Source organism: Pseudomonas sp. GNP013 (genome assembly GCF_054343995.1).
The window spans coordinates 2,867,348-3,098,033 of record NZ_JBTGUT010000001.1 but is presented as its reverse complement, the minus strand read 5'-3'; the positions used below and the strand labels follow the sequence as shown (position 1 = coordinate 3,098,033).

At 59.8% G+C, this 230,686-nt stretch carries 193 protein-coding genes, 1 tRNA gene and 5 pseudogenes (1 of these 199 only partly in view); 121 read left to right on the top strand and 78 right to left on the bottom strand.

Annotation, left to right across the window (positions count from 1 at the left end; all coding sequences use genetic code 11):
- The 3 genes and pseudogenes from ACXX81_RS13320 to ACXX81_RS13310 form a co-directional block, all read left to right on the top strand.
- Positions 1–905, top strand: partial view of a DUF1615 domain-containing protein gene (locus ACXX81_RS13320; protein WP_209980936.1) — the 3' portion only. It extends 181 nt beyond the left edge of the window; only the last 905 of its 1,086 coding nucleotides appear in the window; its start codon lies beyond the left edge, outside the window; it ends in the stop codon at positions 903–905.
- Positions 906–1,114: 209 nt separating this feature from the next.
- Positions 1,115–1,216 (top strand): annotated as a pseudogene (locus ACXX81_RS13315) (DUF1615 family protein); the annotation flags it as partial.
- A 218-nt stretch (positions 1,217–1,434) separates the two neighbouring features.
- Positions 1,435–1,536: pseudogene (locus ACXX81_RS13310) on the top strand (DUF1615 family protein); the annotation flags it as partial.
- 151 nt (positions 1,537–1,687) lie between these two features.
- Here ACXX81_RS13310 and ACXX81_RS13305 read toward each other — a convergent pair.
- From ACXX81_RS13305 to ACXX81_RS13295, 3 genes are read right to left on the bottom strand one after another with little or no spacing between them, the layout of a single operon-like run.
- Positions 1,688–2,869, bottom strand: coding sequence for an acetyl-CoA C-acetyltransferase (locus ACXX81_RS13305; RefSeq protein WP_231421744.1), 1,182 nt, complete (start codon positions 2,867–2,869; stop codon positions 1,688–1,690).
- An 11-nt stretch (positions 2,870–2,880) separates the two neighbouring features.
- Complete coding sequence (locus ACXX81_RS13300) at positions 2,881–3,540, bottom strand: CoA transferase subunit B (protein ID WP_209980940.1); 660 nt, start codon at positions 3,538–3,540, stop codon at positions 2,881–2,883.
- A 34-nt stretch (positions 3,541–3,574) separates the two neighbouring features.
- A complete protein-coding gene (locus tag ACXX81_RS13295) occupies positions 3,575–4,273 on the bottom strand; it encodes a CoA transferase subunit A (RefSeq protein ID WP_231421746.1) in 699 nt (232 codons plus the stop codon).
- 131 nt (positions 4,274–4,404) lie between these two features.
- On the opposite strand from ACXX81_RS13295, the gene ACXX81_RS13290 reads away from it, so the two are divergent.
- The gene (locus ACXX81_RS13290) at positions 4,405–5,307 is read left to right on the top strand and encodes a LysR family transcriptional regulator (protein WP_458571861.1); all 903 of its coding nucleotides are present in this window, start codon (positions 4,405–4,407) and stop codon (positions 5,305–5,307) included.
- Positions 5,308–5,364: 57 nt separating this feature from the next.
- Here the strand turns inward: ACXX81_RS13290 and ACXX81_RS13285 are convergent, their stop codons facing one another.
- The 6 genes from ACXX81_RS13285 to ACXX81_RS13260 form a co-directional block, all read right to left on the bottom strand.
- Entirely contained in the window at positions 5,365–5,694 is a 330-nt protein-coding gene (locus ACXX81_RS13285) for a hypothetical protein (protein WP_057009060.1), read from the bottom strand.
- A gap of 695 nt (positions 5,695–6,389) precedes the next feature.
- A complete protein-coding gene (locus tag ACXX81_RS13280) occupies positions 6,390–7,235 on the bottom strand; it encodes an NAD-dependent protein deacetylase (protein ID WP_458571860.1) in 846 nt (281 codons plus the stop codon).
- Positions 7,236–7,243: 8 nt separating this feature from the next.
- Positions 7,244–7,684, bottom strand: a complete 441-nt coding sequence (locus ACXX81_RS13275) for a CBS domain-containing protein (protein WP_209980949.1) — start codon at positions 7,682–7,684, stop codon at positions 7,244–7,246.
- Positions 7,685–7,814: 130 nt separating this feature from the next.
- The gene (locus ACXX81_RS13270; protein WP_458572593.1) at positions 7,815–9,764 is read right to left on the bottom strand and encodes a DNA topoisomerase III; all 1,950 of its coding nucleotides are present in this window, start codon (positions 9,762–9,764) and stop codon (positions 7,815–7,817) included.
- 151 nt (positions 9,765–9,915) lie between these two features.
- Positions 9,916–11,538, bottom strand: coding sequence for an MFS transporter (locus ACXX81_RS13265; protein WP_209980953.1), 1,623 nt, complete (start codon positions 11,536–11,538; stop codon positions 9,916–9,918).
- A gap of 65 nt (positions 11,539–11,603) precedes the next feature.
- Positions 11,604–13,250 carry a GMC family oxidoreductase gene (locus tag ACXX81_RS13260; protein WP_209980956.1) on the bottom strand — a complete coding sequence of 549 codons (1,647 nt, stop codon included), beginning with the start codon at positions 13,248–13,250 and terminating at the stop codon, positions 11,604–11,606.
- 129 nt (positions 13,251–13,379) lie between these two features.
- Here ACXX81_RS13260 and ACXX81_RS13255 point away from each other — a divergent pair, with 129 nt between their 5' ends.
- Positions 13,380–14,273: a LysR family transcriptional regulator gene (locus tag ACXX81_RS13255; RefSeq protein ID WP_458571859.1), complete on the top strand. Its 894-nt coding sequence runs from the start codon at positions 13,380–13,382 to the stop codon at positions 14,271–14,273.
- A 315-nt stretch (positions 14,274–14,588) separates the two neighbouring features.
- On the opposite strand, the gene ACXX81_RS13250 is transcribed toward ACXX81_RS13255, so the two are convergent.
- Complete coding sequence (locus ACXX81_RS13250; RefSeq protein ID WP_209980959.1) at positions 14,589–15,935, bottom strand: glutamine synthetase family protein; 1,347 nt, start codon at positions 15,933–15,935, stop codon at positions 14,589–14,591.
- Between the two features lie 11 nt (positions 15,936–15,946).
- A complete protein-coding gene (locus ACXX81_RS13245; protein ID WP_458571858.1) occupies positions 15,947–16,504 on the bottom strand; it encodes a helix-turn-helix domain-containing protein in 558 nt (185 codons plus the stop codon).
- A gap of 555 nt (positions 16,505–17,059) precedes the next feature.
- Here ACXX81_RS13245 and ACXX81_RS13240 point away from each other — a divergent pair.
- Positions 17,060–17,368 carry an RcnB family protein gene (locus tag ACXX81_RS13240; RefSeq protein ID WP_057009067.1) on the top strand — a complete coding sequence of 103 codons (309 nt, stop codon included), beginning with the start codon at positions 17,060–17,062 and terminating at the stop codon, positions 17,366–17,368.
- Positions 17,369–17,463: 95 nt separating this feature from the next.
- On the opposite strand, the gene ACXX81_RS13235 is transcribed toward ACXX81_RS13240, so the two are convergent.
- Positions 17,464–17,736 (bottom strand): DUF1652 domain-containing protein, encoded by a 273-nt coding sequence (locus tag ACXX81_RS13235; RefSeq protein ID WP_057009068.1) that lies wholly within the window; start codon positions 17,734–17,736, stop codon positions 17,464–17,466.
- Positions 17,737–17,839: 103 nt separating this feature from the next.
- Positions 17,840–19,336: a PAS domain S-box protein gene (locus ACXX81_RS13230; RefSeq protein ID WP_209980967.1), complete on the bottom strand. Its 1,497-nt coding sequence runs from the start codon at positions 19,334–19,336 to the stop codon at positions 17,840–17,842.
- A gap of 196 nt (positions 19,337–19,532) precedes the next feature.
- Between ACXX81_RS13230 and ACXX81_RS13225 the strand changes: the two genes are divergently transcribed.
- The 8 genes from ACXX81_RS13225 to ACXX81_RS13190 all read left to right on the top strand — a co-directional run bounded on the left by ACXX81_RS13225 (position 19,533) and on the right by ACXX81_RS13190 (position 30,920).
- The gene (locus tag ACXX81_RS13225; RefSeq protein ID WP_322213270.1) at positions 19,533–20,501 is read left to right on the top strand and encodes a hypothetical protein; all 969 of its coding nucleotides are present in this window, start codon (positions 19,533–19,535) and stop codon (positions 20,499–20,501) included.
- Positions 20,502–20,621: 120 nt separating this feature from the next.
- Positions 20,622–21,242, top strand: a complete 621-nt coding sequence (locus ACXX81_RS13220) for a transglycosylase SLT domain-containing protein (RefSeq protein ID WP_122457676.1) — start codon at positions 20,622–20,624, stop codon at positions 21,240–21,242.
- 69 nt (positions 21,243–21,311) lie between these two features.
- On the top strand, positions 21,312–21,656 hold the full coding sequence (locus ACXX81_RS13215; RefSeq protein WP_209990257.1) for an FKBP-type peptidyl-prolyl cis-trans isomerase: 345 nt from the start codon (positions 21,312–21,314) through the stop codon (positions 21,654–21,656).
- A 644-nt stretch (positions 21,657–22,300) separates the two neighbouring features.
- The gene (gene mgtA / locus ACXX81_RS13210; protein WP_209980975.1) at positions 22,301–25,006 is read left to right on the top strand and encodes a magnesium-translocating P-type ATPase; all 2,706 of its coding nucleotides are present in this window, start codon (positions 22,301–22,303) and stop codon (positions 25,004–25,006) included.
- A gap of 93 nt (positions 25,007–25,099) precedes the next feature.
- On the top strand, positions 25,100–25,816 hold the full coding sequence (locus tag ACXX81_RS13205) for an MgtC/SapB family protein (RefSeq protein WP_209980977.1): 717 nt from the start codon (positions 25,100–25,102) through the stop codon (positions 25,814–25,816).
- Positions 25,817–26,112: 296 nt separating this feature from the next.
- Positions 26,113–26,739 carry a response regulator transcription factor gene (locus tag ACXX81_RS13200; protein WP_209980979.1) on the top strand — a complete coding sequence of 209 codons (627 nt, stop codon included), beginning with the start codon at positions 26,113–26,115 and terminating at the stop codon, positions 26,737–26,739.
- A 36-nt stretch (positions 26,740–26,775) separates the two neighbouring features.
- Positions 26,776–30,369 (top strand): transporter substrate-binding domain-containing protein, encoded by a 3,594-nt coding sequence (locus tag ACXX81_RS13195; RefSeq protein ID WP_458571857.1) that lies wholly within the window; start codon positions 26,776–26,778, stop codon positions 30,367–30,369.
- Between the two features lie 134 nt (positions 30,370–30,503).
- Positions 30,504–30,920, top strand: coding sequence for a chemotaxis protein CheY (locus ACXX81_RS13190; protein WP_209980983.1), 417 nt, complete (start codon positions 30,504–30,506; stop codon positions 30,918–30,920).
- A gap of 2 nt (positions 30,921–30,922) precedes the next feature.
- On the opposite strand, the gene dkgB is transcribed toward ACXX81_RS13190, so the two are convergent.
- Complete coding sequence (gene dkgB, locus ACXX81_RS13185; RefSeq protein WP_231421755.1) at positions 30,923–31,741, bottom strand: 2,5-didehydrogluconate reductase DkgB; 819 nt, start codon at positions 31,739–31,741, stop codon at positions 30,923–30,925.
- 169 nt (positions 31,742–31,910) lie between these two features.
- Positions 31,911–32,990: a 3-deoxy-7-phosphoheptulonate synthase gene (locus ACXX81_RS13180; protein WP_458571856.1), complete on the bottom strand. Its 1,080-nt coding sequence runs from the start codon at positions 32,988–32,990 to the stop codon at positions 31,911–31,913.
- Positions 32,991–33,601: 611 nt separating this feature from the next.
- Here ACXX81_RS13180 and ACXX81_RS13175 point away from each other — a divergent pair.
- Both ACXX81_RS13175 and ACXX81_RS13170 read left to right on the top strand, forming a co-directional pair.
- Positions 33,602–34,351 carry a carbon-nitrogen hydrolase family protein gene (locus ACXX81_RS13175; RefSeq protein ID WP_458571855.1) on the top strand — a complete coding sequence of 250 codons (750 nt, stop codon included), beginning with the start codon at positions 33,602–33,604 and terminating at the stop codon, positions 34,349–34,351.
- Entirely contained in the window at positions 34,352–34,783 is a 432-nt protein-coding gene (locus ACXX81_RS13170) for a GNAT family N-acetyltransferase (protein WP_458571854.1), read from the top strand.
- Positions 34,784–34,817: 34 nt separating this feature from the next.
- Here ACXX81_RS13170 and ACXX81_RS13165 read toward each other — a convergent pair whose 3' ends face one another.
- On the bottom strand, positions 34,818–34,997 hold the full coding sequence (locus ACXX81_RS13165; RefSeq protein WP_231421757.1) for a helix-turn-helix domain-containing protein: 180 nt from the start codon (positions 34,995–34,997) through the stop codon (positions 34,818–34,820).
- Positions 34,998–35,139: 142 nt separating this feature from the next.
- Here ACXX81_RS13165 and ACXX81_RS13160 point away from each other — a divergent pair, with 142 nt between their 5' ends.
- The 5 genes from ACXX81_RS13160 (at position 35,140) to ACXX81_RS13140 (ending at position 38,869) form a co-directional block, all read left to right on the top strand.
- On the top strand, positions 35,140–35,523 hold the full coding sequence (locus ACXX81_RS13160) for a helix-turn-helix domain-containing protein (protein ID WP_458571853.1): 384 nt from the start codon (positions 35,140–35,142) through the stop codon (positions 35,521–35,523).
- A gap of 150 nt (positions 35,524–35,673) precedes the next feature.
- Positions 35,674–36,315, top strand: coding sequence for a response regulator transcription factor GacA (gene gacA / locus ACXX81_RS13155; protein ID WP_003190387.1), 642 nt, complete (start codon positions 35,674–35,676; stop codon positions 36,313–36,315).
- Between the two features lies 1 nt (position 36,316).
- Positions 36,317–38,140 (top strand): excinuclease ABC subunit UvrC, encoded by a 1,824-nt coding sequence (gene uvrC, locus ACXX81_RS13150; RefSeq protein WP_209980996.1) that lies wholly within the window; start codon positions 36,317–36,319, stop codon positions 38,138–38,140.
- Positions 38,141–38,172: 32 nt separating this feature from the next.
- Complete coding sequence (pgsA, locus tag ACXX81_RS13145; protein ID WP_003232771.1) at positions 38,173–38,733, top strand: CDP-diacylglycerol--glycerol-3-phosphate 3-phosphatidyltransferase; 561 nt, start codon at positions 38,173–38,175, stop codon at positions 38,731–38,733.
- 60 nt (positions 38,734–38,793) lie between these two features.
- Positions 38,794–38,869, top strand: a tRNA-Gly gene (locus tag ACXX81_RS13140).
- 640 nt (positions 38,870–39,509) lie between these two features.
- Here the strand turns inward: ACXX81_RS13140 and ACXX81_RS13135 are convergent.
- Positions 39,510–40,388: a LysR family transcriptional regulator gene (locus tag ACXX81_RS13135; protein ID WP_458571852.1), complete on the bottom strand. Its 879-nt coding sequence runs from the start codon at positions 40,386–40,388 to the stop codon at positions 39,510–39,512.
- A 390-nt stretch (positions 40,389–40,778) separates the two neighbouring features.
- Here ACXX81_RS13135 and ACXX81_RS13130 point away from each other — a divergent pair, with 390 nt between their 5' ends.
- The 4 genes from ACXX81_RS13130 (at position 40,779) to ACXX81_RS13115 (ending at position 44,615) form a co-directional block, all read left to right on the top strand.
- Positions 40,779–42,398, top strand: a complete 1,620-nt coding sequence (locus tag ACXX81_RS13130) for a methyl-accepting chemotaxis protein (RefSeq protein ID WP_458571851.1) — start codon at positions 40,779–40,781, stop codon at positions 42,396–42,398.
- 517 nt (positions 42,399–42,915) lie between these two features.
- On the top strand, positions 42,916–43,377 hold the full coding sequence (locus ACXX81_RS13125; protein WP_458572616.1) for a hypothetical protein: 462 nt from the start codon (positions 42,916–42,918) through the stop codon (positions 43,375–43,377).
- A 476-nt stretch (positions 43,378–43,853) separates the two neighbouring features.
- A complete protein-coding gene (locus tag ACXX81_RS13120; RefSeq protein WP_458571850.1) occupies positions 43,854–44,210 on the top strand; it encodes a hypothetical protein in 357 nt (118 codons plus the stop codon).
- 72 nt (positions 44,211–44,282) lie between these two features.
- Positions 44,283–44,615: a hypothetical protein gene (locus ACXX81_RS13115; RefSeq protein ID WP_458571849.1), complete on the top strand. Its 333-nt coding sequence runs from the start codon at positions 44,283–44,285 to the stop codon at positions 44,613–44,615.
- 185 nt (positions 44,616–44,800) lie between these two features.
- Here ACXX81_RS13115 and ACXX81_RS13110 read toward each other — a convergent pair whose 3' ends face one another.
- Positions 44,801–48,007 carry a type III effector HrpK domain-containing protein gene (locus ACXX81_RS13110; protein ID WP_458571848.1) on the bottom strand — a complete coding sequence of 1,069 codons (3,207 nt, stop codon included), beginning with the start codon at positions 48,005–48,007 and terminating at the stop codon, positions 44,801–44,803.
- A gap of 460 nt (positions 48,008–48,467) precedes the next feature.
- On the opposite strand from ACXX81_RS13110, the gene ACXX81_RS13105 reads away from it, so the two are divergent.
- The 7 genes from ACXX81_RS13105 (at position 48,468) to ACXX81_RS13075 (ending at position 54,267) form a co-directional block, all read left to right on the top strand.
- On the top strand, positions 48,468–48,629 hold the full coding sequence (locus tag ACXX81_RS13105) for a hypothetical protein (RefSeq protein ID WP_458571847.1): 162 nt from the start codon (positions 48,468–48,470) through the stop codon (positions 48,627–48,629).
- Positions 48,630–48,804: 175 nt separating this feature from the next.
- Positions 48,805–49,692: a SctD/MshK family protein gene (locus ACXX81_RS13100; protein ID WP_458571846.1), complete on the top strand. Its 888-nt coding sequence runs from the start codon at positions 48,805–48,807 to the stop codon at positions 49,690–49,692.
- Positions 49,689–50,048 carry a hypothetical protein gene (locus ACXX81_RS13095; RefSeq protein WP_458571845.1) on the top strand — a complete coding sequence of 120 codons (360 nt, stop codon included), beginning with the start codon at positions 49,689–49,691 and terminating at the stop codon, positions 50,046–50,048. Before ACXX81_RS13100 ends, ACXX81_RS13095 begins: the two co-directional genes overlap by 4 nt.
- A complete protein-coding gene (locus ACXX81_RS13090) occupies positions 50,048–50,398 on the top strand; it encodes a tetratricopeptide repeat protein (protein ID WP_458571844.1) in 351 nt (116 codons plus the stop codon). Before ACXX81_RS13095 ends, ACXX81_RS13090 begins: the two co-directional genes overlap by 1 nt.
- On the top strand, positions 50,398–52,539 hold the full coding sequence (gene sctV, locus ACXX81_RS13085) for a type III secretion system export apparatus subunit SctV (protein ID WP_458572592.1): 2,142 nt from the start codon (positions 50,398–50,400) through the stop codon (positions 52,537–52,539). Before ACXX81_RS13090 ends, sctV begins: the two co-directional genes overlap by 1 nt.
- Complete coding sequence (locus ACXX81_RS13080; protein ID WP_458571843.1) at positions 52,536–53,846, top strand: type II and III secretion system protein family protein; 1,311 nt, start codon at positions 52,536–52,538, stop codon at positions 53,844–53,846. Before sctV ends, ACXX81_RS13080 begins: the two co-directional genes overlap by 4 nt.
- Before the next feature lie 13 nt (positions 53,847–53,859).
- Positions 53,860–54,267 (top strand): hypothetical protein, encoded by a 408-nt coding sequence (locus ACXX81_RS13075; protein ID WP_458571842.1) that lies wholly within the window; start codon positions 53,860–53,862, stop codon positions 54,265–54,267.
- Positions 54,268–54,278: 11 nt separating this feature from the next.
- Here ACXX81_RS13075 and ACXX81_RS13070 read toward each other — a convergent pair whose 3' ends face one another.
- Complete coding sequence (locus ACXX81_RS13070; RefSeq protein WP_458571841.1) at positions 54,279–55,061, bottom strand: tetratricopeptide repeat protein; 783 nt, start codon at positions 55,059–55,061, stop codon at positions 54,279–54,281.
- A gap of 223 nt (positions 55,062–55,284) precedes the next feature.
- Here ACXX81_RS13070 and ACXX81_RS13065 point away from each other — a divergent pair, with 223 nt between their 5' ends.
- From ACXX81_RS13065 to ACXX81_RS13005, 13 genes are all read left to right on the top strand, one after another.
- Entirely contained in the window at positions 55,285–55,842 is a 558-nt protein-coding gene (locus ACXX81_RS13065; RefSeq protein WP_458572591.1) for a type III secretion protein, read from the top strand.
- A 56-nt stretch (positions 55,843–55,898) separates the two neighbouring features.
- Positions 55,899–56,117: a hypothetical protein gene (locus tag ACXX81_RS13060; RefSeq protein WP_458571840.1), complete on the top strand. Its 219-nt coding sequence runs from the start codon at positions 55,899–55,901 to the stop codon at positions 56,115–56,117.
- A 9-nt stretch (positions 56,118–56,126) separates the two neighbouring features.
- Positions 56,127–56,597, top strand: coding sequence for a hypothetical protein (locus ACXX81_RS13055; protein ID WP_458571839.1), 471 nt, complete (start codon positions 56,127–56,129; stop codon positions 56,595–56,597).
- Positions 56,598–56,600: 3 nt separating this feature from the next.
- Positions 56,601–57,383, top strand: a complete 783-nt coding sequence (sctJ, locus tag ACXX81_RS13050; protein WP_458571838.1) for a type III secretion system inner membrane ring lipoprotein SctJ — start codon at positions 56,601–56,603, stop codon at positions 57,381–57,383.
- Between the two features lie 17 nt (positions 57,384–57,400).
- A complete protein-coding gene (locus ACXX81_RS13045; protein ID WP_458571837.1) occupies positions 57,401–58,009 on the top strand; it encodes a type III secretion protein in 609 nt (202 codons plus the stop codon).
- On the top strand, positions 58,009–58,602 hold the full coding sequence (sctL, locus tag ACXX81_RS13040) for a type III secretion system stator protein SctL (protein ID WP_458571836.1): 594 nt from the start codon (positions 58,009–58,011) through the stop codon (positions 58,600–58,602). The genes ACXX81_RS13045 and sctL overlap by 1 nt, the downstream gene beginning before the upstream one ends.
- Positions 58,599–59,927: a FliI/YscN family ATPase gene (locus ACXX81_RS13035; protein ID WP_458571835.1), complete on the top strand. Its 1,329-nt coding sequence runs from the start codon at positions 58,599–58,601 to the stop codon at positions 59,925–59,927. Before sctL ends, ACXX81_RS13035 begins: the two co-directional genes overlap by 4 nt.
- A gap of 16 nt (positions 59,928–59,943) precedes the next feature.
- Entirely contained in the window at positions 59,944–60,417 is a 474-nt protein-coding gene (locus ACXX81_RS13030; protein ID WP_458571834.1) for a hypothetical protein, read from the top strand.
- An 86-nt stretch (positions 60,418–60,503) separates the two neighbouring features.
- Positions 60,504–61,457: a FliM/FliN family flagellar motor switch protein gene (locus ACXX81_RS13025; RefSeq protein ID WP_458571833.1), complete on the top strand. Its 954-nt coding sequence runs from the start codon at positions 60,504–60,506 to the stop codon at positions 61,455–61,457.
- Positions 61,454–62,107, top strand: a complete 654-nt coding sequence (gene sctR / locus ACXX81_RS13020; RefSeq protein WP_458571832.1) for a type III secretion system export apparatus subunit SctR — start codon at positions 61,454–61,456, stop codon at positions 62,105–62,107. Before ACXX81_RS13025 ends, sctR begins: the two co-directional genes overlap by 4 nt.
- Positions 62,108–62,111: 4 nt before the next feature.
- Complete coding sequence (locus ACXX81_RS13015) at positions 62,112–62,381, top strand: EscS/YscS/HrcS family type III secretion system export apparatus protein (protein WP_458571831.1); 270 nt, start codon at positions 62,112–62,114, stop codon at positions 62,379–62,381.
- A 6-nt stretch (positions 62,382–62,387) separates the two neighbouring features.
- Positions 62,388–63,200, top strand: coding sequence for a type III secretion system export apparatus subunit SctT (gene sctT / locus ACXX81_RS13010; RefSeq protein ID WP_458571830.1), 813 nt, complete (start codon positions 62,388–62,390; stop codon positions 63,198–63,200).
- Between the two features lie 24 nt (positions 63,201–63,224).
- The gene (locus ACXX81_RS13005) at positions 63,225–64,271 is read left to right on the top strand and encodes an EscU/YscU/HrcU family type III secretion system export apparatus switch protein (RefSeq protein WP_458571829.1); all 1,047 of its coding nucleotides are present in this window, start codon (positions 63,225–63,227) and stop codon (positions 64,269–64,271) included.
- 4 nt (positions 64,272–64,275) lie between these two features.
- Here the strand turns inward: ACXX81_RS13005 and ACXX81_RS13000 are convergent, their stop codons facing one another.
- The 8 genes from ACXX81_RS13000 to ACXX81_RS12965 all read right to left on the bottom strand — a co-directional run bounded on the left by ACXX81_RS13000 (position 64,276) and on the right by ACXX81_RS12965 (position 75,732).
- Positions 64,276–67,047, bottom strand: a complete 2,772-nt coding sequence (locus ACXX81_RS13000; RefSeq protein WP_458571828.1) for an ATP-binding protein — start codon at positions 67,045–67,047, stop codon at positions 64,276–64,278.
- 181 nt (positions 67,048–67,228) lie between these two features.
- A complete protein-coding gene (locus tag ACXX81_RS12995) occupies positions 67,229–68,338 on the bottom strand; it encodes a hypothetical protein (RefSeq protein ID WP_458571827.1) in 1,110 nt (369 codons plus the stop codon).
- A 53-nt stretch (positions 68,339–68,391) separates the two neighbouring features.
- A complete protein-coding gene (locus ACXX81_RS12990) occupies positions 68,392–69,990 on the bottom strand; it encodes a leucyl aminopeptidase (RefSeq protein WP_458571826.1) in 1,599 nt (532 codons plus the stop codon).
- On the bottom strand, positions 69,956–70,945 hold the full coding sequence (locus ACXX81_RS12985) for an ABC transporter ATP-binding protein (RefSeq protein ID WP_458571825.1): 990 nt from the start codon (positions 70,943–70,945) through the stop codon (positions 69,956–69,958). The genes ACXX81_RS12990 and ACXX81_RS12985 overlap by 35 nt, the downstream gene beginning before the upstream one ends.
- Positions 70,942–71,958: an ABC transporter ATP-binding protein gene (locus ACXX81_RS12980; RefSeq protein ID WP_458571824.1), complete on the bottom strand. Its 1,017-nt coding sequence runs from the start codon at positions 71,956–71,958 to the stop codon at positions 70,942–70,944. Before ACXX81_RS12980 ends, ACXX81_RS12985 begins: the two co-directional genes overlap by 4 nt.
- Position 71,959: 1 nt before the next feature.
- A complete protein-coding gene (locus tag ACXX81_RS12975; protein ID WP_458571823.1) occupies positions 71,960–72,931 on the bottom strand; it encodes an ABC transporter permease in 972 nt (323 codons plus the stop codon).
- Between the two features lie 7 nt (positions 72,932–72,938).
- Positions 72,939–74,030: an ABC transporter permease gene (locus tag ACXX81_RS12970; protein WP_458571822.1), complete on the bottom strand. Its 1,092-nt coding sequence runs from the start codon at positions 74,028–74,030 to the stop codon at positions 72,939–72,941.
- Position 74,031: 1 nt separating this feature from the next.
- Positions 74,032–75,732 (bottom strand): ABC transporter substrate-binding protein, encoded by a 1,701-nt coding sequence (locus tag ACXX81_RS12965; protein ID WP_458571821.1) that lies wholly within the window; start codon positions 75,730–75,732, stop codon positions 74,032–74,034.
- A gap of 160 nt (positions 75,733–75,892) precedes the next feature.
- On the opposite strand from ACXX81_RS12965, the gene ACXX81_RS12960 reads away from it, so the two are divergent.
- On the top strand, positions 75,893–76,792 hold the full coding sequence (locus ACXX81_RS12960) for a LysR family transcriptional regulator (RefSeq protein ID WP_458571820.1): 900 nt from the start codon (positions 75,893–75,895) through the stop codon (positions 76,790–76,792).
- Positions 76,793–76,870: 78 nt separating this feature from the next.
- On the opposite strand, the gene ACXX81_RS12955 is transcribed toward ACXX81_RS12960, so the two are convergent.
- Entirely contained in the window at positions 76,871–78,694 is a 1,824-nt protein-coding gene (locus ACXX81_RS12955) for a serine hydrolase domain-containing protein (RefSeq protein ID WP_458571819.1), read from the bottom strand.
- A 323-nt stretch (positions 78,695–79,017) separates the two neighbouring features.
- Here ACXX81_RS12955 and ACXX81_RS12950 point away from each other — a divergent pair, with 323 nt between their 5' ends.
- On the top strand, positions 79,018–82,017 hold the full coding sequence (locus ACXX81_RS12950; RefSeq protein WP_458571818.1) for a type III effector HrpK domain-containing protein: 3,000 nt from the start codon (positions 79,018–79,020) through the stop codon (positions 82,015–82,017).
- Here the strand turns inward: ACXX81_RS12950 and ACXX81_RS12945 are convergent.
- Both ACXX81_RS12945 and ACXX81_RS12940 read right to left on the bottom strand, forming a co-directional pair.
- Positions 82,012–82,497: a PhzA/PhzB family protein gene (locus ACXX81_RS12945; RefSeq protein ID WP_458571817.1), complete on the bottom strand. Its 486-nt coding sequence runs from the start codon at positions 82,495–82,497 to the stop codon at positions 82,012–82,014. The genes ACXX81_RS12950 and ACXX81_RS12945 overlap by 6 nt on opposite strands.
- Before the next feature lie 70 nt (positions 82,498–82,567).
- A complete protein-coding gene (locus ACXX81_RS12940) occupies positions 82,568–83,257 on the bottom strand; it encodes a flagellar hook assembly protein FlgD (protein ID WP_458571816.1) in 690 nt (229 codons plus the stop codon).
- A gap of 519 nt (positions 83,258–83,776) precedes the next feature.
- Here ACXX81_RS12940 and ACXX81_RS12935 point away from each other — a divergent pair.
- Positions 83,777–84,235 carry a hypothetical protein gene (locus ACXX81_RS12935; protein WP_458571815.1) on the top strand — a complete coding sequence of 153 codons (459 nt, stop codon included), beginning with the start codon at positions 83,777–83,779 and terminating at the stop codon, positions 84,233–84,235.
- Positions 84,236–84,422: 187 nt separating this feature from the next.
- On the opposite strand, the gene fliD is transcribed toward ACXX81_RS12935, so the two are convergent.
- Positions 84,423–85,820 carry a flagellar filament capping protein FliD gene (gene fliD, locus ACXX81_RS12930; RefSeq protein ID WP_458571814.1) on the bottom strand — a complete coding sequence of 466 codons (1,398 nt, stop codon included), beginning with the start codon at positions 85,818–85,820 and terminating at the stop codon, positions 84,423–84,425.
- A 746-nt stretch (positions 85,821–86,566) separates the two neighbouring features.
- Between fliD and ACXX81_RS12925 the strand changes: the two genes are divergently transcribed.
- From ACXX81_RS12925 to ACXX81_RS12910, 4 genes are all read left to right on the top strand, one after another.
- Positions 86,567–87,025, top strand: coding sequence for a hypothetical protein (locus ACXX81_RS12925; protein WP_458571813.1), 459 nt, complete (start codon positions 86,567–86,569; stop codon positions 87,023–87,025).
- 230 nt (positions 87,026–87,255) lie between these two features.
- Complete coding sequence (locus tag ACXX81_RS12920; protein ID WP_458571812.1) at positions 87,256–87,666, top strand: DUF2946 family protein; 411 nt, start codon at positions 87,256–87,258, stop codon at positions 87,664–87,666.
- A 108-nt stretch (positions 87,667–87,774) separates the two neighbouring features.
- Entirely contained in the window at positions 87,775–90,027 is a 2,253-nt protein-coding gene (locus tag ACXX81_RS12915) for a TonB-dependent receptor (protein ID WP_458571811.1), read from the top strand.
- A gap of 31 nt (positions 90,028–90,058) precedes the next feature.
- The gene (locus ACXX81_RS12910) at positions 90,059–90,937 is read left to right on the top strand and encodes a DJ-1/PfpI family protein (protein WP_458571810.1); all 879 of its coding nucleotides are present in this window, start codon (positions 90,059–90,061) and stop codon (positions 90,935–90,937) included.
- A gap of 97 nt (positions 90,938–91,034) precedes the next feature.
- Here the strand turns inward: ACXX81_RS12910 and ACXX81_RS12905 are convergent, their stop codons facing one another.
- Complete coding sequence (locus ACXX81_RS12905; protein WP_458571809.1) at positions 91,035–91,994, bottom strand: LysR family transcriptional regulator; 960 nt, start codon at positions 91,992–91,994, stop codon at positions 91,035–91,037.
- 103 nt (positions 91,995–92,097) lie between these two features.
- Between ACXX81_RS12905 and ACXX81_RS12900 the strand changes: the two genes are divergently transcribed.
- The 4 genes and pseudogenes from ACXX81_RS12900 (at position 92,098) to ACXX81_RS12885 (ending at position 96,656) form a co-directional block, all read left to right on the top strand.
- Positions 92,098–92,847, top strand: a complete 750-nt coding sequence (locus ACXX81_RS12900) for an SDR family oxidoreductase (protein WP_458571808.1) — start codon at positions 92,098–92,100, stop codon at positions 92,845–92,847.
- A gap of 14 nt (positions 92,848–92,861) precedes the next feature.
- Positions 92,862–93,959, top strand: a pseudogene (locus tag ACXX81_RS12895) (oxidoreductase); the annotation flags it as partial.
- Positions 93,960–94,130: 171 nt separating this feature from the next.
- The gene (locus ACXX81_RS12890) at positions 94,131–94,844 is read left to right on the top strand and encodes an arginase family protein (RefSeq protein WP_458572590.1); all 714 of its coding nucleotides are present in this window, start codon (positions 94,131–94,133) and stop codon (positions 94,842–94,844) included.
- Positions 94,845–95,433: 589 nt separating this feature from the next.
- A protein-coding gene (locus tag ACXX81_RS12885; protein ID WP_458571807.1) for an IS3 family transposase occupies positions 95,434–96,656 on the top strand; the annotation gives its coding sequence in 2 pieces (ribosomal slippage) (positions 95,434–95,785 and positions 95,785–96,656; 1,224 coding nt in all).
- A 166-nt stretch (positions 96,657–96,822) separates the two neighbouring features.
- On the opposite strand, the pseudogene ACXX81_RS12880 reads toward ACXX81_RS12885, so the two are convergent.
- Positions 96,823–97,169, bottom strand: a pseudogene (locus tag ACXX81_RS12880) (dienelactone hydrolase); the annotation flags it as partial.
- Between the two features lie 174 nt (positions 97,170–97,343).
- On the opposite strand from ACXX81_RS12880, the gene ACXX81_RS12875 reads away from it, so the two are divergent.
- The 4 genes from ACXX81_RS12875 (at position 97,344) to ACXX81_RS12860 (ending at position 102,966) form a co-directional block, all read left to right on the top strand.
- Positions 97,344–97,958: a TetR/AcrR family transcriptional regulator gene (locus tag ACXX81_RS12875; RefSeq protein WP_322213281.1), complete on the top strand. Its 615-nt coding sequence runs from the start codon at positions 97,344–97,346 to the stop codon at positions 97,956–97,958.
- 73 nt (positions 97,959–98,031) lie between these two features.
- Positions 98,032–99,132 (top strand): efflux RND transporter periplasmic adaptor subunit, encoded by a 1,101-nt coding sequence (locus ACXX81_RS12870; RefSeq protein ID WP_458571806.1) that lies wholly within the window; start codon positions 98,032–98,034, stop codon positions 99,130–99,132.
- Positions 99,129–102,191 carry an efflux RND transporter permease subunit gene (locus ACXX81_RS12865; protein WP_458571805.1) on the top strand — a complete coding sequence of 1,021 codons (3,063 nt, stop codon included), beginning with the start codon at positions 99,129–99,131 and terminating at the stop codon, positions 102,189–102,191. Before ACXX81_RS12870 ends, ACXX81_RS12865 begins: the two co-directional genes overlap by 4 nt.
- Positions 102,192–102,471: 280 nt before the next feature.
- Positions 102,472–102,966: a DUF2165 family protein gene (locus tag ACXX81_RS12860; RefSeq protein WP_322213284.1), complete on the top strand. Its 495-nt coding sequence runs from the start codon at positions 102,472–102,474 to the stop codon at positions 102,964–102,966.
- Between the two features lie 226 nt (positions 102,967–103,192).
- Here ACXX81_RS12860 and ACXX81_RS12855 read toward each other — a convergent pair whose 3' ends face one another.
- From ACXX81_RS12855 to ACXX81_RS12820, 8 genes are all read right to left on the bottom strand, one after another.
- Positions 103,193–105,127: an avidin/streptavidin family protein gene (locus ACXX81_RS12855; RefSeq protein ID WP_458571804.1), complete on the bottom strand. Its 1,935-nt coding sequence runs from the start codon at positions 105,125–105,127 to the stop codon at positions 103,193–103,195.
- 132 nt (positions 105,128–105,259) lie between these two features.
- Positions 105,260–106,603, bottom strand: coding sequence for an MFS transporter (locus tag ACXX81_RS12850; protein WP_458571803.1), 1,344 nt, complete (start codon positions 106,601–106,603; stop codon positions 105,260–105,262).
- A gap of 25 nt (positions 106,604–106,628) precedes the next feature.
- The gene (locus tag ACXX81_RS12845; protein WP_458571802.1) at positions 106,629–107,450 is read right to left on the bottom strand and encodes an aspartate/glutamate racemase family protein; all 822 of its coding nucleotides are present in this window, start codon (positions 107,448–107,450) and stop codon (positions 106,629–106,631) included.
- Between the two features lie 24 nt (positions 107,451–107,474).
- Positions 107,475–108,365: a hypothetical protein gene (locus ACXX81_RS12840; protein WP_458571801.1), complete on the bottom strand. Its 891-nt coding sequence runs from the start codon at positions 108,363–108,365 to the stop codon at positions 107,475–107,477.
- Between the two features lie 127 nt (positions 108,366–108,492).
- Positions 108,493–110,151 carry a hydantoinase B/oxoprolinase family protein gene (locus ACXX81_RS12835; protein ID WP_458571800.1) on the bottom strand — a complete coding sequence of 553 codons (1,659 nt, stop codon included), beginning with the start codon at positions 110,149–110,151 and terminating at the stop codon, positions 108,493–108,495.
- Entirely contained in the window at positions 110,151–112,247 is a 2,097-nt protein-coding gene (locus ACXX81_RS12830) for a hydantoinase/oxoprolinase family protein (RefSeq protein WP_458571799.1), read from the bottom strand. Before ACXX81_RS12830 ends, ACXX81_RS12835 begins: the two co-directional genes overlap by 1 nt.
- Positions 112,248–112,409: 162 nt before the next feature.
- Complete coding sequence (locus ACXX81_RS12825; protein WP_458571798.1) at positions 112,410–115,064, bottom strand: winged helix-turn-helix domain-containing protein; 2,655 nt, start codon at positions 115,062–115,064, stop codon at positions 112,410–112,412.
- Positions 115,065–115,351: 287 nt separating this feature from the next.
- On the bottom strand, positions 115,352–116,029 hold the full coding sequence (locus ACXX81_RS12820; protein ID WP_231421760.1) for a GntR family transcriptional regulator: 678 nt from the start codon (positions 116,027–116,029) through the stop codon (positions 115,352–115,354).
- Positions 116,030–116,325: 296 nt separating this feature from the next.
- On the opposite strand from ACXX81_RS12820, the gene ACXX81_RS12815 reads away from it, so the two are divergent.
- The 6 genes from ACXX81_RS12815 (at position 116,326) to ACXX81_RS12790 (ending at position 123,646) form a co-directional block, all read left to right on the top strand.
- Positions 116,326–117,411 carry a phosphotransferase gene (locus ACXX81_RS12815; protein WP_458571797.1) on the top strand — a complete coding sequence of 362 codons (1,086 nt, stop codon included), beginning with the start codon at positions 116,326–116,328 and terminating at the stop codon, positions 117,409–117,411.
- 25 nt (positions 117,412–117,436) lie between these two features.
- The gene (locus ACXX81_RS12810) at positions 117,437–118,792 is read left to right on the top strand and encodes an aspartate aminotransferase family protein (protein ID WP_458571796.1); all 1,356 of its coding nucleotides are present in this window, start codon (positions 117,437–117,439) and stop codon (positions 118,790–118,792) included.
- Between the two features lie 192 nt (positions 118,793–118,984).
- Positions 118,985–119,653, top strand: a complete 669-nt coding sequence (locus tag ACXX81_RS12805; RefSeq protein WP_231421763.1) for a haloacid dehalogenase type II — start codon at positions 118,985–118,987, stop codon at positions 119,651–119,653.
- A gap of 3 nt (positions 119,654–119,656) precedes the next feature.
- The gene (locus ACXX81_RS12800; RefSeq protein ID WP_458571795.1) at positions 119,657–120,529 is read left to right on the top strand and encodes a GNAT family N-acetyltransferase; all 873 of its coding nucleotides are present in this window, start codon (positions 119,657–119,659) and stop codon (positions 120,527–120,529) included.
- A 69-nt stretch (positions 120,530–120,598) separates the two neighbouring features.
- Positions 120,599–121,876 (top strand): NAD(P)/FAD-dependent oxidoreductase, encoded by a 1,278-nt coding sequence (locus ACXX81_RS12795; protein WP_231421765.1) that lies wholly within the window; start codon positions 120,599–120,601, stop codon positions 121,874–121,876.
- A gap of 132 nt (positions 121,877–122,008) precedes the next feature.
- Positions 122,009–123,646 carry an ABC transporter substrate-binding protein gene (locus tag ACXX81_RS12790; RefSeq protein ID WP_231421766.1) on the top strand — a complete coding sequence of 546 codons (1,638 nt, stop codon included), beginning with the start codon at positions 122,009–122,011 and terminating at the stop codon, positions 123,644–123,646.
- Between the two features lie 14 nt (positions 123,647–123,660).
- On the opposite strand, the gene ACXX81_RS12785 is transcribed toward ACXX81_RS12790, so the two are convergent.
- Positions 123,661–124,539, bottom strand: coding sequence for a LysR family transcriptional regulator (locus tag ACXX81_RS12785; protein ID WP_322213295.1), 879 nt, complete (start codon positions 124,537–124,539; stop codon positions 123,661–123,663).
- A gap of 158 nt (positions 124,540–124,697) precedes the next feature.
- Between ACXX81_RS12785 and ACXX81_RS12780 the strand changes: the two genes are divergently transcribed.
- From ACXX81_RS12780 to ACXX81_RS12725, 12 genes and pseudogenes are all read left to right on the top strand, one after another.
- On the top strand, positions 124,698–125,735 hold the full coding sequence (locus tag ACXX81_RS12780; RefSeq protein ID WP_209981045.1) for an amino acid ABC transporter substrate-binding protein: 1,038 nt from the start codon (positions 124,698–124,700) through the stop codon (positions 125,733–125,735).
- Between the two features lie 35 nt (positions 125,736–125,770).
- A complete protein-coding gene (locus ACXX81_RS12775) occupies positions 125,771–126,925 on the top strand; it encodes an amino acid ABC transporter permease (protein WP_209981047.1) in 1,155 nt (384 codons plus the stop codon).
- A 2-nt stretch (positions 126,926–126,927) separates the two neighbouring features.
- The gene (locus ACXX81_RS12770) at positions 126,928–128,022 is read left to right on the top strand and encodes an amino acid ABC transporter permease (RefSeq protein WP_209981049.1); all 1,095 of its coding nucleotides are present in this window, start codon (positions 126,928–126,930) and stop codon (positions 128,020–128,022) included.
- A complete protein-coding gene (locus ACXX81_RS12765; RefSeq protein ID WP_209981052.1) occupies positions 128,019–128,789 on the top strand; it encodes an amino acid ABC transporter ATP-binding protein in 771 nt (256 codons plus the stop codon). The genes ACXX81_RS12770 and ACXX81_RS12765 overlap by 4 nt, the downstream gene beginning before the upstream one ends.
- Positions 128,786–129,754 carry an isoaspartyl peptidase/L-asparaginase family protein gene (locus ACXX81_RS12760; protein ID WP_209981054.1) on the top strand — a complete coding sequence of 323 codons (969 nt, stop codon included), beginning with the start codon at positions 128,786–128,788 and terminating at the stop codon, positions 129,752–129,754. Before ACXX81_RS12765 ends, ACXX81_RS12760 begins: the two co-directional genes overlap by 4 nt.
- 56 nt (positions 129,755–129,810) lie before the next feature.
- Positions 129,811–130,914 (top strand): protein kinase family protein, encoded by a 1,104-nt coding sequence (locus ACXX81_RS12755; protein ID WP_209981056.1) that lies wholly within the window; start codon positions 129,811–129,813, stop codon positions 130,912–130,914.
- A 244-nt stretch (positions 130,915–131,158) separates the two neighbouring features.
- Positions 131,159–132,505 (top strand): OprD family outer membrane porin, encoded by a 1,347-nt coding sequence (locus ACXX81_RS12750; RefSeq protein ID WP_322213301.1) that lies wholly within the window; start codon positions 131,159–131,161, stop codon positions 132,503–132,505.
- A gap of 126 nt (positions 132,506–132,631) precedes the next feature.
- Positions 132,632–133,408: pseudogene (locus ACXX81_RS12745) on the top strand (MCP four helix bundle domain-containing protein); the annotation flags it as partial.
- The gene (locus ACXX81_RS12740) at positions 133,400–134,263 is read left to right on the top strand and encodes a methyl-accepting chemotaxis protein (RefSeq protein ID WP_373460614.1); all 864 of its coding nucleotides are present in this window, start codon (positions 133,400–133,402) and stop codon (positions 134,261–134,263) included. The pseudogene ACXX81_RS12745 and the gene ACXX81_RS12740, both read left to right, overlap by 9 nt.
- Positions 134,264–134,389: 126 nt before the next feature.
- Positions 134,390–134,746, top strand: a complete 357-nt coding sequence (locus ACXX81_RS12735) for a hypothetical protein (RefSeq protein ID WP_209981062.1) — start codon at positions 134,390–134,392, stop codon at positions 134,744–134,746.
- 70 nt (positions 134,747–134,816) lie between these two features.
- Positions 134,817–135,149, top strand: a complete 333-nt coding sequence (locus ACXX81_RS12730) for a hypothetical protein (RefSeq protein WP_209981064.1) — start codon at positions 134,817–134,819, stop codon at positions 135,147–135,149.
- A 144-nt stretch (positions 135,150–135,293) separates the two neighbouring features.
- The gene (locus ACXX81_RS12725) at positions 135,294–135,935 is read left to right on the top strand and encodes a glycoside hydrolase family 25 protein (protein ID WP_209981066.1); all 642 of its coding nucleotides are present in this window, start codon (positions 135,294–135,296) and stop codon (positions 135,933–135,935) included.
- 89 nt (positions 135,936–136,024) lie between these two features.
- On the opposite strand, the gene ACXX81_RS12720 is transcribed toward ACXX81_RS12725, so the two are convergent.
- Entirely contained in the window at positions 136,025–136,801 is a 777-nt protein-coding gene (locus ACXX81_RS12720) for a hypothetical protein (protein WP_209981068.1), read from the bottom strand.
- A gap of 195 nt (positions 136,802–136,996) precedes the next feature.
- On the opposite strand from ACXX81_RS12720, the gene ACXX81_RS12715 reads away from it, so the two are divergent.
- Positions 136,997–138,310 (top strand): APC family permease, encoded by a 1,314-nt coding sequence (locus ACXX81_RS12715; RefSeq protein WP_209981070.1) that lies wholly within the window; start codon positions 136,997–136,999, stop codon positions 138,308–138,310.
- On the opposite strand, the gene ACXX81_RS12710 is transcribed toward ACXX81_RS12715, so the two are convergent.
- The 7 genes from ACXX81_RS12710 to ACXX81_RS12680 form a co-directional block, all read right to left on the bottom strand.
- The gene (locus tag ACXX81_RS12710) at positions 138,300–139,928 is read right to left on the bottom strand and encodes a methyl-accepting chemotaxis protein (protein WP_209981072.1); all 1,629 of its coding nucleotides are present in this window, start codon (positions 139,926–139,928) and stop codon (positions 138,300–138,302) included. The genes ACXX81_RS12715 and ACXX81_RS12710 overlap by 11 nt on opposite strands.
- 156 nt (positions 139,929–140,084) lie before the next feature.
- A complete protein-coding gene (locus ACXX81_RS12705) occupies positions 140,085–141,671 on the bottom strand; it encodes a rhamnogalacturonan lyase B N-terminal domain-containing protein (RefSeq protein WP_458571794.1) in 1,587 nt (528 codons plus the stop codon).
- Complete coding sequence (locus ACXX81_RS12700; protein ID WP_458571793.1) at positions 141,671–142,894, bottom strand: pectate lyase family protein; 1,224 nt, start codon at positions 142,892–142,894, stop codon at positions 141,671–141,673. Before ACXX81_RS12700 ends, ACXX81_RS12705 begins: the two co-directional genes overlap by 1 nt.
- 1,319 nt (positions 142,895–144,213) lie before the next feature.
- Positions 144,214–145,452, bottom strand: a complete 1,239-nt coding sequence (locus ACXX81_RS12695) for an alginate lyase family protein (protein WP_209981079.1) — start codon at positions 145,450–145,452, stop codon at positions 144,214–144,216.
- Positions 145,449–148,517 carry an efflux RND transporter permease subunit gene (locus ACXX81_RS12690; RefSeq protein WP_458571792.1) on the bottom strand — a complete coding sequence of 1,023 codons (3,069 nt, stop codon included), beginning with the start codon at positions 148,515–148,517 and terminating at the stop codon, positions 145,449–145,451. The genes ACXX81_RS12695 and ACXX81_RS12690 overlap by 4 nt, the downstream gene beginning before the upstream one ends.
- Entirely contained in the window at positions 148,514–149,632 is a 1,119-nt protein-coding gene (locus tag ACXX81_RS12685) for an efflux RND transporter periplasmic adaptor subunit (RefSeq protein ID WP_458571791.1), read from the bottom strand. The genes ACXX81_RS12690 and ACXX81_RS12685 overlap by 4 nt, the downstream gene beginning before the upstream one ends.
- Positions 149,629–151,110 (bottom strand): efflux transporter outer membrane subunit, encoded by a 1,482-nt coding sequence (locus ACXX81_RS12680; RefSeq protein ID WP_458571790.1) that lies wholly within the window; start codon positions 151,108–151,110, stop codon positions 149,629–149,631. The genes ACXX81_RS12685 and ACXX81_RS12680 overlap by 4 nt, the downstream gene beginning before the upstream one ends.
- A gap of 96 nt (positions 151,111–151,206) precedes the next feature.
- Here ACXX81_RS12680 and ACXX81_RS12675 point away from each other — a divergent pair, with 96 nt between their 5' ends.
- The 3 genes from ACXX81_RS12675 to ACXX81_RS12665 all read left to right on the top strand — a co-directional run bounded on the left by ACXX81_RS12675 (position 151,207) and on the right by ACXX81_RS12665 (position 154,581).
- A complete protein-coding gene (locus tag ACXX81_RS12675; protein WP_209981087.1) occupies positions 151,207–151,896 on the top strand; it encodes a response regulator in 690 nt (229 codons plus the stop codon).
- A 5-nt stretch (positions 151,897–151,901) separates the two neighbouring features.
- Positions 151,902–153,077 carry a sensor histidine kinase gene (locus ACXX81_RS12670; RefSeq protein ID WP_209981090.1) on the top strand — a complete coding sequence of 392 codons (1,176 nt, stop codon included), beginning with the start codon at positions 151,902–151,904 and terminating at the stop codon, positions 153,075–153,077.
- 256 nt (positions 153,078–153,333) lie between these two features.
- Positions 153,334–154,581 carry a glycoside hydrolase family 68 protein gene (locus tag ACXX81_RS12665; protein WP_209981092.1) on the top strand — a complete coding sequence of 416 codons (1,248 nt, stop codon included), beginning with the start codon at positions 153,334–153,336 and terminating at the stop codon, positions 154,579–154,581.
- Between the two features lie 53 nt (positions 154,582–154,634).
- On the opposite strand, the gene ACXX81_RS12660 is transcribed toward ACXX81_RS12665, so the two are convergent.
- From ACXX81_RS12660 to ACXX81_RS12645, 4 genes are all read right to left on the bottom strand, one after another.
- Positions 154,635–156,947 carry an FdhF/YdeP family oxidoreductase gene (locus ACXX81_RS12660; protein WP_231421779.1) on the bottom strand — a complete coding sequence of 771 codons (2,313 nt, stop codon included), beginning with the start codon at positions 156,945–156,947 and terminating at the stop codon, positions 154,635–154,637.
- Between the two features lie 60 nt (positions 156,948–157,007).
- The gene (locus tag ACXX81_RS12655; protein ID WP_458571789.1) at positions 157,008–157,253 is read right to left on the bottom strand and encodes a hypothetical protein; all 246 of its coding nucleotides are present in this window, start codon (positions 157,251–157,253) and stop codon (positions 157,008–157,010) included.
- Complete coding sequence (locus ACXX81_RS12650; protein ID WP_209981099.1) at positions 157,250–157,507, bottom strand: DUF6555 family protein; 258 nt, start codon at positions 157,505–157,507, stop codon at positions 157,250–157,252. The genes ACXX81_RS12655 and ACXX81_RS12650 overlap by 4 nt, the downstream gene beginning before the upstream one ends.
- A gap of 66 nt (positions 157,508–157,573) precedes the next feature.
- Positions 157,574–157,855 (bottom strand): hypothetical protein, encoded by a 282-nt coding sequence (locus ACXX81_RS12645; RefSeq protein WP_209981101.1) that lies wholly within the window; start codon positions 157,853–157,855, stop codon positions 157,574–157,576.
- Positions 157,856–158,061: 206 nt separating this feature from the next.
- On the opposite strand from ACXX81_RS12645, the gene ACXX81_RS12640 reads away from it, so the two are divergent.
- From ACXX81_RS12640 to ACXX81_RS12600, 9 genes are all read left to right on the top strand, one after another.
- Positions 158,062–158,763: a glycosyltransferase family 2 protein gene (locus ACXX81_RS12640; RefSeq protein ID WP_209981102.1), complete on the top strand. Its 702-nt coding sequence runs from the start codon at positions 158,062–158,064 to the stop codon at positions 158,761–158,763.
- Positions 158,764–158,765: 2 nt separating this feature from the next.
- A complete protein-coding gene (locus tag ACXX81_RS12635; protein WP_003235658.1) occupies positions 158,766–159,014 on the top strand; it encodes a hypothetical protein in 249 nt (82 codons plus the stop codon).
- Between the two features lie 235 nt (positions 159,015–159,249).
- Positions 159,250–160,140: an amidohydrolase family protein gene (locus ACXX81_RS12630; protein ID WP_458571788.1), complete on the top strand. Its 891-nt coding sequence runs from the start codon at positions 159,250–159,252 to the stop codon at positions 160,138–160,140.
- A gap of 33 nt (positions 160,141–160,173) precedes the next feature.
- Positions 160,174–161,142 (top strand): alpha/beta fold hydrolase, encoded by a 969-nt coding sequence (locus ACXX81_RS12625; RefSeq protein ID WP_458571787.1) that lies wholly within the window; start codon positions 160,174–160,176, stop codon positions 161,140–161,142.
- A gap of 343 nt (positions 161,143–161,485) precedes the next feature.
- Positions 161,486–162,415 carry a GlxA family transcriptional regulator gene (locus ACXX81_RS12620; RefSeq protein WP_231421783.1) on the top strand — a complete coding sequence of 310 codons (930 nt, stop codon included), beginning with the start codon at positions 161,486–161,488 and terminating at the stop codon, positions 162,413–162,415.
- A gap of 208 nt (positions 162,416–162,623) precedes the next feature.
- A complete protein-coding gene (locus ACXX81_RS12615) occupies positions 162,624–163,313 on the top strand; it encodes an ABC transporter permease (protein WP_322213310.1) in 690 nt (229 codons plus the stop codon).
- Positions 163,310–164,281, top strand: coding sequence for an ABC transporter ATP-binding protein (locus ACXX81_RS12610; protein WP_458571786.1), 972 nt, complete (start codon positions 163,310–163,312; stop codon positions 164,279–164,281). The genes ACXX81_RS12615 and ACXX81_RS12610 overlap by 4 nt, the downstream gene beginning before the upstream one ends.
- Before the next feature lie 2 nt (positions 164,282–164,283).
- Positions 164,284–164,952: an ABC transporter permease gene (locus tag ACXX81_RS12605; protein ID WP_458571785.1), complete on the top strand. Its 669-nt coding sequence runs from the start codon at positions 164,284–164,286 to the stop codon at positions 164,950–164,952.
- A 36-nt stretch (positions 164,953–164,988) separates the two neighbouring features.
- Complete coding sequence (locus ACXX81_RS12600; protein WP_209981117.1) at positions 164,989–165,879, top strand: glycine betaine ABC transporter substrate-binding protein; 891 nt, start codon at positions 164,989–164,991, stop codon at positions 165,877–165,879.
- Positions 165,880–165,993: 114 nt separating this feature from the next.
- On the opposite strand, the gene ACXX81_RS12595 is transcribed toward ACXX81_RS12600, so the two are convergent.
- Positions 165,994–166,221 carry a hypothetical protein gene (locus ACXX81_RS12595; RefSeq protein WP_458572589.1) on the bottom strand — a complete coding sequence of 76 codons (228 nt, stop codon included), beginning with the start codon at positions 166,219–166,221 and terminating at the stop codon, positions 165,994–165,996.
- Positions 166,222–166,419: 198 nt separating this feature from the next.
- Between ACXX81_RS12595 and ACXX81_RS12590 the strand changes: the two genes are divergently transcribed.
- The 3 genes from ACXX81_RS12590 (at position 166,420) to ACXX81_RS12580 (ending at position 174,124) form a co-directional block, all read left to right on the top strand.
- Positions 166,420–166,569, top strand: a complete 150-nt coding sequence (locus ACXX81_RS12590) for a hypothetical protein (protein WP_458571784.1) — start codon at positions 166,420–166,422, stop codon at positions 166,567–166,569.
- 295 nt (positions 166,570–166,864) lie between these two features.
- Positions 166,865–168,586, top strand: a complete 1,722-nt coding sequence (locus ACXX81_RS12585; RefSeq protein WP_458571783.1) for a ShlB/FhaC/HecB family hemolysin secretion/activation protein — start codon at positions 166,865–166,867, stop codon at positions 168,584–168,586.
- A 45-nt stretch (positions 168,587–168,631) separates the two neighbouring features.
- Positions 168,632–174,124 (top strand): YDG domain-containing protein, encoded by a 5,493-nt coding sequence (locus ACXX81_RS12580; RefSeq protein ID WP_458571782.1) that lies wholly within the window; start codon positions 168,632–168,634, stop codon positions 174,122–174,124.
- 79 nt (positions 174,125–174,203) lie between these two features.
- Here ACXX81_RS12580 and ACXX81_RS12575 read toward each other — a convergent pair whose 3' ends face one another.
- The gene (locus ACXX81_RS12575) at positions 174,204–175,118 is read right to left on the bottom strand and encodes a LysR substrate-binding domain-containing protein (RefSeq protein WP_458571781.1); all 915 of its coding nucleotides are present in this window, start codon (positions 175,116–175,118) and stop codon (positions 174,204–174,206) included.
- 148 nt (positions 175,119–175,266) lie between these two features.
- Here ACXX81_RS12575 and ydiJ point away from each other — a divergent pair, with 148 nt between their 5' ends.
- Positions 175,267–178,296: a D-2-hydroxyglutarate dehydrogenase YdiJ gene (ydiJ, locus tag ACXX81_RS12570; protein ID WP_458572588.1), complete on the top strand. Its 3,030-nt coding sequence runs from the start codon at positions 175,267–175,269 to the stop codon at positions 178,294–178,296.
- Here ydiJ and ACXX81_RS12565 read toward each other — a convergent pair.
- The 7 genes from ACXX81_RS12565 to ACXX81_RS12535 all read right to left on the bottom strand — a co-directional run bounded on the left by ACXX81_RS12565 (position 178,286) and on the right by ACXX81_RS12535 (position 186,111).
- Positions 178,286–179,155, bottom strand: a complete 870-nt coding sequence (locus tag ACXX81_RS12565; RefSeq protein ID WP_458571780.1) for an oxaloacetate decarboxylase — start codon at positions 179,153–179,155, stop codon at positions 178,286–178,288. The two genes, ydiJ and ACXX81_RS12565, sit on opposite strands and share 11 nt — an antisense overlap.
- 128 nt (positions 179,156–179,283) lie before the next feature.
- Entirely contained in the window at positions 179,284–179,595 is a 312-nt protein-coding gene (locus tag ACXX81_RS12560) for a hypothetical protein (protein ID WP_209981133.1), read from the bottom strand.
- 241 nt (positions 179,596–179,836) lie between these two features.
- A complete protein-coding gene (locus ACXX81_RS12555; protein ID WP_458571779.1) occupies positions 179,837–180,898 on the bottom strand; it encodes an ATP-binding protein in 1,062 nt (353 codons plus the stop codon).
- Positions 180,895–181,623, bottom strand: coding sequence for a response regulator (locus tag ACXX81_RS12550; RefSeq protein ID WP_458571778.1), 729 nt, complete (start codon positions 181,621–181,623; stop codon positions 180,895–180,897). Before ACXX81_RS12550 ends, ACXX81_RS12555 begins: the two co-directional genes overlap by 4 nt.
- Before the next feature lie 442 nt (positions 181,624–182,065).
- Positions 182,066–183,403: a c-type cytochrome gene (locus ACXX81_RS12545; protein WP_209981140.1), complete on the bottom strand. Its 1,338-nt coding sequence runs from the start codon at positions 183,401–183,403 to the stop codon at positions 182,066–182,068.
- 15 nt (positions 183,404–183,418) lie between these two features.
- On the bottom strand, positions 183,419–185,656 hold the full coding sequence (locus ACXX81_RS12540; protein WP_458571777.1) for a xanthine dehydrogenase family protein molybdopterin-binding subunit: 2,238 nt from the start codon (positions 185,654–185,656) through the stop codon (positions 183,419–183,421).
- Positions 185,656–186,111 (bottom strand): (2Fe-2S)-binding protein, encoded by a 456-nt coding sequence (locus ACXX81_RS12535; RefSeq protein ID WP_209981143.1) that lies wholly within the window; start codon positions 186,109–186,111, stop codon positions 185,656–185,658. Before ACXX81_RS12535 ends, ACXX81_RS12540 begins: the two co-directional genes overlap by 1 nt.
- A gap of 278 nt (positions 186,112–186,389) precedes the next feature.
- On the opposite strand from ACXX81_RS12535, the gene ACXX81_RS12530 reads away from it, so the two are divergent.
- The 3 genes from ACXX81_RS12530 (at position 186,390) to ACXX81_RS12520 (ending at position 189,721) form a co-directional block, all read left to right on the top strand.
- Positions 186,390–187,136, top strand: coding sequence for a hypothetical protein (locus tag ACXX81_RS12530; RefSeq protein ID WP_458571776.1), 747 nt, complete (start codon positions 186,390–186,392; stop codon positions 187,134–187,136).
- A 127-nt stretch (positions 187,137–187,263) separates the two neighbouring features.
- Positions 187,264–187,536: a hypothetical protein gene (locus tag ACXX81_RS12525; RefSeq protein ID WP_231421793.1), complete on the top strand. Its 273-nt coding sequence runs from the start codon at positions 187,264–187,266 to the stop codon at positions 187,534–187,536.
- 73 nt (positions 187,537–187,609) lie between these two features.
- On the top strand, positions 187,610–189,721 hold the full coding sequence (locus tag ACXX81_RS12520) for a TonB-dependent receptor family protein (protein WP_458571775.1): 2,112 nt from the start codon (positions 187,610–187,612) through the stop codon (positions 189,719–189,721).
- A gap of 19 nt (positions 189,722–189,740) precedes the next feature.
- On the opposite strand, the gene ACXX81_RS12515 is transcribed toward ACXX81_RS12520, so the two are convergent.
- Positions 189,741–190,886 (bottom strand): PAS domain-containing sensor histidine kinase, encoded by a 1,146-nt coding sequence (locus ACXX81_RS12515; protein WP_209981151.1) that lies wholly within the window; start codon positions 190,884–190,886, stop codon positions 189,741–189,743.
- Positions 190,876–191,691 (bottom strand): alpha/beta fold hydrolase, encoded by an 816-nt coding sequence (locus ACXX81_RS12510; RefSeq protein ID WP_458571774.1) that lies wholly within the window; start codon positions 191,689–191,691, stop codon positions 190,876–190,878. Before ACXX81_RS12510 ends, ACXX81_RS12515 begins: the two co-directional genes overlap by 11 nt.
- A 130-nt stretch (positions 191,692–191,821) precedes the next feature.
- Between ACXX81_RS12510 and ACXX81_RS12505 the strand changes: the two genes are divergently transcribed.
- Positions 191,822–193,021: a TPM domain-containing protein gene (locus ACXX81_RS12505; RefSeq protein ID WP_209981154.1), complete on the top strand. Its 1,200-nt coding sequence runs from the start codon at positions 191,822–191,824 to the stop codon at positions 193,019–193,021.
- 9 nt (positions 193,022–193,030) lie between these two features.
- On the opposite strand, the gene ACXX81_RS12500 is transcribed toward ACXX81_RS12505, so the two are convergent.
- Positions 193,031–193,525, bottom strand: a complete 495-nt coding sequence (locus ACXX81_RS12500) for a DUF1543 domain-containing protein (protein WP_209981156.1) — start codon at positions 193,523–193,525, stop codon at positions 193,031–193,033.
- A 106-nt stretch (positions 193,526–193,631) separates the two neighbouring features.
- On the opposite strand from ACXX81_RS12500, the gene ACXX81_RS12495 reads away from it, so the two are divergent.
- Positions 193,632–194,453 carry an aldo/keto reductase gene (locus ACXX81_RS12495; RefSeq protein ID WP_231421797.1) on the top strand — a complete coding sequence of 274 codons (822 nt, stop codon included), beginning with the start codon at positions 193,632–193,634 and terminating at the stop codon, positions 194,451–194,453.
- A 69-nt stretch (positions 194,454–194,522) separates the two neighbouring features.
- Here the strand turns inward: ACXX81_RS12495 and ACXX81_RS12490 are convergent, their stop codons facing one another.
- Positions 194,523–195,038: an Hcp family type VI secretion system effector gene (locus ACXX81_RS12490; RefSeq protein ID WP_003235468.1), complete on the bottom strand. Its 516-nt coding sequence runs from the start codon at positions 195,036–195,038 to the stop codon at positions 194,523–194,525.
- Between the two features lie 472 nt (positions 195,039–195,510).
- Between ACXX81_RS12490 and tssA the strand changes: the two genes are divergently transcribed.
- From tssA to ACXX81_RS12410, 16 genes are all read left to right on the top strand, one after another.
- A complete protein-coding gene (tssA, locus tag ACXX81_RS12485; RefSeq protein ID WP_458571773.1) occupies positions 195,511–197,064 on the top strand; it encodes a type VI secretion system protein TssA in 1,554 nt (517 codons plus the stop codon).
- 36 nt (positions 197,065–197,100) lie between these two features.
- On the top strand, positions 197,101–197,598 hold the full coding sequence (gene tssB, locus ACXX81_RS12480; RefSeq protein ID WP_458571772.1) for a type VI secretion system contractile sheath small subunit: 498 nt from the start codon (positions 197,101–197,103) through the stop codon (positions 197,596–197,598).
- A 25-nt stretch (positions 197,599–197,623) separates the two neighbouring features.
- The gene (tssC, locus tag ACXX81_RS12475) at positions 197,624–199,099 is read left to right on the top strand and encodes a type VI secretion system contractile sheath large subunit (protein ID WP_322213330.1); all 1,476 of its coding nucleotides are present in this window, start codon (positions 197,624–197,626) and stop codon (positions 199,097–199,099) included.
- Positions 199,096–199,515, top strand: coding sequence for a type VI secretion system baseplate subunit TssE (gene tssE, locus ACXX81_RS12470; protein WP_245228934.1), 420 nt, complete (start codon positions 199,096–199,098; stop codon positions 199,513–199,515). The genes tssC and tssE overlap by 4 nt, the downstream gene beginning before the upstream one ends.
- The gene (gene tssF / locus ACXX81_RS12465; RefSeq protein ID WP_458571771.1) at positions 199,505–201,292 is read left to right on the top strand and encodes a type VI secretion system baseplate subunit TssF; all 1,788 of its coding nucleotides are present in this window, start codon (positions 199,505–199,507) and stop codon (positions 201,290–201,292) included. The genes tssE and tssF overlap by 11 nt, the downstream gene beginning before the upstream one ends.
- The gene (tssG, locus tag ACXX81_RS12460; protein ID WP_458571770.1) at positions 201,256–202,263 is read left to right on the top strand and encodes a type VI secretion system baseplate subunit TssG; all 1,008 of its coding nucleotides are present in this window, start codon (positions 201,256–201,258) and stop codon (positions 202,261–202,263) included. Before tssF ends, tssG begins: the two co-directional genes overlap by 37 nt.
- A gap of 12 nt (positions 202,264–202,275) precedes the next feature.
- Positions 202,276–204,714 (top strand): AAA family ATPase, encoded by a 2,439-nt coding sequence (locus ACXX81_RS12455; RefSeq protein ID WP_458571769.1) that lies wholly within the window; start codon positions 202,276–202,278, stop codon positions 204,712–204,714.
- Positions 204,711–206,231 carry a sigma-54 interaction domain-containing protein gene (locus ACXX81_RS12450; protein ID WP_458571768.1) on the top strand — a complete coding sequence of 507 codons (1,521 nt, stop codon included), beginning with the start codon at positions 204,711–204,713 and terminating at the stop codon, positions 206,229–206,231. The genes ACXX81_RS12455 and ACXX81_RS12450 overlap by 4 nt, the downstream gene beginning before the upstream one ends.
- 68 nt (positions 206,232–206,299) lie before the next feature.
- The gene (locus ACXX81_RS12445) at positions 206,300–206,443 is read left to right on the top strand and encodes a type VI secretion protein (protein ID WP_209981176.1); all 144 of its coding nucleotides are present in this window, start codon (positions 206,300–206,302) and stop codon (positions 206,441–206,443) included.
- A gap of 2 nt (positions 206,444–206,445) precedes the next feature.
- Positions 206,446–207,618: a type VI secretion system-associated FHA domain protein TagH gene (gene tagH / locus ACXX81_RS12440; protein ID WP_458571767.1), complete on the top strand. Its 1,173-nt coding sequence runs from the start codon at positions 206,446–206,448 to the stop codon at positions 207,616–207,618.
- 5 nt (positions 207,619–207,623) lie between these two features.
- Positions 207,624–208,109 carry a type VI secretion system lipoprotein TssJ gene (tssJ, locus tag ACXX81_RS12435; RefSeq protein ID WP_458571766.1) on the top strand — a complete coding sequence of 162 codons (486 nt, stop codon included), beginning with the start codon at positions 207,624–207,626 and terminating at the stop codon, positions 208,107–208,109.
- A gap of 1 nt (position 208,110) precedes the next feature.
- The gene (gene tssK, locus ACXX81_RS12430) at positions 208,111–209,439 is read left to right on the top strand and encodes a type VI secretion system baseplate subunit TssK (RefSeq protein WP_458571765.1); all 1,329 of its coding nucleotides are present in this window, start codon (positions 208,111–208,113) and stop codon (positions 209,437–209,439) included.
- A gap of 5 nt (positions 209,440–209,444) precedes the next feature.
- Positions 209,445–210,311, top strand: coding sequence for a type IVB secretion system protein IcmH/DotU (gene icmH, locus ACXX81_RS12425; protein ID WP_458571764.1), 867 nt, complete (start codon positions 209,445–209,447; stop codon positions 210,309–210,311).
- Positions 210,312–210,325: 14 nt separating this feature from the next.
- On the top strand, positions 210,326–213,688 hold the full coding sequence (gene tssM / locus ACXX81_RS12420) for a type VI secretion system membrane subunit TssM (protein ID WP_458571763.1): 3,363 nt from the start codon (positions 210,326–210,328) through the stop codon (positions 213,686–213,688).
- Positions 213,685–214,404, top strand: coding sequence for a PP2C family protein-serine/threonine phosphatase (locus ACXX81_RS12415; protein ID WP_209981187.1), 720 nt, complete (start codon positions 213,685–213,687; stop codon positions 214,402–214,404). The genes tssM and ACXX81_RS12415 overlap by 4 nt, the downstream gene beginning before the upstream one ends.
- Complete coding sequence (locus ACXX81_RS12410; RefSeq protein ID WP_458571762.1) at positions 214,401–215,237, top strand: serine/threonine-protein kinase; 837 nt, start codon at positions 214,401–214,403, stop codon at positions 215,235–215,237. The genes ACXX81_RS12415 and ACXX81_RS12410 overlap by 4 nt, the downstream gene beginning before the upstream one ends.
- A gap of 7 nt (positions 215,238–215,244) precedes the next feature.
- Here ACXX81_RS12410 and ACXX81_RS12405 read toward each other — a convergent pair whose 3' ends face one another.
- From ACXX81_RS12405 to gloB, 9 genes are all read right to left on the bottom strand, one after another.
- Positions 215,245–215,574, bottom strand: coding sequence for a DUF6388 family protein (locus ACXX81_RS12405; protein ID WP_209981191.1), 330 nt, complete (start codon positions 215,572–215,574; stop codon positions 215,245–215,247).
- A gap of 22 nt (positions 215,575–215,596) precedes the next feature.
- The gene (locus ACXX81_RS12400; protein ID WP_209981193.1) at positions 215,597–215,851 is read right to left on the bottom strand and encodes a hypothetical protein; all 255 of its coding nucleotides are present in this window, start codon (positions 215,849–215,851) and stop codon (positions 215,597–215,599) included.
- Between the two features lie 151 nt (positions 215,852–216,002).
- The gene (locus tag ACXX81_RS12395; protein WP_209981195.1) at positions 216,003–217,613 is read right to left on the bottom strand and encodes an ABC transporter ATP-binding protein; all 1,611 of its coding nucleotides are present in this window, start codon (positions 217,611–217,613) and stop codon (positions 216,003–216,005) included.
- Between the two features lies 1 nt (position 217,614).
- Complete coding sequence (locus ACXX81_RS12390; protein ID WP_003235508.1) at positions 217,615–218,634, bottom strand: ABC transporter permease; 1,020 nt, start codon at positions 218,632–218,634, stop codon at positions 217,615–217,617.
- A 1-nt stretch (position 218,635) separates the two neighbouring features.
- Positions 218,636–219,709 carry a microcin C ABC transporter permease YejB gene (locus ACXX81_RS12385; RefSeq protein ID WP_209981197.1) on the bottom strand — a complete coding sequence of 358 codons (1,074 nt, stop codon included), beginning with the start codon at positions 219,707–219,709 and terminating at the stop codon, positions 218,636–218,638.
- The gene (locus ACXX81_RS12380; RefSeq protein ID WP_209981199.1) at positions 219,710–221,548 is read right to left on the bottom strand and encodes an extracellular solute-binding protein; all 1,839 of its coding nucleotides are present in this window, start codon (positions 221,546–221,548) and stop codon (positions 219,710–219,712) included.
- Positions 221,545–223,374 carry an extracellular solute-binding protein gene (locus tag ACXX81_RS12375; protein WP_209981203.1) on the bottom strand — a complete coding sequence of 610 codons (1,830 nt, stop codon included), beginning with the start codon at positions 223,372–223,374 and terminating at the stop codon, positions 221,545–221,547. Before ACXX81_RS12375 ends, ACXX81_RS12380 begins: the two co-directional genes overlap by 4 nt.
- A gap of 210 nt (positions 223,375–223,584) precedes the next feature.
- Entirely contained in the window at positions 223,585–224,991 is a 1,407-nt protein-coding gene (locus ACXX81_RS12370) for a transglycosylase SLT domain-containing protein (protein ID WP_231421801.1), read from the bottom strand.
- A 98-nt stretch (positions 224,992–225,089) separates the two neighbouring features.
- Positions 225,090–225,857 carry a hydroxyacylglutathione hydrolase gene (gene gloB, locus ACXX81_RS12365; protein WP_209981208.1) on the bottom strand — a complete coding sequence of 256 codons (768 nt, stop codon included), beginning with the start codon at positions 225,855–225,857 and terminating at the stop codon, positions 225,090–225,092.
- 65 nt (positions 225,858–225,922) lie between these two features.
- On the opposite strand from gloB, the gene ACXX81_RS12360 reads away from it, so the two are divergent.
- The 4 genes from ACXX81_RS12360 to ACXX81_RS12345 all read left to right on the top strand — a co-directional run bounded on the left by ACXX81_RS12360 (position 225,923) and on the right by ACXX81_RS12345 (position 228,842).
- On the top strand, positions 225,923–226,681 hold the full coding sequence (locus tag ACXX81_RS12360) for a class I SAM-dependent methyltransferase (RefSeq protein WP_209981210.1): 759 nt from the start codon (positions 225,923–225,925) through the stop codon (positions 226,679–226,681).
- 33 nt (positions 226,682–226,714) lie between these two features.
- Positions 226,715–227,167: a ribonuclease HI gene (gene rnhA / locus ACXX81_RS12355; protein WP_003207474.1), complete on the top strand. Its 453-nt coding sequence runs from the start codon at positions 226,715–226,717 to the stop codon at positions 227,165–227,167.
- A 72-nt stretch (positions 227,168–227,239) separates the two neighbouring features.
- Positions 227,240–227,980 (top strand): DNA polymerase III subunit epsilon, encoded by a 741-nt coding sequence (gene dnaQ / locus ACXX81_RS12350; protein WP_209990274.1) that lies wholly within the window; start codon positions 227,240–227,242, stop codon positions 227,978–227,980.
- A gap of 283 nt (positions 227,981–228,263) precedes the next feature.
- Positions 228,264–228,842 carry a GNAT family N-acetyltransferase gene (locus ACXX81_RS12345; RefSeq protein WP_209990277.1) on the top strand — a complete coding sequence of 193 codons (579 nt, stop codon included), beginning with the start codon at positions 228,264–228,266 and terminating at the stop codon, positions 228,840–228,842.
- A 31-nt stretch (positions 228,843–228,873) separates the two neighbouring features.
- On the opposite strand, the gene ACXX81_RS12340 is transcribed toward ACXX81_RS12345, so the two are convergent.
- Positions 228,874–229,791, bottom strand: a complete 918-nt coding sequence (locus tag ACXX81_RS12340) for a LysR substrate-binding domain-containing protein (RefSeq protein WP_209981212.1) — start codon at positions 229,789–229,791, stop codon at positions 228,874–228,876.
- A gap of 183 nt (positions 229,792–229,974) precedes the next feature.
- On the opposite strand from ACXX81_RS12340, the gene ACXX81_RS12335 reads away from it, so the two are divergent.
- On the top strand, positions 229,975–230,319 hold the full coding sequence (locus tag ACXX81_RS12335) for a hypothetical protein (protein WP_209990280.1): 345 nt from the start codon (positions 229,975–229,977) through the stop codon (positions 230,317–230,319).
- Positions 230,320–230,381: 62 nt separating this feature from the next.
- Here ACXX81_RS12335 and ACXX81_RS12330 read toward each other — a convergent pair whose 3' ends face one another.
- Complete coding sequence (locus tag ACXX81_RS12330; RefSeq protein WP_057009432.1) at positions 230,382–230,618, bottom strand: hypothetical protein; 237 nt, start codon at positions 230,616–230,618, stop codon at positions 230,382–230,384.
- Positions 230,619–230,686 lie beyond the last annotated feature (68 nt).

The window sequence follows — 230,686 nt, the reverse complement described above, 5'->3', positions numbered from 1 at the left end:
TCGATACCCAGCACATCTATCCCAGCACCGAAAATATCTGCGCCGTGCTGGCGGTGACCGAACAGGAATCCACCTACCAGGTCGACCCGCCCGTGCCGAATATGGGCAAGATCGCCCAGGATGAAATCCTGCGCCGTGCCGGCAAGGTGCATGTGCCAGCGTTTGTGGTCCGCAGCGCCTTGCAGGTGCGTTCTCCCGGCGGCAAGACCTACGCCGAGCGCCTGAATGCCGCGCGCACCGAGAAGGACCTCAGCGGTATCTTCGACGATTTCATCAGTATGGTGCCTCTGGGCAATACGCTGTTCGGCGGCTTCAACCCGGTTCACACCGCAGGCCCGATGCAGGTCAGCATCGAGTTTGCGCAGAAGCAGGCGCGCGATTATCCCTACACGGTGGACGGCACGATTCGCCGCGAAGTGTTCACCCGCCGTGGCGGCATGTACTTCGGCATCGCTCACTTGCTGGGCTACCCGGTCAATTATGAACAACCGCTTTATCGCTTTGCCGACTTCAATGCGGGGTGGTACGCAAGCCGCAATGCCGCGTTCCAGGCGGCAGTCAGCCGCGTTTCCGGCAGTGAGTTGGCGTTGGATGGGGACTTGATTCGCTACGGTTCGGTACTGCCCGGCACCACCGAGCTGGCGGTGCGCTCGCTGGGCGCGAAACTGGACATGCGCAACCCCAGCATCCGCAGCCAGCTGGAACAGGGCGAGCAATTGGATTTCGAAGACACGACCCTCTACAAGCGCGTGTTCGCCCTGGCCGATAAGGCGGCCGGCAAGCCGCTGCCGCGTGCCGTGTTGCCGGGCATTGTGCTCAAGAGCCCGAAGATCACCCGAAACCTCACCACGGCGTGGTTTGCCAAACGGGTGGATGAGCGTTATCAGCGCTGCATGAAACGCTGAGCCTCTCCGACTGTGATGAAGAGCACCATGTGGGAGGGGGCTTGCTCCCGATAGCGGTGATGCAGTCACGAGTGTGCTGACTGAACCACCGCCATCGGGAGCAAGCCCCCTCCCACAGTTGGACTGTATTGGTCTGTGAAATCAGCTGCGTTCGAGGGCCAGGGCCCCGGCCTGACCGCCGCCGATGCACAGGAGACCCAGGCCTCTTTCGCAGCCAGTTGGAACAGGGCGAGCAATTGGATTTCGAAGACACGACCCTCTACAAGCGCGTGTTCGCCCTGGCCGACAAGGCTGCCGGCAGGCCGCTGCCGTAAGCGCTGAGCCTTTCCAGTCATGATGAAGAGCACCATGTGGGAGGGGGCTTGCTCCCGATAGCGGTGATGCAGTCACGAGTGTGCTGACTGAACCACCGCCATCGGGAGCAAGCCCCTCCCACAGTTGGACTGTATTGGTCTGTGAAATCAGCTGCGTTCGAGGGCCAGGGCCCCGGCCTGACCGCCGCCGATGCACAGGAGACCCAGGCCTCTTTCGCAGCCAGTTGGAACAGGGCGAGCAATTGGATTTCGAAGACACGACCCTCTACAAGCGCGTGTTCGCCCTGGCCGACAAGGCTGCCGGCAGGCCGCTGCCGTAAGCGCTGAGCCTTTCCAGTCATGATGAAGAACACCATGTGGGAGGGGGCTTGCTCCCGATAGCGGTGATGCAGTCACGAGTGTGCTGACTGAACCACCGCCATCGGGAGCAAGCCCCCTCCCACAGTTGGACTGTGTTGGTCTGTGGAATCAGCTGCGTTCGAGGGCCAGGGCTACGCCCTGACCGCCGCCGATGCACAGGGTGGCCAGGCCTTTTTTGGCGTCGCGCTTGATCATTTCATGCAGCAGGGTCACCAGCACGCGGCAGCCTGAAGCGCCGATCGGGTGGCCGATGGCGATGGCGCCTCCGTTGACGTTGACCTTGTCGGCGTCCCACTCCAGTTCCTTGCCCACCGCCAGGGCTTGCGCGGCGAAGGCTTCGTTGGCTTCGATCAGGTCCAGGTCGGCGAGTGTCCAACCGGCCTTGTCCAGGCAGCGGCGGGTCGCCGACACCGGGCCAATGCCCATGATGGCCGGGTCGACGCCGGCATTGGCGTAGCCAGCGATACGCGCCAGCACCGGCAGCCCGAGTGTCTTGGCTTTGTCCGCGCTCATCAGCAACACCGCCGCAGCGCCGTCGTTGAGGCTGGAAGCGTTGCCGGCCGTGACGCTGCCGTCTTTCTTGAACGCGGGCTTGAGTTTACCCAGGGACTCGGCCGTGGTGCCGGCGCGTGGTTGCTCATCCACGGTAAAGGCTACGGGGTCGCCCTTGCGCTGGGGAATCAGGACCGGCGTAATCTCATCGACAAATCGCCCGGCTTCAATGGCCACAGCGGCTTTTTGCTGGGACGCGGCGGCGAAGGCATCCTGCGCTTCACGGCTGATGCCGTACTTGTCCACCAGGTTCTCGGCGGTGATGCCCATGTGGTAGTCGTTGAACGCATCCCACAGGCCATCGGTGATCATGCTGTCGACCATTTTGGCGTGGCCCATGCGCAAACCGGTGCGCGCGGCCGGCAACACATAGGGGGCCAGGCTCATGTTTTCCATGCCGCCGGCGATGATCACCTCGGCATCGCCGCAGCGAATCGCCTGCGTGCCGAGGTGCAGGGCCTTGAGGCCCGAACCGCAGACCTTGTTCAGGGTCAGGGCGGGTACGGCGTGGGGTAAACCGGCGAGGATCGAGGCCTGGCGTGCCGGGTTCTGACCCGAGCCTGCGGTGAGCACCTGACCGAGGATTACTTCATCTACCTGGGCCGGATCCAGGCCGGTCTGCTCCAGCAGGCGGCGGATCACGGCGGCGCCGAGTTCCGGTGCCGGAATAGTCGCCAGCGAACCCTGGAAGCTGCCCACGGCGGTGCGGGTGGCAGCAACAATCACGACGTCTTGCATGGCATCGGTCCTCACTGGAAATGCATTTCCGGAACAGTGTCCGGGACGATGAGTTTACCGGCGGTCTTGCTCACAATTTCTTCAACGCTGACGCCTGGTGCGCGTTCCTTGAGGATAAACGCGCCATTGCCGATTTCCAGGTAAGCCAGGTCGGTGAGCACACGCTTGATGCAGTGGGCGCCGGTCAGCGGCAGGCTGCATTGGCTGAGCAACTTCGACTCACCGTCCTTGGACGCGTGGGTCATGATCACGATGATGTTTTCCGCACCGGCCACCAGGTCCATGGCGCCTCCCATGCCCTTGACCATCTTGCCGGGGATCATCCACGAGGCGATGTTGCCCTGCACGTCGACTTCAAACGCGCCGAGCACCGTAAGGTCGACGTGGCCGCCGCGAATCATCGCGAAGGACTCGGCGGAGGAGAAGATCGAGGCGCCGATACGCGCGGTCACCGTCTGTTTGCCGGCGTTGATCATGTCGGCATCAAGCGTCTCTTCAGTAGGAAACGGGCCCATGCCCAGCAGGCCGTTTTCCGATTGCAGCATCACTTCCATGCCGTCGGGGATGTAGTTGGCCACCAGGGTTGGAATGCCGATGCCGAGGTTCACGTAGAAACCGTCCTGCATTTCGCGGGCGACGCGTTGAGCCATTTGTTCGCGGGTAAGCGCCATTTCTTGAGTCCTTATTGTCAGGGCCTGAGGCAGATTATGTGCGGACGGTGCGCTGTTCGATGCGCTTTTCGAAGGTGCCGCAGATGATCCGGTCGACGTAGATGCCAGGGGTGTGGATCTGCGCCGGATCCAGCTCGCCCGGTTCGACGATTTCCTCGACTTCCACCACGGTGATCTTGCCGGCGGTGGCGGCCAGCGGGTTGAAGTTCTGGGCGGTGTGGCGGTAGATGACATTGCCGAAGTGGTCGGCTTTCCAGCCTTTGACGATGGCGAAGTCGCCGGTGATGGATTCTTCCATCAGGTAGGGGCGGCCGTTGAATTCACGGGTTTCCTTGCCTTCGGCCACCGGGGTGCCAACGCCGGTGGCGGTGAAGAACGCCGGAATGCCGGCGCCGCCTGCGCGCATTTTTTCCGCGAGGGTGCCTTGCGGGGTCAGCACCACTTCGATTTCGCCACTGAGCAGTTGCTTCTCGAACAGGGCGTTCTCACCCACGTAGGACGCGATCACTTTGCTGATCTGTTTTTCTTCGAGCAGCACGCCGAGGCCGAAACCGTCGACACCGCAGTTGTTGGAGACCACGGTCAGGTCGCGCGTGCCCCTGCGCTTGATCTCGTTGATGAGGTTTTCCGGAATGCCGCACAGGCCAAAACCACCGGCGAGGACGGTCATGCCGTCTTCCAGGCCTGCCAGCGCTTCCTCGTAGGACGCCACGCGTTTATCGAAACCTGCCATATGCACCTCTTTTATTATGTGTGGGCCAGCCAATGAACCGAGTGTTGCGCCGCCGCATTGATTTGTTAAGTTGTTTTTTAAGGTTGATTGATTTAGAAAACAGCATAGTCCAGCCGTCGCCCGGAGCAGTCATGACCGTCAAACAGCTGCGTGCCTTCCTGGCCGTGGCGCAAAGCCTGAGTTTCGCCGCCGCGTGTGAGCGCCTGCACCTGTCCCAGTCGGCACTCAGCCTGACCATCAAAGGGCTGGAGGAAGGCCTGGGCGGTCGTCTGTTCAGCCGCACCACGCGCAATGTGGCGCTCACCCCGGAGGGCGAATCCCTCCTGCCGCTGGCGCGCCGGTTGATTGCTGACTGGGACAATGCCGAAGACGAACTGCGTCAGCGTTTTACCTTGCAACGCGGGCGCGTGACCGTGGCGGCGATGCCATCGTTTGCCGGCAACCTGCTGCCGCCGATCCTGACCCTATTCCGCGCGCGTTACCCTCAGGTGAACGTGACCGTGCATGACCTGATCAATGAGCAGGTGCTGGAAATGGTCCGCGACCGCCAGGTGGAGCTGGGCGTGGCGTTCGAGCCGGGTGAAGGTTCAACATTGGCGTTTACGCCTCTGTATCTGGACCGCTTCATTGCCGTAGTGCCGGGCGACTCACCCTTGGCGCGGCACACGGCAATCAACTGGCGAACCTTGCTCGAATACCCATTCATCACCTTGCAGCGACCGTCCACGGTGCGGGTGATGCTGGAGGAGCACCTCGGTGCGTTGCACATGAAGCTGCCGGTGGCGCTGGAAAGCCATCAACTGGCGACGGTGGGCAAGATGGTTGCCAGTGGCCTGGGCGTGAGCGCCGTGCCGGCGTTATGCAGAGGGCAGATGGAGGAAGCGGGCGCGCGGTGCATTACCTTGACCGGTCCGGTGATCGAACGGCCGATTGGCGTGTTGACCAAACCGGGGCATGAGCTGTCGGCGGCGGCGCAAGTGTTGTTTGATATCTTTCGGGATGAGGCGCAGAAGGGAAAGTTTCCAACGTTCTGAGTGACGGCACGGTCACTTCAGGGAGCAGGCAAACCTGCTCCCTGAAGTTGCACTTGGCTAGTAGTAGCGATCAATCACTTTAACTTGCGAGCTGTCTTTGAAAGAGGCCCACGCATTGTTGATTGTGTCGAATACCTGCTCGATAAAGTTGCGATCGGCGGCTGCTTTCTTGCCGACATAACCCTGGCCGCGACGGTACATCTTCAGGCGCGCCGCCAGCTCTCGGTGGCTGCGGTCGAAATCGGCTTCTTCGGAGTGGGGCGCCAGGCAGTCAATTTTCACTTCGCCCGATTTTTCCACCCACAGGATATGGTCGTCGAGTGTGTCTTTCTGCGCGGCGAACATCTCAGCCAATTCATCGATAGTGGGTTGGTTATTCAGATTCATGTGTAAGCCCCTTGACCAGTTGGTGATCTATCCGTTAATTCCGTTAAAACTGCTTAGTTGTCTCCGGCTCAAAAAACCGGGCGTCAGTGACGGTCTGCCAAATACGGGCAGGGTCTTGAAACTGATGCATGTAGTCTTGCTGATGAACTGCTACGCAATGCATTCATAACGAAGACAGGCAGCATTTGAGCGCCTGTACCCAACCCTTGCGGGGCAGGTCAGCTTCATCAATCTGCCTTGTGGGCAGTGCACATCCGGAAAAAACAGCTCGGCGGTCAGACGAGCGTCTTCAAAACACCTGTTACCAACGCTCCCGATGCGGGAGACGTCTAGATCATGCAAGGACAAAAACGCCGCGTCAACGATTATGTAGTGATTATTTTTGCTCACTACATAAAATGCTTTGATGACGGGAGAATGCGTAAAAACGTGACCTTGGCGTCATTTTTGGAGCGGTGGGTCGCCTCTGTGGCAAGCCGACTGTGTGGAGAGCGGGCTTGCCCCGCGTTGGGGTGCGAAGCGCCCCCAATCGAGCAAAATGCGGTGTACCTGATACGGCTCGGCGCCTGGCTTTGGGGCTGCTGCGCAGCCCAACGCAGGACAAGCCTGCTCGCCACAGGGAGTCTGCGCTTAACTGAACGGCATTAGAGCAAGCCTGCTCGCCACAAGGCATTTTTGATGGGCAGTGTTTTTTGCTAGCTCAATCGCTCGGCAAGCAAGGGCAGCAAATGCTCACAGGACGCTTCAATCTTCACCTGCAACAGCTCATCGCCACGGGTCTTGCCTAAATTGATGGCGATCACCGGCTTGTCCTGTTCAACCATTGCTTTGCACAGACGAAACGCCGAATAGGCCATCAAGGACGACCCCACTACCAACAGCCCATCGGCTTGCTCCACCGCCGTCATGGCCCTGGCAGCTGTAGCCGGTGCCACATTTTCGCCAAAAAACACCACGTCGGGCTTGAGCCGCTCGCCATGGCAGCGTGGGCATCGGGGCACCTGGAAGCGTTCTTCGAATGTGGGGTCGAGCAAGGTGTCGCCGTCCGGTAATTGCACGGCATGTACCCGGGCGAGGTAGGGATTGTCGATCTCCATCTGCCGCTGGATTCCATCGCGCGGGCTGCGCTGCTGGCAATCCAGGCACAGCACCCGATGCAGGCTGCCATGCAGCTCGATCACATCCTGGCTGCCGGCCTGATCATGCAGGGTGTCGACATTTTGCGTGATCAGCCCGCTGATGCGCTGGCGGTGTTGCAGGGTCGCCAGTGCCAGGTGGGCCGCGTTGGGCTGCGCGATGCGCACCTTCGGCCAGCCCAGCATCGCCCGCGCCCAGTAGCGACGGCGCGCTTGGGGGGTGGCGAGAAATTCCTGGTACATCATCGGCGCCTTGCCACGGCGCACGCCTTCGCTGTCGCGGTAGTCGGGGATGCCCGAGGAGGTGCTGATCCCCGCACCGGTCAGGACCAGAAAGCGCCGTTCGCTCATCGCCCGGTGCAGGGTGTCGAGTTGATCGGCAAGATGTTCCAGCGTGTCGAGCATGGGTTCCCCTATTCGCCGCGAATGTATTGCTCCAGTTGCCTGATCAGGTCCGTCTGTTCGGCAATGGCTTCCTTGACCAAATCGCCAATGGACAGCAAGCCCAGCAGCTTGCCATCTTCTACCACCGGCAAGTGGCGCAGGTGACTGTCGGTCATGATGTTCATGCACTCCTCGACACTTTTATGGGGCTCAACGGTAATGACCGGCGAACTCATGACCTGATCGACCCGTGTGGTCACCGACGACAGGCCCTTGAGGATGAGTTTGCGCGCGTAGTCACGTTCGCTGATGATCCCTACCACCGCACCGTCCTTGACGACCGGCAAGGCGCCGACGTTTTTTTCCGACATGCGCACCAGCGCTTCAAACACGGTGTGGTCCCATTGAATGGTATGCACGTCGTGATGCTTCTGGTCCTTGGCTTTGAGCAGTTGTGCAACGGTTTTCATGGCGGCCACTCCGGTATTGTTGTTGGTGAGTCAGGGGGTCCTACAGAATCCTAGACGGCTCACAACCGGGCAAGGTCCAAAGCGGCGTTAAACCCGTCGAAAAACGTCATTTAACGGATTTTTTAGTGTTTTAACCTGCTTTGGTCGGCTTTTTCGCGCGCTTGGCGCTGGTCGCCGCCTTGCGCGGGGCGCTCTTGCGTTTGTTTTTCCAGGGCGTGGCACCCCGGCCTGCCGGGCTGGCCGGGCCGGTGATGGTCATGCGCATGCCATTGCACCGGGCCACCTGCTTGCTCATCCAGGCCGCTTGTTTGGCGACGAATTCCTCAAGGCTCATTTCGCCGCTTTGCACCATGTCCAGCGCCTGCTCCCAGATGGCGGTAGTGCCGGGGTCGGCAATGGCCCGGGGCACCGCGTCGATCAGGCTGAACGCCGCCGGCGTGGCCGACAGCGCCTTGCCATTCTTCACCAGGTAACCGCGGTCCAGCAGGCCCTGAATTATCCCGGCGCGGGTGGCTTCGGTGCCGATGCCGGTGGTGTCCTTGAGTTTTTGCTTGAGCAGCGGGTCCTGCACCAGCTTGGCGACGTTCTTCATCGCCTTGATCAGGTCGCCTTCGGTGAACGGCTTGGGCGGTTGGGTCCACAGGTCCTTGAGGTTGACCCTGGCCACCGCGTAGTCCCGACCTTGCGCCAGCATCGGCAACGCCTGGGGCGCAGGGGTTTCGCGGCCTTTGGCGGGGGCCAGTGCTTCGGGCAGGGCGCGCTTCCAGCCCGGCTCGATCACTACCTTGCCCACCGCACGCAACGCCTGGCCGGCGCAGTCGAAATCGGCCTGGGTACGATCGTATTCATGGTTGGGCAGGAACTGCGCCAGGTAACGCGCACGAATCAGCGTGTACACCGCTCGCTGCTTGCCGGCGAGTTGCCCGACATCCTTGCCGGCCCCGGTGGGAATGATGCCATGGTGGGCGCTGACCTTGCTGTCGTTCCAGGCCCGCGAGCGGCGCTGGGGGTCGATATGGGGCATCAGCTCGTTCACCGCGGCATCCGCGCGGCCCAGCGCCGCGAGAATCTTCGGCGCGTCGCTGTGCTGGCTCAAGGGCAGGTAGCCGCAGTCGCTGCGCGGGTAGGTGATGACCTTGTGCGTCTCGTAGAGGGATTGAGCGATATCCAGGGTTTCCTGGGCGCCGAGGCCGAGCTTCTTCGAGCAGATTTCCTGCAGGGTGCCCAGGTCGAAGGGCAGGGGCGCCACCTCACGCATGCGCTCGGTGCGCAGCTTCACCAGCCGGGCGCTGGCGGCCTGGGTCATCGCTTGGGCGGCGTCACGGGCGATTTGCGGGTTGAGGCAGCGGCCCTGGTCGTCACAGGCATCCTCTGCGGCACGCCACTGAGCAGTGAAGGTGATGGCGTCGTGGCGCAGGTCGACATCGATGGCCCAGTACGCCACCGGGACGAAATCGGCGATGCTGCGGTCGCGGTCCACCACCAGGCGCAGGGTCGGGGTTTGTACGCGACCGACCGGCAACACGCCCTGATAACCGGATTGACGACCCAGCAAGGTAAACAGGCGGCTCATGTTCATGCCGATCAGCCAGTCGGCGCGCGAGCGACCCAGGGCCGAGTGGTACAGGCTGAAGGTTTCGGCGCCGGGCTTGAGCGCGGCAAGGGCCTTGCGGATGGAGGCGTCGTCCAGCGCCGACAGCCACAGCCGCTGGATCGGCCCGCGATAACGGCAATGCTCCACTAGCTCACGCGCGATCATCTCGCCCTCACGGTCCGCGTCAGTGGCAATGATCAGTTCCTGGGCTTCCCCCAGCAGGCGCTTGACTGCCTTGAACTGGCTGGCGGTCCTGGGCTTGACCTGCATTTTCCATTTTTCCGGGACGATCGGCAGGTCGGCCAGTACCCAGCGCTTGTATTTGGCGTCGTAGGCGTCGGGCGGAGCTGTTTCCAGCAGATGGCCGATGCACCAGGTGACGGTGACTCCAGTGCCCAGCCAGCAACCGTCGCCGCGGCGACTGGCGCCGAGCACGGCCGCGATATCCTTGGCCTGGGAAGGTTTTTCACAGAGGTACAGCCGCATGGTCATCACATCAGCTTGGGTTGATGCCTTGCAGGATGCTTAGTCGAAGGCAATTGAGCAACCATTATCTGTATGGATGTACAGCTATTTGTGTATTCATTGCAAAACCCTGTGGGAGAGGCTTGCTCCCACAGGGATTTCCACCGATCAATCAGTTGTTATCGATGTCGACGTGGCGCGTTTCCTTGAGGCAGAACAGCCCTACGATCAGGCTCACACCCGTCACTACCACCGGATACCACAACCCGTAGAAAATATCCCCGGTGTACACCACCAACGCAAACGACACCGTCGGCAGGAACCCGCCGAACCAGCCGTTACCAATGTGATAGGGCAGGGACATCGAGGTGTAGCGGATGCGCGTCGGGAACAGCTCCACCATCAGTGCCGCCAGCGGGCCGTAGCACATGGCCGCGATCAGGATGAGTGCGACGATCAGCACCACCACCATCACCTTGTTCACCTGGGCCGCATCCGCCGAACTCGGGTAGCCGGCCAGGGTCACCGCGCCGCGCAGGGCGGCTTCGTCGAAGCCATCGATGCGCACGTCACCCACGCTCACCTGCACTGGGCTTCCGGCCGGTGCGGCAGCGCTGGTGTAGGGCAGGCCCTGTTTGACCAGGAAGGTCTTGACCTTGTCGCAGGGGCTGTCAAACCGCGCCTTGCCCACCGGGTCGAACTGAAACGTGCAGGTGGCGGGGTCGGCCAGTACGGTGATCGGCGCCTGTCGGCTGGCCTGGTCCATGGCCGGGTTGGTGTAGTGCGCCAGGCTCTTGAAGATCGGGAAGTACAGCACGGTTGCCAGCAGCAGGCCGAGCATCAGCACCGGCTTGCGCCCGACCTTGTCCGACAGCCAGCCAAAGAAGATAAAGAACGGCGCACCGATCACCACGCTGATGATCAGCAGCATGTTGGCCAGGGCCGGGTCCATTTTCAGGAACTGGGTCAGGAAGAACAGCACATAGAACTGCGCCGCGTAGAAGGTCACCGCTTGCCCGCCGTTGATGCTGAACAGGGCGATCAGCACCACCTTGAGGTTTTCCCATTTGCCGAAGGAATCGCGGATCGGCGCCTTGCTGGCCTTGCCTTCCTCTTTCATCTTCAGAAAGGCCGGCGACTCATGCAGGCTCATGCGGATCCAGGTGGAAATGCCCAGCAGCACGATGGAGAACAGGAACGGTATGCGCCAGCCCCACACTTCGAATTGATCGCCCGTGAAGTAACGGCAGGCCAGCACCACCAGCAGCGACAGCAGCAGGCCGAGGGTGGCGGTGGACTGGATCCAACTGGTGTGCAGGCCGCGTTTGCCTGCGGGTGCGTGCTCGGCCACGTAGGTCGCAGCGCCGCCGTATTCGCCGCCCAGTGCCAGGCCTTGCAGCATGCGCAGCACGATCAGGATGATCGGCGCCGCGATGCCGATGCTGGCGTAGGTCGGCAACAGCCCGACGCAGAACGTGGCCACGCCCATCAAAATGATGGTGACCAGAAACGTGTATTTGCGCCCGATCATGTCGCCCAGGCGGCCGAACACCAGCGCGCCGAACGGGCGTACCACAAATCCTGCGGCGAAGGCCATCAAGGCAAAGATAAACGCCGTGGTGTCGTTGACCCCGGCAAAGAATTGCTTGCTGATCACGGCCGCCAGGGCGCCGTAGAGGAAAAAGTCATACCACTCGAACACTGTGCCGAGGGAGGAGGCGAAGATGACTTTTCTGGAGTCGTTACCGGCGCTGGCAGGCAGTGCGGCGCCGAGCGGTTGAGCATGTTCTGACATCGGGTAGTCCTCACAGTGATTATTTATTGTTGTTCCACTGTCGGCGTCAAAGGTGACGCCGCTGTTCAGATTGCATGAACCCGTTCTTTCTCCGGGGCGAGGCTCCTTGTGGGCGGTGAAAGGATCAGCTGCGCAGCCTTCTCGGCAATCATCAGCGTGGGTGAGCAGGTGTTGCCGGAGGTGATGCGCGGCATGATTGAGGCGTCGGCAATGCGCAGCCCCGGTACGCCGTGTACTCGCAGTTGCGCGTCGACCACGGCGTCTTTGTCGCTGCCCATGCGGCAGGTGCCCACCGGGTGGAAGATCGTCGTGCCGATACGGGCGGCGGCTTCGTGCAGTTGTTCTTCGGTCTGCAACGCCTCGCCCGGCAGGTATTCCACCGGTTTGAACTGGCTCAGCGCCGGTGCGGCGACGATGCGTCGGGTCAGGCGAATGGCGTCGGCGGCCACGCGCAGGTCTTCGGGATGGCTCAGGTAATTGGGCTGGATCAGCGGCGCATCTGCCGGGTTGGCCGAACGAATATCGATACGCCCGCGGCTCTGCGGGCGCAGGTCGCAGACCGACGCGGTAAACGCCGGAAACCCGTGCAAAGGCTCACCGAAGCGCTCCAGGGACAGCGGCTGCACGTGGTATTCAAGGTTGGCCGAGGTCTGTTCGGGCCCCGAGCGGGCAAATGCGCCGAGCTGGCTGGGCGCCATCGACAGCGGGCCGCTGCGGTCATACAGGTATTGAAGGCCCATGCCCATCTTGCCCCACACGGTGCCGGCGATCTGGTTGAGGGTGCGGGCGTTTTCCAGTTTGTAGATCAGCCGCAGTTGCAGGTGGTCCTGCAGATTGCCGCCGACGCCCGGCAATTCATGCAGCACCTCGATGCCCAACGGCTTGAGCACGCTGGAGGGGCCAATGCCCGAACGCTGCAGGATGCCCGGCGAGCCCACGGCACCTGCGCACAACACGATTTCCTTGTGCGCTTTCCAGGTTATCTGCTGGCCATGTTGACGGCCGACCACCGCTGACGCACGGCCGTTTTCGAGTACCACGCGGTCGACTTCCACGTCGGTCAACACGGTGAGGTTGGGTCGCTGGCGGACGGGTTTGAGAAACGCCTTGGCCGCGTTCCAGCGCACCCCGGCTTTCTGGTTGACCTGGAAATATCCGCAGCCTTCATTGTCACCCTGGTTGAAATCACTGACCGAGGCGATGCCACTTTGCGCCGCCGCATCGCGAAAGGCATCGAGGATCGGCCAGTGCAAGCGCTGCTGCTCAACGCGCCATTCGCCGCCGTCATTGTGGAACTCCGAGCCACCGGCAAAATGGTTTTCGCTGTGCTTGAACAGCGGCAGTACGTCCTTCCAGGCCCAGCCGGGATTGCCGGCGGCCGCCCAGCCGTCGTAGTCCAGGGCCTGGCCGCGCATGTAGATCATGCCGTTGATCGACGAGCAGCCGCCCAGCACCTTGCCCCGTGGATAACTCAGCGCACGGCCTTGCAGGCCTGCCTGTGCTTCGGTCTTGAAGCACCAGTCGGTGCGCGGGTTACCGATGCAGAACAGGTAGCCGACGGGAATGTGAATCCAGGGGTAGTTGTCGCGGCCACCGGCTTCCAGCAGCAGGACGCGGTGGGCGGGGTTGGCGGACAGTCGATTGGCCAGCAGGCAGCCTGCGGGGCCGGCACCGACCACCACGTAATCGTATTGCGCAGTTGCAAGAGGCATCTGGGGTCTCGCTTGTTTTTCTTATTGGTTCCATCCTAGTTGTTAGTTTTCGTCTTAAAAATGTTAGTTTTTGCCCAGCTGCTGTGCGTTTTTAAACAGCGCTGCCCGAGGCCACGCAATGGAGGCGACATGTTCGACTGGAATGACCTGCGGTTTTTTCTCGAGTTGCAGCGCAGCGGTCGCCTGCTCACCGCCGCGCAGCGCCTGAAAACCACACATGCCACGGTGGCCCGCCATATCGAAGCGATTGAAAAGAGCCTCGGCACCGCATTGTTTGTGCAGCATGCCCAGGGCTACGAACTGACGCCCTCCGGCGAAGTGCTGCTCAAGCACGCCGAAGCCATGGAAAACCTTGCATTGCTGGCCGAAGACGAACTCACCCACTCCGCCGCGCCCCTGGGCAAGATTCGCCTGGGCGTGGCGGAGGGGTTGGGCGTGATGTTCCTGGCCGGGCGCATGGGCGGCCTGTTCGAGCGTTATCCAGGCCTGGAAGTGGAGCTGGTGGCGGTGCCGCGCTTCGTCAGCATCCTCAACCGCGAGGCGGAAATCAGCATCCACCTGGAGCGTCCCAGCGTCGACCAACTGGTCACCCGCAAACTCACCGACTACCGCCTGGCGCTCTACGCCAGCCGTGCCTACCTGGACCGCCACCCGCCGATTGAAAAGCGCGAAGATCTTGCGGCCCATGCCTGGATCGATTACGTCGACGACCTGCTGTTCAGCCAGGAGCTCAAATTCCTCAGCAGCTTCTGCCGCACCCCCAAAGTGGTATTCCACAGCACCAGCGTCATCGCCCAGCATCAAGCGGCGCGCTCCGGCTTGGGAATCGCCGTACTGCCATGCTTCATGGCCGCCGGCGACCCGGACCTGATCGCGCTGCTACCGGAGGAAGGCATTCAGCGCAGCTACTGGATCAGCTCACGCCGGGAACTGCATAAATCGGTGCGGCTGCGGGTGTTGTGGGATTACGTGGTGGAGTTGTGCGCCCGCGAGCAAGGGTTGTTGCTCGGCACGCCTACCTGACGAAACCGGGTAAAAAGGTGGGAAGCTTGGCGCTGTCGTGCAGCCAGTTGCAGCCTCTGTGGTAAGCAGGCTTCTTGTTGTGGCGAGCGGGCTTGCCCCGCGTTGGGGTGCGAAGCGCCCCCAATCCAGCAAAACGCGGTGTACCTGATACGGCTCAGCGTCTGGTTTTGGGGCTGCTGCGCAGCCCAACGCAGGACAAGCCTGCTCGCCACAGGGAGTCTGCTCTTAACTGAACGGCATTAGGGCAAGCCCGCTCGCCACAAGCCTGTAATCGCCTGAAAAGGTGATTTTCGTCCCTGAAGAACAACGCCAGGTTCAGAGAAACCAGCGATATTCCCGCGCATTAATCTCCTGCTGAAACGCCAGGTGATCCTGGCGCTTGTTCTCGCAATACACGTCAACGAACTCTGCGCCCAGCGTGTCGCGCACGACCGTGTGAGGCTGCATGGCGCGGACGGCGTCGAGCATTTCCACGGGGAAGCCAGTGCCGCTGCTGCGATCGTCGTTCAGCGGGGCGATGGGTTCTTGTCGGGTTTCAAGCCCGTGTTCGAGTCCGGCCAGGATTGCCGCCAGCACCAGGTAGGGGTTGGCGTCGGCGCTGGCCAGGCGGTGTTCGATACGCAGGTTGCGCGGGTCGGACTCGGGGATGCGCACGCACGCGTCGCGGTCTTCGAAGCCCCAGCTGGCGCGGGTGGCGGCGTTGACTGTGCCGCCTAGGCGGCGCAAGGCGTTGTGGTTGGGGGCGAAGATCGGCATGCAATGGGGCAGCAGTTGCAGGCAGCCGGCCACCGCGTGGCGCAGCGCTTGCTGCTGGTGCGCGGCCAGCAGGTTGTTGCCTGCGCCGTCGTACAGGCTGACGTGCACGTGCATGCCGCTGCCGGGAAATTGCAGGTAGGGCTTGGCCATGAAGCTGGCGCGGTAGCCATGCTTGAGCGCCACGCCGCGTGTACTGCGGCAGAACAGGGCGGCCCAGTCGGCGGCGCGCAGGGCGTCGTCCGAGTGGCCGAAATTGATCTCGAACTGGCCGGGGCCGATCTCGGCAGTGATTACGGTGCTGTCGATCCCCTGGTCCCTGGCGGTTTGCGCCATGTCGTCGAGCACGGCGCTGAACCGCGACAGCCGCTCGATGTGCAGGTTGGGCTGGTCGTCGGTGTCATCGCTCAGCGGGTCGCGGGGGAATTGCGGCAGGCCGTTGGCGAGCTTTTTATCGAACAGGTAAAACTCCAGCTCGAACGCCACCACCGGGTGAATACCCTTGTTCTGCAAGCGCTGCAACACTCTGGCCAGCACTTCGCGGGGTTCGAACTCGATGGGCGCGTCGGTGCCGTCGGAGGTGATCAGCATCTGCCCCAGGGGCTGTGACTCCCAGCTCACCGGCTTGAGCGTGCCCGGCACCAGGCGGCGATTGGCGTCCGGGTCGCCATCGTTGAAACAGTAATCGCCGATCTTGAACAGCCCGCCCTGAACCCCCAGCAGCACGGCGTTCTGGGGCAGCTTCAAGGGGCTGCCGGCGGCGACTTTTTCGAGCATCTCCACCGGGTACCGCTTGCCGTAGAAATGCCCGGGAATGTCCAGAGCGATCAAGTCGACATAGCGCACATCGGGGTACTTCTGGCGAAACGCGCGGACTTCGGCCAGCAACGTGCAGGATGGGGTTTTCACAGGGGTTGCTCCTAGTTGTACACCCACAGCACGCGGGCAGGCACATCGGTAAGGTTGGCGTAGCGACAGTGGGCGAAACTGGCCAGGTGGAAACTGTCGCCCGGGCCGAGGGTGACGCTGTCGGCCTCGCCCTCCACCCACAGCGTCAACTCGCCTTCGAGCACGAAGCCGGCCTGCTCGGCGCGGTCGCTCATGCTCTGTTCACCACTGTTGGCGCCGGGCGCCAGCAGGCTGTCGAGTATGGAGAAGGCGCCGTTCATGCTCGGCGAGACGAGGATGTCGGTGATGCCATTGGCGTAATACACCGTGCGCCGCTCGTTGGGGCGCGTGACCCAGTCCACCGCCTTGGGCTTGGGCAGGCTGTAGAAATAGGTGGTGGGCACGTCGAGGGCATGGCTGATGGCGGTGAGGTCCGCCACGGTCGGGCGCGACAGGCCGCGTTCCACCTGGGACAGAAACCCTACGGATCGCTCGATCTTTTGCGCCAGCTGAGCGAGTGTGAGTTTCTTGTGCTTGCGCAGATCGTGGATCAGGGCGGCGAGGGTAGCGAGTTCTTCTTGTTGGGTCATGAAATTAATGTCGATAAATTTCATGAAAAATTACAGGATAAATTTCATACGGGCAACCCGTGCCAAGGATCGATGCCGAACCGTGGCGAGCGGGCAAGCCCTAATGCCGTTCAGTTAAGGAAAATGTGTGGGCTTATTGTGGCGAGCGGGCTTGCCCCGCGTTGGGGTGCGAAGCGCCCCCAATCGAGCAAAACGCGGTGTACCTGATACGGCTCAGCGCCTGGCTTTGGGGCTGCTGCGCAGCCCAACGCAGGACAAGCCCTAATACCGTTCAGTTAAGGAAAATTTGTGGGCTTATTGTGGCGAGCGGGCTTGCCCCGCGTTGGGGGGCGAAGCGCCCCCAATCAAGAAACCCTCGGTATACCTGATACTGCGCGGAGACTGGTTTTGGGGCTGCTGCGCAGCCCAACGCAGGGCAAGCCTGCTCGCCACAAGGAATTTGCGTTTTATTGAGCGGCATCTGGGCAAGCCCGCTTGTCACTAAAACATGGCCTGAATGATTCCACGCGGCTGCGGTCGGAATCTGGGTACGCGTCATTAATTGAAGGAGCACCCATGAAGTCCAGATCCCTAGCTGCCTGCGTTCTCGTTGCTGCAAGCCTGTCCACTGCCAGCTTTGTGGCCCAGGCCGGTGATACCCCCCAGGAAACCGTGCAGCCTTCCAACATCAATGCCCGTGACTTGAAAGAGGGCGACCGCGCGCCGGATATCCTGATGCGCGAGGAATCGGCGGTAAAAGACTGGAAAAAACGTGGCCTCAAGGATCCAGGTGAAAACAACCAGTGGGCTAAGGCGGCCGACAAGTACGTACTGCTCAAGACCACCAACGGCACCATTCTTGAGATCACCCCGGCGAAGAAATAATCGCGCAGCGTCCTGCATCAAGGTAACCGGCCGCAAGGGTCGCGTTACCTTCCTACAGATGGGGGGAGTTTATCGTCGGGAGAGGGTGTGCTGTTTTATCGGGGCGTGATTGACGGCCAATCATCCAGCGTGAGCTTGCCTACGGTGTTGCTTTGCAGTTCGTAGCGCAGCTCTTCGACCATTCTGGTCACTTCCTCCGGGGTATGCAGCCGGTTGGTGGTAATTCCGGTGACGACCAAGTCCACCCGGCCGGTCTCGGCGTCGTAGACCTTGAGGGTCAGTGACGCATCCCGGCACAGGGTGAACTCACAGGTTAGCGGCAACAGGCCTTCCTCGATGCAATTGCGCAATTGAGAGACGGTGAGCATGCATTTTCCTTCAGGGCATTCAATGCGGTCCCTTCAAGGTTATTGATCGCTCCCCCGCGCCAGAAGGCGAATTCGCACTAGAGGCACTAGTGCATTTGCATGTCTAAGGCTTGTTTTTCAGGCGCAGCTCTCCGGCAAACAGTCCGCGTTCACGGGCCCAGACGATCGCTGCGCTGCGGCTGTGCACCCCCAGTTTGGAATACACCGTGGCCACATGATTACGCACCGTATTGGGCGCCAGCTTCAGGCGCGAGGCGATTTCCTTGTCGGCCAGGCCTTCGCAGATCAGCCCCAGTACATCGCGTTCGCGTGCGGTCAGGTCGGTGAAGGTCACGTTCGGCAGGTTGGGGCTGTTGACGCTTTTGGCGTTGGCCAGCTTCTCGATCAGGGTCTGGCTGAACCACGAGGCGTCCTGCATCACTTCTTCGATGGCTGCCACCAGTTCCAGCTCCGAGCGTTTGCGTTCGGTGATGTTCATCAACACCAGCAGGTAGCAGGGCACGTTTTCGATGCTCACGGTGTCGGCGGACACCACGCAGTCGATCACTTCATTGCCTTTTTTGCGCACTTTCAACTCTTGCCCGTCGAGGTTGCCGACCTTTTCCAGGGTCGCGAACAACTGCGCGCCGGCTGAAGCGCTGTCGATAAAGTCGATGTCTTCGATGGCCTTGCCGATCAGCTCCTGGCTGATATAGCCGGTGATGTTCATGAACGCTTCGTTGACGTCTACCACCTGGCGGTTGGCGGCATTGCACACCAGCGTCGGCACGGGCGTGAGGCGGAAGGATTTGGCAAAGCGTTCCTCGCTCTGGCGCAGGGCGATTTCCGCCTTGCGCCGTGGCTCCAGGTCCATGAAGGAAAACAGCATGCAGTCTTCCTCGTTCATGTCCAGCGGCTGCCCGGCGACGATCACCAGTTTGCTGCCGCCTTCTGGCAGTTTGAGTTCGGCCTGCATTTGCGGGATGGTCGCGCCTTCCCCCAGGCGCTGGATGGCCAGGTCCTTGCGCTCGGCCTGCTCCAGCACGTCCAGTTCATACACGGACTTGCCGATGACCTGGTCGCGGTTGTAGCCGGTCATTTCCAAAAAACCCTGGTTGACCTTGATGTAGCGCAGATCACTCAGGCGGCAGATCACGGCGGGCGCCGGGTTGGCGTTGAAGGTTTTTTCGAAGCGCTGTTCGGCGCTGGCCCACTCGGTGGCGTCGCTGAGGATCAGCACCAGCAATTCCGGCTCACCCTTGGCATCGGCGATCACCAGGCTGCGCAGGCGGTGCACCCAGGTTTTGTCCGGGTCGGCGGTGGACGTGACTTCGACCACCACATCGCTGAATTCATCGCCGGCGGCGGCTCGGGCGAGGGGGTAGTTGTCCGCCTGCACCGGGTGATTGTTTCGATAGCGCAGAGCAAAGCGTTCGGCGTATTGCCTGCCGTCGCTACCGAGGCCCATCACATCGCCGACGCCGTGCATGGCCAGCGCGGCTTCGTTGGCCCAGAGGATGGTCTGGTCGACCTCGGCCAGGATCACGCCATCGGATAAGCCCGAGATGATCTGCTGCAATTGGCGGCGGTTGGTTTCTTTGGCAAGAACGTCCTGTGTCATGGGCTCTCCGATCTTTAAGTGCATGAAACTACGACAGGGGAGGTTCGTGAACGTGCAGAAAAAATGATCCCGTTCAGGTGCGAATGCACCAGTGCGGATAGTGCAGATGGGCCAAGACTGAACGTATGTCGTTTCGCCACACTCACAAGATCAAGGCACTTTGCCTTGCTTCTATAACTTGTGAAGGACCTCTTGTATGACCACTGTCTATGAAACCAACCGTTCGTTGTTTCGCGTGTCCTGGAGCTCGGTATTGGCCGGTAGTGCAATTGCACTGGTGACCTATCTGGTCTTGAGCGTGCTCGGCACTGCAATCGGCGCCAGCGCCGTCAACCCGATGGAAGCGGGTAACCCGCTGAGTGGTTTCGGCACCGGTGCCGGGATCTGGCTGTTCGTTTCGACGCTGGTGGCGATCGCCGTCGGTGCATTCGTGGCCGGGCGTACTGCGCCGGATCGCGGCGGTCTGCACGGCGTGCTGACCTGGACCCTGACCACCCTGTTCACCACCTGGCTGCTGGCCGGCCTGGCCTCAAGCGTGGTCGGCACTGCCGGCAATGTAGTGGGCAAAGGCCTGTCGGCTGCCGGTAGCGGTATCGCCGCCGCCGCACCGGGCATCGGTGACAGCATCAAGCAGCAATTGAACGAGCAGGGCATCCAGCTGGACTGGAACAGCCTGCAGGGTCAACTCGACACCTTGCTCAAGCAGACCGGCAAGCCTGAGTTGGACCCGTCCAACGTCGAGCAGAAAACCGATCAGGCCGCTGCTGATGGCAAGCAGTCGGCAACCGATGCTGCGAACAATCCTGCCCAGGCCGGCGATGAGTTGAAGCAGTGGTTCGAACGCGTCAAGGCTTCGGGCGAACCGGCGCTGAACGCTGCCGATAAGGAAGCACTGGTCAATATCGTTGCTGCGCGTACTGGCAAGAGCAAGGCAGAAGCTACCCAGATCGTCGACAACTATGCCCAGGCTTATCAGCAAGCCATGCAGAAGGTTGAAGAACTCAAGCAGCAAGCCGAGCAGAAAGCCCGCGAAGCCGGTGAAGTGGCCGCCAAGCAACTGTCGCGCGCTGCCTGGAGCACTTTGGCGATGCTGTTGCTGGGCGCTGCCTTGAGCTTCTTCGTAGGCCGTTTCGCACTGACCAGCCGTCGCGTGCCATTGGCCTGATTCAAGCCAGCGCTTGCGCCATGGTTGTGGCGCAGGCGCTGGAGACGCGATGAGCAGTCGGCATCGGCGTCAATGAGTGCGTAAAATGGGCGCCTTTCGCATATCACGCAAAGGTGCCCCTTGAGCGCAGGCAAAGCTGTCGGACTGTTGGTCCTCACTTCCCTACTGGCCGCGTGCGGCACCTCGCCGCCGCGCAGTCCCAATGACCTGTGTGCCATCTTCCGCGAAAAGGACGACTGGTACGACGCCGCCAAGGTCACGCAAAAGCGCTGGGGCGTGCCAATCGAAGTACCGTTCGCCATCATGTATCAGGAGTCGGGTTTCCGCCACGACGCCAAGACCCCGCGTAAATACCTGCTGTGGATCATCCCCTGGGGCCGCGTCTCTACCGCATCCGGCTACGCCCAGGCCAAGGATGAAGTGTGGAACGACTACCGCAAAAGCACCGGCCGCAGCGGCGCCGATCGTGAAGACTTCGACGATGCCATCGACTTCGTCGGCTGGTACATGGACAAGACCTACACCATCAACGGCGTCTACAAATACGACGCGTACGGCCAATACCTGAACTACCACGAAGGCTGGGGCGGCTACCGCCAGCGCACCTACGCCGGCAAGCCCTGGCTGCTCCCGGTGGCGGGCAAGGTGCAGGCGCGTTCGCAGATGTATGCGCGCCAGTATGCCGGGTGCAAGGATGATCTGGGGCGGGGATGGTGGAGCAGGTTCTGGCGATGGTTGTAGGTTGATCGCTTGATCGTTCCCACGCAGGTGCTGCTGCACTTGCCGCACGTATTCGTCAATGAGGGCTCCATGAACAACGACCAATTGCAGATCACCGATACGCGGCCGGGCACTGGCAAAGCCGTGGTCAAGGGCGCGCTGATCACCACCCAATACACCGGCACCCTGGAAGACGGCACGGTGTTCGATTCGTCCTGGGAGCGGGGCAAGCCGTTCCAGTGCGTGATCGGCACCGGGCGTGTGATCAAGGGCTGGGACCAGGGCCTGATGGGCATGCAAGTGGGCGGCGTACGCACCTTGTTCGTGCCCGCGCACCTGGCGTATGGCGAGCGGTCGATGGGCGCGCACATCAAGCCCAACAGCAACCTGCGCTTTGAGATTGAGTTGCTGGAAGTGTTGACGCGCGAGGATTGAGGTCAGTTGGTTGTGGCTGTGGTTGTGGTTGTGGTTGTGGCGAGCGGGCTTGCCCCGCGTTGGGCTGCGCAGCAGCCCCACATCCAGCCGCTGCGCAATATCGCGTTCTGGAAGGGGGCACTTCGCCCCCCAACGCGGGGCAAGCCCGCTCGCCACAGCGCCAGGTCGGGGAATTAGCGGGGGCTTTCATTGATCAAGGGGCTTGAAAATTGGTTCCTGAACCCACCCTGAAGAATTTTCGTATTCACCATTTCGACACTTTCCTACGGTTTACTCTGCCGGCACCGGGGCGTAAGCTTCGCGCGTTTTCATCAATAGCGGAGACCCTCAGTGGGTACTTGTTCGAGCGACAGTTGTCGGCCGGTCTCGGTAACCGGCACGTACTTGGCAAGGTAACGCGCATTCTTTTCGATGCCGTTGTCTCGCCAAAAAAGCGAGAAGCGGCATCCCGGTAGCGGCCAGTCCTGGCCCTGCCTCGATCCTCTCTCATCGACGCTGACCAGCCACCCGATTAACCTCGGGAGGCTACGGACGCGCCTGCCTGTTACGGCAGGCGGGCCAAATCTGTCTGTGCCTGTGAAACGGGCGCGGTGCAGAGGGCAGTACCTGCACGACGGGTTTTTACCTCGCGCAGGAGTAACACCATGAAACTCACGCTGCTCAAAGAGTTCTTCGCAGGCTTTCTGCGGACCCGCCATATCGCCCGGCATTTTCGCCGCCTGGCGATGCTCGAAACCGTGACCGACGCCAGCGTCAGCCGTGAAGTGCCGCCGACGTTGGCGCAAACCCTGGTGGCCGCCGCCAACAGTAATGCCGGGCAATTGCTCGGCACGCTGGGCAGCCATGCCGAGGGCCTGAGCACCCAGGACGCCGACGCCCTGCGCGTGCAATACGGCCTCAATGAAGTCGAGCATGAGCAGCCGCTGCCATGGTGGGTGCACCTGTGGCACTGCTACAAGAACCCGTTCAACCTGCTGCTGACCTTGCTGGCAGTGATCTCGTGGCTGACCGAGGACATGAAAGCCGCCACGGTGATTTTCTCCATGGTGGTGCTCTCGACCCTGCTGCGCTTCTGGCAGGAGGCCAAGTCGAACAAGGCTGCCGATGCGCTGAAAGCGATGGTGAGCAATACCGCGACCGTGCTGCGCCGCGATGCCGCCAAGCGCATTGAGCTGCCGATCAAGCAACTGGTGCCGGGCGACCTGATTGTGTTGTCGGCCGGCGACATGATCCCGGCGGACTGCCGCGTGCTCACGGCCAAGGACCTGTTCGTCAGCCAGGCGGCGATGACCGGTGAGTCGATGCCGGTGGAGAAATTCGTGCAGCAGCAGGACGCCGCCACGCGCAACCCGCTGGACCTGGAAAACATTCTGTTCATGGGCACCAACGTGGTGTCCGGCGCCGCCACTGCAGTGATCCTGGCGACCGGTAACAGCACCTATTTCGGCGCGCTGGCCCAACGCGTGACGGCCACCGACCGCGCCACTACGTCGTTCCAGCATGGCGTGAACAAGGTCAGCTGGCTGCTGATCCGCTTCATGTTCGTGATGGCGCCGGCAGTGCTGTTCATCAATGGTTTCACCAAGGGCGACTGGACCGAAGCGCTGTTGTTTGCGCTGTCGATTGCCGTGGGCCTGACCCCGGAAATGCTGCCGATGATCGTCACCTCCACCCTGGCCAAGGGGGCGGTGTTTCTGTCGCGCAAGAAGGTCATCGTCAAACGCCTGGACGCGATCCAGAACTTCGGCGCCATGGACGTGCTGTGCACCGACAAGACCGGCACGCTGACCCAGGACAAGATTTTCCTGGCACGCCATGTCGACGTGTGGGGCGAGGACTCCGACGACGTACTGGAAATGGCCTACCTCAACAGCTACTACCAGACCGGGCTGAAAAACCTGCTGGACGTGGCGGTGCTGGAGCACGTGGACGTACACCGCGAGTTGAACGTGGGCACGGCCTTCCACAAGGTCGATGAAATTCCGTTCGACTTCAATCGCCGACGCATGTCGGTGGTGGTCGCCGAGCAAGGCTTGCCGCACCTGTTAATCTGCAAGGGCGCCGTGGAAGAAATCCTGTCGGTGTGCACCAGCGTGCGTCACGGTGACGTCAACGAGGCGCTGACCGACGAGTTGCTGGCGCGTATTCGCCAGGTCACTGCAGCGTTCAACGAAGAAGGCCTGCGCGTGGTGGCGGTGGCCGCACAACCTATGGCGCCGGGTCGCGATACCTACAGCCTGGCGGATGAAAACAACCTGACCCTGATCGGCTATGTCGCGTTCCTCGATCCCCCCAAGGAAAGCACCGCGCCGGCGCTCAAGGCGCTCAAGGCGCATGGTGTTGCGGTCAAAGTACTCACCGGCGACAACGAACTGGTCACTGCCAAGATCTGCCGCGAAGTAGGCCTGGAACAGCAAGGCTTGCTGATGGGCAATGACATTGAAGACATGAGCGACGCCGAGCTGGCCAAGGCGGTGGAAACCACCAATGTGTTCGCCAGGCTCACACCCAGCCACAAGGAGCGCATCGTGCGCCTGCTCAAGGCCAACGGGCACGTGGTCGGGTTCATGGGCGACGGCATCAATGATGCGCCGGCGCTGCGTACCGCCGATATCGGGATTTCGGTGGACAGCGCGGTGGATATCGCCAAGGAAGCGGCCGACATCATTCTGCTGGAAAAGAGCCTGATGATCCTCGAGGAGGGCGTGCTCGAAGGACGTCGTACCTTCGCCAACATGCTCAAGTACATCAAGATGACCGCCAGTTCCAACTTCGGCAACGTGTTTTCGGTGCTGGTGGCCAGTGCGTTTATTCCGTTCCTGCCGATGCTGCCGATGCACCTGCTGGTGCAGAACCTGCTGTATGACATTTCGCAGATCGCGATTCCGTTCGATAACGTTGACGAGGAGATGCTCGCCAAGCCGCAACGCTGGCAGCCGGGGGACGTGGGGCGCTTCATGCTGTTCTTCGGGCCGATCAGTTCGATCTTCGACATCACCACGTTTGCCCTCATGTGGTACGTGTTCGATGCCAACACCCCGGACCACCAGACCCTGTTCCAGTCCGGCTGGTTTGTGGTGGGGCTGCTGACCCAGACGTTGATCGTGCACATGATCCGCACCCCGAAAATTCCGTTCCTGCAAAGCCGTGCGGCGATGCCGTTGATGGTGATGACCGGAGTGATCATGGCCGTGGGGATTTTCCTGCCGATGGGGCCGCTGGCGCATTACTTCAAGCTGCAGGCGCTGCCATCGCTGTACTTCGTGTTCCTGCCGGTGATTCTGCTGGCGTACATGGCGCTGACCCAGGCGGTGAAGGGCTACTACATCCGTAAATTTGGCTGGCAGTAAGACTTTATTGGCAACATTGCCTGCCCCTGTGGAAGCCAGCTCTCACAGGGGCAGGGTCGTTTTAATCAATGGCTGCAGACAGGGAAATTTTTTATGCAGGCAATCCATAACATTAACCTCGATTCGTTGATCGATACCCTGATCAGCCTCACGGCCGCGTTCATCTTCGGTGGCCTGATCGGCTTCGAGCGCCAATACCGTCAGCGCACGGCGGGCCTGCGTACCAACGTGCTGGTGGCGGTGGGTGCGGCGATCTTCGTCGACATGGCCAGCCGTCTTGGCGGTGCGGAAGGCGCAGTGCGGGTGGTTGCCTATGTGGTCTCGGGCATCGGCTTTCTCGGGGCCGGTGTGATCATGCGCGAAGAAGGCAATGTGCGCGGGCTCAACACGGCGGCCACGTTGTGGGGCTCGGCTGCGGTAGGCGCCTGTGCCGGTGCCGACCTGATTCTGGAAGCGTTGTTGGGAACTCTATTCGTGCTGGCCGCCAATACCTTGCTGCGGCCGATCGTCAATAACATCAACCGGCAACCGCTGGACGTGGTATCGGCCGAGGTGACCAACATCCTCTATGTCATCGCGCGGCGCAGCCAGCAACAGGCGGTGATGGTGTTGCTGGAAGCCGAGCTGGCGCGCTGCAATTACCCGGCCAGTGACATTGATGTGCGGCCGTTCGGCAGCGAGGAAGTGGAGATCGAGGCCACCCTGGCCGCCACATCGGTGGATGGCGACGAGCTGGACGCGCTGGTGGCGCGTATTTCCGGCTCGACCCTGGTGGTGCAGGCGTTCTGGAGCCCGAGTACCACTGACTGACAGGGCGCGCGCAAGGCGCGTCCACGTTGCCGGATCTTCAGGCGTTGTGAGGATAAGTCCTACGCCTGGTCAGGAATATCCCTTCGGTTCAGGCGTTATTACGTTGCTAAGGTTGCGCTCTCGCTGCTATCCGGCGGCAAAAATTCGGCTGTGCCTATCCGAAAATGCTTTCAATCGAGGGGAACAGGCTGACCCGGTGTTGAGCGAGCGCAGTGCCGCCGGTCGGAACTGTCATTTCTCACAGGTACCTGCGTTTCGTGTGATGTGTGAATGTACTGGCGTCTCAGGGGAGTGTTATGAGTAAAGCGTTAATCGTCGATGATCATCCGTTTATCCGTCAAACCGTCCGGTTCCTGCTCAAACAGGAGGGTTTCACCGAGATCGATGAGGCGGGTAATGGCGCGGACGCGGTACAGAAGGCTCGGGAAGGTCGCCCGGATTTGATGATTCTTGACCTGTCCATTCCGAAGCTGGGTGGGCTGGAGGTGATCAGTCGGGTCAAGACACTGGGCTTGCCGTGCAAGATGCTGGTGCTGACCGCGTCCCTTGCGGAGTTTTTCTCTGCCCGCTGCATGCGCGCCGGCGCCATGGGGTTTGTCGCCAAGACCGGTGAACTGGACGAGCTGCAGAAGGCGATCAAGGCGGTGATGTCCAATTACAGCTGCTTTCCCAGCTTGCCGAGCAGTTCGGTACGGCGTGACGACTTGCAATCCACCGAGCTGCAACTGGTGGAGTCGCTGTCTGATCGCGAGTTGGAAGTCCTGCGCATGCTCGCACTGGGGCTGGGCAACAACCAGATTGCCGAGCAGATGCTGCTCAGCCATAAAACGATCAGCACCTACAAGACACGCCTCAAGGAGAAGTTGCGTATGTCCTCGGTGGTGCACATCGCAAAATTTGCCCAGCGCAACCACTTGATCTGACCGCACATGAGGTTCGTCAGGATTCGCCCCTTCATCATGGCCCTGTTACTGGCCTGGCTGCCGATGGTGGCGGCCGCTCTCGACGAGCCATCCTCCCTGCGTTTATTGGCGCATTCCAGTTTTCATGGTCCGTCCCCGGTATTGAAGGAGTCCGACTGGCGCTGGCTGCGTGAGCGGCGCACGTTGCTGATGGGGATTTCCGCCCCCGATTACGCGCCGTTTGACCTGACGAACAACAATGGTGAGTTCCAGGGCATCACCGCTGATTTTGCGGCGCTGATCAGCCAGGCCTTGAATGTCACCATCGAGGTCCGATCCTACGAGACCCGCGATGAAGTGATCGAAGCCCTCAAGCAGGGCGCCGTGGACTTCATCGGTTCCGCCAATGGCTATGAAGCCGCAGACCCGCAACTGGTGATGTCGCGCGCCTACGCCAACGACCAGCCGACCCTGGTCACTCGCACGGGTGACAGCCAGGCGCTGACCAGCGACCTTGCGGGCAAACGCGTGGCGATGCTTTATCACTACTTGCCACCCGAAATGGTGCGCGGTTTTTACCCCGATGCGCGTTTGGAGCTGTTTTCCTCGACGTTCGAGGCGATCGGCGCGGTGGCGTTCGGTCGCGCCGATGTGTATCTGGGCGATGCCATCAGCACCAATTACCTGATCAACCGTAACCATCTGAATAATGTGCGCATGGTGGACTTTTCCACCCTGGAAGTCAGCCCGTTTGCGTTCGCCCTGACGCGTGACAACAAGCAGTTGCTGGCAATTATCAACGCTGCGCTGACGGTGGTGCCGGCCAGCGAGCAAATGGAGATTCTGCGCCGCTGGAGTGGCGGCAACCTGGGGATTGTCGGCGCCGAGCGCTTGCAATTGAGTGCCAGTGAACAGCGTTGGCTGGAGAAACATCCACGGGTCAAGATTGCGGTGCCCGACAAGTTCATGCCGCTGTCTCTGATCGATGACCAGGGGCAATTCGAAGGGCTGAGCGCCGAGTTGCTGTCCCGTATCAGCCTGCGCACCGGCCTGAAATTCGATACCGTGCCGGGCCGCTCGATCCCGCGGCAGATCGATCAGGTGAGCGCGGGCGGAGCGGACATGCTGGCGGTGGTGACGCCCAGTGTCGAGGGCGCCGAAAAGGTTCGTTTCACCCGGCCCTATCTGACCAACCCGCTGGTGCTGGTGACCCGTGGCGAAGAGCGCAGCCCGCTTACGCTGGAGGACATGGTGGGTAAGCGCCTGGCGCTGATCGGCGGCAGTGGCCTGCACGATACGATTGCGCAGAACTTTCCCGGTATCCGTTTCGTGGACGTCGAGAACCCGGAACAGGCGCTGGCGCTGGTGGCCAATGGCGGCGCAGAGGGCGCGGTCAACTCGCTGCTCAGTGCGCGCTTTATGATCGCTCGGTCTTACCGCGACCGCCTGCGCGTTACCAGCACGATCGGCTCGGACCCCGTGCGTATCGCCTTCGGGGTCAACCGCAGCCAGCTGGAACTGTTTTCGATCCTCGACAAGGCACTGCTGAGCATCACGCCGCAGGAAATGGATGAAATCATCGGCCATTGGCGCAATGAGGTCATCATCGAGGACAGTTACTGGCTGCGTCATCGCAACATCATCCTGCAAGGGTTCGGCCTGGCTGCGCTGCTGTTGGTGATCACCCTGGGCTGGGCCATTTATCTGCGCAGCCTCATCCGCAAGCGGGTGCAGGCCGAGCGCGCCTTGAGCGATCAGATGCGCTTCATGAGCGTGTTGATCGACGGTACGCCGCACCCGATTTACGTGCGTGACCGCCAGGGACGGTTGATGGCCTGCAACAACGCGTACCTCGACGTGTTCGGCTTCAGGCTCGAAGAGGTGATAGGCAAGACCGTGGTCGAAACCGACACCGGCAACCCGCCCCAGGCGCAGCTGTTCCATGAGGATTACATGCGCCTGATGACCAGCGGCGTGCCGCAGATTCACGACAGAATCCTCAAGGTGCCGGGTAACAAGGTGCTGACCATTTACCAATGGATGCTGCCGTACCGCGATGGCGATGAGAACGTGGTGGGCATGATTGCCGGTTGGGTGGATGTGAGCGAACGGCAACGGTTGCTCGGTCAGTTGCAGGAGGCCAAGGAAGATGCGGACGCCGCCAACCGCGCGAAGACCACGTTCCTGGCGACCATGAGTCACGAGATTCGCACGCCCATGAACGCGGTGATCGGCATGATCGAGCTGGCCCTGGCGAACGCCGAGCAGGGCCGCCCCGACCGCGATGCCCTGCAGGTGGCGTCGGTGGCGTCACGCGGCATGCTGGAGTTGATCGGCGATATCCTGGACATCGCCAGGATCGAGTCCGGCCACCTTTCGCTGGCCCAGGAGCCGGCCAATCTGCATGAACTGCTGCTGTCGGTGGCGCGAGTGTTCGAAGGGCTCGCGCGGTCCAAGGGCCTGGCGCTGCAGGTGGAACTGGATCCGTTGATGGATTGCCCGGTGCTGGTTGATCCGTTGCGGTTCAAGCAGGTGATGTCCAACCTGCTGAGCAATGCGATCAAATTTACGTCGCGGGGCCAGGTGCGGTTGGGAGGATGCGTTTCGCCGACCAGCGATGCTGACCAACTGGAGTTCAAGTTGTGGGTCGAAGACGCCGGAATCGGCATCAGTGCGCAAGACCAGCAGCGCCTGTTCAACCCGTTTATCCAGGGCAGCAACAGTGAGCAATCGGCGCGCAGCGGGTCCGGGCTGGGGCTGGTGATCAGCCGCAACCTGTGTGAAATGATGGGGGGCAAACTGCACCTGAGCAGCGTACTGGGCAAGGGCACGCGGGTGGATGTGGTCGTGACGCTGGCCCGCACCGCGCGGTTACCCACCGAGCATCCGGCGCCGGTCGCGCGGGTGCAACCGGTTAAGGCATTGGACATCCTGGTGGTGGATGACTATCCGGCCAACCGCGTGCTGCTGGCCCGTCAATTGAGCTTTCTGGGGCATCGAATCAGGACTGCGGATGAGGGCAATCAGGGGTTCGAGCTATGGAAAACTGCACCTGCGGATGTGGTCATCACCGATTGCAACATGCCGCTCAAGAATGGCTACGTATTGGCCCGTGATATTCGCGCGTATGAACGCGAGCACGGCCGGGTGCCATGCCTGCTGCTGGGTTTTACCGCCAATGCGCAACCTGAAGAAACCGAACGCTGTCGCGAGGCCGGCATGGACGGTTGCCTGTTCAAACCGGCGGGCCTCGAAGACTTGCGCTCGGCGTTGGCCGCGCTCACCGATCAAGCGTCAGCTGCGGGCCAGGCCGCTGTAGTTGACTTGGGCGCTCTGGTCTCGCTGACTGGCGATGATCGCGCCGCGCTGCTTGAGCTGCTGGCGCCGTTGCTCGACAGCCTGCAGGCTGACCGCGCGCTGCTTTCGAAGCTGCACAGTGAGCTCGACTTTCACGCGTTGCATGATCTGGCTCACCGCGTCAAAGGTGGCGCGCACATGGTCAGGGCCCACGTGCTGATCGCGTGTTGCGACACGCTGGAGGCGGCTTGCCTGCGCCAGGAGCGCAACGCACTGGTTGCGGCGGTAGAGGCGGTAGGCGTGGCGATTGACGATGTGCATCACGGCTTAAATGTTTATTGCAACCAGCCTTGACTGTGATTTATGGACATTCGGTAAGTTTGGGACAACTCCTACGCGAAGGGGGAACAAGCCTGATTTTGTCTGCGGGATATGTCTGGAAAATGGGCCGCGCTCACTGACGAGCTCCGCCTGCGCAGGTACCCGACATGCCGAACAAAGCACTGACCATCCTGATTGCCGATGAACAGCACCTGCAACGACTGCACATCGAGAGAATGCTCAATCAGCTGGGATATCACCGCATTCTGCCGGTGCAAACCTTCGAAGAAGTCCAGATCCTGACGGGCATTCCGGCCGAGCCCTTCGATGTATTGATCATCAATGCGGGACTGGCGGCCCAGGCGACCGGGCCCCAGCCCCAGGCCCGTCATGTGTTGGTGTACGACCATCTGAACCTCGCCGCACCCGCCGGCGCAATGTCGACGTTGCCGGTACGTTTGCCCGGCGTTCCGGACACGGTCAACCTCAAGCACTTCATGGACATCATCGATCCCCCTGGGGCTTCGCGGGGGCTGCGGGTTTTACCGTGGCTGCGGGAGTTGTCCCGCAAGCCGGCTGCCTGAGTTCAATCCCACTGCGGTGCGATGCTCTTGGGGCTGGTCAACCGATGGCCACGTTCCAGGCTGGCAATTTGCGTCATGTCGTCGGCGCTCAAGGTCAGTTGCAGGGCTTTCAGGTTGCTCGCAAGGTTGGCGCGTTTGGTCGACGACGGAATCACCGCGTGGCCCAGTTGCATGGCCCAGGCCAGCGCCACTTGCGCCGCAGTGGCTTGGTGGCGTTCGGCGATTTGCTTGAGTACCGGGTCGTTGAGCACTTCGCCATAGGCCAGGGTCATGTACGAGGTAATCTGGATATCGTTGGCGTGGGCGAATTCCACCACCTTGCGGTTTTGCAGGTAGGGGTGCAGCTCGATTTGGTTGGTGGCGATATTCTCCGCGCCTACGGCGGCAATCGCCTGTTTCATCAGGTCGACCGTGAAGTTGGAGATGCCGATCTGACGCGTCAGGCCCAGGCGCTTGGCTTCCAGTAACTGGCCCATGAACTCGGCGACGGGTACCTGGTTTTGCGGTGACGGCCAGTGAATCAGCGTCAGGTCCAGGTAATCGGTTTTCAGCTTGCGCAGGCTCTCCTGCAGGCTGGGAATCAACTGGTCCTGGGCGAAATTGGATACCCATATTTTGCTGGTGATGAACAGCTCGTCACGTGGCACGCCACTGTCGGCAATCGCCTGACCAACCTCGGCTTCGTTCTCGTAGATCTGCGCCGTGTCGATGGCGCGGTAGCCCAGTTCCAGGCCGGTGCTGACGGAGTCGATCACCACCTGGCCCTTCAAACGGAAGGTGCCAAGACCGAAGGCGGGGACTTTTTGCGTTGGGATGGACATCGGATGCTCCTGAACGGGTGTGAACAATGGAGTCGAGTATCCACGCGTCGTTCCGTTGGAAAAACCGCTGAATCCGCAAAGGACTGTTGACCGAGTGGCACGAATAGCGGTGCGACTCGATCAACGGTGGGAGGAAGCAAGCCCCCTCCCAGATTTTGACCTTTATCGGTCAGGCGAGTGTGCGGGGGGCGCGCAAGCGTTCGGCCGCACTGCGCAGCAATTGCTCGGTGGCGGTCCAGCCCAGGCAGCCGTCGGTTACCGAGACGCCGTATTTCATCGACGCGCTCAACGGCTGGCAGCCTTCGAACAGGTGGCTTTCGAGCATCATGCCGATCAGCGACGTGTCGCCCTGCAAGCGTTGCTCCAGCACCTCGTTGAACACGGCCGGCTGACGTAGCGGGTCCTTGCCGCTGTTGGCATGGCTGCAATCGACCATGACGCGTGCGGCCACCTTGGCGTTGGCGAGGTCTCGCTTTACCTGTTCTACACTCTGCGCATCGTAATTCGGCCCGCGGTGACCGCCGCGCAGCACCAGATGGGTATCGGGGTTGCCCGGGGTCTGGATGATCGCCGGGTGGCCCTGGCTGTCGACACCGAAGTGGCGATGGGGGTGGGCGGCCGAGCGCATCGCGTCACAGGCAATGGCGACGCCGCCGTCGGTGCCGTTCTTGAAGCCCACGGGCATGCCCAGGCCGCTGGCCATTTCGCGATGGATCTGCGATTCGGTGGTGCGTGCGCCAATTGCGACCCAACTGAGCAGGTCATCGAAGTAGCCGGCTGCCATGGGCTGCAGCAGCTCGGTCGCGACCGGCAGGCCCAGGCGCAGCATTTCGCGCATCAGCTCGCGCGACAGCGTGAGGCCGGCGGCCATATCGTCGCTGCCGTCCAGGTGCGGATCGTAGGCCAGGCCTTTCCAGCCGATGGTGGTGCGGGGTTTCTCGACGTAGGCGCGGATCACCAGCAGCATCTGGTCACTGACGTCCAGTGCCAGCTTCTTCAGGTTGCGGGCGTATTCCATGGCCGATGCCGGATCGTGGATCGAACACGGGCCGACAATCACCAGCAAGCGTGAGTCTTCGCCATTGAGAATGGCGCGCACGGCTTGGCGATGGGCGTGGATCTGTTCATTGAGGAACGGACTGAGGGGCAACTGGTGCTTGAGTTCAAGCGCGCTGGGCAGGCGCCGGGTCAGGGCTTCATTGGCGCAGGTCAAGGCGTGGAGGGGCAGGGCGGCGACGGAGGAGTTCATATTCAGGGCTTCCTGGGCAAGCGGCGGGCTATTCCCGCGCACTTGGCCTACTGGGGTGTTCGACAATTGGCCGGGTTGGCTACGGGTGTGGATTTGCCACCAGCGGGTGACCGATCGGAGGCGGCAGGCTGTCCCGAGCGGAGCTGGCTAAATCGCCATGCAGTGCAAGTGTCGTAACGGTAATAGGTGGCGTAGTTCATGGCTTGATTCCTTGTGTGTACGTGCAAAGTTGTTAAGGGCTGAAAAAACAAAACCCCCGATCGGGGAGCCGACCGGGGGTTAGATTTCTCTGGTAGGCGACCCCTTGAACAGTGGGCGCCGATTTCAGGTATCAGGCGCGCCAGTGGCTAAACCAATACCCAAAATAAAAGCTGACCAGCGCGCTCAAACCGCTCACGCGGGCAGCCGCAACCGAGCGCTGGACGCTGGCAGCCGGGCAAACCTGAGGGTGAGTGAGTTGCAGCATGGTCGCTCTCCGAAATTATGGTGCCGAGCTTACTAGAGGCGCCCTGGCAGATTCAATCAGTAATTTCTATTGCCCGGAGGTACTTACGGCTATGGGGTGAGTGCCGATATGCTGGTCGCCTGTTGATGATTGATCGGATGCGACCATGACTGCCCTGACCCTTGCTGCTGCGCAATCCATTTCCATTGCTGGCGATGTGCCGGCGAATATCCAACAGCATGTGGCGCTCATGCGCGAGGCGGCTGAACAAGGCGTGCAATTGCTGATATTTCCCGAGCTGTCGTTGACCGGGTATGAGCCTTCGTTGGCGGCTGAACTGGCAATCGCTCCGGAGGACGCGCTGCTGTTACCGCTGCGCGAAATGGCGCGCGAACTTCAGATAACAGCGGTGGTGGGCATGCCGATTCGATTGACGCCGCAGGCAGGCGTGCTGATTGGCGCGCTGGTGCTGGGCGCGGACGGCGGCCTGGCGCTCTACACCAAGCAGCACTTGCACCCCGGCGAAGACGTGGCCTTCGTTGCGGGGCAAGGTGGTGCCGCTCTGGAATGGGGGAGCGACCGAATCGCACTGGCGGTATGTGCAGACTTTTCCCGCGCCAGTCATCCTCTTGCTGCGGCGCAGTCAGGTGCCAATATATATGCCGCCGGTGTGCTGATCAGCGAAGGAGGGTACGCAGGGGACAGTGCGCAGTTGCAGGGCTATGCCGTTGAACACAAACTGCTGGTGTTGATGGCCAACCATGGTGGACCCTCGGGTGGCTGGGCCTGTGCCGGGCGCAGCGCAATCTGGGCGGCAGATGGCCGTTTGCTGGCAGCTGCGCCTGGCATCGGCGAGGCGCTGGTGATTGCCCATTGCGATGGCGATCAGTGGGCTGGCCGGGTGGTGGCGCTGTAAATGGCCTTTCACTTTCGCGCAGCCACGCAGCAGGACTTGGCTTTTGCCCGCACGCTCACCCACGAAGCCATGAACAATTACTACCAGCAGTACGGCTTGCTGTGGTCTGACAGAGGCTTCGACATGGCCTGGGCAGATCGGGAAAACTGGTTGATTTGCCGCGACGCCGATGTCCTGGGTTTTATCAGCCTGAGTCGCGACAGCCGGGCGCTCTATATCCGCGAGCTGCATATGATCGAGGGCTGTCGTGGTCTGGGTGCGGGAAGCTGGGTGCTGCAACAGATGGCGTTAAAAGCGCAGGCGCCAGGCCTGTTGCGGTTGACCGTGTTCAAGACCAACCCGGCGCGCAGGCTCTATCAGCGCATGGGCTTCAGCATCGTCGGTGAAGAGAATTCTTTCTGGCGAATGGAGCAGATTTGCCGCGCAAGCTGACCATGCGTCAAATCCTAATAAGCGCATACTGCCTTCAGGAACCGAATTCCTGATCTTCGTTCTGGCTCTCAGCCTCAGCAAGGATGATCCCTTCTTTCATGCCCAAAAGGACCGCTACCTTATGGGCCTCCCCACGCCGCCCCTTTTTGCGCCCAGCGAACACTTGATAGGTGGTTGCCGGATCCACACCCTGTTCACGGACGAACGCTTGCACAGACTTTCACTGGTGTTCCAGCCAGGCCTTGGCTTGTGCAGCGGTCCGAATTCCGGGCATAGTTCAAAACCGCTCAAGTTTGTTTAACCAAGCGGTGAGTGTGTCATCTCTTGGGGGGGTTCAAATAGGATCATGCATCCAAATGAGTGGAATCGGTTCACGTTTAAGGCAAGAAAGAGAGCGGCTTGGCATGTCGCAAAAAGTTTTTGGTGAGATTGGCGGCGTGGAGGCCAACGCACAAGGTAAATATGAAAGTGGCGGTCGGGCGCCTAAAGCCGACTACCTGTCTCGTGTGGCGGAGAAAGGCGTGGACGTGCTTTACGTGCTGACGGGCAACGCTACGCCGATTCAACTGGCGCATCTGAGCCAGATCGAAGAAAAAGTGCTGGGTGATTACCGCGCGATGTTCAAGGAGGACCAGGATGCGATCCGCCGTCTGACGTCGACCCTGGCTGAGCACTCCCTTAAGGTGAACGGCAGAGTTACGGCGAACGGCAAATCCAGGCAGCCGCTTCAGGATTCCTGACGGTTTACCCAGGAAAAAGCGCCGTTCGTCATCCGACGAACAGGCGCGCGGCGCCAAAAAATCATATATGACACGTGCAACTAGGTCTGTGCCTTGGTTTTTTGCTAAGGTGTTCGGCAATGTATAAAGACCATTTCGCGAGGTGTCTGCTTGATTAGGGTGCTAGTAGTCGATGACCATGATCTCGTTCGTACAGGCATTACACGAATGCTGGCTGACATCGACGGCCTGCAAGTAGTCGGCCAGGCCGAATCAGGAGAAGAATCCCTGATCAAGGCCCGGGAGTTGAAACCCGATGTGGTGTTGATGGACGTCAAGATGCCCGGAATCGGCGGGCTTGGGGCAACGACCAAACTGTTGCGCAGCCATCCGGACATCAAGGTCGTGGTGGTCACCGTGTGCGAGGAAGACCCGTTTCCAACTCGTCTGTTGCAGGCCGGTGCCGCCGGTTACCTGACCAAGGGCGCAGGCCTGGCAGAAATGGTACAGGCCATTCGCCTGGTATTTGCCGGCCAGCGGTATATCAGTCCGCAGATCGCCCAGCAGTTGGCCATCAAGTCTTTCCAGCCCACCAGTGATTCGCCGTTCGATGCGCTGTCGGAGCGGGAAATCCAGATTGCCCTCATGATCGTCGGCTGCCAGAAGGTGCAGACGATTTCGGACAAGCTGTGCCTCTCACCCAAGACCGTCAACACCTACCGTTATCGCATTTTCGAGAAGCTCGCCATCAGCAGTGATGTTGAATTGACCCTGCTTGCGGTGCGTCACGGCATGGTGGACGCCAGCGCCTGACATGACCACGCCGTTCGATCCAAGTGCCTTCCTCTCGACCTGCAGTGGCCGCCCCGGCGTGTACCGCATGTTCGACAGCGAGGCGCGCCTGCTGTATGTCGGTAAAGCCAAGAACCTGAAGAACCGTCTGGCGAGCTACTTTCGCAAGACCGGTCTGGCGACCAAGACCGCCGCCCTGGTGGCGCGTATCGCCCAGGTCGAAACCACCATTACCGCCAACGAAACCGAAGCGCTGCTGCTTGAGCAGACGTTGATCAAGGAATGGCGGCCGCCCTACAACATCCTGCTGCGTGACGATAAATCCTACCCCTACGTCTTTTTATCCGATGGCGCCTTTCCGCGCCTGAGTATTCACCGTGGGGCCAAGAAGCAGAAGGGCAAGTACTTCGGACCCTATCCCAGCGCTGGCGCGATTCGTGAAAGCTTGAGCCTGTTGCAAAAGACCTTTTTTGTGCGCCAGTGCGAAGACAGTTTCTACAAGAACCGTACGCGACCGTGCCTGCAGTACCAGATCAAGCGGTGCAAGGCGCCTTGTGTCGGCCTGGTCGAGCCTGCGGAGTACGCCGAGGATGTGCGCCATTCGGTGATGTTTCTCGAAGGGCGCAGCAATGCCCTCACCGATGAGCTCTCCGGCGCCATGGAGCAGGCGGCCAGTACCCTGGATTTCGAGAAGGCCGCCGAACTGCGCGACCAGATCTCGCTGTTGCGTCGCGTGCAGGATCAGCAAAGCATGGAGGGTGGCACCGGCGACGTCGATGTGATCGCCGCATTCGTCAACCCCGGCGGTGCCTGCGTGCACCTGATCAACGTTCGCGGTGGCCGGGTGCTGGGCAGCAAGAACTTCTTCCCGCAAACCGGTATCGACGAAGAAGTGGCCGAAGTCATGGCTGCGTTCCTCGGTCAGTACTACGTGAGCAGCCCGGAGCGCGATCTGCCCTCGGAGCTGATCGTCAACGTGGTACACGAAGACTTCCCCACGCTCATCGAAGCGATTCACGAGCTGCGCGGCCGCGAGCTGGACATCAGCCACCGCGTACGCGGCACCCGTGCGCGTTGGCAGCAATTGGCCGTGACCAACGCCGAACAGGCCCTCAGCGCGCGCCTTGCCAATCGGCAGCACGTTGCCGCACGGTTTGACGCGCTGGCCGAAGTCCTCAAACTCGAGGAGCCACCACAGCGCCTGGAATGCTACGACATCAGCCACTCCAGCGGCGAAGCCACCGTGGCCTCCTGTGTGGTGTTCGGGCCGGAAGGACCGATCAAGTCCGATTACCGGCGCTACAACATTGAAGGCGTGACGGCCGGCGATGACTACGCGGCCATGCACCAGGCCCTCATGCGCCGCTTCAGCAAACTGAAGGAAGGTGAGGGCAAGCTGCCCGATATCCTCTTGGTGGACGGCGGCAAGGGCCAGCTGTCGATGGCCCGCGACGTGCTCAATGAACTGGCAGTGCCGGACCTGATCCTGCTCGGCGTGGCCAAGGGGACGACGCGCAAGGCCGGTTTCGAGACCTTGTACTTGAATGATGCCGCCCATGAGTTCACCTTGAAGGGCGATTCACCTGCGCTGCACCTGATTCAACAGATCCGCGACGAAGCCCACCGATTCGCCATCACCGGCCACCGCGCCCGTCGTGGTAAAACCCGACGAACCTCAACCCTGGAAGGGGTGGCAGGGGTAGGGCCGACGCGCCGACGTGACCTGCTTAAACATTTTGGTGGCTTGCAGGAGCTGTCCCGTGCCAGCATTGACGAAATAGCCAAAGCACCCGGTATCAGTAAAAAGCTCGCTGAGCTGATTTATGCAAACCTGCACAGCGAATAGAATGCCTTTCCACCTCGTAGCCAGTTGTGCCGATGAATATCCCTAATCTGATCACCGTTCTACGCGTCCTGCTTATCCCGATTTTCATTCTGTTGTTCTATTTGCCCTACGAATGGAGCTATGCGGCGTCAAGTTCCGTGTTCGCTTTCGCCGCCGCCACCGATTGGCTCGACGGCTACCTGGCCCGCCGACTGGAGCAGAGCACGCCGTTCGGCGCGTTCCTCGACCCCGTGGCCGACAAGCTCATGGTGGCCGTTGCCCTGGTATTGCTGGTGCAGGAACACGGCAATCTGTGGCTGACGCTGCCGGCCGCGGTCATCATTGGCCGCGAGATCGTGGTCTCGGCCCTGCGCGAGTGGATGGCCGAAATCGGCGCCCGCGCCCACGTTGCCGTTTCCAACATGGGCAAGTGGAAAACCGCCGCGCAAATGCTTGCGCTGGTCATTCTGCTGGCCAACCCGTCGGACTTCTCCTTCTGGGTGCTGACAGGCTACGCCTTGTTGTTGATCGCCGCCGGCCTGACCCTGTGGTCCATGCTCCAGTACCTGCGCGCTGCCTGGCCGCATCTGCGCACTACCGTCGAAAAGAAATAAAACTTTTTTGAATCAAGGTGTTGACGAGCGCCGAGGATTCTATAGAATGCGCGTCACCAAGCGGGAATAGCTCAGTTGGTAGAGCACGACCTTGCCAAGGTCGGGGTCGCGAGTTCGAGTCTCGTTTCCCGCTCCAAGATTCAGAAAAAAAGCCACTCAGATGAGTGGCTTTTTTTTTGCCTGAAAAATGTCTGTACACATGTTGACAGGCTACTTTCGGTTAAAGCGGACGCTGAGGGCGCACGGCAGCATGTCTCCGAGATCGCAGTCTGCGCCCGTGGCAATCAGTAGCGTTTTCCCGGAGTACGAAAAGCCGAAAGTTCTTACATCGCGCTCGATTGCCAGCTTTTGAAAAGTCGAGGGCTGAATGTAATCCGCGCATAACTGTTAAAGGCGTTATGCGTTAACGCGGCAACGTGACCTCTTCTCAATCGACATTCCTCTGCGAATTGCAGAGAAGGTCATTGGTGGATACGCTAAAGAGGGAATCGGTTTTAGAGTCGCGCATTTTTTGCGCTTAAGTGCAGAAATACTGACCCTCAGATTGAAGTCGCCCAGACTTGGGCTCTGCATTTTCACGTACCGCCCTCCCTGCTGACCTCCTTCATCGAGACCCATCTGAGTTCAACCATTCACACTCGTTGCTGATGCGTATCCGTCCGGTCAAGTCACCTACCGAATTCCAGCATTAAGGGCGATGATGTCCACGTATTTTAAGCGGACGCAATCGCCTTTATCGCCAAGCTTTTAATGGCCAACGAAGCCCTTATCCGCAATCAAGCACCCGCCAGACGCGCCCATAACGCTTGCGCCTGCGTGTTACGGTTACCCAGCCAGCGCACCAGTATGACTTCGAGATGATCAGGCTCCATTTGCGGGTACAGCCTGACCAGCTCGCCCTGTTCAATCATCCCTGCGACCATGGTGTGGGGCATGCAAGCGACACCGTGGCCGTTGGCGACCATGGATTTGAGCGCCTCGGACACCGTCGCTTCGAATACCCGTTGCAGGCGTTCGGGTTGAGGGTGGCGACTGACCTGGGTGCGCGAGAGTTCGTGCAATTGGGCGCTGCGCGAATAGGTCAGCCACGGGATCGGGCCATCTGACTGAGTGCAATGCTCAGCCAGTTGTGGCGTTGCAACCCAGTAAAGCTCGTCGTGGCCCAGCGACAGTGTTTCGAACTCCTCACGCTGGGCGTAAGCCTGCGATTCAGCTTCCCGATAAAACAGGATGAAGTCGCAGCGGCCGGACAGCAGTGCCATGTAGTAATCATCTGTGCTGCGGTAGCTGGTGTCGATGCGGGTAAACACCTGTTCGCCTGGCGGCATTGCGTGACTGATCCAGTCTGGAAAGAAATTGCAGGCCAGGGTGTGCAGCGATGCGAAGCTCAACGGGCAGTCGAGGATCTTCACGCTCTGCTCACAGTCGCGCGCCAGACGTACCAGTTCCAGGGCGTTCGGCAGCAAGGCCTGGCCGGCGACCGTCAAGCGGATGGGGTTCTTGCTGCGGTCGATCAGGACGGCGCCCAGGCGCGTTTCCAGCAATTGGATGCGTCGACTCAAGGCTGACTGCGATGATCTGCGCATGCTCGCAGCGGCAGTAAATTTTCCCGTGTCTGCCAATGCGAGGAAATCCTCATACCACTCAATATCCATAGTTATTCCATTAGTCGATAGGCTGAACGGGAAAGTGAATCAATCGGCGCTAACGTTACCTTCGATGGCTGGTTATTGTGTTGATGAGCCCAACCCTGCAAAGACCCTTTGGGTGCATCGTCGATCATAAAAAAAACTACCGCGCTGGGGCAATGTTATGCATAAAGTGAATGGTCTGAAATCTTAGCTCAAGACGTGCTCGCTGGCGTTGATCCTGTTCGGCGCCTGCACGGCATGTGCAGGTGTGCTGAAAAACGTAAAGGCGCAAGGTAGCCTTTAAGTTATCGCCATTCGCCAGCTTTATCGCCTTTCGACCGCATCCTTAAAGTTTCCAACTTTGTGTCGATTTTATTAAAAACTTCAATAAACGTGGGAAAGCAGGAGTTCTATATGCTTCTTAGAAACCTTAATTTAGCTCCTCGCGCGGCTCTGTTTTTCGCTTTAATCATCGTGCTGGTTTTGGTGCTCGGCTCATTCGCCATCCTGCAAATGGGCAAGCTAAAGGACGCCGAAAAAGACGTCGAACTCAAATGGATGGCTAGCATCCGGCAAACGGCCTTGATGAGTAATGGGGCCCTGCGTCTGAGGCTCGAAACACGGAAAAACCTCGCGGAACCTCAATTCATTCAAAAGAACATTGAAAAATTCACCGCCTACCGTAAAGCGTTTACCGATGCGGTAACGAATTATGAACGCCTCATCGCGAGTGATAAAGAACGCTCGCTTTATACGCTGGTAAAAAACAGTTCCGATGCCTATTCCAAACAACTGGATCTTCTCGAACCGTTAATGAGGAAGAGTGAGATAGCGGAAGCGGCCAATATGGTGAGTACCAACCTCCGTCCTCTGACCGACAACATGGAGCAGCAGATCAAGGATTTGACCCGTTTTAACGATGAAGGTGCGGCACAAGCTGGGCAAACCGCGACCGATCTCTATAGTAAGGGCCTTTGGCTTGTTGTCGCACTTATAGCGGGCGTAATTATTTTGACGGCTGCGTTGGCATTATTGCTGACGAAAAGTATTACCTCCCCGCTTAAGGACGCCCTGTCTATTGCAGAGCGTATTGCGGCCAGTGACCTTTCCAGGGAGGTATTGTTCAGCGGGACTGACGAAGCCGGACGACTGTTGAAAGCGCTCGCGCAGATGCAGACAAACCTGCGTACCACGATTATGCAAATCTCGGATTCGTCCACCCAACTGGCCTCTGCGTCAGAAGAGATGACAGCGGTCACTGAGGAGTCGAGTCGAGGTCTTGTCACCCAAAATGACGAGGTCAATCAAGCTGCCACCGCTGTCACAGAAATGAGCGCAGCCGTTGATGAAGTCGCTCGTAATGCGGAGTCTGCTTCCGAAGAGTCAAGGCGCTCCCAAGTCTATACCGAAATAGGTTTGGCGCGAGTAGCTCAGACATTGAAGTCAATGCAAAAGCTGAACGCTAACGTTAAAAACACGAGCGAACAGATTCAAGGGTTGTCAGATCGCGCCCAGGGCATCACTAAAGTTGTTGAAGTAATTCGGGCGATTGCAGAACAGACCAATCTACTGGCATTGAACGCTGCTATCGAGGCCGCACGCGCCGGCGAGCAAGGTCGTGGGTTTGCAGTGGTTGCTGACGAAGTAAGGGCTTTGGCGCATCGCACCCAGTTATCGACCCAAGAGATCGAGCAGATGATTACTGCCATTCAGAGCGACTCAGACCACGCTGTGAAGGCAATGAACACGAGCAGAGACCTGGCGACCGAATCGCTTGGCGTCGCCCAGGAGGCCAGTACCTCGCTTGATCAAATATCAATGGCGATTGTTCAAATCAATGAACGTAACCTCATGATCGCCACGGCTTCTGAAGAGCAGTCGCACGTTGCACGTGAGGTCGACCGCAACCTGGTCAGTATTCGTGAGCTTGCAACACAGAGTGCGGCAGGAGCCAGCCAGACGGCCAGTGCGTGCGGTGAAATGTCAAAACTGGCGATTAACCTGAATCAGTTGGTTAACCGATTCGTGCTGTAAAAAAGGCCGATTAATCTTGACTCAATCAAGCTTAACGTAATGCCTTCATGACCGATGCTTAGTGCGCCGATCCCGAGGGAGTGATCCTGGATGTGGGGCCGGTACCGGGCCCTGCGTGCAGGTGATCGCTGATACGTTGCCCGGCGTTCGGATCCTCGCGGGGGAACCCTCAGCCGCGACGCTCGCGGGGCTGGTGGGGTGGATCATACGCAGCGCAGACTTCTAAAATGCTGTATTCGGCAATATTTTTTTGTACAAAGCCTGATCGAGTATATGGCGAGGTTGGGCGTTGACAGCTATAGAGCCCATATAGCGCTGCACATCCGGATGCGCCAAGTGCTATTTATTTTTCCAAAATTCTCATGGGTGCTCACTTGGATACGTTTCACATTGGTAGGCATGTTTATTTCTGTGAAACGTTGTGAAGCCTCTCTATAAAAAGCTTTTTCCCGTGCTAGCTTGAACTGCCGGAGATCGTCACTGCGGCGATACCATCATTCGAAGGGCAGCAGAGAAAATGAGTAAAGTGTCCGCCACCAGTAGTCAACCCGCTAATCAGAGTTCGTCTACGCCGTCGTTCGACGACAAGTTGAATATAGCAAAGTCGAGCAAGATCATTGCCGACTACATGAGGCAGACGGGTAAGGGGGCGATTACCGGTCAAGAGCTTGCCCAGTTAGCCCGCGACAACTCAGGTAAAACCCCCGCCGATGTCGCCAGCGCCGCGGATTATATGCAACGCCATCCAGATGTATTTCGTGCCATCGAAACCCACGATGTTGCTCATGAAGATAACCTTTCCGGTGTCTGGAACTTCGATTGGGCGGCCAATGGTGGATTGAATGGTACTGCCACTGACGCGATTGCGAAGATGCAGGATACATTCGATCTGGCTATCGCCAAGTCGGCTAAAATCACTGAGCTCAGCACTGGCAAAAAGGCCGAGCTGGATTCTACCAAGCAGCGACCTGGTAACTGACCTGCGTCTGCAGAAGTAAAAATCCCCTGGAGGGCTAGGGGATTCTTGCCCTGGGCGAGTTTACAGAAGAGCTCAACCTCATAACAGAAGGGAAGTAGCTGAGCAGTATCTTTGCTGAACCCTGACTGAACTGATGGAAAAATTACAATTTCCCTATAGAAAACCTGCTGCAGCGAGATGTCATACTGAGATTGAAGACATCTGTAATAAGTAGAGTACAAACACTTGCGCTGCATAAAAAAATTATTTCAATCACACTCCAATTATCGCTGTTACGCATTTTTGGATGATCATGGCTGCTGCCAGGGATTCATGCATTCTTGTGTGCCGCCGCTCGGTGAAAATTGGGTCGAAGTCATCGAGATTCGTTTGAGCTGGCTGCAAAGTCCATTGCCTACCAGCGCCCTTACTCACAGCAACAAGACAAATCAGCCTCTTGAAGGCATAGCGAACGGGTACGAGACAGGAGTTTCTCAATGAATCCCAGTTTTGAGCGACATATTCAACAGGTCTTCGAAAGCGCGATGACTGCGGCAGAAATGGCAGCGATATCAAGTAATGCGCATAACTCGAACGCTGACAATAAAAGTGTGCGCGGCTATGCCGATATTGTTGTAATTAATGCAAGCGAAAGACTTCTAAACGTTCTTGGAAAATACACGAAAATCGTTGAAGCAAAACCGGGCCTATGGGTGTTGGGTGAATTCACGCGCCAACTCGGCGACTTTGCACTTTTCGTCAAGGAGGCGGCAGTTGACGCTGCTCTACAGGTATTATCTGATGGCATAGACGAAGCGGATGGTCAGTTTCGAGCGCCTAGTTGGGTTGAGTAAAAAGCATCGGGCGCGTCTCTGTAATGATGCTGACTCTAATATGTGTATATTAAAAACCGGAGTGCTTTAGCCATGAAATATCCGCTGTTATTGTTGACCCTGGGAGCGCTCTCCATCTCCTCACTGGATGCCGAAGCGATGGAAGTACAGGCGCCCTCGTCAAACGCTCAGTCAACGTTCATCGTATTGTGTGATTGTAATACGCAAGCGAAACGGACGTGGATCAAACACGAAATAAAAAAAGCCGGCGGTAAAATCATGTTGACGTATGAGAACCTTGGCGGCTTTGCCGTCAAAACGTCGAAGTCAACCGATCCGGGCCAACTTGAACAGCGTTTGCGTCGCATACCGGGTGTCAATACGGTAGAGCTTGATGGCGAGGCTGGCATCAATACAGAAAGTTGAATGCGTCAAATATATCGGATTTCATCGACTGCCTTTAATCATGCTTCCTCCGCCCTGAGGGGAGGCGCAGGCTTAAGAAGCCGGCATGCGTTCGAGCCGATGAATATCACGTCGTTGCTGCCGGAACGCTTTAATTGGGTGCGGGGGCGACTTCCCCCCGCTACGGTTAGCCTCTCCTGGCCAGATCAGGCGCTTTTATTTCTGCCGGCCTCCCTATCTGTTTTGTCCCAAGGACGCGCATTATCGGTTTTCAAATTTAAACCATTGCGGTTGCCAAGACTGGTGCCACCTGCCAGGAATTGTTTCCAAAGGTTCTTGTTTTGAGGATCGCCGTCCTTATGGAGATAGGGGGCAAGACGAACCAATGAACTGCCTTTTTCACCTTTGGTTTCCTTGAAATGTTTCCACTCATCCGCCTGGAACTCGAACATGGAGTTTTCTTGCGGAGTGTCCCGGCTACCATACATATAGGTGGCGTAGCGGGCGTATTCGAGCTTATCGCCCCAGTCGTCCTGGGTAACTCCGGCGTCGGCCAGATTCTTGAAAAACTTGCCTTGTGAGTCGGTCAGTTTCTGCCGTTTGGCATGCTCTACTGCTTCGGCGATCATGGTGCCTGCGATACCAAATACCACTCCGGCTACAGCAAATACTGGCCCTGCGACGCGAGCTCCGATGGCCAGTCCACGCACTACCGTGGTTGCGACATCACCGGCCAGCTTTGCCGCCAGGTGCGCGCCTTTGGGGGCGAACATGGCAACGGTGTTGGAAATACCCATACCTGTTCCGGAGATACCGGAGCCGAGCGAAAACGCAGCGTCAACCTTTTCCAATTCTGTTTTGGCATTCTGGAGCTTGCGGGCACCAGACACGATATCCATGACCCCACCTGTCACGTCCAATGCCGACCCGCCCATAAAGCGCAGGAAAGAACGTCCGGCAGCCTTGGCAGCGCTATTTGATTTAGCAATGTCTGCGCTACCGGAGATGTCCTTGACGCCCATTTTCTCACCAAGAGACTGAACGATTTTGTCATATTCCTTGAACTCTGCAGCGGACAGGTGAGTGGCATCAAGATTCTTGAGCGTGTCTGAGGAAGTTTTAACGCGAGTGCTGATTGCGTCTGCAAGCGCGTCTGACGTTGCGGCTTTTTGTTTGCCCCAAAGATCAGGGAAGTTATCGTCCAGCAGACCGAGCCATTGAGTCGCCTTGATTTTTGGCTCGCGTATTCCGTTATTATCCACAGCAGGGTCATAGGATCGTTTGCCGCCAGCGGTCTCTACTATATTTGAGCCAAACTTGAGGAAGTCGTTGGTGAAACTCAAACCGCCTATCAAATCACGCGCCGCAGCGATTTTCTGATCTTCTGTCATACCCTTGCCGCCGTTGGCGAGCTGCATGGCGCCGCTGACCAAGCCCATGGTTCCCGACATCGCGCTCAGCGCTCCAGTGGAACTGGCCGAATGCAGGACCTTTTTGAGGGTCCCAGCAGTCTCTTCTCGATTTTTTGAAAGTCCCTTGAGTTGAGTGTCGACCACTTTGTCGATTGCCTTGGGATCACCACTGATGGCGGCGAGGCGCACGGCGGCTGCAATATTTTTGTTCTCGTCAGGTGTCAGCCCTTTGATATGCCCATCGAGAATGTCGACTTCATCCATCATCTTTTTGTACATGTCGTAAGCTTTATTACCCTTGTCCAGCCCATTCGTGACGCTGATGAGTCCACCTTTCATGATGCTCACCGTTGCACGCAGGCCACTTTGGGCATTTTCCGGCGACACCGTGTCTGGATTTTCCATATAGGTGTTCAACTGATGCGTCATCATATTCTGATCGAACGTCTGGCGGCGCGCAGTGTAACTGTCAGGTTCCAAAATACGCAGGGAGTCGAAATACCTGTCCACGTCCAGTTCTGCGATCTTTTGTTTTTGCGGATCACCAGAGTCATTCATGGCAATCACGTAGTCTTCGAAGTTAGTGTTCGCATCACGCGAGTCCTCCTTGAAGAGGGCAGGGAAGACCTGTTCGCGCACTTCATTCAACCGATCCCCAGGCAAACTGCTGACGCTTTTCTGAAGTGCTTCGTTGTAACGATGTTTAACTCCCTCCTTGCCCATTAGCGTGGAAATTTCTTTGGCAAGTTTTTTCTCATCAACGATTTCACGTATGTCTTTTCCATTGAGCGTGGTCGGTTTTTTATCCGACTCACGGTATGTACTGTTGCTGCCCACGTTTAAATTGATGGCCTCTGCGTAGCCGTTGATCTCGTAGCCGCTACTCATGGCAGCCTGGGCTTCGATCAAGTTGACCATCTTTGCTTCATCTGACTTTTCGGATAACTTTCCACTGCTGATATCGTCGCGAATGCCCTTCACAAAGTGCTCGGAGGTTTGACTGCTCACGGTTTTATCGTTGGTCAACTCCATATCCATCAGGCCCTCAGCGCCGAAGGTCGGAATTTTGTACTTGTCGCGCAAGCTCTGTACGTCCTGTGGCTCATCAGGCGGTGCAGCCTTATCCGAATGTATTTTATCTTTCACATGAAACTGTTCGCCCTTAAGGCTGGCATAGCCATACTTGCCAAAGTCCTGTAAACGACCGGCTTCCGTACCGTGCTTCGCGTCACCGTCTTTAGTGAAGCCGTTGATGCTGTCGTTATCTCCATCAATCGCCAGGTAACCGGTCAGTTCCTTACCGTTCTCATCAAAGTTGACCACATGTTCAAGTACTTGGGTGGCACGATAGGCCGCATCGGCGTCGTTCTCGAAATCGCCGACTTGATTTTTGAGGTTGTCCTTCACACCACTCTGATTGCCCAGATTTTTAAGCAGTGGTGTTGCGTCGATAATGTCCTTGGCTGAGCGTGTATCGCCCTCAGGACGTTTCTGCTTGTCACCCAGATCCGATACCAATTCCCCACGCAGGCTCGAATAGCCGTATTTGCCAAAGTCTTGCAAGCGGCCAGCCTCCGTGCCGTGCTCGGCTTCGCCGTCTTTGGTAAATCCATCGATGCTATCGTTATTTTTATCAGCAGCGTGGTAACCGGTCAGCATCTTGCCGTTTTCATCGACGCTGACCACATGTTCGAGCACTTTGGCAGCGCGATAAGCGGCATCGGCATCCGTTTCGAAGTCGCCCACTTGTTTTTTGAGGTTGTCCTTAACACCGCTCTGATTGCCCAGATTTTTTAGCAGTTTTGTATCTTCTATAATTTGCTGTGCCGAGCGACTATCGCTTTCAGGACGTTTTTGGCCTTTACCCAACTCATCACGTGTAGACGGTTTGACTTTAAGCTTGGCGTTTGCAGAAGCCAGCTTGACGGAGTTTTCCCAGGAGTTGGTGGTGTTTTCAGAGGCCGAAGCATTTCTTGTGTTGTTTTCTACTTTCGTAACCATGGTCAACTTCCTAAGTTTTGGTGATGTTGAAAAGCCTTCAGTGTTGAGTTAAAGGCGTTCGCAAGGCTGCAGGCTCGGCATGCCGCCGTTTCCGTAGTTCCCTCATCAAAAAGCATTGAATTAATTGATAAAAAACGGATATGGGTACGCGAGGGGAGTATTTGAACTTAACATGGAGAAATGCAGCTGGCGTCAATTTTTCACAAGAATTCACATCTGCTAAGTTTCACTGGAATCGGAATAAACAATAATGGCTGAAGGCTAAATGATATCTCCCGCGAAGCTGGCTAGTTGCCTTTTAACGTTTCACAAATTTTCACAGCGTTCTGCGAGTTGATCTGAGTAGTATCGGTTCGTGCAGGGCGGCAGGCTACTTGTAGTTATTTGCCTGGTCGCGCTGCCTAAACATGTGTGCCGCTTTGCGGCTGAAGATATTCCATCTAAAGCAAGGAGATACAAAATGAGTTCAGTTCCTCCAGCAAACTCCGGTGGCGCAGATGCAGCGATCGCGAAAATGGAAGCCACATTCAACATGGCCATCGAGAAATCGGCAAAAATCACCGAGCTGACCACAGCCAAAAAAGCTGAGCTTGATGCAACCAAGCAACGTCCTCAGAACTGATATTACTGTGCGAGCAGTCGCGAGGCTGCTCGCTAGCCTGGCGCCTCGCGCCGCATTTGCATTGTTTTATCGGTGTCTGACTCGACCTTGTCTGTACGTACTACTCGGGTAACCCGACATGACAGCTCTTACTTTTGCAACCTCGGTGCGTGGTTCATCGGCGCCAGGAAAGAGCATGGCGCTGCTCAGCATCACCCATGGCCTGCATCAGGGCGTAAGTATCGCCCTCGACAAAGCTGCCTACATTATTGGAAGCGCCGGTAACGCAGATTTGTTGCTCAGTGACGCAGGCATTGCCGAACGACACATGGTCCTGCGCTTCTCGTGCGGTCAGGTGGCGGTCGAAGCCCTCGGCGGCGATGTCACTGTCATGAAGCGCAACGCTCAGGCGATCACGGTTTGCGCCGGCAGCGGCCACTGCGCAAAACTTCCCTTGGTCATCCACATCGGCGCAGCGCGACTGACCCTGAAGGATACCTGCGTTAAGACCCGGGCTGCGCAGCGCGCCGTGCGTGCCTCGCGGCGTGTACCGCGATGGGTTATTGCGCTGGCGTTGATGTTTTTATGCGTCGGCGCGTTTGCGTTTCGCGGTCAGCCCGTGTCGTCGTTGGCGCTGCCCACCCGCAACCCACTGGTTGCGCCCTCCGATGCACAATATCCAGACACCGTAACTGCCGCGCAAGCCGCGCTCTGGCTTGAGCAGCAACTGACGGCTGCCCGTTTGAGTCATATAAAAGTCACCGAAGGTGATGGCCAGCTCCTTTTGCAGGGCAGCTACGAGCCCACTCAGAAGATTCAGTGGATGGATGTGCAACAAGCCTATGACAGTCGCTTTGGACAACAAGTGGTTCTGCATGCCGATGTTGCTCCCCGCGCTGAAGTTGCCACACCACGGGTTCGCTTTCAGGCCGTCTGGTTCGGTACTCATCCCTATGTCGTCAATGACAGCGGCAAGCGTCTTTACCCAGGCGCCGCACTGGCCGATGACTGGACGTTGGAGCGTATCGAAAACAATCAGGTGATCCTTGCCCGGGGTGAAGAACGATTCACCTTTACCCTATGAAAATCGATCCTCGCTCGCTGCCGCCGGCCATCGCCGACAAACCTCCTGCGATTGATGTTGTCCAGTCGGCGAAGCCGCGCCAGGGGGCGCGTTTCGATGCGGTCCTGAGCAAGCGTGGGGGCCTGGCGCGCCGCACATTGCGCGACGATGTCGAGCAGTCTTGCAGTGTCAGCGGGATCAGTCCGGAAATATTTGGCTGTACCCGCTCGCTGGAGATCCTCGAATACGTCCTGCACAACGTCTTGCCTGATCTGGACGCTGAGCCGCAGATAATGGCCTTGGCCCATGACCTGATCAGCGAGGAAATCGACGTGCGACGCAGCCTGGAGCAACAGCGCGCCGAGGTGCAGGCCTGATGCGCGACGAAACGCTCAGCCGTGAAGGGCAGGAGGCTGTCCAGTTGCTCAAGGGCATCGGTGAATTGTATCGCCGTGGCGGTCAGGCGCAGAAAGGGCTGGTGATGCTGCTGATTGCAGTTCATCTCTCTCCGCGCGATCCCATGTTGCTGCGTGCTCTGGCGATGGCCTTCACGGATAGCGCTCAACCAGACCGCGCGTTGAATGTGCTTGACCGGTTGGTGGCTGCCGAAGGCGAGTCGCCGGGTGTGTTTTTGCTGCGCAGTCGCGCGCTGTGGGGAGCCGCCCGTAAGGAAGATGCGCGCCAGTGCTTCAAAAGTTATCTGGCCGCCCGGAGAGCTGCGCGATGATGCAGGTCATGAACCGCCTCAACGTCCTGGCCAGCGTTGCCGCCAGGCGCAGCGACGTGATCATCGTCGCATTCATGTTGATGGCCATCGTGATGATGATCATCCCGTTGCCCACGTGGCTGGTCGACGCATTGATCGGCCTGAATATTGCTTTGAGCATCCTGATCCTGATCGTCGCGTTTTATATTTCGCACTCCGTGGAGTTCTCCGCGCTGCCCCCGCTGATTCTGCTCAGTACGTTGTTCAGGCTTTCCCTGTCGATTACCACCACACGTTTGATTCTGCTGGATGGCAACGCCGGCCACATCGTCAAGGCCTTCGGTGACTTTGTCATTGCAGGCCAAGTGATCGTTGGCCTTGTCGTGTTTTTGATCATCACGGTGGCGCAGTTCGTGGTGATTACCAAAGGTGCCGAGCGCGTGGCCGAGGTCGCGGCGCGCTTTACCCTGGACGCGATGCCCGGCAAGCAAATGAGCATCGATAATGACTTGCGCAATGGCGACATTGATCAACCTGAGGCCCGCCGCCGTCGCGCGCGGCTTGAGCGCGAAAGCCAGATGTTCGGAGCCATGGATGGCGCGATGAAATTCGTCAAAGGCGATGCAATCGCCGGACTGGTCATCCTGTCGGTGAACCTGTTGGGCGGCATGTTGATCGGCATGGTCGAGCGCGGTATGTCATTCGGCGACGCGGCGCACGCGTACTCGCTGCTGACAGTAGGCGATGGGCTGATTGCACAGATTCCTGCGCTGTTGATTTCAGTCGCGGCGGGTACAGTGGTGACTCGCGTCAACAGCGACAGCGCGCAAGGCAACCTGGGCACGGAAATTCTGCAGCAACTGGGCGCCAGTCACATGGCGTTGGGTCTGACGGCCTTGATCCTGCTGGGTGTCGCCTTGCTGCCGGGGTTCCCTGCACTGGTTTTCATTGGCCTGGCCACGGTGTTGGGAGGCGCAGCCTTCGTCATGTTTCGACGTGGCCAGGTCGTCAAGGCGCTTTCCTCTGAAACTGTCGACGAAGCGGCCGACGATCAGGAGCATCTGCCTGAAAAACCCATGATGCCTGGCAAACCACTGGACAGCCGTTTATTGCTCAGCATGGGGGCCGTGTTGGGACAGGCGGCGCCGGAGCTGCGTTTGCGCCAGCGGCTGGAGGCGCTGTGTCATGAGGTTCGAGCCGACCTGGGCATCGAAGTGCCAGTGCCGGGGCTTTACGTCGACCCGTCAATGCCCGCCAATCGCTTTGTCATCGAGCTTGAGGGCGTACCGATCAGTGAGGGCGAGTTACCTCCCGACCATCTGTTGCTCAAGGATGACCCGGTGCATGCGCACTTGATGGATATTGTGTTGCTGGAAGTCAACTCGCCCTTGAGTCGACGACCGGCGCAATGGATTGCACTGCATCACCAGGACAGCCTGCAAGAGGCCGGCATCGGCTTTATGCTGCCCGACGAAGTGTTGCGCGCCGTGGTTGATCGCACGCTGCGTCGTTACGCTGCAGATTTTCTCGGGATTCAGGAAACCCGCGCAATCCTGGAGCACATGGAGGGCCAGTACGGCGAACTGGTCAAGGAAGTGCTGCGCATCGTACCGCTGCAGCGCATCGCGGAGGCACTGCGCCTGTTGATAGCCGAAGGTGTTTCGATTCGGAATCAGCGTGCGTTGCTTGAAACCATGGTCGATTGGGGCTCGCGTCAAACCGACGCACCGGGCCTGTCCGAGCACCTGCGCGCTGCGCTGGCACGTCAGATCAGCCACCAGTTCGCCGACCGCAACCGGATCATCAGCGCATTCGTGCTCACACCCGATCTCGAAGAGCAGTTGCGCGCGAGCGTGCGGCGCCTGGAAAACCCTGGCGATTCACTGCCTGAACACATTAACCGCGTGCTGCTGACACAGTTGCGCCAGGCCTGCGAATACTTGCCTGAGGAGGGCAGGACGGTGTTGCTGGTCCATCCCGAATTGCGGCGTGGCATGCGCCGCCTGGTGATGCGCGGCGAGCTGGAGCTGGCGGTCCTGTCGTTTCGCGAGCTGGCCGGCGAATACAACCTGCAGTCGCTCTGCTGCGTTGGCTTGAACGAAATTACTCATCGACGTCCAGTCAGCGGCGTCCCGATTACTCCCATGGCGAGTGCCTCATGATGTGTTTTGGGCGGTTTCGTGGCGTTTGGATAGTCGTCGTTACAGCGCTGGTGCTGCCAGTGGTTGCGTACGCCCAGGCCATTGCCGAAGGCAGCACCGGCAACCTTGACCTGGCCTCAGGCGAAGGGCGCATTCTGAACTTCAAGGCCCCGGTCGACGCAGTATTGGTCGCCGACCCAAGTGTAGCCGATTTACAGGTGGTGTCACCGGGAGTGATTTACGTATTCGGCAAGGCGCCCGGGCAGACCAGCCTGATCGCGCTCAGCGCCGAGGGCAGGCAACTGGCAGCGTTGAGTCTGTCAGTCGGCAGCAGCACCGAGGCTATCAGTCGTTCATTAAAGGCGTTGCATCCGGGCAGCAGTGCGCAAATCTCTGCGTCGGGCAATCGAGTCGTTGCCAGAGGCAGTGTCAAAAGTGTGGACGAGGCCACTGATCTGAATGCACTGCTGAGCACCGAAGGCCAGAATTTCAAGAGCGCGATCAACGGTGCGTCGTACGAGGGCTCGGCGCAGGTCAATATTCGCGTCAGGTTTGCCGAGGTGTCACGTTCTGAGCTGCTGCGCTACGGCGTCAACTGGAATGCGCTGTTCAACAACGGAACGTTCTCATTTGGCCTGCTGACGGGTGGCGCACTGGCGGCCAGCGCAGGTTCCAACGTGGTCAGCGCCGCACTGGCGTCGGGCAATGTGAATGTTGACGCTATGCTTGAGGCGCTGCAAAGCAACGGCGTACTCGAGATCCTTGCCGAGCCGAACATCACGGCCATGACCGGTCAGACTGCTAGTTTCCTGGCTGGCGGCGAAGTCGCCGTGCCGGTCCCGGTAAACCGCGACCTGGTTGGCATTGAGTACAAGCAATACGGTGTGTCCCTGCTATTCAGCCCGACGGTGTTGCCCAACGGCCGAATCGCCCTGCAGGTGCGCCCCGAAGTCAGCAGTCTGATGGGCTCCAGCACCGTCAGCGTGGGCGGTTATCAGGTGCCGTCGTTCAGGGTACGGCGTGCCGATACGCGGGTGGAGGTCGGCAGCGGCCAGACCTTCGCAATTGCGGGGCTGTTCCAGCGCGAAAGCAGTCAGGACGTCGAGAAGGTACCGATGCTGGGCGACATGCCGATCCTTGGCAATCTGTTTCGCTCCAAACGTTTTCAGCGCAATGAAACCGAGCTGGTGATTTTGATCACGCCTTACCTGGTGCAACCGGTGCGTGCGCGAAACCTTGCCACGCCACTGGACGCTAGGCCCGCCGATACCACCACGGCCTCGGCAGGCCCGCGAAACGGCGGAATGTTCGGCTTCTACATGAATTGAACAAGGAGCAACCATGAATCGTGTACTGCTGCTGATCGGCCTGGCGCTGACGCTGCTGGGGGGCTGTAAAACCCGGCTGTCACCCGCGAGCTATTCACCGGATTATCAAGCGCTGACCCGTACCGACGGCCGCATCGAACTGGTCCCGGTGGAGTGCCTGAAGCCTCCAGCCGAGGACCAATGGGATAACGATGAGGGCTCGCAGGTGCGGCTGTTGCCACCCGGATGCGCGAGCAATCTTGCGCTGTTGCAAATGGTCGAGCAGCGTTCGGATCTGCTCCAGGGCAGGGTGACCGGGCCAACTATGGCGGCGCCTGTGGGGCGTGCGGCGCAGATTTACATTGATGGCTACGACCGTGAAGAGCTGCGCCGACGCCAATCCGAGCAGCAGGCCAGGGCCGACAAGCAGGAGCGCCAATGAAAAAGCTGCCGCTATCGGGTATCGATCAGGCCGAGTTCGCGTGCCTGGACCTGCGGATCTTTGATGGCCTTGATGCGTCGCGCCTCGGTCAAAAGCTTCTTGCGCTCTGCGCCGGAAATGTCGTCAAGGCTCAGAGTGCGCAGGTCTTTTTCGCGGCCGGCGAGCACGCTGATCAACAATGCGTTGCGTTGGTGCCGGGGCAGGGAGAGGGCAGACTCAATGACGGTATGAATGGTGTCCAGAGCCAGCTGCGGCTTGCCGTCCAGAGCGTAAGCCAGGGCGAGGTTGCTACGCGTATCGAGGTCGTTGGGGGTCAGTGCAAGACTTTGGTTGAACGCCGCCTGAGCCGCATCGGATCGGCCACGCAGGATTTGCGCAATGCCCAATCGGTTGAACGCTTCGGGTTGATCGGGATGGGCACTGGCCTGGGTCAGCACCGTCACCGCGCGGTCCAGTTTGCCCAGACGCAGTTGTGCGGTGCCCAGCCCCAGCAAGGCAGCTGCGCTGTCCGGTTGACGTTCCAGCGCTTGTTGGAAGGCGCGCTCGGCACCCCGCGCATCGCCACTGGCCAGTCGCGCTTGGCCCAGTTTGAGCCAAGCATCGAGCTGCGCCTGTGGCAGTTGCGTGGCCTTCTCATAAAGCCCTGCGGCGCTGACGTTGTCGCCGCGTTTTTGCAGGTCGGCGCCCAACCCCATGAAGCGTTCGTAACTGCCGTCGGAGGCGGGCGCAGTACTGCACGACACGAGTGTGACACTGCCAAGCAACATCAACATGGAGGCAAAGCGACTGGGCATGGAAAAGGCTCTTTGGTCGAAGACGGTGGGGCAATCGCTCAATCAGCCGCAGGGGCAGACCATCCGAAACGGCTCACCCGACGGGAAAATCATTTTATCGACTTGAAGCGCAATAGCGAACGTTATGTACGCGGTGATTGCTATTGCGCAGTCGCGACGCGAGGGAGACGACGTCATGGGTAATCGCCGATTCATGAAGTGCTCTCTCTGGCTACTGACGGCGATGCTGATCGCTGCCGGCGTACAGGCTGAAGACAGACAGATCGGTGATGCACCGCAGTGGTTCACCGAGCCCTACGCCTATGTGCTGGTCGAACAGGATGTACGCGCCGCAATGGAGGAGTTCGGTCATAACCTCGGACTGATCGTGGTTATGTCGGACAAGGTTCGCGGCAAGTCACGCAGCAGGGTTAGAGGCGACTCAGCAGGAGATTTTTTGACGCAACTGTGTGAGTCCAACGGTTTGAGCTGGTATTTCGACGGCAACATTCTGTACCTGAGTACCGAAGCGGAAACCGGTACGCGCCTGTTCAAGGCCCAGGGGCAGAGTCTCGAACAGCTTGAACACTACCTGGGCAGCCTGGATGTCTACGGCACACAGCTGTCGTCCCGCGCAGGCCCCGATGGCGACGAACTGTTTGTCTCGGGGCCACCGGCTTACCTGAACATGGTTCAGCAGCATGTTGATCACCAGCAACGCCCCGTCACGGCCCCCCTCGCGCTTGAGCGCGGTGTGCGGGTATTTCGTGGGAGCGTGGTGACCACTGAAATCAGCCACTGAACTGCGACCAGCAAGCGAATAACCCAGCGAATAACCCACTGGTAAGGAGCAATACGATGTCAGTCAGCCCTGTCGACAGCAGCACCCAGGTCACCCCTACGGCGGAAGTGCAGTTCAACGCCGCAGTGGACAAATCCAAGTCGCAAATGAGCGAGGACGAACTCACCGAAGCCCTGGTTAACCAAGCTGTGACCGTCGGAGGGCAGTTCATCATCATGCCCAAGGCCCAGGAAATGCTCAACGAAGCTCAGTCTTCCGAAGACGACGAAGAATAGGACACCGCCATGACTGCAAGTGTCGCAGCACCCGCCACGGCGGCATTGCCGCCGTCAGGCGCGCCGGGAGGGCTGCAGGCCTCTCAGAACCTGTTCGAGCACATGGCCGGCAGCGCCAAAGGCATGCCCCAGGGCGCAAGCCCCCATCAGATCGGCGAAGGCCTGATGGAGCGCCTGAATGGATTCATCGACCGCTCGCGCAGTTTTTCCGAACGGGCCGACGCGCTCAGCAGTGGCTCGCCGCCGGGCGCCGCCACAGGGCCGGTGAATACGCAGGCGTCGTCGGGTACGGATAAGCCGGCGTCGGCGCAACAACGTGCCGACGCCGGGCAACCGCCTAAAAAAGTCGGCGAACAGCAGGTCGATCAGATCGTCCATTCGTTGGGCCGGATGTTCGACTATTCAATCGAAACGCAAATGGTAGTGCGCGGCGCGACGCAGATATCCGGCTCCGCCAACACGCTTCTGAAAGGTCAATAAACCATGTCCAATCACTGTCGTGCCCTGCGTTTGATGATTGTCATGGCCCTCGCCGGGATGCTGCAGGCCTGTGATATCGACCTGTACACCAACCTGGGCGAACGTGAGGCCAATGCCATGGTGGCCGTTCTGTTGCGCGACGGTGTACCGGCCTCGCGCAAGGTGCAGGACAACGGCCAACTGACGGTAGTGGTGGACGAAAAACGCTTCGCCGAAGCCATGGCGCTGCTCGATGATGCAGGTTTGCCGGGGCAGTCGTTTTCCAATATGGGCCAGGTTTTCAAGAGCAATGGCCTGGTGTCGTCGCCGGTTCAGGAACGGGCTCAAATGGTCTATGCGCTGAGCGAAGAGCTGTCCCACAGTGTGTCGCAAATCGACGGCATCATCTCCGCCCGGGTGCATGTGGTGCTGCCGGACAACGACTTGCTCAAGCGCGTGATCTCTCCGTCTTCTGCATCAGTGCTGGTGCGCTATGACCCGGCCACGGATATCAATCAATTGATCCCGAAGATCAAGACACTGGTCGCCAACGGGATTTCCGGTCTGAACTACGAAGGTGTCTCGGTGACGGCCATCAAGGCGACTGTCCCCAGTCATCGCGCTGGTGCTCAGCCTCGCTTGGCGAGCTTTCTGGGCGTGTGGGTGCTCGAAGACAATCTGTCCCGGGTGCGCCTGATGTTCGGGTTGTTGCTGCTCAGCAGCCTGGGGCTCACCGGTGCACTTGGCTGGCAGCACTGGCAGCGGCGCCGTGCCCGGTCGGTGTACGTGCTGGAGGACGCGCTATGACGGCTGCACCACCCCCCATGCATGCCTGGCTCAGCTTGATCGAGTGCCCGCTGGACTTCGTTGCCAGGCGCCATTTGTTTGAGTGTTGGCCGCAGCCGCCGAGCGATCAACAGCAGGCAATGTTGTACGCCAAGCCGCGTTTTCAGGCGCGTCTGTTACACCAATTAATGCACCACTTTCACTTGGCTGAGCTGCCATCGGTGTTGCCACCGGACGAGCAGGACTTGCCGGTGTTGCTGCTTTCTCCCGAGGCATTCAAGCGCTTGCCGCGCCTGTGCGGCGCCATCTGGCACGCGGGGGCGTTAAGCCGCGAAATTCGCAGTGACAGAGTCAACGTATTGCGCGATGCGCTGGGCAGCGAGGTATTCGCCCTGGCTCTGGCGCATCGCTCGCTTGCACGCGATGCCGACCCGTTGCGTCAGCCTGACGAGTTGCTCGAGTCCATTGACCGCGATGGTGCCAGTTGCGTAGAGGCATGGCTGCAGCAACAGGCCCCAGAGCTGCGTGAGTGGCTCCGTCTACGTCTGGAAGGCGCGCAGTTAGAAAACCGGCCCACGGCAGGCGGGGTGAGTATTGTACGATGCGCCGCCGCGACGTTGCCGTTAACTGTCGGGGAGGTCGCCTGATGAGCGAGCTACCCGCCCGTCCAGCAGCGCGCATTCTTCGCGCCGAGCAGGCTGACCTCTGGATTGATGGTTATGCCTTCATTCAGGCCGCCAGAAAGGAGGCGCAGAACCTTCGTACCGATAGTGCCCGCTGGCTGGAACAGGCTCGGGAAGCGGGCTTTGAAAGTGCTCGCCAGCAAGGCGCTCAGGAAGCGGGAGCATTGTTGATCGAGACTTCGTTGAAGGTCGATACCTGGCTGTCCGGTCTGGAAGCAGCCATGGCTGATCTGGCCATGGGCATTGTGCGTGAAGTGCTTGATGACATGGATGATGCCGAACGTATCGTGCGTTGCACCCGTAAGGCACTGAGCGCATTTCGCCTGGATCAGTCACTGAGCCTGTTCGTACCTCGCCAGGACCTCGAGGCAGTGCGTCGTCGTCTGAAGCCGGAACTGGATAACGCTTTGATGATCACGGTTGAATCCGATGAGCAACTCGCGCCCGGCCAGGCGCGGCTGAGCAGTCCAGTCGGTACCGTGGAACTGGGGCTGGAGGCGCAATTGAACAACCTGCGCCGCTGTTTGCTGCCGTTTGCCGATGAGCCGCAGTCATGAGTGTTGATGTGCAGGCGATTATTCCGCGTCTGGCCGAACGTCTGAGCCAAGCGCGGCTGCGCCCCATGAAAGGCACCGTGCGCAGTATTCGCGGGGTGCTCTTGCGTGCCAGTGTCGCCGGTGTGCATATCGGGGAGCTGTGCCAACTGCGCGATCCGAGCAGCGGTCGCAGCCTGGCGGCGGAGGTCATCGGGTTTGAACAGGACGAAGCCATTCTGTCCCCCATCGGTTCAATGGAAGGCCTGTCGACGCGCACCGAAATCATCGCCACCGGCGAAACGTTGGGCGTCAGCGTCGGCGATGCACAGTTGGGGCGGGTGATCAGCCCGATGGGTGATTATCTGGATGGCAACGGCGTCCTGCCCCTGGGTATCGTGCGGCAATACCCGTTACACGCCGAACCGCCCGCACCCTTTTCGCGGCAGTTGATTGTCAAACCGATGTCCCTTGGCGTGCGCTCCATCGATGGCTTGCTGACCCTGGCTCAGGGGCAGCGAATGGGTATTTTTGGCGAGCCGGGTGTGGGCAAGTCCTCGCTGTTGGCAAGCATCGTGCGGCACACCGATGCTGATGTCATCGTCATCGGTCTGATCGGCGAGCGTGGTCGGGAAGTGCGTGAACTGCTGGATGTACAACTGGACGCCAAGGCTCGCGCGCGCACCGTTGCGGTGGTCGCGACCTCTGATCGACCCGCCGCTGAACGGGTGCGCGCGGCTTATGTCGCCACGGCGCTGGCTGAATATCATCGGGATCAGGGGCGCAATGTTTTACTGCTGATGGACAGCCTGACCCGGTTCGCTCGTGCGCAACGGGAAATAGGCTTGGCAGTGGGCGAACCGCCGACCCGGCGCGGCTATCCGCCCTCATTTTTTTCCGCATTGCCGCGTCTTCTGGAGCGTGCAGGCCCTGGCCCGATTGGCAGCATTACCTCGCTGTACACGGTACTGACCGAGGGTGACGTGTCCACGGATCCTGTCGCAGAAGAAGCCCGCTCGATTCTCGATGGGCACATTGTGCTCAGTGCTGAACTGGCTCAGCGCAACTATTTCCCCGCAGTAGACGTGTTGCGCAGCCGTAGCCGCTTGATGGATCAGGTGTGCAGCGATGAGCAGCGTCAACTGGCCATGCGTATCCGCGAACTGATGGCTCGGCGCAATGAAATTGAATTGCTTCTGCGCGTGGGTGAATACGCTGCCGGGAGCGATCCGCTGGCCGACGAAGCCATCGCACGGCATGACGCCATCGAAACGTTCCTGCGCCAGGATGCAACTGAACCGAGCAGCTCCGACCAGACGCTCAACCACATGCGACAGGTGCTGGCATGAAAACTCCGGAGGTTTTGTGAAGACCAATGATTTACGCAACTTGCAAGCCTTGCGTCAGTTGCGCGAGCAACGTGCCGCCAGCCAGTTGGCCGCTCAGCAGCAACGTTGTTGCGACACGCACCACGCTCTCGATGACGCTAGAGAGACGCTGCGCCTGCACCGGGAATCGCTGGCTCGCGAGGCCGAGCGTATCTATGGGGCTTTCAGCGACGGGCTATCGATCCATGCCTGGCAAGCGGCCCAGGAGCATTTGAACCAGTTGGCTGGCAGCCGGTGTGAGCTGCAAGCGTCAGTCGAGCAGATGGCGCGATGTCTCGAAGTACAAGAGCAGGAGCGCGACGTGTTTCACGCTGCCCGCGTGGTGCGCCAGCGTCAGGCACTCGCGTGCGATTTACTGCTGGAAGGGCGCCTGCAGAGCGAACGTCGCGCGTGGGACTCTCGGGACGAAGCCGACGATATACCTGTATCGGCGCCAAGGGGCCTTGCATGACGTGCTGTGAGCGCGAATGTTTGACGCAGGTCCCACACACTCACACAGCGTTGAGCGAATTACGCACCTACGATCCGCGATGGCTGATGCTGCACAACCGACTGCATCGCCATCGCGCTGCCTGGCAGGGGCACTGCGCCGGTCAGCCAGTCAGCGTGGTGTGGAGCAGTGACAGCCCTCCCGTCGGGCCGCTGTTCGACCTCCATTTGGCACTGGGTACTACCTCGTTCGTGATGCAGTTGCCGATTGCAGTGCTCGAGGTGTTGGGCCTGGCCAATTACCCGCTTGAACATTTGAACCGTTTACCCGGCTCGTTGCTGCTGGAACTGGCCCTGCTTGATCTTATCGAGCCGCTGGAGCAACTCACAGGCCAGTCGTTGCGGGTTGTTGAACCGTCTGATGCGGCGGATTCACTCGGTGTATTGAGCCTGATCCTGCAAGTGCAGATTGCCCACCAGTCAACCTGGGCGGTGCCGCTGCTTATGAGCCCCGATGCAGCCAGATTGATCGCTGAACTCCTGGATCGGCATGCTGCTCCCGCCACCCAACCATTGGCCTCGATGTATTTACCGCTGGCGGTAGAGGGGGGCGAGGCCTGGTTGAGCGTTTCGCAGCTGTGCAGCCTGCGGCCGGGTGATGTGCTGATGCTGGAGGACTGGCCTGGCGCGCAAGTTCGGCTGTTACTCGGTGATCGTCTGCAAGCCCGCGCTGAGCGCGAGGGCGACATCTTGACGCTGCTTGAAAAACCGACTGCCGTTAACTTTTTTGGGGGGGAACATTTCATGTCAGAAACAACCGTCGGACCGCATTTGGACACTGCGCTGGACGACCTTATGCTCAAACTAGTGTGTCAGGTCGGCAGTGTAGACCTCTCGCTGGCCCAGTTGCGTGAACTGGGTGAGGGAAGCCTGGTGCAATTGGCACCGCAGTTGCACACCGGTGTCGACCTGATGGTCAACGGCCGACGTGTCGGCCAGGGCCAGTTAGTGAAGATCGGCGAAGGCCTGGGCGTGCGTCTGTCGAGTTTCTGCAAGCCATGACTGGCTACCAGCCCAACCTGATTGAAATCATTCTAGTCGTTGCCACTATCGGTCTTATCCCGCTGGCGGTAGTGACCCTGACGGGTTTCATGAAAATATCCGTGGTGCTGTTTCTGATCCGCAATGCGTTGGGTGTGCAGCAGACGCCACCGAACCTGGTGCTTTACGGCATCGCCCTGATCCTTTCGGTTTACGTGACGACGCCACTGATTGGCGACATGTATCACCAAGTGGAGGGGCGTGACTTGAATATGGAAAATGTCGAACAGCTGCGCGAGTTCGGCGATGCGCTCCGACCGCCGCTGCAGGCGCATCTGTCGCGGTTTGCCAACGAAAGCGAGCGCGGTTTTTTCGTGCAGGCCACCGAAACGATCTGGTCACCCCAGGCCCGCGCCGACCTGCGCGACGATGACCTGGTGGTGTTGGTGCCGGCGTTCGTCAGCTCGGAGCTGACACGCGCGTTCGAGATCGGGTTTCTGCTGTACATCCCGTTTCTGGTGGTGGATTTGCTGGTCGCCAATGTCCTGATGGCAATGGGCATGTCGATGGTTTCACCAACGCTCATATCAATCCCGCTGAAAATTTTTCTGTTCGTTGCCTTGAGCGGCTGGTCACGCTTGATGCATGGCTTGATTCTGAGTTATGGGTGATTTTATGGGACAGGACGTTTTTCTTTCGTTGATGAACAAGGCGCTGATGACGGTGTTGTTACTGTCAGCACCCGCGCTTGGCATCGCCATTGTTGTTGGCCTGAGCGTCGGCTTGCTGCAGGCCTTGACGCAGATCCAGGATCAGACGCTGCCACAGGTGGTGAAGCTGGTTGCCGTGCTGTTGGTGATCGTGTTCGTCGGGCCGCTGCTGGCCAGCCAGGTCGCCGAACTGGGTGGCGAGGTGCTGGACAACTTCCCTTTGTGGACACGCTGAGCCTGCATGGATATCAATGTTGCCAACGCCTTCCTTGAAGTTGCGTACCCGGTCATCAGCTCTGCGGCGCTTGCGGCCAGCCGTGCCATGGGGGTGGTGATCATTACCCCTGCGTTCAATCGCCTCGGCCTGACCGGCATGATCCGTGGCTGTGTCGCAGTAGCCATCGCCATTCCCATGTTCGTTCCGGTGTTCGGGGCGTTAACGGCCTTGCCCGATCATGGCAGCCTGTTTCTCGCCGGTTTGATGATCAAGGAGATGCTGATCGGTGTACTCATCGGCCTGCTGTTCGGCATTCCGTTCTGGGCGGCCGAGGTAGCGGGGGAACTGGTCGACCTGCAGCGCGGCTCGACGATGGCACAACTGGTCGACCCGTTGTCTTCCGGCGAGTCCAGCGTCATGGCGACCTTGCTGACGGTGATGCTGATTGCGCTGTTTTTCATGTCCGGTGGCTTCATCATGTTGGTCGACGGCTATTACCACAGTTACCAGCTATGGCCGGTAACGGCGTTCACGCCCTTATTCGCCAGCTCGGCACTGATGGCGGTGCTGTCGATTCTCGACCAGGTGATGCGTGTCGGGGTGATTATGGTTTCGCCGTTGATCATCTGCTTGCTGATCACTGATCTGATGCTCGCTTACCTGTCCCGGATGGCCCCAAGCCTGCACATTTTCGATATGTCGCTGCCGGTGAAGAACCTGTTCTTCACCGTGCTGATGCTGATCTACATCGGCTTCCTGATTCCAGTGATGCTCGATCAGTTGGCCGAGTTTCGCGGCACCGTGGCGTTCCTCAAAACCCTGGCAGGTTCGTTATGAGCCGTTCTTTATCGCAGGTCTTGCATGGGCGATAGCAGCGAAGAAAAATCCCAGCCGGCCACGGATAAGAAACTGCGTGATGCGCGCAAGAAAGGGCAGGTCGCCAAGAGTCAGGACCTGGTCTCCGGGATGGTCATTCTGTTCTGCACGTTGTGCATATCGATCCTGCTACCACGGGCCCAGGCCCAGGTGGCGGCGTTACTGGACAACGTTGCATTGATTTATATCGAGCCGTTTCATGCCGTTTGGCCCCGTGTCCTGGATACGGCTGAACAGTTGGTGCTGACAATTACCTTGCCAGTGGTTTCGGTGACGGTGGGCGTGGTGATCGTGACCAACATCGTCTCCATGCGCGGTGTTGTCTTTTCGGTGGACCCGATCAAGCCTGAGTTCAAACGCATCAACCCAGCTGAAGGGTTCAAGCGTATTTTCTCGATGCGCAGTTTCGTCGAATTTCTCAAGGGGCTGGTGAAACTGACCATGCTGGCCGTGGCGTTTTACGTGGTTGGCCGGCATGCCTTGCAGGCGCTGATGGAGTCTTCACGCTGTGGTGCCGGGTGTATCGAATCGACGTTTTACCTCGTGCTCAAACCGCTGATGTTGACCGTGCTGGCCGCCTTTCTTCTGGTTGGTTGCGTGGACGTGCTGATGCAGCGCTGGTTGTTTGGTCGTGAAATGAAAATGACCCGCAGCGAGCAGAAACGTGAACGCAAGGATATGGACGGCGACCCGCTGATCAAGCGCGAACGCCAGCGCCAGCGCCGCGAAATGCAGGCCTTGGCCACCAAGCTTGGGCTGAACCGTGCCTCATTGATGATTGGCACCGGCAGTGGCTGGGTTGTTGGCGTGCGCTACGTGCGTGGCGAAACGCCAGTTCCCGTCGTAGTGTGTCGCGCCGAGCCAGGCGACTCGCTTGCAATGCTGGCCGAAGCAGCGGCATTGGGTATCGCCCACGCATTGGCTCCCAAGCTGGCTGCGGATATTGCCAAGCGTGCAGTCCCTGGTGACCCTGTGCCTGATCATACGTTCCAGGCGGTGGCCGATCTGCTGGTGGCGGCGCGTTTGATTTGAAGATTCAAACCGCGCCCAGGGTGCGCGTCTTCAAACGGTCAAGGTCCGAGGCAATTTGCGCCGACCAGAAATGGGCGCCCTGGTTTTCGGCCTCGTTTCGCGCATCCTGCAGCACGCGATGGGACAGCGGATTATCTTGTTTGAGCAGCATCTGAGCCTTGATGCGCAGCAATTCCGGAACAAACCAGCGCTCCTCGCGGCTTCGCGCGGCTTGTAGGGTTTCATCGATGATTTCCAGACCACGATGCTCAAGCCCGAGCATCCCCAACCCCAAAGCGTATTCGCTGCGAAGAAGGCTATACAGCGGGCTGCCGCCCTGATCCTGCAATTGCGCCAGGACTTCGCCCAAGCGCGGTACGCCGTCTTCCGGCGCGCCCTGGCGTATCAGCAGTATGTGTTCGAAACAGCGGCTGAACTGGCGCCACAAATAAAAATCATGGCCTTCCATACTGTCTCGCAGCAGCGACAGGTAATAGCGCACCTTCTCTTCGTTCCTGAGCAACAATTCAGTCGGAATCGCGCTAAGGCACAACGTGTACCACAGAGTGGCCGGATGATTGAGACGGATGGCCTGACTGATATTTTTGTCCAGGGTCGTCAGCGCAGCCTCGACATTCCCCTGCAATAAATGGATTTTTGCCTTGAGCGATCGTGCGGCGATGCGCTGATCAAAATGCAGGTCGATCAAGTGGGTGTCAGGGGAGAGCGGAGCGCTTAGAGCTTCGACCACCGAGCGTAGCGCATCTTCGAGCCTGCCCATGTAAAACTGCGCGTTGGCGCGCATGCGCAGGCCGAGCAACTGGCGCTCGCTGTGATCTGCGCTTTGGCTTAACACAACATACTGATTGGCCAGCTCAAGCGCAGCGCTGTACTGATTCCTGCAGCTTTTATCCTGCCAAAGCCCCCACAGCGCGTGCAGTTGGTGCTCGGTATCGTTTAGTTCGCGCGCGTCTTCGCCGACTTGTAACCACGCTTCGCGGATCTTTTCTCCACCACCAAAGGTCAGGACCATGACGCTGGCCGAGGCGGTCAGCAACAGCATGCGTTGACGTTGCTCAATGGGCGCACTTTCGTGCTCTAGTTGAAGGCCACGGTTGACCCAGTCATAGCATTCAGCGGTAAGCAGCAGGCGCATCCAGAGCGGCAGGCTCACCAATGTCAACGCTATGCCCATTTCCCTATCGCCATGTGAAGAATAGGCCCACTCGAGTGCCGCGCGGACGCTGTCGACTTGCGCTCCGTAGCGCGCGAGCCAGTCTTGGGGAGGTATCTCTGCGAGGTCTTGCACTGACGCTTTCAGCTCCTCCAGCGTCCAGGCAGCATGACGCAGCGCCGTGACATCGGTTTCATCCTGCTCTGCAAGTTTCTGTGCGGCATACAGGCGGGTGGTTTCCAACAGTCGATAACGTCTGGCCGAGTCTTGTCCGCATGAGATCACCAATGACTTGTCCATCAGGCTTTCCATCAGGCGGGCCGGCTCCTGGGCATTAACGGCAACCACGGCCTTTACCGCGCGCAATGTGAATACACCGGTGAACACCGACAACTGACGAAGCATGGCCTGTTCTGCCGGGCAAAGCATTGCGTAGGTCCAGTCCAGCGCGGCCCCCAGAGTGCGGTGCCTTGGCAGGGCCGTTCGCCGGCCGGTCATTTGCAAGCGAAAACTGCCGTCGAGCATCTCGACCAGATGTTCAATACCGAATGCTCTTACCCGGGCGGCGGCAATCTCGATAGCCAGCGCATTACCATCGAGTTTGCGGCAAATGGCAGCTGCCGCGTGAATGTCCAGAGGCGTGAACACGTAACCCAGGTCGTGAGCCGAAATACGCTCGACCAGCAACGCGATGGCGGGATAGCTCAACGCTTGCGCCGTGTCCAGGCTTGCCCCTTGAGGGGGAAACGGAAGGGGGGCCAAGTCGTGCACGAACTCGCCTTCTGCATGCAGCGGCTCACGACTCGTGACCAGGACCGAGCATTGCAGTGCATTGCACAAAATTGCTTCTATCGCCTTCGAGGTTTCTTCGAGGACATGCTCACAGTTGTCCAGAATAAGTAACGCTTTACTCGCGGCCAGGCTATTGGTGATCACAAGCAATGGATCGTCGGTCGTGCAGTCGATCCCCAAGGCTGCGGCGATGACGACATGAACCAACTGACCGCGACTGACCGGGGCAAGGTCGATAAAACTGACGCCCTGGGGATACCTGGGCAGCATCCGATTGGCCAAGGCCAGCGCGACCATGGTTTTACCCGTACCGGCATGGCCGGTAATGGTTACGAAGCGACGCTGCTCAAGCTGTTTTTCCAGCGAGTTCAGAGTTTCTTCCCTTCCGAACATTTGTTTTACCGTACCTTGAAGCTTCGGTTTAACAAGCTTTTCAGATTGACCGGCGAGGGGGCTCTGGACGGCTATCGGCGCAACGAAGCGATAGCCGCGCGCGGGGACGGTTACGATGTAGCCAAGGTCCCCATTGGCACCAAAGGTGCGCCGCAGTGTTCGAATTTGCGCGCGCAGATTACATTCCTCAACCACTAATTTAGGCCAGACAAGGGTGAGCAGCTCTGTTTTTTCCAGCAACTCACCGGCACGGGTGGCCATTACCATCAGAAGAAGCATCGCGCGGCTGCCCAGGGGGACGGGCTCGCCGTTTCTCAACAACAAGTGATGTTGCGGAATGAGTACATAGGCGCCGAAACAGATGGCGTCTTCTGGAATAGGTATTTGCACGCTGTTATCACACAACGATTTTTCGGGCCTGGATCTGTCGAGGTTCATCGAATACCTGCAGGGCTGACGTCTTAACAGTGTTTGGCAAGTGCACCTGACTACCCCGTCAGTAAGTCAATCGGGTATGTGACTCGATCATTACTGTCGCAGGGGGTAGATGCGTTGTGAACGTTGTGCTGAGCCGTAAAGCAGTCGCAGGGCACTTGTGCGCCCGCGCTGCGTACCGGACTTACGGAGCCGTCACGGGAACGGCTCGATAGACGGCGACCTGGTCTGAACGTATCGTTTCTTTCAACCTGTAGGTTGATCCGTCCTTGATGTCGATCTCCCAGTGCTTTTGCGCCTTTGTTGCTTTTGCGTTAAAGCCCGACTCAGGCACGTTGTCGAAACTGTCGTATCGGTACAGGTTGTAATGCTCGCCTGTTTTGAGCCCCGATACAGTGACAGTCAAGTTCACGTTCGCGGATGCAGGACGATCATTGGAGCCTTCGCCCATGGCCGGTTTTTCTTCATTAACGTCGGTTGTCAGACGAACCGGCAGCGTCTTGCCGTCTCGGTCGATAACTCCGGTGATGGCCACGCCATAGTTTTTTGTGCCGCTGGGCAAGGAGTACGCCGGTCGCGATTCGTCGTTGGCTTCTTCGCGGTTAGCTTGAAACGCTGCGAACTTGAAACGGTAGAGATATTTCGGTTTTCCATCGGGCGACCAAAGCCCGTTATCGCTGAACGTAATGACGTCATCAGCGTAATAGGCAGCAGGTTCGGTGAGGGATTTCGTAGATGAAACGCCGATGACGGGAACGATATGGTCGTATTCGTCATCACCGGCACCTCCATCTTCATTTTCGAATTTGGAAAAGTTTTCATAAACGCTGATGATGACCGGATAGCCCGACACCACATTACCTTTGACCCATGCCAGGAACTTATTGGCGTTCGGCGTGGTAACGCTGTCCCACTCAACAGCTTTCAAGCGCATTTGAGCGGCGGCGGCGCCATCGTTTACGCCCAGTAGCAACTGGCTGCCCCGCTTGGATTGTTTGACGTTCGGGCTGGCGATTGCACGGGCATCGAACTGAGAAACGTATTGGCCATAGTAAAGTCCGGCACTGATGAGCGCTGTCTCACCGCAATAGCCATAGTTTGCTTCCCATTGGAGGCGTGGGGGAATGTCGTTCATATGGCTGCCGGTTTTTGTCGCGTTCATATCTGCCGAGTTGGGCCTGGTATCTGCTGCATGGGCTATTGAGAAAGGTCCGCACAGTGCCAAAGCCATTAACAGACACCGAGGTCCTGAAGTGGGGAGGTAGCTTTTCATGCGTATGCTGAGGTCAAACATTCTTGTCACCTTGACTGGATTGAGAAGTGGGGGGTTGATCAATGTCGAAGAAGTCAGCGTGCTGACAGGTCATGCTGTATCTCCAGGTCACGCACCAATCGATCCAGCAGACGCACACCCCAACCGGTGCCCGAACCTACGCTACGTGAGGACTTAGCGACTTCGTGAGCGGGGCCGGAGATATCCAGGTGCGCCCACGGAACGTCATTGACGAAGCGCTGGATGAAGTTCGCCGCTGTGCTCGCGCCGCCGAAAGGCGCGTCGGCGTTGCGCATATCGGCTATGTCCGAATTCATTTCGACATCGAAGTTCGGTCCCATCGGCAGACGCCACACCAGTTCGCCAGTTGCGCTGGCTGCGTGTTCAAGTCGTTCGGCAATCCCGTCGTCATTGGAAAAAAGTCCGGCGCGGTCGTGACCAACAGCGGTGATAACGTCGTAAGTCAACGTGGCCAGGTCGATCATGAAGCAGGGGCGAAAGTTGGCCTGCACATGCCATAGCAGGTCTGCCAGTACGAGGCGGCCCTCATAATCGGTGTCGATGACCTCAATGGTCTGGCCGGACAGGGAACGTACGATATCCCCTGGGCGCTGGGCCTTACCGCCTGGCATGTTTTCCACCAATCCAATCGCGCCAATTGCATTGATCGGTGCCTTGCGACGCGCCAAGGCCAGCATCAGGCCTGTTACACAAGCAGCGCCGGCCATGTCGCCCTTCATCTCAGCCATCCCTTCAGCCGATTTGATGGAGAGACCACCCGCGTCAAAACAGACACCTTTACCAATGAATGCATAGGGCGCCATGCTCGGATCAGTCGCACCGTTCCAGCGAAGGATTGCAACATGGCTTTCTTCTGCAGACCCCTGGCCAACCGCCAACAACGCTCGAAATCCAAGCCGCTCCAGATCTTTCTCGCGCAGAATCTGAACATCAACTCCGACCTCGCCGAGTGCACCTGCGCGCCGTGCAAACTCCGATGGAGTCAACACGTTCGCTGGCTCATTGACGAGTGAGCGAGCCAGCTCTACGCCTTCGGCGACGGCCGATTCGCGGGTGTACGCAGCCTGGTCGGCATCGGCTGATCCGGTCAGCAGGGTCACCCAGCGTCGCGCAGGTCGCTGGGGCTCCGGCTTATGCGTGCGATAGGTATCGAAGCGATAGCTGCCAAGACGGAAGCCTAATGCCAATTCTGCAGCTGCGTTAGTTGGGTAATGACCGCTCTGCGGGAACTCGACAGCGATCAGGAAGCGCGCCGCATAACCGGCCAGTGCCGCTGCCCGACCGCCTAGTTCGATTGGGGCGAACGGGGCCCCGCCAATACCTATAAAAATCACACGGCGACTGTTGACTACCAGTCTCATGCTCTCATCGGCCCTGCCGCGAAAGCCCTCTTCAGCAGCGGCTCGTAACAGCCACGCCGAGTCCAGCTCGCCAAGCAATTGAGTGGTGACCGGCCCGAACGCCAGCGCAGCCCCCACAAATACGATCAGCGTCGCATCAGGCTCATCGTTCCAGCCCGCGGGGCTGAGATTGGCGAAAGAAATTATCAGTGATCCAGACATGGAGATGCCTACACAATAGGAATATTTGGGATGACAGTCGGGAGGCTGCTCATTGTCAGCAGGGGAAGTGACACGCCACTTGCCGGCCATCTTCAAGATCGCTCAACAACGGACGCTCCACCCGGCAGCGATCGCGCACGCAGGGACAGCGTGGATGGAAGTGACACCCTACCGGAGGGTCGGCCGGGCTGGGAATTTCCCCCTTCAGCACGATGCGCGCGTCGGTCGCGGTATGTCTGAACCGCGGCAAGGGAATCGCAGAAATCAATGCGCGGGTATAAGGATGTGCAGGACGTTGAAACAGCCTATCCGTCGGGCCAATCTCCACAATTGCGCCAAGGTACATAACAGCGGTGCGTTCCGAGACGTGACGTACCACACTCAAGTCATGGGCAATGAATAGCGTGGTCAGTTTGAGCTGCTGGCGCAGGTCGTCGAACAGGTTGACGATTTGCGCCTGTACCGATACATCCAGCGCAGAGACAGGTTCGTCAGCAATGATCAACTTGGGCCGCAGGGCGAGCGCGCGGGCAATTCCAATGCGTTGTCGTTGCCCGCCGGAAAACTCATGGGGGTAGCGATCGAGGAAGGACATCGGCAAGCTGACGAGCTCCATCAGCTCTTGCAGGCGTCGGGCAATGCCGGCTTTATCCGCAACCTTATGTACGCGTAGCGGCTCTGCCAACAGGTCGCCAATACGGCGACGAGGATTGAGTGAAGCTGCCGGATCCTGAAAGATCATTTGCATATGCTGTCGCAAAGGTCTTAATTGGCGCTGTGAAAGCGGCGCAATGTCGATGCCGTTCAGCATGATTCGTCCGCAGGTCGGTTCGTACAAGCGCATCAGGCAGCGACCCAGCGTGGATTTTCCACAACCGGACTCACCAACGATTCCCACGGTTTCTCCAGGGAATACGTCAAAGGAAACGTTATTCACGGCGTGTACAAACTGTTGCTTGCCCATGGTAAAGGTCTTGCTCAGATGCTCGACGCGAAGCAGCGGTTCGACGTTATGCATGGAAGACGAAGCATAGGGTGCTTTCATAAAGGGGCATCCAGGGTGACCAGCGCTTGAGGGCGCAACGCGCCTCGTTCGTTGCTCCTTAGCCAGCACAAGGCTTCATGCGAGCGCTCAACCTGACGAGGGGGAGGCTCTGAGCAGGATGCGCGGCTTGCATGACAGCGTGGTCCAAAGACGCAACCTGAAGGGCGGTTGTCCGCTTGTGGGGGAGAGCCGGGGATCGTGATGAGTCGATCCGGACGCGGACCTGACAGTGGCGGTATTGAGTCCAGCAGCCCCCAGGTATAAGGGTGCCAGGCATCATCGAAAATCGACTGGCACGATGCCTGCTCTACAATGCTGCCGGCATACATGACCAGCACACGGTCGGCCATTTCAGCGACAACGCCCATATCGTGGGTGATCAGCACGATGGAGGAACCGAAATCGCGCCTCAGTCGTCGCAAAAGATCCAGAACTTGAGCCTGAACGGTCACATCCAGAGCGGTAGTGGGCTCATCTGCAATCAGCAATGCCGGGTTGCATGAAAGCGCCATGGCGATGACCGCACGCTGACGCATGCCCCCCGACAGTTGATGGGGATACTGCTCGACGACTGCGCGGGGGTTGGCAATGCCCACCTCACCCAGCAGTTCAACGGCGCGGTTCCAGGCAATGCGCTTGGAGACACTGGTGTGGTTTCGAATCTGTTCGACTATTTGTTGGCCAATGGTGTGTACCGGTGTCAGTGCCGTCATCGGGTCCTGGGACACCAGGGCAATCTGGCGTCCCCTGATCTGATGAAGCGATTGTCTGGAGGCGCGCAGAATATCCTGTCCCTTGAACAGTGCGGTTCCTTCAACCTTGGATACGCGAGGGTCGAGCAGCCCGAGCATACTCAGCAGCGCCACCGTCTTGCCGGAACCGGACTCGCCTACGATGCAAAGCGTTTCCTGCTCATTCACCTGGAACGACATTTTGTTGATGATCTCCACCGCACCTTTACGGCCGGCAAAGGACACGCACAGATCACGCACATCCAACAACACAGAGGTCATTTCAATGGTTCCTTATGCGAGGGTCGAGCCACGCATAGGTCATATCGACCATCGCATTGGCCAGCACTACGAAGAATGAGGCGTACATGACGCTTGCCATGATGACGGGCAAGTCCAGGTTCTGCAGGGAGTCGTAGGTAAGTTTCCCAACACCATTGAGGCCGAAGATCACCTCAGTCATGAGCGCGCCGCCACCCACCAGCGCGCCGAAGTCCAGGCCAAACATGGTGACGAAGGGGACAAGCGACATTCGCAAGGCGTGGTGAAGTAATACGCGGGTTTCCGACAGGCCTTTTGCCCTTGCGGTGCGTATGTAGTCTTCCTGATTGATTTCGACGATATTCGCCCGCAGCACTCGCCCATAGAGGCCGATAAACCCCAACGCCAAGGTGAGCCAGGGCAATAGCAGAACCTTGAACCAGCCGACCGGATCCTCCAATAGCGGCACATAACCAAGGGCCGGTACCCAGGAAAAAAGCAATGTGTCGTGCAGCCGATTCTGCGAAAGCAAATTGGTCATTTCGCCGAGCCAGAACACCGGAATGGCGACCCCGGTGAGCGAAAAAATCATCAGCAGGCGGTCTACGGGGCCGTGGCGCAGAGCAGCGGCAAAGGTGCCAACGATGAGCCCGCCAATCACCCAGAAAAACGCGGCGCCCAATACCAGAGAAAGCGTCACTGGGGTGGCTTCAATGATTGCCGGCACTACCTTGAGGCCGCGATTGACGAATGACACAAGGTCCTGGGTGACGAAGAGTTTTTTCATCATCACCACGTATTGCACCGGCAGGGGTTGATCCAGGCCGAAGTCAACGCGTACGGCGGCGAGTGTTTCCAGGGTGGCATTTTTGCCCGCGATGCGCGCCGCAGGATCGGCACCGGGCGTGGCGAAGAAAATTGCAAACACCAGGATGCTTATACCCAGCATCACAAACAGCATCTGGAGAAGGCGATGGAACAGGATGGCTGGCATGCTGGCCTCACGGTCTCAATTTAGCGCGTGGATCAAATGCGTCACGTACGCCATCGCCCAGAATGTTGAGTGCCACAATGGTGATGATTATCGCCAGCCCAGGGGCGGTGGATACCCATGGACGGCTGTAGAGCAGGCTTTGGCCGTCTCGGATGATCGTGCCCCAGCTCGCACCGGGGGATTGCACGCCAAGGGACAGGAAAGACAATGAGGTTTCCGTGGCAATGCTCAACGCCATGATCAGCGGCACAAACACAATCAACGTGGTGATCACATTGGGCAGGATGTCCCGCAGCAGGATGCGCCAAGGGGGCACACCGAGACCGATGGCTGCCAGCACGAACTCGCTCTTTCGAAGTGCCAGCACCTGTCCCCGAATGGGCCGGGCCACATACGGCACATAGATGATGCCGATGATCATGATCGGAATGGCCAGGCTGCCGGAACTGATAACAAACGGCCCGAATTGGATGCGTGCAGTCAACAGCACGATGGAAAGGCAGATTGCAAGCAGGTAGATCGGAAACGCCCATAGCACATCCAGTGTCCGGGACAGTATCTGGTCAACCCAGCCGCCAAAAAAGCCTGCGCATATACCCACGATGGCCGCCAGCAGCAGCGTGATCAGGGTCGAGATGCCTCCAATGAGCAGAGTCGCCTGGCCGCCATATAACAGGCGTGACATTACATCGCGCCCCTGCTCGTCGGATCCGAGAAAATACGCATTGAAATGCCAGCTCGGACCGATTGGAATAACACCAATGCCTAACCCCTCCATGTTGGGCGAGAGTACAGAAATACGTTCGCCGTCCAGTGTGATCTCACCGTCCAGGTTGGAGCTGAATGCGTCCACTCCCACAACCCGTTCGGCATATACCGGTGCCAGCAGTGAGGCGCCGATTACCATCAGCAACACAGCTGCTGCGACTATCGCAGAGCGGTCGCGCCATAGGTTGTGCATGGCCTGGACCCACGGGCCTGGAGCAGGTGCGCTCATTGGTTCAGTCAGGACGGGCAGCGCGGACAAATTGCCAGGCAGGGCTTCGTCATGACGTTCCTGCGCCGCACAAGCGCGCGTCTGCTCAGGTTGCACCATCATCTTATTGCACCCACGCGAGTGTGTAGGCCCAGGCATTCGTCGCCGTGTAGAACTGGAAATTGCCCAAGCGTTTGGAGACCAGCGTCACTTGTTTCGGATTGAAGAGGGGGATCATGGGGACTTGCTCCATCGCCTCCCGATCAATCTCGGACCATAGCTCGCCGGCCGCCGCAGGATCGGCGCTGCCCAGCAGCAACGCTTTATGCATACGGGCCTGCAAGGCGCTATCGCAGAATCCGGACATATTTGGCGAGGAGTCAGAGCCCTTTCGGAAGGACTCGCATCCAAGCAGTACATTCAGGAAGTCGCTGGCAGCGGGGTAGTCGCCGTACCACTGAGTGACGGATATCTGGACTTTATTGGAAGAGTTCTGAATGTAACCGTACTGGATATTTGCCGATAAAGACTTAACGCTGGCGTTGTAGCCGATGGCGTTGAGAGTGCTCTGCAGATAGGCACCGACGTTGCGAGAGACATCGCCATCATCAATCACCAGCGTAACAGCCTGACCTTTGGTTCCCGACTCCTCAACCAGTTGCTTTGCCCGTTCCAGGTCTGGTGCCGACCATTGGCTGCCGGGGGTTTTTCCGTAGAGACAAAAAGGCTTATACCCTTGCACGCCTGGCGGAAGTACTTGGCAAGTTGGGTTGGCGAGGTTCCGGCCCCCGAAAAAATTGATCAGCGCTTTGCGATCGACGGCGTACGCCAGTGCCTGACGCGCCTTGGGTGAATCAAACGGCGCCAGGTTGACGTTGAGCGGCAGGTACCACAGCGCCAGCTGCGGATCGAGATGAACCTGACTTGGGAACTTCGTACCGATTTCCGCCAGGCGAGTGACAGGCGGCTGGTCAAACATCACATCAGCCTGGTCATTGGTGACGGCATTGATCTGGGCATCCGCCGTCATGCCAAAGTGCAGTTCGAAGCGGTCAGCGTAGCCGTCTGGCTGAGCCTCTACGCTCCACTCTTTGAAGTGGGGGTTACGAACCCAGACGAGAGAATGATTCGGGTCGTAGCTCTGGAATGCATAGGGGCCAGTGCCTGGGATTGGCTCAACTCCAGCATCCCGTGGCACCGTGCGCGCCGGCAGGATTGACGCGTGGGGCATCGACAGCTTGTGAAGGAATTCGGCATCTGGTGCGGTCAGATTGATGGTGATGGTGCGGTTTGCCTTGTCCGCTACTACTCCACCATCAAGGGTGCAGCTGGCAGCGTTTGCAAGGCAGGCGTCAGCGCCGACTATCCCGTTGAACCAGGTGCCGGAGGTTGGGCTCGATACTTTGAAAATGCGTTGGAACGAGGCGACGACATCATCGGTGGTGAGCGGCTGCCCATCGGAGAACGTTATTGCATCACGTAGTTTGAAAACATAGGTTTTGCCTTGATTCGCCACAGTGGGCATTTGCTCGGCGAGATCGGGGACTACCTTCAGACTCTCGACGCCGCCCGCCTTTTGAAAGGTTACCAAGCCATCGTAGACGCCCGAATAATAATTGTTATAAAGCGGGGCATAGTTGATTTGCGGATCAAGAGTACCGCCGGCCGATTTGGCGACGAGGCGCACGGTTCCGCCGCGGTGCAATTTCATCATTTCATCACGATTCTGATCCGCTTGCGAAAAGCCAGGCACAAGCCAAAGTCCCATTAGCGCGGCGGTCAAGAAGACTTTCAGCGCAAGCAGAATCCTGATCGTTCGTGGCATAAACCTTCCCCTTAGTGCTTGGACTTGCCCAGCGGCTGTTTTTGCTTTCACCCTAGGTGATTACACACTGCCTGTTGTTGCGCAAAACATTGGGGGATGTAGAAGGGGATGTAAAATCTATTTTGTTGCGCTCCAAAATAAAAAATGCTTATGATGGAAAATGCTCAAATATGCTCACAGCTTCTGCGTCCTTGCCCAAGAACTGCATTTCAGCAGGGCTGCTTCGCGTCTTCATCTGACTCAACCGGCGTTATCTCACCAGATCAAGAAGCTGGAGGAAGAAATAGGCTGCACGTTGTTAGTTAGATCACCGCAAAAAGTGATGCTCACTGAGGCCGGTGTCATTCTGGCAAAGGAGCTGACCATTGCCCTGAACCAGATGAGCAATGCCGTTCAGCAAGCTCAGGATGCAGAACGTGGTGATTCAGGTGCTCTGGCTATCGGTTATTGCGAACTGCCAGAAGCCGGTCGCATGTCGCTGATCATCCGCCGCTATACGGCCATGTACCCGGGTGTTGACGTTACCCTGCGCAAACTATCCACCAACGACCAGGTTGTTGCGCTCACTACTGGCTCCATTGATGTGGCTTTTCTCCATCCTCCGGTGAATTCCGTGCAATTGATGATTCGGCCTGCTGGCGATGAGTGGATGGTTGCGGCGTTACCCGCCAATCATGCACTGGCTGCCCGACCCACGTTGCGATTGGCAGACCTCAAGACCGAGCGTTTGATTGTGTGTGCCGAAGAGGCAGGAGCCTTTATGTACAACTCCATATTGGCGGCATGCGGCAGTGCGGGCTTTCAGCCAAGACTGCGCGAGGAAAAAAACAGTTGGCATACCATGCTGGACCTGGCGGCCTCAGGCTTGGGAGTTGCGTTTGTACCTCAATCCCTCACGGGAGGTGGCAATTCACATTTGGTCTTTCGTGCAGTAGATGACTTGAATGTAAGGCTGGAAACAGCCATAGCTACCGCTGCGGAGCCCTCTCGTCCGGCGGTGAGTCGGTTTCTGGAAGTTGCAGCAGAGTGCCTGGCTAAAATGGAAATGCCTCCGGGTTGAACTCCTCCCTGACCAGCAAGCACAGCAAAGAGCGCCTCCGCCAGGATTTTTCGGGTGCCTGCGCAGTTCCATCCAAGGTTAGAACACCTGGGGTTTGTGAGGAGCTTGCGTACGCTTGAAGGCGTAGCCCGAGACACTGAGGCCGTTAATCTGGCGGCTGACGGTGTCTCCCAGCCCATAGCCATTACCGGCGAGCACGGCATGAGCGTTGTCCACGGGCAGCAGTATGTAATCGATTAGCGGTTCGTTATGCAGTTGGCCGCGGACGATCAGGAAGCCTTCTTCAAGGTACACACTGATGCCGCTCAAGGGAGGATCGGGCTCATGGGTACTGAGTACTTGATAAGTGCCAACGGTGTCGGCCCAGCCAGGTGGAAGAGGGGGTGGATCAATACGTTCGCCTATTGCAGTGCGCAGGCCGTGGCTACGGGCCGTGAGTATCTGTCGGCCCTCCACGGGAACCACTTCCAGTTGCATGCGGCCCAGATCGCCAAGGTCCTTGAGCCACAACCCCATGACTTTTCTCTGTGCACGCAGCCCGCCGTCTTTATCCTTTAGCAAGTCGAAGTGCAAGTCCGCCACTTCTCCGACAAGTTGCCCGTTATTGTCTCTGATGCGGAACACGCCCCAGCTCGTAGCGTAGAATCCGGCCAGACGCTTGCGTTCGATCGCGTCCGGCACCTTAAGCATCTTGAGGCTGTCGTCCGGCGTCTGACAATCTTCAGCGCACACGGGCCGTCCGGTTTGTGCCTGCAACATCAATCGCAGCGCATCGGTGGACAGCGATACCACCAGGTTCTCGGCATTGCTGTCGTTGGCCATGATAATCGCGGCCAATTGCTGCTCCGGCAGAACGGTCAACTGCGCGGCAAAGTCATCTGCACCGCCGCTGTGCTGGAGGCTGCGCACACCCGGCCCGATGGGCTCATCGCCACAAGGGGTGAGGAACCAGCCAAGGCCAATCTGGCAATCAAGATCCAACTCGTTATCGGTATTCTGTTGGGTGGACATTTGATCAAGGGCGGCGGCGCCCAGTACTCGGTTATCCTTATAAAAACCGCGGGCAAACAGCATCTGGACGTAATGGCTGAGGTCCTTGGGACTGGTCCACAAGCCTGACGCGGCCAAGTCGCGTATATGTGCATCGGCGCTGGCTCGGCCGTCCTGGTGTCCCAAGGCGCGATAGCTCATCTGGCTGGCGCCACCGACAAAACTTGACTGGCTCATCTGCAGTGGCTTGAGCAGACTATTTTGCAGTTGGGTTTCGAAATCCTTGCCAGTGATGCGCTCCATGGCGGCGCCCACCAAGGTATAGCCCAGGTTGGAATAGGCAATCTGCGACCCCGGCGGGTTACTCAGCCATATACCCGATAGACGCGTCGGCATCTGGCTCATGGCGAAGGCGTTATGCATACCGCGCAGCTGTTCGCTGGGCAAGCCGGATTGGTGGCTGAGCAAAGTGCGCAAGGTAATATCGCGATCTGCATCTGCCGGGTCACTGTGAAAGCGAGAGCGTACATTGAACTCGGGCAGATTCTGTTTGATCGGCGCGTCAAGGTCCAACCGTTGTTGCTCAACCAGCTGCATGGCAGCTGTTGCAGTCAGCAATTTGGAAATGTCCCCGGCGCGAAAGGCTGTATTGGGCGTGACAGGTATCCCACGGGCCTTATCAGCCATGCCGAAACCCTCGGCCCAGATCAGCTCCTGACCATGAACCAGCGCGATCGAGAGTCCAGCCACATTCTCCCTGGGCATCTCTTGCGCAATGCGCGTCTTTAGGTAACGAATGATCGCACTGTAATCGTTCTGTGCAATTGTCGGAGCCGTTAACGGCTGGCCATAGCAAACGATACTGACAAGAAGGCAACCGAACGGTGCAATACAGCGCAATGTGCGGAACATGGAGAACGCCCGAAGGATGGTTTGGATGCTCGAATCCTACACTTACCATCCAGGCTTCATCGACTATTACTCTATAGACTCAGCAGTCATGATATGACGCAGGGCGAAGCACTTTGAGGTGAAATTAAAGCTTCACAAGATTTCACAGGCTTTATCTCACCCTTTCAACGCCTGAGCCCGAGCTATTACACGCCTGCGTAATACAAGGTCAGGCATGAAGACTGTCACTTTTCAGTAACTAAGGTGGGGTTTGCTCTTATTGCGGGTCGGGATGATGGTCTCAAACGATCATTGTCCTGGCAGCGTCATTTAAGGAGAACCCCATGTCGTCACCGGTCAGCAACGCGCCAGAAGTCAATGCCCATTCCAGAAATCATTCCAGCTCCGAGTGGGGAAATGCAGTCGACCGCGCCAAGGCCAATGACGCAGGCATCGAGTGGCAGCGTCCCGAGGAGGACCATCGCTCGGCCGAGGACATCATAAACGCCAGTCCGCTACTAAAGAACCTTGGCAACCAGAGCGGGGTGAAGGACAGGTTGCGCGAACGTGTTGGGGATTTTGAGCACGACGCGGACGCAGCCTACCGTGCCAACCAAGTGATGGACCATATCGAGCGTTTCGACGAAAACGGCGACCGCGTCGTCAGCGACGAGATTGGCAATGGAAGCGTTAACGGTTTTACCAGAGATGGCGAGGCCTATCATGGTACAGAGGCTGGACGGCTGCAGGACTTCGGCAAGTATGGCTGGGAGAATCTTAAGGGCCAGTTGCAGTATGTGCACCAAGTCGATCAGAACGAAAAACGCCGTGAGGCGGCAGATAAAGCTGGCATCGTCTGGGCGTTGCCTGAGGGCGACAAACGTTCGGCGCAGGACATCATTGATGAAAATCCGCTGCTTAAGGATCTCGGCAATCAGAGTGGCATGAAGGATGCGCTGAAGGAGCAGGTCGGTGATTTTGACAGGGACGCGAATGCAGCTTTTCGCGCCATTCAAGTAATCGACCGAGTGGTGGGATATGACGAAAATGGTAAAGCGCTGGCGGGTGACGACGTAGCGAACAGCAGTGTCGACGGCTTTACCAGCAGTGGCGAAGCGCGCCACGGTACTGAAGCCGGACGTTTGCAGGATTTCGGCAAATACGGGTTTGAGTCGTTGGCCAAGCCTGTAGGCAACGACGAGGCCGGCAGCTACAAGGATTTCCTCAAGTCCCACCCGGACGCCGATGCAGGCTCCAGGCAGATCGCCCAATACGGCGCGATTCTTGATACCAGGTACGATTCGATTCGGGGCAAGAGCGGGGCCGATGGCGCCGTGACCGAACACAATATCAAGGACTACCTCAAGCAGAATCCGCAACTGAGCAAGGAGGAGAAAGAGGCACTGAACTTCTTCGCCCAGCCAGGCGTATTGCGCAAGCTCGATACCGCCAGCAACAGCATTGGTGAAAAATCCGACGGCAAGATCAGCCGCGAGGACGTGCAGAACTGGCTGAAAAAATTCGCCCCCAGTGACGCTCAAACCCTGGCCAGTCTGGTCACCGAGGTAGCCACTGGTAATATCATTGGCCATGTGGACACGAGCAAGCTTGACAAAGACATCTTCGAGCACCCGGGAAAATACAAGGCTGGGCAGAAAGCTGCGGTGCTTCTCGAATTGCAGCAGTCCCAGAGGCTCGTGGTCGACGGCGCCAACGCCGGTGTATGGAACAGCGACTATGGCAAAGTTTCAATCGCCCAGCGCTCGGGTGCGCACTGGAGGCCGGATAAGCTGTTGCAGGACATCAACGACCACTTGAGTATCCTGCGCGATGATAAGGAAACCGTCGACTACATCAAGAGCGCGGGTGACCAGGCGGTAAAAACGCTGTTCCAGGAAAACCCAAGCCTTAAGGATGCCGTCAACAGGACCTACGATGAAAAGATCAGGTCGGGCAGTGCACTGGACGCGGCCTGGGACGCCAACACCCAGGGTGGCAAGACAGATCAGCACGCCGTACTGGCCAGCTTTTATGCTACTGCAACCAGCCTGCAGTCGATCCTGGGCATTGACGATGCCAAGGCCATACAAGGCGCGGTCGCCAGGTCCTCGCACAATGAAGACTTCAAGACTTTCTACAAGGACCATTTGGCCAGCGGCGATCACCTGCGCGATTTGCTCAAGAACAACACGCCCGAGCAGGCTGCCTCCGAGTTCGGCCTGGAAGCAGCACTCTACGGCTCTGCCCTCGATCCGGAGTTTACCAGTCAGTATGACAAGCAGATGAACGACAACTTCTCCAGCATCATCCAGCAAAAACTGTTCAAGAATGCCAGCTTCGAAAACCTCAAGGCCATTTTTGGCAAGGACGGTGGTCAGGAGCTTGACGAAGAAAAAGTGCGCAAGTTAATCGATCAGATGCGCAAAGAAAGCCCCGAGCTATTGTTGAACCAGGACGGTACCGTGGCTACAACCGACCAGGTGCTGGCAGGCTTTCGTGGAAACTGGGACATGTTCCGTCAGGGCACCAAGACGCTGGACAAGATGGGCAAGCTGGCTGATTTCGACTCCAATGGAGGTGCCAAGGGTGCCTATGGCAGCGGTGTACTGCATGGGGTGAGCGGGCTGTTTCTCGCGGGTGTCACGATTGCTCGCGGAGCACAGGGCAGCGGCAAGTTGACCGACCGCAATGTCGTCGACATCGCCAGCGGTTCCGTTCAGACCACCACGCTTCTGATCGAGGGCGGCTCGAAGGGCTATCAAGAGCATCTCGCCAAGTCGATCAAAAATGGAGAGCAGACCCTCAAGGAAATGAAGGATGGCAAAGCCATGCTCGATTTGCTTGATGAGGTCAAGGACAACGTCAAGGACGGCAGGCACGCCAAGGTCGTGGCGAAGAACTTCGAGGATGCTGCCAAGGGTATCGGTGGCCTGGCCGGCATTGTCGCCGGCGCCTATGGCATTTTTGATGGCGTCAACGCACTTCGTCGTGGTGACAAGCTCACCGGTGGCTTCGGCATCACTGCGGGCTCGCTGGGAGCGTTGGCCGGCAGCGCCTCGACGGCCGAAGGTGGTCTTGGCCTGCTCGGTGCGAACTTACCGCGTTTCCTCCCTGGATTGGCCGCCACGGCTGGGGTGCTGGGCTTTCTCGGCGCGGGCGTGGCCGTGTTGGCCGCCCTTATTCCGGATCTGGTCAAGGAAGGGCAGGCGCAGTCTATGTCGGATAAATTCGGTGACCTGCTGGGCGATGCGATCAAGCGCTACGGGATCGATGGGATCAAGGACGGGACAGTTGCTGATATTCCCGCCAAGGACTGGCCGGGGGGAGAAGGGTGGACTTCATAGGTCCTGCTCGCGCCGGCGATCCTGACTCAAGGTATCCAGTGTGTGAGGCCTGTGCACCGGATTAATCAATTCGCGGTTGCGTCTGATCCTTCCGTTATCCAGTTCGAATGAGTGGATATAGTGGCTATCGCGATAGAATTGCAGATGGCCCGGGATCAGTACTTTGCCGCGCCCTTCACATTCGACCCGGATGTGGTTTGGGTCATCGGTTTCAAAGATCTTTACGTTGTACCATTCCCAGTCTGGAAAACATTGCTCGACCCATTCGGAAAGGCGTGCAAGGCTCTGGTGGCCTTGGAAAACCACAGGCAATCCTGTTTCTGTCATCCAGGTTCCGCCGCAGCCATCCTCGCTGAACAAGGTATGGCGCTGCAGTCGCTCGGCACCCTTCATGTGCATGTAGCGTTCGACGGTTGCGCGATTGATCCGACGCAACTCCAAGTGGTTAGCGAAGTCTTGCGTGTGTGGGGTTTTCTGCATGATACAAACCTCCCTCGAGTGTACCCGATAAAAGTTGAACACAGGCGAGTAGCGCGATAGCCATGATCTTTTAGATCCCAATAGCATTGACCTTGGAAAAAGAAACGCTACCGCCTGCAAAGTTGATGGTTGGCTCGGAGTTATTGCCACCTAACGTTACACTAGTCACTTTAGTAAAAAATTGTGTAGGGTACTGTGTACTTTTACCATTTATCATGCCTTCTGCTTTAAATGTGTAATTTCCTGATGGGACATGCATGCCTTTAGCATCCTTTCCGTTCCAGTTAAAATTTGCGGTACCTTCCTTTTGAGAGCCCAAGTCAACAGTGTTGACCAGTTTCAACTTTGCATCGTAAACCTTAAGAGTTACAGGAGATGCTGTGCCAGAGACAATGATCGAACCTGTAATTCCCTTGGAAGTATCAACGGCCGTGGAGTGTGTATCTATTTTAATCGAGCGACCTATCAGTGATGACGCCTGCATGGCCTGAGAAGACTTATTGTTGGCAGCGATTTTCTCAACCGCCACTGTCAAGTTTTGTATGCCTTCAAGGCTACTGAATTGTGCCAATTGAGATACGAATTGTGCATTGTCCTGCGGATTTAATGGATTTTGATTTTTCATCTGCTTAACAAGCAGTTGTAGGAAAGCATCTTTTCCCAGTGCTTTGTTCGCACTAGGCGCTGTCGGTTTACGTTCCTGCAGCTTTTCCAGAAACAGAGAAGGGGTGTAATTGTCTGTTTTGAGTTGGCCTTTCATAAGTTCTCCTTGTGTTTTTATAAGGCGCTAGTGCTCCGTCGTCAGTGACGTTTCGCTCTAGTATTTCGAGGTTTGTAAGTTGTATGGCTACAAGGCAGCTAGTTAAATTAAGCGGCGATTATTTGCAGATCGCATAATTAAGCGAATTGGCTAAGAGTAAGTTTTACTATAATTTAAAATGATTGAGGCAGATGTGAAAGCTTGTGAATTTTTAAGGCCGAGCTGCTGAAGGTATCCAGGCTTAAACTACTTAAGTTAAGGAGATGTGTTGGCATGGGTTTGTTAAAATTTTTTCCAGATTATATTGTTAGTGAGTGGTTGGTGGTCGAAATACTCAATGTTCATTGCGGTTTTCACAAGCTTTCACAGCCGGGTTCAGAGCTGAGCAAGTAACATATTTTTTCCTCATAAGCCCTGACAGGGATGTGTCGAAGCTTTTGCGTTTGCGGCGGCAATAACGTTATAGATATTGAGATTTTTTAAGGTGAGAGGTGTAGAGCCTTTCCTGGGGTGTTTTTGATGCTGAAAATTGAGAATTTTGTATTTTCTATAGAATCCGAAATGCGAGACATTGTGATTGGCTTGAAAGTTGTAGTTGATGTTGTATCTGATTTGAGGGGACGCCTGGCTGATTTCAAGCTTCTTTTGGAAGACCATCAGTCTAACGTGCTGGGGGGAAGTGTTGGTTATTATAATCATGATTTCCTGTGCAGCTTGCACGAGATGCAAGATGTTTTGAAGCTTTTGAGTGGGTCGCTCATTAAGTTATTGGCGACTTACGGGAAAGATTTGTATAAGATGAGAGATAAAGTGATTTTTGTGAAGAAAGAACTATTGGGTACGCCTTCATCTAGCAAGATTTCGCAGGCAATTGATAATCTGGTAGAAAAAATAGATCAAATGTGTGATTCAATTGAGCGGAATTTAGAGTATATGTCAAACGCCCTGAAATCGCTGGAAAACAAATGGCTAGTTTGAACTTTAGGCACGCTAATTAAAATTTCCCGATCGATAATTTTTTTACTGAGAAGAGACTGGTGCTTGGGCGTCGGCGAGTCTGTAGAGGCCTGTCAAAAGGGGCGATAAAGCCCCTGTCAGACGCATTGAAAGTTAATGTTTTGCGCTTGATGCTGCGACTGGGACAGTTCGATTTTTTATAACGCGATCAGCGCTTATTGTTATTCAGTGCATTGAGTGTGCCGAGAATATTATCGCTCCGATTTCGCAATCGGGTCACCAAAGAATCCATGACGGAGTACTTGTTGGTCAGACTGACCTGCAACGCCGCGCTGCGCTTGTCCAAGGCTGCCTGTTGTTTGGTCAGATTTTTCAGGCTTTCAGATAGCGAAGCCGAACGGGTTGCGAGAATACCTGTACTGGTCTTCGCGTAAGAGTCTGTTGCTGTAGTCATACGCGCTAACAGACCGGTCTTGCCACTGAAAATACTATTAACATCGGCGGCATTGCTCAGAACGGCGTTACTCAATTTTTTGTCATCAATAGTCAGCAAGCCTGAGGTCTGATCCGTACTTATGCCAAATTGCGCCAGTGACTTCAGTGTGCCGGTGCCAGACAACGCATTGAACTCATGACGCAAGGTTGACTGCAGTGTGCGTATGTTTGGATCACCGGTCAATGTCGCAGCTATAGACTTGCCCGTGGCATCTTTGGTAACTGCAGTTTCAGTTCTCATTGTTTTGAGCAGTGCATTGTAAGTGTCGACAAAGCCTTTCACGCCTGACTTTAGAGCAGGGGTGCTCGTACTAACAGATATAGTGAGTGCCGTACGAATCGGGTTTTTTGCCGGATCATTGCTCGTGACACTGGGTGACAGCGCCAATAACTTTATACTGACGCCACTCACTGCATCGCTGATGTTATTGGTCTTGGATTCTGCCGAGATTCCATCAATCGTGTACTTGGCGTTTTGTGGCGAATTGACCACTGTATAGCCCGTATCAATCCCGGAGTTCCCGGACATTTTTATATCCGAACCCACCCCACCATTGGTTGAGGTAAGAATCAGTCGCGAACCGTTAGAGTCTGTCAGTATATTCGCGCTCAGACCTGCTGTGGAGAACTGCGAATTGATCGATTCGCGAACCTGTTGCAGCGTCGCTCCAGGAGGAACGCTCAAGTTATAGTTCTTGCCTGACTGACTCATGGTCAACGTGGTCGCTGAGTTTGTTTTGTTGACTATGGTATTCTGCCCGCCAGCATAGCGGGTGGTTGATAACTTGGAAGGCATTGCCAACTGATTGACAACCAGTGAAAACGAACCATTGGACGCACGTGTACCGAGTGTCACAGTAGCGACCGCCTCATTCGAAGATGATCCGGTCAAGCCACTGAAGCTGTTGTCGGTTCCCATGGAGACAAGTGCTCCACGAAACGCATCCAGCGCCGCCTGAATCTTGCCGATTGACGACAGCGTGGTGGTTGCTCTCTGGGATTCAGTGTTGATTTGAGCCTGCTTGGGTGCCTTATCGGCATTCACCAGAGAGTCCACGATCGATCGTGTATCAATACCCGAACCGATACCGCTAACCGTTGTGCTTGCCATCGTTGTCCTCTTTATCAGGCGTTGCCGTTAAACGTACTTCCATCCTGGCAATTGCCGAGTAAGCATTATTGATACTGCAATATCAGCCAGGACAGACAGCCGCTAAAGGAAAGAAAAACGCACGATGAAGTAGCTCCTTGCTTCGACAAAATGCGTGTTAGGGTGCTGGGGAACACGAGGACGATTCTACTTAGGCAGCATTGGATTTAGTGTGAAAGCTTGTGAAGGTTTGTAGCTGGTAATTTAGGATTTTTGCCTGAATTCCAGGTCACCCTGATCTTGATAAGGTGGTTTAGCGAGTATGTCGGATGGCGATGTAAAAGTTTGTGAAGGATTGTAAGTTTTTGTAGGCGCTCATCAGGATGGATAATAAGGAAGGCTCTTTTTTTGGGGGGGGGGGCGTATGCTACTCAAAACATAGGGCAGCACTGTGAAATTTTGTGAAATTTTAGTTTCGCCATTGAAGCGTCGAACTAATCAGACCGCTGAAGGAGTTCATGCCCTGAATGGGGAGTGAGGGGGGCACCATCTTTTGTCGAAATGGCATTCAATCCATGCCCGCAATACGTTAGGATGACCGCTAAAAGTGTAGTATCTCAGTAGGGAGAAAAGAACGCTGTGCTTTGAGGTATTTATTCTGGCCCTAACGATGTGTCAGGATTCTAACTGGCGCGCAAACTCAAAAATGAGTAGGCGAAAATTTTTCATGTAAATCACTAATGTTTCGATGGTGGAGCTGGGGTCGTATGAAAGTATTTTTATTTGCCGCACTAATCGCGTTAGCGAATAGCGTCTTGGCTGCCGACGCAGTCGTAGTCATCGCGGAACAGATTCGAGATGGCGAGCTTGTTGATAAATTTAGCATTCATATTTCAGACAGTGCAACGCGTCAGTACCGCGACGTGCAACTGATTAATTATAGGGTTTCTAAAGGTGGGCAAGTGCGGCTTCAGGGTTTGGAAGTGGGTACCGTTGGCTCCTTTGCTGTTGAGGTGCAGAAGGACGCGATTAAATTAAATATTGATTTAAAGTATGATAAGTTAATGACCATGGGTTCAATCAGGCAGGAAGAGTATGTATTGGATTATCCAAAAACAATGGGCTGCCATATAAGGAATACCCAAGTCGCTACGAGTGGTGAGGTGGTTTCATATCCCTGTGGAGATTCTTATTATAAGATAACGGCTGCACTGGCAACCGATTAGTGGTTGTTTTTTAATATAGGGGCAAGCGAGGGGTAGGTTCTTCTTTTAACTATTTCTGCTCATGCTGGTTGATTTGATAGCATGTACAGCCTTTGCGCTTTTATCAAGAGTTTTATTCCTGGCTTTATGCTGAGTGTTTTCGGACGCTTTCATCATCTAACCGGCCTTGCGTCGTTTTGACCGGGAGTAAACTTGTGTCAGGCCGGAGTAGAGATGCTAAATTACCCGCCATGAATTTCTTCCGCACCCACTGCTCGCCTATTGCCTGGCTACTGTATGCCGTTGTCCTGTTCAATGGTCTTGCGTGCAGTGTCGGTCACGGTCAGATGCTGGCCGCCTTTGCCGGCAATGCAGTGGCCTCGGTTTCCCATGTTGGCCATGGGATGTCAGATATGCATGGCGGGCATCACACGATGCACATGTCCATGGACGACTCTTCAAAAAAGATGGATACGTCGGGCAGCATGAAGGCGCAGTCGGGAGAGTGTTCATTTGCCGTAACACTGACGCTGGCAATGATTTTTTTCGTGGCACTGGGCTGGCTGATCCGGACCCGCAGTCCTCGTTTTGTGTTGCCCGACCTCTGGCCCGGCAAACTATCACGGCACACCCTCCCGGGACTCAATCCACAGGCCCCTTAGCGCCTTTCGTGGAAGTGTGAGTGTCGCTCGCACGAACAACCAATACTGAATTTATAGCCTTCCGGGATGTGATCCCGGCTGGTCGCTTTTACACGTTGGTGAGTCCCTATGTCTGCATCATTTCCAAGCCCGGAGCCGCGGCCGTCCAGGGCGTTTGTCGTTTTTCTGAAAAGTCGTATGCCCTGGGCAACGGCTACTTGCATGCTCTGTATAACGTCCAGTGCATACGCTGTTGAAGGGGGAGGGTATGTCTTACCTGATGGTCAGAAAGCCTCTGTTGAATTGTTACCTATCAATGTCGATGCGCAGAGTGATCGGTTACCCGCTCCTCGTGACGCGACAAGCTTGCCCGGCGAGGCGTCAGGGCAGCAGGTTGCGACAGGCAGTCAACTGGGTATCCTGGGCAATCGCGATACCCTGGATACGCCGTTCAATGTAACTGCGTACACCTCCAAATACATTGCTGACAGCCAGGCACGAAGCATCGCTGATGTTACCGCTGCCGATCCCTCGGTCAGGGTCATTTTCCCAAGAGCCAGTTATCGCGATGTTTACTCTATCCGGGGATTCAACCTGTTCTCTTACAACATGGGGCTTGACGGTCTTTATGGCATGGCCCCCAAGCAGCGTTACCCGGCAGAGTTCGCCGAACGTATTGAAGTCTTCAAGGGCCCGGATACCTTTATAAACGGCATCTCTTTGGGCGGTTCTGTCGGCGGAGCAATCAACATAGTGCCCAAGCGTGCTACCGACGAGCCTGTCACCACGCTGACAACCAGTTACGAATCGGGGAGCGACGTGGGCATGCATCTGGACGTGGGCAGGCGTTTTGGTGAAGGAAACCGTTTCGGTATTCGCTTCAATGGACTGGGACGTGGAGGGGAAACCGCCCTTGATGACCAGTCCGAAAAGCTAGGTGCGATGGCGTTGAGCCTGGACTATCAGGGTGACCGATTGCGTCTTTACGGCGACTTCGGCGTCCAGCGACAAACCATGGATTCGCCAGATTGGGTAGCAACCCTGGCTACCGGCGTTAAAAAACCGCCCATGGTGGATGCTGATAACAACCTTGGCCAGTCATGGACTCAGGTTAAAAGCAACGACTCCTACAGTGTCGTGCGCGGTGAATATGATCTGAATCCAGACTGGACGGCCTTTACGTCTTTTGGTTATAGCCAGACTGAGACGACGGGAATCTACGTTCAACCTACAGCACTTAAATCCAATGGCGACTACACCGGAACGATCCGCTCGTTTCCTTCAAATGGTGAACATATTTCCGGTCAAGCTGGGCTTCGCGGCCAATTCGTTACAGGCGCTGTCGATCATAACCTTACGTTGGCTACCGCTTACTGGAATCAGAACCTGAAGGCTGGAAATACGACGTTGGGTAGTTACGCCTCCAATGCCTATCACCCGGTCAGCATAATCAAACCGGATACATCTGCGCTGGCAAGCCTGGATGACATCCACCGCACCTCACAGGTGCGCTACACCAGCCTTGCGTTGGCAGACACCCTTGAGATGTTCGATGAACAGTTTCAACTGACGCTGGGTGGGCGCGAGCAGAACATCGAAAGCACCAACTACTCAGCCCAGACAGGCACGCAAACCTCGACCTATGATCGCTCAACGTTCTCACCTGCGGTTGGCGCTGTCATCAAGCTTCAAGAACACCTCAGTCTCTACGGCAACTATGTTGAGGCATTACAGCAAGGCCCATCTGCACCTTCTACCGCCCAGAACTCAGGCCAGACCTTTGCGCCCGTGGTGGCCAGGCAAGTAGAACTGGGTATCAAGGCTGACCTCGATGGCTGGTTTACCAGCTTCAGTGCCTTCCAGATTACTCAACCTGCCGGCACTACAGACCCCCGAAGCAATGTTTACGGGGTTGACGGTGAACAGCGCAACCGAGGTCTTGAGTGGAATGTGTCGGGTGAGCCGCTTGCAGGCTTCAGATTACTCGGTGGCGCAATGCTGCTCGATGCACGCCAGGTTAAAACCGCAGGCGGTATCTCTGACGGTAACCGGGCTATTGGCGTCGCGCCCTATCAGGCCAACCTCGGTGGGGAGTGGGATATCCCACTGATTCCTGAACTGACGCTGTCGGCGCGAGCGATCCGTACCGGTGAGCAATACATCGATTCTGCCAACACCCAGTCCATCGATGCCTGGACCCGCTATGACCTGGGGGCTCGCTACGTCCTCAAAGGCCTGATGGACAAGCCTGTGCTACTGCGTCTGGCAGTGGAGAACGTGTTGAACAAGGATTATTGGGCGTCTGCATCCGCCGGGCAGGTTGCAGGCGTGTCACGTGGCGCGCCACGGACGGTTCTGGTCTCAAGCACTTTTTCTTTCTAATCATTTCAGCCCTGGTAGAGGAATATCCAAGATGACTGATATAGACGCTAAATACCCGGGAAGGCGCGACTTTCTATCCCTCTCCCTGACACTGGCGGGGGGATTGCTGATCGGGGAAAAGGCTAGCGCCAAAGAAATGGACGCGGGTATGCCAATGCCACGTACGAAGGCTCCTGGGGCTGGACGCAAGATTGCAATGCTGGTTCATCCGCGTATGGCCCTACTGGACCTGGTTGGGCCGCAGACCATCCTTCGGATACTCGGGTGTGACATTTATCTTGTCGCGAAAACGATCGAGCCCGTTTCAACGGATGTGGGTATCAGCGTCACGCCGGATACCACCTTTGAGCACTGCCCTAAGGATTTGGATGTGTTGTTCGTGCCTGGCGGCCTGATGGGGTCTCTGGTTGCAATGGAAGATCATCAGACGCTCAGTTTCCTCGCAGATCGCGGTGCTTCGGCCAAATACGTGACCGGCGTCTGCACTGGAGGGCTGGTACTTGCAGCGGCAGGACTATTAAACGGTTATCGGGCGACAGCGCACTGGGGCGTTGCTGACCTGTTGCCACTCATGGGCGCTGTTCATGAAACGGGCCGTGTCGTGCACGACCGAAATCGTTTGACCGGGGGAGGTGTCACAGCGGGTCTGGATTTTGGCCTGACGCTGGCTGCACAACTCTGCGGAGAAGATGCTGCGAAACATGTGCAGCTCATTATTGAATATTCACCAGCGCCACCCTTTCGCTCAGGCACGCCTGAGGAAGTAGGTCCGAAGCGAATGATTGAAGAGCGTAAAGCCCGGATGTGGATGGACGCACAGGCGAGACAAGCCTCTGAGCGAGCGGCCGCGAGGCTCGGCTTACAGGCCAGCACTGTAGGCCAAGGCATAGGGGATCGATATCTGCAGTAAGTAAGGAAGATGGCAGTGGCGCTTGGATCAGTCACTCTTGGCTCTCGGACCTGCCAAGAGTGATTACATATTCTCGCCCTGACTGTTTGAATGGTTTTTAAAGTTCCTTTACGTATCCCAGATGCAAAGCTGAAAGCTGTTTTTCATCAAAGCGGAAACTGTCGGCCTGCTGTTTAATATATTGGGCCGCGTGCTCAATGAAGCGCTGGACGCGCCGAGGCATGTCAGGCTGATGGGCATGATAAAGAAAGATCGCGTATCGCTCGCTGATGCTACTGCAGAACAGAGGAACTAGTTCACCGCTGCGCAGATAGGGAGCGGCGATGATGCCATCGATCATGCCTATCCCCATGCCTGCCAAAGCGGCTTGCAATTCGGTACCTACGTCATTGGTACAGAACGAGACATGGACAGGCTCGTACTCGGCGATGCCATCGACGTTGAATTCCCAAGGAATGACCCGACCGGTATTCGGCCTACGACTGCCAATGCACTCATGGTTGACCAGATCCATGCGCGTGGCAGGAACGCCGTGTTGATCCAGATAGTCTGGAGAGGCACAGGCGATCAGTTGGAGTCGCATCAGTTCCCTCACCACGAGCTGCCCTTCGGGGGAGAAACCTGATCTGAAGCCCACATCAATGCCGGCGCTCACGATATCTGTGTATCGATCCTCCGCCACCAGATCGAATTCAACATCTGGATGTGCCTGCTGAAAGCTCTTGATGAGTGGCAGCATGAGGTTCTTACATAAGCTCAATGGTGCTGTCAGACGAATAAGCCCCTGGTCAGACTCAGTGGCTTGTCGGGTCTGTTCCCATGCCGATGCCAGCGCCGCAACCCCGCCTCGGGTTCGTTCGAGGAAGGTGCGCCCCTCTTCGGTCAGGCTTGAGCTGCGCCGCGAACGCCGGAACAGCGGCAATCCTAACTCTGCCTCCAACTGACGAACGGCCTTGCTGACGGCTTGAGGGGTTATACCCAGCACTGCGGCCGCTTTGTAAAAACTGCCCAGGTCGGCGGATTTGATGAAGATTTCGATAGCTCGAAGACGATCCATAGGCAACTCTTGGTTGTTTATAAATAAGCAGTTTACCCATTATTTGGTTGTTCATTGACGGGTAGGGTGTAACGCACCTTTTCCAACAACGGAGATTCTTCGTATGAGCCAATCAAATATCGCAGGCAAAGTTGTCATCATTACCGGAGCCAGCAGCGGTTTGGGCGAGGCTACAGCTCGCATCCTGGCTCGTGCGGGTGCACAGGTTGTTCTGGGTGCTCGCCGACTGGAACGCCTTGATCAAATAGTCGCAGAGATTGCTGCTGAAGGTGGCCAAGCCATCGCGGTGCAAACGGATGTGACGCGTCGAGAGGATCTGGAAGCGTTGGCAGCCGCCGGCGTCGAGAAGTTCGGCCGAATCGATGTGCTGGTTAATAACGCCGGCACCATGCCGCTGGCGCCGATCAACAAGCTCAGGGTTGATGAATGGGATCGCATGATCGACATCAACATCAAAGGCGTGCTCTATGGTATCGCGGCCGTACTGCCACGCTTCGAGGCTCAGAACAGCGGGCATATCATCAATATTTCGTCGGTAGCCGGCATCAAGGTCTTTGCACCCATCGGCAGTGTCTACAGCGCCACCAAGTTCGCTGTGCGGGCGATCGCTGAAGGCTTGCGCAGCGAGATTGGCCATAACATCCGCTCTACAATCATCTCTCCCGGCGCGGTTGAGTCTGAGCTCAAGCACCACACCTGCGATAGCGACACTGCGGAGGTGGTGAAAGGCTTCTATCAGGCCAACCAGATTTCCTCCGATTCAGTCGCCCGCGCCATCGCCTATGCCATCGAACAACCCCAGGACGTGGACATCAACGAAATCGTGATTCGTCCAACAGTCCAAGAATTTTGATGAGGACTGAGATCATGACTGCACAAGTAATACCTCGAGTTTTGGCAACCACTCAAATAGACGGTTTGAAGCTGAAGAACCATCTTGCTGTTGCCCCCATGACCCGCGTCACTGCCACTGAGCATGGCAAAATCACTGCGGCGATGCATGAGTACTACCTGCGCTTCGCACAGGGTGGTTTCGGTCTGGTTACTACCGAAGGGCTTTATACCGACAGGAATTACTCCCAGGGATACGCATTCCAGCCTGGCTTGGCTGACGACGAACAAGCGCACGCCTGGGTGGCCACCGTGCAGGCGGTTCAGGCCAGGGGTAGCCGTTTCTTCGCTCAGATAATGCACTCGGGCGCGCTCAGCCAGAGTAATCGTTTTCGCACCGAAACCGTCGCGCCTTCGGCGATCAAGCCAAAGGGTCAGCAACTGAGTTTCTACTACGGCAAGGGCGATTACGCCGAACCGAAAGAATTGAGCGAGCAGCAAATCGCTGAAATCGTCGAGGGCTTCGTCAGCTCAGCGATTCGCGCTGTACGCATATCGGGCTTCGACGGCGTCGAGATTCACGGTGCCAACGGCTATTTGCTCGATCAGTTCCTAAGCTACGAGACCAACAAACGCACTGATCGCTGGGGTGGAAATACCCAGGGGCGGGTCTCGCTGCTGGCGGAAATCGTAGAGAAGGTCAAAAAGGAAATCGGTCAGTTAGCTCGGGTCGGCATCCGGATCTCACAAGGCAAGGTGAACGATTTCACCAGTAAGTGGCCTGGCGGCGAAGCTGACGCGCAGATCATTTTCAGTGCTCTTGCGCAAGCAGGCGCAGACTTCATCCATGTGACTGAATACGACGCTTCAAAGCCAGCCTTCCCCGAAGGCCAGGATACCCTGGTGTCCCTCGCGCACCGTTACGCCCCTGGCGTTTCGATCATTGCCAATGGCGGCCTGGAAGATCTGGAGAGTGCCGGCAAGGTGCTGGATGCAGGCGCGAGCGTTTTAGCCATTGGCAAAGCAGCCCTGGCTAACCCAGACCTGCCAAACCGATTGGAAGCTCAGCTTGAAATGCGTCCGTTCAATGGTGATGTGCTCCAGCCGATTGCCAACGTTAAGGAAAGCGAGCTCACCATCGAGCTGGCCGGCCCACGTAAAACACTTCGCCTGAAGATTCCCCAGTGGCAAGGTGGTGACAATCCGCCAACCGGGTTCGGTGCAGAGCTACTAGCCTTCCTGGCGCCGGCCAGTACCAGCCCTCTGATCGAGATTCCCGTAAAGCCCTACACCGGGCAGAAGACGGTGATTCAGGATGGCGTAGCCCATCGTGAAGCGATCATGGAGCAGCTCCAGGCAACAACTGAAGTACTTAATGAGCATCGCCCAGACCGCATAGTGGTATTTGGAGGCGACTGCCTGGTCGACCAGGCCCCGTTCGCTTACCTCAACGAACGGTACGACGGCCAGCTCGCTATCCTCTGGATAGATGCACACCCGGATATCAAAAACCCGAAAGAGTATTGCAACGCCCACACGATGGTAATGGCCAACCTGCTCGGTGAAGGAGACGCAACGCTGGCAGCTCAAGTAAAGGTGCACATTGATCCGAAGAAGGTGATGTTTGCAGGGCTGCGGCAGGATGGTCTGACCCGCCAGGAAGCTGAATTCATCGAACGCCACAGTCTGAGTGTTGCAACACCAGAAGCGCTGATCTCGTCCAGTGAAAGCGTACTGGAGTGGATCCGTCTCAACGAAATCAAGCATCTGGCCATCCACTTTGACCTGGATGTTCTGAACCCGACTGAGTTTCGCTCGGTGTTCTTCGGTGAGCCCAACCCGGCGAGCGATCCTTATGAGGCTTTTCCAGCAGGGAAAATGAGCGCGGCCCAAGTGGTGCGATTGATCAACGATGTATCCAGGGCGACTGATGTAGTTGGTTTAGGTATCACCGAGCATCTGCCGTGGGATGCCATCACGCTTAAGGACATGCTGGCTGACATCCCGATTCTCTCTTAAATCATTTGTCCCGTATGAGCCTGCTGCACCTGCACGTGCTAATACGGGGTCGCCTCATGCCGGCCAGAATACTTACTAGTCGGAAGGAGGCGAGACAGGGGGTAAATGGGAGGATTTGTTTCTCCATGCTTTGATGTCCGCCTTTGGCCGGTTTCTGCCTGTCACCAAACGGCAGGAGTCGACCAAAAGCGGGCAGATACGCAGAACAGCAGCCCTTGAAGCTTGTAGGTGGGTTGAAAGTGGAGATTTTTGAAGATGATCAGGAGTGGTCAACGGCGCGGGTGTTTTCAGAGTGGACCTACGCTACTGATACCATCTGGTTGATAGCTGGCTAAGCGCAGAACAGCCTCCCTTGGAGTTCGGTTTTTTTGCTGTTGAAACGATCCAATAATGAGTCCAGAATTGAGTCTTTTCCTGCTCCGGCAAGAAAAGAAACCCTTTAGATTTCAAAGGGTCGGACGCCAGGTGCGAGTCTCGTTTCCCGCTCCAAGATTCAGAAAAAAGCCACTCAGATGAGTGGCTTTTTTTTGCCTGAGTGTCCCGTCCTGAATAAGGTTTACACCTTCTGACCTTTCTTCAGGAGGACTCAATGGATACGGGAAAAAGGCGCAGCCAACGCGATTACACGCTAGCTTTTAAATTGTCGGTCGTAGACCAAGTCGAAAAAGGCGAGTTGAGTTATAAAGAGGCTCAACGGCGCTTTGGCATTCAGGGCCGGTCCACGGTACTGGTTTGGCTACGCAAGCATGGCCGACAGGACTGGAGCCAAGGCGCCTCAATCCGAGCGCCGCGGAGCAGGCCGATGACCGACCCCCACCTCCCGCTGACACCCGAGCAGCGGATTAAAGAGCTTGAAGAACAGTTGGCGCTGAGCAATCAAAGGGCCCAGTTCTTTGAAGCTGTCGTGAACGTCTTGAAAAATGATTACGGTGTGTCCATCGTAAAAAAGCGACCCGGCAAGTCCTCTCGCAAGGGCAAATCCAAGACCTGAGCATTACCAGGGCTTGCCTGTTCATGGGAATTTCGCGCCAAGCGTATTACAAACGTAACCGAGCCGTTGATGCGAGAGCTCACCAAGACCAGCAAGTAGTGGACTTTGTTCTGGAAAAGCGGCGTCGCCAGCCGAGGTTAGGCACGCGCAAGCTGCATTATCTGATGAGCACTGAGGCTGAAGCGCAGGTAATTGTTGGTCGAGACCGTCTTTTTTCCATCTTGCGCGAAGCGCGAGAGCTGGTTCCTCGAAAGCGTGCTTATCATAAAACTACGCATAGCCATCATCGGTTCCGCCGCCATCCCAACCTGCTCAAAGCAGGCCCGGAACAAGTTGTCGCTGGCAGGCCCGAGCAGGTTTGGGTTGCAGATATTACCTATCTGCCCACGCGGGAAAGTGTTGTTTACGTCAGCCTGATAACAGACGCGTACTCACGCAAGATCGTGGGTCATCATGTGCATGACAGCCTGCATACGGAGTCGGTGGTCAAAGCATTGCAGAAAGCTGTTAGCCAGAGGAAATCCATGCAGTCGCTGATCCATCACTCGGATCGCGGGGCCCAATACTGCTCCGACCTGTACCAGCAAATGCACGCCAAGCATGGGATCAAGTGCTCAATGACGGACGGCTACGATTGCTATCAGAACGCGATGGCAGAGCGGGTAAACGGGATTTTGAAAACTGAGTTTTTGCTGCACCGGCCCAAAGATTTGGCGGATGCCGTAAAAATGGTGGATGAGTCGGTGCTGATCTACAACGGGGAGCGGCCGCACTTATCCCTGAAATACAAAACGCCCGATGCGGTGCATCAGGCGTTTTGAGACTGAAACAGGTGTAAACCTATTTCAGGACTAGACAGAGAAATGTCTGTACTCAGGTTGACATGCTACTTTCGGCTAAAAGCGGACGCTGGATAGCGTAGGCAGCATGTCTCCGAGATCGCAGTCTCCATCCGTGGTAATCAGTAGCGATTGCCCTGCGTATCGGTTAATGCTGAAACCACTTTGCCAGAAAACGGCTGATCTGCTGAATCACTGCCCGCGGCCGAGCCCCTCACCATCCCGGCAAATCATGCCATCCCCGGGCGAGCTCTCTTCAATCAACGCCATACCGCCCGGCCTGCAGATTGACCTAAAGCTGAAGTGCGTGGCGTCGCCAATCTCCACGTACTGCGTGGTTGTTTCAGGCATGCGCTTGACCCTGTCGGCGGACTCCAATTCGGGCGACATGTCCTCCGTTGGCACCCCCCCCCCCCCCCCCGCAATCACCAGAGCCAGCACCGGCAGGGCGGCCAAGCTGGCGCTGGTGACGCCGCGCGCCAGGCCCAGGTCCAAAAGTGTGTTCTGGCATCGGTTCTTCCTTGGTTACCCATTGAGGCTTCAGCGTGTGGTTCGTCAGGGCCAGGGTCAATAGCTGGCTGTGGACACGCAACAATTGATCAAGCTGGTGACTATATTTAAAAGTCGTCACTATTTGTCAACGAGTACTCACAGCGCTAAGCTGGAAACATGACTAATCAAATCAAGACGCCGCCATCGCGCGGCCCATCCGATCACAGCATTCGCGATCAGGTTGTCGAAGCGGCAACCCAGCATTTCGGGCACTACGGGTACGAGAAAACCACGGTCTCCGACCTTGCCAAAGCTATCGGTTTTTCAAAGGCTTACATCTATAAATTTTTCGACTCAAAGCAGGCCATCGGGGAGGTCATCTGCTCGAATCGGCTGGCCATGATCATGGATATCGTAAGCTCGGCAATCAGTGCAGCACCCACCGCCTCCGAGAAGCTGCGCCGGTTGTTTCGTTCGATTGTCGAGGCGGGCAGTGACTTGTTTTTTCACGATCGCAAGCTGTATGACATTGCGGCGGTGGCAGGCCGTGATCAGTGGCCCTCCGCAGTTGCGCATGACGAGCGAATCAGCCTGTTGATCAAGCAGATTCTGCTTGAGGGCAGAGAGTCTGGTGAATTTGAGCGCAAAACTCCGCTGGATGAAGCCGTTCAAGCGATTCACCTGGTTATGCGTCCCTACATTAATCCGGTGCAATTGCAGTACAACCTGGACAGTGTGTCGACGGCGCCCGCCCACCTATCGGCCTTGATACTGAGAAGTCTCGCTCCCTGATTGTGACCATTGACTAATTTGGTCACTATGCGGAGAATCGGTTCCCTGCTCATTTCTTGAAGTAAGGGATCCCATGCTCCGGTTCAGACCCGCAACCATTGCCGCTTGCATACTTCCTTTCGTTTTGACCGCATGCGGTGAACCGTCAAGTGCGCGTGATCCTCGTAATCAACCGCCTCTGGTCAGGGCTGCCGCTGTCGCAAGGGCTGATAACACCGAGCGTTCCTTTACCGGTGTCGTGGTCGCGCGCGTTCAGAGCGACTTGGGATTTCGAGTGTCCGGGAAGGTGCTGGAGCGATTGGTCGATACCGGTCAAACCGTCAAACGAGGTCAGCCGCTCATGCGTCTTGACCCCATTGATCTCAGCTTGCAGGCGCAGGTCCAACAGCAGGCGGTTGCGGCGGCTGCAGCAAGAGCCAGGCAGACCGAGGAGGATGAAGCCCGTAATCGCAAGCTGGTAGCGGCCGGTGCCATCTCCGCTTCAGCCTACGACCGCATAAAGTCCCAGGCTGACACGGCAAAGGCAGACCTGAATGCCGCGCAGGCTCAGGCCAACGTTGCTCGTAACGCAACCGGGTACGCCGTTTTACTGGCTGACACCGATGGCGTAGTGGTCGACACCTTGGCTGAACCCGGACAAGTCGTCAGCGCCGGCCAGCCCGTGGTCAGGCTCGCACAGACTGGACAGCGGGAAGCCATTGTCCAGTTACCCGAAACATTGCGCCCGCCCATTGGTGACCAGGCTCAGGCCAGGTTGTACGGCAACAGTGCGAGCGTTTTCCCTGCAACACTACGGCTGCTCTCAGACGCTGCGGATCCGCTTACGCGCACTTTCGAAGCCAGGTATGTGCTCGAGGGCGCAAATGCCAATGCGCCGTTGGGCTCAACGGTCACGCTCGACATTGCGGGTAGCAAAGGTGCACAGGATGCGCTGACGGTACCCATTGCCGCCATCCATGACCTTGGTCAGGGGCCGGGTGTTTGGGTCATTGCCGGTACGCCCACACAAGTGACCTGGCGTGCTGTTCAAGTGCTGGGTCTCAGTGACGATTCGGCGAGGGTCAGTGGCGCTCTTGAGACCGGTGAGCAGGTCGTGGCACTGGGGGCACATTTACTTCACGAAGGTGAAGAAGTGCTGATGCCGGGTACTGGCGGCACCGGGGAACGACCATGAGCGTGGGACGTTTCAATCTGTCTGCACTGGCCGTTCGCGAACGGTCCATCACGCTGTTTCTCATCTTCCTGATCGGAGTGGCCGGTACGCTCTCATTTTTCAAACTGGGGCGTGCGGAAGATCCACCGTTTACCGTCAAGCAAATGACCGTCATTTCTGCATGGCCTGGCGCAACTGCGCAGGAAATGCAGGATCTGGTCGCTGAGCCGCTTGAAAAACGCATGCAGGAATTGCAATGGTACGACCGTAGCGAGACCTACACCCGGGCCGGTCTGGCATTCACCATGGTGTCACTGCTGGACAAAACCCCGCCGTCTCAAGTGCAGGAGGCGTTTTATCAGGCGCGTAAAAAGCTCAGTGATGCGGCGAAAACCTTGCCCGCGGGCGTTATCGGTCCGATGGTCAATGACGAATTCTCGGACGTGACCTTTGCGCTCTTTGCGTTGAAGGCCAAGGGCGAACCGCAGCGGTTACTGGTGCGCGACGCTGAAGTGCTGCGCCAGCGTCTGCTGCATGTCCCTGGCGTGAAGAAGATCAATATCATCGGTGAGCAGGCCGAACGCATCTTCGTATCGTTCTCCCATGACCGCCTGGCCACCTTGGGCGTCTCGCCTCAGGACATTTTTTCGGCACTCAATAACCAGAACGTTTTGACACCTGCAGGCTCCATTGAAACCCGTGGGCCCCAGGTGTTGCTGCGCTTGGAGGGGGCCCTCGACACGCTTGAAAAAATCCGCAACACGCCAATTGTCGTGCGGGCTAAAACGCTGAAGCTTTCTGACGTCGCGACAGTGGAGCGCGGTTACGAGGACCCTGCAACTTTTCTGGTGCGCAACCAGGGCGAGCCTGCGTTGTTACTGGGTATCGTGATGCGCGACGGCTGGAATGGTCTTGACCTCGGTAAAGCGCTGGATGCCGAGACGGCTGACATCAATCAAAGCATGCCATTGGGCATGACACTTTCGAAGGTCACTGACCAGTCGGTAAACATTGGTTCGGCCGTTGACGAGTTCATGATCAAGTTCTTCGTCGCGCTGCTCGTGGTGATGCTGGTGTGCTTCCTCAGTATGGGCTGGCGGGTCGGGGTGGTGGTTGCTGCGGCTGTGCCGCTCACACTGGCTATCGTCTTCGTCGTGATGGAAGCCACGGGCAAGAACTTTGACCGAATCACTTTGGGGTCATTGATCCTGGCGCTGGGCCTGTTAGTCGACGACGCCATCATTGCCATCGAAATGATGGTGGTGAAAATGGAGGAAGGTTACGACCGGATCAAGGCATCGGCTTACGCCTGGAGTCACACAGCGGCACCCATGCTTGCCGGCACATTGGTGACTGCTGTTGGCTTCATGCCTAATGGTTTTGCGCAGTCGACTGCTGGCGAGTACACCAGCAACATGTTCTGGATTGTCGGTATCGCTTTGATTGCCTCCTGGGTAGTCGCAGTGGTCTTTACGCCTTATCTGGGTGTGAAGATGCTGCCTGAAATCAAGCCGGTTGAAGGCGGGCATGCTGCGATCTATGACACGGCACATTACAACCGTTTTCGACGAGTACTGGCCCACGTTATCGCCCGCAAAGGGTGGGTGGCGGGCGCAGTAATCACCGCGTTTATCGTGGCGATTCTCGGAATGGGGCTGGTTAAAAAACAATTCTTCCCGACCTCGGATCGTCCGGAGGTGCTGATCGAAGTGCAGATGCCTTATGGCACATCCATTGAGCAGACCAATGCCGCAACAGCAAAAGTAGAGGCATGGCTGCAAAAGCAGGATGCAGCAAAGATCGTCACGTCTTACATCGGGCAGGGTTCGCCGCGTTTTTATCTGGCAATGGCTCCGGAATTGCCGGACCCCTCGTTCGCAAAAATCGTGGTACTGACAGACAGCCAGGAAGCACGTGAGGCGCTCAAGCTAAGGATTCGCGAGGCGGTGGCCCAAGGACTCGCACCTGAAGCTCGGGTTCGCGTCACACAACTCGTGTTTGGCCCTTACTCGCCGTTTCCTGTGGCGTATCGCGTGACGGGACCAAACCCCGACACATTGCGTGAGATCGCAGCACGGGTTGAAGCCGTCATGCTGGCGAGTCCGATGCTGCGGACGGTCAACAGCGATTGGGGATCACGAGTGCCCACGCTGCATTTCTCTCTGGATCAGGATCGATTGCAGGCAGTCGGCCTGACGTCGAGCTCGGTTGCCCAACAGTTGCAGTTTTTGCTTTCCGGTATCCCCATCACTTCTGTGCGCGAAGGCATCCGTTCAGTTGAGGTAATGGGGCGAGCAGCGGGTAATATCCGCCTGGACCCTGCGAAGATCGAGGGCTTTACGCTCGTGGGCTCCGCCGGTCAGCGCATTCCTCTTTCACAGATAGGAGAGGTCGGAGTACGTATGGAGGATCCGATTCTGCGCCGTCGCGACCGCGTACCCACCCTCACTGTGCGCGGCGACATTGCTGAGCATCTGCAACCTCCGGATGTGTCCTCCAGGATCATCAAGGAGCTGCAACCGATCATGAATAGCCTGCCGAACGGCTATCGCATTGAGCAGGCTGGATCCATTGAGGAGTCCGCCAAGGCCACTGTCGCGTTGCTGCCGCTGTTTCCGATCATGATCGCAATCACTTTGCTGATCATCATCCTTCAGGTGCGATCGATAGCGGCGATGGTGATGGTGTTTCTTACCGCGCCGCTTGGGTTGATTGGCGTCGTGCCGACATTGCTTCTGTTCAACCAGCCCTTCGGTATCAACGCCCTTGTCGGGCTGATCGCGCTGTCCGGGATTCTTATGCGTAATACCCTGATCCTGATCGGCCAAATCGATCTAAACGAAAAGGAGGGGCTGGATCCATTCCACGCGGTGGTTGAAGCAACGGTACAGCGCGCTCGACCAGTATTGCTCACGGCCGTGGCTGCGATCCTGGCCTTCATTCCACTGACCCACTCAGTATTCTGGGGCACCCTGGCTTACACCTTGATTGGAGGCACCCTGGGAGGGACTGTCATGACCCTGGTCTTCCTCCCTGCGATGTACTCGATCTGGTTCAGGATCCGTCCTTCCAAACACTGAGAAAAACGTGCTCATAACCCTTACGGGGTTTTCGCGGTCGCAAATACGCTCAAGCCCTGATCGATTCCAATACGCTTGCGGCGTCTCTCGCCGGAGGCAGTCCAAAAACTTGAGCATAGTCTCGACTGAATTCTTCTCTCGGAAAGACTAAGCACCCTGTCGACCGTTGTGCGCAGGCGATTCAGACGGTTCTTACTTAACAAACGGATATTTGCCGGATTTCGCGCTGTGGCGCAGGTGTAGCGTGCTGAGCACTTCAGCGCTCACTCAGGAAATCAGCATGCTTACCCGTTACGCAAAAATGGTCATGGTCGCGATGTTGGCGGCCTTCGCTGCGCTAGCGGCGTTCAATAACCTCAGTGATTACACGTCCAATTTCAACTTCGTCCAGCACGTACTGAGCATGGACACCACCTTTCCCGGTAATCGCGCCATGTCGCGCGCGATCCATGCGCCATGGCTGTGGCATGGCGCCTATTGGTTGATCATTGCCACAGAGGCGTTGACGGCCATACTGCTGAGCGCCGGGGTGCTGATGTTGTGGCGTGCCAGGCACCGCAGTGGTCAGCAGTTCAACCGCGCCAAGGCCTGCGCCGTTGCGGGCTTCACTGTGGGCCTGCTGGTCTGGTTCTTCGGCTTTATGGTGATCGGCGGCGAGTGGTTCTTGATGTGGCAATCCGAGGAATGGAATGGCCAGAACGCGGCATTCAAGTTCTATGCGGCGATTTTGGGCGTGCTGGTGTTTCTCAACCAGTCGGATGCGGATCGCGACTGACGCGCTTCATGCCTGCATCCACCTGGATAACAGATGCGTCCAGGGCCTCACCAATCTCCACTGAGGTTTTCAAGCGCTGACCGGGGAGGATTCGAAGCCTGTCGAGCACCCTGCGCTGCGCATTGGAGACCTAGAGTGTTTCGCAGCTCTGGTCGGTGGTCTGGAAGGTTGTCCGAGACGCTGCGAGCCTCGCTAATCGTGAGTACTACAATCGCTGGAAAGCAGACTAGCTGATCCGCTTGAACGTGGCTGACGACAACCGTGTCTGTACATAGGTCAGGGTTGGCGCGGTGGGTGTGCAGGTCAGGATTGACAATTCAAGCACGTCGCTCTTCAAATCCAGCGTGCCGCACAGCGACAGTACGCCGGTTTCCAGCGCAGCAGTGATTGCTGTCGATTGCAGGGTGAGCCCACGTTCAACAGCGCAGATGTCGGTGAACCCGGTTACCTCCATCGCTCCTGCAGGGCCTGACAGCGTGCCAGTCACGCGGCCAAAGCGGCCTTTGCTCTGCGCCTCTACAGTCAGCGTCAGCACGTTTGCATCAGGTGTCATCCAACGGCCGGTTAATGGGTTATCGATCTTCGTTTGAAGGAAGGTGTTTGCGTCCAGACGCTCTGTCACACCAGGGCTGCACCGACGATAGCGCAGCGTGTCGACGTAGGTACCCTGCTGCGCCAACCCCGGAAAGTCACTGCTGGCCACCAGAAGGTGCGAGAGCTCCAGCACCTCTTCATGTTCCACAAGGCTGATTTGGCCACAGAGCCCGGATGTCCAGTTCCAGCTTGGGTCCGCTGGCTCTTCACCCATGGAATGCCAGTCGATGGCGAGTGCGACGGGCAGGCCTAGATTCGCTGTCGCCGCAGAGCTTGATTGGTAGCCCGATACTGCGTACTTGCCGGTGGACCCGGTGGACGACTGGTAAATCCCTGAAATCTGGTTGCCTGTGACGGTAAGCGTCATCACCGAGCCATAGTCATTTTTCCAGGTGCCCGCTACAGACGTCGAACGCAGGGGGTGAACGGCGGGAGCGGGAAGGGTGACCTTGCCCGTCGCCACCGGTCGTGCGCCCGCAATAAAACCACGCGATGAAGATCGCGTGATGATCTGCGGCCCGTCCGGCCGGTTGAACAACCAGACGCCCACCGGTGCCAACGAGTAAACCTCATGCCCGCATTTCACCACCTGGTATTCGTACACGGTGTAGCAATGCTCCATGACCAGTGAGCCAACCAGTACCAGGTCCGCCAATCCCAACGGTGCAAATTGTGGCAGCGTCCTGCCCTTGTCGGGGCCTTCTTCGATCAGCACGTTGTACAACTGCGCCCCCAGGGTGATCTCACCTTCGGCAAATTCCAGCACGACCTCAGGACTTCCTCCCCGGGCAATCCGCGCCAGGGTTTGCTGCATGATGCGGTCATCCCCTTTGAACTGAGAGGATCCAGAGTCCAGCGCGAACGTGACGTCGGTGGCCAGTGTTTCATCGCCCACCGAATAGGACTTCAGGTCGGCAGACCAGATGTACTCCACGCCAGGCACTTTGCTGTACATCGACCACGGCAGAAACACATGCGGCCCGTGGGTTTTGGATTGATCGATGGCGCCCATTTGGCAGGTGCCCCCTCGATCATTAGCGTTCCAATCGAAGGCTACGTAGGGATGGGCCGGGTCGAGCTGTCCGCTGCGCAGCAGCTCCTGAAACAGGAATGAGCTGCGGCCTTCGACATAGGCGCTGCTGCACGGCAGGCCAATCCCGCCATCCCAGTCCAGCTGTTTGAACTGTGCGCCGCCATAGCCCGCCGCGAGAAACAGCTTCATTGGCAACGTAGCGCCGCTGGGCGTGTTCAGTACGTCCGAGGCTGATTCAATCTGCAGGGTGCCCCAGGGGCCAAAGCTGTACGGGCGTTGCAGGCAATCGGTGAAGGTAAAACTGCTCGACGCCTGATAGTCGAACCGACCTGCGCCAAAGTGAGTGCATTGATCGGGTGGGCACAGTGTCGAGGTCACCCAGGTGATATTGGTCCCGCTGTCGATGGCCAGCTTCAACGGCTGACCCGGTGTACCCAGCGCTATGGTCGAGTACCAGGGTGTGGCGCCGTTATTCTGGAAGGGACCGCGCTGCATTGGAAATACCAGCCTTTTGCCCGGTAACGAGGTGTTCATGATGAATTCCGTTTCTAAAGTGAGAGTTCCCCCGCAGGGTGCGGGAGCGCTCTATTCAAACGGACCGGCCGGCAGCGCGCTGTCGGGCAGGAGCGCGCTGTCCATTGCGAAACAGCGCTAACTGCCTGCCGATCAACGCAATGCCTCGCCCTCGGTTTCCGGGATAAATACCACCAGCAGTACAGAAACCAACATAAAGGCATTGATGAAGGTGGTGGTCACGTTGAACGACGCGCCATAGGCCACCAGCGCGCCTATCAGTGAGGGCGCGAGGATGTTGGCCACGCGCTGGGCAAAGATCGCCCAGCCATACCCCAGCGTGCGCAATGGCGTGGGGTACAGTTCCGACACCCACGTCCCCCAGACCCCCCAGGCGCCAAGGCTGAAAAACGCCAGTGCGAAGTTGCTCAGATAGAGCATCTCCAGAGACTGTGAATTGGCAAAGCCGTAGCCCGCCAGCACTGCGGCACTGATGAACGTAATGAGGATCTTTTTGCGCCCGAAGCGGTGGGTCAACCAGGAGGCGGTCATGTAGCCCGGGATCATGCACACCGCCGACAACGCGATAAAACCATAGCTTTGCGGCAGGCTCAGGCCGCGCTGTTGCAGCAGGGTCGGCAGCCAGGTCTGCAGGCCCCAGTAACCCCAGGAAAAGGTGAAATTGACGAGTATCTGCAAGGTGCTGATCTTCAGCATCGGCGCAGTGAACAGGTCCCGTTGCCGGCCCCGGGTCGTCTGGTCGACCCCTAACTGGCAGTCTTCGGGTACTTGCACCGCGCCACGGCTGAGACGTTCGATCACCTTTCGCGCCTGGGCTTGACGGCCAACCCTGGCCAGCCAGTACGGCGACTCCGGCACCCAATACGCGATCACCAACGCCCACACGCTGCCCAATGAACTCAACACGATGATTGCGCGCCATCCCCAAGGCATCAGCCAGACGGTTGCCCCCAGTGCCAGCAGCATACCGATCGGCCAACCCGAGGCCAGGTAGACGGTCAGCGCGCCGCGATGTCGCACCGGCAACAGCTCCTGATAGTGGGCAAAGATGACCACCATCATGCCCACCACGGCGATGCCGGATAGCAAGCGCAATGCGTACAGGCTGATGTAGTCGGGGGCAAAAGCACTGGCCATCGAGATCATGCCGTAGAGCACCAGGCTCAAAAGAATCGCTTTTTTACGGCCGATACGTTCAGCGACATTGCCCCACGGCAGCGCGCCCAGCAGCATGCCGATGAACATGGCTCCGATCAGGTTGCCCACGGCGACTGTATCCAGGGCAAAGTCCTGAGCGATCAACGGCGCGGTGTAGACGATGATCATCATCTCCCAGGCCTCGATGGCCAGTAAAAAGAACAGCGCCAGGCAACACTTAAGGTGTTCGCGCGTCAGGGGGACATCCCTGAAGACATCGCCCACCTGCCGGTAAGACGTGTAGCCATCCATCAAGGGCGTCGAAGGGGTGGTGTTCATGGTGGTTTATCCCAGTGAGAGAGGGTTACGCCTTGACTCGATTGCCAATCGGCACCGGCCCTTGAAACAGCCCGAACGCCTTCATTTCGGCTTCCGGTGGCGGCTCGCAGCTCCCCACCCGGCTGGGTGACCAGCCAAACCGGCGCTTCATGCCGGCCAGGGTCTCGGCCATCTTGAAAGCGGCCACCACCGGGTCGATCACGGGAACACCGACTTCACGCTGCACCTGTTCGAAGAAACCGAATTCGATGGTGCAGCCGAGCACGATCGCTTCAGCGCCATCTTCTTCGACGGCGAGCATGGCTTGCTCAATGATTCTGCGACGGGTGACGGCCGGGTCTTTCTGGAATTCATCGACGCCCATACCCAGCGGCCTCATCGACGCAAGCCGGTCCGCCGCGCCATAACGTCGTACCCGTTCGTGCATCTGCTCCATCCATTTGGTGCGGCCTACGATGATCGAAAACCGATTGGCCAGGTGCCCGACCACCTGCAGGCTGGCCTGGCAAGGCGCGACGACAATTGTGTCGCCGGAAATTTCCCGCGCATCCTCAAGGGCCGGGTCGTAGAAGCAGCCAATCACCAGCGCGTCGATCTGTTGTTGGCCGCAATCGCGCGCGATGCGCAGGGTGCGCTCATAGGTAAGTGCTTCATACGCGCGATATTCCAGGTGTGTCGGGCTGTGTGGCATGTCGAACGACACCACTTCGATTTGGGTGGACGGTTGCTTGATGCCATGCAGCAAGTCGGCAATCGGCGCGTCGAAGGTTGGGCAGCCGATGGGGTTGAGCCAACGCACGCTAACGGGAACATCCTGTGGCTGGGTGGCGAGGGTATGAGTGTCCATGCTGTATTCCTTGTAAAAACGCGCTTAGAAGAACTTCACCAGTGCCATGGTCAGCTCATTGGAGCGAGACAGGTTGGCGCTGCGGTAGTAGTCGAAATTCAGATTGGCAGACAGGTAGAACCCTTGTTGGGCAAAGCCGGTGTACGTCATGGACGGGCCGATCTTTCCAACCCGCGATTCAGCAACGTCAGACGCGGCGGTGTTGTTGATGTGATAAACGTGATGCACGCCCAGCCATAAATCGTCGGTGACCAGGTAGCCGGCAGCGACGTCGGCCAGCCACAGGCTGACACCGCCACGCAGGCGCTGCGGATCAGCCGTGCCAACGTCGGTGGCATTGCGGTTACGGGCGGCGTAATGAATACCGGCGGGTATGAAGGTGACCGCAAAGCGCCCGACGCGCAGATAGTTGGCGAGGCTGAAGCTCACGGCATAGCGATTGGCGAAGGCGCCGTAGCCGGCCACCTCGTCATTGCCATTGGGGAATTCGACCATCAGGGTCGGGTTGGTCCAGAAGGTGGTGTAGTCGTCCGATCCGTACTCGGTGGTGGGTTCGACCACGTTGTAGTAATAGGAAAATCCTAGATTGGGCGAAGCAATCCCCCACGGGCTGGCGTCCCGTGCATCCTTGTTGCTGGCGTAGCCCGGAATCGCGCCGACCCAGAACTGCAACTGGTCACGCGTTGTATCGGTAAAGCCTGTTTCGGAGAAGTACGCCAGCACGGTATTGCCACCGGCACGCACGTTGCCTTCGGCGGTACGGTTGAACACCGGAAATGATTCCAGCGCCCACTTGCCGGGCAGTCCCGGTTGACCGAAACCGATGAATTGTTCGGCGCGGGCGGTGGCCGCGTGGGTCAGACTGAAGGCGAAGAAAAGCCCCGCGCCGAGGCGCAGCAGATGCGGTGTAAACATGATGAGTCTCTCTTGTTGTTATGTGAGATGAACGATCACGCCATTGCGCCTTCGATCGCTGCGGCCTGGTGGCGTCGGGTATCAACCGTTGCTGCGAACATGGGTTACCTCTGCAACGGTTGCTGGATCAAAGCGGCACGCCATAGACCGAGCGGGCGGTGTCGACATCGACGTAGCCATTTTTCACGTCGTCCCGTACCGCCTGCGGATCGCGGTCTGCCGGCAGGCCATAGCCACCGCCGGCCCCGGTGCGTACCCGCACCAGATCACCGGCGTTGAGGCTGATGCTGCTGGCCATCGCATAGCGTTCGTGCGCGCCATCCTGGCGGACGACTACGATGTAATTGGGCGTGCCTTGCAGGCCTTGCTCCAGGCCCCAGGGTGGAATGACGGCGCGGGTATAGCCGCAGGTCAGAAAGCTGGCATCGGCGCGAACGCGGTAGTCGATGCAGATCCCGCGACCTCCGCGGAACTGCCCATGCCCACCCGGCTCGTCATTCAGGGCCATGCGTTCGACGTAGAGGCCATAACGGGCTTCACACACCTCAACAGGGCAGTTGAAGGTCTCCCCATGCAGACCCGAGTACACGGCGTTATTACCGTCACGCCCGCGCTCGGCGCCCCAGCCACCAATCTCGGGTTCCACCAGGGTGAAGGCCCGCCCGGTGTCGGGGTGCACGCCGCCGATAATGGTGGCGCACACCGAGGCGAAGTTGCCGGCGGGCAGGCGCTCCGGAAAACGCTCGGCCAGGCACCGCAGGAGCAGGTCGTGGACGCGGATCAGGTTCTCGAAATAGAACCCTTCGGCGGCGGGGGGGCGTGCATCGAACAGCGAGCCGGGGCGGGTCAGCACGCGCAGTGGGCGAAACGTGCCGCCATTGGTCACGCCTTGCGGCGCAGTCAGCGCCTTGAACGCCATCTGAGCTGCGACCACTGCACCATCGCGGCTGAGGTTGGTAGGGCCTGCGCACTGGTCGGGATTGTCCCGCAGGTCGATGATCAGTTCGCGCTCGCTGATCTGAATGGCAACCTTGAACACGCTGCCGTCGTCCTGCAATTCCTCTTTTTGCAGTCGCCCGGGCGGCAAGCTGCGTAGCGCGCTCAGCGAGGTTTTCTCGCCCAGCTCCATAAAGGCCTGCATCGCCGCCAGGAACACCTCGATGCCGTATTTCCCACTCAGTGCCTGCAAGCGTGTGGCGCCGCCACGTACGGCAGCAATGCCGGCCCACAGGTCGCCTTCCATGAAATCCGGCATCCGCGTATTGCAGCGCAGAATCTGTAACACCGAACGAATCGGCTGGCCTCGGCTGATCAGCTTCACCGACGCCAGACGCAGGCCCTCCTGAAAAATGTCCGTGGCCTCGGTCGACAGCGAGCCCGGCACCATACCGCTGACGTCGTTCCAGTGAGCGATATTTGCGGTCCAGGCCAGCAAGCGACCCTCGGCAAAGACCGGCATTGCCAGCACCACATCATTGAGATGGGTGACACCGCCGCTGTGGGGATCGTTGGTGATAAACACATCACCTTCCTCGATCTCGCCAGGCGCCGGATGTTGCAGCAGGATCTGCTTGACCGCTTTGTCGAGCACCCCGACAAACGCCGGAATACCCGCGCCGGAGCTGGCGATTTCGCCTTGGGCATCGGTGATGCCGGTGCCCATGTCCAGCACTTCGTAGATGATCGGGCTCATGGCCGCCTTGCGCATGGCCGTGAACATTTCGTCGGCGATGGCCTGCAAGGAGTTCTGGATAATATCCAGGGTGAACACATCGAGGTGGCTCATCAGGCTGCTCCTTCCTGGGTGAGGGTGATATGCAGGTTGCCAAGCCGATCAACCGACACCTGGTTGCCCGGATGCACCACCACGGTGGAGCCGGCGTCTTCGATAATGGCCGGGCCGCTGAAGTGCATCTGCGGTTCAAGCAGGGCGTAGTCGTAAATCGCCGTGTCATGAATCCCTTCCAGGGCAAAGTCCACCGGGCGCTGGCCTTTGTGTGCATCGACCAGCGGGCGGCCCGTGACGGGCAGCGCTTGCAGGTTCAACTTGCCGATCTGCGCAACGGCCACCAGGTGGAAACCAATCACCTCCAGTGGCGCCTGCAGGCGGTAGGTGTAGTGCTGCTCATAGAGGGCATGGAAGCGCTGCGCGATGGCCGGCCAATGCTCGGTCAGCGACTCGCCGATGTTCAGCGCAACTTCGACGGCGTGCTCCTGGTTTTGATAGCGCAACTTGCAATACACCTGCAGGTCGACCTGCTCCGGGGCGATGGCTTCGCTGATGAATTGCGCGCGGGCGTTGTGCATCAGTTCGTCAAGAAATACCTGGGTCTGCGCCAATGCACCGTCGCGTTCAGCCTCCACAAAACGATTGACAAACAAATCGCGGCGCAGGTCCGACATGGTCATGCCCCAGGCGGAGAACACCGAGGCGCCGCGCGGTACGATGACTTTCCTGACGCCCAGTTCCTGGCCCAGCGCCACTGCATGCATCGCGCCGCCGCCGCCAAAGGCGACCAGGGTCAACTCGCGGGGGTCATGACCGCGGCTTAGCGAAACCAGCTTCAACGCATTGACCATATTGTCGTTGGCGATGCGCACAATGCCGCGTGCCACTTGCTCTATGGGCAGCTCCAGGCGCTTGCTCAACGGAGCGAAAGCCCGCTGCACCGCCGCCATATCGGCAACCAGTTCGCCGCCGCAAAAGTAATCGGGATTGATTCGACCCAAGACCAGGTTGGCGTCGGTGGTCGTGACCTGAGTGCCGCCATTGCCATAGGCGGCAGGGCCGGGCAGGGCACCGGCAGACTCGGGGCCGACATGCAATTTGTCGAATTCATCGACCCAGGCGATGGAGCCGCCGCCGTTGCCGATTTCCACCAGATCGACCACAGGCACCATGATCGGATAGCCGGCATTCAGGCGGTTGCGTTCGATCCAGTAATCGGTCTTGATCGACACCTGGCCGTTGCGCACCAGCGAACATTTGGCCGTGGTGCCACCGATATCGAGGGCCAGCAGGTTGGGTTCGTCGAGTAGCCGTCCGAGTTCGGCTGCCGCCCAGAAGCCACTGGCCGGGCCTGACTCGACCATGGTGATGGGAATATCACGGGCATGTTTGACGCTGTCGACGCCGCAGTTGGATTGCATGATGTACAGCGGGTGCTGGTAGCCGCCCTCTCGCAGGCCCGCTTCCAGATTGTCCAGGTAGCGCGCAGCGATAGGCTGCACATAGGCCGAGAGTACGGTGGTGCTGGAGCGTTCGTATTCACGCCATTCGCGGGTGATTTGGTGAGAGGCAACGACTGACACTTCCGGCCAAAGACGCCGTACCTCGCTTAGCACGGCTTGCTCATGGGCGGGATTGGCATAGGCGTGCAACAGGCAGATGGCGATGGCTTGCACGCCGTCTTCGCGCAAGCTACCCAGCATGTCAGGCAGCTGTGACAGATCCAGCGGCTCGCGCTCGCTGCCATCGGTATGCAGTCGGCCACTGACCTCCCGGCGAAGATAGCGCGGTACAAAGGGGGCCGGTTTGACCCACTTCAGGTTGAAGTAGTCCGGGCGATTGGCGCGGGCGATTTCCAGGATGTCGCGAAAGCCCTGGGTGGTAATCAACGCCGTCTTCACGCCGCGCCGCTCGGTCAGCGCGTTGATCACCACGGTAGTGCCGTGGACCAGAAAGTCGACGGTGTTCAAGTCCACCTCGGCCTTGTGGAGCACATTCAGCACACCCTGCGCAAAGTTCGGTGGCGTGGTGTCGACCTTGGCCGTACGAATGAGTTGATGGCCGGTGGCCGCATCGCTTTCGAAATAAACCAGGTCGGTAAACGTTCCACCGACATCGGTCGCTACACGTACAGTTTTGCCGTCCTTTCCCACGGGCAACTCCTGGAATAGTTGTTGTTATGAAGGCAGGAGACAGTGATTGCCCCCGCCGGTAGGACCGATGCTAGGTGCGGATAGACGTGCCCTGCCACGGGCGGCGAGGGTAGGTCGCAGGGGGGGTGGCTTGCGGCCTACCCGGATGGGTAGCGGGGTGGGTTACAGCGGCGGATCAAGCAGGCCAAGACGCAAGGCCGCGCTGATCGCGGCGGTGCGGTTGTCCACTGAAAGTTTGGAAAATATATGCTTGAGATGGAATTTCACGGTGTTTTCCGAGATATCCAGGGCCTGTGCAATCGCTTTGTTGGATTGTCCGTGGCCCAGCAATGTGAGGAGGTGGGTTTCCTTGCCGCTAAAGTGCAGACGCGGGCGTGCCGGGTGCGCGCGCCAACCGCGCAAGCGCGTGAGGATGGCAGCCTGGCCGGGGAAACGATCTGGACAGGCTTCCAGGGCGGGCAGCAGGCAGGGGCCGGCTTCAAGCAACAAGCCGGGGATGGCGTGTTCAATGACGGGCGCCAGCGGTTGCATCAGGTCACTGAGCGATTCAGGTAACTGGCCATTGCGATAAGCCGCCAGGGTCAGTAGTTGCAGGCGCCAGGTGGGCAAGCATAAGCCCTTGTTCTGCAGCGTCTCGCTGGCGCGTTTCAGCCGGCTCAACGCGGCGCTGGAGCTCCCGGTCGCCAGTTGCAAGCGGGCCAGCGCCAGGGTCGCTGCTTCGTGATTGCGCCAATCGGCGATATTGCTCGCCACGCCTTCCAGGTCGCTACGCAATGCTTCCTGACGACCCTGCACCAGCGACCCTCCCTGCACCAGCACATCCACCCGCCAGGCGCTGACCAGCCGCATCAGTCGTTGCCAGTTGCGGGCGCTGGCCAGTTGATTGACTTTTTCCAGCTCACCCAACGCGGCCTGTACGCCCTGCGCCCGCAACGCCGTGCGCCAAGCGACTTCGGCAGTTACGGCGGCAATGTCCAGCCAACCATCGGTGTGTTCGACAGCTGCCCAGCCGTCACGTAGCCAGGGAGTGGTTTCAGCCCAGGCGCCCTGCAAATACAGGTGCTGTGCCTTGAGGCAACCCGCCAGGGCCCTGACGGAGCTTTCACTGCCAAAATGGTCATCCGTAAGCGCCAGGGCTTCATCGACCCTACGCCTCGACGGTTGAATGTTTCCCGCCAGAGTGAGCGCCTGGGCCTCATGTACACGGCAGTAGTTTTCGCCGCGTGGATTGTTGATCACGCGCATCTTGTCGTGCGCTGCGCGGATTGTGTGCAGCGCGCCGGGCAGATCGCCGCGTGTCAGGGCTTTGAGGGCGTGCACGCACTCCAGCGTGGCCTGGGTCAGGAGTTCGTCTGCGCGCAGTTGCTGCTGGTCAAACGCTTCGCCAGCGTCGTCTGGAAAGTAGTCGGAGTAAGCGTTTACCAGGGTTTGGACGATATAAAAGTCCCGCGCCAGGCGTCGGTTGTCCTGGATGAGTCCACGCGCCAGCTGCAGCAAGTGAGCTGCCAGCACATGATCGCCAAGTTTGGCATGCAGATAGGCCTGTAACAGCAGAAGGTCAGGATCGTTGCGCAGGGTGGACGTGTCGAACTGTTGCAACAGGCTCTGCGTGTAGCGGATGCCGTGGTGCAGAACGGTCTCCCATCCGCCTGCACGCACCACCAGGCTTACCGCGAGCGCGCTGTCGTCGGCGCGCAATGCATGGCTGACCGCCTGCACCCAGTCGCGCTCCCGGGCCAGCCATTGGGCGGCGCAGCGATGAATCCGCTGGGCATCCTGAGCGTCAATCCTCAGACTCAGGAAGTCACGCAACAAGCGATGATAACGAAACCACTGACGTCCGACGTCCAGCGGCACCAGCAACGCGTCCAGGTGGCTTAATTGCGCCAGCAACTGCGCGCTGTCCCCACGCGCTCGAACCGCATCGGCGAATCCTGCGTTGAAGCGTTCAAGCAACGCAGTGTCGAGCAGAAAGGATTGGCAGTCCAACGGCAAGCGTTCGACCACTTGTTCGGTCAGGTACGCGGCCATATCGCTCACCCGCCCGGAGAACTCTTCCAGGCGGTAAAGCGAGCCGTTATCGCTGACTCGCCAGAGCCGCGCCAACTGCACGGCTACAGCCCAGCCTTCGGTTGTTTCGTGCAGGTGCTGCAGGTCGGGTTGTGAAAGGTCCGAGCCAAAAATACTGTGGGTTTCGGCAAGCGAAAGGGTCAACTCGCGCGCTGACACTTCATGCACCCAGCCCATGGTTTTCCAGCGCGCCAGCGGCCATTTGGGGCGTGTACGGCTGGCCACCACCCACTGCAACCAGGGAGCCGCCTGCTCCAGCAGGGTTTGCACCAGATGATCGATCTGCTCATTTGCTGCACTGTGGTAATCGTCCAGCAGCAGCGTGACCTGCCGGTTTTCTCGCGCCAGGGCATGCAGCAACGCGGTGATCGTGCGCTGTGGTTGGGCATCCAGCGACTGAGACTCAGCCAGTGGACGCAAATGCCCCAGATCAATACCCGCATGGTCAAGTGCGAGGATCAAATACGCGAGAAAGCGGTTGGGTTCGGTATCCACCTCATCGAGGGACAGCCAGGCAGCGGTCGTGGCGGGAGAAAGGCGCAGCAGCTCCTGGCGCCACTGCATCAATAGCGTGGTTTTTCCATAGCCGGGCGGTGCGATCACCAGCACCAGCGGGCCCTGAATCCGCGATTTTAACGAGGCCAACAGGGCCTGACGCGGCATCGAGGTCAATAACGTCAGCGGTGGCGTCAGTTTGCCTACCCAACGCCAATCCTGGGACGAGTTGCAAGAAAGGTCATAAGTCACGACGAACTGGCCCGTGCAGAGAGTAGCTGAAGGAGTTATCAGCAATAGCCGGACAGCGGTGATCTGATGGGTTACGGAATGTTTATTTTTTAAAGGGGAGTGTGGCGCCCAGCAGAATACTGGCGGGCATGCTCAGGCCGAATACGCAGTTATAGAGCGCTTGCTTGTTTGCTCCTACGCGAGGTGAAGGAATTTTCTGAATCTTTATGGAGGGGCGTTTTGTGCAATCGGTTTTCGAAGCGGTATGGGGGGGTTGATCGTTGTGGTGATGCGGTGATTCATAACGCTCATCGCCGACTCTCGAAATTCGCGCGCAACAGCTTCGTGCTCAAATCCTCCCAGTGCTCGACAAACGCCGCCCGAGCCGTCTCGAAATCTCGACTGCGCAAGCACTCTATCAAGTGCTCGTGGTCGGCGACGATGTCCTTGGGGTCTTCGTAGCAGGGTTGTTGCAGCACCAGCAGCAATTCGATCTCGCTCTCCAGCATGGCGTAGCTGCGTTGTAATCGCGGGCTGCCGCTGGCGCGGATTATTGCCCGGTGAAAGTCACCATCGGCAACCACAACCTCTGAACGGGGCGCGTCGGCGGGGGTCTGGCGCAACTTTTCCACGGCGCTCAGTGCGTCAGGTGGGATCACGCCGCTCAGAATAATCATGCGCACCGCTTCGGTTTCCAGCACCCCGCGCAACCTGGCGATATCCACGATTTCGTTCGGCCCGAACTCGGGTATGCAAAAGCCGCGATGCGGCACTTTGAGCAGCAGGCCGAATGAAACAAGCAGCTGCGCAGCGCTGCGGAACGTGTTGCGGGCGACTTCGTATTCCTCCGCCATTTTGATGTCGCGCAGAAATTCACCGGGCTCGAAATCACCGTTCAGGATTCTGGCTTTGAGCTTGGCAGCCAACACCTCTACCGCCGACAGGTTGGCGGCAGGGGCTTGGATGTTGGTGGTCAGAAAATTCATTTCGTGCAAGACCCAGGTGGAGGCGCGGCTGAAGGCGATTCTAATACGTGTTGGGGATATTGCACCAGTGAGGATCTGAGTAGTCTCGATAATTGTGCGACAACTACAAAAAATCAAAAAAATTTTAATTTAATTATTTTTATTAAAATACAGATAGTTATGCGTGAGTCGTGTGTTTTTCAAGACGGATTTTCAGCGAATCTCTATTTTCGCCTCTTTAAAATTAAAAAGTTGTAGCACAATATTGCTCCATCGAAGGCTGCTCTACACGGTCTTCCAAGGCCTGGAGTTCAGCAATGCGAGAGATGTACGAAGCTGTAGATACGGACGGCCTTACGGCGTTGCAGGGCGATCTGGCGGCCCCTTTTACCCCGATTGCATTAGAAAAGGCCGGGCTGATTCTGCAGGATCAGTTCGGGATCAAAGCCGATCTGACGCGCTTCTCGACGGAAAAGGACGACACATTTCGCTGTGACACGGCTGACGGAAAATCCTGCGTTCTCAAAATTTCCAACCCCCGGGAAGTGCCGGTTGAGCTTTCGCTGCAAATCGACGTCATGCGTCACATTGGGCATACGGCCCCTGAGCTTCCGGTTCCCAGGGTTTACCCCTCGCTGCAGGGTGAGTACCTCACGCCCATCGAGACGGCCAATGGCGATGTCAGGCACGTGAGGCTGATGAGTTTTCTGCCGGGCATGCCCCTGGATAAAACCAGCGCGAATGCTGAAATTCGTGAGCACATCGGCGAAATGCTTGCACGCCTGAGGTTGGCCACCGCCGGGTTTTCCCACCCGGGCGAGTCTCGAAAAGTGTGCTGGGATGTTCAGCACCTGAGCACGCTTGAGCCCTTGATGAGCTACGTGCCCGAGCGCGCACTTCGGCAGTTGCTGGAAAAGGCGCTCACTCGATTCCTGGACATCGAGGGCTTGATTGCCGGTTGTCGCAAACAGGTGCTGCATAACGACTTCAATACCTCAAACATCGTCGTTGACCCGCACAACCCGACGTCCGTCAGCGGCATTATCGACTTCGGTGACGCCGTCAAAACGGCCATTGCCATTGATGTTTCCACCGCAATGATGAACCAGTTGGGCGTGGTCGGCGCGGGCAACGACGTGGATATCTTTGCCCCGGCAAACGATGTGCTGAGGGGGTATTTGCGTGTCGCCGATCTGACCGCCGAAGAGCTCTCCCTGATTCCCCATCTGGTCATGGCGCGTCTGGTCACCCGAGCCCTGCTAACCACCTGGAGGTCGCAGCTTTTTCCGCAAAACAGTGCCTACATTCTCAGGAATGCTGCCCCAGGCCTGGCTCAGCTGGACTGGATACTGGGCCGTTCACCGTCACACCTGTCAGCGCTTCTGATGCCCTTCGCCGATTGATCCATCCTTGAGAGTGAGGATTCAAATGAGTAATGCAAAAATCGAGGCTGTCCGCGGTGATATGCCCAACGGCTTCAACCCGGCCCATACCGAGCACCTGGACGCAGCGGCGCGCGAGCATATACAGCGACGCACCAACCTGCTGGGGCCTGGCTATCGGTTGTTCTATAACGAGCCGGTAGGCGTGGTCCGCGCCAAGGGTGCCTACCTCTACGACAAGGACGGTAACGAGTACCTGGACGCCTACAATAATGTGGTGTCGGTAGGGCATTGCCATCCGCGCGTTGTGGCGGCGATAACCCAGCAAATGAACACCTTGTGCAGCCACACCCGGTACATGCAGGAGGGGATTCTTGATTATGCCGAGCAATTGCGCGCTACCGCAGACGGTGAGATGGCGGCCGACGGCCAGATGATGTTTACCTGCAGCGGTTCGGAAGCCAACGATCTGGCAATCCGTATTGCACGCCATCACACCGGCAATACCGGCGTCATCGTCACTAGCGAGGCCTACCACGGCAACTCGGCAACGGTGGCGGCTTTTTCGCCGTCGCTGGGTGCCAATGCCAAACTCGATCCCTATGTACGTCGCGTGCCCGCGCCGGATTCTTACCGTATCCCGCGTGAAGCATTGGGGCACTATATGGCCGATCAGGTCTCTGCCCAGATCCAGGATATTCAGCGCCATGGCGGCGGGGTCGCTGCCTTCATTGCCGACTGCCTGTTTTCGTCCGACGGGCTGTTCTGTGATCCGGTGGACGTGTTCGGGCCGATTGCCGACGTGGTGCGCAAGGCCGGCGGCCTGTTTATTGCCGATGAGGTGCAGTCGGGATTTGGTCGCAGCGGCACGCATTTTTGGGGCCATCAGCGTCACGGCGTGGCTGCGGACATCATCACCATGGGCAAACCCATGGGTAACGGCTACCCCGTTGCCGGGTTGATGGTGCGCCCGCAGGTGGTTGAAAGCTTTGGCCGTGACATGCGTTATTTCAACACCTTTGGCGGTAACAGCGTGGCCATTGCTGCTGCCCAGGCCACCCTCGACGTCATCCAGCAAGAGCAGCTCATGCTCAACGCCAAGCGCATCGGCGGACTGATCCTGGCAGGTCTCAGGGACCTCGCCGAGCGGTATGAGCAGATTGGCGACGTGCGTGGCACGGGCATGTACTTCGCCGTCGAGTTGGTCACAGACAGGGCCAGCAAAACCCCGGACATGAAAACCGCACTGCGGCTGGTCAACCATTTACGTGAAAAAGGTGTGCTCATTTCCGCCACGGGACCTGACGCAAGCATCCTGAAAATTCGCCCACCCCTGATCTGGACCGAAAGGGAGGTGGGGCGGCTGCTGGACGCCCTGGAGAGCGCTTTCGCGGCGTTGTGAAAAACACACGCCGGCGGCCTCGGCAAAGTCTGCCGGAGCAGGCCTCTCAAACAGTGTTTTGTACCAGTTAAACGTTACTTTCAATCGGTTTACAGGGCGTCAGGGTGTTTCAATAAATCCATCACAAACCGCCGTGTGCACCGAGTAAGGCTTGACCCGTTGCGACCTCATTAATCATTCAGGACTGCACTCATGAGCTTTCTTCGCCCCAAGTACATTACTTTCGACTGCTACGGCACGTTGACCAATTTCAAAACCGCTGCCTTGACGCGCGAGTTTTTCGCCGATCGCGTCCCGGCCGAGCGGATGGATCAGTTCATCAAGGACTTCGCAGCCCATCGGCTCGACCAGGTGATGGGCGACTGGCGACCCTATGACGAGATTCTCAAGACAGCCCTGGCGCACACCTGTACGCGTTGGGGGATTGAATACCGGCAAGAAGGCCAGCTGTATTACGACGCAGTGCCGACCTGGGGCCCACACGCGGACGTACCCGCAGGGCTTTCAAAAATTGCCGGCAAGATTCCCTTGGTGATTTTTTCCAACGCCATGGATGAGCAGATCATGCACAACGTCGACAAGCTTGGCGCACCCTTCCATAAAGTCTTTACCGCCCAACAGGCGCAGGCTTACAAGCCACGCCTGGCGGCGTTCGAATTCATGCTCGATAACCTGGGTTGCGGGCCGGAGGATGTGTTGCATGTGTCCTCAAGTTTTCGCTACGACCTGATGTCTGCCCACGACATGAAAATCAAGCACAAGGCGTTCGTTGCCCGCGGGCATGAACAGCCGGCGAACGCTGCCTTTGGCTATCACCAGATCCCGGACATTGGCGGGCTGCCAGGCCTGGTCGGACTCTAACCCATGAAAACCGCATCAGCGGAGCCTCAAGTGGTGCCCTTGCGCGCAGATCATCTGCCGCAAGCGGTCGATCTCTCACGCGCCTTGGCGTGGCCGTACCGTGAGGCTGACTGGCGCTTTGCCTTTGAGCTTGGCGCCGGTCTCGCGGTGGAGGCAGAGGGCCAACTGGTTGGCACTGCACTGTGGTGGCCGCAAGGCGAAAGCCATGCCACGGTAGGCATGATCATTGTGGCGTCAGCCATGCAGGGCAAGGGCATCGGGCGCGCGCTGATGGACGCTCTGTTGCAGCGCACCGGCGAGCGAGCGCTGATGCTCAATTCCACCCAAGAGGGCCTGGCGCTGTATACCCGCCTGGGGTTCATCGCCCACGGGTGCATTTATCAGCATCAGGCGTTGCTGGAGCAGGCGTCCCATTTTGCCGGCCATGATGGGGCGCCTGTCAGGTTCATGCAGGCCGAGGATGAGCCGTCGGTGCGACAGCTGGACCGGGCTGCCACCGGCAGGGATCGCAGCGCATTGTTAAGTCACTTGTTCGACATCGGCAGCCTCCTCGTCGTTGATCACGGTGACGGCGTGGCGGCTTATGCCTGCGCGCGCGAATGGGGCCGTGGCGTGGTGATCGGTCCGGTGATTGCCAGTGGGTCAGAGGCCGTGCCGGATGGCAAAGCGCTTATCGCCGCACTTGCAGAGGCTCATCGAGGCCGTTTCATTCGCATCGACGTGACCGAAGACAGCGGCTTGTCACCCTGGCTGAGCGAGAACGGCTTGCCCTGCGTGGGTCATGCCACACCCATGGTGCGCACCACGCAAGCTACCCCCAACGCCGTTGAAACAGATGCGCGATTGTTTGCCCTGTCCAACCAGTCGATCGGCTGACCCCGGCAACCGCTGCAAAGCCTGCATGGCGCCAATGGCCCACTTACCCTCAGAGGATGGATGTTGCGTATGAAGATGATGCCCTATTGGCTGGACACCGCTCCCAGGTTTGCCGCGGGTGAACGTGACGCGCCCAGTGGTGAGGTCGACGTGGCGATTGTCGGCGCCGGTTTTACCGGCCTGTCGGCTGCCATCGCGCTGGCCAAAAAGGGCGCAAAGGTCGCGGTGTTCGAGGCCGGGCTGGTCGGCAACGCAGCGTCCGGACGCAACGGCGGGATGTGCAATAACGGCTTTGCGCAGGACTACCACGCGCTGTCGACCGCTATCGGACGCGAGCGCGCGAACCTGCTGTATCGCGCCTTTGACGCTGGCGTGAGTAAAGTGGAGTCACTGATCACGGAAGAGAACATTGACTGCAGTTTCAAGCGCGTCGGTAAGCTCAAACTGGCGGCAAAGCCTGAGCACTTCGACAAGCTGGCCCGGTCCCAGGCGCTCATGGCACAGGAATGCGACCCCGACACTTGCATGCTGACGCGCGAGCAGTTGAGCGGCGAAGTCGGCACAGACCGTTATTTTGGCGGGCTGCTCTTCGGCAAGAGTGCCGGCATGCACGTGGGCCGCTATGGTCAGGGGCTCGCCGAGGCCGCCGCCCGACGTGGCGTGCGTATCTACGAGCAGGCTCCGGTGCTTGGCCTGTCCCGTCAGACAGGCACCGTGCATCAGGTGAAGACGCCACGCGGCGAGGTGCGTGCCAAACAGGTCTTGCTGGCGACCGGCACGTCTGCGGTGGGGCCGCTTTCCTGGTTTCGCCGACGCATCGTACCGGTGGGGGCCTTCATCATTGTCACCGAGCCCTTGTCCGTCGAGATGCTCGACCGCCTGGTGCCGAGTCGGCGCATGTACACCGATACGAAAAACTTCGTTAACTACTTTCGCATCACGCCGGACAATCGTTTGTTGTTCGGTGGCCGTGCGCGCTTTGCCACGTCCAACCCTGCCTCCGACGCGAAAAGCGGGGTCATCCTGCAAAGAGCGCTGATCGATATTTTTCCCGAGCTGAGCGGTACGCGCATTGATTACTGCTGGGGAGGCATGGTGGACATGACCCGCGACCGGCTGCCCCGTGCCGGTGAGCACGACGGATTGTTCTACTCCATGGGTTACAGCGGCCACGGCACGCATATGGCGACCTACATGGGCGCGATCATGGCCGAGGTGCTCGATGGTCGCGCCGACCTCAACCCATGGCGGGACTTTGATTGGCCCGCTATCCCGGGGCATTTCGGCAACCCCTGGTTTCTGCCGTTGGTGGGCGCCTATTACCGGTTTCAGGACTTGGTGCGCTAAGCCGCGACCTGGATCGTGACACGCTGCACGCTAGTTACATTGATGTTGGCATCACCGTCGTTCGCGTTTGAAAGGACGTTCCGCTCAGTCGGGACACGCCGTTTTTCTCATTTTTCGACAGGTACAACTGAAATGACCGACACCGAAATCGACTCCCAACTGATCAGCGGCCAGGAAAGTCTGCGCGTCTTCGAAAGCCTGAATCGTGATGTCTCTCGACGCAGAACGCTGCAGATGCTGGGACTCGCCGGTGTCGCCGCCGCCGGGGCCGGTAGCCTGTTCGGCGCCGCCGGCAAACTGCTCGCCGATGAAGCGGCCGCCCCCGGCAAAGGCAAGCCCGGTGGACGTATCCGTGTCGCCGGCATGAACAGCTCCACCGCTGACACCCTCGACCCGGCCAAGGGTTCCGGCTCTACCGACTACACGCGCCATTACATGTTTTACAACGGGCTGACGCGTTTCGACAGTCACATGGTGCCGCAGCTGGAGTTGGCCGAGCGCTTTGAGACCACCGATGCCACGCTCTGGGTGATCACCCTGCGAAAAGAGGTGACCTTCCACAACGGCAAGCCCCTCACGGCGGCCGACGTCGTGTTTTCGTTGTTGCGGCACAAGGACCCCATCTCCGGCTCCAAAGTCCTGTCGCTGGCAGAGCAGTTCAGCGAGATCAAGGCACTCGGCCAGAACGAAGTGCAGATCCGCCTCACTGGGCCGAACGCCGAGCTGATGTCGATTCTCGCGGTGTCGCACTTCCTGATCGTGCCCGAAGGCACCACTGACTTTAACCTGGGCATCGGCACGGGCCCGTTCAAGGTCAAGGAGTTCAAGCCCGGCGTGCGCTCGATTGCCGTGCGCAATAGCCACTACTGGAAACCGGGGCTGCCTTACCTGGATGAAATCGAATTCATCGGCATTGCCGACGAACCTGCAAGGATCAACGCGTTGCTTTCGGGCGATGTGCATATCACCAATGAAGTCGACCCGCGCTCCACCGTGCGCATCAAGGCCAGCAACACGCACAAGGTGATTTCATCTCCTTCGGGCAACTACACCGACCTGATCATCCGGCAGGATCAACTGCCAGGTCAGAATCCGGACTTTACCCTGGCGATGAAATACCTGCTGGACCGTGAGCAGGTGGTATCCGCCGTGTTCAGGGGGTTTGCCGTGGTCGGCAACGATCACCCGATTGCGCCGAGCGCGCGATACTTCAATGCCGCGCTGCCGCAACGCGCCTACGACCCGGAAAAAGCCAAATTCCTGCTCAAAAAAGCCGGCATGGAGAGCATCACCATGCCGCTGTTCGCCTCGCCGGCGGCCACCGGCTCGGTTGAAATGGCGGTGCTCCTGCAACAGTCGGCGAAACAGGCCGGGCTCAAGCTCGACGTCAACCGCATGCCAAGTGATGGTTACTGGAGCAATCACTGGGCCAAGCACCCGCTGACGTTCGGCAACATCAACCCACGGCCGAACGCCGACGTGATGTTTTCACAGTTCTTCAAGTCGAACGCCCCGTGGAACGAGTCCGCCTGGAAGAACGAGCAATTCGACCAGTTGCTGCTGCTGGCCCGTGCCGAAACCGATGACGCCAAGCGCGGCACTATGTACGCCGACATGCAGACACTGGTGCACGATCATTGCGGCATTGGCGTACCGGTGTTCATCAGCAACATTGACGGTGTCGATCAGCGCGTCAAAGGCTATGGCGCCAATCCGCTGGGCGGTTTCATGGGCTATATGTTCGCCGAGCAAGTCTGGCTGGATGCCTGATCGAGGCGGTGCAATCAGGCGCCCGCCAGACGCGCCCATAATGCTTGCGCCTGCGTGTTGCGGTTACCCAGCCAGCGCACCAGTATGACCTCGAGATGGTCAGGCTCCATTTGCGGATACAGCCTGACCAGCTCGCCCTGTTCAATCATCCCCGCGACCATGGTGTGGGGCATGCAAGCGACACCGTGGCCGTTGGCGACCATGGATTTGAGCGCCTCGGACACCGTCGCTTCGAATACCCGTTGCAGGCGTTCGGGTTGAGGGTGGCGACTGACCTGGGTGCGCGAGAGTTCGTGCAATTGGGCGCTGCGCGAATAGGTCAGCCACGGAATCGGGCCATCTGACTGAGTGCAATGCTCGGCCAGTTGGGGCGTGGCCACCCAATAAAGCTCGTCGTGACCCAGCGACAGTGTTTCGAACTCCTCACGCTGGGCGTAAGCCTGCGATTCGGCTTCCCGATAAAACAGGATGAAGTCGCAGCGGCCGGACAACAAGGCCATGTAGTAATCATCCGTGCTGCGGTAGCTGGTGTCGATGCGGGTAAACACCCGCTCGCCTGGCGGCATTGCGTGGCTGATCCAGTCCGGAAAGAAATTGCAGGCCAGGGTGTGCAGCGATGCGAAGCTCAACGGGCAGTCGAGAATCTTCACGCTCTGCTCACAGTCGCGCGCCAGACGTACCAGTTCCAGGGCGTTCGGCAGCAAGGCCTGGCCGGCGACCGTCAAGCGGATGGGATTCTTGCTGCGGTCGATCAGGACTGCGCCCAGGCGCGTTTCCAGCAATTGGATGCGCCGACTCAAGGCGGATTGCGATGAGCCACGCATGCTCGCAGCGGCGGTAAATTTTCCCGTGTCTGCCAATGCGAGGAAATCCTCATACCACTCAATATCCATAGTTATTCCAATAGTCGATAGGCCGAACTGGAAAGTGAATCAATCGGCGCTAACGTTACCTTTCGATGGCTGGTTATTGTATTGACGAACCCAAGCCTGCAAAGACCCTTTGGGTGCATCGTCGATCATAAGAACAACTACCGCTCTGGGGCAATGTTATGCATAAAGTGAATGGTCTGAACGCGTTGCTCAAGACGTGCTCGCTGGCGTTGATCCTGTTCGGCGCCTGCACGGCACAGGCAGGTGTGCTGGAAAACGTAAAAGCGCACGGTAGCCTGCGTTGTGGCGTCGCCAGCGACAAGCCGGGGTTTTCGATCATCGATAACCAGGGCCGATGGACCGGCATGGATGCTGACCTTTGCCGAGGCATCGCGGCTGCAGTGCTGGGCGATGCGAACAAGGTGGAGTTCATTGCCACCACCGGCAAAAACCGTTTCACCGCGCTGGCTTCTGGCGAAATTGACGTGCTGTCGCGTTCCACTTCATGGACGGCGGACCGCGTGGCGAGCCTGGGCGTCGACTTTACGGCGATCTGGTTCTATGACGGGCAAGGCTTCATGACGCACGCCGAGGACAAGATCGCCAAGCTCACCGACCTGGCAGGCGCGACCTTTTGCCTGTCGCCAGGCACCACCTCTGAGCAGAACCTTGCAGACTATTTCGGCAAGCGCGGCCTGACCTTCCGCACGGTGGTCATTGAGAAGAGCCCTGAACTGTTCGCCGCCTTCCAGAAGGGCCGGTGCAATGCCATCACCAACGACATGTCCGGCCTGGCGGCGCGCCGCGCGTTGTTCAACAAACCTGACGATTACCCGCTGCTGACTGAGGTCATTTCCAAGGAACCGCTGGGGGCCTACGTCGCGCAGGGCGATGCCGTGTGGCGCAACATCGTGACCTGGACCGCCTATGCGTTGATCACGGCCGAAGAGCTGGGCGTGGACTCCGACAACGTCGATAAACTGCACGCGGACAAAACCGCGTCAGCCGATGTCGCGCGTTTGTTGGGCACCGATGGCAACGTCGGCAAGGCGTTCAGCCTGGACAGCGATTGGGCGTACCGGGCGATCAAACAGGTCGGCAACTACGCGCAGATTTATGACCGTAACCTCGGTCCACAAACCGGTTTGAACTTCCCCCGTGAAATGAACCGCCTCTGGAAAGACGGCGGGTTGTTGTATGCGCCGCCGATCCGCTGAGTGGCCAACTTCAATCAACGAAACGGGATGTCGTCATGCTGACCCAACGTTTTAACCGTGCACGCCTGCTGAGTGCGCTGCAGCAGGGGCTCGTGCTGCTGCTGGTGGTGCTGGTGTTTTATGGCCTGGCACACAACGCAAGCCTCAACCTCAAAGCCCTGAACATTGCGTCCGGTTTCGGCTTTCTGACGGACCGGGCAGGCTACGACATCAGTTTCCAGCTGATCGACTACACGCCCTCCGACAGCTACGGGCGGGCGTATCTCGTTGGCCTGCTCAATACCTTGCTGGTGTCAGTCATCAGTATCGTGCTGGCAACGCTGATCGGTGTGCTGCTGGGCGTTGGCCGGGTTTCGGAAAACTGGCTGGTCAATCGCCTGTGCGGGATGAGTATCGAGTTTCTGCGCAACGTCCCGTTGGTGGTGCATCTGATCTGGTGGTACGGATTGATGCTCGCACTGCCCAGCGTCCGCCAGGCTTTCTCGCTGGCAGACGTGTTTTTCCTGAGCAACGCGGGCCTGCAGGTGCCGTGGCCGCAGCAGGGCGCAGCCGTCGGCTGGGGCCTGGTGTTAATGGGCGTGGGCGCACTGTCCGCCATCGTCGCCTTCAAGTGCCGTGATGCCCGTGCCCGCTGGCGTGGTTTTACGCCACGCCGCTGGCCCTGGGTGCTGGCGTGCGCGTTATTGCTGCCGCTGCTGGTGTACGCGGCCAGCGGTACTGCGTTGCACTGGGACGTGCCGACCCGCCAGGGCTTCGGGTTTCACGGCGGTGCCACCCTGGTGCCGGAGTTGCTGGCGCTGTGGCTGGCGCTTTCTTTCTACAGCGCCAGTTACATCGCTGAAACGGTGCGTGCCGCCATCCAGGCGGTGCACCGAGGCCAGTACGAAGCAGCGAAGGCGCTGGGCTTTGTGCGAGGCACCGCCATGCGTCAGCTGATTGCACCGCAAGCGCTTTACGCCATGGTCCCGCAAATAACCAACACCTACATGAACATCGTCAAGAACTCATCGCTTGGCGTTGTGGTTGGGTTCATGGAACTGGTGTCGTCGACTGGCGGCACCACGTTGAACCAGACGGGGCAGGCTATCGAATGCATTGTGCTGGTGATGGCGACCTATTGCGTGATCTGCCTGGTGATTTCTCTGGCGATGAACGTTTACAACTATCGCATCGGCAAGCGGGGGCACTGAGCATGAACGAACTGACTCATATCGTCCCGGTGCGTTTGCCACCGCAGTCGACCCTCTCGGTGCGCGTCTGGCGCTGGGTGCGCCAGTCGATGTTCCCCAGTGTCGGCCACTCGTTGCTGACCCTGCTGGTGCTAGCTTTGCTGGCAGTGTGCATCCCCAAGGCGCTCAACTGGCTGGTGCTGGACGCGACGTTCGTCGGCAGCACCCGCGACGCCTGCAACCCTAACGCCGCCTGCTGGTTACCGGTCATCGAGCGCTGGAATCTCTTCGTTTACGGTTTCTACCCGGAAGCTCAGCGCTGGAGAGTCAACCTGGCATTCCTGCTGGCGGTCGGTGCGTTTGTCCTGTTGTTTTTCAAGCGTCTGGACCGCCGCGCCTTACTGGCGTACCTGGTGATGTTGCCGCTGCTGATGTGGTGGCTGCTCAAGGGCGGCGCAGGCCTGCCAGGCGTTTCGTCAACGCAGTTTGCCGGCATGACCGTGACCGTGATGCTGGGCACCATCGGCATGATTTTCGCGCTGCCGCTGGGCATTCTGCTGGCGCTGGGGCGGCGCTCGAAGAAGCCGGTCATCCGCCTTCTCTGCGTGCTGTACATCGAGCTGGTGCGCTCGGTACCGGTGATCAGCCTGTTGTTCATGGCGTCGCTGATGATCCAGTTGTTCCTGCCGCCGGGTGTGGCGTTCGACATTCTGCTGCGGGTGCAGGTGGTGCTGATCCTGTTCACCGCGGCCTACATGGCCGAAACCGTGCGCGGCGGCTTGCAGAGCTTGCCCAAGGGGCAATACGAGGCGGCGCAGGCGCTGGGCTTCGGTTACTGGAAAACCATGGGGCACATCATCCTGCCGCAGGTGCTCCGGCAGACCATTCCTCCACTGTTGACCCAGTTTATCGGCCTGTTCAAGGAAACCACGCTGGTGATGGTTGTCGGCGTGCTGGACATCGTCGGCATCGCCAGCAGCACGGCCGCGTCCGCTGAATGGGCGGGGCATGACCACGAGATCTACATCTTCCTTGCTCTGTACTTCTTCATTATTTGCTTCGCGTTGTCGCGCTATGCCCGCCATCTCGAAAATAACCTGGAGCATGACCGCTCATGAACATTGCCAATCACACCGATGTCGGCCCTGTCGTGCGTATCGAAAACCTCAACAAGTGGTACGGACAGACCCACGTGCTGCGCGATATTTCACTGTCGGTGGCGCCGGGTGAAAAGCTGGTGATCTGCGGGCCTTCGGGCTCCGGCAAGTCGACGCTCATTCGTTGCATCAACCAGCTCGAGCAGCACCAGCAGGGCACGATCGAAGTCCTGGGCCACGCACTTGACGGCAAGCATCTGGAGCAGTTGCGTCGCCAGGTGGGTATGTGTTTCCAGAGCTTCAATCTGTTCCCGCACCTTACGGTGCTGAAGAATTGCACCCTTCCTCAAACGGCCAACCTGGGTGTGCCGGTGGCCGAAGCCATCGAGCGCGCCTTGCAGTTGCTGGACAAGGTGATGATGCGTGATCACGCCAACAAGTATCCCTCGCAGCTCTCCGGCGGCCAGCAGCAACGCATCGCCATCGCGCGCGCACTGTGCATGCAGCCACGGATCATGTTGTTCGATGAGCCGACCTCCGCACTGGACCCGGAAATGATCGCCGAAGTGCTTGAGGTGATGACCGGCCTGGCCGAAGACGGCATGACCATGATCTGTGTGACCCACGAAATGGGTTTCGCTCGCAAGGTGGCCGACCGTGTGGTGTTCATGGATGGTGGAGAAATCATTGAGCAGGCGCCGCCTTCCGAGTTTTTCCATTCGCCGCAGTCGCCACGCACGCAACGCTTCCTCAACCAGATTCTGAACCATGGGGCGCAGCCGGCATGACATCTCCTATCGCAATCGCGTTGCACGGCGGGGCCGGCGTCCTGCAAGCGGGCGTTTTGAGCGCCGAAGACGAGAACGCCGTGCACGCCAGTCTGCTGAGCGCGCTCAAGGCCGGACTGAGCATCCTGGAGGGGGGCGGCAGCGCGCTCGACGCCGCCCAGGCCAGCGTGGTGGAACTTGAGGAGTGTCCCTGGTTCAACGCGGGCAGAGGCGCCGTATTCACGGACAAGGGCGATCATGAAATGGACGCCGCGATCATGAGCGGCGACCACCGTGAAGCGGGCGCCGTGGCCGGGATCCATTTTGCGCGCAACCCCATCAAGGCTGCGCGTGCGGTGCTCGAACACAGCGACCACGTGCTGTTGTCTGGCGTCGGTGCCGACCAGTTCGTTGCCGCCCAGGCGTTGGAGCAGGTCGACAATGCATGGTTCGACACCGAACTGCGCCGCAGGCAATGGCAAGCCCAGCGCCTGAGCCCGCAAACGCTCAGCCTGGAACCCGGCGGTATCGAGAAAAAGTTCGGCACGGTGGGGGCGGTGGCGTTGGATCGCAGCGGCCAGGTGGCCGCAGCGACATCCACCGGCGGCATTACCAACAAGCGTTACGGACGTATCGGTGATACGCCGCTGATTGGTGCCGGCACCTGGGCCGACAACCGCAGCGCGGCTATTTCCGCCACCGGGCATGGCGAGTTTTTCATTCGATGTGCCGTCGCCCACGACATCGCCGCACGCATGCGATACGCCGGCGCCAGACTGCGCAAGGCGTGCGACCAGGTGGTGCTGGGTGAGCTGAAAGCGGTGGGCGGCAACGGCGGCGTGGTTGCCGTGGCCCCCAACGGTGACACCGCGCTGGTGTTCAATACACCCGGCATGTACCGCGCCTGGCGCGATGCCGAGGGCGGGCTGCATACGGCGATCTACGCCGCAGAGGATCGGTTGCACGTTCAAGAGGCAACGACCTGAGCGTTTTGACGAATGTTGATGTTGTGATGAAGACCCCTTCAACCTGGAGCGCAATGATGAAAATAATAAAAACGTTGAAGAACGCCAAAGGTGTTCTGCTGTGTGTCCCCTTGTCCATCGCACTGTACGGATGTCAGCAGTTACCGCCTAAAGCGGTGGTTGCCAACGCCGACGCCGTACTGGATGAACCGGTTAAAAAAGTAGGCAATCAGCAACTGCTGGTCCGTGGCCCGAGCGGCGAAGGCGTGATTCCGGTGTTTGCCAGTGGCGATATCAACGCGGTAGCGCCGGACGTCACGAAAGTGTTTATCGTCATACATGGCACGCTCAGAAACGCCGACACCTATTTCGCAACGGGTCAACAGATCCTCGCGGGCGCTGGATCGCTGGGCAAAGGGGCAATGATGGTTGCCCCGCAATTTCTGACGGCTCCGGATGTGAAAGCCTTTTCGCTGCCTGCCCGGAGTCTGGCGTGGACGCAGGAGGGCTGGAAAGGTGGAGAGGCGGCGGTCGGGCCTGTGCCCCTCAGTTCCTTCGCGGCGCTTGACGCGCTGCTCGAGCATTTTGCCGATAAACGTCTGTACCCGGCGCTGTCCAGCGTGGTGTTGATGGGGCACTCGGCCGGCGCGCAGATCCTGCAACGTTATGCCGTAGTGGGGCGCGCCGATCCGATATTGACGCGTGCCCATATCGATCTTCGCTACGTGGTTGCCAATCCATCCAGCTATTTGTACTTCAGTGACGAACGCCCCGACAGCCAGGCTCTGGCAGGCGGTGCGTGCCCGGAAGCGACCAAATGGAAATATCAACTCAAGGACGGCCCCGAGTATGTGTCATCGCAGAATGTGAAAACGCTGGAGTCCGACTATGCCGCGCGCAATGTCGTGTACCTGCTCGGTGAGGCAGACACAGACCCCTACAAACACTTCATCGATCGGTCATGCGCGGGTATGTCGCAAGGGCCTTATCGGCTCGCGCGAGGACGCGCTTATTTCGATTACATGAAAAAGCGGCACCCGGCGCACTTGAAACAGAAGGTGGTCATGGTGCCAGGCGTCGGCCACGATAATTTGAAAATGTTTACCTCCAACTGCGGGATGGCTGTGTTGTTTGATCAACCGACACCCAAGACCTGTCCGGTTATAACGGGCGCTAAATAACCAGCGTGGACTCAAAGCGTCTTTTGATAGCGCTCCATGAGTTAGCGCGCCAATAAGACGCTCCGCGTTTGGATACTGTTAGTCAACAGGTCAGAAAGTTCCAGCGTTTTCATTAATCTCAGGGGTGCCCGTCAGTGATCATCATTGATGGGCTGGCCCGCGGACCCATTCAACTATAAAAAAGCGCTGCTTATCGCTGCGGTGTTAATAAGCCACGTTCGTTGGCACACTATTTGGGGGCAGTATGAACAAGCAAACTCTGGCGGTGGCCATTGCGCTCGCCAACGTATCGTCGTTCAGCGTATATGCCGGCGAAGCAGCAGGCGCAGGCGACTTTATCTCTGGATCCAAGGCAAGCATCAGCTCGCGCACCCTGTATTTCAATAACGACAACCGCGCCGGTGGTGCGGATCAAAAGGAAGCCGCCCAGGGGCTGCTCTTCAATTATGCGTCGGGCTATACCCAAGGCACGATTGGCCTGGGCCTGGATGCGCAAGTGCTCACGGGGATTCATCTGGATGGGGGCAGGGGGCATCATCCGGATAAAAACACGTTTTCGCCAAGCGATTCGGATGGCTCTGCTGAACAGACCTGGAGTCGCGCGGGCGCCAACGTGAAGGTCAAACTCGCCGATACAACGCTGAAGGTGGGCAATGCACTAAGTCCTGAACTGCCGATTCTCAATGCCAGCGAAAGTCGTGTGCTGCCGCAGACTTTCCAGGGCGGTATGTTAACTTCCAAAGTATTCAATGATGTAACGCTGAACGTTGGCAAGATCACGGACGCTGTTGGCCGTGCCTCCAGCAATAGTTCCGGTCTGTCTGTATCCGGCGCAACAAAGGACTCCAACAGTTTCCAGTTTGCGGGAGCCGACTGGAAGATCACCAGGAATTTGACTGCTCAAGCCTATCACTCTCAACTCAAGGATTTTTACAATCAAACCTTCCTCGGCCTGGTTTATCTGGTGCCGATTGGCAATGATCAAACCCTGAAAACCGACCTGCGTTACTTCGATAGCAACTCCGATGGCAAGAATGGCCAGGTGGGTTATCGCTTCAACAACAATGGTGGTTACGCAAAAGATACAGGTGAGGTTTCCAACAAGACATGGAGTGCCATGTTTACTTATGCCCTAGGTGGTCACTCCATCATGGTCGGTCATCAGCGCGTGAGTGATGATGGCGGGTTTGTGTGGGTCAATAATGGAAGCATCGCCGACAGCCGTGGGCGTAACGAGGGCCAGGGCGGGTCGGATTTCTATCTGTTCACCAACAGCATGATCAATCAGTTCGCCCGTGCAGGGGAAAATACGACATTCGGCCAATACAGCTTCAGCTTCGCTTCCATGGGCATCTCCGGTTTGAAAATGAGCGTCGCCTACTTGCACGGTGATGACATCAGGGACGTGAAAAACGGCAGTGATCATTCTGAATGGGAACGCGACATGCGTGTTGCCTACACCGTGCAGGAAGGACCGCTGAAAAACCTGAGCGCGACGCTGCGACACGGTGCGTATCGAGGCGACGGCTCGGGGGGATCCAATACCGATCAAACCCGCCTTATTTTCGATTACACCTATAACTTCATGTAAGGCCAACGGGAGGAGAAGTTGCATGCAGCAGCGGGGGAGGTCGTTAGAGCTCAAGGCTTATAACGGCTCTCGCAACCGACTCCCGCTGATTCGCTATTGGCCTGTATCCTATTGAGTCGCCCCATCATGACGCTTCGTAATCTTGGTATCGCGCCGCGTGCCTCACTCTTTTTTGCCTTCATGGCCTTGCTTGTACTGTTCCTCGGTGTAATGAGCCTGGGCAAGATGGCTGACCTGTATCACACGACCCAGTCCATCGTTAAAGGCGGGCTGGCGCCCACTCGCCTTCTGGGAGAATTGGCGGACACGACAGCGCGCCTTCGCACCATGTCTTATGCGGTATTGGTCAACCGTAGCGCAGGCCAGGCGGATATTGAAAAGTCTGATGCGCGCATCGAAGAGTTGACTAAAAAAGCAGACCGAATAGTCAATGACTACGAGCCGCTGCTCAATGGCGATGAAGAAACGGCCAGGTTTGGCCAGTTCAAGGAAGCGCTTGGTCATTATGTGAAGGCGCAGGATGAACTGCGCAAGGCATCGCTGGCCAACCGTGAAGATGAGATCCGGGCTTTGATCAAAGGGGATCTCAAGAAGTACTCAAGCCAAATGGCGCCACTGGTTGACTGGCTGCTGGAGGATAACCGCAAGGATTCAGAAGCTGCAGTGATGGCGTCTTCCAGCAACTACCTGACGGCACGTAACGTCATCATCGCAGTACTGATATTGACGGCCGTTCTGACCGCGTTACTGGCCGTTATCCTGACGCGAAGCATTATTCGTCCCCTCAATGACGCCCTACGAACAGCCGAAGACGTAGCCCGAGGTGATCTGACCCAGACTGTGCACATTCAGGGCCGTGACGAGGTGACTCGCCTGCAACAGGCTTTGACAGCCATGCAGACCAACCTGCGCGATACCTTGCAGCATATCTCCGGCTCGGCGACCCAATTGGCGTTGGCCGCCGAAGAGCTCAACGCCGTCACCGAGGAAGGCTCAAGTACGCTCGAGCAGCAGAACAACCAGATCGAGCAGGCGGCGGCAGCCGTCAATCAGATGACCGCCGCCGTTGAAGAAGTGGCCAGCAATGCTGTGAGTACGTCGACCGCCTCGCAACAGTCGAGTGCGGCGGCGATGCAAGGCCGTCAGCGCGTCCAGGACACGGTCAATGCCATTGAGCAGATGACCACCGATGTCGAGGTCACTGCCGAGCAAGTGGGCAGCCTGGCGGGTCAGACGCGCGACATTGGCAAGGTGCTGGATGTGATTCGCGCCATTGCCGAGCAAACCAACCTGCTGGCCCTCAACGCGGCCATCGAGGCTGCTCGAGCCGGTGAGGCGGGCCGAGGTTTTGCCGTCGTTGCCGACGAAGTGCGGGCGCTGGCTCATCGCACGCAACAGTCCACTCAGGAAATCGAGGTGATGGTCAGCGGCATACAGCAGGGCAGCAGCCAGGCGGTCGCGTCAATGCAAAACAGCAGTGTTCGAGCCCAGGCCACACTGGGTGTGGCCCGCAGTGCGGGGCAAGCACTGGAGGAAATTACCCGCAGCGTTGGCGAAATCTGCGAGCGAAACCTGGTGATTGCCAGCGCCGCCGAAGAGCAGGCCCAGGTGTCGCGAGAGGTTGACCGCAACCTGGTTAACATCCGTGATTTGTCACTGCAAACATCAGCAGGTGCCCATCAGACCAACTCGGCGAGCCATGAGCTTTCGCGCCTGGCGGTTGAGCTTAATCAGAGGGTCATGCGGTTCAAACTATAGATCGCGACACGCCTGGCTTTTTCCGAGGGGCCGGAAAGTCTGTATGACAACGTTCCCTGCATGTCTGCCAAAAAAACCAACAGGGTGTCAGCCTGGTAACAGTGGTAAAAAAACAGGAGTTCCTCAATGGATCATCACTTCGAGCACCATATTAAACACGTCTTCGAGAGCGCCATGAGTGCTGCGCAGATGGCAGCGCTATGCAGTCTTATGGACGACTCGAGGGCTGACGCGAAACCTGTGCGTGGTCATGCCGATATTGTTGTAATCAATGCAAGTGAAAGGCTGCTGGACGCGCTCGGTACCTATACGAAAGTCGCTGAAGTAAAGCCAGGCCTGTGGGTGCTGGGTGATTTCACGCACAGGCTGGTCGACTGTTCACTCTTTGTCAAAGAGGCCGCCGTTGACGCTGCATTAAGTATCTTGTCGGAAGGGGTCGACGAAACGGATGGCCATTTTCGCGCGCCCAGTTGGGTCGAATAGAAAGTTTCCGGGGTCGTCTGTGTCACACCGCTGTCTATAACGTGCGTATTTAAAATGGAGTGCTACGGCTATGAAGTATCGGCTTTTATTATTGATTGCAGGCGTGTTGTCCGTCTCGTCGCTCAACGCTGGAGCGACGGAAATAAAGACGCCTTCGTCACACGTCCCGTCCACGTTCATCGTCTTGTGTGATTGTAATACCCACCTCAAGCGCACGCTGATCCAGCGTGAAATCAATAAAGCCGGCGCAAAGATCCTGTTTACTTATGACAATCTTGGCGGCTTTGCCGTCAAGACGCCGAAGTCAGATAATCCCGACCAACTTGAACAGAGGTTGCGTGGCATACCCGGAGTCAAGTCGGTAGAGCTTGATGGCGAGGCAGGCATCAATACTGGGAGCTGAACAGGGGAGACGCCGGTGCATCCTTGAGTAGGCGTGACTATGCAAGTCCACTACGCGCACCCCCAGAAAGTGCTACTCCGATAGTGCATGTGAGCTGATCGCCGATGGAAAAATGCGACGATCACCCATTGCAGGAGAGCAGAGATGAGTTGTGAAGAATCGAACAGTCGGGAAAATGCATGCGGTATCGACGTGTCGCGCTGGCAGGGCAACATCGACTGGGCGCGCGTGGCGGGCGCCGGCATCACCCATGCGATAGCGAAGATGACCGAGGGCGGTGACTACACCGATCCCACATTTGTCGAGAACTTCCAGGGGATGAAGGCGAACGGCTTGAAGGCCGGGGTTTACCACTATTTCCGTGCGTTGAGCAGCACGCCGTGTGAGCAACTGGCCAATATCAAGGCGCGCCTTGCCGAGGTGGACTTCAAGCTCGGGCAGGACATTTTGGCCATTGATGTCGAGACCCATCGCAACGAAAGCGCCACTGCGGATCAGATGGCGGACGCCCTGTTCCAGTTGGTGACGCTTGTTCGGGTTTCGCTGCTGGAGGGGGCCTATCCGCATATTTATGCCTCGCCCAACATCTGGAACAACCGCGTGGCCTGGCACACATATGACTTTAGCGAATGCCCGCTGTGGATCGCCAACTGGAACGTCACCGAACCTACAGTTCCGCAAACATGGAACAAGCAGGGCAAGAGTTGGCGATGGTGGCAGCACAGCAGCAAGGGACAGGTTGACGGTATTCAGGGGGCGGTGGATCTGAATTGGGTCAGGCTCTGATCGCAAGCAGCACAACGGCGCTTATGTGGGCCGTTGTCTGCTGCGCGAAGATCAGCGCCTGTTGCCCTCCTTGCCAGCGCCCCCGACCGCTAAGCAGCAGGCCTGACCCGAAAGGCCAGAAACACCGGGCCTGCGGGAAAGGAGCTGATTTCCAGCTCGTCCAGTGGATTGAGCGTGTTCATGCGGCTGCCGGCGTTGCTGTACAGCGTATGGTCGCCCGCAGCAGCGAGGTTGATCTTGCCGGCGGCGGCCTGGATCAGCGTCACCTTGAACCCTTCGGTGACTTCCTCACCTATCGTCAGGGTGACGTCGGTGTTGCTGATGACCAGAATCGATTTGCCTGAATCGGCCATGGTCAGGGGGCGACTGCCGGTGATCGAGGTGTTGGTGTGCACGTGGCCACCGGCGTGGTAGGTCACCATCCTGGGGTCGGCAAAGACGCGGGCGAAAGCGCCCACGTAATTGACGCTGGCGCGCATGTCATCAAATTGCTCGACCACATAAGTGCCGATGCTGCCGGTGGTGTCGGCATCGGAGTCAAACACCCATTTGCGACCGACCATCAGCCCGATCTGGGTGTTGGTGCGTACGCCCGTGCGCAGTTCTTCGAGGTACAGCGTGCCGATCTGGCCGCCGCCCTTGCCCTGCACGTAGGTAAGCCGCGCAATGGAGTGGCTGTCGCCCGTCGGGCTGCCCTGGGAGGTGTCGACCCGATAGTCGACACAGTCTGCCGAGAGGATGGTGGTGGTGGTGTTGGTATTGGGGGCCCAGGTGAACTCCAGCACCCTGCCGGCCTTGGCCTGTTCCAGTGAGACAGTGGTCTGCGAAGTGGTGCTGGAGCCTGACTGCTTCAGATCGTCGGTCATGATACTTGTCCTTAAGTGAGGTGTTTTTTTACTGTTCATTTATACAGTAGTTGCGATGTGGACGGTGCGCGAGGTGAGGCGACGAAATGCACGGGCGAGCCTCATTTGCCCGCAGCTTCGCCATCCTGATGGAACTTCAACTGTGCAACAGTCCTCCACCAAGGATGCCTTCATCACCTGCCGCCAGAGCCGCCCATGACCCAATCCCCCAGTAGCGCCAAACCGTCCCTGCGCCGGGCCATTAGCGGCCCGATGCTGTTTCTGTTCATCCTCGGTGACGTGCTCGGCGCCGGCGTCTATGCGCTGGCCGGCACCATTGCCGGCGAGGTGGGCGGGGCGATCTGGGTGCCGCTGCTGGTGGCACTGTTCTTCGCCATGCTCACTGCCGGCTCCTACGCGGAGCTGGTGACCAAATACCCGCACGCGGGCGCCGCGTCGGTGTTCGCCGAAAAGGCCTTCAAGTCGCCACTGATTTCCTTTCTGGTCGGCTTCAGCATGCTCGCCGCAGCGGTGACCAGCGCCGCCGGGCTTTCGCTGGCGTTTGCCGGCGACTACCTGGCAGCGTTCATCGATATCTCGCCCCCTCTGGCTGCGCCGATCTTTCTGCTGGTGATTGCGCTGCTGAATGCGCGCGGGATCAAGGAGTCGCTGGGCGCCAACATGCTCATGACGGCGATTGAACTGTCCGGGCTGTTACTGGTGGTGGTCGCGGCGGCCTGGTGTTTCCAGATGGGCGACGCCAACCTGGGCCGCGCGTTCGAATTCAAGCCCGGCATCAACCCGATGCTCGCCGTGCTCGGCGCGGCGTTGCTGGCGTTCTACTCGTTTGTCGGCTTCGAGACATCGGCCAACCTCGCCGAAGAAATCCGTGACGTGCGCAAGGTGTACCCGCGTGCGCTGTTCGGCGCGCTGGTGACGGCGGGCGTTGTTTACATGGCGGTAGGTGTCGCCGCGTCCACCGTGCTGCCAATGGACAGGCTGATGGCGACCTCGGCGCCGTTACTGGAAGTGGTGCGCGCCTCAGGCTTGAACATCCCGCCCAGGCTGTTTGCGTTCATTGCCCTGGTGGCGGTGGCCAACGGCGCGCTGCTGACCATGATCATGGCCAGCCGCCTGACCTACGGCATGGCCCGCCTGGGCCTGCTGCCCGAGCCGTTGTCGCGGGTGCTGCCCAAGCGGCGTACGCCCTGGGTGGCAATCATCGCCAGCAGCCTGGTGGCCATTGCATTGACGTTGACCGGCACCCTGGCGGCCTTGGCGCAGACGGTGGTGCTGTTGCTGCTCTTTGTGTTTCTGAGCACCAACCTGGCGGTGCTGGTACTGCGCCGTGACACCCTCGACGTCGACCATTTTCGCGTGCCCACCTGGGTGCCGGTGCTGGCGATTGTGTCGTGCCTGCTCCTGCTCAGCCAGCAGAGCCTCGACACCTGGTTGCGGGGCGGCGCACTGCTGCTGTTGGGCATGCTGTTGTACGGCTGCAACCGGCTGGCGACCCGGCCTAAAGCTTGAACTGGCGGGTCAGCTGATTGAGGTCGGTCGCCAGCTTGGTCAGCTCGGCTGTGGCAATCGCCGTCTGGTTCGAGCCTTCGGAGGCCTCGCTGGACAAGTCGCGGATGCTCACCAGGTTGCGATCCACTTCGCGCGCGACCTGGGCCTGTTCCTCGGCGGCGGTGGCAATCATCAGGTTGCGCTCGTTGATCTGACTCAGGGAGTCGGTGATGTCGCCCAGCACTTTGCCGGCGCCGTTGGCCATGTCCAGGGTCTTGCTGGCTTGAGCGCTGGTCTGGTTCATCGACGACACCGCATTGCCCGTGCCCGTCTGGATCGAGCTGACCATCTGCTCGATTTCCTGGGTGGATTTCTGCGTGCGATGGGCCAGGGCTCTTACTTCATCGGCCACCACCGCGAAGCCACGACCGGCTTCACCGGCGCGCGCGGCTTCAATGGCGGCGTTCAACGCCAGCAAGTTGGTTTGCTCGGCAATCGCCCGGATCACGTCCAGCACCTTGCTGATGTCATTGGCCATGGTCGCCAGCACTTGCACTTCACCGGAGGTGGACTGCACGTTGGCGACCATCATGTTGATGGCCGCGACCGTGTCGTTCACCTGATTGCGCCCGGCGATGGCGGCCGAGCTGGATTGCGCGGTCAGATCGGAGGTGGTGGCCGCATTGCCTGCGACTTCCTCCACGGCGGCGGTCATTTCGGTCACGGCGGTGGCCGCCATTTCAATTTCGTGGTTCTGCCGCTGGATGGTGCGCGACGCGCCCTCGGTCACGGCGTGCATTTCTTCGGCGGTGGCCGCCAGTTGCGTGGAGGAGTCGCCGATCAGCGCCAGTGCATCACGCAGATTGGACTGCATGGTGGCGATGGCTTTTGACAGTTGCGCCGCTTCGTCGGAGCCGTCCACCTCGATGCGCTGGCTCAAGTCATTGGCGGCAATGCGCTGGGCCATCAGCAGGGATTGATTGATCGGCACTGTAAGGCTGCGGGTGTAAAGCCAGGCCAACAGTAAAGAGGCGGTTATCGACAGGAGCAGGAACACGCCGACGATCATCAGTGTTTGCGCATAAACGTCATCGGCCTCCTGTCCGGCTTTTTTTGCTTTGTCCTGGTTAACGCTGATAAGCGCTTTTAATGCAGTTTCGACATTATCCGCCGCTACTTTCATTGGCCCGTTTGATATGGCGACTGCGCCTTCCAATTGCTGTGCGCTAACTAACGCAAGGTAATTGTCCTGAGTCTTGAAATAGTCGGCTTGTACTTCGCGTAAACGTGCAAACGCTTCCTGGCCTTGCGGCGTGACGATGAGGTTTTTCAAGGACTGCGCATATTGATCGATCAACTGCCGCGATTGCTGGATATCGCTGACCGCCTTGGTCCGGCGCTCCTGGGGCTCGATCGGGTTGCGCACCCGGGCGTTGTTGCCTCGGATGGTGACAAACTCCCGGTCCAGTTGGCCCAACAGTTGTACGCTGGGCAACACGTTGGTTTCGACATACTTCTCTGCTGTTCTAAGCAGCCCGGCTTGCCTGAGTGCCAGCAACCCCATCGCAATAATGATCAGGCAGAAAAAACCGAAACAAACAGCCGATCGCGGTGCGAGATTTAGTTTTCGCAAAAACATGGTAACTCCTCAGGTGTGGGCGCTTTCACCCGTGGAATTAATATCGACACTCTTGTTCGCAACTTTAAGTTTGTTCGAAATATAGTGTTGATTTTTTTGGCTCTGTATTGAGTCAATAACAATTAGATGTCTAATTGTTTCAGGGTTCGCGAGGCATCAGTCCTGCACCCACTGCACACTGTCGAACACAAAGCCCGGGCTCAGAAAACCCTGGCCCGTTTTACCCGAAGCCACGCCAATCTCCAGTGAATTTACCCCTGCATGCAAGGCCGTGGCCGGCACATTGACGTCGAACACCGTGTTGTTGCCTCGATACGTCCCACGGGTGATGCCACGGCTGTCCGGCTGGTTGGAGGCCTGCGGCAGCGGCGCTGTCCACTGCTGATTCACGCTCACCGTCGGCCTTCCGCCAGCCTGGGCCAGCGAGATGAACAGGCGCAGGCGGTAAGCGCGCAGCTCATTGGCAGCCAGGACGAATTGGATGCGCGTAGGGCTGTTGACGTCGCGCCATTGCGCGGCGGGGAAGGCGTCGGGCTTGCTGGTGCCAACGCTGTAGGTGACGGGCGCCCAAGGGGTCATGCGCGCATCACTGGGATGGGCGCAGGGCAGCAGACGCGCATTGAGAAACCCGGCCGGCGTGCCATCGGGTGTGCCGATCTGCCATTTCACCTGACCCGCTGGCGGGTGTGCCTGCAAGCTCGCCTGGCTGGTAGCGCCTGCGCTGATATCCACCCAGCTCTGCGCCACCTCACGTTCACCCTGATACAGCGTCATGCGGTAATGCCCCGGCCGCATCGCCGTCAACTGGAACCGCCCGTTGCCGTCGGCCCGCGCCCAGTATTGGGCGTTGGCATTGCTCAAGCCCACCACTGCCGGCAGGCCATGGGCCACGCCGCCAACCTGGCCGGCGAGGGCACCGCGTTCTGCGCTGCCGACAAAGCCGGCAAGTCCCAGGCGGTCGTCGACGAACCCAAGGTCGGTCAACGCTGCGCCTGGCGCGTCACCGTCGGTGAACAGCAACCCATAGACGCCGTGCAGGCCGCCGCGATAGGGCTCGGTCTGGGTGTGGTTGGAGAACATATAGTTGTACAGCTCGTGGGTGACCGGGGTTTTCTGCGTGGCGATGTCCTTGAAGAACGGGCCGCCCGCGCTCAGCTCGCGGTTGCCCATCAGCATGTACACCGCCACCCCCGGGCCTTTGACGCCGTGCAGGGGGTCATCGATCATCGGTTGCGCCGAATAGAACTTGGAACTGGTGCGCCCGTCGGCCAGCAAAAACACGTCCTTGCCTTCGATGGCCGTGCCGACATTGGAGTCGGTGCCACGCTGGGCCTTGGGCAGCTTGCTGACATCCAGCCGCGCCACAAAGCGCAGCTCGCCCACCGGCAGCAGGGTCGGCGCGTAGGTCGCCATGTAGATCGCCGCGCGGCCTTTGTTGGCGAGGTAGTAGTGGATCAGCTCACCTGACCGCGCGCTGATCACAATCACATCGCCCACGGTGCGCGCCTCCACCTGTGCGCTGCCAAGGCCCGAAGCAATCTGCGAAGCCTTGGGTTCGGTGGTCTGCAGTTCGTTGCCGCGATAGCGCATCGAGACCAGGTCGCCATTGTGCGTGTCCACACTGAAGACCAGGTTGGCGCCGGTGTCGACCACGATGTGCGAGTCACTGCGGGTAAAGCCGAAACCGGCGGCGTGGGCCTGGGCCGCCAGGGTGCACAGCATGATCAGCATGAGACGTCGCATCAGTTTTTCTCCAGGTCCATATGGCCCGCACCGGCATCGCGGGGCACCTGCAGGCGCACCCTGTCGGGCGGCTGCGGTGCGACGAGGTACTGGCGGTATTGGCTGAACGCCTCCAGTGCCGCCGCGTCCTGCGGGCGATAATCGTCGCCACTCTGATGCTGCTGGTTCGGCACACAGGGCCTGCCGATGGCTGCCCGGCACGCGTTATCGGCGGCCGGGGCGAAGAGGGCGAAGGCGGTGCCGGGCTGGCGGGTATCGTTGAACAGCGGGTGGGACACGTCGTCGAAGACATTGCCTTCCACCAGCAGATGGGCGCTGGCGGTGCGCGACATGATCGCGCCCTGGTAAGTCAGGTGGGCGAACACATTGTTGACCAGTTGCGCACGCACCTCGGCATCGCCCATTCCGCCGGCGTGAGGCGCACGTCCCGAGGTGTCGTGCACGTAGTTGCCCACCAGCGTCAGGGTGTCGTGGTGACCGAGAAACAGCCAGACCCAGTAGTGGTGACTGTCACAGGTCGCCGAATAGGGCGTGCGGCCGTCGAATTCATTGTTGGAAATCGTCACATGGGTGGCGCTGCCCCAGCCGCTCACGATCATCTGCCGGCCGATCCGCGCGAAGGTGTTGTGGTCGATCCACACGCCGTCGGCGGCGTCCAGCGTCAGCGCATCGCCGCCCCAGACCACGCGGGGGTTAATGTCCGAGAGCGTGAGGTTACGCACGATGACATTGCGCGCGCCGCCGCCGATCAACAAGCCGATGCCCTGAATCCCGGCATGTGGGCCCACGCCCAGCAACGTCTTGTTCGAACCGACCTTCAAGCGCTGCAGGCCAGCCTTGTCATAGCTCACCGTGGCCGGCGGTTTGGACTGGCAAAAATGGTTGGCGCCGTCGATGGCCCACTGGCCACCGCCCTTGGGGCAGGCGTTGGCCATGCAACCGGCCTCGGTCACCCGGGCGCTGCCGTCGGTTACTACGGAGCCGCGAAAATCGAACGTATGGTCCAGAGCGATCACGCGCTGCGTGGTGTCGATGCAGTTGCCGCGCGCATCGAAGCGGTCGCACAGAGCGTTTTTCAACTCTGCCAGGGTGGCGGGGTGCACGGCGGCAGCCTGGCCGCCGCCGCTGACCCCTCGGGCAAAGCCTTCAGGCGCCGCAGCGGCGTGGCACAGCGGCGCCGCCAGCAAACACAGGCAGAGCACAAAAGAATTTCGACGCATCATCGGCATGTTCCTGAGTGGCCTACCGCAGGCCGGCCATCATCCAAATACCCGGACGGCTTTATCAAATGGTTTGAAGCTGATTGCGATGTTCTTCAGCTGCCGTTCAGTTGCGGGCAAACCGGCGCTGTGGCTAAAGAGCTTGTTGTGGCGAGCGGGCTTGCCCCGCGTTGGGGTGCGAAGCGCCCCCAATCGAGCAAAACGCGGTGTACCTGATACGGCTCAGCGTCTGGCTTTGGGGCTGCTGCGCAGCCCAACGCAGGGCAAGCCTGCTCGCCACAGGGAATCTGCGCTTAACTGAACGGCATTAGGGCAAGCCCGCTCGCCACGATCGGCATGTTCCTGAGTGGCCTACCGCAGGCCGGCCATCATCCAAATACCCGGACGGATTTATCAAATGGTTTGAAGCTGATTGCGATGTGCTTCAGCTGCCGTTCAGTTGCGGGCAAACCGGCGCTGTGGCTAAAGAGCTTATTGTGGCGAGCGGGCTTGCCCCGCGTTGGGGTGCGTAGCGCCCCCCATCGAGCAAAACGCGGTGTACCTGATACGGCTCAGCGTCTGGCTTTGGGGCTGCTGCGCAGCCCAGCGCAGGACAAGCCTGCTCGCCACGATCGGCATGTTCCTGAGTGGCCTACCGCAGGCCGGCCATCATCCAAATACCCGGACGGATTTATCAAATGGTTTGAAGCTGATTGCGATGTTCTTCAGCTGCTGTGCAGTTGCGGGCAAACCGGCGCTGTGGCTAAAGAGCTTGTTGTGGCGAGCGGGCTTGCCCCGCGTTGGGGTGCGTAGCGCCCCCCATCGAGCAAAACGCGGTGTACCTGATACGGCTCAGCGTCTGGCTTTGGGGCTGCTGCGCAGCCCAACGCAGGACAAGCCTGCTCGCCACAGGGAATCTGCGCTTAACTGAACGGCATTAGGGCAAGCCCGCTCGCCACGATCGGCATGTTCCTGAGTGGCCTACCGCAGGCCGGCCATCATCCAAATACCCGGACGGCTTTATCAAATGGTTTGAAGCTGATTGCGATGTTCTTCAGCTGCCGTTCAGTTGCGGGCAAACCGGCGCTGTGGCTAAAGAGCTTATTGTGGCGAGCGGGCTTGCCCCGCGTTGGGGTGCGAAGCGCCCCCAATCGAGCAAAACGCGGTGTACCTGATACGGCTCAGCGCCTGGCTTTGGGGCTGCTGCGCAGCCCAACGCAGGACAAGCCTGCTCGCCACAGGGAATCTGCGCTTAACTGAACGGCATTAGGGCTTGCCACAACGAGCCCGCTTGCCACGCAAACCTGCTCCCTATACCAAGCTCGATTGCCACAACGCCTGCCTCACGGCACCAGTTCAGCCTTGCTCAAACCATACTCCCCCAGCGAATACAGCAAGGTCCCATACCCCAACTGATCGTAACCGCCGCTGTCGGGGCCGTAGTCGCCGCCGCCGCCTTCGGGCTGGACCTTTTGCGCGAAGGCTTTCACATAGGGCGCGTTGAGGCCCTTGAGTACCACGTAGTGGTTGTAGAGCAATTCCCAGATCGGGCGGATATCGCCACGCTTGTCGGGCGAGATCACCTTCTGCTTGAACGCGCTGTTGATAAATGGGGTGAACGGCACTTCATGGTTCAGGTTGTACTTGGCTACATACTCGGCGCCTTGCAGCACGCGGTTGTTCTGGTAGCCGAACAGATCGTCGCCCTGGCTCCAGGCCATCTGGCAGAAGCTGCCGAGCAGGGCGATGTCGAGCATCGTGTGGGCCTGGTCGCGGCCGCTTTCCTGGACCTGGCCCAGGCCCTCGGGGTAGAGCTTCCACACCGCGTGTTCGATGGCGCCGTTGCCGGCCCCGTGCTTGAAGTAGTCGATGGCTTCGTTATAGAGATCGCGGCGGTCGGTCAACACGCCGATGGCCAGGATCGAATTCATGTTCGCCAAGTCCCAGTTGGCCCAGTGGTGATCCGGCAGCATGCCGTCCTGATGGACCAGGAAGTCATGGTTGATGGGGTAGAACACGCTGAGCATCATGCTTTGAAATCGGTGAAAGTCCTCAGCCTTCCATTTCGGGTAGCCGCGCAGGATTTCCCCGGCATTGGCCAGTTGGTAACCGTACAAGCCTGCCGCCAGGGACCTGCCGTTTTCGCCCTCGATGCCGGTGAGGGTGGAGGCCCACTGGTCGAGGATACTCACGGCCTTGTCGGCATAGGCCGCATCGCCGGAGATCTGCCAGCGCAGGGCCAGGGCATAGGCTGCCGCGGCGTCGTTGAACAGTTTGTTGTAGTTGTTGGGGCCGCCGGAGGTACGGTAAACCACCGGCACCGGGTTGGCTTGCCAGGTCAGTGACGCGTGCCTGTTGTCGATCAGCTTCTGCCAGCCCTCCAGCCAGGGATGGTTACGGTTGACGATTTTTTCGCGGATGCGCGTGAAGTCCTGCTGAGTCTGCAACAGGCCCGGGTGCACGAACGCCCCGGTGTGTGTGGTGGAGGCGAGGGCGCCGAGACTCACCGACAACGCGCCAAGCAGCACGGCCCCTTTGGATAATTGCTGGATACCGCGCGTTGCCTTGAGCAGAACGTTCATCGTGTTGTCGCCTCTGTGTGTGGAATCCTGCGCTGCGTGAACAGCATGACGTAAAGCACCGGGATCAGTCCCAGCGTGACCAGGGTGCCAAGCGCCAGGCCGCCCATCAGGGTGATCGCCATGCCTTCCCATAGCGGCCCGGCAAACAGCATCAGCGGGACCAGCCCGATGATGCAGGTCAGTTTGGTCATGACGATGGGGCGCAGGCGTTTGACGGCGGCATTCACCACCGCGTCGTGCACCGCCAGGCCGTCCTGCAGTTCCGCTTCGATGCGTTCGAGCAGCAGCACCGCGTTGTTGACGATAATCCCCGCCAGTGACAGCAGACCGAACGTGGCCATGAAGCCGAACGGGTAGCCGGTGATCAGCAGCGCGGCGGCCACGCCGATCAACACGAACGGGATGGCCGAGACCACGATCAGCACCTTGCGCAGCGAATTGAATTGCCAGACAAACAGCAACAGCATGGCCACCAGCGCGTGGGGCAGGTATTGCAGGAGCGCCTGGTTGGCCTCCGCCGAATCTTCGATCTCGCCGCCCAGCTCAATCCGGTAGCCGGGCGGCAGGCGCAGGGCGGCCACGTGCGGCGCGAGCCGTTCGACGATGGAGGTGGCCGTCAATCCCGGGGTGTGCCCGACCACCGTGATTGCCCGCTCCCCATTGCGGCGCACCAGGGTCGACGGCTCGCTGGACGCACGAATCTGTGCAATCGCCGTCAACGGCACGGGCGTCGAGCCATCGGCCGGATACACCAGAATGCCGCGCAGGTCGGGCGCGGCGCCGCTCACCGGCGCCGGCTCGCGCACCACCAGCGGCACGCGGGTTTCACCGTCCTGCAGGGACGAAACCTGGAGGCCGCCAAAATGCAGTTGCAGGGCCTGGGCGATGGCCTGGGTGTCCACGCCGGCGCGCCGCGCGCCGGGCTGATCGACCTCAACGGTGTAGCGCGTGAGCCGTGTGCTCCAGTCGTCGCGCACATCCAGGGTGCCCGGCACGTGCAGCAGGGCGGCTTCGATCTGCGCAGCGAGGCTGCGCAATACGTTTTCATCCGGGCCGATGACGCGATAGATCGCCACGCCGGCCTCGGTGGTGCCCAGGGAAAACCGTTTGGGCTCGGCGCGCAGTTCCGGGTGTTGCTTGAGCAGGTAGCGGCGCACGTTGGCGATCACCGCGTCGAGGTCGCTGCCGGCCTTGACGCTGACGGTGAAGTACGCGGTCTCCGGCGCCGGCAGCGGCGGGTTGAGGCCCAGCACGATGCGCGGCCCGCCGTCGCCGACGTAGCCGATGCTGTCGACCACCGCCGGCTCCTTGCTCAGCCACACGCTGATCTCGCGCACGCTTTGCAGGGTCTTGCGCGAACCGCTGCCCGGCTCCAGGGTGATCGGCACCTGGAACTGCAAACGGTCCGACTGCGGCAAAAAGTCATAGGGCACGCGCATCAGCTCGAACACGGCGGCGGCCAGCAGCACCAGCATCGCCGCCAGGAACAGCAGCTTGTGCTGCAACACGCGGCTGATCACGGTGCGATAGCCACGGTAAAAGCCGCTGTCGTAACCCTCGTCCGCCGCCTCGTTGGGCGCGGCCCTGGTGAAATACAGGCACAGCAGCGGCGTCACTGTGATGCTCAGCAGCCACGAGCCGAGCAGTGTCAGCGCCAGCACGATGGCCAGTGAGCGCAGGTATTCGTTGGTGCTGGTCTGGCCCAGAAAGAACGGCGAGAACGCCAGCACGATCACCAGTGACGAAGTCAGCAACGGAATCGCCAGGGTCCGTCCGGCCTCCACGCAGGCCTGGCGCCGTGCCTCGCCGGCATGCAGGCGACGCTCGATGTCCTCGGCGATCACGATGCCGTTGTCCACCAGCAAACCGAGGGCGAGGATGATCGCCGCAATCGACACGGTCTGCAGTTCGACGCCGAGCATGCGCATGGCAATCAAGGTGCCGAGAATGGTCAACGGCACGATGGCGCCCACCACCAGCCCGGTGCGCCAGCCGAGAAACAGCATCACCACCGCCATCACGATGACCACCGTCTCGATCATCACGTGCTTCATCTTGCTCATCTGCTGATCGACCACATCCGCCTGGAACGTCACCATATGGGTGGCGAACCCCAGCGGCAATTGCGCTTCCAACTGCGCCAGACGGCTGCGCAGCGCGGCGCCGAACTGCTGGATGTTCTGCCCGGCGGCCATGGACACGGCCAGCACCACCGCGTCTTCACCCTGATAGATCGCGGCAGTCTGCGGCGGGTCGGCGGCCATCACCGACACCTGTGCGATGGCGCCGAGCGCGACCGACTGCGCGCCGGCGGCGGCGCCCGGCAACTGGATCGGTAACTGGCGCAGTTGCTCCACGCCGAGCAGTTCGCCGCTGACCGTGAGGGTGGTGCTCTGCCCGCCGATCTCGGCGATGCCGCCGGGCGCCAGCACGTTCTGTTGCTGCAACTGCTGGAACAGCTGCTGTGGCGACAGGCCCAGCCCCGCCAGGCGCTGCGGGTTGAAGTCGATGGACAGTTGCTGCTCCTGCACGCCGTGTAACGTCACCTGGCCGATGCCGGGCAAGCCGCCCAACTGATCGCGCAGGCGTTTGAGCGGCCCGCGCATCTCGCTCATGCTGTAACCGGGCGCGGTGACGGCAATGGAGGCCACGGCGACCCGACCGAAATTGTCGTCCACAAACGGCCCCTGGGTGCCGGGCGGAAAGCCCGCGCCAGCCTCGGTCGCCTTGTTGCGCACCTGTTGCCACAGCACGCCGAGGTCCTTGACGTCGTCGCGGGCGGTCACCTGGATGATCACGCTGCCGGGGTGGAGGGTGGTGGCGATGGTCTTGATCTGCGGCAACTCGCGCAGTTTTTCTTCGGTGGGCCGCGCCAGCAGTTCTTCCACGCGCTCGCTGGGCAGCCCCGGGAACTGGATGCTCACCAGTGCATCGCGGAGGGTGACCGACGGTTCTTCCTGGGTCGGGAAACCGAGGAAGGTGGCCACGCCCGCCAGCAGCATCAGCAGGGCGCTGAATAACGTCAGCCGGCTGGCATTCAAGGCATGCAGGGTCAGGTTACTCATTGGGTGACGCTCAAGCGGCTGGAAGATGGCAGCAGGTTGACGGGCTGGCCGTCATCGAGAAACGCAACGCCGGTGGTCACCACCTGTTCGCCGTCCGCAAGGCCCGCGTCGATGGCGACGCGGCCCTGGTCGATCAGGCCGATGCGGATGTCGCGCAGCGTGACCTTGCCCTGGGCCGGGTCATACACGAATACCTGCACTTGCCTGGGGTCGGCGCCGATGCGCAGCGCCTGGGTCGGAATGGACAGCGGCAGCGGCGCGCCACTCACCAGATTCACTGTGAGGTTCACGCCGCTGGGCAGCGCAAGGTCGTTGGCGAGCAGGCGAAAGCGCGCGTTTTGCAGCACGCCGTTCTGCGCGCGCATCGACAGGCCCTCCAGCACCAGCGGCAGGCTTGAGCCGGGCGCGCTCGGGTCGGTGGCGACCGCGCGATCCCCCGGTTTGAGGCCGATGGCCTGTTCCACCGGGATCGGCACGATGACCTGCGCAGCATCGGCGGCCTCCAGCTCCATCACCACCTGACCCGGCGACAGCTCGCTGTACAGCTGCGCCGTGCGCGCCACGATGCGCCCGTTGAACGGCGCAACAAGCTGGCCCTGGCGCTGATCGCGGCGCAGCAGATCCAGCGCCGTTTCATCCGCGGCCTGTTGCGCGACGGCCGCTTGCCAGGCCGTTTCGGCTTGCTCCACGGCGCTGGCGGCGACGCTGCCCTGGGCAAACAACTGTTGCTGGCGCAGCCGGTTGCGCTTGCGTTCGCCGGTCTGCGCGACGCTGGCAAACAGGCTGGCCTGCGCCTGCTTCAGGCGCAGTTGCACCACTGCGCTGTCCAGGCTCGCAAGGACCTGGCCCTGCTTTACGGTATCGCCCACGTCGACGTTCAACGCGACCAGGCGTCCCGCGCCCTCAAAGGCCAGTTCGGCACGTTGGCGCTGGCGCACCACGCCGGTCAACGGCAGGCCCTCGGCATCGGCAGCGTGCACGCGGGTGACTTTCACCGACCTCACGGCCGGCTCCGGCAGCGGCTCCTCGCGCGAACAGGCTGCCACCACCAGGCAGGTCAGGCCAAGCAGCAGGCAATGGGCCCAGAGGCGAAGCGGGGAGGTGCTCACGTTCATGGTGAAACCCTGTCTGCAAAGGAGGCCAACGGTGCGCCCGACAGCGCGCGATACAGCGCCAGGCGATTGAACAACACGGGGTAGGCGGCGTTGCGCAGCTGGAGGGTGGACTCGGCGAGGCGAATCGCGGCGACCGGCTGCTCCAGTTGCGCTGCCGCACCGACGGCAATCTGCTGCTCGACACGTCTGACCTGCGCTGCCGTCAAGGCCGCCACCTCGACCTGCGTGGCGGCATCGGCCAGGGCTTGCCGGCGCTGGCTCAGCAGGTCGGCGATGTCGCGGAAGGCGTCCTGCACGGTCTTTTCGTACTGGGCGACGGCCGCTTGTTGGCGCACGTGGGCCAGGTCGAGGTTGGCCTGATTGCGCCCGCCATCGAACAGCGGCAGGTTCAGTTGCGGCGTGAACAGCCAGGCACCGCTGCCGGAGGCGAACAGGCTGCTCAGGTGCGGGCTGGCGATGCCGGCGCCGGTGCTCAAGGTGATCGACGGGAAGAACGCCGCACGGGCGGCACCGATGTTGGCATTGGCGGCGCGCAGTGCCTCTTCGCACTGGCGCACATCGAAGCGCTGCAGCAGCCGTTGCGAGGGCAGGTCGACCAGCCATGGCGGGGTGCTCAGGTCCACCGAGGGGCCGAGGGTGGCCGCCGTTGAAGGGGCCACCTGATAGCCGCTGACCCACGACAGCGCCTGCACGGCGCGCTCATGCCCGGCACGCGCGTCCTGCGCTTGCAGCGCGGCGCGGCGCACCTGCAGGCGTTGCGTGTCGAGTGTGTCCTGGGCCACCAGGCCTGCCTGTTGCTGGCCGTCGATCAGGTGCAGCAGCTGGTTCTGGTGCTCGAGGAGGGTCTGGGTATCGAGCTGGATGCCGGCCTGCAAGCGCTCCTGCAAATACAGGCGCGCCACCTCGACGATCAACGCCTTGCGCGCGGCAAGGGCGCCGTAGCGTGTGGCCAGGTAGTCATGCCGGGCCGCGTCGGACAGGCTGCGGACCCGGCCGAAAAAATCCAGTTCGAAATCCGCAATGCCCACGGACGCCACCGCGATGTCCTGCCCGTAGCGCTCGTCGGCGGCCTGGTCGTGCAGGTGCTGGCGGTTGCGTTGCAGCCCCAGGCCGACGGTGGGCAGGCGCTCGGCACGAGATAGGCCGTACTCGGCGCGGGCCTGTTCGACGCGCAATGTCGCCAGGCGCAGGTCGCGGTTGTAGGCCAGCGCCTGCTCAACCAAATGGGGCAACTGCGCCGAGCTATCCAGCCCGGTCAGCAGTTGTGTTTCTTCGCCGGACAGCGGCTCCACGGGGTTTTGCGTGGTGGGCGCCAGGGCGGTTACCGGTGCGTCGGTCCAACTGCCCGGCACTGGCAGCGCTGGCGTCTGGTAGGCAGGCGCCAGTGAACAAGCAGTCAGCGCGCCGTTCAGCAGCAAAACCGCACAGAGGCGTTCAGGCAGCTTGATAGGCTTGGACAGCGGTGCGGTGGTCGGCATAGCATCGGTTCGCGAAAGTCGGGGTAGGGCGATACTGACAGCGGACTTTCAATAAACCGTTCGTGAATTATCAAGGTTTCATCAAGAGGCTTCTTTGTGTCAGGAAAACGTATCCTCATTGTCGAAGACGACGCCGACAGCGCCAATATCCTCGAAGCCTACCTGCGCCGCGACGGCTTCGAGGTGGCCCTGGCCGAGGATGGCCGGCGCGCGCTTGACCTGCACAAAAGCTGGCAACCGGACCTGATATTGCTCGACGTGATGCTGCCGCACCTGAGTGGCACCGACGTGTTGTCCGCCGTGCGCCGCAGCAGCGACACACCCGTGATCATGGTCACGGCCATGGGCGACGAGCCGGAAAAACTCGGTGCCCTGCGCTATGGCGCCGACGACTACGTGGTCAAGCCCTACAGCCCGCGCGAGGTGGTGGCGCGGGTGCATGCGGTGCTGCGGCGCACTGGCGCCAGCCAGCCAGTGGAGCAGGTGCTGCGGCACCAGAACCTGCGGGTGGACCTCGACGCCTTCACCGCCGCGATTGAACAGCGTGACGCGCCGCCGCAGTGGCTGGACCTCACGCCCACCGAATTCAAGTTGCTGGCGACCCTGCTCAAGACCCCGTCCAAGGCCTTCACCCGCGACGAGTTGCTGGAAATCTGCCTGCCCGACAGCGAAGCGCTGGCCCGCGTGGTCGATGCCCACGTGCATAACCTGCGGCGCAAACTGGAAACCCATGGCATCGCCGGCGTGCTGGTGACGGTACGCTCCATTGGCTATCGGTTCCGGTAATCGCCATGACTGAGACGTCTCGCGTCAACGACAAACCCCTGTGGCGCTGGGTGGGCATGCGCATGAGCCTGCTGGCGATTGGCGCGGTGGTGGTGATTGCGCTGTGCATGTGGATCAACTTCTGGGTGTCGGACTGGTATTTCCTCCAGCACCTGCCGCCCGAAGCGCGCGAGGAGTTGCTGCAACTGCGCGCCGAGCCGCAACTCAACGAGGTGCGCCTGCGTCAGTTGGTGGCCGAGTATTACCCGGTGGAGTTCTTCCAGCCGGACATCGCCAATCGCGACTGGCTGATCCTCGCCGGCCTGGTGCTGGTCGCCATTCCGATCATTATTTTCTTTGGCCTGTGGTTTTCGCGGCCCTTGTCCAGCCAGTTCTCGGCGATTGCCCAGGGCGCGCGACGGGTCGCCGGGGGGGATTTCCTCACACGCCTGCCGATCCAGCCGCACACACCGGACGAACTGCGCCGCTTGATCGGCGACTTCAACAGCATGACGACCCAGTTGCAGCGCTACGAGCGCGATGTGCGCGAGTCCAGCGCGGTGATCGCCCACGAGTTGCGCACCCCGTTGAACGCAGCCATGGGCCGGGTGCAGGGGATGCTCGATGAGGTGTTCCCCAGCGATGCCGTGCAACTGAGTATGGTCAAGCGCCAGCTCGACCAACTGCGCAAACTGGTGGATGACCTGCACCTGTTGTCGATGGCCAGGGCAGGGCGGCTGGTGCTGGAGCGCGGCGAGTTCTCCCTGGCAGCGCTGGTGAGCGAACGCCTGGCGTGGTTCCAGCCGCAACTGGACGAGGCCGCCATCAAGACCCACGTCAGCATTGCCCGCACGTTGTCGATCAATGCCGATCGCGATCGCCTGGGCCAGGTGCTCAACATCCTCATCGACAACCTGCTGCGCTACGCGGCCGGTGGCGGCGCGTTGACCATCACCGCGCAGCAGGTCCAGGCGCGCATCGTGATCGAGATCGCGGATCGAGGGCCGGGCATCGAAGCCGAGCACCTTGACAGCGTGTTCGATCGCTTCTGGCGTGCGGAGCGCTCCCGTGCCCGTTACTCCGGCGGCAGCGGGCTGGGCCTGTCCATCGCCCGCGCGATCTGCCAGGCCCATGGCGGGTCGATCACCGCCAGCAATCGCGAGGGCGGCGGCACCCTGATCAGGGCGGAATTTTTGCTGTAGCGGCCGCGTTGGTTATATAGCAATCTTGATTGATCTAGTTGTAAGTAGTTGCTCAAGGCCATCAACTTGCCATGTTGTAGATGGTGGCCTTTGACTCCTTAAATAATTTTTCATAATGCCTGTTGCAAGTTCTATGTTAAACCTTGTTTCGCACTATTAGCGCTGTTGGACTGAATGCCATTAATCATTCGAAGTCATCGTGCGCCTTGAATTCAAATACCGCTTGTCACTTGAGCGTCAGTAAAAGGACATCAACATGAAACCTGCGAATCACACACCCACACGCTGGACCCGGGCTGATGCGCTGAAAGTCAATGAAAATGACCCGACTACCACGCAACCGTTAGTACGGCCTGACTTCCCCGTCATGAGTGACACTGTCTTTATCTGGGACACCATGCCCCTGCGCGACCTCGACGGCGCGGTGGTTTCCGTCGATGGCTGGTCGGTGATCTTCACGCTCACCGCCGACCGCCGCCCCCACGACCCGCAGTTTATCGATGCCAACGGGCGCTATGACATCAAGCGCGACTGGGAGGATCGGCATGGCCACGCGCGCATCTGCTACTGGTATTCACGCACCGGCAAGGACTGGATTTTCGGCGGCCGCGTCATGGCCGAAGGTGTGTCGCCCACCACCCGGGAATGGGCAGGCACGCCTATTCTGTTAAATAACAACGGTGATATTGACCTGTATTACACCTGTGTTACGCCGGGTGCGACCATTGCCAAAGTAAAAGGCCAGATCGTGACAAGTGAAGAAGGCGTGCAACTTGTCAATTTCAATAAGGTGAAGTTTTTATTTGCGGCAGACGGCACTTATTATCAAACCGAAGCACAAAACGCGACGTGGAACTTTCGTGACCCGAGCCCGTTTATCGATCCGCAGGATGGCAAGTTATATATGGTGTTCGAAGGCAATGTAGCCGGCGAGCGCGGCACTCATACGGTCGGCCCTGATGAAATGGGCCTGGTCCCGCCGGGGCATGAAGAAGTCGGCGGCGCGCGTTTTCAGGTGGGCTGTATCGGCATCGCCGTGGCCAAGGACCTGACGGGCGAAGAGTGGGAAATACTGCCGCCTCTGGTGACGGCAGTTGGCGTCAACGACCAGACCGAACGCCCGCATTACGTATTCCAGGACAACAAATACTACCTGTTCACCATCAGCCACAAGTTCACCTATGCCGACGGCGTTACCGGCCCGGATGGCGTGTACGGCTTTGTCAGCGAACACCTGTTCGGCCCGTACCGCCCGATGAACGCCTCCGGGCTGGTGCTCGGCAATCCACCCGCGCAGCCTTTCCAGACCTACTCGCATTGCGTGATGCCCAACGGCCTGGTGACGTCATTCATCGACAGCGTCCCCACTCAGGATGGCGACTTCCGCATCGGCGGCACCGAGGCGCCCACCGTCAGAATCGAGCTGCACGGCGACCGCTCGTTTGTGCGCGAAGCCTATGACTACGGCTATATCCCGCCAATGCGCGATGTGGTGTTGAGTTAAGCGATAAACCCCCGCTTGCCTGCGTGCAGCAGGCAAGCGCCTTGCGGCCACCTTCAGTGGCCGTTTACCCTTTTCGCGCTGAGCCGCACCGGCACCGATTTGGCGGCCGGCACCTTGCTGCGTTCGGCGTGGTGCCACAGCGGCAGCAGCGGGTTGCATTCAGGGTAATACGCGGCGGCACAGCCTTCGGGAATGTCGTAGGCGATGATCTCGAACGGCCCCACCTGGCGCTTTACCGCAGGCTCGATGGCGGTGGTCAGCATGACCTGCTGGCCGGCCGCGAACCCCAGGCGCACGATGTCGTTGGCATGCAGGAAAATGACCTCACGGGTGCCGCTTACCCCGCGAAAACGGTCGTCGAACCCATAGATGGTGGTGTTGAACTGATCGTTGCTGCGCAGCGTCATCAGTTGCAGCACATCGCGGTCAGGTTCGGCGAGGTTGACGTCATCGTCTTCGGCGAGGGTCACGGGGGTGACGAATTGCGCCTTGCCGCTGGGCGTCTCCCACTGTCTTTGCGCGGCGGCAATCGGGCGATGGAAGCCGCCGGGCTCGGCCATGCGGGTTTCCATGTCGTGGAAAATCTTCGGATAGACCGTGGCGATGGCGGTCCGGATCCTGGCGTAGTCGTCGTTCCAGGCTTGCCAGTCGATGGTGCAGCCGTTGGCGAGGGTGGCCATGGCCAGCCCGGCGACGATGCTGGTTTCGGCGCGCACCTGCGGCCCGACCGGTTCGGCATTGCCGCGCCAGCTGTGGATGCAGCCGGTGCTGTCCTCGGTGGTATACAGCTGCGGCACGCCGTTCTGGCGATCGATTTCGATGCGTCCCAGGCAAGGCAGCAGCCACATGGCGCGCGCGGGCAGCAGGTGAGTGCGGTTGAGCTTGGTCGCCACTTGCACGTTCAGCTGCAGATTTTGCCAGGCCGGTTCCATGCGCGAGGTGTCGGGAATCGCCCGCAGGAAGTTGCCGCCCAGGCCGATGAAGCCGCGCACACGGCCGTCGAGAATGCCTTCGCAGGCATCCACCGTGCACAGGCCCTTGTGCGGCGGCACGCTGAAACCGAAGTGCTGTTCGATCAGGTCCACCGGGACTTTCTTCGGGTCTTCGGTAATGCCCACGGTGCGCTGGCCCTGCACGTTGGAATGGCCGCGCACCGGGCAGATGCCCGCGCCCGGCTTGCCGATATTGCCGCGCAGCAGCAGCAGGTTGACCAGCATCTGCACGTTCGTCACGCCGTGTCGGTGCTGGGTGATGCCCATGCCATACACCAGCATCACGCGCTGGCTGCGCGCATACACGGTGGCGGCGGCTTCCAGCGCGCCACGGGTCAGCCCGCTCTGGCGTTCCAGTTGCGCCCAGTCGCAGCCGCGTACGTAGGTGGTGAACGCCTCGAAGCCTTCGGTGTGGCTGGCGATGAAGTCATAGTCCAACACCGCCGGCGTGCCGTGCTCGGTGGCCTGGTCATCCATGGCCAGCAACGCCTTGGCGATGCCGGTGATGGCCGCCGTGTCGCCACCAATGGCGACCTGGTGGTATTGGGTGCTGATCAGGGTCGACTCGGGCGTGAGCATTTCTCTGGGCGACTGCGGGTTGACGAAGCGCTCCAGGCCGCGCTCGCGCAAGGGGTTGAAGGTGATGATCGGCACGTCGCGCCGGCGTGCATCCTGCAGTGGGTGCAGCATGCGCGGGCTGTTGCTGCCGACGTTCTGGCCAAAGAAGAACAGGCAGTCGGTGTGCTCGAAATCGTCGAGGGTCACGGTGCCCACCGGCACGCCGATGCTCTCCTGCAAACCCACCGAGGTGCTTTCGTGGCACATGTTGGAGCTGTCGGGCAGGTTGTTGCTGCCGTAGGCGCGGGCGAACAGCTGATACATGAACGAGGTTTCCAGCGACGCACGCCCCGAGGCATAAAACACCACGCTGTCCGGGTCCATGGCCTTGAGCTGCGCGCCGATGTCGCGGTAGGCCTCTGCCCAGGAGGTTTCGCGGTAGCGGTCCGTGACGGGGTCGTAGCGCATGGGGTGGGTCAGGCGACCCTGTTGCTCCAGCGCATAGTCCGACCATTCGCGCAGCTCGCTGAGGCTATGCTCGGCAAAGAAGGCCGGGTCGGTCTTGAGTGAGGTGAGTTCCCAGGCGGTGGCCTTGGCGCCGTTCTCGCAAAACTCCAGCGCATGGGGACGGCCGGGTTTGGCCCAGGCGCAACTCACGCAGGCGAAGCCGTCCGGCTTGTTCTGTTTGAGCAATGCCGCCGGCGCTTTACCCAGCGCCTGTTCGCGCCACAGGATGCGCATTACCGATTGGGCAGAACCCCATCCGCCACTGGCGTGGGTGTAGGGCTGGAAGTGACTCTTGGGGTAGATGAGCATCAGGCACTCCCAGGCATCGGCCGGAACCGGTCAAGGTCCCTGTTTGGTGCAAGCTTCGCGCTACGTGCGCATTGCGCGCTGAATGCGCATCCATTCGCGATACGCCGCTGTGCGCTGGGTATCAGCGAGTTTTTTCGCTTCGGTAAAACGTGCCCAGGTGAGCGGATCGCCGCCGTAGGACTCGATCAACTGGTACGCCAGGGCGTCCAGTCGGTCGGCTTCGAAGAACAGGGCGGTGTTCTGCGCGATCTCGTCATCCCAGGTATGGCTGGGGCTGGTGCTGCGATTGAGTGTCTGACTGTTCATGATGTAACGCTCTGTGCCCAATTAATCTCGGTAGCGCTGCTCCACTGCACATCAGTGATGCCGTATTTCTCGGCCGTGGGGCGGGAGACACGCTTGAGGTTCTGCTGACCAAACCTGGGTATCACAGCCACCCCTGCATCGCAGCTTGCCCAATGCCAGGCTTCGGCATTGTTCATCTGCGATGCCCGCACGATGAAGGACTTGGGGTCACCGTGCAGCTGGTAGTAAATAGTGAATAAATCGTTGCGTTTCATGAGACCTCCCTATGCTCATGAGTAACAGATGATTGACCTCACAGAAGATTCAAAATAACTGAGACGTCAATCGTCCACGGTGAAGGTGACAAAGCCTGGCCCGTCATTTGGCCGTTCAATCTCGACGATCACACCACCCACGGTGGTGCCATCAGGCAGGTTGACGGTCACATGGTTGGGGTGACCCGGCCACTGCAGCGGCGTTTGGAAACTCAGGCGCACGATGGTCGGTTTACCACTGCCGGTCATCTGGATATCAACCGACTCATTCAGGCGTTCAACGGCCTCGGTGCCCAGGTGGCGCGACGCGGTGATAACGCTGGCAGGACCTTGATAGTCGTAAGACATGCGGAGTTACCTCAGGTGATAGGGGCAATCTTGCTAAGCGGTAGAGCCCGCGGCGCGGGCGATCGTTCAATGCAAATATCGTAGTGTGCATCCTGTTGGCATCCATGTACTGCCTGGAAAGACTGCGCACCCGCACGTTCAAAACTCTTTAAACCTTCTGCTCACGCACAGTGTCGATTGCTCAGGACACGTCGGAGGGAATGTAAATGATAGGGATCGTGATACCTGCCCATAACGAAGAGCACTATATCGGCGAATGCCTCGACTCCGTGTTGCGCGCCACAGAGCATCCGGCCCTCAAGGGTCAGACGCTGGAGATTCTGGTGGTGCTGGACGACTGCTCGGATGGCACGCCCGCGCAGGTGTCGGCAAAGCAGGTAGAGCGCCTGGACGTGTGCTTTCGCAATGTCGGCAAGGCCAGGGCCACAGGCGCCGAGCAGCTCTTGAAGCGCGGCGCGCGCTGGCTGGCCTTTACGGATGCCGACACGGTGGTGCCGCCGGACTGGCTGGCACGCCAGATCGGCTTTGGGGCTGACGCGGTGTGCGGCACCGTCGACGTGGATGGCTGGAGTGAACACGACGAAGCCGTGCGCTCGCGGTACATGGCGCTGTACCAGTTCATCGAAAACCATCGCCATATCCACGGCGCCAACATCGGCCTGAGCGCCGAGGCCTATCTGACGGCCGGCGGCTTTCAGCACCTGGCTGCCCACGAGGATGTGCGCCTGGTGGCAGATCTTGAACGGACCGGTGCACGCATCGTCTGGACCGCCACCAACCCGGTGATCACCAGCGCACGTCGCGACTACAAGTGTCGCGGAGGGTTTGGCGAATACCTGGCCACGCTGGTGCCCGGCCTTGGCGTCGACGCGTGTCCGGGAGCGAGCGCTGCGCTCGGGGTGGAGTAGAAGTGGATCTGGTTGACTGGGTGCAATGGCCCGCCATGGCCGTGACCGTGCTTTCGGCCTGGTTCATCGGTTCGCAACGTCCGCGCCGACGCATGCTCGCGTTCTGGGGCTTCATCCTCAGCAACACGTTGTGGGTGGCCTGGGGCTGGCATACCAATGCCTACGGCTTGATCGTGCTCGAATGCGTTCTGCTGGGCATGAACGCGCGGGGCTTCACAAAGAACCTGCGCGCGCAGCGCAATGCCGGATGATCTTGATCAGCGATTTTGCACTTGTCTTCATTTCGTATCGACGCAAAACCCGCAAATCAATATCACACGGAAGATAGGGCTGACGGGTTCTTTGAGTCCTACGCCGACAAAGTGGGCGGGTGACGCGGGTAGGCTGCCTTGCATGGCGAGAATCTGATAAGCCCCGTCGAATTGCCGGGAGCGGCCAGGCACCTCCCACGATTATTGTTCCTGCACCTTTGCAGGAACGATCATCATGCAGCCGCCGCTCCCAAGCATCGTCAGTCGATTCGATAATCACGTTCACTTCTACTCGTCAGCCGATCTTCAGCGCGTGTCAGGCTCGTTGCCCTACAGCTTGCCGGCACCGCATCCGCTGACGGCGTACCTGGACCGGCTGATCGATGCCGGCACGCTCCCCGCCGTCATCAACAATGTTCACCTGAGCATCCTGCCGGACTCGCACAATGTGTTCGCCTCATTCGATGAGCTGAAGGCGCTTAAGGCTGCCGACCCCCTGCGGTATGGCGGTGTAAGGCTGGTCGGCACGATCAAGGCGCACCCGGTCTACGCAACCCACGCGCGCCTCGCTCATCCGCAGGTTATTGGCGCGCGTATCGTGCTGCACGATGCGCCGCCTGAAAGCATTCATGGGACGCGCTTTTGCACCGCGCACTGGTTGGCGTTCTACGCTCGGTTGCTGCCGCACCAGCACGTGCATATTTATGCAAAGGAAGCCGCGACCACTCTGTGCGTGTTACGTCAGGTGCCGCAAGCCGTGCGGGTCATCATCGATCACCTGGGCAGTTGCCACGGCGAACGTGGCGCGATGGAGCCTGCCTATCTTGCGCTGCTCACTGAAGCGCGACGGCGCGGTACGGTGTGGTTCAAGGGGCCGGGTTATCGAACCTCGACCAACCCGCAGACGGCTGCCCAATTCGTCACGCAGATTGTGCGCACCGTCGGTGCCGACAAGCTGCTGCTGCAAGCCAGCGATGCGCCGCACGTGGGAGTCGACGAAAACGGTGTGCCCTATGCCCACGGTCTTGACGTGGCCAGTGCCTTTGAGTTTGTCGACGCCGTTGCGCGGCACGTAGGTGAGGCGACCCGCCTGCCGGTCAGTCAGCTGCTGCGAGGCACTTGCTGAGCCACTCCTTTTCACCGTCCGGGATACCCAGTAATGAACAGCATCCGTAGCAAGGAAATGACCTTCGCCGTCCACTATGGCGATGCAACGTTAAACCTCAAGGGCTGGGTGTTCGAGCCCGATTCGGCTTCGTCCACCTCATTGCCACCGGTGGTCTTCAACTCGGGCTTCACCGGCGGCGTCAGCATGTACGGCCAGTTGTTCGGGCGTGCGCTGGCAGCGCGGGGTTACCGCGTGATGACCTATGACGTGGCGGGCTTCTTTTCCAATAAATACGTACGCAACACGCTCAAGGCCGAGGGCATGGAAATCACCCGGGTGATACTCGAAGACCAGCGGGACGAAGTCCTCGGCGCCGTTGCCTGGGTACGTGAGACCTTCGGTGAAATGCCGGTGGTGGCGTCCTGGGCGCTGGGCGCGGTGGCAAGCCTTGGCGCCGTGGCTGAACTCGCGGCAGCCGGGGACGAGCAGATCCGCTTCTGGGTGCCGATGAACTACACCGGCACCCGTCAACTGCAAGCCTTGCGCACCGACAGTCAAGCGGCCGATGCGGCGATCCAGCAATTGCCGGATGACGCACCGATTCCGCCGTTCGATATCGGTACCGAATCAACCCGCCTGGGCTTTTATCCGCTGGACCCCGAAACCCAGGCCTACGTGGACCAGCAGTTGGGCAGCTATACCGAGGCGGGCGGTGCTGATCGTTGGCCGGGTTGCAGCCACGTGACGGCAAAGTCCTACAAAGCCTGTGTCGCCTATGACCCGGAGCGCGGTATCGAAGGCGCAGCAGGCTTTGCGCCTGCATTGATTATCCACGGCGCCGACAATACCCTGCACAGGCCGTCCGAATCCGAGCGGCTGTATCGACACTATCCCGGTGATGCCGGCGCGGGCGTGCTGCTAATCGCGCAGATGCAGCACGGCCAGCAGAATCAGGTGGACAATCCGCTGTTCCAGAGCATGATCCACAGCATCGATGAGGCGATTCGTGCGCGCGGCTGAATAGGCCGTCAATCCTCAGGGTCTGCAAATGTGGTGAGCGGGCTTGCCCTAATGCCGTTCAGTTAAGGAAATTTTGTGGGCTTATTGTGGCGAGCGGGCTTGCCCCGCGTTGGGGTGCGAAGCGCCCCCAATCGAGCAAAACGCGGTGTACCTGATACGGCTCAGCGCCTGGCTTTGGGGCTGCTGCGCAACCCAACGCAGGACAAGCCTGCTCGCCGCAGGGAATCTGCGCTTAACTGAGCGGCATTAGGGCTTGCCACGGGTCTGGTTTAAACACGTTTCCCCAGGTGGGCGCCCACACGAGAATTCGGCGATGACGACTCCCAGGCACATTGGTTTGCTCATGCTTCCCCAGTTCTCGATGATGGCGCTTGCTGGCGCCAGCGAGCCGCTGCGGGCGGCGAATCGGCTTCGCGGCACACGGTTGTATGAGTGGACGCTGCTGAGTGAAACCGGTGGGCCGGTGTGCTCCAGCAGTGGCCTGGAACTGCAGACGGTGGCGATCGAACACGCCCCCGCGCTGGACCGCGTGTTCGTGCTGGCCAGCCTGGATATCGAGACACAGAAACCGCCGAAGATGCTGCGCTATCTGCAACGCGCGGCGGCCCGGGGCATAACGGTAGGCGCCTTGAGCACGGGCACTTTCATTCTTGCCCGCGCCGGTTTGCTCGATGGAAAACGCTGCACCCTGCACTGGGAATGCATCGGCCAGTTTGCCGAGGAATTTCCCCTCATCGAAGTGACCCGCGACCTCTACGTCAACCATGACAACCGCTGGACCTGCGCCGGTGGCACGGCGGCCATCGACCTGATGCTGGCGCAGATAGCGCTGGATTTCGGCAACCCGCTGGCTGCAGGCGTCGCCGAACAATTTTTGCATGCCCGAATCAGGGCGCCCGAAGAACACCAGCGCATGTCGATCCAGTGGCGTTTCGGGGTTCACGACCGGCGGCTCACGGCGGCGATTGCCGCGATGGAAAACAACCTGGAGCACCTGGTTGGCATCGAGGTGATCGCCGAGCGCTGCAACCTGTCCCATCGTCAGTTGGAGCGCCTGTGGCAACAGCACTTCGGCAAGACCCCGAAAAAATTCTACCTGGAACTGCGGCTTAACGAAGCGCGCCGCCTGCTGCGTGAGAGCGCCCAGCCTATCGCCCATATCGCCCACCGTTGCGGCTTCGTTTCAGCCTCGCACCTGGGCGATGTCTACCGGCGCACATGGGGCTGCACGCCCGGCGAGGAGCGGCGGAAATTTGATGAAACCCATTCCTGATGTCAGGGCATGACCCGGCAGCGCTAATCTTTTGCCACCTCGTCATACGGGCGCTGGCGCACTCGGAAACGTCGATTTTTTGATATAGCTCGTCGGGGATACAGCGCAGATACCGTGCGCTGACGGGGTAAGGTTCGTGGCAGGTTCAGCGCGCCTTTCGGCGCTGTGCCAATCACAACAACAATGACCTGAAGAAGGCCCTGCAACCATGGAAACCTTGCGCTTCATTCTGGACAATCACGGCCTGATCAGCTTTCTGCTGGGGCAGCACCTGTTCATCGTCGCGCTTGCCGTCGGTCTGGCGATCCTCACCGGTGTGCCCGTCGGCATCGCGATCTCCCAGCACGCCGGCTTGCGTCGCTGGGTGCTGGCCTTCGCCGCCGTGCTGATGACCATTCCTTCGGCCGCGTTGTTCGGGCTGATGATTCCCGTGCTGTCCCTGGTGGGCTACGGAATCGGTGTCGTACCGGCGGTCATTGCGCTGTTTCTGTATTCGCAGCTGCCGATCATCCGTAATACCAGCACCGCGATTTCCAACATCGACCCGGCCTTGCGCGAAGCGGCCATCGGCATGGGCATGTCCCCCTGGCAGCGCCTGCGCAAGGTCGAACTGCCGCTGGCGGTGCCGCTGATCATGGCGGGCGTCAGGATGGCAACGGTGATCAATATCGGCATCGCCGCCATTGCCGCCTACATCGGCGCCGGCGGCCTGGGCAGTCTGATCATTCGCGGTATCACGCAAACCGATACGCGACAATTGCTGGCCGGTGCCCTGGTCATCAGCGTGATCGCCATCGCGGCCGACTATGCGCTGTACGCCCTGCAGCGGCTGCTGACACCCCGCGGCCTGAACACCAGCACGCTGATAGCCGGTCGACTGAAAGAGGCTACGACATGATCCAGATCGAACACTTGAACAAAACCTTTGGCGCCATCACCGCGGTAGAAGACGTCTCGTTGAGCGTCGCCGAGGGGCAGATCTGCATCCTGCTAGGCCCGTCGGGCTGCGGCAAAACCACCACCCTGAAGATGATCAACCGGCTGATTGCGCCTACTTCCGGCACCATCAGGATTGCCGGGCGCGATACCGCCGAACTGGACAGCGTCACCCTCAAACGCTCCATCGGCTATGTGATTCAACAGGTCGGTCTGTTCCCCAACATGACCGTCGAGGACAACATCTGCGTGGTGCCCGATCTGCTCGGGTGGGACAAGAGCAAAAGCCGCAGGCGCGCCGCTGAGCTGCTGGAAGTAGTGGCACTGGACCCGGCGACGTTTCTCAAGCGCTACCCCTGTGAACTTTCGGGCGGCCAGCAGCAGCGGGTTGGTGTGGCCCGTGCCCTGGCGGCCGACCCGCCGGTGATGTTGATGGACGAGCCGTTCGGCGCCATCGACCCGATCAATCGCGAAGTGATCCAGGACGAGTTCATGCGCATCCAGCGCCAGGTCGGCAAGACCGTGCTGTTTGTCAGCCACGATATCGACGAGGCCATGAAGATGGCCGATTGTGTCGCGTTATTCCATGACGGCAGGATCGAACAGTTCGGCACCCCGGACGATCTACTGGCCCGGCCTGGCAGCGAGTTCGTCGCCAGCTTCATGGGCGGTGACCGCATCATGAAGCGCCTGCGCCTGATGCGCTCGGTGGATGTGGCCAGCCAGGTGCCGCCTCGGCAGGGCGGTTCTTCCTCCGCGCAACTGGTGGTCAAGCCTGGGGATGACCTGCGTCAGGTGTTTTCGCAATTGCTGGGGTGCGGTCAGGACTGGGCGCTGTGCAATGACAGTGACGGACGTTTTGTCGGCTACGTGCACCAGGCCGATATCCTGGCGCGGCTGGCGGACCACACGACGCATGGGGTGCACTGACGATGCCTGAGTTCATCAGCCGATTGAGCGCCGGGCTTGAGCTCTATTGGGGCGATATCAGCTACCTGAGCGTTCAGCACCTGCAAATCGTCGCCATCAGCGCGGCACTGGCCTTGCTGCTGGCGCTGCCCCTTGGCGTATGGATGAGCCGCACGGCGAGCCAGCGCCATGCCATGGCGTGCATGCAGCTTCTCAATGTGGGGCAGGCCATTCCCAAGCTCGCCCTGCTGGCGCTGGCCATGAGCTTTGTCGGCGTGGGCAGTAGCGCGGCCATCTTCGCCTTGTGGGTGGCAACCTTGCTGCCCGTGGCGGTAAACACCTGCGAAGGTTTGCGCGCGGTGCCCCGGCACGTGATCGAAGCGGCCGAGGCCATGGGCATGACGCCGACGCAAGTGCTGTGGAAAGTCGAGATACCGAATGCGATGAACGTGATCTTCGCCGGTATCCGTACGGCCCTGGCCATCAACGTCGGCACGGCGCCGCTGGCCTTCCTGGTCGGCGGGGGCGGGCTGGGCGAATTGATCTTTACCGGTATCGACCTGAACGATTTCGACATGATGCTGGCCGGTGCCGTGTCCACCGCATTGCTGGCCATCGTGATCGACCTTGCGTGCGGCCTGATCCAGAACCTCAGCGTTTCCCGTGGATTGCGTTTGGCCGGACGCGTTTGAAATCTGTCGACACACAACACTGAAACGAGGTGCAGGATGATGTATCGAGCGTTGGTCAGTCTGATGTTTACGTTGTGTCTGGTGGGCGGTGCCTCCGCCAACAGCACCCTCGTCGTCGGCGGCAAGAAATTTACCGAGCAGCAACTGGTGGCCGAACTTACCACTCAGTTGCTGCGCGCCAATGGCTATCGGGTGGATAAACGCCCGGACCTGGGCTCCTCGATCCTGCGCGCGGCGCAGGAAAACGGCCAGGTCGACGTGTACTGGGAATACACCGGCACTGCGTTGATCGTTCACAATAAGGTCAATGAAAAGCTGGATGCCGAAGCAGCCTACAACAAGGTCAGCGCCCTGGACGCGCAGAAGGGCATCACCTGGTTGAATCCATCCGGCGCCAACAACACCTACGCACTGGCCATGCGCAAGGAGCAGGCGGACAAGGACGGCATTGCCTCGATCAGCGACCTGGCCAGGAATATCGGCGACGGCAAGCTCTACACATTTGCCTCCAATGCCGAATTTTTTTCGCGCTCTGACGGGCTGCGACCGCTGCAACAAACCTATGGGTTCGAGTTCGGGCGTAAAAACGTGATCCGAATGGACGGCGGCCTGACTTACCAGGCCCTGCGTGACAGCCAGACGAACGTGGCGCTGGTGATGTCGACTGATGGACGCATGTCCGCGTTCGGGTTTGTTGCGCTGAAGGACGACAAGGGATTTTTTCCCAGTTACGCACTCACCCCCGTCATCCGCACCGAGGTTCTGAAGGCCAACCCGAAGGTCGGGCAGTTGCTCAACGCACTGTCTTCCACGCTGGATGACGCCACCATTGCCGCGCTTAATGCGCGTATCGAAGTGGGCCGTGAATCCATCGAAAATGTATCCCGGGAATTCCTCCAGCAACGCCAACTGTTCCAGATGAACTGACTAAACGCTGTCTGGAAGCGACCCCCGGCTTTTTTGGCGAGCAGGCTTTTTGTGCAAGCCCGCGCGGGCTTCACAAAGAACCTGCGCGCGCAGCGCAATGCCGGATGATCTTGATCAGCGATTTTGCACGTTCTTTCTGAAGCCGCGCAGGTTCATCAGGCACAGGCATATCTGCAGCACGATCAGCGCGTACGCATGGGCATGCACGCCCCAGATGACCCACAGAATATTGCTCAAGATAAAACAGAAAAATCCTGCCATCCGCCTTGCCGGGCGCTGCGACCCGATCAGCCATGCCGCCATTACGGTGACGGCCATGGCAGGCCATTGCACCCAATCCATATCGCTCAAGCCAGCGTCCTCGTTCTTTATTCCATATAAAACACAGAGGGCCGCCTGGGTGAATGATTCAGATTTTTTGCCGACGGTGCCTTGACCGCCTGTCAGCCAGGCAGACTATTTGTTGAACAGTCACAGGTGTGTCAGGGCCAGATAAAACAAGGGCTGACGGCCCGTGTTTGAATTCGCCTGGAGATGATCATGAAAAGACTCTCGATGTGCCTGAGCCTGTGCAGCGTGTTCCTGCTGCACGGGTGCTTTGACAATGCCGACAACACCACCAAAGGCAATGCCGATGGAAGCAAGTCGTCGGTGCAGATGCAGGAAGGGAAGGTGGAGGGGGGGAAGTGAGTGGTAGTTGAGCCATGGCGGGCCGCCAGAAGTGCATGATGGGCGGCAGTCTGTTGCGGGTGACTTTATTGAGTTATCGGTTTTTGATACCGCAATGACAGTGGAAGAGTTGCTCAGGTTTCAGGCCGAACACTCTCTTCTTATTAGTAAAAGTTTGATTGATCATGTCAGCCAGCCAATTGCCAGGAGCCAAAACGACCGCTAATGAAAAATTCATAAAAGCTGCCTGGATAAAATATGAAAATAATCTAGATTAAATGCTCGTGTGTTACGTGTTTTCAACCGGACATTAACAATGCGAACGACGTGCTCATGTGGTGAACGTCCAATAACACGTCTGGTCATAGGCGCCGCTTTTTTCTGTGCTTCAGCGGCTCAAGCCCAGGTTGCGCCGGACGCGGGCCAGCTTCAGCGCCAGATAGACCAGAACCTGCAGAGGCCGGTCGTTGCACCGTCGCCAGCCGCACCGGCGCCCATTTCAGGCGCTGATCACCGCGGGCCCAAGGTTGTTATTCGGCGTGTCGATATTGTCGGCGCCAAACTGATACCGGTTAACGAGCTTGCATCTCAACTCGACCCTTACCTTAATCGTCCTTTGACGTTGGGTGAAGTGCAGACTGCCGCACAACAACTGGTAGGTTACTACCGCGAGCGCGGATGGTTTGTAAGAGTGCAATTGCCTACGCAGGATGTCAGCGACGGTACGCTGCGCATCAACATCGTTGAAGGGCGTTTTGGACGTCTGCAAGTTGCACCCGGTACAGGTCGTGTCCGCAGAGATTTCGTATCCACTCTAGCCGGCCGAGATCTCAATGCTGATGAACCGTACTCTCTATCACAACTTGAGCGCGGGCTATTGCTGGCCAACGATCTACCTGGAGTTCGGGCTGAAGGTACGCTGCGCCCAGGTCAGGCGCCGGGCACCAGTGATCTGGCGTTGCAGATCAGCGACACGCCTTTATTCGCGGGGCTTGTCGGCGCCAACAACTTTGGCAACCGTTTCACCGGGCGAGGGCAGGGCTTCGGCACCGTCAGGCTCGACAATCCCAGCGGCTTCGGTGATCAATTGCAGATCAGTGGGATTCTTAGTGAGCGACTCGATTATGAGAGCGTTTCCTACAGCGCGCCTGTGGGTTATGACGGCCTGCGCGCCAGCGTCGGCTATGGTCAATTGCATTACCAACTGGGTAAAGAGTTTGCCGATTTGGACGCACGCGGCCAGAGTCGCACCCTGTATGCGGGCCTGAGCTATCCATTGTTGCGCAGCACAGAACGCAATATCACGGTGGGGCTGGACGTCAGCCATGCGCGTCTGGAAGACGAGGCCTTTGATGTCACCCTGCGCCGGCGAGATATTCAACTGGCGACGCTCGAACTGCGCGGCGACGCCAGGGATGGTTGGGGCGGTGGCGGTGTCACCGCCGCAAGACTCTCACTGGAGGGCGGGCGCGCCGCGCTGCGGATTGCCGCGGACCGTGATCAGGACGCCCAAAGCGCGGGCGTTGAAGGCGGCTTCGCTGCGCTTGGGGTCGAACTTCGCCGCGATCAGGTACTGGCTCCGGCGCTCTATCTGAGAGGGCGCTTCGCCAGTCAGCTCGCTTTCAATAACCTTGCCTCGTCGCAACAGTTCAGCCTGGGTGGCCCCTACGGCGTGAGGGGGTATCCGGTCAACGAGGGCAGTGGCGACAGTGGTGCCCTGATGCAACTGGAACTGCATAGCCTGCTACCCATGCTGGGTATTGCGAACCTGGATGGTTATGCCTTCTTTGATGCGGGTGTCACACGCCAACATCAGACTCCCTGGCGAGGCTGGGATACTGCAGGTAGCGGCCGTAACACCTATCCCCTTTATGCCAGCGGCGTCGGTCTTGCCTGGACCCATGCGCGTGGTTTCGCCATCAATGGGATATTCGCGGTGCCGCTGGGCAACAATCCCGGTGGTACCCGCAGCGATCAAGACCAGGATGGTGGCTCGACCGGACCGCGTGTCTGGCTCACCGCCAGTCAAAGCTTCTAAGTTCATTGACTTACAACTGCTCAGACTTTTGCGCGGGACATAACCATGAAACGACAAGCCCCCCTTGCAACTCCCTGGCCTGCGGCGTCACGTGCACTGAACTGCGAACCTACGGCGTGGTTGAGGTGGACTTTCAGGGTTAACGTCCCCTATCGAAAACCAGCGTTTCATTCAGTGCACCTGGCGATGGTGGTAAGCCTGTTGATGGTGTCCACACCTGGCGTGGCGCTTGAGTCCGGTGCACTACCAACGGGCGGGAAGGTCGTCGGCGGCCAGGCATTACTTCATCAGCAGGGCAATCAGCTGGTTGTCGAGCAGCATTCCGATCGTGCCATCCTTGACTGGCAATCCTTCGACATAGGTCAAAACGCAAGCGTGCGCTTCAACCAGCCAGGCACGAATGCGACAGCCCTTAATCGCGTCACGGGCGGCGGTGGTCAATCGCTGATTCAGGGCAGCCTTTCCGCTAATGGCAGGGTGTATCTGGTCAACGGCGCAGGCGTACTCTTCGGCCCCAGCGCCCAAGTGAACACGGGAGGTCTGGTCGCCTCGACGCTGGATATTGCCAACGAGGACTTCCTGGCCGGGCGGGACCGATTCGTGCTCACAGACCAGAGCAAGGGCGAGGTTATCAATCAAGGTCACATCAGCGCCAGGAATGGCACCGTAGCACTGCTGGGGCGAACCGTCGGCAACACCGGCAGTATATCGGCCGATAACGGCAACGTCGTGCTCGCGGGCGGTCAGGAAGTCAGCTTCGCGGCGGGTGCCGACGGCCATCTGCAGATTGCCGTCAGTGCGTCTGAGTTGCAGTCCAGCATCCGTAACGGCGGTGCAATCTACGCTGATGGTGGGCAGATCGTACTCAATGCTCAGGGCGCCAACGCTCTCGCCTCGGCAGTGGTGAGCAATACTGGCACGCTGCAGGCTCACACGGTGGCGGAACACGAGGGCAAGATTCTGCTATTGGCCGATCTGGAGCACGGTGGGCGTGCCGAGGTGGCCGGCACTCTGGATGCCAGCGCCATCAACGGTGGCAACGGCGGTTTCGTCGAAACGAGTGGTGCACAGGTACAGATAGCACCGGCGACTCGAGTCACTACTCAGGCGCCCAAGGGACAGACCGGCAAGTGGCTTGTCGACCCCACCGATTTCACCGTATCGGCGGGTGGCCAAGCTCAAACCACCAGCGGCATTGGTGCAGACACTCTCGTCTCCAATCTGGCCAGCACCAATATTCTTCTGCAAACTGACGCTCAAGGCAGCGAGCCTGGAGATCTGAATATCCAGGCGCCAATCAGCTGGAATGCCGCGACTACCCTGAGCCTGCTTACGTTGCGCGACCTGAATATCAATGCGCCCATCAGCGCCGTCAATGGCGGCCTGACACTGAATATAGCGCGCAACGTTAACGTCAACGCCGCGATTGATGTGGGAACCTTTAACTTCCTGGGGGGAACCTGGACTCAAAACAGTGCAAACCTACCTACATTTCAGGCCCATGACTTTCGCTTGAATGGCGGCTCCTTCCTGCGCGCGAACGGGGGGGATGGAAGTTCAAGCAACCCTTACCTGCTCACCGACGTTTATGGTGTGCAGGGGATGCAAGGGTTCCTGAACAGCCACTTCAAACTGGCCAATGATATCCAGGCTGTAGGTACCCAGAACTGGAACTGTGATTCCTCTTGCAGTGGATTTGTGCCTATCGGCAACTTCGATCGACCTTTCACAGGCTCTTTGGACGGTGGCGGTCACCTGATCGATAAGCTTCAGGTCTCGGTCCATGCCTCCTCGCAAAGCACCAACGCTGAGGCCGGGCTGTTTGGCACTTTAGGAAGCGGGGCTCATGTTACTCACTTGGGCCTTACTGACGGTTTTTTCTCGGCTTCCGGCGGCAATGATAATTTTGCTGGTAGCCTCGCCGCGCGCAATTTGGGGAGTATCGACAGCAGTTATTCCACGGGTTCCGTTACAACTGGCGACGCCAACGCGGATCAAAATATCGCTGGAGGATTGGTAGGCAATAACACCTCCACAACGGTGAACGGTACCGCGCAAGGGGGCACTATCCGCGGCAGCTACTCCACGGCGTCAGTCATCGCGTCCGAGGGCAAAACGTCTGCATTCGCGGGAGGTTTAGTCGGTACCAATGTCCAGGGAACCCTCTATCAAAGTTACGCCGTGGGATCTGCGTCCGCCAGTGACGGTATCGATTCGAACTATGCCGGCGGGTTGGTCGCAAGCAATATCGGTACAGTGCAGCAAAGTTACGCCTTGGGCAGCGCAACAGCCTTACGGGGTAATCGGACCTTCGTTGGCGGTTTGCTCGGGCAGCACAGTGGCAATTCCATCACCGACTCCTTCTACGCGACCACCGATAGCTCAGGTGCGGGCATTAATAATGCGAGCAATTACAACAGCTTTGGCATCGGTAAGAGCCGGAGCGAGCTGACCACGCTCAGCACTTTCCAGAACTGGGACATCGATGCTATGGGCGGGACCGGGAGGGCTTGGCGCCTATACGAGGGGCAGACGACGCCGTTGCTGCGCAGCTTTCTCAAACCAGTGAATGCAACGGTGAACGATAATGGCCGGGTCTACGACGGGAGCACTGCAACGGTAAGTGGAAATGGCTTTACGCTATCAGCTAGCAGTGCCCAGGTCCTGGGCACGCCGATCTATGCTAGCACCTCTGCCCGTAATGCCGGAGCCTACGCCCTGAGCATGAGTGGCCTCTACTCCGATCAGCTCGGCTACGACATCAGTTACGTCCAGGGGACATACACCATCTCCCAACGCGCGATTGGCGGTGCATTCACCGCTGACAATAAGGTCTACGACGGCACGACTAGCGCCACTGTGCATGGCGGTCTCGACAGCAATACTGTCGTGGCGGGTGATGACTTGAGCGTTACCACCAACGGCCTTTTTGCCGATAAGAACGTCGGTCAAGGCAAAGCCGTCAGCGTCTTCGGCAGTCTGACCGGAGCCGATGCGGGCAACTATCAATTTATCGCTCCGAGTAATGGCAGCGTTGTCGCCGCCATCACCCCAAGGACGATTGGCGGTGCATTCACCGCCGACAACAAGGTCTACGACGGCACCACCACTGCCACAGTGCATGGCGGTCTCGACAGCAACACAGTCGTGGCGGGTGATGACTTGAGCGTCACCACCAACGGCCTTTTTGCCGACAAGAACGTCGGTCAAGGTAAAGCCGTCAGCGTCTTCGGCAGTCTGACCGGAGCCGATGCGGGCAACTATCAATTTACTGCCCCGAGTAATGTTGTCGCGGCCATCACCCCAAGGACGATTGGCGGTGCCTTCACCGCCGACAATAAGGTCTACGACGGCACGACTAGCGCCACTGTGCATGGCGGTCTCGACAGCAACACAGTCGTGGCGGGTGATGACTTGAGCGTCACCACCAACGGCCTTTTTGCCGATAAGAACGTCGGCCAAGGCAAAGCCGTCAGCGTCTTCGGCAGCCTGACCGGAGCCGATGCGGGCAACTATCAATTTACTGCCCCGAGTAATGTTGTCGCGGCCATCACGCCAAGGACGATTGGCGGTGCATTCACCGCCGACAACAAGGTCTACGACGGCACGACTAGCGCCACTGTACATGGCGGTCTCGACAGCAACACAGTCGTGGCGGGTGATGACCTGAGTGTCACCACCAGCGGTCTTTTTGCCGACAAAAACGTCGGTCAAGGCAAAGCCGTCAGCGTCTTCGGCAGCCTGACCGGAGCCGATGCAGGCAACTATCAATTTACTGCCCCGAGTAATGTTGTCGCGGCCATCACGCCAAGGACGATTGGCGGTGCATTCACCGCCGACAACAAGGTCTACGACGGCACCACCACTGCCACAGTGCATGGCGGTCTCGACAGCAACACAGTCGTGGCGGGTGATGACTTGAGCGTCACCACCAACGGTCTTTTTGCCGACAAGAACGTCGGCCAAGGCAAAGCGGTCAGCGTCTTCGGCAGCCTGACCGGAGCCGATGCGGGCAACTATCAATTTATCGCTCCGAGTAACGGCAGCGTTGTCGCGGCTATCACCCCAAGGACGATTGGCGGTGCCTTCACCGCCGACAACAAGGTCTACGACGGCACGACTAGCGCCACTGTGCATGGCGGTCTCGACAGCAATACTGTCGTGGCGGGTGATGACTTGAGCGTTACCACCAACGGCCTTTTTGCCGACAAGAACGTCGGTCAAGGCAAAGTGGTCAGCGTCCTCGGCAGCCTGACCGGAGCCGATGCAGGCAACTATCAATTTATCGCTCCGAGTAATGGCAGCGTTGTCGCCGCCATCACCCCAAGGACGATTGGCGGTGCCTTCACCGCCGACAACAAGGTCTACGACGGCACGACTAGCGCCACTGTGCATGGCGGTCTCGACAGCAATACTGTCGTGGCGGGTGATGACCTGAGTGTCACCACCAGCGGCCTTTTTGCCGATAAAAACGTCGGTCAAGGCAAAGCGGTCAGCGTCCTCGGCAGTCTGACCGGAGCCGATGCAGGCAACTATCAATTTACTGCCCCGAGTAATGTTGTCGCGGCCATCACCCCAAGGACGATTGGCGGTGCATTCACCGCTGACAACAAGGTCTACGACGGCACCACCACCGCCACTGTGCATGGCGGTCTCGACAGCAACACAGTCGTGGCGGGTGATGACTTGAACGTCACCACCAGCGGTCTTTTTGCCGACAAGAACGTCGGCCAAGGCAAAGCGGTCAGCGTCTTCGGCAGCCTGACCGGAGCCGATGCGGGCAACTATCAATTTATCGCTCCGAGTAACGGCAGCGTTGTCGCCGCCATCACCCCAAGGACGATTGGCGGTGCATTCACCGCTGACAATAAGGTCTACGACGGCACGACTAGCGCCACTGTGCATGGCGGTCTCGACAGCAATACTGTCGTGGCGGGTGATGACTTGAACGTCACCACCAGCGGTCTTTTTGCCGACAAGAACGTCGGCCAAGGCAAAGCGGTCAGCGTCTTCGGCAGCCTGACCGGAGCCGATGCGGGCAACTATCAATTTATCGCTCCGAGTAATGGCAGCATCGTCGCTTCAATACTTCCGGCTACCTTGAAGATAACGGCGAACGACCAGGTTGTGCCTTGGAGCGGTCGCCCCTATTCGGGAGGTAACGGCGTCCGTTATGCCGGATTCGTGGCAGGCGAAGATGCAAACGAACTCGCTGGTCTGCCCCTGCGCTATGCAGGCTCCGCCCAAAACGCTGTTGCAGCGGGAACTTATTCTATTGCGCCGCTGGGGCCACTAACGTTCGGCAACTATATTATTGGTTACGAGAATGGGAGCTTGCGGATCACATCAGTTCCCGTTTTACCGAACTTGATACCTCCTCCAGCAGGCGAAATTGAGCGTGGTTTGAGTCACTCCCAGAGGGTCGAGTATTTGGGGGTCGAGGCGGTGCCACTGCGGGGGGATGACGACTTAAGGAGTGGTCGTTACAGACTGCCACTTAACTTCACTCCTGGTGGTTTCATCCACGCGGGCAATTAACCCCGAGCTGCGCAGTTCATAGCGCGTTTCGACATTATCGGCGGGAGCCGCTAACGACACATGGAGTTGCAGGGCTGGCTTAAAAATGCCTGAAGGGCTGCGGCCTCACCCACAGTTGCTCCAACAGCCAGGTGCGAAACGCAATCAACGAAGGCAGCCTTTCATTGCGCGGCGGATAAACCAGGTAATAACTGCGCTGACTGGCGAAGGGCTGCCCCAGGCTGATCAATTCGCCCTTGGCCAGTTCGTCGCTCACCAGGATACGCGGCACCAGGCCGATGCCGATGCCTGCGCGCACGGCCTGGATCAGGTGCGATGTCAGCTCAAAGCTCGGCCCCAGGCGCATCAGGCGATGGGGCAGGCCGTGGTGGCTGAACCACTCGCCCCAGACGCTGGCATTGTTTGCCACATTCAACAGCATCTGCTGCGCCAGGTGCTGCGCTTGCCAGTCTTTATGGGCCAGGGCGGCTTCGGGCGACATGATCACCAGCAGTTCTTCCATGTGCAGCCGATGGCTGATCAGCCCTGGCAGATCGGCACTGCCCACGACGATGGCGGCATCGATGCCGCTGGTTTCGAAGTCGATGGCGTCGATCCGCGAATGGATGTGCACCAGCATGCCGGGGTGGCTTTTGTAAAAATCATGCAGGCGCGGCAACAGCCACTTTGAGCCAAAGGTCGGCAAGGTGGCCAGGCGCAGGGTGCCGCTGCCCGATTGGTAGGCCAGGGCCTGCAACGTGGCGCTGCGGATCAGGCCGAGCGCATGGCTCATCTCGCGCTGATACAGCCTGCCCACGTCGGTCAACTGGACGTGCCGGCCTTCGCGGCGAAACAGCGTCAGGCCCAGTTGCTGCTCCAGTGCCTGAACCTGTCGGCTCACGGCGCTCTGGGTCAGGGACAGCTCCACGGCCGCGCGGGTGTAGCTTTCGTGCCGCGCAGCGGCTTCAAAGGCCAGCAGCAGCGACATCGAAGGGGTGAGGTGACGGTAATTCATTCGTAAAAGTCATCGATAGCGGCAGGATTATGCGTTTGTAGTGCGTCGTAACCTGCAGGATCATGGGCCAAACCAACGACCTGAGGCTGACCTATTAATGCCCAGGCGACAAGTATTTCGACTTTCCGTGACCAGAGACCTGCCCGCGATGATCGCCCCGTTGCCTACCGCTGCACCTGCGCCGCATTACCCGGAGTTTCTGCAGGCCTTGCAGGCCAGCGGCTTTCGCGGCCAGCTCAGTGCCGACTACGCCACCCGCACCGTGTTGGCCACCGATAACTCGATCTATCAGCGCCTGCCCCAAGCGGCCGTATTTCCCCTGGACGCCGACGATATTGCGCGCATCGCCACCCTGATGGCCGAACCGCGCTTTCGCCAGATCAAACTGACCCCGCGCGGCGGTGGCACTGGCACCAACGGCCAGTCGCTGACCGATGGCATCGTGGTCGACCTGTCGCGCCACATGAACGCGATTCTTGAGATCAACGTGGCCGAGCGCTGGGTGCGGGTGCAGGCAGGCGTGGTCAAGGACCAGCTCAATGCCGCGCTCAAGCCCCACGGGCTGTTCTTCGCCCCGGAGCTGTCGACCTCCAACCGCGCCACCGTGGGCGGCATGATCAACACCGACGCCAGCGGCCAGGGCAGTTGTACCTACGGCAAGACCCGCGACCATGTCCTTGAACTGCACAGCGTGTTGCTCGGCGGCGAGCACCTGCATAGCCGGCCGCTGTCCGACAGCGAGCTTGACGCGGCGTGCGCGCAGGGCGGGCGTATCGGTGAGGTGTACCGTACCGCGCGGCAGATCCACGACACCCAGGCCGAACTGATCGCCTCGGTGTTCCCCACGCTCAATCGCTGCCTCACCGGTTACGACCTGGCGCACCTGCGTGACGAGCAGGGGCGTTTCAACCTCAACAGTGTGCTGTGCGGCGCCGAAGGCTCGCTCGGCTACGTGGTCGAGGCCCGGCTCAATGTGCTGCCGATTCCGCGCTATTCGGTGTTGGTCAATGTGCGCTACGCCAGCTTCATGGACGCGCTGCGCGACGCCAACGCCTTGCTTGCGCACGCGCCGCTGTCCATCGAGACCGTGGATTCCAGGGTGCTGCAGCTGGCAATGAAGGACATTGTCTGGCACAGCGTCGCCGAGTATTTCCCCACCGAGGCCGTGCGCCCGACGCTGGGCATCAACCTGGTGGAATTCAGCGGCGACGATGTGGCGCAGGTCAACGCACGGGTGGCGGCCTTTGTCGCGCACTTGCAGAGCGACGCCACCCTCGAGCGGCTGGGCCACACCCTGGCCGAAGGCGCCGAAGCGGTGACCCGCGTCTACGCCATGCGCAAACGCTCGGTGGGGCTGCTGGGTAGCGTCGACGGTGAAATTCGCCCGCAGCCCTTTGTCGAAGACACTGCCGTGCCGCCGGAGCGTCTGGCCGATTACATCACCGAGTTTCGCGCCTTGCTCGACAGCTATGGCCTGGCCTATGGCATGTTCGGCCATGTCGACGCCGGCGTGCTGCACGTACGCCCGGCGCTGGACATGAAAGACCCGGCCCAGGCCGCCCTGGTCAAACCGATCTCCGACGCCGTGGCCGCCCTGACCCAGCGTTACGGCGGGCTGCTGTGGGGCGAGCACGGCAAGGGTTTGCGCTCCGAATACGTGCCTGCATTCTTCGGCGAACTGTACCCGGCGTTGCAAGCGCTCAAGGGCGCCTTTGACCCGCACAACCAGCTCAACCCTGGCAAGATCTGCACGCCGCCAGATGCCGCCCAGGGGTTGCTCAAGGTTGACGAAGTGACGCTGCGCGGCGACCTCGATCGGCACATCGACGAACGCGTGTGGCAGAGCTTCGGCACCGCCATGCATTGCAACGGCAACGGCGCCTGCTACAACTACGACCCCGACGACGCCATGTGCCCCTCGTGGAAGGCCACCCGCGAACGCCAGCATTCGCCCAAGGGCAGGGCGTCGCTGATCCGCGAGTGGTTGCGTCTGCAGGGCGCAGCCAATATCGACGTACTGGCCGTGGCCCGTGGCCGGCTGGCCTGGTTGGGCGGGTTACCGGCGAGGCTGCGCAACAACCTGGCGCGCTCGCGCGGTAAGGCGGACTTTTCCCATGAGGTGTATGACGCCATGGCGGGCTGCCTGGCGTGTAAATCCTGCGCGGGCCAGTGCCCGATCAAGGTCAATGTGCCGGAGTTTCGCTCGCGGTTCCTGGAGCTGTATCACGGTCGCTATCAACGTCCGTTGCGCGACTACCTGATCGGCTCGCTGGAGTTCAGCATTCCCTACCTGGCTTACGCGCCGGGTCTGTACAACGCGGTCATGGGCGCCGGTTGGATGAGTCGCCTGCTGGCGCGCCATGTCGGCATGCTCGACAGCCCGCTGATCCACCGCCACGACCTGCAGGCCACGCTTAACGCGTGCAAGGTCAAGGTTGCCAGCGTGCCGACCCTGCGCGAGCTGACGCCCGCGCAACGCGAGCGCAGCGTGGTGCTGGTGCAGGATGCATTCACCCGTTACTTCGAAACACCGTTGCTGGCGCACTTTATCCAACTGGCTCATCAGTTGGGCTATCGGGTGTTTCTGGCGCCCTATAGCGCCAATGGCAAACCCTTGCATGTGCAGGGCTTCCTCGGCGCCTTCGCGAAAGCGGCGATTCGCAATGCCACGCAACTCAAGGCGCTGGCCGACTGCGGCGTGCCGCTGGTGGGGCTGGATCCGGCGATGACGCTGGTGTATCGCCAGGAGTACCGCAAGGTGCCGGGGATTGGCGAATGCCCGACGGTGCTGCTGCCTCAGGAATGGCTGGTCGACGCGCTGCCGGAGCGCACGACCCACCGCTCGCAGACCTTCCGGCTGCTGGCGCACTGCACCGAAAAGACCAACGCCCCGGCAAGTACCGCGCAGTGGCAAGCCGTGTTTGCCCGATTGGGGCTCACGCTGGTCAGCGAGGCGAGTGGCTGCTGCGGGATGTCCGGCACTTACGGCCATGAGGCCCGCAATCAGCACACGTCGAAGACCATTTTCGAGCAGTCATGGGCGGGCAAGCTGGACCCGCCCGGTGAGGCGCTGGCCACCGGGTATTCCTGCCGCAGTCAGGTCAAGCGTCAAGCCGGCAAGCACCTGCGCCACCCGTTGCAAGTGGTGCTGGAGCATGCCGTCAGCCTTACTCTTTGACGTCCATGAACTCTTCGGCCCACGCCATGTAGCTGGCCGGCAACGTGTAGGTGTGCGTGAGTTCGGTGGCGCTGAGGTTGGAGGTGCGGTGGGTCAGTTGGCGCTGCGCGCGCAGGCTGTCGTAGGTGGCCTTGATGGCCGCAAAGTAGGCGCCATGGCCGGCCACCACCACGCGCACACCGAGGCTGGCCAGGCGTGCTGCGTCGTTGAGCTTGGGGTTGGCGTAGGTCACCAGCATCAGCGGCACGCTGAGGTTCTCGGCGATCTGCTCCAGGTGCTCGAAGTCCTTGACGCCGACCATGCAGATGCCGTCGGCACCGGCCTTTTCGTAGGCCCTGGTGCGCTTGATCACGTCCTCGGTGGGCAGCACGCCGGCATTGGTGCGCGCGATGATCGACAGCGCGGGATCGACCCGAGCCTCGAGGGCTGCCTTGACCTTGCCGATGCCTTCGTCGATGGAAATCAGATCGGTGGATTTGCGCCCGAATTGCGCGGGCAGCAGGGTGTCTTCGATGGTCAGTGCGGCCACGCCGGCGCGTTCGAGCTCTTCGACGGTGCGCATCACGTTCAGGGCATTGCCGTAACCGTGATCGGCATCGGCGATAAAGGGCAGTTGGGCGACGCGACCGATGCGCGTGGCCTGTTCGACGAACTCGCTGAGGGTAATCAGCGCGAAATCGGGCGCCGCCAGCACCTGCAACGAGGCGACCGAGCCGCCCAGGATGCCGACCTCGAAACCCAGGTCGGCCGCAATGCGTGCGGACATCGGGTCGAACACAGAAGCTGTTTCGACGCAGTGGGGGGCGGCAAGCAACTCACGAAAATTGCAGCGAAGCGCTGAGTGGGAAATTTTTGGCATGATCTTTCCTGGTTCTGGCCATCGTCTAATGCACGATCAATGCCTGTTTATAAACCAGCGAGCCTACCACGCAGATGAAATCAGCGTTATGACGTTTAAGAATGGGCCATGCGCCAGGCACATAACCCTCAAGGGCAGGCATAGCGATGCCTGGCGGTCCTGAGCAGGTCGCGCAGTTTATCGGCCTGCAACGCCAGCGTCATTTGCCGCTCGTCAATCACGATTTCGGCGACGATCAACGCAAGGATCAACGGCGCGGTCACCATCCAGTGCGCATAGAACTCGGTGATCAAGGAGAAGAACACCCCCAGAATCCACAGTCCCAGGACCCATTTTGGTGCGCGCTGCTGCAAGGGCACCCACAGCCGCTGCCACTTTTTCAACCGGGTGGTGTGCAGTCTCAGTGAGTCTTCAAGCTTGGACAGATACGTGTTCGACATAAGAGTAGGCCACTGCGTACAGGATGAAGGTTGTTAAACGGTTCGGGCTCTGCCGGGCAACGGTCTGCCCAGCCAGCTCAGGTTGATCTCATGGACGGCGACCCAGTCCCCGTTGGCAGGCTGGGCCGTACAGCGTTTGAATGCGATACACACGCCTTGGTTATCCAGTAAAGCGAAGTCCCGGTAGTCGGGGGTGGAGCTGAACAGCCAGGCAAAGACGCGCATCGCGGTATCCGGTTGATCAAATGGGCCAGCTGAATTCGAACAGAGTGCCGCCGTTTTCCATGCGTCGGCAGCTCACCGCACCGCCGTGGGCGAGGGCAATCGCGCGCACCACCGCCAGGCCCAGGCCGCTGCCGCCCTGGGCCCGGGAGCGCGAGTTTTCGCCGCGCTGGAAAGCTTCGAACAGGTGCACGGCAAATTCGGCGTCGATGCCGGGGCCATCATCGCGCACCCGCAGATAATGGATCGCGTCGCGCGTGCTCAGGTGGATGTTGACGTTACCCGGCGTGGCGTGGCGGCGGATATTGTCCAGCAGGGCGAGCAAGGCCTGGCGGATCCGCCCGGGATCGCAGCGCATCAAACGGCGTTGCAGGTCCAGGTGCAGCACAAACCCGGCGGCCGTGAGGCTCGGTTCGAACAGCCGCACATCGTCCTCGATCCCGGCAGCGAGGTCGGCGTTCTGCAGGTGCAGTTCCAGGTAGCCGCTGTCGGCCAGCCCGACCACCCGCAGGTCTTCGATCAGCCGCGTCAGCCCTTCGACCTGACCCAGCAGGCTGTAGAACTGCGCGTTGTCCGGTTCGAACACGCCTTCGGCCAGGCCTTGCAGGCGTCCGCGCAGGATGGTCAGGGGCGTACGCAGTTCGTGGGCAATCGCCGCGTTCCAGAACGCCTGCTCCTGGGCCATGCGTTTAAGGCGCTGAGCCATGCTGTTGAAGTCATCCACCAGAATCGCCGCCTCGCCGATGGGGTGTTCACCCGCCACGGCTTGCGCTTCCAGGTCACCGTCGGCCAGTTTGCGCAGGTTCTCGGCGACCGAGTTCAAGGGCATCAGAATCCGGCGCGACAACTTCAACGCCACCACCGCGCCCACGGCCAGGCCCACCAGGGTGATCAGCCCCATCCAGGCCCACTCGATATTGGACGGCATCCACGTGTCCACGTCTTCTTCGGACAGCGGCCAATAGGCCCACAACAGCGAATAGAACACGTAGGAGCCGACCACGGCGAGGGTGATGACGCACAGCACCACGGCTGACATCGACACAATGATCTGGCGGCTCAAGCCGTTAAGGATTTTCACGTCACACTCCCAAACCGGTAACCCACGCCCCGGATACTTTCGGGCACGCCTTGCAGGCCGAGGTCTTCGATCTTGCGGCGCAACTTGCTGATGTGGCTGTCCACCGTGCGTTCCAGGCTGTCGCTTTCCGGCGAGCACAGCGCCAGCAGCTCGGCGCGGCTAAACACGCGCTTGGGTGCTTTGGCCAGTTGCGCGAGCAACTTGAATTCGGTGGCGGTGAGCAGCAGCGTTAATGCCTCACCCGCTCTGCGCACCGTGACTTCGTGGCTTTCGATATCGATCTCGAACGCATCCACGCGCAGCACGCTGCTGGCCGACACGTATTGATAGTCGGTGGTGCGGCGCAGCACGGCCTGGGTGCGCGCCACCACTTCGGCCGGATTGAACGGTTTGACGATGTAGTCGTCGGCGCCGATGCGCAGGCCCATCAGCTTGTCCAGGTCCTGGTCCTGCGCGGTCAGCATGATCACCGGCGTATTGCCGCGATGGCGTACTTCGGCGAGCACCTTCCAGCCGTCCACATGGGGCATGAGCACATCGAGCAGCAGCAGGTCCGGCTTGAGCGTCTGATGCAGCTCCAGCGCGCGCCGGCCGTCCAGCGCATGGGCGGTGCGAAACCCGGCGCGCTTGAGGTAGGCGATGAGGATGTCGGCGATTTCGGGTTCGTCTTCGGCGATCAGTACCAGCGCCTGGGTTTCCCGGAGGCTGTTGGGCAGGTCATTCATGTTGGGCTCGGTGTTGTGGTTGCCGTGGGGCTGGGGGGATTGTGCGTAATTACCATGCGCTTTTGTGGGAGGGTTTGTGGAGAAATGATGGAGAGGGGGATATTGCCAAAAATGTTACGGGTTTGGGGGCTTTTGATGGGGGGATAGCCGTTGCTGCGGGGGATGGCTGCTATGGGTTGCGCCCTTACGGCGGCCCACGGATTCAAGCCGGCGTTCGGCCTGCGTGGTTGACGGGGCGCCTAAGATCAAGATCAAAAGCCAAAGCAGATCAAAAGCAGTGTGATATCCATCAGACCAATGGAGATCCAAATGTGGGAGGGGGCGTGCTCCCGATGGCAGTGGGTCAGCTACACATAAGCTGACCCACCCTCATCGGGAGCAAGCCCCCTTGTTGTACAGCGCTCGGCAGACCATCCCGGTCGGCTCTCAGGCTGCCCCGCTCTTAGCGCATATGCAAAATGATCGGGCTACTGCTGGCCGGGTCGGTGTGGCCGCGCAGTTTGTTGACGTCCTTGGCGTCGACTGCGCCGCCAGTGTTGCCCCAGGTACTGCGCATGTAGGTCAGCACCTGGGCGATTTCCTGGTCGGACAGTTGCTCGCGGAACGCTGGCATGCGGTAGGCATCGGGTACGCCAGCGGCGACGATGCGTTGGGAGCCGTTGAGGGTGATGTTGATGGCCGAGGCGGCTTCCTTGGCCAGCGCCGAGGTGGCGCCGGCCAGGGGTGGCATCCAGTCGGGCTGGCCCTTGCCGTCCGGGCCGTGGCAGGAGGCGCAGCGTGTCGCGTACAGATGGGCGCCGGGGCGTGCGTCGGTGGCGGCGGCCTGGTACTGCCAGGGCGCACCGTCGCGCTGCGGATCGCCGGGCAGTGCCTTGAGGTAGCGGGCGATGGCGGCCAGGTCGTCGTCGGTCATGAACTGCGTGGAGTTGTTGAAGGCCTCGGTCATCGAGCCGTACACCACCGCGTGCTGGTTGCGCCCGGTCTTGAGGAATTGCACGATCTGCGGCTCGCTCCAGCGGCCCAGGCCGGTGTTGTGGTCCTGGCGCAGGCTCGGCGCGTACCAGCCATCGAGCAGCGCACCGGCGAGGAACGGCGTGCCGGTCTCATCCAGGGCTTTTTCGTTAAAGGCCAGGCCGCGCGGCGTATGGCAACTGCCGCAATGACCAGGGCCCTGGACGATATAGGCGCCACGGTTCCACAGCGCATCCTGGCCGGGTTTGGCGGCGTAGGTGGCCGTGGGGGCGAACACGCCGTTCCACAGGGCGATGGGCCAGCGCATATTCAGCGGCCAGGGGATGGCGCCGGGAATATTGGGCTCGCTGGCCGGTTGCACGCCTTTCATGAAGAACGCATACAGCGCGCGCACGTCATCGTCGCTGAGCTTCACATAAGACGGGTAGGGCATGGCCGGGTAGAGTCGGCGGCCGCCCGGCGCCACGCCTTGGCGTACCGCGCGGTCGAAGTCGGCCAGGCTGTAGGCGCCGATGCCGACGTCTCGATCCGGGGTGATATTGGTGGCGTGGATCGCCCCCAGCGGCGTGGCCATTTCCAGGCCGCCGGCAAAGGGCGCCTTGCCGGCGAGGCTGTGGCACGCCACGCAGTCGCCGAGGCGCGCGACATACTCGCCACGGCTGACCAGCGCCGGGTCGAAAGTTGTGGCCTGTTCCTGCTCGAACGGCGAGGCAGGCTCACGGGTGACATACCAGGCCAGCAGGCCGGCAGCGATCAGGCAGGGCAGGGCAAGCCAGCCTGCGGTTCGGGCGAATCGTCGGGTGTTCATGGGCGTTCCCTGTCCTTAGCTGAAGGTGTATCGGCTCAATGGCAAGCTGCGGATGCGCTGGCCGGTCAACTGCGCCACCGCGTTAGCCACGGCCGGCGCCACTGCGGGCAGCGGGGGTTCGCCGATACCGCCCATTTTTTCGCCACTCTCGACGATCTTCACGTGCACCTGCGCCATGCGCGAGGGCGGCAGGATCGGGTACAGGTCGTAGTTGCGTGCGCGTGGCTTGCCGTCCACGTACACCGCTTCCTCGATCAGGGTTTGCGACAGACCCAACGCCACGGCGCCGGCCACCTGCGCCTGCACGATGGCAGGGTTGACGATGCTGCCGGGGTCGATCGCTTCCCAGATGTGATGCACCTTGACCTGGCCGTGCTCGATCGACACTTCGGCGACCACCGCCGCATGGGAGCCGAACGGCGACGCCATCGCCACGCCACGGGCACGGCGGCTGCCGTCTTCGGCGGTGTAGGGGCCCCGTTTCCAGCCGCCGGACAACTCGCCTGCAGCCTTGAGCAAGGTAGTCAGTCGCGGGTTGTCGCGCAGCAGGTGCAGGCGCAACTCATAGGGGTCGTGACCGCCCTTGTCCGCCAGTTCATCGAGGAACGCTTCATAGAAAAAATCGTTGAGCGAATTGCCCACCGAACGCCAGTACCCGAGCATGGCCGGGCCTTTGACGTAGATCTGCGCGGTGCGTTTGTTGGCGATTGCGTAGCTTTTGCCCGACAACCCTTCAAGGGCCGCAGGGTCAATCTTGTCGCCCTGTTTGCCGGCGAGGGCTTCGGTCGGGCCTTCGGTGGCGCTGACTGCTTCGATGGCGACCGGCAAACCTTTGTCATCCAGTGCAGCGCGGAACTTGACCACCGCCAGCGGGCGCAACACGTCACGCAAAAACTCTTCCTCGCGGCTCCAGATCAGTTTGACCGGGCGACCCACGGCCTTGGCCAGCGCGATGGCCTGCGGGTAGGGATTGGCCGACTCATAGAGGAAGTGCCGACCGAAAAATCCGCCCAGCAGCGGCGAGTGCAGGGTGATGTTCGCAGGATCAAGGCCGGTGCGCTTGGCGATGTCGGCGCGGAACATGTCCGGTGCCTGGTTGGGCAGCCACACCTCGAGTGAGCCATCGGGGTTGAAGCGCGCCAGCGCCGACGGCGGCTCCAGTTGGGCATGGTTGAGGTATTGGTTGTGGTAGGTGGCCTCGACCCGGGTTTTGGCGTTTTTCAGCGCGCTGGCCACGTCGCCCTCGTTCTCGTCGTCGCGGGTCGGACCTTGCTGGGCGGCGAGGAATTCGCGGTGTTTGTCGCTGGAAAAGTCGGCAGGCATTGCGCGCAGCTTCGAATCGGCGGCCGCTTCCAGCCAATCCACCTGGATCGCTTCGACGGCGCGTTTGGCGTGCCACCAGCGTTCGGCCACCACCGCCACGGCGCCGGGCAGGGTGTGCACCGAATGCACGCCTTTCATCGCTTCGACCTGCGCCTGATTGCGCAGGCTGCCGACGGTCATGCCCAGGCGGGGCGCGTGCTGCACGGCGGCATGGAGCATGTCGTCGACTTTAAGGTCGATGGTATACAGCGCCTTGCCGGTGGATTTGTCGTAGGCGTCCAGGCGTTTCACCGGTTTGCCGATCCAGCGGAACTGGCTCGGGTCGCGCAGGGTGATGCTGGCCGGGTCGGGCACCGGCATGTCCAGGGCACGCCCGGCCAATTCGCCGTAGCCCAGCGAACGGCCGGACGCTGCGTGCACCACGCGGCCGGGCTGGGTGGTGAGTTCGGCGAGCGGCACGCCGAGCTGTTCGGCGCCGGCCTGCAGCAGCATGGCGCGCGCGAGGGCGCCCAGGCGGCGCATGGTCGGGTAGCTCATGCGCACCGACATGCTGCCGCCGGTAATGCGCATGCCGTTTTCCATCACCACGTAGGCTTCGCCCGGTGGAGCGGCCTCGACCACGAAAGTGGCGGGATCGGCGTCCAGCTCTTCGCCGACGATCTGCGCCATGGCGGTGTGGGTGCCCTGGCCACCTTCCATGAAGGGGCTGAGCAGACGCACGCTGCCGTCCGGGCGAATTTCCAGAAACGCCGGCACCTGGGTGCCGCGCTCTGCGGCGTTGGCCGTGGCAGCCTGCACCCGGGCCGAGCCCATCGGCAGGCCGAAGCCGATCACCAGCGCGCCCACGGCGGTGCTGGCCAGAAAGCGTCGGCGCGACAGGTTGACCGGATCACCCAGGGGCAATTCAGGCAGGGGCAGATGCGTATTCATCAGGCACGCTCCTGCTTGGCCAGATCATCCATGGCGGTGTGGATCGCGTTGTACGTGCCGCAGCGGCACAGGTTGACCATGGCCGCGTCGATCTGCGCCGTGGTGGGCGCGGGGGTGTGCTTGAGCAGCGCAGTGGCCGCCATCACCTGCCCGGACTGGCAATAACCGCATTGCGCCACCTGATGCTCGACCCAGGCGGCGACCACGCGCTTACCCACATCATCGGCTTCGATGGCCTCGATGGTGGTGATTTCGCGGCCCGCCACGGCGGCCACCGGTGTAACGCAGGCGCGTACCACGTTGCCGTCCACCAGCACCGAGCAGGCGCCGCACTGGGCCAGGCCGCAGCCGTACTTGGTGCCGGTCATGCCCAGGTCATCGCGGATCACCCACAACAGGGGCGTGTCGGCGTCGGCCTCGACTTGATAGGCTTTTTGGTTGATGCGTAATTCCATGGCGGGTTCACCTGCTGATCATCGGTCGGTGTAGCTGAGTTCTTATAAGAGGTGCGACGCAGATCGCCCATGTTTGCACTCTAGACCACCGGGCCAGGGCTATCTATCCAATCGGCGGCAACTCCGTAGGATCAGGCAAGTATTCAACAGGAATGCGCTAGTGCAGGGGTGTAGTCCTTTACTGATCTGCCGGGCAGGGCTGCACTTTTTTTCATTCTTCTGATCTATCCCTGTCACGAGCGCGCGCATTCCGCGCGCAGGCAGCAGGACCCGACCGGATGCGGATGAACCACCTTTCAACCTGTTTAATCAAACGCTGGCCGCTGCTGTTCGCAGCGATGCTGGCGCTCTGTGCCACGGCGTGCAGCCAGCAGCAGGGCCGCGATATGGCCCGGCAGTTCAGCGAAGGCAAACCTGATGAGTTCTTCCAGACCAGCGTGGACCGCATGGCAACGTTGGGCATGCGCGATAACCTGCAAAGCCTGTATCTGTTGATGAACAAGCTCTACCTGCGCAACCCGAGCCAGTGGCGTCAGTCGGGCTACCCGGATGCCGTGACCGCCGCGCGGACAATCCGCCAGGCCATTGAAAACCGTCAGCCGTTGCCGGCACTTGGCGAGCGTCGCGACCTGGCAGCCTTGAGTTACTCGCTGAGCCCGGAGTTTCGCGGCGACCGCGTCGGCGCATTCATCTACGCCATCGGCAGCATGCTGGTCACCGCCCATGGCGGGCGCACCCAGTTTTACGTGACCGATTCGATCAACCCGCAATTCGTCAGCAACGCCGCGCGCAATATTGAAAAGGCCACCTGGCTGCTCGGCCAGCGCCAGGACGCCAATGGCGTGTTGCTGCTGTTTTCCAACGAGATCTCGGAGGAGGGCAGCAACCTCAGTTTCGCCGTGGAATTCGGCAAGATCGTCGCGCGCCTGGACCTGCTCACCCAGATCCTCGACGAGCGCTACCGCCGCATTGGTCTCAATTATGCGCAAAGCCTGTTGTTGATGAATTTTCTGCCGGTGCAGTGATACCCAGGGCCGGGGAGTGCGGCGTTTCGCTTTCCCATGTAGGAACTGGCCTATCTTGCAACAGGCCGCTTGAAACGCCCCTCCAGCGGCAATAGCCTCGGACTTTTCCTAAAAGTCGAGGCCTACCTTGGGTAAGCGAAAAACGGTTTGGCTCACGGATCGCGACATTCGTTTGCGCTTCATCCTGTTTGCGGTGATCGACACCGCAAGCGTCCAGGGCGTCGCGGCGGAGCTGCTGCTGCCGGCGCAGAAACTGCTGCAGGACTCGCCGACCGAAGCACAGTTGCGCAACACCCTGGACGCGATTCTGGCCACAGATGAAATGTATGGTTTCAGGTTTCCCCCGGGGTCGGAGGCCGATGACTTCATGCAGGCACTGGAGGCTGTTGCCGCAAGCTGATGATTCGTTTGTAAGGAGTGACCCGTCGAAGCCGCCAGGCTTCTTATGCTTCCGAATGCCAAGGACCTGCCCCATGCTGTTGCGCCAATCCCCGCTCCTGTTTGCCGCCCTGACCCTCAGCCCGACGGTGCACGCCGAAACCCTGCAACTGGCACCGGTCGAAGTCAGCACGGCGCCCGCCAGTGCCGGTGAAATAGCTCAGGCGCAGCTCAAGAGCGTGCCTGGCGCCACTAACTACATCGACCTGGACAGCGTGCAACAGGGGCGCGTCAGCACCAATGAGGATGTGTTCAAGTATCAGGCCGGGGTGTATGCCAAGGCTGCGAATAATGAAGGGGTGAAGCTGTCCATCCGTGGCTCGGGCCTGAACCGCAGCCCTGGGTCCCATGCGTCCGGCCTGTTCGAGATGCTCGACGGTTTGCCGCTCACCGGGCCCGGCGGCACGCCCTATGAACTCAAGGACCCACTGTGGCACAGCCGCGTTGAGGTGCTGCGCGGCGCCAACGGCTTTGATCGCGGTGCGCTGGCGTTGGGGGGTGCGGTCAACTACGTCACCCGTACCGGCTATGACGCGCCGACTTTGCAACTGCGCTATGAGGCGGGCAGTCACGGTTATGCCCAGCGTGAAATCAGTTCCGGCCAGGTGCTGGGCGACGCCGACTACTACATCAGCCTCACCGACGCCGCGTCCGACGGCTATCAGCAGCAGAGCGCCGGTAGCGGCAAGGGTATTGCCGCCAACTTCGGCTATCGCTTCAACCCGGACCTGGAAACCCGCTTCTATTTTCGTTACCGCGAAACCGCCAACGACACCCCCGGCAAGCTCACGCGTTACCAGATCAGCCATGATCCGCGTGCCGCCAACAGCCTCAACGCCGCCCGCGATTCCAAGCGCCTGCAACCAGGCTCCACCTGGATCGCCAACAAAACCACCCTGCAATTGGATGAAAACTCAAAGGTCGAGGTCGGCCTGGCCTATCACGATTACCCCATGGACCTGCGCGAAGGCACCAACCGCCTGAAAGTCGCCTACACCGATATCAGCGGCACCCTGAACTACATCCGGCAGGACAGCCTGTTCGGCCATGACAGCAAAACCACCCTCGGCCTGCGCACCACCCAGGCGATGCCCAACAATGGCGCGTCGGAATATGTACGTACGCCGGCCGCAAATACCGCCAGCTACGCGCCAGGCACCAAGACCCGCGATTATTCCTACCTCGGGTCCGACACCGTGCTGCATATTGGTAATGACCTGGAACTGTTGCCGGACCTGTGGCTGACCACCGGCCTGGCGGCCATTTATACGCGCCGCGAAACCCAGGTTACCTACCCGCAAGGTCAGGCGCCGCTCAGTCAGCATGACTGGGATTACGCACCGCGCATTGGCCTGCGTTATGACTTCAATCCGCAATTGCAGGTATACGGCAACCTCAGTCGCTCGGTCGAGCCGCCGCATGCGTGGTCGATGATCTGGGGTTCCAACAAATACTTCACCAGCGGCCCGGCCAAAGGGCTGGCGCGTGAAGGCGTGAGCCTGAGAAACCAGACCGCCACCACCCTGGAAGTCGGCGGACGGGGTGAAGCGTGGCTTGGTGCCTGGGACCTGGCGCTGTACCGCTCCGAAGTGCGCCACGAACTGCTGGCCGTGGAAACCCAGGCCCAGACCGCCACCAGCAACGCCGTGATTGCCGAGGCCAACGCCAGCCCCACGGTGCATCAGGGCGTGGAACTGAGCCTGCTCAGCCCGCTGTGGGACGGCGGCCGCGAGGGCCGGCTCGATCTGCGCCAGGCCTACACCTTCAGCGACTTCCACTACCGTGACGATGACCGCTTTGGCAGCAACACGCTGCCGGGCATCCCCAGGCATTATTACCAGGCGCAAGTTCGCTACAGTCACCCGAGCGGCTTCTACACCAGCCTCAACACCGAGCACTCTTCGCGGGTGGCGGTGGACTATGCCAATTCCTATTACGCGGCCGCCTATACCTTGCTGGGCGCGACCTTTGGCTACGACGCGCCGAAGCAGGACTGGCAGGCGTGGGTCGATCTGCGCAATCTCACCCACCGCCGCTATGCCAATACGGTCACGCCGGGGTATGACGACAAGGGGCTGGACGTCGCGCGTTCGACCCCGGCGGATGGGCGGGGCATCTATACCGGAGTGTCCTGGCGCTGGCGTTGAGTTCAGGATCCGCAACGGATTAATGGGTGGCAGGCAATTTCACGGTGAAGGTTGTGCCGGCCTCTGCCGATGAACTTACCGCCACATCACCGCCATGCACCTTGGCCAGTTCGCGCACGATATACAGGCCAAGGCCCACGCTGCGCACCTGGCTGCCTTGATCGGTGCCACGGGTCATGGGTTCGAACAGATTGGCGAGCAGCCCCTCGGGAATCGCGGTGCCATGGTTGTGTACGGCGACTTCACAGACGTTATTACCGATTCGCGAGGTGATGCGGATTTCGCGCTGCAGGTCGCCATACGCCACGCTGTTGGCCACCAGGTTGCCGATAATCTGTTGTACGCGGTCGGCATCCAGGCTCGCGCTGCCAAAGCCCTCGATATGGTGCACCAGTGTCGCCTTGGGGAAGGCGACACGCAGTTCCTCGACGGCATGGTGAATGACTGTGTGAAAGTCCAGCGGCGCGGCGCGGATAATGATGCCCTGACCAACTCTGGCCTGGGTGAAGTCAAGCAAGTCGGCGATCATGCGCTGGGCGCGCTCGGATGACTGGTCGATATGCCCCAGCAGTTGGCGCTCCTTTGGCGTGCACTCACCACGGCTGAGAAAATCCGAAGCCATGCGAATGGCCGTGAGCGGGTTTTTCAAATCGTGGCTGACAATCGCCACCATCTGTTCGGCGAACATCGCGCGCCGCTGCGAGATGGCATAGGCTTGCTTGAGTTCCGCCTGCGCCTGATGCAGGGCGATTTCAGTGGCGGTTTTTTCCTGCAACAGGGCTTCGGCCAGCTTGCGCGCGTTCAACAGCTCGCGTTCGTACTTGTCACGGTCAGTGGTACCGAACAGCGCCAGGTCGTACACCACGGCGTCGCCGAGTTGGCGACGATTGCCATTGAGCAGCACCGTCACTTTCTGCCCGTCGCGGTGCACGGTGTCGAGCTTCACCTCGGTGACGCTGCCATGCATGCGCAGCATCGGCGCCAGGTGCGTTTGATGGAAAATTCGCCCGCCCATGGTCAGCAGGTCCTGGAAGCGCCGGCCACACAGCTCCTGGGCACTGAACCCCAACCAGTCGGTGAAGCGTGCATTGACCTGCAGAATCGTGCCGTCTTCGGCAGTCACGGCCAGCGCACAGGCGGCGCTGTCGAACAGGTCAATGGGCATGGGCGGCTGCCCACGGCGCCAGGAAGCTGTGCATCGCCGCCGCGCACGCCACTGGCGCGCTCATGTGCGGACAATGGCCTACGTTGTCGATCAGGCAATAAGTGCTGTTGGGGACTACGCGATGCAGGTATTCACCCACCACGACCGGGGCAATCAGGTCGTCGCTCGATTGCAGGATCAACACCGGGGCGGCCAGGCCGGTCACATCTTCACGGTTGTCCGCCATGAAGGTCACGCGTGCGAATTGCCTGGCAATGTCCGGTTCGGTGCGGCAGAAGCTCTCGGTCAGCGCTTCGCCGAGTTCCGGTTGCCCGGGCGCACCCATGATCACCGGGGCCATGGCACTGGACCAGCCGAGGTAATTGCTGTCGAGTGTGTCGAGCAGGTCATCGATGTCGCTGCGCTTGAAACCGCCGATGTAGCCTGCGTCGTCGATGTAGCGGGGCGATGGGCCAATCATCACATGGGCCGCGATGCGCCCGGGCTGCAGGCGGTCGGCGAGGACGCCGATCATCGCGCTGACCGAGTGGCCCACCAGAATCACCGGGCCCCGGGCATAGGCGTCAATGATTTCATTCAAGTCACGAGCATAACCGTCCAGCGTGCTGTACTTGGTCTTGTCGAAGGCGACAAGGTCCGACAGGCCTGCACCCACCAGGTCATACATCACTACGCGGAAACGCTCGGTAAAATGCGGCGCCAAATAGTTCCACATCGCCTGGTTGCAGCCGAAGCCATGGGAGAACACCAGGGTCGCCATGCCGTCGCCGATCACATTCACATTGTTGCGGTGGCGTAGGTCCATGGAGGTCTCAAAATTATGGCGTATTGCTATTTGAGGCGCAGTTTAAATAGTCAACGCCTTTGGGTCACGCGTTATAGCGCCGATAGGTTACAGTCAGCGCCATTCAGGACGAAACTTCAGGTAACAAAACATGATGCGGTGGGTACGGCTGTCCGTCTTGAGTCTGCTGGCACTGATGTGCTTCGGCGTGTTTACTGCCGCCCAGGCTGATGTTTCGCCGCTTGGCGTGGCCCTCGATCAGCGGGTGATCGACCTCACCAACACCCTCGATGCCGACACCACCGCCCGTCTGAAAAGCCGGCTAGCCGACCTCGAACAGCGCAAAGGTTCGCAGATTGCCGTGTTGCTGGTGCCCGGAACCGGCGGGGCCAGCATCGAGGATTACGCCAATCAACTGTTTCGCGCCTGGCAACTGGGCCGCAAGGACGTCAACGACGGCATCCTGCTGGTGGTGGCCAAGGACGACCGCAAGGTGCGTATCGAAGTCGGGTACGGGCTGGAAGGCACAGTCACCGATTTGCTTGCCCGCCGGATCATCGAGGAACACATCACCCCGGCGTTTCGCCAAGGCGATTTTGCCGGTGGCGTCAGCCAGGGTGTGAACGACCTCGTTGTGCTGGTTGAGGGCGGCGACTTGCCGGCAGTCGCCGTCCCAGGCGTCAGTCCCCAGGCCATGGCGATACTGCTGGCACTGATCGCCGGCGGCATCGGTGGTGTGTTGATGGCCGCAGGCATGTTGCACTGGCGCCGTGCCTTGATTGCCACGGCTGGAGTGACCCTGCTGCTGACGGTGTACATCGGTGGACGTGAGTGGCCGATATTCCTGCTGGTATTACCGCTGACGATGCTGATCGGCGGTGCCACGTTTGGCGCATTGTGGCTGGCGCGCGCAGTCTTTTACTGCGTGATGGCTGCACTGGCGTATATCGTCGGCGTGCTGGCAGCGGCTCGGTTTGTCGAACTCAGTCTCGTCCACTGGCTGCTGTGGCCGTTGGGCGCGGCCGTGGTGCTGGGTCTGTACGTGGGGTTGTTCTTCCTGATCAAGGCATCATGGAAAAGCAGCCCGCGTTTCTTCCTCGTGCGCGTACTGGCGGTTGTCGCGATTTATACCGCGGCGGGCCTGCTGTTGGGGCACGGTGCTCAAGGCTGGTGGGTGGCGATACCGGTGGCGACGATTGCGGCGTTTATCCTGTTCGTGCAGAGCGTCTCCAGTTCAGGCTCGGGCTCGAGCAGCCGCTCCAGTTCAAGCTCCGGCAGCTCGCGCTCCAGCGGCAGCTCGTCCGGCGGCGGCGGATCCAGTGGCGGCGGCGGTGCGTCGGGCAGTTGGTGACACGAGCACTCAGGACAATACGAGGTAATCATTGCGTTGCACGATGGGCGCGTGCGCGCCCTGCACCAGATGCACATAGCGACCGTCCACCAGGTCGATGGGCAGGCAGTCATCCACATCCATCACGGCATCGGTATGCGCCTGGGACCAGCCGCGCAGCATCTGGCGTTTGCCCAGCGTCTTTGCCTCCTGCTTGTTGCGCGCGACGACCAGCAGGTAGTGATGGGCCTCGCCGAAACTGTGGGTGTCGTACCCGCCAAGGTTGATGAAATACAGGCGCGGCGCTCCGGCTTGCGGGGCCAGCGGGCTGAGCTCGACTTTCCAGCCATCGACGCCATCCACCGCCATCCAGGCGTCGATGTGTACGCCCTTGGCGCTGCCGAACCAGTTTTCACGCAATTGCGGGTAAGTGGCTTGCAGGGTATCCGCCACGGCGAATACCACATCATGGACTTCGATCCTCGCCCGCGGGTGCTTGCCCCCGAGCATCACGACAAACAGCATTGCAGGTTCTTCCTGGCGACTTGGCAGAGGGCAACCATACTTCGATTGAACCCTTTTGTCCGGTCAATGCCCCACTGTTTACTTGCGAACTCATCAGGAGGTTGTCATGCGTACCATTGATCTGGCCGGCGTACCGGTCCCCGTCATCGGCCAGGGCACCTGGCGCATGGGGGAAGACCCCGACCAGCACCGTGCTGAAGTGGCGGCATTGCAACTGGGGATCGACGAGGGCATGACCCTGATCGATACCGCCGAAATGTACGGTGAAGGGGGCGCCGAGTCCGTCGTCGGCGAAGCCATACGCGGCAAGCGTGACCAGGTGTTCCTCGTGAGCAAGGTCTACCCGCACAATGCCAGCCGAACGGGCATCCCTCGTGCCTGTGAAGCCAGCCTGCAACGGCTTGGCACCGACTTTATCGACCTGTACCTGTTGCACTGGCGCGGCCAGTATCCCCTTGAAGAAACGGTCGAGGCCTTCGAGCGTTTGCGCGAAGCCGGCAAGATCGGCCGTTGGGGTGTCTCCAACTTTGATGTGGCCGATCTGCAGGAGCTGGCCTCTGCGGCCTGCGCCACCAATCAGGTGCTCTACAACATCGAGGAGCGGGGGATCGAGTTCGACCTGCTGCCCTGGTGGCAACAACATCATTTGCCGCTGATGGCTTACTGCCCCATCGCCCAGGGCGGCAAATTGCTGTCCAGCCCGACGCTCAAACAGATCGCCCAGCGTCACGAGGCAACGCCTGCCCAGGTCTGCCTGGCGTGGGTACTGCGTCAGGACGGCGTGATCGCCATCCCCAAGGCCGTTACGCCGGAGCATGTGCGACTCAATGCCCGTGCTGCGAACCTGGTGCTGGATGAACATGATCTGGACGCGATCGATCGGGTATTCGGCGCGCCCAAGCGCAAGCATCCGCTGGCGATGGTCTAGCCCTCAGTAACAACCCATCTCGATAGAAACGGCGCCCGTCCCTGGGCGTCGTTTGCACATCACATTACGTCAGCTGGACACCGGGCTACGCCAATCGTCCGAGCCGGAGGTGCCCGACACTTCGTGGGTCCAGACAATCTTGCGATACGTGAAATACACGTCTTCCAGATGTGTGAAGTGCGCGTTGTCCGGGTCCTGGCAGTTGGGCATGCGCGATTGGATATCGACGATGGTCGCGCCCTCGAGTTCGATGGTGAAGTAATGCTCCTGGGTGCCGGCCGATGAAGTGCGCAGCCACTCCAGCCGGCATTTCACCTCCTCGCCACTGGTGAGTGCGCTGAAAAGCAGGGGCGATGACTTGTCGAACACCTTGCTGATCATCAATGGTTTATGCACCCGTTGCCCTGTTGGCTGACCGGATTGCGGATCGCGCGGGATGATGACCTGGTGCGCAAACGCCTGGACGAGAATCTGGTCCTCGTGCCCTTCCTGGTAAATATTGCCTACCGAGTCCTGAGTAAAAGTACCTGCCGTAATCAAACCTTGCTTGACGCCAGTGATGGAGAGATACGCGGGTGTTGGCATGACGGGTTTCCTTGTCTGCTTGATAGGGAGTCCATCCCATATTGAAACCGGATGGCCCTGTCTCCTTAACAAAAAACGTGCCGGAAAGTGCAAGGCCTAATGAAATGTGGGGGCAGGGTTAGTCGGCGAGTGTCTTTTAATAAGTTGCTGTGAATAAGTGTGTGAGTTTATTGAGTTTGTTTGCGCATGAGTGCGCAATTAGTTGCCGTTTCATCGGGCGGGTGGCAGTGGGCTGGATAAACAATATTTGAGTTTTTCTTCAAGAAAAGTTGCGCAACTTTCTGCGCAGGCCTTGTTTTGCGGGTGTTGTAGGATAAGTCTCAAGTTTATTTTTTTCGCTTGATGAATCTCTTTATCGTGGCTAGTGTTTGCAACTCTTAAAGAGGCTTCTCATCGCTGCCTCAATAGCGTTTTAATGCTTTGTTGCGTGTTCAGTGTGTTTTATGAGGTGAGTAGTTGTGCGTGGAGCAAAATGGATTATTTGAAAACGCTGTGTGATTATTATCTTGAGTTGGCGCGGCAACCTTGCTCGCATGCAAGTTTCGCCGGCAATGAAATGCGCTTTTCCAGCGAATATGAGGCCCTGGAAAACGAGCTGGCGAAAATGCAATCGATACACGGTGAGCGCCAGCCGGATTGGCAAAAAGTCGTTGAAACCAGCGAGTGCATGTTGCGCGAGCATTCCAGGGATCTGCGTGTCGCGGTATGGCTGGTCTGGGCGCTTTACCAGCGTGAATCGTTTGCCGGCCTGTTGGCCGGACTCGGCCTCCTGTTGCATCTCTGCGAGCAACATTGGGCGGTTGTCTACCCGCTCAAGCTGCGCACCCGCAGTGCGGCTTTTGGCTGGCTGGTATTGCGCCTTGAACCGGTGTTCGACCAAAGCCTGTCGGTTGCAGGCCAGCAGCAGGTGTTTCATCTGCTCCACGAACACCTGTCGCGCCTCGATGAGTGCTGGCGTCAGCGCCTGGGTAATGATGCTCCATTGCTGCTGCCGATTCGCAGGCAATTGTCGGAGCGCCTTGAGCATGCCGCGCAAGGCAATCCCGCTCCAGCAGCATTGCCGCATGGGATGACCCAGGTCAAACAGGTGGCGGCTCAATTGCTCAAGCCCGAGCCCGCAATCGAAAACGAAAGGGATGCGGCGAAACGCCTGCGTACCTTGCAGGACCAGGCCCGCCCCCTGTGCAAGTGGTGGTTGGGCCAGGGCGCTGCAGACCTGCGCGCCTTGCGCCTGAGTCGAACACTGGCCTGGCTCTCACTGACCGGTTATCCGGACGCAGACAGCCAGAGAACCACGACCTTGCGTGGCCCTGCAGGCGACAAGCTCAAGCGGTGCCAGGAGCGTCTTGCCCAGGGGCATTACGCCGATCTGATACTTGAATTCGATGCGAGCCTGAGCAGCGCAATGTTCTGGTTTGACGGACTGCGCATGCAGTGGGAGTGCCTTGACGCACTGCACGCCAACCTGGCGAAGGCCGAGCTGGAAGTGAGTTTTGCGCTGTTGCTGCAGCGGCTGCCGGACCTGCCTGAGTATCGCTTTTACGACGGAGTGCCGTTTGCCGATGCCAGCACCCGTGACTGGATTGCGCTCCATGTGGCCCGCCATCTGCAAACAAACCAACCCCTGGCGCAGGCGAAAAACATCGACGCCGCACCGTGGGAGACGGCATTGCAGGAAGGGCTGCCCAGGCTGCGCAAGGACGGGCTCAAGGCTGTCGTCGGCGAGTTCACGCAAAGCCTGCACGCCGAGCGAAGCGAGCGCGACCGTTTCCATTGGCGCCTGGCCCAGGCCCGTCTATGTGTGCTGGCAGGCAAGCACGAGTTGGCGAAGATCCAGCTCGAACAACTGGATGATCACCTGCAGCACGCAGGGCTTGAGCGCTGGGAACCTGACCTGGCGCTGCAAGTGGCACAGCTGCTGTTTCGCTGCTGTGAGCTGCTGCCGCAAGACCAGGCCGTGCGTGAGCGCAAGGAACAAACCCATCGCAGGTTGTGCCACTTCGATCTTGAAGCGGTACTTGAATAGGCTGCAGAGCCGCACGCAAAAAAGGAGAAGAAAACCATGCCCAAAGAGGGTTCGGTAGCACCGAAGGAACGCATCAATATCACCTTCAAACCCGCCGTTGGTGGCGCGCAGGAAGAAGTCGAACTGCCGTTGAAACTGCTGGTGCTGGGAGACTTCACCCAACGCGAGGACCTGCGCAAGCTCGAAGACCGCAAGCCTGTCGGGATCGACAGGAACAACCTGGATGAAGTGCTGGCCAAGCAGGCACTGAGCTTGACGCTCAGCGTACCCAATCGTCTTCAGGACGACCCCGAAGTGGAGGAGCTGGGTATTCAGGTGCACATCAATTCAATGCAGGACTTCAATCCGGCGAGCCTGGTCGAGCAGATTCCCGAACTGAAAAAGCTGATGGCGCTGCGTGAAGCGCTGATGGCATTGAAGGGCCCGTTGGGTAACACGCCGAGCTTTCGCAAGGCTATCGAACAGGCCCTGGCCGACGACGAGTCGCGCACGCGTGTACTCGCCGAATTGGGGCTGGACCGGCCTTCCGTATGATTTTTCAGTAAAAGGACACTGATCCATGAACACTCAAGCCACCTCACTGGCCGCCCCCAGGGCGGACGAGTCGAGCATCCTCGACAACATCATTGCGCAGACCCTGCTGACGGCGGATGACGAGGCCTATGGCATCGCCAAGCGCGGCGTCTCGGCGTTTATCGAAGAATTGGTCAAGCCGCATAACAGCGCAGAACCGGTCAAGAAACGCCTGGTGGACCGAATGATCGCCGAGATCGACAGCAAGCTCAGCCAGCAGATGGACGAAATCCTCCATCACCCGCAGTTCCAGGCACTGGAAGCTGCGTGGCGAGGTTTGCAGTTGCTGATCGAACGCACCAATTTCCGTGAAAACATCAAGATCGAATTGCTGAATGTGTCCCGCGAGGACTTGCTCGATGACTTCGAAGACTCGCCGGAGGTCAGCCAGTCCGGGCTCTACAAGCACATCTACAGTGCCGAGTACGGCCAGTTCGGTGGCCAGCCCGTGGGAGCCATCATCGCCAATTATTTCCTTTCACCCAGTGCGCCCGACGTAAAGCTCATGCAGTACGTCTCCAATGTCGCCTGTGTGGCTCACGCGCCTTTTATCGCAGCGGCCGGGCCGGCCTTTTTTGGCCTGGAAAGCTTTACCGGTCTGCCTGACCTGAAGGATCTGAAGGACCATTTCGAAGGCCCGCAATTTGCCAAATGGCAGAGCTTCCGCCAGAGCGAAGACGCGCGCTACATTGGCCTGACCGTACCGCGTTTTTTGCTGCGCACGCCTTACGATCCGCTCGAATCTCCGGTCAAGACCTTTGCCTATCAGGAAAACGTGGTCAACAGCCACGAACACTATCTGTGGGGGAATACGGCTTACGCATTCGCCACGCGCTTGACTGACAGCTTCGCCAGGTTTCGCTGGTGCCCCAATATCATCGGTCCGCAAAGCGGCGGGGCGGTGGAAGACCTGCCTTTGCATCACTTTCACAGCATGGGTGAAATCGAAACGAAGATCCCCACCGAGGTGCTGGTCTCCGATCGACGCGAATATGAACTGGCCCAAGAGGGTTTCATCGCGTTGACCATGCGTAAGGGCAGTGACAACGCCGCCTTTTTCTCCGCAAGTTCGGTGCAGAAGCCCAAGTATTTCGGCACCAGTGTCGAGGGCCGGGAAGCGGAGTTGAATTACCGGCTGGGCACCCAGTTACCGTACATGATGGTGGTCAACCGACTGGCCCATTACCTGAAAGTGCTGCAGCGCGAGCAACTGGGGTCGTGGAAGGAGCGCACCGACCTTGAGCTTGAACTCAATAAATGGATTCGTCAGTACGTCGCCGACCAGGAAAACCCCAGTGCCGAAGTGCGTGGTCGTCGTCCCCTGCGTGCGGCACGCATCGTCGTCAGCGATGTTGACGGTGAGCCAGGCTGGTATCGCGTCAGCCTGAGTGTGCGACCTCACTTCAAGTACATGGGGGCGGACTTCACCCTGTCCCTGGTCGGCAAGCTCGACAAAGAATGAGCAGGCACCCAGGGATAACCTGTCACCACAGCCTTTTCGAACGCCTTGAAGGCCCCGCATCCGCCCAATCGGGCGGCATGGCCTCGGTGGCCGCCCACTTGGGGAAAATGCTCAGCACGCGCGCCGGCAGTGCCCAGACCGCGAGCGATTACGGCCTGCCGGATCTCAATGACATGCGCCAGAGCCTGCATGAGTCCTTGAGCCAGTCGCGCCTCTCGATCGAGCGCTTTATTCAGGCCTACGAACCACGCCTGACGAATGTGCGGGTCAGGGCACTGCCGCGTGATCGCGATCCTCTGGTCCTGGCATTTTCCATCGCGGCGATGCTGACGATTGAGGGTGAGACGCGAGCCGTGGCTTTCAGCGCGCGCCTGGGTGGCGGCGGGCAGGTGGAGGTCACGCCGGATGGCCCTTAATCGCTATTACCAGAGTGAGCTCAGCGCCTTGCGCCAGCTTGGGCGACGTTTCTCGGAGCGCAATCCGGCGTTGGCACCTTTCCTGGCCGCAGGCGGGCAGGACCCGGATGTCGAGCGTTTACTGGAAGGTTTCGCGTTTCTCACTGGGCGCTTGCGACAAAAGCTCGATGACGAGTTACCGGAGCTGACCCACTCGCTGATGCAATTGCTGTGGCCCAACTACATGCGGCCGTTGCCCTCGTTCAGCATTCTGCAGTTCGACCCGCTCAAACGTGCGGGGCCGGCCATCCGGGTAGAGCGGGATACCGCAGTGGAAAGCGTGGCGATCAATGGCGAGCGCTGCCGTTTTCGCACCTGCTACCTCACCCAGGTGATGCCGCTGCAACTCAGTCGTGTGGACTACGCATTCCAGGGTGAGCGCGCCTTGCTGGATCTGCACCTGGACATGAGTGCACCGGGCAATTTCACCGAGTTGGCGTTTGAGCCTCTGCGTTTGCACCTGGCAGGCGATCGTTATGTCAGCCAGGGACTCTATTTGAGCCTGCTGCGTCATCTTGAAGGCATTGAGCTGTTGCTGCTGGACGAGAATGCATGCCCCGTTGACGGTCCTGACGGACGACCGCTGTCGCTACGGCTGGCTGCCAGCCAGGTACAGCCGGTCGGGTTCAGCGAAGACCAGGCATTGATTCCTTATCCGCCGAATACCTTCAGTGGCTATCGCCATCTGCAGGAGTACTTTGCCTTTCCCGACAAATACCTGTTCGTCGATGTTGCGGGCCTGGACGCCTTGCACGGGGTTCCCCACGCACAGCTCAAACAGGTGCGCAGCATGGTGATGCGCTTCGAACTGCGCACCCAGGGGCATGAGCCGCAGCGCCCGGGGCTGGATAACGTAAAGCTGCATTGCACACCCATCGTCAACCTGTTCAGCCATGATGCGGTGCCGATCCGCCTGGATGGCAAGCAGGACGAATACCTGCTGGTGCCTGGCGAATACACCCGGGGCCATGCAGGCGTGTTTTGCGTGGACTGCGTGACGGGCTGGCGCCCAGGCGGGCTAGGCCATCGGGCGTTTGTGCCGTTCGAGTCCTTCGAACATGACGCCGATGCCGGGGCATCAGTTGCGGCGCCCAGTTTCAGCATCCGTCAGCGTCCATCTGTACAGCATGCCGGGATCGACACCTGGATGGCATTCGGTAACGGCCACAGGAGTGAGCAGGAAACACTGTCGATCGAGCTGACCTGCACCAATCAGAACCTTCCACAGCAACTGGCCATCGGCGAGATCAACCAACCCGGCGAGCACACTCCGGAATTCCTGACGTTTGGCAATATCACGGTGCCTACCGCAAGTTTCGCGCCCCCCCTGGAGCAGGATTTCCTGTGGCGGCTGATCAGTAACCTCTCGCTCAATTATCTGTCGCTGACCGATATCAACGCCTTGAAAGTGGTTCTGGAAACCTACGACCTGCCGCGTTATCACGGTCGGCAAGCGCAGCAGATCAGCCTGAAGAGGCTCGGCGCATTGCAGGCCGTCAGTCACAAAGCGGTGGACCGCCTGCACCAGGGCCTGCCGTTTCGCGGGTTGCGCGTGGACCTGACGATCGATCCCCGGGGTTTCCTCGGTCAAGGCGATGTTTTTGTCTTTGCCTCGGTACTCAACGAGTTTTTTGCGCTTTACGCCAACCTGAATTCGTACCACGAACTGCGCGTTATCAGCACACAAGGAGATGTGTACCTATGGCCACCCCGGTTGGGCCAACAGCCCCTGCTTTAAGCGAACTGTCGCGCTGTATTCGCGAGTATTCGCTGTTCCAGGCGGTGCTCCTGGTGGTTGAGCGCCTGCGTGAGGCTCATCCGTTGCTGGACGAGGACGCGTTGTATGACCAGCTGGAATTCCAGGCCAATCCCAGTCTCGGCTTTCCCGGACACGACATAGACCAAGTGGAGTTCTTTGTGGAGCAGGGCCAGTTACGCGCGCGGCTGCGCCTCAATGTATTGGGGCTGTTTGGCGCAGGTTCACCGCTGCCGGCGTTCTATGGCGAGCAGGCGTGTGCAGAACCCATGGGGGCCAACATCACGCGAGACTTCCTGAACGTCTTTCACCATCGACTGCAGCGGCTGATGTTGCCGATCTGGCGCAAGTACCGTTATCGAGCGCGTTTCCGAACCGGTGCCAGCGATGGGTTTTCGGCACAGATGTTCGCCCTGATCGGCCTGGGCAGTCGGGAAGTTCGCGCAGCGGCACGTCTGGATTGCAGGCGTCTGCTGCCTTACCTGGGCTTATTGGGGCTGCGGGCACATTCGGCGTCGATGATCGAGACGGTGTTGCGCCATTACTTCAAGCACAGCCGAGTGTTCATCGAGCAGTGGGTGGCGCGCCGTGTCTGCATCGACCCGCAGCAGCGCAACCAGTTGGGCGTTAGCCACCACGCGCTCGGCCACGATCTGGTGCTGGGGCAGCAAATAGCGGATCGCTGCGGCAAGTTCAAGGTGCACATGCTGGGGCTGAGCTGGCAGCGCTTTCACGAATTTTTGCCCTCCGGTGAGGCGTTCCGGCCCTTGTGTTCATTGGTGCAGTTAACCGCACGCGCGCCCCTGGAGTATGACCTGCGCCTGGTGCTGGCCGAGGGCGAAATGCGTGCGCTGCACCTCGGCGAGCGCAATGTCTGTCGCCTTGGCTGGACCAGTTGGCTGGCCCACGAACGTGCTGATGGAGCGGTGACGCTCGCCGGCCACTCTGATTAGGGATCGATGATTATGATGAATGTAGATCTGCAACAACTTATCCGCACCCTGGCCGCGCAGACCCGATACGACCTTGAGCGATCGGCTGAGCGCTGTGTCGCACGCGGTGGCCGCGAGGTGCTGGTAGAGGACCTGCTGCTGGTGCTGCTGGAGCACGTCGACGGTCTGCTGGCGCGGGCCCTGGCAGACGCGGGTGTACAAGTGTCGGAGCTCGAGTCGACGCTTTATCCAAAGAGCGAACACTGTGCAACCTGCAACCCGGTTTTCGCTGCGACGCTGGTGCACTGGTTGCAACAGGGACGGAGGGTGGCACAGGTGGAACTGGGGCAGCCGGAGGTCGATCAGGGCGCCTTGTTGCTGGCGCTGCTGCGTCATCCTCTGGAACACGCAGGCAGCGCCTGCCAGAAGGTGCTGAGCCGCCTGGATGCCGACCGCGTGCGCGACTTTCTGCTGAGTCAGCAGCCGCACGCAAATAGTCCGGCGGCGGACTCGTTGTTGCAACGCTTCACCCATGACCTCACGCATCAGGCGCGCGAAGGTCTGATTGACCCGGTGCTGTGTCGCGATGCCGAAATTCGACAGCTGGTCGACATCCTCACCCGCCGGCGCAAGAACAACCCGATTCTGATCGGGGAGGCCGGGGTGGGTAAAACCGCGATTGTCGAGGGCTTTGCTCTGCAAGTCGTCGCATCGCGGGTGCCGCCGTCGCTCCAGCAGGTGCGTGTACTCACGTTGGATCTGGGCCTGCTGCAAGCGGGGGCGGGGATCAAGGGCGAGTTCGAGCGCCGCCTCAAGGGCGTGATCGACGAGGTCAATGCGTCGCCCCAACGAGTGATCCTGTTTATTGATGAGGCCCATACCCTGGTGGGCACGGGCGGGCAGGGCGGGGCGTCCGACGCGGCGAACCTGCTCAAGCCCGCGCTGGCCCGTGGCAAGCTGCGTACCATCGCCGCCACCACCTGGTCGGAATACAAAAAGCATATCGAGAAAGACCCGGCGCTGGCGCGACGCTTTCAACCTGTACGGGTGGGCGAACCCGGTGTCGAGCAAGCTGTCGCCATCCTGCGCGGGCTGGTCCCGGTCTACGAGGCCAGCCACGGTGTCTACGTACGCGACGATGCCGTCGTTGCGGCGGCACGCATGAGCGCGCGTTACCTGGCAGGGCGCCAGCTACCGGATAAAGCGGTGGATGTGTTGGACACCGCGTGCGCAAGGGCGCGTACACATCTGGCCGTGCCCCCCGAGGCGTTGCAGCGTGTGAATGCCGAACTGGCCGAAGGCCGGCAGCAACACCATGCGCTGCGCCGCGACGCTGATGCCGGCTTGCCTGTCGATGGGTCCGTGCTGCAAGCGCTGGAATCGCGGCTCGAGGCTGTCGAACGCGAGCACCAGGCGTTGGAGCAGACCTGGCTTGAACAGCGCGAACAATCACCCGAACAGCCTGAGGTTTGCCCACGCCTGGTGGCTCAGGTCATCAGCGCATGGACCGGCATTCCCACCGAGCAGCTGGTGCTTGAACACAGCGACAAGGTGCTGGGTTTTGCCGATGCGCTGGGCGCACGGATCCTCGGCCAGGATCACGCGGTGCAGGCGCTTGACCGCTGCATGCGCGCCACGGCGGCCGGGCTGAACGAGCCTGACGCGCCAGTGGGCGTGTTTCTGCTGGTCGGACCGAGCGGCGTGGGCAAGACCGAAACGGCACTGGCGCTGGCGGACCTGCTGTACGGCGGCCGGCGGTTTGTCACCTTCCTTAATATGTCGGAATACCAGGAGCAACACTCACTGTCCCGGTTGATCGGCGCGCCGCCCGGTTATGTCGGTTACGGCGAAGGCGGCGTCCTCACCGAAGCGGTGCGTCAGCGTCCGTATTCGGTGGTGGTGCTTGATGAAGTGGAGAAGGCTGACCCGCAAGTGCTGAACCTGTTCTACCAGGTGTTCGACAAGGGCTTGGCCAATGATGGCGAAGGTCGTGAGATCGATTTTCGCAACACTCTGATCCTGATGACCTCCAACCTCGGCAGCGATTGCATCAGTGCCTTGTGTGCCGACGGTCGGCGCCCCGAGCTCGAGGTTTTGCACGAGGCGCTTCTTCCGTCGTTGCGCGCCTGCTTCAAACCCGCATTGCTGGCGCGGATGCGTGTGGTGCCCTATTACCCGATTACCGCCGAGGTGTTGGGTGAGGTGGTCAGGCTCAAGCTCGTTCGTCTCGGGCACCGGCTGGTCCGGCGCAAGCTGGCCTTCACCTATACGCCGCAACTGCTTGCGCACATGGCCCAACGCTGTGCCCATGGTGACAGCGGCGCACGTTACATCGACCAATGGATCGAGACCGACCTGCTGCCACAGATCGTGGACCGCCTGCTCGCGGCAACGGCCGTAGGAGAGTCTCTCTCGCTGGTCCATGCGTCGCTGGACAGTACCGGTCGACCGGCGTGTGAGTTCAGCCAATGACCGACGAAATGTTTAGCCGACTGCCGCAGCCCCTGGCATACGCAGAAACCTTGATGGGCTGGTTCTGCCGGCTGGGCCGGGGGGCTGATGAAAACACCCTGGCCGACCTTTGCGTGGCGGGTGTGGCACAACTGAGTCAGTGCGAGCTTGGCCAACTGTACCGGCTTGATAAAGCCACCGGCAGGCTTGAGCTGATTGCCCAGCATTTGCACGGAGGTCGGTCATCGAGCGATCCGGCTCTGGGCCAGGGAGCGCAGGATGAGCAGCTGTTGCAGTACGTCCTGACCCAGGGGCAAGCCGTCGCCCTGGATGACGTGAGCCAGTGTGTGTATGACTGCGGTTTTTTGCCTGAGGCGACGACACCCTGGCGCTCTCTTTGCGCTATCCCGTTGAGTTGCCGAGGCGACGCCGTCAGTGCAGTCCTGCTGTGTGCCAGCCAGCGTCCGCTTGCGTTGCAAGGCTATGTGGCGTCGTTGGCGCAATTGGGCAGCTTTGCCCTGGGGCAGCTGGCCAGGGCGTCGCGTGCCGCGCCTGAGCTCACCGAGTTGAAGTCTGGCGCTTCGCTGGCGCGCGTGTTTGGCCTGATTGGCAGCAGTACGGCGATGGAAGCGACTTGCCGTCTGATCAGCAAGGTTTTGCGCACGCCCTATACGGTGTTGTTGCGTGGCGAAACCGGTACCGGCAAGGAAGTCGTGGCGCGCGCCATCCACGCCGCAGGCCAGAGGAGTAACAAGGCCTTTGTGGTGCAGAACTGCGCGGCGTTTCCAGAGGGGCTGCTGGAGAGCGAACTGTTCGGTTATCGCAAAGGTGCGTTCACCGGAGCGCTGCGTGACTACGCGGGGCTATTCGACGCGGCCGACGGTGGCACGTTGCTGTTGGATGAAATCGGCGATATGCCGCTGTCGTTACAGGCCAAGTTGCTGCGTGTGTTGCAGGAAGGCGAGATTCGGCCCTTGGGGGCGAATGCCTCGCACAGGGTCGACGTGCGAATCATTGCCGCGACGCACCGCGACCTCGCGGCAATGGTCGCCGATGGCAGTTTTCGTGAGGATCTGTATTACCGGTTGGCACAATTTCCGATCGAGCTGCCGGCGCTGCGTGATCGAGACGGCGACATGCTGCAGCTCGCCCGGCATTTCGCGGACAAGGCCTGTGTGGCACTTGGACGAGGGCCCGTCGGCTGGTCCAGTGAGGCCCTCGACCAACTGACGAATCACGACTTCCCCGGCAATGTGCGCGAACTCAAATGCCTGGTGGAGCGTGCCGTGCTGATGTGTGACGAAGACGTGATCCTGCCGGTGCACCTCGCGTTGGCCCCCAGCCCGGTCACTGTCGTGGACACCACGTTGCGCCAGCGTATGGAACGCGTTGAGCGCACGGTGCTGATCGATTGCCTGCACAGAAATCGCGGCAATCGCACCCGCACCGCGCGTGAGTTGGGGGTGGCGCGGCGCACGCTGCTCTACCGCCTTGCGCGTTTGAATATTCCCTGCGGCGAGGCCAGGGGCGAATGCTGACTATTTCTTCTTATCACCGGCGCCCCGTCTATCCGGGCCGCCCCGCGTCACTTTCCGGGAGATACCTGATGCTTGACTGTCCGTGGCAGGCCCTGGTGCTTGCGCTGTTTTTGCTGAGCGGCTGCAACGCCAACTACGTGTTTGACGATGCTGATTACCGTCCGCTGGGCGATCCGCAGGCCGGCACGCGTAGCCTGCAAAAGGAGGTATGACCATGCAACTGGTGTTTGAAGTGTATGAAAGCGCAGGCGCAGACTCCGCATCCACGGCCCCCAAACGGTTCACCGAGGCCGGCGGCGTTATTGGGCGTGGCGCCGGTTGCGACTGGGTCATTCCCGACCCGAGTCGGCTGCTGTCCAGCCACCATGGGTTGGTGAGTTTTCGCGAAGGTCAGTATTTTCTGACCGACATCAGCAGCAATGGAATCTGCGTGGCGGGCAGCGGCGAGCGGCTGTGCAAAGGGCAGGCGCGCCTGGTCGAAGATGGCGACATATTCCAGTTGGGTGCACTGGCCATAAGGGCGCGGCTGGACACATCACCGGCCCGGCATGGCGGACTGCAGATGGCAGCCAGTGAGCCGATTCCCGATGATGCTTTTCTCGGGCTGGATCCTCTCCGGGCGATGGATCGGGCTCAGTCGTCACCGGATGAAACCGTCGCAACCAACGACGAACCCTCACAACGGGTTTATCAGCAGGCGCCGGAAAGGGACTATATGAGTCTGCCGCGCCGGGCCGAGCCTGTTCCCGATGCGCCTGCGCGTGAATACCGGGAAAAGACGCCGGCTTTGCATGCGTCGTTCTGGGGGCAGTTTTCGGCGGCACTCGGGCTTGACCTCAATGGCGTCGACACCCCACGGCGCGAAGCGTTGGCGATCAAGGTTGCCAGTTTGCTCAAGCAGGGTGTCGAGGGCTTGCAGCAGAGTCTGCGCACCTGCGACGAGCTGAAAAAAGAGTCAAACCTGACACCCCCAGAATCCCGCTTACAGAGTGCCAACCCGCTGCGCCATTGTTCCGACAGTGAAGCCGCATTGGCGGCTTTGCTGGGCATGAACGAGTGGGGGCAATTGCCGGCCGAGACCGCCATGGTCCAAGCCCACCGAGACCTGCAATCCCATCAGGTTGCCCTGCTGACGGCGTGTCGCACTGCGCTGCGCAATGGGTACCGCGTGTTCGCGCCAAGCCACCTGATGTTGTGCTTCGAGCGCCAGGCAAAAGCGCCCAGGTTCAACGCCGACGGTGCGCACTGGCGCGCCTACCAACGCCACTATCAGCGCCTGCTCGAGGAAGAGCCGTTAAACGAGGGCCTGTTGGGCAATGACTTTGCCAAGGCCTACGACGAGCAGGTTCGCCTGATTTCCACCCTTCATGCGGCTTGCCCGGGATGATCTTCATGCACAGAGCCACCTTTGTATCAATGCTGGTGCTGCTCGGCTTGCTGGCCGGGTGCAGCGCATTGTCGCCCTTTTCGACCCTGACCAAACTCGACCTGACAGTGGCGGCCAGCGAACGGGTCAATCCTGACCTGCACGGTCGTCCCTCTCCGGTGGTCATGCAACTGATTGAGCTGCGCCACCCCGCAGCGTTTGAAAACGCGGACTTCTTCAGCCTGTATGGGCGTGCCGAGCAGACGCTGCCCAAGGACTGGGTGAGCGCAGAAGAACTTGAAATGCGCCCCGGCGATCGCCTGGCACTCAAGCTCAGCGTCGGGCCGCACAGTCGCTATGTGGGTGTGCTCGCAGCCTATCGCGACTTGCCTCACGTGCAATGGCGGCTGGTAGTGCCGGTGACCCCGGGCCGACTGACCCGTGCCGATCTGGTGCTGGACGAGGACGGCATACGTCTTGCCAACCTGCCCGCCGATGCGTTGGAGAACTGATATGCAGGTTCATAACGTTATCTGGCAGGAAGGCATGTTGTTGCGGCCCCAGCATCTGCAACACCAGGACCGCTACTACAACCAGCAACTCAATCGCACTCGCTTGCTGGGCAGTGATGCCTGGGGGTTTCTCAGCCTCGAAGTGGATGTGCAGTACCTCAAGCTCGGCAAGTTTGTCGTGACCCAGGCCAGTGGCGTACTGCCCGATGGCAGCCTGTTCGAGCTGAGCGGCGCCATGGAACCGCTGATGCTGCAGGTGCCGGCCAACGTCGGCAGACAGGGTATTTACCTGGCATTACCGTTGGCGATCGGTAATCAGATCGAGGCCCGTCAACCGGAGCAGGCCGAGGTGGTGGCCCGCTATGTCACCTGTACCACAGAGGTCGGTGATTCGAATGCCGGGGTCGACTCACGCTGCCAGATCAGCTGCGGACATCCGGATCTGCGCCTGTTGCTGGGCGAACAGCACAGTAACCAGACGTTCGTGACGCTGCAGGTCGCTCAAGTCCTGGACGCCACGCAGGACGACGGTGTGAGCCTGGATGCGGACTTCGTGCCGACCTTCATCTATCTCCAGGGCGCGGGTTATATGGGCGCGTGCCTCAAGGAAGTGATCAGTCTGCTGGCGTGTCGCGGGGACGCCATTGCCGAGCGGGTTCAGGGCAATGGTGCGGCTTCGGGTACGCACATTGCGGACTTTCTGATGCTGCAGTTGATCAATCGGGGCGAGCTGGTGCTGCGCCATTACCTGAGCCAGGCCCAGGTTCGTCCGCAAGCGTTGTACCGAGAGTTACTGGGCATCCTCGGCGAATTGTCGACCTTTGCCCATGACACCCGGCGGGCGCAGTGGGACGTGCGTTATCGGCACAACGACCAGGGCGCCAGTTTTCGCGGCTTGATGGAAGGGCTGCGAAGCGCGCTGTCCATGGTGCTGGAGCAGCATGCCATGGAACTGGTGCTGCAACCGCGTCAGTACGGCGTGCTGGTCTGCCCCGTGGGCGACCTCAAGTTGCTGGGCAGCGCGACCTTCGTTCTCGCGGCCAGCGCCCACTGTGAGTCGGAGGAGCTGCGCCAGCGTTTGCCGGCGCATCTCAAGGTCGGACCGGTGGAGCGTATACGCGAGCTGGTCAACCTGCACCTGGCCGGTATCAAGGTCAAGCCGCTGCCGGTGGCGCCGCGCCAACTGCCGTTTCATGCCGGCAAAACCTATTTCATGCTCGAACTCAGCGCCCGCGATATCACGCAACTGGAGCAGTCAGGTGGTTTTGCCTTCCATGTGGGCGGCGAATTTAGCGCGCTCGAACTCAACTTCTGGGCCATCAGGAACTGAACATCATGAACAGGGACAGTGACTACCCTCAGGACGAGAAAACCGTTCTGCTCGACCGCGACGGTGCGGGACCGGTGCAGGGGCCGCTGACGGATTTCCCGTTGCCGCCGCGTTTCGAACAGCTGGAAGACCGCATGATCTACGCCGCACAGGCGCAGGGACTGCAGATGTTCAATGCCGGGCTCAATCCCCTGGTATCCGCTGCCTGGGAGCTGCTGTCGCAGCCGCATCGGCTCAGTGCCAGCGTCGGCCGCGAGAGTTTGCATAGCCTCAATGAGCGGCTGTCGGCGGGGGTCACGCAGTTCGAGACACGCGCCCTGCATGAAGGCGCGGATCACGCCGCAGTCATGTCGGCGCGCTATGTGATCTGCAGCGTGCTGGATGAAGCCGTGGTGACCACCTCATGGGGGACCGCCGGCGACTGGTCGAAGATGAGCCTGCTCAGTCGCTTTCATAACGAGACCTTCGGTGGCGAAAAGGTCTTTCAGTTGCTGGAGCGAGTGTCCCGCGACCCGCTCAAGCACCTCGCGCTGCTTGAACTGCTGTACCTGTGCCTGTCGCTGGGTTTCGAGGGCAAATACCGGGTCATGGAACGCGGCGTGGTGCAGCTCGAAGCGGTACGCGACGGCCTGTATCGACAGATCCGGCAGGTGAGGGGAGACCCGCCTGCCGTGCTGGCGTTGCCGTCGGCAATCGAGCCGGTACGCCGCAAAAGGCTGTTGCTGATCTCTGCACCCTGGGCGGCGGCAGTCTGCCTGCTCTGCCTGTTGGCGATGTACTCGGGTTTTGCCTGGGTGTTGGCCACCGAGCGTACGAAGGTCCTGCAACCCTTTCAATTTTCGGCGCCGGACCTGACTCGGACGCCCCTGTAACGATGGAGCAATGAATGAACGCATTCGTAAGGAACGCGGGCGCCGTGCTGGCTCAGATGTGGGTGTGGAGCCTGCTGCTGGTGCTTTCAAGCGCACTGCTGGTCTGGTTCGTGGGGCCTTTGCTGGCGGTGGACGATTACCGGTTCTGGGCGTCGTCGACTGCTCGCCTGTTGACCATCAGCGTGTTGTTTCTGCTGTGGGGGCTGGCCATGGTTGTGGCCGGCGCGCGGCGTGCAGCGCGCCTTCGAACGCCTGAGCACCAGGCCGACCAGACGCAATACCAGCGCATTGAAAGCGAGCAGAACCACGTGCGAGGTCGCTTCAAGGAAGCGCTGCACACCCTGAAAACCTCTGGCCGATACGGCGAGCGCAGCCAGCGCTGGCGTGACGATTTGCCCTGGTACCTGCTGATTGGTGCGACGCAGAGTGGCAAGACACGCCTGCTGGCCGCCAGTGGCCTGCAATTTCCGCTCGACCGGCTCGAACCCACGTCGACCGGACAGACACCTTATTGTGATTGGTATTTTGCCGATGACGCGGTCCTGGTCGACACCGCCGGCCGCTACCTGACCCAGGCCGATCGGGCGGTGGACGCGGCGGGCTGGTCGATGCTGCTGCGACTGCTGAGGACACGCCGGCGTGCGCGTCCGCTCAATGGCGTCGTGGTGACTCTGTCGGTGGAAACGCTGCTGGGCCTGAACGATCACGATCTGGACCATCACGCGCGGCATGTGCATACACGGCTGCAGGACATTCAGCGAAGCCTGCATGTGGACGTGCCTGTCTACCTGGTCCTGACCCAGGCCGACCGATTGACGGGTTTTGCCGAATACTTCGATTCAACCCAGGGTGATGCTGCCGAAGCGGTACTGGGGGAGTGCCTGGTTGCAGACGCGGGGGGAGTCGAAATAGCCCAGGTGCGCCAGGCGTTCGAAGCCTTGTTACAGCGCTTGAGTGGTGAGCTGATCCCGCGTCTGCACCAGCAGCGTAACCTGCAGCATCGTGGGCCGATGCTGGATTTTGCACAGCACGCGGCGCAACTGGGCGAGCGCCTGTGCGTGTTTATCGAATCGGGTTTTTCAGCGCATCGCTACCAGCGCATCAACGGCTTGCGCGGCTTTTACCTGACCAGTGCTGCCGAGCCGCGTGCCCGTTTTATCCAGGGCCTGTTCAACCGGGTGATTTTTGCCGAGGCAGGCCTGGCTGCGCTCCACGGCCAGGAGCAACAGCGCATTCGCCGGCGCCAGTGGGCAGGGGCGCTGGCCGCGTCGCTTGTCATCGGTGCGGCGGGGTGGTTGTGGGCAAACAGTTATGCGCTCAATCAGCAGCGTCTGACGCGGTTGGTGGCACTGGCCGTGGAGCTGCCGGTGACGGACAATACGCTGGAGGCATTGCCGCTGTTGGATGCGCGCCTGGCGGCAACCGGGGTTTTTCCACCATCGCGGGAGGTCGGTTGGCTGGAGCGCGCGGGACTGTATCAGGGCGCGGCGAGCCGCCCGACGTTGATGGATGCCTACGCACAATCCCTGCAGCAACAATTGTTGCCGCGCGTGGCTGCGTTGCTTGAAGAGCAGGTGCGCAACAATCTCGGTGACCGTGAACGTCTGCTGGACAACCTGCGCGCCTACCTGATGCTGGCGCTGCCGGAACGTCGTGACAATCCTTGGCTGACGCAGCATATGGCCGCGCTTTGGTCTGCACGCCACGCCGCCGACAGCTCGGCGCAAACGCGCTTGAACCTGCACCTGGCGCGTTTGCTGGGGCAAACCTTCGTGGCGCCGCTTGACGATGACCTGGTGGCGCAGGCACGCCAGACCTTGCGCGGTGAGTCCCTGGCCGATGTGGTTTATCGGATGCTGCGAGAGCAGGCACGTAACCTGGAGCCTTTGCGGCTTGCCGAGGGCAGCCTGTTCGCTGCGAGTGATCAGCCAATACCGGGGTTCTACAGCAAAAAATACTGGCTGTATTTCGAGGCGCAGGGTGCGCGCCTGGTGAATGCCATCGCCCAGGATAACTGGGTGCTCGGTGAGGCGAGTGACCTCAGCGCGATGGACTTGCGCCGGCTGATGCTCGAACTGGAACAACGCTACTTCAGCGAGTACGCCGAGGCCTGGAGCGATGCACTGGGGCGCATCCGGCTGCAGGAAACCGACAGCCTCAAAAGAGCTGCCGAGCAACTGGCCGGCCTCACTTCAGCCCAGTCGCCACTGGTGCAGGTGTTGCAGCAGGTCAGGGAAAATACCCGGTTGTTACCCACGAGCGAGCGCCTGGGCGACGTTGCGCGTCAGGCCGGGGAGCTCGGCGCAAAGGTCGAAGCGGCAGGCGCCATATTGGCCAGCCCATTGCTGGGGCATACCCAGGCGGATACCGCTCGACGCGCGTTGCAGCGACGTTTTGAGCCCTTGCACCAGTTGCTGGATGAGCAGCACAACCCTGGCACGGCAGTGAGCCATGTGCTGCAACTGGCCGATCAGTTGCAGCTGCAACTGGCGACGCTGACTCGGGAAAGTTCGCCGGAGCAGGCGGCCTTTCACAGGGTCAAGCGGCGCATGGATGGCCAGCAGGATCTGCTCGGCAATTTGCGCGACGGCGCCGCCCGGTTGCCGCTGCCGCTGTCTGCGTGGGTCGGCGCGATTGCGGATGACACCTGGCAGCGCCTGCTGGAGGAGGCCTACGTGCATGTGAACCAGCGTTACCAGAGCGAGGTGTACAGCGTTTACAGCAAAGCCATTCGCCAGCGGTATCCGTTCAATGCCACCGCGGGCGGCGATGTCGCCCTCAGTGACTTTCAGGAATTTTTCGGCCCTCAGGGCGTGCTGGCAAGGTTTCAGGAGACTTACCTGCGACCTTTTATCAGCGCCGATGGCAGTCGGCATCGCCTGCGGGGCATCGACGGTCGCAGTTTGCCTGTGTCGCGCGCGCTGCTGGATCAACTGAGCAAGGTGCAGCTTATCCGGCGCGGATTTTTCAGCGAGCAGGGCGAGTTGTCGGTGCGCTTCAGCCTGGCGCCCTACAGCCTGGATCAGGCGGTCAATCGCGCCATCCTGCGCCTGGGCGATCAACAGCTGGAATACCGCCATGGACCCATCGTACCCATGGCGTTCCAGTGGCCTGTCGAGGGTGACAATGGTCGCAGCAGCCTGGTGCTGGAGCGGGGCGCCGAGCGGCCGCTGGGTATTGAAAAAAATAGCGGAGCCTGGTCGCTGTTCAGGCTGTTTGACTTGCTGCACAGCGAGCCCGCCAGCGGTCGGGATGCGCAAGTGCTCAAGTCCGACCTCGCAGGCTTGCGCGCCAATTACCTGCTGACCAGTCAGCGGACGCCCAGCCCGTTCCAGATGGCGGACTGGCGCACCTTCCGGTTGCCGGAGCAATTGTGAGCCAGGCACCTGCGCGCTGGCGCAGTGCCGGTCATACGCTATGCGGCAAGGATCGCTCACGCAATGAAGACGCGTTGCTCGACTGCCCCGAGCGGGGGTGTTGGGCGGTGGCGGATGGCATGGGTGGGCATCGCGCCGGGGACGTGGCCAGCCAGTGGGTGGTGAGCAGCCTGGCGTCAATGGCTGGCCACGGCGACCTTGATCAGCGCGTGGGCGCTGTCCGGTGTTGCCTGCAAGAGGTCAACCGGAAGCTGCGGCATACGGCCCAGGGCCCGCATGACATTATCGGCAGCACCGTTGTAGCACTGCTGCTGGAAGGCGATCGCGCGGCGTGTGTCTGGGCGGGGGACAGCCGCTGCTATCTGTGGCGTGGGCGCAGGCTTTACCTGCTGTCCCGGGATCATTCGCGGATGCGGCAACTGATGGAAGAGCACCGGATGAGCGCGCAGCAGGCCGGTGCCCAGCCGGATGCCAGGGCGCTGACCCGGGCGGTTGGCGCGCGCGAGCGCTTGCATCTTGAGGTGCTGGAACTCGGTACACGTCCTGGCGATGTATTTCTGCTGTGCAGCGACGGTGTCTACCAGGCACTCGATCATGGCGAGCTGGGCCAGGCGTTGAGCCTGGACACACCGCAACAGATGCTGGATCGGGTGTTTGAGTCGGTATTGTGCGGCGCGGCGCGAGACGACCTCACGGCCGTGGTGATCCAGCGATGACAACGCCCCTGTGCACCGGCGACCTGCTCGCCGGTCGCTATCGGCTCGAACGCGTGCTGGGCATCGGAGGCATGGGCGTGGTCTACCGTGCCCGCGACCTGTTGCATGAGCAGTTTGGCGAGCCTTGCTCCAGCGTCGCCTTGAAAGTGCTCGGCGAATGTTTTTCCGAGTGCCCCGATGGCCATGTGCTGTTGTACAGCGAGTTCTCCCTGACACGCGGCCTGTCGCACCCTGGAGTGGTTCGCCTATTCGGGTTCGACGTCGACACCTCCCGCCAATTGGCGTTTTTCACCATGGAGTTGATGCACGGCATGACCCTGGACCGGCTCATGCTGGAACGTCCTGACGGCCTCGGCTGGCATGAGTGGCAGCCAATGGCATCGCAACTGCTGGACGCTTTGGCCTACGCCCATGGGCGCGGCGTGCTGCATGGCGACGTGAAGCCGGGCAATGTCATGGTGGGGGAGACGGGGATACGCCTGTTCGATTTTGGCCTGGGCCAGTCGCAGGCAGTGACCGGGCTGCCAGGTCTGGACCGCCATCGCATCAGCGCCTGGACGCCCGCTTATGCCGCGCCGGAGCTGCTGGGCGGGGGAGAGCTTTCAGCGTCGGCGGATGTGTATGGCGTAGCGTGCGTGTTGTACGCAATGGCGCAAAGGCGGCGTCCGGGTGAACGCCACCCCACTCATGTGCTCAAACGACCCCGCCAGTTACCGCGCCATTGCTGGTCGGCCTTGCGCGCGGCGTTGGCGACGGATCCGCAGCAACGAACGATCACGGTTGCGGAAATGCGGGAGGCAGTGGCTGGTCGATCATGGCGCTGGTTCGTGTAGCTCGGGGCTACTCGGCCACGTCATACAGCTCGCAATATTCCGACCAGCTCAGGCCGGCCATTTGTGCCACTTCCCTGTGCACTTCGAGGCGTTGGGCGGCGAAGGTTTCGGGCGATTCGGCGGTGAGCTTGAGTGTCAACTCCCAGGCGAACAGGCCCTGACGCTCGGCTTCGGCTTCAAAAGCTTCGTTCAGGCGCTCGGCGCGGTATTCGGCCAGGGTTTCACCCTTGGCCCGGGCGGCGAGCGGGTTCAGGGTGTCCAGCTCGGTTGCAAGTGCCGGGTGATCGCTCAGGAAGCGATCCAGAGCCAGTTGATGGTTATCGCCGGGTTGGGACAAGGGCGTGCTCCTTTGCAAGATCTCAGAGGTCGGTCTGCAGGTTGCGCCGTGCGCGTTTGCGCAGACGACGGTCGATTCTGGAACTGATCGGCTGCAACAGAAAGAACATCAGGTAGGCCGTCAGTACCAGCGTCAGGTCCACCCAGGTTCCGGCGACCGGCTCGTCTGAAAATATCTCGACTACGTCCTTGATCAGGAACAGCAGGGCGACCCCGCCCAGCCACAGCAAGGCCTTGAACAGCAATGGTTGCAGGTTGTTCGACAGTTTGTGTTGCATCCCGGGCTTACCTCTGCGGTGCATGACTTCCTCTCAGGCGAGGGTGGAGGAGAGCCACCGCGCCTGAAAGCGTCACCGATGATAACGATTAGGCAGGTTTAGGGATTGATCCAGAGCAGAAAGTTCATTTATTTAGTGACGAATACCGAAGTTACGCCCCCGCAGCAGGCACCAGAAAAGCAGCCTCCAGTAATTGACGCGTATACCCATGCTGGGGATTGGCAAAGATCGTCGCCGCATCGCCCTGTTCCACCACTTGCCCCTGTTTTACCACCATCAACTGATGACTCAACGCCTTGACCACCGCCAAATCATGGCTGATGAACAAGTAGGTCAGGTTGTACTTGGCCTGCAACCCACGCAACAACTCCACCACCTGGCGCTGCACCGTGCGATCCAGCGCTGAAGTCGGTTCGTCGAGCAAAATCAGCCTGGGCTTGAGCACCAGCGCCCGTGCAATCGCAATACGCTGGCGTTGCCCTCCGGAAAACTCGTGGGGGTACCGGTGCCGCGACGCCGGGTCCAGGCCTACTTCCTTGAGCGCTGCAATAATCGCCGCTTCCTGTTCGGCCGCCGTGCCCATCCTGTGAATGCGCAGGCCTTCACCGACGATTTCACTGACGCACATCCGCGGGCTCAAACTGCCGAACGGGTCCTGGAACACCACCTGCATCTCCCGACGCAACGGCCGCACCTGTTGCTGAGTGAGCTGATCCAACTGCTGGCCTTCGAATCGAATGCCGCCCTTGCTCGCGATCAACCGCAGGATCGCCAGGCCCAGGGTGGATTTGCCCGAGCCGCTCTCACCGACGATGCCCAGGGTCTGGCCCTGGGGCAGGCTGAAGTTGATGCCGTCCACCGCTTTGACGTAATCGACGGTGTTGCGCAAAAAGCCCTTCTTGATCGGGAACCAGACTTTCAGGTCGTCGACTTCCAGTAAGGGTGGCCCAACTTCATTGGTGGCCGGCCCTCCGCTGGGTTCCGCCGCCAGCAGTTCCTGGGTGTAAGGGTGCTGCGGCGACTGGAACAAGGTCTCGCAGTCGGCCTGTTCGACGATGCAACCCTGTTGCATCACACACACCCGATGGGCAATGCGCCGCACCAGGTTCAAGTCGTGGCTGATCAACAGCAGCGACATGCCCAGCCGCGCCTGCAGTTCCTTGAGCAGTTCGAGAATTTTCAGTTGCACGGTGACGTCGAGGGCGGTGGTCGGCTCGTCGGCGATCAACAGTTCCGGCTCGTTGGCCAGGGCCATGGCGATCATCACGCGCTGGCGCTGGCCACCGGACAGTTCGTGGGGCAGGGCCTTGAGGCGCTTGTGTGGCTCGGGAATGCCCACCAGTTCGAGCAGTTCCAGGGTGCGTCGGGTGGCCACCTTGCCGGTGAGGCCCTTGTGCAGGCCGAGTACTTCGTTGATCTGTTTTTCGATGCTGTGCAGCGGGTTCAAGGAGGTCATCGGCTCCTGGAAGATCATCGCGATGCGGTTGCCGCGAATATGCCGCAGGGTCTTTTCCTTGAGCGTCAGCAGGTCTTGCCCGGCATAGCGGATAGTGCCGCTCGGATGCCGCGCCAGCGGGTAGGGCAGCAGGCGCAGAATCGAATGCGCGGTCACCGATTTGCCGGACCCGCTTTCGCCTACGAGGGCGAGAGTTTCGCCGCGCTTGATGTCGAAGCTGAGGTTGTTGACCACCCGGTGGTGGTGCTCGCCCGTGACGAACTCGACGGAGAGGTCGCGGACTTCGATCAGATTGTCCTGATTCATCTCATTTCCTCGGGTCGAAGGCATCGCGAGCGGACTCGCCGATAAACACCAGCAAACTCAGCATGATCGCCAGCACGGCAAAGGCACTGATGCCCAGCCACGGCGCCTGCAGGTTGGATTTGCCCTGGGCCACCAGTTCGCCCAGCGACGGAGAGCCGGCCGGCAGGCCGAAACCGAGGAAGTCCAGGGCGGTGAGGGTGCCGATGGCGCCGGTGAGGATGAAGGGCATGAAGGTCATGGTGGAGACCATGGCATTGGGCAGAATGTGGCGGAACATGATCGCGCCGTTCTGCATGCCCAGTGCCCGGGCTGCGCGCACGTATTCAAGGTTGCGCCCGCGCAGGAACTCGGCGCGCACCACGTCCACCAGGCTCATCCACGAGAACAGCAACATGATTCCCAGCAGCCACCAGAAGTTGGGCTGCACAAAACTGGCCAGGATGATCAGCAGATAAAGCACCGGCAAACCGGACCAGATTTCCAGAAAGCGCTGCCCGGCCAGATCCACCCAGCCGCCGTAGAAGCCCTGCAAGGCGCCGGCGATTACGCCGATGATCGAGCTGAGCACGGTCAACGTCAGCGCAAACAATACCGACACACGAAACCCGTAGATCACTCGCGCCAGCACATCGCGACCCTGGTCATCGGTGCCCAGCAGGTTGACGCTGGACGGTGGCGCGGGAGCTGGCACCTTAAGGTCGTAGTTGATGCTCTGGTAGCTGAACGGAATCGGCGCCCACAGGGTCCAGGCGTCCTTGGCCTTGAGCAGTTCGCGGATGTACGGGCTTTTGTAGTTGGCTTCCAGCGGGAATTCGCCGCCGAAGGTGGTCTCCGGGTAGCGCTTGAGCGCCGGGAAATACCAGTCGCCGTCGTAGTGCACGGCCAGTGGCTTGTCGTTGGCGATCAGCTCGGCGCCCAGGCTCAGGCCGAACAGGATCAGGAACAGCCACAGCGACCACCAGCCACGCTTGTTCGCCTTGAAACGCTCGAACCGGCGGCGATTGAGGGGGGACAGATTCATCTCAATGCTCCCGGCTGGCGAAGTCGATACGCGGATCGACCAGGGTGTAGGTGAGGTCGCCGATGAGTTTCACCACCAGCCCCAGCAGGGTGAAGATGAACAGCGTGCCGAACACCACCGGGTAATCGCGGTTGATCGCGGCTTCAAAACTCATCAGGCCCAGGCCGTCGAGGGAGAAGATCACTTCAACCAGCAGCGAACCGGTAAAGAAGATGCCGATGAACGCCGAGGGGAATCCGGCGATCACCAGCAGCATGGCGTTGCGGAACACGTGACCGTAGAGCACGCGGTGGTTGGTCAAGCCCTTGGCCTTGGCGGTGACCACGTATTGCTTGTTGATCTCGTCGAGAAAGCTGTTCTTGGTCAGCAGGGTCATGGTCGCGAAGTTGCCGATCACCAACGCCGTGACGGGCAGCGCCAGGTGCCAGAAGTAATCGAGGATCTTGCCGCTCACGCTCAGCTCGTCAAAGTTGTTGGAGGTGAGCCCGCGCAGGGGGAACCAGTCCAGGTAACTGCCGCCGGCAAACACTACGATCAGCAGGATGGCGAACAGGAACGCCGGGATCGCGTAGCCGACGATGATTGCCGAGCTGGTCCACACGTCGAAATGGCTGCCGTGCCGCGTGGCCTTGGCGATCCCCAGGGGAATCGACACCAGGTACATGATCAGCGTGCTCCATAACCCAAGGGAGATGGACACCGGCATCTTTTCCCTGATCAGGTCGATGACCTTGGCGTCACGAAAGAAGCTGTCGCCAAAATCCAGCCGGGCGTAGTTCTTGACCATGATCCACAAGCGTTCCGGCGCCGATTTATCGAAGCCGTACATTTTCTCGATTTCCTGAATCAGCGCGGGGTCCAGGCCCTGCGCGCCACGGTAGCTGGAGCCGGCCACGGCCACCTCGGCACCGCCGCCGGCGATGCGGCTGGTGGCGCCTTCAAAGCCTTCGAGCTTGGCGATCATCTGTTCCACCGGGCCACCGGGGGCGGCCTGAATGATGACGAAATTGATCAGCAGGATCCCGAACAGGGTGGGGATGATCAGCAACAGGCGGCGAACGATATAGGCCAGCATTCAATCGCCTCCCTTCGCCGGATCGGCGTCAGCTTGGGTGCCTGCGGCGGTTACCGGCGGCACATTGGGTTTGGCCCACCAGGTGGCGGTGCCGACGTCGTACAGCGGGGACACTTTCGGATGGCCGAGGTTGTTCCAGTAGGCCACGCGGAAGGTCTTGATGTGCCAGTTGGGAATCACGTAGTAGCCAAATTGCAGCACGCGGTCCAGGGCCTTGGCGTGGGCGATCAGGCTGGTGCGCGAGTCCGAATCGATCAGTTCCTCCACCAGTTGGTCGATGGCCGGGTCCTTGAGGCCGATGTAGTTGCGGCTGCCGGGCTTTTCGGCGCTGGTGGACTTCCAGAACTCGCGTTGTTCGTTACCCGGCGACGAGGATTGCGGGAAGCTGCCCACCACCATGTCGAAGTCCCGCGAGCGCAGGCGGGTGACGAACTGGGACACGTCGACCCGGCGAATCACCAGGTTGATGCCCAGGTCCGCCAGGTTGCGCTTGAACGGCAGCAGGATGCGTTCGAACTCGGTCTGGGCCAGCAGGAACTCGATGGTCACCGGTGTGCCGGTGGTGTCGACCATCTTGTCGTCAACGATCTTCCAGCCGGCCTGCTGCAGCAATTGGTAGGCCTCGCGCTGCTGGGCGCGGATCATGCCGCTGCCGTCGGTTCTGGACGGCTCGAAGGCCTGGGTGAATACCTCGGGCGGGATTTTGTCGCGCAGCGGTTCGAGAATGTTCAGTTCATCGGGGCCGGGCAGGCCGGTGGCGGCCATGTCGGAGTTTTCAAAATAGCTGCGGGTGCGGGTATAGGCGCCGTTGAACAGCTGTTTGTTGCTCCACTCGAAGTCCAGCAACAGGCTGATGGCCTTGCGCACGCGCACGTCCTGGAACATCGGCTTGCGGATATTGAACACAAAACCCTGCATGCCGGTGGGGTTGCCGTTGGGGATTTCTTCCTTGATCAGTCGGCCCTGGGTGACTGCCGGAACGTTGTAGGCATTCGCCCAGTTCTTGGCGCTGAACTCGGACCAGTAATCGAACTGCCCGGCCTTGAGCGCTTCGAGGGCCACGGTGGCATCACGGTAATAGTCGGTGATGCGGTTGTCGAAGTTGTACAGGCCCTTGTTGATCGGCAGGTCCTTGCCCCAGTAGTCCTTGACCCGTTCATAGCGCACGGACCGCCCGGCCTTCACTTCGGCCACTTGATAAGGGCCGCTGCCGAGGGGGAACTCGAGGTTGCCCTTGTTGAAGTCGCGGTTGGCCCACCAGTGCTTGGGCAGCACCGGCAGTTGGCCGAGGATCAGCGGCAGCTCGCGGTTGTTGGTGCGCTTGAACTTGAACAGCACGCGCAACGGGTCTTCGGCGATCACTTCGTCGACATCGGCATAGTAGGTGCGATAGAGCGGGGTGCCGTCCTTGATCAGGGTCTGGAAGCTGAAGACCACGTCGTCGGCGCGAATGGGGTGGCCATCGTGGAAGCGCGCCTCGGGGCGCAGGTAGAAGCGCACCCAGCTGTTGTCCGGGGCCTTTTCGATCTTGCCGGCCACCAGGCCGTATTCGGTGAAGGGCTCATCCAGACTCTGGGTAGCCAGGGTGTCGTAGATCAGGCCGATATTGTCGGCGGGCACGCCTTTGCTGATGAACGGGTTGAAGCTGTCGAAGCCGGTCAGGCTCGACTCGCGGAACGTGCCGCCCTTGGGCGCGTCCGGATTGACGTAATCGGTGTGCTTGAAGTCGGCTGGGTACTTGGGTGGCTCGTTGTACAGGGTCAGCGCATGCTGCGGCGCGGCCTGGGCGGCGCTGCACAGCAACAGGCTGCCCAGCAGAACGTTGCGCAAAGACATCATTGGGCTTTCTCCGAAGCTTTCAGCCACCACGCGCTCAGGCCCAGGCTGTAGGGCGGCGTGGTGACAAAGGCGAACCGGTTGCGGTAGGCCAGGCGATGATAGTTGAGGTACCAGTTGGGAATGCTGTAGTGCTGCCACAGCAGCACCCGGTCCAGGGCGCGGCCGGCGGCCAGTTGCTCTTCGCGGGTCTGGGCCGCGAGCAGTTGGTCCAGCAGGTGATCGACCACCGGGTTGGCAATGCCGGCGAAATTCTTGCTGCCCTTGATCGCGGCCTGGCTGGAGTGGAAGTACTGCCACTGTTCCAGGCCTGGGCTGAGGGTCTGGTTGAGGGTGATCAGGATCATGTCGAAGTCGAACTGGTCCAGGCGCTGCTTGTATTGTGCGCGGTCGACGGTGCGCAGGCGGGCATCGATGCCGATGCTGATCAGGTTCTCGACATAGGGCTGCAGGATGCGCTCCAGGTTCGGATTGACCAGCAGGATCTCGAAGCGCAGCGGTTGTCCGTCCTTGTTCAACAGGCGTTGGCCCGACAGTTTCCAGCCGGCCTCGCCGAGCAGGCCGAGGGCACGACGCAGGGTTTCGCGAGGGATGCCGCGCCCGTCGGTCTGCGGCAGGCTGAAGGCTTGGGTTAACAGGTTGGGCGGCAACTGGTCGCGGTAGGGCGAGAGCATCAGCCATTCATGGCCGACCGGTATGCCAGTGGCGGCGAACTCGCTGTTGGGGTAATAGCTGAGGGCGCGCTTATAGGCATTGCTGAACAGGGCGCGGTTGGTCCACTCGAAATCGAACATCAGCCCGAGCGCTTCGCGCACCTTGGTCTGGCTGAAGGTGGGCCGTCGGGTGTTCATGAACAGGCCCTGGCTCTGGGTGGGGATCTGGTGGGCGATCTGCGCCTTGATCACCTCGCCACGGTTGACCGCCGGGAAGTTGTAACCATTGGCCCAGTTCTTGGCCTGGTGCTCGATATAAATGTCGAACTCGCCGGCCTTGAATGCCTCGAACGCCACATCGCTGTCGCGGTAGAACTCCACTTCGACCTTGTTGTAGTTGTAAAAGCCCCGGTTGACCGGCAGGTCCTTACCCCAGTAGTCCTTGACCCGCTCGAACACCAGTTGCCGGCCCGGGGTGACCTTGCTGATGCGGTACGGGCCGCTGCCCAGGGGCGGCTCGAAGGTAGTGGCCTTGAAGTCGCGGTGCTTCCAGTAATGCTGGGGCAGCACCGGCAGTTCGCCCAGGCGCAGGATCAGCAACGGGTTGCCCGCGCGCTTGAACACGAAGCGGATGCGATGGCGGTTGAGAATGTCCACCCGCGCTACTTCCTGCAGGTTGGTGCGGTATTGCGGATGGCCTTCGGTGAGCAGGGTGCGATAGGAAAACGCGACGTCGTAGGCGGTGATCGGCTTGCCATCGTGAAAACGCGCTTGCGGGCGCAGGTTGAACACCACCCAGCTGCGGTCCTCGCTGTATTCCACCGACTGCGCAATCAGGCCGTAACTGGACGCAGGCTCGTCGCCGGACGGCGCGTACTGGCCGGTGCCGACCATCAGCGGCTCGTTCAACTCGTTAACGCCGTATTGCAGGAAGTTGGGCGTGGAAACCGGGCTTGAGCCCTTGAAGGTGTAGGGGTTGAGGGTATCGAAGGTGCCAAACGCCATCACCCGCAGGGTACCGCCTTTCGGCGCTGCAGGGTTTACCCAATCGAAATGGGTAAATTTGGCCGGGTACTTGAGCGTGCCGAACTGCGTGTAACCGTGGCTCTCGGTTATCGTCGCGTGCGCACCAAAGCTCAAGGCCAGACTTATTAGTAGAAGGAGGGGACGCTTCAAGTCAGAGATCCGATCCAGGCGGCTTGGGCTTTATGGTCGGTACAGTAACAGCTTGTTCCGGTTGGAAAAAGCCGGTTTAGATGATGGAGAACCAATGTGGGAGGGGGCTTGCTCCCGATGGCGGTGTGTCAGCCAGTACATGCGCTGGCTGAATCACTGCTGTCGGGAGCAAACCCCCTCCCACATTGGATTTTCAGTGTTGCCGAGGATTCAGCGCGGTGCCGAAACCACCAGCATCTGCCCCGGCTTCAGCGCCTGACCCGTGCGCGGGTTCCAGCGTTTGAGATGTTGCATCTCGACGTTGAAGCGCTTGGCGACGATAGACAGCGAGTCGCCTTTCTTGACCTTGTACTGCACCGGTTTTTTGGCACTGGCCACGGCGCGGCGTGTGTCCTGCATCACCAGGGTCTGGCCAACCTTGAGCGCCTGGCCATTGAGCTTGTTCCAGCGCTGCAGGTCATGCACGTCGACCTTGTTGGCCTTGGCGATCAGCGTGAGGTTGTCGCCGCTGCGCACCTTGTAGTTGCGGGTACGCCCGGCCACGCGTGCGGTCTCGACTTCGTCGAGTACCTGCTTTTTCGGGCGCATGGCCAGCAGTTCTTCGGGTTTCATCGTCGACAGCGTGCTGGTCAGCAGGTGCGCCTTGGAACTGGGGACGAGCAGATGCTGGGGGCCGTCGAGGGTGGTGCGTTGCTTGAGGGCCGGGTTGAGCTGGAACAGTTCGTCCTCGTCGATTTCCGCCAGCGCGGCGACCCGCGACAGGTCCATGCTCTGCTTGACCTCAACCACTTCGAAGTAGGGCGTGTTGGCAATCGGGTTCAGATTGACGCCATAGGCTTCAGGCGCCAGCACCACCTGGGACAGCGCCAGGAACTTGGGCACATAGTCGCGGGTTTCCTGGGGCAGGGGCAGGTTCCAGTAGTCAGTGGGCAGGCCGAGCTTTTCGTTACGCTCGATGGCGCGGCTTACCGTGCCTTCACCGGCGTTGTAGGCCGCCAGGGCCAGCAGCCAGTCGCCGTTGAACATGTCATGCAGGCGCGTCAGGTAATCCAGGGCGGCGGTGGTGGATGCGGTGATATCACGGCGGCCATCGTAGGCGCGGGTCTGGCGCAGATTGAAGTAACGCCCGGTGGAGGGAATGAACTGCCACAGGCCGACCGCATCGCTGCGCGAATAGGCCATCGGGTTGTAGGCGCTTTCAATCACTGGCAGCAGCGCCAGTTCCAGCGGCATGTTGCGCTCTTCGAGGCGTTCGACGATGTAATGAATGTAGAGACTGCCGCGTTCGCCGGCGTTTTCCAGAAAGGATGGATTGCTGGCGAACCACAGGCGCTGTTGCTCGATGCGCGGGTTGACGCCTGCGCTGTCCTGTAATTGAAAGCCCCGACGCATGCGTTCCCAGACATCCTGGGGCACTTCGGGGCTGGGCTTCTCTGAAAGCCAGATGGGTTTTTGCTTGATCTTGGCAGCAAGATTCGGTTTGGGTTGCACGGTGGATTGTGCAGCATATTGTGTGGATTGGCAGCCCGCCAGAGTTGCGGAAACGGCCACCGCCACGGCTTGAGCCAGGCGGGTCAATGCGTCTGAAGAGATGGATTTACGAATAGATGACGACATTGGCTGGAAGTAAGTTCCGGGCAAAAATGTCGGGCGATTCTAGAAAGCGCTTTGGTTCCGGTCAACCATTCAGAAATTACGTATCAGAATACGTAGGCTTAGAACGTATCTTTCCATGCCCTCAAGCTGGCAAACACCTCGGCCCCAGCCCGGTTGTCACGACCATCCCGTTCGTCCGCTTTTTGTTTAACGGATGTTTCAGAGGTGCGCAGGAAGGGGTTGGTGCGCTTTTCCAGAGCCAGGTTCGAGGGCAGCGTCATCTCGCCGCGAGCCCGCAATTGGCGGACGTTTTCCACTCGTTCGGCGATATCGGCGTTGTGCGGTTCCACCGCCTGGGCAAATTTCAGGTTGCTTTGTGTGTATTCGTGGGTGCAATACACCTGCGTGTCGTCGGGCAGGTCGGCCAGACGCTGCAACGAGGCGTACATCTGCTGAGGCGTGCCCTCGAACAGGCGGCCACAACCGGCGGCGAACAGGGTGTCGCCGCACAGCAGCACGCCCTGGTGATAAAACGCGATATGGCCGAGGGTGTGGCCGGGTACGCTGTAAACGTCAAAGTCCCAGCCCAGCACGCTGATGCGGTCGTTGTCGTGCAGGGCCACGTCCCGCGCCGGGATGTTCTCGCTGGCCGGGCCGTAGACCTTGGCGCCGGTCACGTCCTTGAGCTGCGCAACACCGCCCACATGGTCGTGGTGATGGTGGGTAACGAGGATGTCGCTGAGGGTCCACTGCGGGTTCTGCCCAAGCCAGGCCAGCACCGGCGCGGCATCGCCGGGGTCGACAGCGGCGCAGCGGCGGGTATGCGGGTCCTGTAATAACCAGATGTAGTTATCGGTGAAGGCGGGCAGGGCACTGATCTGTATCATTCTTCGATTCGCCAAGCTGAACACATTGGTGCATCTTAGAACGTCCAGGCGAGTAGGAGAATGCAATGACTGATAAAGCGTTCGCCCAGGCCGATCCTGAGTGGCTCGCGCTGATCGGCGCAGCCCGCGAATGGCTGTCCGGGCCCATCGGGCAATTTTTGCTGGAGGAGGAGCGGCGCATGCTCGAAGACGAGCTGGGCCGGTTCTTTGGCGGCTACCTGGTGCATTACGGCCCATCGGCCCAGACCCCGCCCGCCGCGCCGCAGGTGCAGCGCAATGTGCGCCTGGGGGCCCCGTTGCCCGGTGTGGAGATTGTCTGCGAGGAACAGGCCTGGCCGTTGAGCGAGCACGCCGCTGATGTGGTGGTGTTGCAGCATGGCCTGGATTTCTGCCTGTCGCCCCACGGCCTGTTGCGTGAAGCGGCGAGCAGCGTGCGCCCCGGTGGCCATTTGCTGATTATCGGCATCAACCCCTGGAGCACCTGGGGCCTGCGTCATGTGTTCGCCCAGGACGGCCTGCGCCAGGCACGCTGCATCGCGCCTTCACGGGTGGGGGACTGGCTGAACCTGCTGGGCTTCGCGCTGGAGAAACGCCGCTTCGGGTGCTATCGTCCGCCGCTTGCCTCGACCCGGTGGCAGGGCCGTCTGGCCGGCTGGGAACGTCGCGCGGGGACCTGGCAATTGGCCGGTGGCGGCTTCTATCTATTGGTGGCGCGCAAGATCGTGGTCGGCCTGCGTCCGGTGCGTCAGGTGGCCCGCCAGCCCATGGGCAAGCTGGTGCCGATGCCGATGGCCAAGGTCAATCGCAAGCAAAGCGAACCGTAAACCCCTCTTTATTGATTCAAGACCGAGCAAACGATGACCGATACCGTAGAACTTTTCACCGATGGCGCCTGCAAGGGCAACCCTGGCCCTGGCGGCTGGGGCGCATTGCTGGTGTGCAAGGGCGTGGAGAAGGAACTGTGGGGCGGCGAAGCCAACACCACCAACAACCGCATGGAGCTGATGGGCGCGATTCGCGGCCTCGAGGAACTCAAGCGGCGCTGCGACGTGCTGCTGGTGACCGACTCGCAATACGTGATGAAGGGCATCAACGAGTGGATGGTCAACTGGAAGAAGCGCGGCTGGAAGACGGCGGCCAAGGAGCCGGTCAAGAACGCCGACCTGTGGCAACTGCTCGACGAGCAATGCAATCGCCACAACATCACCTGGAAATGGGTGCGCGGGCATATCGGCCATCCAGGCAATGAGCGCGCTGACCAACTGGCCAACCGTGGCGTGGATGAGGTGCGCGGCTACAAGCAGAGCTGAGGCCGGCTGCCGTGTTAACATCGCGCCTTCTACACACTCCACCACACCGTTGAGAGCTGAACCCTGATGGCCATCCGATCTGTTGTACTCGATACCGAAACCACCGGCATGCCGGTGACCGACGGCCACCGGATCATCGAAATCGGCTGTGTCGAACTGATGGGTCGTCGCCTCACCGGGCGGCACTTCCACGTGTACCTGCAACCGGACCGGGAAAGTGACGAAGGCGCGATTGGCGTCCACGGCATCACCGACGAATTCCTCAAGGGCAAGCCGCGTTTCGCCGAGGTGGCCGACGAGTTCTTCGAGTTCATCAACGGCGCGCAGTTGATCATCCACAACGCGGCGTTCGACATCGGCTTTATCAATAACGAGTTCGCCCTGATGGGGCAGACGGACCGTGCGGATATTTCCCGGCACTGTTCGATCCTCGATACCCTGATGATGGCCCGTGAGCGTCACCCGGGCCAGCGCAACAGCCTCGATGCGTTGTGCAAGCGTTATGGCGTCGACAACTCCAACCGTGAACTGCACGGCGCCTTGCTCGACTCCGAGATTCTCGCCGACGTCTACCTGACCATGACCGGCGGGCAGACCAGCCTCTCCCTGGCCGGTAACGCGTCCGACGGCAGCGGTTCGGCGGAAGGCTCGGGCAACCGCCCTTCGGAAATCCGCCGCCTGCCGGCCGATCGCACACCCACACCGATCATCCGCGCCAGTGAGCAGGATTTGGCCGAGCATGTGGCGCGGCTGGAGGCGATTGCCAAGTCTGCGGGTGCGCCGGCGCTGTGGACTCAACTGACTCAACAATGACTCGGATTCAAATGCGATCGACCGTGTGGGAGGGAATAGGTCTCCTCCCACGGTTGATCGCCTTGAACCGTGAAATCTTCATTCGCCACATCCGCTTCCGGCTTCTACCCTTGTGGCAGGAAGTGTTTGTGTTTCGCCGCGCCCTGGCCAAACGCTGCGCGCTGCGAAGTGGAGGCGGTGTCGATGGATGCCGATCTGCATGGGTTCAACATGAGGATGACGGCAGTGGTCGTTGTTACACCGTAGATGGCATCAAGGGTTGAGGAACGTTATGCAAGCTGTCATGAACCCGAAGTATCCAGGGCTCAGTGTGCGGGTCGCCGATGCAGGCTTTGATGCCTATGTGTGGGGCAACGATTTCAGCTTTGAGGTCAGTGCCTATGGCGTGCCGGAGATGGGCAAGCGCGTTGATCAATGGCAGGTGGAGCGTATCCTGCCGTACCGCAAGTGTTATGGCATCGACCCCGAGGAGTTCGCCAGTTTTCGCGATGCGCCCGACAGTGCGATCTTTATGGCCTACCTGGATGATTGCCCGGTGGGGCATATCGTGGTCAGCACCAATTGGAACGGGTTTGCCCATGTCGACGAACTGGCGGTGATCCTGCCGGCACGGCGTCACGGCGTGGCCAAGGCGTTGCTGGATGTGGCGCAGTTCTGGAGCCGCAAGAAAAACCTGCCGGGCATGATGCTCGAAACCCAGAACAACAACCTCGGCGCGTGCCGGTTGTATGAGCGCTGCGGCTATGTGATGGGGGGTATCGACCACCTGCGCTATCGCGGCATCGACCCGCAAACCCGCGAAGTGGCGATTTTCTGGTATCGGTTATTCAAGTCCGAGACGGTGCTGAAAGCGCAGTCATGAACCGATCCAGCGCTGGGGCCTGGAGAGCCTGTTACGCGACAGGCGTATGGGGCGAAGTGCCCGCCAGCAGAGCCTCGGCCTTGTGCGCAACGATCTCCAGCAGCGCGTTCAGCGCGGGCGTGGGTTCGACGTTCTTCGACATCAATGCGTAAAGGACCACCGGGATGGGCGGCGACAGCGGGCAGGCATCCAGTCCGGCCTCCTGCGCGCCGGCTGCCGTGAACGGGTCGACAATCGCCAGGCCTTCGCCGGCCTCCACCATGCTGCGCATCATCTGGTAAGTCTGCACCCGCGTCTGCACCACCGGCAGCGGGCGCAGGGCTTGCAGTTTGGCGTCCAGCAGACGACTCAAGGGGTCGTGCCCTTCAAGCCCGATCAGCGACTGCCCGGCCAGGTCCTGCAGTGCGATGTACTTTTGCCGTGGCTTGAGCCAGCCTCGGGGGGCGAGTACTTGCAGTTTGCCCTGGGCTACTTGGGTACTCCGGATCTGCGGATGTTCCGGATCATGCAGGCTCAGCCCCACCTGCGCTTCGTGAAGCAACAGGCTCCTGACGATCTCGCGCGTCGGCTGGCTCGACAGGCTGCACGGCGTGTCCTGAAAGCGGCGACGCAATGCGGCAATGCTTTGCGGTAGCAGTTGATTGGCCAGGGGCGGGGTGCAGAGGGCGTGCAGGGTGGGCGCGTGGTGATGTTTCAAGCGGCTGGCCAGGCGTTGCACCGGCTCCAGCGCTTCGTACAGGTGGGCAATGTGCGCCTGTAATTCGAGGGTCTCGCGCGTCGCCTGCAGGCGCCCGCGCACGCTGGCAAACAGCATGAAGCCCAGTTGTTGCTCGGCATCCTTGAGCGAGGCTTGTACATCGCCCACGGGGAGTTGCAGCCACTCGGCGGCCGTGCCGAGGTGCCCGGTCTGCAGGATGGCTTGAATGACTTCGATATGACGTAAACGCATGGCCGGAGTCTATGTGCAGCGCCGTGGGTATTCAATGGCGCAGGCCATTGTGCGCAAAAAAGACAGTTGGCGTCGGCCATGCATATGGCGTTGGGCCACGATCTCACTAGAATGACGCCGTCTGATCATCAACGACCACTGCCGGCACGCCGGTACTTACAACAAAAACAGGTCTGGTCTCAAATGCGCATGCCCTCGCTGTTTCGCGGGGTAACGGTCAAGCAGCTCCTGGTCCTGGTGACCGTGGGGTGTGCGGCTGCTTATCTCCTGCACAATCAAGACGAAATCATCCCGGAACACTCGGTACTGGAACGCTATATCCGCGCCCAGCAACAGGTGGACGAGCAGGTGGGCGCGATTCTGGGGATCACGCTGGTCAGGCAGGTCGAGGCCTATCCGGTGGCCGATTCGCCGGGTTACCTGCGTTCATTGTTTGCGGTCGAGGGGGAGCGGGGCAGCCTGATGGTGACGCTCAAGCAGATCAAGGGAGAGGAGGGCATAGAGCTGACGGAGATGCGTCGTCCCTGATCGACCCCGGCCCAGTCAATGCCGTCAATGGCCAGGACTGAGCGGGTAGATGAGGCGAGATCTTATGAGGCGAGGGTGGTCTTTGATTCGCGGACGATAACCGTGCCCGATTGAATCAGTCTGAATTCATCGCCTTCCAGTTTCTCTACACGGTCGCCAATGGCCAGCTTGTAGGTAGTGGTGGGCGCCGAGCCAGCCAGGTCGCCTTGCGCCGGGTTGGATTCCTGGAACTCATGCACGGAATACACGCGGCCTTCCGCGTCTCTGGCATGAAACTGTCCGACAAGTACTGCTGCCATCTGCTTAGAACCTCTGGAGATAAACACTCGATTTGCGGTGGTGTAGACCGTCAAGAAGCCGGGTAGTT

What these genes read in the sequence shown, in the direction of transcription:
- ACXX81_RS13270 (WP_458572593.1), bottom strand. Translation starts at nt 9,764, where the DNA reads ATGCGGCTGTACCTCTGTGAAAAACCTTCCCAGGCCAAGGATATCGCG.
- ACXX81_RS12900 (WP_458571808.1), top strand. Translation starts at nt 92,098, where the DNA reads ATGAGCCAATCAAATATCGCAGGCAAAGTTGTCATCATTACCGGAGCC.
- ACXX81_RS12505 (WP_209981154.1), top strand. Translation starts at nt 191,822, where the DNA reads ATGATGCGGTGGGTACGGCTGTCCGTCTTGAGTCTGCTGGCACTGATG.
- ACXX81_RS12585 (WP_458571783.1), top strand. Translation starts at nt 166,865, where the DNA reads ATGCGAACGACGTGCTCATGTGGTGAACGTCCAATAACACGTCTGGTC.
- ACXX81_RS12740 (WP_373460614.1), top strand. Translation starts at nt 133,400, where the DNA reads ATGCAGACCAACCTGCGCGATACCTTGCAGCATATCTCCGGCTCGGCG.
- ACXX81_RS12920 (WP_458571812.1), top strand. Translation starts at nt 87,256, where the DNA reads ATGAATTTCTTCCGCACCCACTGCTCGCCTATTGCCTGGCTACTGTAT.
- ACXX81_RS12965 (WP_458571821.1), bottom strand. Translation starts at nt 75,732, where the DNA reads ATGCCACGAACGATCAGGATTCTGCTTGCGCTGAAAGTCTTCTTGACC.
- ACXX81_RS12795 (WP_231421765.1), top strand. Translation starts at nt 120,599, where the DNA reads ATGAAGATGATGCCCTATTGGCTGGACACCGCTCCCAGGTTTGCCGCG.
- ACXX81_RS12510 (WP_458571774.1), bottom strand. Translation starts at nt 191,691, where the DNA reads ATGGACCTACGCCACCGCAACAATGTGAATGTGATCGGCGACGGCATG.
- ACXX81_RS12970 (WP_458571822.1), bottom strand. Translation starts at nt 74,030, where the DNA reads ATGATGGTGCAACCTGAGCAGACGCGCGCTTGTGCGGCGCAGGAACGT.
- gloB (WP_209981208.1), bottom strand. Translation starts at nt 225,857, where the DNA reads ATGATACAGATCAGTGCCCTGCCCGCCTTCACCGATAACTACATCTGG.
- ACXX81_RS12690 (WP_458571792.1), bottom strand. Translation starts at nt 148,517, where the DNA reads ATGAGTAACCTGACCCTGCATGCCTTGAATGCCAGCCGGCTGACGTTA.
- mgtA (WP_209980975.1), top strand. Translation starts at nt 22,301, where the DNA reads ATGAAACTCACGCTGCTCAAAGAGTTCTTCGCAGGCTTTCTGCGGACC.
- ACXX81_RS12665 (WP_209981092.1), top strand. Translation starts at nt 153,334, where the DNA reads ATGAAACCTGCGAATCACACACCCACACGCTGGACCCGGGCTGATGCG.
- ACXX81_RS12345 (WP_209990277.1), top strand. Translation starts at nt 228,264, where the DNA reads ATGAACCCGAAGTATCCAGGGCTCAGTGTGCGGGTCGCCGATGCAGGC.
- tssK (WP_458571765.1), top strand. Translation starts at nt 208,111, where the DNA reads ATGCAGGTTCATAACGTTATCTGGCAGGAAGGCATGTTGTTGCGGCCC.
- sctT (WP_458571830.1), top strand. Translation starts at nt 62,388, where the DNA reads ATGGATATCAATGTTGCCAACGCCTTCCTTGAAGTTGCGTACCCGGTC.
- ACXX81_RS12790 (WP_231421766.1), top strand. Translation starts at nt 122,009, where the DNA reads ATGACCGACACCGAAATCGACTCCCAACTGATCAGCGGCCAGGAAAGT.
- ACXX81_RS12820 (WP_231421760.1), bottom strand. Translation starts at nt 116,029, where the DNA reads ATGAATTTTCTGACCACCAACATCCAAGCCCCTGCCGCCAACCTGTCG.
- ACXX81_RS12905 (WP_458571809.1), bottom strand. Translation starts at nt 91,994, where the DNA reads ATGGATCGTCTTCGAGCTATCGAAATCTTCATCAAATCCGCCGACCTG.
- ACXX81_RS12640 (WP_209981102.1), top strand. Translation starts at nt 158,062, where the DNA reads ATGATAGGGATCGTGATACCTGCCCATAACGAAGAGCACTATATCGGC.
- sctL (WP_458571836.1), top strand. Translation starts at nt 58,009, where the DNA reads ATGAGCGAGCTACCCGCCCGTCCAGCAGCGCGCATTCTTCGCGCCGAG.
- ACXX81_RS13245 (WP_458571858.1), bottom strand. Translation starts at nt 16,504, where the DNA reads ATGACCCAACAAGAAGAACTCGCTACCCTCGCCGCCCTGATCCACGAT.
- ACXX81_RS12605 (WP_458571785.1), top strand. Translation starts at nt 164,284, where the DNA reads ATGCCTGAGTTCATCAGCCGATTGAGCGCCGGGCTTGAGCTCTATTGG.
- ACXX81_RS13075 (WP_458571842.1), top strand. Translation starts at nt 53,860, where the DNA reads ATGAATCGTGTACTGCTGCTGATCGGCCTGGCGCTGACGCTGCTGGGG.
- ACXX81_RS12940 (WP_458571816.1), bottom strand. Translation starts at nt 83,257, where the DNA reads ATGAAAGGCCAACTCAAAACAGACAATTACACCCCTTCTCTGTTTCTG.
- ACXX81_RS13195 (WP_458571857.1), top strand. Translation starts at nt 26,776, where the DNA reads ATGGCCCTGTTACTGGCCTGGCTGCCGATGGTGGCGGCCGCTCTCGAC.
- ACXX81_RS12565 (WP_458571780.1), bottom strand. Translation starts at nt 179,155, where the DNA reads ATGCCAAAAATTTCCCACTCAGCGCTTCGCTGCAATTTTCGTGAGTTG.
- ACXX81_RS12870 (WP_458571806.1), top strand. Translation starts at nt 98,032, where the DNA reads ATGCTCCGGTTCAGACCCGCAACCATTGCCGCTTGCATACTTCCTTTC.
- ACXX81_RS12490 (WP_003235468.1), bottom strand. Translation starts at nt 195,038, where the DNA reads ATGCCAACACCCGCGTATCTCTCCATCACTGGCGTCAAGCAAGGTTTG.
- ACXX81_RS12800 (WP_458571795.1), top strand. Translation starts at nt 119,657, where the DNA reads ATGAAAACCGCATCAGCGGAGCCTCAAGTGGTGCCCTTGCGCGCAGAT.
- ACXX81_RS13045 (WP_458571837.1), top strand. Translation starts at nt 57,401, where the DNA reads ATGCATGCCTGGCTCAGCTTGATCGAGTGCCCGCTGGACTTCGTTGCC.
- ACXX81_RS12730 (WP_209981064.1), top strand. Translation starts at nt 134,817, where the DNA reads ATGAAGTATCGGCTTTTATTATTGATTGCAGGCGTGTTGTCCGTCTCG.
- ACXX81_RS13065 (WP_458572591.1), top strand. Translation starts at nt 55,285, where the DNA reads ATGCTGATCGCTGCCGGCGTACAGGCTGAAGACAGACAGATCGGTGAT.
- ACXX81_RS12615 (WP_322213310.1), top strand. Translation starts at nt 162,624, where the DNA reads ATGGAAACCTTGCGCTTCATTCTGGACAATCACGGCCTGATCAGCTTT.
- ACXX81_RS12645 (WP_209981101.1), bottom strand. Translation starts at nt 157,855, where the DNA reads ATGTCTTACGACTATCAAGGTCCTGCCAGCGTTATCACCGCGTCGCGC.
- tssG (WP_458571770.1), top strand. Translation starts at nt 201,256, where the DNA reads ATGGCCACCCCGGTTGGGCCAACAGCCCCTGCTTTAAGCGAACTGTCG.
- ACXX81_RS12915 (WP_458571811.1), top strand. Translation starts at nt 87,775, where the DNA reads ATGTCTGCATCATTTCCAAGCCCGGAGCCGCGGCCGTCCAGGGCGTTT.
- ACXX81_RS12550 (WP_458571778.1), bottom strand. Translation starts at nt 181,623, where the DNA reads ATGAATGACCTGCCCAACAGCCTCCGGGAAACCCAGGCGCTGGTACTG.
- ACXX81_RS12925 (WP_458571813.1), top strand. Translation starts at nt 86,567, where the DNA reads ATGAAAGTATTTTTATTTGCCGCACTAATCGCGTTAGCGAATAGCGTC.
- ACXX81_RS12515 (WP_209981151.1), bottom strand. Translation starts at nt 190,886, where the DNA reads ATGCCCATTGACCTGTTCGACAGCGCCGCCTGTGCGCTGGCCGTGACT.
- ACXX81_RS12380 (WP_209981199.1), bottom strand. Translation starts at nt 221,548, where the DNA reads ATGATGTCTTTGCGCAACGTTCTGCTGGGCAGCCTGTTGCTGTGCAGC.
- ACXX81_RS12720 (WP_209981068.1), bottom strand. Translation starts at nt 136,801, where the DNA reads ATGACCGACGATCTGAAGCAGTCAGGCTCCAGCACCACTTCGCAGACC.
- ACXX81_RS13260 (WP_209980956.1), bottom strand. Translation starts at nt 13,250, where the DNA reads ATGCCTCTTGCAACTGCGCAATACGATTACGTGGTGGTCGGTGCCGGC.
- ACXX81_RS12760 (WP_209981054.1), top strand. Translation starts at nt 128,786, where the DNA reads ATGACATCTCCTATCGCAATCGCGTTGCACGGCGGGGCCGGCGTCCTG.
- ACXX81_RS12855 (WP_458571804.1), bottom strand. Translation starts at nt 105,127, where the DNA reads ATGAACACCTCGTTACCGGGCAAAAGGCTGGTATTTCCAATGCAGCGC.
- ACXX81_RS12560 (WP_209981133.1), bottom strand. Translation starts at nt 179,595, where the DNA reads ATGTCGAACACGTATCTGTCCAAGCTTGAAGACTCACTGAGACTGCAC.
- ACXX81_RS12395 (WP_209981195.1), bottom strand. Translation starts at nt 217,613, where the DNA reads ATGAATCAGGACAATCTGATCGAAGTCCGCGACCTCTCCGTCGAGTTC.
- ACXX81_RS13130 (WP_458571851.1), top strand. Translation starts at nt 40,779, where the DNA reads ATGCTTCTTAGAAACCTTAATTTAGCTCCTCGCGCGGCTCTGTTTTTC.
- ACXX81_RS12775 (WP_209981047.1), top strand. Translation starts at nt 125,771, where the DNA reads ATGCTGACCCAACGTTTTAACCGTGCACGCCTGCTGAGTGCGCTGCAG.
- ACXX81_RS12450 (WP_458571768.1), top strand. Translation starts at nt 204,711, where the DNA reads ATGACCGACGAAATGTTTAGCCGACTGCCGCAGCCCCTGGCATACGCA.
- ACXX81_RS12710 (WP_209981072.1), bottom strand. Translation starts at nt 139,928, where the DNA reads ATGTTTTTGCGAAAACTAAATCTCGCACCGCGATCGGCTGTTTGTTTC.
- ACXX81_RS12980 (WP_458571824.1), bottom strand. Translation starts at nt 71,958, where the DNA reads ATGACCTCTGTGTTGTTGGATGTGCGTGATCTGTGCGTGTCCTTTGCC.
- ACXX81_RS12860 (WP_322213284.1), top strand. Translation starts at nt 102,472, where the DNA reads ATGCTTACCCGTTACGCAAAAATGGTCATGGTCGCGATGTTGGCGGCC.
- tssC (WP_322213330.1), top strand. Translation starts at nt 197,624, where the DNA reads ATGAACACTCAAGCCACCTCACTGGCCGCCCCCAGGGCGGACGAGTCG.
- uvrC (WP_209980996.1), top strand. Translation starts at nt 36,317, where the DNA reads ATGACCACGCCGTTCGATCCAAGTGCCTTCCTCTCGACCTGCAGTGGC.
- ACXX81_RS13300 (WP_209980940.1), bottom strand. Translation starts at nt 3,540, where the DNA reads ATGGCGCTTACCCGCGAACAAATGGCTCAACGCGTCGCCCGCGAAATG.
- tagH (WP_458571767.1), top strand. Translation starts at nt 206,446, where the DNA reads ATGCAACTGGTGTTTGAAGTGTATGAAAGCGCAGGCGCAGACTCCGCA.
- ACXX81_RS12990 (WP_458571826.1), bottom strand. Translation starts at nt 69,990, where the DNA reads ATGGCCGGCAAGTGGCGTGTCACTTCCCCTGCTGACAATGAGCAGCCT.
- pgsA (WP_003232771.1), top strand. Translation starts at nt 38,173, where the DNA reads ATGAATATCCCTAATCTGATCACCGTTCTACGCGTCCTGCTTATCCCG.
- tssE (WP_245228934.1), top strand. Translation starts at nt 199,096, where the DNA reads ATGAGCAGGCACCCAGGGATAACCTGTCACCACAGCCTTTTCGAACGC.
- ACXX81_RS13265 (WP_209980953.1), bottom strand. Translation starts at nt 11,538, where the DNA reads ATGTCAGAACATGCTCAACCGCTCGGCGCCGCACTGCCTGCCAGCGCC.
- ACXX81_RS12765 (WP_209981052.1), top strand. Translation starts at nt 128,019, where the DNA reads ATGAACATTGCCAATCACACCGATGTCGGCCCTGTCGTGCGTATCGAA.
- ACXX81_RS12755 (WP_209981056.1), top strand. Translation starts at nt 129,811, where the DNA reads ATGAAAATAATAAAAACGTTGAAGAACGCCAAAGGTGTTCTGCTGTGT.
- sctJ (WP_458571838.1), top strand. Translation starts at nt 56,601, where the DNA reads ATGTCCAATCACTGTCGTGCCCTGCGTTTGATGATTGTCATGGCCCTC.
- ACXX81_RS12815 (WP_458571797.1), top strand. Translation starts at nt 116,326, where the DNA reads ATGCGAGAGATGTACGAAGCTGTAGATACGGACGGCCTTACGGCGTTG.
- ACXX81_RS12735 (WP_209981062.1), top strand. Translation starts at nt 134,390, where the DNA reads ATGGATCATCACTTCGAGCACCATATTAAACACGTCTTCGAGAGCGCC.
- ACXX81_RS13090 (WP_458571844.1), top strand. Translation starts at nt 50,048, where the DNA reads ATGCGCGACGAAACGCTCAGCCGTGAAGGGCAGGAGGCTGTCCAGTTG.
- ACXX81_RS12685 (WP_458571791.1), bottom strand. Translation starts at nt 149,632, where the DNA reads ATGAACGTGAGCACCTCCCCGCTTCGCCTCTGGGCCCATTGCCTGCTG.
- ACXX81_RS12330 (WP_057009432.1), bottom strand. Translation starts at nt 230,618, where the DNA reads ATGGCAGCAGTACTTGTCGGACAGTTTCATGCCAGAGACGCGGAAGGC.
- ACXX81_RS13190 (WP_209980983.1), top strand. Translation starts at nt 30,504, where the DNA reads ATGCCGAACAAAGCACTGACCATCCTGATTGCCGATGAACAGCACCTG.
- ACXX81_RS12960 (WP_458571820.1), top strand. Translation starts at nt 75,893, where the DNA reads ATGCTCAAATATGCTCACAGCTTCTGCGTCCTTGCCCAAGAACTGCAT.
- ACXX81_RS13280 (WP_458571860.1), bottom strand. Translation starts at nt 7,235, where the DNA reads ATGCTCGACACGCTGGAACATCTTGCCGATCAACTCGACACCCTGCAC.
- ACXX81_RS12715 (WP_209981070.1), top strand. Translation starts at nt 136,997, where the DNA reads ATGACCCAATCCCCCAGTAGCGCCAAACCGTCCCTGCGCCGGGCCATT.
- ACXX81_RS12370 (WP_231421801.1), bottom strand. Translation starts at nt 224,991, where the DNA reads ATGTCGTCATCTATTCGTAAATCCATCTCTTCAGACGCATTGACCCGC.
- ACXX81_RS12950 (WP_458571818.1), top strand. Translation starts at nt 79,018, where the DNA reads ATGTCGTCACCGGTCAGCAACGCGCCAGAAGTCAATGCCCATTCCAGA.
- ACXX81_RS12340 (WP_209981212.1), bottom strand. Translation starts at nt 229,791, where the DNA reads ATGCGTTTACGTCATATCGAAGTCATTCAAGCCATCCTGCAGACCGGG.
- ACXX81_RS12785 (WP_322213295.1), bottom strand. Translation starts at nt 124,539, where the DNA reads ATGGATATTGAGTGGTATGAGGATTTCCTCGCATTGGCAGACACGGGA.
- tssA (WP_458571773.1), top strand. Translation starts at nt 195,511, where the DNA reads ATGGATTATTTGAAAACGCTGTGTGATTATTATCTTGAGTTGGCGCGG.
- ACXX81_RS13225 (WP_322213270.1), top strand. Translation starts at nt 19,533, where the DNA reads ATGACCACTGTCTATGAAACCAACCGTTCGTTGTTTCGCGTGTCCTGG.
- dkgB (WP_231421755.1), bottom strand. Translation starts at nt 31,741, where the DNA reads ATGTCCATCCCAACGCAAAAAGTCCCCGCCTTCGGTCTTGGCACCTTC.
- ACXX81_RS13200 (WP_209980979.1), top strand. Translation starts at nt 26,113, where the DNA reads ATGAGTAAAGCGTTAATCGTCGATGATCATCCGTTTATCCGTCAAACC.
- ACXX81_RS13135 (WP_458571852.1), bottom strand. Translation starts at nt 40,388, where the DNA reads ATGGATATTGAGTGGTATGAGGATTTCCTCGCATTGGCAGACACGGGA.
- tssM (WP_458571763.1), top strand. Translation starts at nt 210,326, where the DNA reads ATGAACGCATTCGTAAGGAACGCGGGCGCCGTGCTGGCTCAGATGTGG.
- ACXX81_RS12810 (WP_458571796.1), top strand. Translation starts at nt 117,437, where the DNA reads ATGAGTAATGCAAAAATCGAGGCTGTCCGCGGTGATATGCCCAACGGC.
- ACXX81_RS12610 (WP_458571786.1), top strand. Translation starts at nt 163,310, where the DNA reads ATGATCCAGATCGAACACTTGAACAAAACCTTTGGCGCCATCACCGCG.
- ACXX81_RS13290 (WP_458571861.1), top strand. Translation starts at nt 4,405, where the DNA reads ATGACCGTCAAACAGCTGCGTGCCTTCCTGGCCGTGGCGCAAAGCCTG.
- ACXX81_RS12540 (WP_458571777.1), bottom strand. Translation starts at nt 185,656, where the DNA reads ATGAATACGCATCTGCCCCTGCCTGAATTGCCCCTGGGTGATCCGGTC.
- ACXX81_RS13115 (WP_458571849.1), top strand. Translation starts at nt 44,283, where the DNA reads ATGAAATATCCGCTGTTATTGTTGACCCTGGGAGCGCTCTCCATCTCC.
- ACXX81_RS13160 (WP_458571853.1), top strand. Translation starts at nt 35,140, where the DNA reads ATGAGTGGAATCGGTTCACGTTTAAGGCAAGAAAGAGAGCGGCTTGGC.
- ACXX81_RS13105 (WP_458571847.1), top strand. Translation starts at nt 48,468, where the DNA reads ATGAGTTCAGTTCCTCCAGCAAACTCCGGTGGCGCAGATGCAGCGATC.
- ACXX81_RS13305 (WP_231421744.1), bottom strand. Translation starts at nt 2,869, where the DNA reads ATGCAAGACGTCGTGATTGTTGCTGCCACCCGCACCGCCGTGGGCAGC.
- ACXX81_RS13275 (WP_209980949.1), bottom strand. Translation starts at nt 7,684, where the DNA reads ATGAAAACCGTTGCACAACTGCTCAAAGCCAAGGACCAGAAGCATCAC.
- ACXX81_RS12835 (WP_458571800.1), bottom strand. Translation starts at nt 110,151, where the DNA reads ATGAGCCACCTCGATGTGTTCACCCTGGATATTATCCAGAACTCCTTG.
- ACXX81_RS12410 (WP_458571762.1), top strand. Translation starts at nt 214,401, where the DNA reads ATGACAACGCCCCTGTGCACCGGCGACCTGCTCGCCGGTCGCTATCGG.
- ACXX81_RS12695 (WP_209981079.1), bottom strand. Translation starts at nt 145,452, where the DNA reads ATGAACGTTCTGCTCAAGGCAACGCGCGGTATCCAGCAATTATCCAAA.
- ACXX81_RS12670 (WP_209981090.1), top strand. Translation starts at nt 151,902, where the DNA reads ATGACTGAGACGTCTCGCGTCAACGACAAACCCCTGTGGCGCTGGGTG.
- ACXX81_RS13170 (WP_458571854.1), top strand. Translation starts at nt 34,352, where the DNA reads ATGGCCTTTCACTTTCGCGCAGCCACGCAGCAGGACTTGGCTTTTGCC.
- ACXX81_RS12725 (WP_209981066.1), top strand. Translation starts at nt 135,294, where the DNA reads ATGAGTTGTGAAGAATCGAACAGTCGGGAAAATGCATGCGGTATCGAC.
- ACXX81_RS12955 (WP_458571819.1), bottom strand. Translation starts at nt 78,694, where the DNA reads ATGTTCCGCACATTGCGCTGTATTGCACCGTTCGGTTGCCTTCTTGTC.
- ACXX81_RS13120 (WP_458571850.1), top strand. Translation starts at nt 43,854, where the DNA reads ATGAATCCCAGTTTTGAGCGACATATTCAACAGGTCTTCGAAAGCGCG.
- ACXX81_RS12975 (WP_458571823.1), bottom strand. Translation starts at nt 72,931, where the DNA reads ATGCCAGCCATCCTGTTCCATCGCCTTCTCCAGATGCTGTTTGTGATG.
- ACXX81_RS12660 (WP_231421779.1), bottom strand. Translation starts at nt 156,947, where the DNA reads ATGCTCATCTACCCCAAGAGTCACTTCCAGCCCTACACCCACGCCAGT.
- ACXX81_RS13060 (WP_458571840.1), top strand. Translation starts at nt 55,899, where the DNA reads ATGTCAGTCAGCCCTGTCGACAGCAGCACCCAGGTCACCCCTACGGCG.
- ACXX81_RS13070 (WP_458571841.1), bottom strand. Translation starts at nt 55,061, where the DNA reads ATGCCCAGTCGCTTTGCCTCCATGTTGATGTTGCTTGGCAGTGTCACA.
- ACXX81_RS13005 (WP_458571829.1), top strand. Translation starts at nt 63,225, where the DNA reads ATGGGCGATAGCAGCGAAGAAAAATCCCAGCCGGCCACGGATAAGAAA.
- ACXX81_RS12805 (WP_231421763.1), top strand. Translation starts at nt 118,985, where the DNA reads ATGAGCTTTCTTCGCCCCAAGTACATTACTTTCGACTGCTACGGCACG.
- ACXX81_RS12995 (WP_458571827.1), bottom strand. Translation starts at nt 68,338, where the DNA reads ATGTTTGACCTCAGCATACGCATGAAAAGCTACCTCCCCACTTCAGGA.
- ACXX81_RS12600 (WP_209981117.1), top strand. Translation starts at nt 164,989, where the DNA reads ATGATGTATCGAGCGTTGGTCAGTCTGATGTTTACGTTGTGTCTGGTG.
- ACXX81_RS13230 (WP_209980967.1), bottom strand. Translation starts at nt 19,336, where the DNA reads ATGACACAGGACGTTCTTGCCAAAGAAACCAACCGCCGCCAATTGCAG.
- ACXX81_RS12945 (WP_458571817.1), bottom strand. Translation starts at nt 82,497, where the DNA reads ATGCAGAAAACCCCACACACGCAAGACTTCGCTAACCACTTGGAGTTG.
- ACXX81_RS12850 (WP_458571803.1), bottom strand. Translation starts at nt 106,603, where the DNA reads ATGAACACCACCCCTTCGACGCCCTTGATGGATGGCTACACGTCTTAC.
- ACXX81_RS12495 (WP_231421797.1), top strand. Translation starts at nt 193,632, where the DNA reads ATGCGTACCATTGATCTGGCCGGCGTACCGGTCCCCGTCATCGGCCAG.
- tssJ (WP_458571766.1), top strand. Translation starts at nt 207,624, where the DNA reads ATGCACAGAGCCACCTTTGTATCAATGCTGGTGCTGCTCGGCTTGCTG.
- ACXX81_RS12390 (WP_003235508.1), bottom strand. Translation starts at nt 218,634, where the DNA reads ATGAATCTGTCCCCCCTCAATCGCCGCCGGTTCGAGCGTTTCAAGGCG.
- ACXX81_RS12985 (WP_458571825.1), bottom strand. Translation starts at nt 70,945, where the DNA reads ATGAAAGCACCCTATGCTTCGTCTTCCATGCATAACGTCGAACCGCTG.
- fliD (WP_458571814.1), bottom strand. Translation starts at nt 85,820, where the DNA reads ATGGCAAGCACAACGGTTAGCGGTATCGGTTCGGGTATTGATACACGA.
- ACXX81_RS13125 (WP_458572616.1), top strand. Translation starts at nt 42,916, where the DNA reads ATGAGTAAAGTGTCCGCCACCAGTAGTCAACCCGCTAATCAGAGTTCG.
- ACXX81_RS12535 (WP_209981143.1), bottom strand. Translation starts at nt 186,111, where the DNA reads ATGGAATTACGCATCAACCAAAAAGCCTATCAAGTCGAGGCCGACGCC.
- ACXX81_RS13080 (WP_458571843.1), top strand. Translation starts at nt 52,536, where the DNA reads ATGATGTGTTTTGGGCGGTTTCGTGGCGTTTGGATAGTCGTCGTTACA.
- ACXX81_RS12620 (WP_231421783.1), top strand. Translation starts at nt 161,486, where the DNA reads ATGCTTCCCCAGTTCTCGATGATGGCGCTTGCTGGCGCCAGCGAGCCG.
- ACXX81_RS12500 (WP_209981156.1), bottom strand. Translation starts at nt 193,525, where the DNA reads ATGCTGTTTGTCGTGATGCTCGGGGGCAAGCACCCGCGGGCGAGGATC.
- ACXX81_RS12575 (WP_458571781.1), bottom strand. Translation starts at nt 175,118, where the DNA reads ATGAATTACCGTCACCTCACCCCTTCGATGTCGCTGCTGCTGGCCTTT.
- ACXX81_RS12705 (WP_458571794.1), bottom strand. Translation starts at nt 141,671, where the DNA reads ATGCGACGTCTCATGCTGATCATGCTGTGCACCCTGGCGGCCCAGGCC.
- ACXX81_RS12780 (WP_209981045.1), top strand. Translation starts at nt 124,698, where the DNA reads ATGCATAAAGTGAATGGTCTGAACGCGTTGCTCAAGACGTGCTCGCTG.
- ACXX81_RS12445 (WP_209981176.1), top strand. Translation starts at nt 206,300, where the DNA reads ATGCTTGACTGTCCGTGGCAGGCCCTGGTGCTTGCGCTGTTTTTGCTG.
- sctV (WP_458572592.1), top strand. Translation starts at nt 50,398, where the DNA reads ATGCAGGTCATGAACCGCCTCAACGTCCTGGCCAGCGTTGCCGCCAGG.
- tssB (WP_458571772.1), top strand. Translation starts at nt 197,101, where the DNA reads ATGCCCAAAGAGGGTTCGGTAGCACCGAAGGAACGCATCAATATCACC.
- ACXX81_RS13205 (WP_209980977.1), top strand. Translation starts at nt 25,100, where the DNA reads ATGCAGGCAATCCATAACATTAACCTCGATTCGTTGATCGATACCCTG.
- ACXX81_RS12455 (WP_458571769.1), top strand. Translation starts at nt 202,276, where the DNA reads ATGATGAATGTAGATCTGCAACAACTTATCCGCACCCTGGCCGCGCAG.
- ACXX81_RS13055 (WP_458571839.1), top strand. Translation starts at nt 56,127, where the DNA reads ATGACTGCAAGTGTCGCAGCACCCGCCACGGCGGCATTGCCGCCGTCA.
- ACXX81_RS12400 (WP_209981193.1), bottom strand. Translation starts at nt 215,851, where the DNA reads ATGCAACACAAACTGTCGAACAACCTGCAACCATTGCTGTTCAAGGCC.
- ACXX81_RS12335 (WP_209990280.1), top strand. Translation starts at nt 229,975, where the DNA reads ATGCGCATGCCCTCGCTGTTTCGCGGGGTAACGGTCAAGCAGCTCCTG.
- ACXX81_RS13240 (WP_057009067.1), top strand. Translation starts at nt 17,060, where the DNA reads ATGAAGTCCAGATCCCTAGCTGCCTGCGTTCTCGTTGCTGCAAGCCTG.
- ACXX81_RS12595 (WP_458572589.1), bottom strand. Translation starts at nt 166,221, where the DNA reads ATGGATTGGGTGCAATGGCCTGCCATGGCCGTCACCGTAATGGCGGCA.
- ACXX81_RS13095 (WP_458571845.1), top strand. Translation starts at nt 49,689, where the DNA reads ATGAAAATCGATCCTCGCTCGCTGCCGCCGGCCATCGCCGACAAACCT.
- ACXX81_RS13295 (WP_231421746.1), bottom strand. Translation starts at nt 4,273, where the DNA reads ATGGCAGGTTTCGATAAACGCGTGGCGTCCTACGAGGAAGCGCTGGCA.
- ACXX81_RS12875 (WP_322213281.1), top strand. Translation starts at nt 97,344, where the DNA reads ATGACTAATCAAATCAAGACGCCGCCATCGCGCGGCCCATCCGATCAC.
- ACXX81_RS12520 (WP_458571775.1), top strand. Translation starts at nt 187,610, where the DNA reads ATGCTGTTGCGCCAATCCCCGCTCCTGTTTGCCGCCCTGACCCTCAGC.
- ACXX81_RS12935 (WP_458571815.1), top strand. Translation starts at nt 83,777, where the DNA reads ATGCTGAAAATTGAGAATTTTGTATTTTCTATAGAATCCGAAATGCGA.
- ACXX81_RS12385 (WP_209981197.1), bottom strand. Translation starts at nt 219,709, where the DNA reads ATGCTGGCCTATATCGTTCGCCGCCTGTTGCTGATCATCCCCACCCTG.
- ACXX81_RS12360 (WP_209981210.1), top strand. Translation starts at nt 225,923, where the DNA reads ATGACTGATAAAGCGTTCGCCCAGGCCGATCCTGAGTGGCTCGCGCTG.
- ACXX81_RS13025 (WP_458571833.1), top strand. Translation starts at nt 60,504, where the DNA reads ATGCTGCACAACCGACTGCATCGCCATCGCGCTGCCTGGCAGGGGCAC.
- ACXX81_RS12845 (WP_458571802.1), bottom strand. Translation starts at nt 107,450, where the DNA reads ATGGACACTCATACCCTCGCCACCCAGCCACAGGATGTTCCCGTTAGC.
- ACXX81_RS12840 (WP_458571801.1), bottom strand. Translation starts at nt 108,365, where the DNA reads ATGTTTACACCGCATCTGCTGCGCCTCGGCGCGGGGCTTTTCTTCGCC.
- sctR (WP_458571832.1), top strand. Translation starts at nt 61,454, where the DNA reads ATGACTGGCTACCAGCCCAACCTGATTGAAATCATTCTAGTCGTTGCC.
- ydiJ (WP_458572588.1), top strand. Translation starts at nt 175,267, where the DNA reads ATGATCGCCCCGTTGCCTACCGCTGCACCTGCGCCGCATTACCCGGAG.
- ACXX81_RS13035 (WP_458571835.1), top strand. Translation starts at nt 58,599, where the DNA reads ATGAGTGTTGATGTGCAGGCGATTATTCCGCGTCTGGCCGAACGTCTG.
- ACXX81_RS12655 (WP_458571789.1), bottom strand. Translation starts at nt 157,253, where the DNA reads ATGAACAGTCAGACACTCAATCGCAGCACCAGCCCCAGCCATACCTGG.
- ACXX81_RS12680 (WP_458571790.1), bottom strand. Translation starts at nt 151,110, where the DNA reads ATGCCGACCACCGCACCGCTGTCCAAGCCTATCAAGCTGCCTGAACGC.
- icmH (WP_458571764.1), top strand. Translation starts at nt 209,445, where the DNA reads ATGAACAGGGACAGTGACTACCCTCAGGACGAGAAAACCGTTCTGCTC.
- ACXX81_RS13000 (WP_458571828.1), bottom strand. Translation starts at nt 67,047, where the DNA reads ATGAACCTCGACAGATCCAGGCCCGAAAAATCGTTGTGTGATAACAGC.
- ACXX81_RS12630 (WP_458571788.1), top strand. Translation starts at nt 159,250, where the DNA reads ATGCAGCCGCCGCTCCCAAGCATCGTCAGTCGATTCGATAATCACGTT.
- ACXX81_RS13015 (WP_458571831.1), top strand. Translation starts at nt 62,112, where the DNA reads ATGGGACAGGACGTTTTTCTTTCGTTGATGAACAAGGCGCTGATGACG.
- ACXX81_RS12625 (WP_458571787.1), top strand. Translation starts at nt 160,174, where the DNA reads ATGAACAGCATCCGTAGCAAGGAAATGACCTTCGCCGTCCACTATGGC.
- ACXX81_RS12545 (WP_209981140.1), bottom strand. Translation starts at nt 183,403, where the DNA reads ATGAACACCCGACGATTCGCCCGAACCGCAGGCTGGCTTGCCCTGCCC.
- ACXX81_RS13100 (WP_458571846.1), top strand. Translation starts at nt 48,805, where the DNA reads ATGGCGCTGCTCAGCATCACCCATGGCCTGCATCAGGGCGTAAGTATC.
- ACXX81_RS13285 (WP_057009060.1), bottom strand. Translation starts at nt 5,694, where the DNA reads ATGAATCTGAATAACCAACCCACTATCGATGAATTGGCTGAGATGTTC.
- ACXX81_RS13235 (WP_057009068.1), bottom strand. Translation starts at nt 17,736, where the DNA reads ATGCTCACCGTCTCTCAATTGCGCAATTGCATCGAGGAAGGCCTGTTG.
- ACXX81_RS12700 (WP_458571793.1), bottom strand. Translation starts at nt 142,894, where the DNA reads ATGATGCGTCGAAATTCTTTTGTGCTCTGCCTGTGTTTGCTGGCGGCG.
- ACXX81_RS13180 (WP_458571856.1), bottom strand. Translation starts at nt 32,990, where the DNA reads ATGAACTCCTCCGTCGCCGCCCTGCCCCTCCACGCCTTGACCTGCGCC.
- ACXX81_RS12650 (WP_209981099.1), bottom strand. Translation starts at nt 157,507, where the DNA reads ATGAAACGCAACGATTTATTCACTATTTACTACCAGCTGCACGGTGAC.
- ACXX81_RS12865 (WP_458571805.1), top strand. Translation starts at nt 99,129, where the DNA reads ATGAGCGTGGGACGTTTCAATCTGTCTGCACTGGCCGTTCGCGAACGG.
- ACXX81_RS12580 (WP_458571782.1), top strand. Translation starts at nt 168,632, where the DNA reads ATGAAACGACAAGCCCCCCTTGCAACTCCCTGGCCTGCGGCGTCACGT.
- ACXX81_RS13255 (WP_458571859.1), top strand. Translation starts at nt 13,380, where the DNA reads ATGTTCGACTGGAATGACCTGCGGTTTTTTCTCGAGTTGCAGCGCAGC.
- ACXX81_RS12590 (WP_458571784.1), top strand. Translation starts at nt 166,420, where the DNA reads ATGAAAAGACTCTCGATGTGCCTGAGCCTGTGCAGCGTGTTCCTGCTG.
- ACXX81_RS13215 (WP_209990257.1), top strand. Translation starts at nt 21,312, where the DNA reads ATGAACAACGACCAATTGCAGATCACCGATACGCGGCCGGGCACTGGC.
- ACXX81_RS13110 (WP_458571848.1), bottom strand. Translation starts at nt 48,007, where the DNA reads ATGGTTACGAAAGTAGAAAACAACACAAGAAATGCTTCGGCCTCTGAA.
- rnhA (WP_003207474.1), top strand. Translation starts at nt 226,715, where the DNA reads ATGACCGATACCGTAGAACTTTTCACCGATGGCGCCTGCAAGGGCAAC.
- ACXX81_RS12750 (WP_322213301.1), top strand. Translation starts at nt 131,159, where the DNA reads ATGAACAAGCAAACTCTGGCGGTGGCCATTGCGCTCGCCAACGTATCG.
- tssF (WP_458571771.1), top strand. Translation starts at nt 199,505, where the DNA reads ATGGCCCTTAATCGCTATTACCAGAGTGAGCTCAGCGCCTTGCGCCAG.
- ACXX81_RS12530 (WP_458571776.1), top strand. Translation starts at nt 186,390, where the DNA reads ATGCGGATGAACCACCTTTCAACCTGTTTAATCAAACGCTGGCCGCTG.
- ACXX81_RS12770 (WP_209981049.1), top strand. Translation starts at nt 126,928, where the DNA reads ATGAACGAACTGACTCATATCGTCCCGGTGCGTTTGCCACCGCAGTCG.
- ACXX81_RS12910 (WP_458571810.1), top strand. Translation starts at nt 90,059, where the DNA reads ATGACTGATATAGACGCTAAATACCCGGGAAGGCGCGACTTTCTATCC.
- ACXX81_RS13175 (WP_458571855.1), top strand. Translation starts at nt 33,602, where the DNA reads ATGACTGCCCTGACCCTTGCTGCTGCGCAATCCATTTCCATTGCTGGC.